Raw genomic sequence first — 227,342 nt, 5'->3', positions numbered from 1 at the left:
CGGCGCGCGCGTGCGCAAGAATTCGCGGGGCGGCAAGAACAGCCATTTGTGGCATCCGGTGACTTTGGCGTTCGGCTTGCACGATGTGCACCGCGTGCCGATGGCGCACCTGAAGAAGGCGTTCGCCACGCAAGCGTTGCTGCGCGAATGGAAAGCGGACTGGCTGGAATCGCTGCGCTTGCTGGGCGAGTAATGGGTCGCAGCGGTCCTACAGTTCGATGGGCGCCACCTCGGTGCCGATATCGGGCGCCGCGTAATGCATGCTGAAATACACGAAGGCGCCGATATTGATGGCGACGGTGATCCAGAACAGCACGCGGAACGAACGCTTGCTGGACTTGTGGCGCAGCCATTGTTGCGCCAGTACGGCGCCGGGCCAGCCGCACAGCAGCCCCAACAGCAGCAGGGTGCGTTCCGATGTGCGCCAGCGCCCTTGTTTGGCGGCCGACTTGTCGATCGCATAGGCAACGAAACAGCTCAGGCTTAGCACGCCATACACGAGGGCGACCAAAGCGGGGATGTGGAAAAAGAAAGTGGCCAGCAGATACAGGACAGCAAAGAGCAGGATGGATAGATACGGCATAATTCTTGATATGTTTGCTTGAATGGATGGCTTAACCATCCGGGAGTAATAGGAATAAACGGCTAGAACAAACAGCCTTGCGCGGTATCAAGGTGTACGGCGCGGCGGCGGGCGTGGCCTGTCTTCAGCGCTTCGCGGTCGCTGGACAGGGCGATGCCTTCCAGGGCCAGCAGAGTTACCTTGGCATGCAAGCCGCCCGCAAAACCCGTCAATTCGCCCGTGGCGCCAATGACCCGGTGGCAGGGGGCGATGATGGAAATGGGATTCTTGCCGTTGGCGGCACCCACGGCGCGCACGGCGGCGGGACGGCCTATTAGGCGCGCGATCTCGCCATAGCTGCGCGTCTGGCCATACGGTATCGTCAGCAGCGCGCGCCAGACTTCCTGCTGGAATGACGTGCCGGCAAAATCGAGCGGGACGTCGAATTGCTGGCGGGTACCAGCGAAATACTCGCCCAGCTGGTGCGCCGTTTCCTGCAGCACGGCGCAACTGTCATCGACGCGCATCTCGCCCAGGCGCACGCGGTTGGGCTTGTCGTTTTCCCACAGGATGGCGGCCAGAGCCGCCCCGCGCGCCACCAGGGTCAGCTCGCCCACGGGCGAGGGCACCACGATGCAGTCGTATTCCATGTTTGTTCCTTGATCAGATAGCGCCAGTGTAGCAGGATGGCGGCGGTGTGCATGTCGTGTGCAGGATCCCGTGTAGGATAGTGTTTTTCAGCACGGAGCACTGGCTGTGACAAACATTTTCACCTATGACGATATCCGCGCGATTGCCGTGCGGCTGGTGCGCGAGCGCTATCCTGCTGCCGTGGCGGCCATCATCGGTGGCTCGTTCGCCACGGGCCGGCAGACGCCCAGTTCCGATATCGATTTGCTGCTGCTGTTCGACCACGTCGATTGCGCCTGGCGCTCGACCATCGTGGCCGAAGGGCGCACGGTGGAACTGTTTGCGCACGACCTGGCCACGTTCACGTATTTTTGCAAGGAAATGGATGCACCGGGCGGCACGGTGCCGCTGGTGCGCATGGTGCTGGAAGGCAAAAATATCGCTGCCTCCGGCACACATTACGCGCAATTGCTTGCGCTGGCGCAAGCCATCGACGGGGCCGGGCCGCCCGTGCTCGACGTGGACAATTTGCAGCGGCGCCGCTATGCCATCACCACCTCGCTGGAAGACCTGGTCGACAGCCGGCACCCGGGCGAGGCGCTGGCCGTCGCTTGCCAGCTGTATCAAGCGCTGGCCGACCTGCACTTGCGCGCGGCTGGTGTATGGAGCGGCGGCGGCAAGCACCTGTTCCGCCGCCTGCAGGCATTTGACGCGGCCATCGCCAAGGAGCTCGACGGTGCCTTGCGCCTGGTCGCCAGCGACCTGGCGGCGGGCCAGCGCGCGTTCGAACACGTCACCGCCGCCGTGTTGGCGCCCGTCGGCGGTCCTTTGCTCGATGGCTTCACCCTGCCGGCGCCCGCACACTGGCGCAGCGCGGCAGTGTGATGGCCGCGCTTAGAACTTGTTCATGATCTCCTGAGCAGCATCGCCAGGAAAGCCAGGTGGATGAACTGCAAGCTGGTGTTAAGCCATCGTTCGCAGTTTTTCCACAGTCGCCTGTTTTTTTCCAACCAGGCGAAGCTGCGCTCGACCACCCAGCGCTTGGGTATCACTGCGAACTTGTGCAATTCACTGCGTTTGGCAATCTGCACCGTGACCGCCTCGCCCAAGGTTTCCTGCACACCTTGGGCAAAGGGCTGGCCCACATAACCGCTGTCGGCCAGCACGCTTTGCACTTTATCCAGGCTGCCTTTGCAACGCTGCATCGCCTGCAGTGCTCCTTTGCGGTCCGTCACCTCGGCCGTCGTCACGGCAATGGCATGGGGTAGCCCCTGTGTGTCCACACCGATGTGGCGCTTGATGCCTGAAACCTTTTTGCCCGCGTCGTAACCCTTGCTACCGGCCGTGTCGGTATTTTTCACGCTTTGTGCGTCAACGATCAACAGCGTCGGCTTGGCGCTGCGCTCCAGTCTCTCGCGGGCCGCGCCAACCTGATTTTTTTAATGCCCGTTCCAGCACGCTGATACCGTGCTGGTCGGGCTCGCTCCATTTGGCAAAGTACGAATGCACCGTCCTCCATTTCGGAAAATCCCTTGGTAGCATCCTCCACTGGCAGCCACTGCGCAGCAGATATAGCACCGCGCAGAACACTTCGTACAAGTCCACCGTGGTCGGTTTCGTGCGTTTCCTCACGCTTTGCAGCAGCGGTAGGATTTCTTCAAACTTTTCTCGACTGATGTCGCTGGCGTAAGGTTTTCTCATCCCGCCATTATCCGGCTATTCGGATAGATTGTGAACACGTTCTTAGAGCCTATTCCAGTAGATGAATACATCCCCTGCTGGCGCCCCTCAGAAGCGGGGACTGCGTTGATCGTCGTCGCGTGGCTCGCCACGCGTCCTCCTCACGCCTTGTCCGCGCTCCTGATGAACTGGCAGCAGAAGACGCTCACTACTGGGATAGGCTCTTAAAACGTCGTGCGCACGGCCAGGCTGATGTTGCGCGGTTCGCCCCAGAATACGCCGTCGAAGAAGCCCACGTTGCGGTAGTATTGCTTGTCGAGCAGGTTGTTGACGTTCAACTGCACGCTGGCATGCTTGTTGAGCGCATAGCTGGCCATGGCGTTGACCAGCGTATAGCCCGCTTGCGGGATATTCGTCATCTCGCTTGACGGCGGGCGGCCGTACCACGATTCGCTGTAGATGGCGCTTTGCGCCGTCATGCTGGCGCCCGCTTTCAGACCTGCCAGACGGCCGTCGAAGCGGTAGCTGGTGGCCAGGCGCAGCAAATGGCGCGGCTGCGTGGTGGCGGCGCGGCGGCCATCGGCCTCGGCCGCGTGCAGATAGGTATAGCCGCCGCTGGCTTCCCAGGCGGGCGACAACTGGCCGGAAACGTCGAACTCGACGCCCTTGGCTGTCACGCCGGCGCCATTCGCCACCATGGCCTGGCCGCCGTCGGGCAGCAAAAAGCCGGGCGGCACGCTGCGGTCCAGTTCCGCCAGATTCTTTTTCTTCGTGTGGAACAGGGCGACCGACGCGTTCAGCTTGCCTTCATAAAATTCGCCCTTGATGCCCAGTTCCGCATTGTTGCCCGTTTCCGGCGCCAGGAACTTGTTGTTGCGGTCCTTGCTCGATTGCGGGTTAAACAGCTGCGTGAAGCTGGCGTAGGCCGAATATTGCTTGTTGATATCGAACACGGCGCCCACGTACGGCGTGACTTCATTGCGCGTTTCCACGAAGTCGCCGCTGCCCGTGTATACACCTTGCGTGTTGTAGTTGCGCGTGTCCGTGCGGTAAGTACTGCTGCGCGCGCCGACGATCACGTGTAGCGGGTCGGCCAGGCTCAGGCGCGTGGCCACATAGCCGCCCGTCAGGCGTGTCACGGTTTCCGTGTGCGAGCCGTCCGGGTAAAACACGGGGCGGGGGATGTTGCCCGTCCAGCTGCGGTAATCGGGGATGAATTTCGAGTAATTGATTTTTTCCTTGCCGCCGATGGAACGCTCCTGGCCGTTATTGCCATTCCAGCCGACGATGGCCGTGTGCTTGCGTCCCAGCAAGGTAAATGGCCCGCTAGCGTAAATGTCGAAATTGTCGCTGTTCATTTCGCCTGCACCCCAGGCGCCGTCCACAGTTCCATGCCTTTGCCCGTGGCTGGATCGGGATAACCTTTGCCCGCATGGAGAACAGTGGTGCGGTTCGTGCTTTCCGTGCGCGCATAGCCCAGGTGCAGATTCCAGTTGCCGGGCAGGCGCTGGTACACCGAGGTGAACACCGTGGCTGCTTGTTGGCCCAGCTGCTCCAGGGCGCCGTCCAGCTGGTGTTGCGCGGCAAGTTGGCCAGGCTGCCGTCCGCGTTCCAGTAGGGCACGGCGCCCCAGGTGGCGCCCGTGGGCTGGTTGTCCTGGAAGTCGACTCCGGCTATCAGCAGGGTGCCGGGACGCAAGTCCGCCTCGACGATGAGCATGCCGACGGTCTTGCGTTCGTGATACATATCCAGGTAGGGATCGCGTTTTTGCCAGGCCAGGGCCGTGCGCGCACGCACGCTGCCCTCCGCGTTCAGCGGCGTGGAAAGGTCGGCCTCGACGCGCTGGTCGTCCCAGCGGCCCATGATGAGTCCGGCGCTGGCTTGGAATTCTTTCGTCGGCCGCTTGCGTATCATGTTGATGGTGGCTGACGGGTCGCCCGTGCCGCCCATCAGGCCGGTGGCGCCGCGTACGACCTCGATGCGGTCGTACAGGATCGTGTCTTGCAATGGTGCATTGCCGCCGCGCGCCATGCCATCGGCGTGCGCACCAATAGAGTGCGGCAGGCCAGGAGCGGCGCGCAGGCTGACCTTCTGCGATAATGCAGGCGCTGATAAAATATTTTCCACATTGAAAGAAATGCATGCGTACATGGATCGCTTGTGCCGGATGGTTGTGTGTCGTGTCGCTGGGCCGGGCCCAGGAACACGCGCCGCCGCCGGCTGTTCCCGCGCCGCTGCAAAGCGCCAGCGTGCCGCCCGCCGCCGCTGTTGTGTTGCCACCCCTTGTGCCGTCGCCCCTTGCGCCTGCCACCCCCGCTGCGCCAGCGCAGGACGCCTCGCCATCGCAAACGGTGACGATTACGGCCAACAGCGACGCCAAGGCGCCGCGCATACGTTTCACGGCTTACCGCGAGAGTTATCTGACTGCCAGGAAGGTGTGGCAAGTGTCGAGCGGCAGCGTGGTCATGGCACTGCGCCTGATTCCGGCCAAGCTGAGCGCCACCATCGACGATGTGCGGGTGGCCTTGCAAGGCAATGGCGCCCCCGTGCCGATCAAGGTGTCCGACGGCGGCGTGTTTGTCGTGCCGCTCAACGATGACATTGCCGCGCAAGATGGCACTTTTCTGGTGAACAAGGGCAGGGGCGAGCTGACGGCAAATATCGTCCTCCAGCCGTCCGTGGCGCGCGATGCGTGGAATGTCACGCGCGTGGGGCAAGTCCTGCGCGACGCCCGGCGCGCCGTGCGGGCCATCACGCCGTGGTACAAGCGGCCGTTTGCCAACGATGTGCAATCGCTGGCCTTTTGCGCGGCCGAACGGGGCAGCGCCTTGCGGTTGATGGATGGCGAGCAACTGATCGCCACCTTGCCCATGAACGAGCCAGCCGTCAACGACATCAGCCAGCCCGTGTTTTGCAAGATTTTCGATGGCGAAGACAAATACCCGGGACATTACCGCGTGGTCTTGCCCGAGCTAGCCACGGTGCTGCTGCTGTAGACGTTAGTTCGGTTGGCGCTGCACCAACTCCAGGGCCGCCGCCAGGGCCAGGTCCATGGTGGCCTGGTGAAAGATCAGCCATTGCGGCAAGAGCGAGAGCGCAAGGCGTCCCTGCTCCAGGTCGCCTTCATCGACGGCGGCCCAGGCATGGTGCAAACCGCTGAGCACGCGCGCATGCTGTTCGCGGTGGTTGGCCAGCGAGGGAAAGGAGATTTCTTCCATCAAATCTTCTTCCTCGCGGAAATCGCGTTCGACGGCCGCAATCAGCTCGCGAAATGCCACGCTGAAATGCTGGTCACTCAACTGTCCCAGCCGCGCCAGCTCTTGAAACAGTGCCTCATGCGCCTCGTCGATGGCGGGAACGCCCAGCGCCATCTCATCCTTCCAGTCCGATTTACCCATGCCGATGCTCCCGGTTAAGTCCGTCCCGATGCGAAGCGGACTGTTCCAGTGTGGGCGCAGCGACACTTCAAATCCATGACCTGGATCAAAAATATGGTGAAGAGGGCGAGGGAAACAAGACAAAAACAAATGGATAGAGGAACAAATTTCCACTCTGCAATAAAGCGGTTCTTGACGGTGAATGCCACTAGCAAGCGCCGCTGAAAAACGCCGTTGGCAAGGCGTCTTTGACGCAGACAGTACGCTAGTACGGCAAGTCAAAGCAACGCAGTCAGCGGTGTTTTCTCAGCTGCGCGTCTTGTCTTGCTTATTGCTTGGGCCAATGGCTCCACATGGCGTGCGCATCGACATTGGGTACCTGCAATTGCTGGCCGGCCGACAACTGCATGGCATCCCTCAGCACGAGGGGAGCGAGCAGCAAGGCCGACAAGGCAAGGCAGGCCAGTACTTTAAGCGTCAACATGGTCGTCTCCTGATGAGCCGGTGGCGGCGCGGGGATGCGGCGCCTGCCGGTCACTTCAATCGCGTACGCATATCTTTACTACCATGCTTGCAGTTTAGCTCACCTGGTCGTAACTTCAACTTATTGCTGTGATGCACCGCACCAGATACCGCTCGTGACTGCGCCTATTTCGCCTTGCGGCTGCGCCGTGGCTTGCCTGCTGCGGGCAGGAAAGAGTCGAACCACACTTGCGTCAATTGCCGCGTATTCTTTGCCGCTTCGCGCTTGACGGCGGCCGTGGCGTGACCGCGCGCCGTGTTGGCGATGCGGTTGGCCGCGCTCAGGTACATGCTCATCCAGGGGTTTTTCATGGCTAGCCTCGCAGACAGTGAGTGGAGCGGCAATCGTGCCGCGATGTCCCCACTGTAGTCCGATGGCTGGCGCTGACTGTGCGCTTGCCCACATAGCCGGGCGGCGCCGGGGGCGGACTGATGTAGATCAATACACGTCGCGGCGGTAGCGTCCGGCCGCCAGCAGGGCGTCGAGATCCTTCTGGCCCAGCACTTTGCGCACCCTGCGCGTCGCCATCGCTGCCGTCCGCGTTGCACCCGATGATTTCGGCCAGCGCGCCCGCTTCCCAGGTGGCATCGGCCGGGCCCGTCAACGTGATTTCATGCAGCTCGCCGCCCAGGCTGCCCGGGTTGAGCAGCACGCGGCGCAGCAAACGCCATTCGGCATATGACGCTTCTTCCTGCACGCCGATGGCGTCGATGGCGCTGCCGCTGCAGCGGGCCAATGCCTGCGACCAGTCGGCCAGGGCGGCTGGGTCGTGCTTGTCCACTTCGATCAGGGGGAACAGGGGCGTGGCGCCCAGCGCGCGCAATTGGCGCTCCAGCGCATGGCCAAAGCAGCAGAAGTCGCTGTAGTGGCGGTCGCCCAGTGCCAGCACGCCCACTTCCAGGCTTGCCAGCGGCGTGCCCGCCGTCTGCTGCAACAGGCGCGCGAAGCGGCGCGTGCCGTCCGGCGCTTCGCCTTCGCCAAAGGTGCTGGCGACGATCAGGGCCCGTTCATACTCGCGCAATTGCGCGGGATCAAACCGGTCCAGCGACTGCACATCGACGGCCACGCCCGCCTGCTGCAGGGCGCGCGCGCTTTCCAGCGCCAGGCGTTCGGCCTGGCCCGACTGGCTGGCGTAGGCCACCAGGGTCGGCAAGCCCGTGCCCGTCTTGCCTGGCGTACCGGCGCCCAGCATGGCGCGCTGTGCCTGCACAGCCCGTTTTGCCTTGCGGCGGCCCAGGTACAACATCCAGCCCGTGATGGCGAACAGGGGCAGGCCCAGGCTGGCCACGGTGACGATGATGCGGCCCGGCAAGCCGAAATACGTGCCCATGTGTAGCGGATAAATGATGTTGACGAGGCGCGTCCCCAGTCCCTGCTGTTTGTACGGTTCGTTTTCCGTGACCGTGCCGTTGGCCGGTGCAATGCGCATGCGGCTGCGCGCCCGCTCGTGCGGCGCATCGCTGGCCAGCCAGGTGAATTGCACGGCTTCGCCGGCGCGCGTGGGCAGGCGCACGCTGGCCAGGGTCCAGCCGGGGGCGTGCTGCTGGAAGCTGCTCCAGGCCAGGCTGAGGTCGACGGCCGGCGCCTTCTCCTTGGCCTGGCCTTTTTTACCCGGCACCTGCGCCACTCTAGGCGGCTTGCCGGCCCAGGCGTCGATATTGTCGCGCACCACGTCATAGCTCCAGTAAATGCCCGTCAGGGTCAGGGCCACGTAGACGAGCAGGCACCAGGTGCCGGCCACGGCGTGCAAATTCCACAGGAAGGAGCGGCCTTTCAGGGCCGGGTCGACAGTCAGCCAGGTGCGCCAGTCCAGCGGGCGGCGGGGCCAGCGCAGATACAGGCCCGACAGTGCCAGGCCCAGCAGGCACAGGGCCAGCGCGCCCGCCACTTGCCGGCCCGGATCGCGGGGCAGCAGCAGCCAGCGGTGCAATGATTCCGTCCACTCGAAAAATCCCTCCCCCGCCAGCGCCGGCTGGGTGGCGCCCGTGTACGGTTGCACATAAATGGACTCGCCACGCCGCTGGCCGTTCTTCGGCGCGAAGAACAGCCGGGGAGCAGCGCCCGCCTGTGCATACACGGTGATGGACGCCACGCGCTGGCCGTGTTCCGATGCGGCGATGCTGGCCAACTGGGCCGGCGTCAGCGGCGCGCGTGTTTCCACGGGCACATCGCGCACGCCGGGGTTCATGACATCGAGCAATTCCTCCTTGAAGGCCAGGGTGGCGCCGCTCAAGCCGATGATCACCAGCACCGTGCCGGCCGTGATGCCGATGAACCAATGCAATTGAAACCACACCTGCTTCCAACTCCAATGCCAGCGCCGTTGTTGCGGGGCGGCAAACAGACGCTGCCGGAGGGTTTCCGGCGCCTCGTCGGCGCTGGCGCGCAGCTGGGGTTGTGGAAGGGAGGAGGTCGTCATGAAGCGGCTTTCGATGGCGCCACCAAGCAGGGCGTCAGGCATGGCGGGGAAGAAGGAAGGCTGACATAATAACGCAAACGAGAATCATTCGCAAATGATGGGGCCGCTTTTCGCGGGGCAGGGTCGTCGTCTTGCGCAGCCTCCTGGCCATCCTCGTTTGCCTGATCAGGCGCCATAGGCGCTACAATAGGGATACTGTTCACTAGTTCCCATTGCCGCCATGACCACTTCCACACCGAATCTCGTCGTCACCCCATCCGCCCATCCCTTGTCCGACGCCGAACGCGCCGCGCGCATGGTCAATCCCGCCTTCGGCCGCATCTTCACGGACCACATGGTGGTGATTCCTTACCGCGACGGCAAGTGGCAGCAGGGCGAATTGAAGGCCTACGGCCCTTTGACGCTGGACCCGTCCGCCTCGTCGTTGCACTATGGCCAGGCCATCTTCGAAGGTTATAAAGCGTTTGCCCAGCCCGATGGCAGCATCAAGACTTTCCGTCCAGAACAAAATGCCCAGCGCTTCAACCGCAGCGCCGCGCGCCTGGCCATGCCGGCCATCCCGGTCGAGCTGTTCCTGGAAGCGGGCGACGCGCTGATTGCGCAAGACCGCAACTGGGTGCCGAAGAACACGGGCGAGAGCCTGTATATGCGTCCGCTGATGATCGCCACCGACCCTTACCTGGGCGTGCGTCCTTCGGAAGAATACCTGTTCGTGCTGTTCGCCTCGCCGGCCGGCGCCTATTTCCCGAAAGGCGTGAAACCCGTCACCGTGTGGATCAGCGAAGACTTCGTGCGCGCCGCGCCGGGCGGCACCGGTGAAGCGAAATGCGCGGGCAACTACGCGGCCAGCCTGATGGCCCAGTCGCAAGCGCAAGAGAAGGGTTGCGATCAGGTCGTCTGGCTGGACGCCGTGCACCGCGAATTCATCGAAGAAATGGGTGGCATGAACTTGTTCTTCGTCTACAAGGATGGCGAGAAAGTTACCGTCGTGACGCCGGAACTGACGGGCACCTTGCTGCCAGGGATCACCCGCCGCAGCCTGCTGGACATGGCGAAAGACCTCGGTTATGCCACGGAAGAGCGTAAATTATCCGTCCAGCAATGGCGCGACGACATCGCCTCGGGCCGCATGACCGAAGTGTTCGCCTGCGGCACGGCCGCCGTCATCACGCCGGTGGGTGTGGCCAAGGCGAATGGCTTTGAAATGACCATCAACAATAATGAAAACGGCGCCGTCACCCTGGCCCTGCGCGAAGCGCTGCTGGGCTTGCAGCATGGCACGGCCCCCGATACCCACGGCTGGATGCACACCGTCTGCTAGTCGATGTCACCTGACCAAACCTACTGCGCGTCGCGCTTTGCGACCACAAATCGCTGCCGCTCGCTACGGTTTTGTCAGGTGTCGTGACTGATGTTGTTCGTTTTGACCCCGCCGGCACTTTGTTGCCGGCGTTTTTATATCTTGAAGGAAACTCGATGAAAATTCGCTCTCTCTTGCCTGCCTTTGCCGTCCTGTTCCTCAGCCTGTCGGCCGGCGCCGTCCACGCGGCCGACGCCACCTGCGCGATTCCCCGCACCGTCAGCTACGTCGATTATGACGTCAAGCCGTCGGACGAGAAAAACACCTGCTACAAGCAAAGCACCAACGTCCCCACCGATTACTTCATGCTGGCGTTGTCGTGGTCGCCCGGCTTTTGCGACAGCCAGCGCCGCCGTGGCGAAGTGTCGAAAAAGGCCGCTTTCCAGTGCGCCGAGAGTAACCACTTCGGCTGGATCGTGCATGGCCTGTGGGCGCAGTCCAATAATCCGACCACGTGCGACGACATTTCCGTGACGCCGCCGCGCAAGACGGAGCTGCACCCGCGCTACTGCAAGGGCAATTTGCCGAAGCTGGCGCCGTCCGACATCTTGCCGTATATGTGCATGCAGCCCGGTGAAGCCTTGCTGCAGGGCGAATGGGAAAAGCATGGCGCCTGCGATTTCGATACGGCCAAGCAGTATTTCGAGAAGGAACGTGCACTGTTCCAGGCCTTGAAGTTGCCGGACAGCACCATGCCGAAGAATGAGCTGTTCCAGTGGATGAAACAGCACAACCCGCAGCTGAAGGGCCGCTGGCTCGGCTATGAAAAGCACTCGGGCGAATTGCGCATCTGTTATTCGAAAGAATTCAAGGTCATCGACTGCCAAAAGTGATGGGCATTGCTTGCCCGGCAGAGTCTGTCCATCCATGCTAGTGTCTTGCCTGCGGCATGCTGTGCCGCCCCGGACGGGCTAGACGAACAGGCAATGTGAATGAGTCATGATGAAGCAGCAGAATAGCGTGCAAGCCAGGGCGCAGCCCTTCCTCGTGGGCGAGGACGGCTTGCCGCCCGGTGCCCGTTTATGGGCCATGCTGGCGCTGGCTATCGGTGTTGGCATGGCCTCGCTCGATACGGCGATTGCCAACACTGCCTTGCCGGCCATCGCCAGCGTGCTGCATACGACGCCGGCCGCCTCCGTCTGGATCGTGAATGTGTATCAACTGGCCATGGTGGCGACCCTGCTGCCGTTTTCCGCCCTCGGTGAAATCGCCGGCTACCGGCGCGTGTTTATCTCCGGTATGTTCCTGTTTACTTTGGCCTCGCTCGCCTGCGCGCTGGCCTGGTCCTTGCCGTCGCTGGTGGTGGCAAGGCTGTTTCAAGGCGTCGGAGCCAGCGCCATGATGAGCGTCAATACGGCGCTGCTGCGCGCCCTGTATCCAAAACACTTGCTGGGACGCGCGTTTGGCAACAATGCGCTGGTGGTCGCTGTCGCGTTCGCCATCGGGCCCACGGCCGCGTCGCTGATCCTGGCGACGGCGTCATGGCCGTGGCTGTTTGCCATCAATGTGCCGCTGGGCGTGCTCGGCTTTTTCCTGGCCAGCCGCATGCTGCCGGCGACAAAACTGTCCGCGCACACGCTCGATGCGCGCACGGCGCTGTACAACGTGGGCGCCTTCGGCTTGCTGATCCTGGTCTTTGGCGACGCCGCCCATCATGCAGCCCTGTCGACCTTGCTGCCGGAATTGCTGGCCGTGGTGGTGTTGTTTGTCTTGCTGCTGCGCCGCCAAGCCGGGCACGCGGCGCCCATGCTGCCCATCGATCTGTTTCGCCGCCCCCTGTTTTTGCTGTCGTCGCTGACGGCCATCTGCACCTTTGCCGCGCAAGGCCTGGCCTTCGTCTCGCTGCCATTCTATTTTGAAGTGACACTGGGCCGTTCGCCCGTCGAGACAGGATTCCTGATGACGCCTTGGGCCGTGCTGGTAGCCGTGATGGCGCCCGTGGCCGGGCGTTTGAGCGACCGTTATTCACCTGGCGTGCTGGGCGGCATCGGCCTGGCGGCGCTGGCCGGCGGCTTGCTGACATTGGTCTGGATACCGGCCCACCCCAGCGCGTTTGACATCGGCTGGCGCATGGCCTTGTGCGGCATCGGTTTCGGCTTTTTTCAGGCGCCCAACCTGAAAGCCATCATGGGCAGCGCGCCGCCCGAGCGGGCAGGCGGCGCCAGCGGCGTGGTGGCCACCTCGCGCCTGATCGGACAAGCCATGGGCGCGGCGCTGGTCGCTTACTGCTTTACGGTTTCCGCCGCCAAAGGCACGACCTACGCGCTGTGCCTGGCGGCAGGGTTCGCCGCCGTGGCCAGCATCGCCAGCTTGTCGCGCCTCGTGGTGGCGCCGTCGGCGGGCAAGCGCGACTGACTGGTATAGCTTAGACGTCGATGGCCTTGTCCGACTGCATGCGCTTGCGCAATTCGAACTTCTGAATCTTGCCTGTCGACGTGCGGGGCAGGGGGCCGAAATAAATGGCTTTCGGCACCTTGAAACCAGCCAGGTTGTTCTTGCAGAAGGCGATCAATTCCGCTTCCGTCACGGTTGCCCCTTCGCGCAGCTCGACGAAGGCGCACGGCGTCTCGCCCCATTTCTCGTCCGGCTGGGCGATGACGGCGGCGGCCAGCACTTGCGGGTGGTGGTACAAGGCGTCCTCGACTTCCACGCTGGAAATATTCTCGCCACCGGAAATGATGATGTCTTTGCTGCGGTCCTTCAGCTTGATATAGCCGTCCGGATACATGACACCGAGGTCGCCCGTGTGGAACCAGCCACCGGCGAACGCTTCCTGCGTCGCGCTTTCATTCTTCAGGTAACCTTTCATGCAGATGTTGCCTCGGAACATGATCTCGCCGATCTGTTCGCCATCGGCCGCCACGGGCTGCATGGTTTCCGGGTCCAGCACGGCGATGGCGCTTTGCAAATGGTAGCGCACGCCCTGGCGCGATTTCAACACGGCCCGTTCTTCTTGCGTCAACGCTGCCCACTCATCCTGCGGCGCAGATGGCGGCCGGGCCGTACACTTCCGTCAAGCCATACGAGTGGATCAGATCGAAACCCATGGCTTCGATTTTCGCCACCATGGCCGCTGGCGGCGGCGCGCCAGCCACCATGCCGCGCACGGTCCAATCGATGCCGTCGCGCCAGTTGGCGGGCGCGTTGGCCAGGGCCGCGTGCACGATGGGCGCCGCGCAATAGTGGGTGATGCGCAATGCGCGCATCAGGTCGAACACGAGCTTGGGCTCGAACTTGCGCAGGCACACGTTGACGCCGGCGCGCGCGGCGATGGTCCACGGGAAGCACCAGCCATTGCAGTGGAACATGGGCAAGGTCCACAGGTAGACGGCATGCTTGGGCATGTCCCATTCCAGGATGTTCGACAGGGCATTCAGGGCCGCGCCCCGGTGGTGGTAGACCACGCCTTTCGGGTCGCCCGTGGTGCCGGACGTGTAGTTGAGGGCGATGGCATCCCATTCGTCCGCCGGCGGCTGCCAGTCGTAATCGGGGTCGCCGCTGGCCAGCAAGCTTTCATAGTCGAGGTCGGAAAAAGCCTCCACTTCCGGTCCCAGCACATCGTTGACCTGGATCACGCGCAAGCCGGGAATCTGCGCCGCCATCTGGCGCGCCAGCTCGGCAAATTCCGTGTCGGCCAGCAGTACCTTGGCGTGGCCATGGCGCAGCATGAAAGTCAAGGAGGCCAGGTCGAGGCGGATATTCAGGGCATTGAGGACGGCGCCGGCCATCGGGACGCCAAAGCTCGCTTCCACCATGGCGGGCGTGTTCGGCAGCATCACGGCCACCGTGTCACCCGTGCCCACGCCCAGCTTGACGAGGCCGGAGGCCAGGCGGCGCGTGCGCGCATACGTTTCGCGCCAGCTCTGGCGCACGGCGCCATGTGCAATTGCCAGGCGATTGCCATATACTGCGGCTGCCCTGGCGATATAGTCGAGCGGGGTGAGCGCCGCGTAATTGGCGCTGTTTTTGCCGAGACCGGTGTTGAAATCAGGTGTCATGCTTGTCTCCTGGTAAGTAATATTGGTGCTGGAATTCTCTAGCTCCCTGTTTCGGGATTGATACCGGCTAGCATAGCACTGGCGCTTGAAAATCACTGTCATCTTAGTGACAGGTCTGAAGGATGGAATGGATAGCAACGATAGTGTAGGCCGTGCGGTGCCCGAACTCGATAGCCACGACTGGTTCACCGCCCTTGATGCCCGGCATCAGGCCCTGTTGCGCGCCGGCAGCGTGATCCGGCATTACGAGGCGGGCGCCTTCATCACGCGACGCGGCGAACCGTCGCTGCACTGGCTCGGCGTGCACACGGGCTTGATCAAGCTGGCCGTCTACAATGCCGATGGGCGCGGCGCCACGTTTTCCGGCGTGCCGGCGGGCGGCTGGTGCGGCGAGGGCAGCGTGCTGAAGCGCGAACTGCGCCGCTACGACGTGGTGGCCGTGCGCGCCGCGAACATCATCCTGGTGCCGGTGGACCTGTTTCATCTGCTGCTGGCCGAGAGCCTCTCCTTCAATGCCTTCGTCATCCGCCAATTGAACGAACGCATGGGGCAATTCATCGCCACCATCCAGAACCAGCGCCTGCTGGCCGTCGATGCGCAAGTGGCGCAAGCCATCGCGCAGCTGTTCCATCCCATGTTATATCCGCGCACTTCCAGCGTGCTTGAGCTGTCGCAGGAAGAAATCGGCTTGCTGACCGGCATTTCGCGCCAGCGGGTGAACCTGGCCTTGGGGCGACTCGCCGAATTAAAACTGATCAGCATCGCCTATCAATCCATCCGCGTGGTGGACCTGGACGGTTTGCGCCGCTATGGCGTGGCGTCGCTGTGATGACAGACTGTTTGCGCGATGTGTGGCATGCTGACGGCTCGTTTACTACATTGACTTGACGCATGGCCCTCGTTTCCGATCATCCCTTGCACTTGCTGGGCTTGCGCTTTCCGCTCAGGCTGCGCGTCACCGTGCGCCAGGGTTTTGTGACTTTGCATAATGAAATCACCACCAAGAAACTGGGCAGCGGCGACAGTTTTGTCGTGCCCGCTTTTTTGCGCTTCGCCTGCGACGTGATGCCGGGGCGCGGCAAGCCGGCCGTGTTCACCCTGGCGCTGGAAGAGGATGACGCGCAGGCAGGCCATGGCGGCGGCAAGCGCTGGAGCCAGGCGCTGGCGCAGCACATCTTTGATACGCCGCAAGGCAAATGGACGTCGGCGCGTCTGGCGGCCTTGTGGCAAGTGACACCGCACAAGGCCAGGGCGCGCCTGTTTGCCGAGGGCGAGGCATTGCTCAGCCTGGTGCGCGAACAGCGCCTGGCACATGCGCTGCACACGGCGGCGCAAGCGTGCGCCGATGGAGACAACGGCGAACGCGACCTGGCGCAAGTGGCGGCCGGCTCCGGCTTTGCCTCGATCCCCGCGTTTTGCGACGCCTGCGTGGACGTGGCGGGCGTGCGCCCCAGCCTGTTCCTGCGCGGCCAGGCGGGCGCGCTTGCGCAACGCGAAAGCCATACTCCGCTATAATCGGCGGCATGGGATCATTCTTCAAGCGCAAACAGTGGCATATGTGGTTCGCCTGCCTGGCGATACTGCTCAATGCGCTGTCGCCGTCCCTGTCGTATGCGTTTGCCTCGCTGCACGCGAACGCGAACAACGCCGCCGTCGAAATTTGCTCGGCCAGCGGCGCCGTCTATACGCAAGCCGACCTGGCGTCGGCCGTCAAATCCACCACCGATTCCGTACTGCACCACATCGAGCATTGCCCGTTCTGCATGAGCCACGCGGGCAGCGTGGGCTTGCCGCCATCGTCATCCTCGCCGCTGGCCGTCATCACGGGCCACGATCTGTATCCGCCCCTGTTTTACCAAGCGCCGCGCGCGCCGTTCGCGTGGCTGGGCGCCAGCCCGCGCGGCCCGCCTTTGGTTGCCTGACGCACCAGTCACGCCTTTTACATCCTCACTTGTATCAACTACGCCCATTGGGCCGGAATTACCATGAAACGTCGTCTTTTCCTTCTCGCCGGCACGGCGGGATTGCTTACGCTTGCCGCTTGCGAACAAGCACCGAAACCCCATTACAACGGCCTCGACTTGACGGGGAGCGATTACAAGCCCGACTTCACATTGAGCGGCCCCGACGGCAAGGTGTATACCCTGGCCGACTTCAAGGGCAAGTACGTGATGGTCTTCTTTGGCTTCACGCAATGCCCGGACGTCTGCCCGACGGCCCTGTCGCGCGCGCTGGAAATCCGCCAGAAACTGGGTGCCGATGGGGATAAACTGCAAGTGATCTTCATCAGCATCGATCCCGAGCGCGACACGCCCGAGTTGCTGGGCGAGTACATGCGCGCCTTCGACCCCAGCTTCCTGGGCTTGCGCACGGACCCGCAGGCGACGGCGCAGACGGCCTTCAACTACAAGGTCTTTTACCGCCGCGTGCCGAGCGGCAGTTCCTATACGATGGATCACACGGCCATCAGCTATGTGCTCGATACCGAGGGACGCATGCGCCTGGGCTTGAAACACCAGTTGACGGGCGACGAGTGCGTGCAAGACATCAAGACCCTGATGAAATCGAAATACACCTTATAACCATACCGAGGAATGATCATGACCCATTTGAAAACCCTGCTGGCCACGACCCTGACCGTGCTGTCCTTCTCCGCCGCTGCCCAGACTTCCGTGCAAATTACCGACCCGTGGGTGCGCGCCACCGTGCCGCAGCAAAAAGCCACGGGCGCCTTCATGCAGATCACGGCGCCAAAAGCCATGCGCCTGCTGGAAGTGCGCTCGCCCGTGGCCGGCGTGGCGGAAATCCATGAAATGAGCATGACGGACAATATGATGCGCATGCGCCAGGTCAAGGAAATCGCCTTGCCAGCCGGAAAAGCCGTCGAACTGAAGCCGGGCGGCTACCACGTGATGCTGCTGGACCTCAAGGGCCAGGTGAAGGCGGGCGACAAGATTCCGCTGACCCTGGTCGTCGAAGGCGAAGACAAGCGCCGCGAAACCATCGAAGTCAATGCCGTGGCCCGTCCGCTGGGTACTGCGTCGGCCCCGATGCCGGCGATGAAACACTAAGCTGCTATACCGTTGAAAAGCCCGGTTCGCCGGGCTGCGCCCGTTTGAAAGTTAAACAGCTGTTTGATACAATGCTGAAGAATATTAAACAGCTGTTTAAATAATGGAAATGGCATGCCAGAAGAGAAAGAAAGCGAACCGGCACGCACGCGCATCCTGCAGGCGGCGGTCCAGCTGTTTGCCGACGAAGGCTACAAGCTTGCATCCGTACGCAGGATATGTGTAGCGGCCCACGTCAACGTGGCGATGGTCAACTATTATTTTCATGGCAAGGAAGAGCTGTACCTGGCCGCCTTCGACCATGCGCGCGCGCTGGCGCGTGCCTCGGCCGCCGACGTGGCTGCCGCCAGCGCGCAGGCACAGCTGCCGCCCATGGAACAGTTGCGCCTGGCCATCGAGGCGCTGGTGTCCGATATGCTGCGCTCCGGTTCGGCATCGCTGTTCAGCCGCCTGGTAGCGCGCGAATTGATCGAACCGACGGCCGCCATCCACAAGCTGGCCGAGCGCAATGTGCGCCCGCAGCACACCCTGTTCACGGGCTTGATCCGTGGCGTGGTGGGGAAGGCCATGCCGGACGAGGTGGTGCAGAAATGCGTGTTCAGCGTAATTGGTCAGGCCGTGTTCTATGCCCGTTCGCGCATCGTGCATGAACTGGTGGCGCCGGAAATTACCTATGACGAGGCGGGCATCGCCAGCATCGCGCAGCATGTCGTCGCGTTCTCGCTGGCAGCCCTGGCTGGCTTGCGCCGCCAATATGACGCGCAAGACAAGCAAGCGCAGGTGCGTGCATGAAGGCGCGCAAGCTGACCCTGGTGCTGGCCGGGCTGGCCATGCTGGGGCCGTTCGCCACCGATACCTTCTTGCCATCGTTTCCCGCGATCGGCACGCATTTCGACGTCAGCAGCGTGCTGGTGCAGCAGACTCTGAGCGTCTACCTGGCCGCCTATGCCTTCATGACCTTGTTCTACGGCACCTTGTCCGACTCGTTCGGCCGCCGTCCCGTGATTCTCGCCTCGCTGCTGATCTTCGCCGTCGGCTCCATCGGCGCCGCGTTTGCGCCCAGCTTTGGCTGGTTGCTGTTCTTCCGCGGCATGCAGGGCGCCTCGGCGGGAGCGGGCAGGGTCATCGGCCAAGCCATCGTGCGCGACACCCTGTCGGGCGCGGCCGCGCAAAAGATGCTGGCCAACATCATGATGGTGTTCGGCATCGCGCCCGCCATCGCCCCTGTCATCGGCGGCTGGCTGCATGTGGCCTATGGTTGGCAATCGACGTTCGTGTTCACGTTTTCCGTCACCGTGCTGCTATTGCTGGCCTGCCTGAAAGGCTTGCCGGAAAGTTTATCTGCCGAGCAACGCCAGCCTTTCCACCCAGGTAGCATCGCGCGCAATTACTGGCTGGCGCTGCGCCACCGGGCTTTTCTCTTGCGTTCGCTGGCCGTGGCCTTTGCCTTTGGCGGCTTCGCCCTGTACATCGCGTCGGCCCCGCACTTCATTTTGGAATTGCTGCGTCTGCCGGAAACGGCGTTTGGCTGGATGTTCATCCCCATGGTGGCGGGTTTGGTGCTGGGTTCGGCGCTGTCGGGCAAGCTGGCCCATGCCGTGAAAAGCACCGTGCTGGTGCGCTGGGGCTTGCTGGCCATGGCGGCCACGGGCGCGCTCAACATCGCTTACAACCACTGGTTCGCGGCCAGCATCCCGTTCGCCGTCGTGCCCGTCATGCTGTACGCCTTCGGCATGTCGCTGGCCTTGCCGGGCATGACCATGTCGACGCTCGATATTTTCCCGCAGATGCGGGGCTTGGCGGCGTCCTTGCAAAATTTCGTGCAAATGCTGGTGTTTGCGCTGGTGTCCGGTTTTGTCGCACCGTTGCTGTTCGACAGCGCGTTCAAGCTGGCGCTGGGGCAGGCGTCGGCCGTGGTGCTGGCCGCCGTGTTCTGGTGGCTGGGCAGCCGCCAGGTGGCGGGGCAGGGCGCATCTGCAATTATCAAAACAACATGACAGGCCCTGGAAAAGAGTGGCATGCTTCCTGCTTTGTTACACTGTGACAATCAGACTCCCGCTGCGGGCACAGCAGCACGCGCGGGGGGCTAAGCAGTTTTGCAACTTTACCTTTGGCGATCATGCACTTGATTAACTCCAGTTTGAACCACGCCTTGCGCGTGCCGCTGGCTGCGGAAATCCACTCGCGGCCGTTTTTGCAGCTCGATGCCCCCGAGCTGATCACCCATCTGGCCGTGTACAAGGATGACAGCGCGGCGCCGGGCGCGTCGAATATGGCGGCCCAGCACGCCACTTTGGCGGCCCTGTGCACGCATTTCGGCGTCACGCCGCCCGCTGCCGAAGCCAAGTATTTTTATTACGACTTTGGCCGCTTCCGCCTGAAATGGGAATGCCACACGGAATTTGCCACGTTTACCTTCGCCGAACATCCGGGCCAAGCCTTGCCCCTGGAACAGGCGTTCGAGCGCATGCCCCTGGAGCAGTTGCCGCAGCAATGGCTGGTGGGCTTGAAGGGCAAGCTGATGGTGGCCGCGCACGTGGTGCTGGAGCAGGCGACGGAACCGGCCGAGATCTTCATGCAGGGCTTGTCGCGCGTATTCGAGGGCAATACTTTGGCCGGCAGCAAGGTGTTGCAGGGGGGCGAATTATGGACGGATTTCACCATCCAGTCTGACGGCTTCAGCCGTTTCGTCATCCGCGATGCGGGCATGCGCTCGCAGCAGTCGGGCCGCCTGGTGCAGCGCGTGCTGGAAATCGAAACCTACCGCATGATGGCATTATTGGGCTTGCCCTACGCCATGCAGGCGGCGCCGTCGCTGAATGCCATCGAGAATGAATTGGCGACCCTGGCCGCCGCCATGGTCGACACGGATGACGCGCCGGGCCTGGCCAAGGCCGACGAGGGCGTTGCCGAGCAAGCCTTGCTTGACCGAATCACGCGCCTGGCGGCCCGCATTGAAAAGCTGTCGCTCGACAATAGCTACCGCTTTTCCGCCTCGAAAGCCTACATGGGCCTGGTCAAGGCGCGCATCGAGGAGTTGCGCGAAGTGCGCATCGAGGGCATACCCACGGTCGAGGAATTCATGGACCGCCGTTTGACGCCTGCCATGAACACGTGCGAAGCGATGGCCAGCCGCCAGGAAGCGATGGCGCAGCGCATCGCCAACACGAATGATTTGTTGCGCACGCGCGTGGGCATCGTGCAGGAATTGCAAAACCGGCAAATCCTGCAATCGATGAACACCCGCGCGGCGCAGCAGCTGCGCTTGCAACAGGCGGTGGAAGGACTTTCCGTGGCGGCCATTTCGTATTACGTGATCGGCCTGTTCAGCTACACGGGCAAGGCGGCCAAGGTGATGGGGCTGCCCGTGAATCCGGAAATCCTCGTCGGCGCGCTGGTGCCCTTCGTGGCGGCCGGCGTGTGGCTGGGACTGCGCCGCATGCATCACAAGCTGCACGTGGACTGAACAGGACGACACTGCGCCATCATTTTTGCTATCTTTCAACATTCGACCGTCAGGTGTTTTGAGAGGAAGTTGCGTGCTAGCGAATGTTGGCGATGTTTACAGTGTGTTTTCGTCCGAGCTGCAGCAGTATGTGGCTTGCCAGATCACCCGCATCAAAAATGCTTCATCGTCCAGGCCGGTAGCTGCCGTGCTGGAGCTGGACTGGACCGGTGACGCCTTGCCCGATGCGGCGGCCGTGCAAGCCATGCGGCCGCTGCTGTGCGATTATTTCTTCTGGAATAATCGCCACGATCACTGCTATGCCACGGCGAACGTGCCGCCTGGCCATACCCTCGTTGGCAATATCGCGCCGCTGGTGGATGTGGAAGTCAACAGCTACCGCAGCGGCTGGAACGTGGGCGACAGCGTGCTGCGCCAGCGGAATTGGGAGCGCATCGATCCGTTGCGGCGCCAGCAATTCAAGGCCGCGTCGGACGAGCGTGAAGTGACGCTCGGCGGCCAGGTCTTCCGGCAGGACGCGACGAAAATCAATGACAGCGTCTTGCAGGCGCTGGACGACCTGTCCGAGCTGGAGCAACTGCCTTGTTTGATGTCCATCGAGACCAGCGCCGGCACGCAGGCATTGATGGAGTTTATCCAGGGCAATCCCTTCATCAATGAGCTGCACTGGCAATCATCGACCATCCATGCGCTCGATTTCAGCGGCAGCGGCTTGAGCCGCCTGATCCTGCAGCCCGATGGTGTCAGCAGCCTGGTCTTGAACGAAGGCTTGAGCCTGCTTGCGCTGCGCAGCGCGCCATCGCCGGCGCTGCGCATCGAGGATGGCGCGGATGGCCGCCATCTGACACTCCAGTGTACGCATACGCTGCCGCCGTTCCATGGTCTCGACCGGCTGGGCGGCTTGTCGCTGGTGAGCATGAAAGAAGTTGATTTGGCGCAAGTGGCGCGGCGCTTTCCCCATCTGACGGCATTGCGCATCTGGGGCAAGCCGGGACTGGCGTCGCAGATGACCAGCCTTGCGCAGCTGACCCAGTTGCAGATGTTCAGCGCCTATGATCTGTTCGGTTTCACGGCGGAGGAGTTTCCATCGGCCACGCAATTGCCGAAGCTGTCGGCCCTGTGGCTGACCAGCTTGCCTGCCGATGCCGCCAAGGCCATCAAGGCCGGCTACAAGAAAGCGGCGGCGCAGGGACTGGATTTATCGGTGACCAAGCCGCGCAAGCCGGAATGGCTGGCTGAAAACCTGCTCAACCCGTTCCGCGACTGGGATGGCCGCGAGCATATTTCTCCTGCGTATGCGAAAAAGGCGGCGTTGGCTTACAAGAACATGCTGGCCGTGACGCGCAGCATCGATGCCGCCATGGAGGCGACGGCGGCGGCCGCCGCGTTGGAGGCGATGGTCACCGCCTATGTGGATGCATTCAACAAGATCGAACGGCGTGCGAGCATCATCGAGACGGTCGAGCGCGAGGAAATCTACACGGCGCTGGCGGAGCTGCTGGCACAGCTAAAGCAGCAACTGCAGCAACTGGGTGGGCAGGCGGCGCTACTCGTCGATGAGGCGGCCTTGCTGGAGTTGTTCGACCGCTTGCGCGAATTTTAGCCGCTTCCACAGTCTAGAAAAAAAGTTCTAGACATGAAGTTCTAGAATGGGTATTCTAGCGGCATGTTAAAAAATACCTCCACTCTCCATCCCACCGCCGCCGAACTGGACTTGCTGCGCATCCTGTGGCAGCGCGGTCCGTCCGACGCCCGCGCCGTGTATGAGGCCCTGGCCGCAGAGCGTGCCGACGCCAGCTACGCCACCGTGCTGCGCCAGCTGCAACTGATGCATGGCAAGGGGCTGCTGAGCCGCGATGAAAGCCTGCGGCCGCAGCTGTATGCAGCCGTCGAAGCGCAGGAAAAGCTGCAAACGAGTCTGCTCAAGGACTTGATCGGCAAGGTGTTTTCCGGTTCCGGCAAGGCGCTGGTGCTGACGGCGCTGCGCGAGCACGTGAGCGACGCGGAACGCCTGGAAATTGAAAAAATCCTGCGCAGCAAGGATGGCAAACAGCCATGAACCCGGACATGCGCTTGGGCATAGAGTTGGGCAACTTCGTTCCGGCGCTGGGCTGGGTCTTGCTGTATTTTGTCTGGCAAGGCGTGATCGTCGGCGCCGTCTCCGCTGTACTGCTCTGGCTGCTGCGCCACGCCAGCGCGCGCTGGCGCTATGCCGTCTGCGCGCTGGCGCTGCTGCTGTGCCTATGTATTCCCACCGTCCATCTGCTCTCGCTGCTATCGGATGCGGGCGCCTCGCCGGTCCGGCTGGCGATGGCCGCGCCACCCGCCTGGCGCGCCGCGCTGCAAGCGTGGATGCCGGCTCTGGTGCTGGCCTGGAGCGCCGGCGTTGGCTTGATGAGCTTGCGCCTGTGCCTGGGCCTGGCCTGGGTCGGCAAGCTGCGCCGCCAGGCCGTGGCCGCCCCGGCCATCTGGCAAGCGCGCCTCGATGCGCTGGCCTTGCGCATGGGCTTGTACCGGCGACCGCCGCTGAAGCTGCATGCGGGACTGGCCAGCCCCGTGACCGTGGGTTTCTGGCGTCCCGTCATCCTGCTGCCGGCCGCCTTGTTGAGTGGCATGCCCGTTGCCTTGCTGGAAGCGCTGCTGGCGCATGAACTGGGGCACGTGCGGCGCTGGGATTACCTGGTCAATCTCTTGCAAAGTGTGGTCGAGGCACTGCTGTTCTTCCACCCCGTCGTCTGGTGGCTGTCGGCGCGCATGCGGGCCGAACGCGAACAAGTGGCCGACGCGTTGGCTGCGCAAGCGCTGCAAGACTCGCAGCAGCTGGCCACGGCGCTGCATGCCTTGTCCCTGCACACGGCTGTGCCGCAACACTGCGGCTTGTTGATGTCTGCCCGGGGCGGGGCGTTGCTGACGCGCATCGAACGGCTGATGCTGCCCGGCCCCGACACGGCCGGCTGGAAACTGGCCGTGCCCGCCTTGCTGCTGGCCTGCGCCACCCTCTTGCTGCAGATGCAGGGCAAGCCTGTGGTCAATGCGGCAACCTTGTCCGATGCCGCCGCCGGCATGCTGGCCTTGCCCGTCAGCGCGAAACACATGCTGGTATTTGACGACAGCACGGGCCAGGTGCTGATGGCGAAGGATGCCGACGCCGTGGTGCCGATTGCCTCGATTACCAAGCTGATGACGGCCATGGTGGTGCTGGACGCGGGCCTCGATCCCGATGAAAAGCTGCGCATCGTGCGCGCCGATGGCGCTGCATCGATGCAGCGCCACAGCCTGCTGGCCGACGGCGTGGCCGTGTCGCGCGGCGTGCTGTTGCAACTGGCGCTGCTGCCGTCCGAAAACCGCGCCGCCGCCGCGCTGGCGCGCACCTATCCCGGTGGCAACACGGCCTTTGCGCAAGCGCTACAAGCGAAGATACACAGTCTGGGCTTGAGCCGCACCACCTTGACGGATCCCGTCGGCAGCTCGCCGGCGAATACGTCCACGGCCAGCGAGGTGGCGAAGATCGTGGCCGCCGCCGCGCGCTATCCGGACATCGCGCGCATCACCAGCCACCCGCAAGCCAGCGTAGCCGTCAATGGCAAGACGCGCACCTTGCACAATACCAACCCGCTGGTGGGCGGCAAGGGCTGGGACATTCTGCTGTCCAAGACGGGCAGCAGCCACGAGGCGGGCAGCTGCCTGACCATGCGCATGCGCAGCGGCGGCAAGCACGTCACCGTGGTGCTGCTGGACGCCGACGGTGCGCAGCGGCGCTCGCTCGACGCCGGACATATCCGCGACATCCTGGCCGACAGGACTGGCCGCATGCATTGATACCCCCCCGGGCGCGCCAGTGCGGGCGCCCTTTTTTTACACTCTGGAGATGAAGATGACACTATTGGCGAAGTTGATGCTGGCGACGGTTGCGACCATGACGGCAGGTACAGTGCAGGCAAAAACGCCGGCACCGGTGCAGAATAAACCTGTCGATTGCGATAATTGCAAAGAATGGAACGCGCCCGTCAAGCCATTCAATATCCATGGCAATAGCTGGTATGTGGGCACGGCCGGCCTGTCCGCCGTGCTGGTGACGAGTCCGCAGGGCCATATCTTGCTTGACGGCGCGCTGCCGCAATCGGCGCCCCTGATCATCGCCAGCGTCAAGGCGCTGGGCTTTCGCATCGAGGATGTGAAATATATTCTCAATTCGCATGCGCATTGGGACCATGCGGGCGGCATTGCCGCGCTGCAACGGGCCAGCGGCTCCACGGTGGTGGCCAGCGCCTCGGGCGCCCTGGGGCTGCAAAGCGGCACCAATGGCAACGATGATCCGCAATACCAGGCCGACCCCGTCGTGCATGTCGCCAAAGTCGCCAAGGTCAAGGTAGTGGGCGAGGGCGATACGGTCAAGGTGGGCCCTGTGACCTTGACGGCCCACATGACACCGGGCCACACGCCCGGCGGCACGACGTGGACCTGGACCTCGTGCGAAGGCGCGCGCTGCCTGAACGTGGTGTACGCGGACAGCTTGAACCCGTATGCCAGCGGCGAATTCCGCTATACGGGCAAAGGCGCGGGCAAGGGCAAGACGCCGGATATTTCCGCCTCGTTCGAAGCGAGCATCGCCAAGGTGTCCGCTTTGCCATGCGACATCATCATCCCCGTGCATCCGGGCACGACGGACGTGCTGGGCAAGGCGGCCAAGCGCAGCGCTACAAGCAATCCCCTGATCGACGCCAACGCCTGCCGCGCCTATGCGGCCGAAGCGGGCGGCTTGCTGGCCAAGCGCCTGGCGAAAGAACGGGGCGAGGCGGTGCCTCTTGAGACCAAGGGCGCGGCGCACGCGCACTAAACTGTTTTACTCTGTCGCCTGCCGCTGTTTTTGCAGGCGTTTCAGGAACACTGTCATTTCCTTGACAGCTTGCAGGTCGCCTTGCTGCTGGGCCACAGTCATGCCCGTCGTCCAGGCAGCCTGCGCTTCATCCAGCCGGCCCAGTTGGTGCAATGCCTTGCCCAGCAGTTTCCAGGCGGCGGAATAGCCTGGCTGCTGTATGGTGGCTTGCGCCAGGTGAGTGGCCGCTTGCTGCGCGTCATTGTCTTTCAGGTAAGCATCTCCCAGGCCAAAGCGCAGCAGGGCGCTGTCGCGTCCCTGCGCCAGCAGTTTTTCCAGTTGTTCACGCATGCCCGACCTCATTCTATTATGCAAGTTTATTCTTGCATAATAGCGCTTCCGCCTGCAATTAACCAGCAGGCATTCAATCAGCCATATCCCCCACCGGCTTGCCGCGCGCTGCCATCGGTTTGTGCCGCATGCCTAGGCGGAGAGGGCACAAAGAAAAACGGGGCGCGGCACGATGCACTATTTCAGTATCGTGGATAATCGCCGGCATCAAGGAGCCACTGGGCGACAGGCATGGACAGGCTGGCAGCACAGGTATTTTGTGTGGTGGTCGAGGCGGGCGTTTTCAAGCCCAGCGCCTGGGCATTTCCACGTCTTCCGTGAGCCGCTCAAGCGGGCTGCGGCATCGTGCAGGCGCTGTCCCACCCGCACCACTTGCGCGCGGCCAAAGTGCAAGTGTTTGTGGACTTTCTGGCGCAGATTTCTCACGAGGGCTTTAATGAGAATTGATTATCAATTATAATGCAAGCCTATTGCATTGAATTGCCCATAGTCAGGAATCCCATGTCCGTGTTTTTACGCCGCCCCGTGGCGCTTTTGCTGGCCGCCGCCAGTCCCTGGTCATCTGCATTTGAGCCCGCGCAAGCCGACGATGTCGTCACTGTCAGCGCCGAGCGCCAGCACTACCGCAGCCTGTCCGCCACGGGCGCCACCAAGACGGATGCCTTGCTGATGGATTTACCGCAAAGCGTGCGCGTGCTGACTGGCGACCTGCTGCGCGACGCGGGCGTGACGACCCTGGCCGGCGCGCTGGACCTGGCCAGCGGCATCGCGAAGCAAAGCCCGCTGGGCGGCCTGTGGGACAGTTACGCCATGCGCGGCTTTACGGGCGACCCGAATTTCGGTTCCGACTACATGGTCAACGGTTTCAGTTCCAGCCGCGGCTACAACGGCATGCGCGACGCCGGCAACACGCAGAATGTGGAAGTGCTGAAAGGCCCCGCGTCGGCCCTGTATGGCCGGGGCGAACCGGGCGGCACGGTGAACATCACCACCAAGAAGCCGAAGTTCGCGCCCGACTACAGCGCCGACCTCTCCTTCGGCAGTTTCCAGACGCGCCGCGTCGCGCTGGACTTGACGGGGCCCTTGAGCGACAGCTTTGCCTACCGCTTGAACGCGGCGCATGAAGAAGGACACAGCTTCCGCGATACGCTGCAGGTCGAGCGCAGCCTGTTTTCTCCGTCCTTCCTCTGGCTGGTGGGCGAGCACACGACCGTGTCGTATGAAATCGAAGCGGTGCGGCAGCGCGCGCCGTTCGACCGGGGCGTGCTGGCCGTGAATGGCCAGCTGGGGGCCGTGCCTGTGTCGCGCTTCCTGGGCGAACCAGGCGATGGCCACATGACGGTCAAGTCGCTGGGGCAGCAGTTATTTATCCATCATGCGTTGTCCGACGACTGGACGCTGCAGGCGGGCGTTTCCTACCGCGACAGCGAATTGAGCGGCTATTCGACCGAGGCGAACAAGCTGCTGGCCGATGGCCGCACCCTGAACCGCCAGCGCCGCCACCGCGATTTCTCGTCCACCGATGTCTCGGCCCGCGTTGAAGTGCTGGGCAAGTTCAGGACAGGCGCGCTGGCGCACGAGGTGCTGGCCGGTGTCGACGCCTATCATTTCGACGACCATCGGGTGCAGCTGCGCCGCAATCCATCGGCCGCGAATGCCTATGCCATCGATATTTTTGCACCCGTGTACGGCGGCAAGGCGGCTCCGCTGGCCCTGTCCATCGACACGCAGGAAGGACAACAGGCGCGCGGCCTGTATGCGCAAGATCAACTGGACTTGGGCGCGCAATGGAAGGCGCTGGTCGGCGTGCGCCACGATACGTATATGCAGGACGTGAGGAACAATCGCCTGAACGTGAGCAACCGCCAGTCGCTGTCGGCCACCAGCCCACGCGCGGGTCTCGTGTACCAGCCGTCGAAAATATGGTCGCTGTATGCGAGTGCGGCCAAGGGCTTCCGGCCCAATAGCGGCATCAGCATCGATAACCAGGCTTTCCCCGCAGAGCGCAGCCGCTCGTATGAGCTGGGCGCGAAGCTGGAGACGGGCAAGCTGACGGGCACTCTGGCCGTGTATGACATCCGCAAGAGCAATGTGTTGACGACGAATCCCGCCAACACGGACTTCGCCATCGCGGCGGGCGAGGTGGGCAGCCGGGGCCTGGAACTCGACGTAGCAGGTGAAGTGGCGCGCGGCTTGCGCCTCTCGGGCGCCTATGCGTACACCAACGCCACCGTCACGCGCGGCGACAATACCATCGTCACGGGCAGCCGCTTCGCCAACGTGCCGCGCCACAGTGCCAATCTGTTGGCCACGCAGCAATTCGCGCTCGGCACGGGCACGGCCAGCGTGGGCGGCGGTGTGCAATATGTGGGCGAGCGCCTGGGCGACGTGGCCGTCAGCAGCAAATTTACTCTGCCGGCCTACACGACGGCCAAATTGCTGGCGTCGTATTCGCCGACTGCGAAACTGCGCCTGGCTTTGAACGTGGAAAACCTGTTCAATCGCAGCTACTATGCGAGTTCCTATAGCCAGTTGTGGGTGGCGCCGGGGGCGGAGCGTACGGTGACCCTGAATGCACATTACCGTTTTTAATGGATGACCATGACATTGACTTCTCCTTCCACCCTGCGCACCCGCATCGCCGTCATTGACGTGATGCGCGGTCTCGTCATGCTGATCATGCTGTTCGACCATGTGCGTGAAACCGTCTTTTTACACCACCAGGTCAGCGACCCGATGGATGCGGCCCACGTCGATCCGGCCCTGTTCTTCACGCGCCTGGCCGCCCACGTGTGCGCGCCAATGTTCGTTTTCCTGACGGGCCTCTCGGCCTGGCTGTACGCGCATCCGGCTGCCGGGCCCCGCAGTGCGGCGGGTTTTTTGTTCAAGCGGGGCTTGCTGCTGGTGCTGCTGGAACTGGTGTTCGTCAACTTCGCCTGGAGCGGGGCGTTTCCGCCGCCCGTGCTGTATCTGCAGGTGATCTGGGTCATCGGCCTGGCCATGATGGCGCTGGCCGTGCTGCACAAGTTGCCGTTGAAAGTGCTGGCGCTGCTGGGCGTGGCGATTATCGCCGGCCAGCATTTGTTTACCTGGTTGCACGCTGAACAGGGTAGCCTTGGCTACTATTTGCTAACGGTGTTGCTGCAACGCGGTTACCTGGTGGCCGATGGCGCCATGAAGATCAAGGTCAGCTATCCGCTGCTGCCGTGGATAGGCGTGATCGTGCTTGGTTATGCGGCAGGTCCCCTGTATGCGCGTACCTTCAGCGCCGAGGCCAGGCGGCGCTGCCTGCTTGCGCTGGGCGGCGGCAGCTTGCTGCTGCTGGCCGTGCTGCGCGGTTTCAATATCTACGGCGAAACCCTGCCATGGGTGGCGGGCGACACGGCCTTGCGCACGGCCATGAGCGTGCTGAACTTCACCAAGTATCCGCCGTCGCTGGACTTTCTGCTGTTCACCCTGGGCCTGGGCTTGCTGGGCCTGGCCTGGCTGGAAAGTGTCGATAACTGGTTCACGCGGGCCTGCGCCACCTTTGGCGGCGCGCCCATGTTTTACTACTTGCTGCACCTGTACTTGCTGCTGGTGATAGGCATCACCTTGACGGCTGTGCTGGGTGCGAATCGCGGTGCCCGCTATGGCGTCGAACATATCTGGCAAGTGTGGCTGATCGCGCTGGCCCTGATGCCCGTGCTGTATTTCCCTTGCCGCGCGTTTGCCAATTACAAGCGCACGTCGCAGCAGGCGTGGGTGCGTTATTTCTAGGCTGGTCTATTGCGTGAGAGTGGCTATTTGATCAGTGCCAGCACGTCGCGGAAACGCGGGTGCTTGCAGTCGCGCAACCACTCGAAGGCCAGCATTTCCACCGTCACCAAGTGGGCGCCCAGCTTGCCCAGGCGGGCCAGTGCCGCATCGCGGCTGGCGGCCTGGCGCGAGCCGACGGCATCGATGGCGATGATGACTTCATACCCCAGCTGCAGCAAACCGATGGCTGTCTGCAACATGCACACATGGGCTTCGCAACCCGTGACGACGATTTGCCTGCGCCCCGCAGGCAGCATGGCTTGCAAGCCGTCGGCACAGGCGCCGAAATGCGTCTTGTGCAAGGTCCGTTCGCACAGGGCGGCGATCTCTTCCACGTTCGGCCCCAGCCCCTGGCGGTTTTGTTCCGTGCCCAGCACGGGCACGTCGAGCAGGCGAGCGATCTTTGCCAGGCGCAAGTTTTGCGCCAGCACCAGGCCGGCATCGTGGATGGCCGGCATCAAACGGCCTTGCAGGTCGACAATGACCAGTACCGCCTGGTTCGCATCCATCAGCATGGCATTCTCCTCATTAGTATGTGGCGACAGTGTAGCGCGCAGTCAGCTTGGCCAGCTGGGCGTGGACGTCTCGCCCATCAGGTAAGCGTGATTCAGGTCGATGGCGGCCCGCAGGTAATTCCACAGGGCGCTGACCCGCGCGATGTTGCGCCGCTCGCTCGGTGAAATCATCCAGAAGGCGCGCAGCAGGTCGATCTCACCGTCGAGCACGGGCAGCAGTTCGTTCGACTGCTGGGCCACGAAGCAGGGCAAGATCGCCAGCGCCTGGCCCGTGCGCGCCGCGTGGTACTGGGCGATCACGCTGGTGCTGCGAAACGCGCGCAGGGAATCGGGCGCCACATTATCCATGTAGCGCAGCTCCGCGCTGAAGACCAGGTCGTCCACGTAGCCGATGATGGGGTGCTGCGCCAGTTGCGCCACGCTGGTGATGGGCGCGTGGCGCGCCAGGTAGGCTGGCGTGGCGTACAGTTTCAACCGGTAGTCGGACAGCTTCGTCACCACATACGGGCCGGACAGGGGGCGCTCGATGGAAATGGCCACGTCCGCCTCGCGCTTGGACAGGCTGACGAAACGGGGCACGGCGATCAGGTCCACGCTGATGTGCGGGTAACGCCCGCAAAACTGCGCCAGGTGGGGCGCCAGCACGATGGCGCCGAAACCTTCCGTGGCGCCCAGGCGCACCTGCCCCGACAGCAGCCGGTTGTGCTCTCCCAGCTCCTCGGTGGCGGCAAACACCGTGCTTTCCATGCTTTCCGCGTATTCCATCAGGCGGTGGCCTTCGGGCGTCAGCTGGTAGCCCACGTAATTGCGGTCGAACAGCTGCGTGCCCACCTGCTCCTCGAACTTGCGCATGCGCCGCGACACGGTGGAATGGTCGATGCCCAGCTTTTTCGCCGCATCGACGAGGCCGGCGCTGCGCGTCAGTTCCAGGAATACCCGTACATTGTCCCAATCGAGCATGGCCGACCCTCCTTGTGCATTTTTGCAAAGGAATTATGCATTAATTTCACTTGAGTGCATATTTTTACACATGCAGAATGCATCTACACATATAAGAAAACCCATCCACCTGGAGACACGCATGAAAAAAACCGTTCTGGCCATGGGCGCGCTGGCGCTCACCCTTTCCTTTGGCGCCGCGCAGGCGCAAATTTCCGATGGCGTCGTCAAGGTCGGCATCCTGACCGACATGTCCGGCCCGTATTCGGCCATGGGCGGGCGCGGTTCCGTCATCGCCAGCCAGATGGCCGTCGAAGATTGCCTGAAAGCCGAATGCAAGGGCATGAAGATCGAAATCCTCTCGGCCGACCATTTGAACAAGGCGGACATCGCCGCCTCCAAGGCGCGCGAATGGATAGACCGCGACAAGGTCGACGCCATTGCCGACCTGACCAATTCCTCGGTGGCCCTGTCCGTGCAAAAGCTCATGAAAGAGAAGGGCGGCATCGCCATGTTCAGCGGCCCCGCCACCGGGCGATTGACGAACGAGGATTGCTCGCCGAACGGCTTCCACTGGATGTTCGACACGTATTCGCAGGCGGCCGGCACGGCGGCGGCATTGACCAAGCTGGGGCAGAAATCGTGGTACTTCGTCACCGTCGATTATGCGTTCGGCCATTCGCTGGAAAAAGACGCCAGCGAAGTCGTCAAGCGCAATGGCGGCACGGTGCTGGGTGCCGTGCGCCATCCGCTCAACGCGTCCGATTTCTCTTCCTTCCTGGTGCAGGCGCAAGGCTCGAAAGCGCAGGTGATCGGCCTGGCCAACGGCGGCGCAGACGTGGTCTCCGCCATCAAGCAGGCACGCGAATTTCGCATCGGCAGCGGCAAGGACCAGCGCCTTGCCGCTTTGCTGGTGTTCCTCTCCGACGTGCATGCGCTGGGGCTGGAAACGGCGCAGGGCCTGGTCTACGCGGACGGCTTTTACTGGGATTTCGATGACCGCAGCCGCGCCTTCGCCAAGCGTTTCGAGGCACTCAACAAGGGCGCCAAGCCGACCATGGTGCAGGCGGGCGTGTATTCGAGCGTGTACCACTACCTGAAATCGGTGGCGGCGGCCAAAAGCGACGATTCGAAAATCGTCGCCGAAAAAATGCGCCAGTTGCCCATCAAGGACGCCGTCATGAACAACGCCTCGATCCGTCCCGACGGCCGCGTGATCCACGATATGTACCTGGTGCAGGTGAAAACCCCGGCTGAATCGAAAGGCGCGTGGGATTACCTGAAAGTGCTGTCCACCATCCCCGCCGACCAGGCCTTCAAGCCTATGGATGCGGCGGCATGCAACCTCGTTAAAAAATAAGCACGGAGTCTCTGACAATGAACCAAGCACTTACACCGGTCACCGCCATCCCCCTGCATATCGGCGGCAAGCACCACGCGTCACTCAGCACCGAATGGCGCGATGTCGTCAACCCGGCCACGCAGGAAATCGTCGCCAAGGTGCCGTTTTCCACGCTGGATGAAGTCAACCTCGCCGTCGCCACGGCCAAGGAAGCATTCAAGACCTGGCGCAATACTCCGCTGGCGGCGCGCATGCGCATCATGCTCAAGTACCAGCACCTGATCCGCGAAAACATCGCTACCCTGGCCGAACTGATCACGCGCGAACACGGCAAGACCTTGCCCGACGCGGAAGGGGAGGTCATGCGCGGCCTGGAAGTGGTGGAGCACGCGTGCTCGATCGCCACCCTGCAATTGGGAGAAATTGCGGAAAACGCGGCCACGGGCGTCGATGTCTACAACATCTACCAGCCGCTGGGCGTGGGCGCCGGCATCACGGCATTCAACTTCCCCGTCATGCTGCCGTGCTTCATGTTCCCCATCGCCATCGCCTGCGGCAATACCTTCGTCCTGAAACCGTCGGAGCAGGACCCGTCGTCGACCATGTACCTGGTCGAACTGATGTACCAGGCGGGCTTGCCGGCGGGTGTGCTGAACGTCGTGCATGGCGGCGCGGACGTCGTCAACATGCTGTGCGACCATCCCGACATCAAGGCCGTGTCCTTCATCGGCTCCACCCATGTGGGCACGCATGTGTACCGCCGCGCCAGCGAATCGGGCAAGCGCGCGCAGTCGATGATGGGCGCGAAAAACCATTGCGTGGTGCTGGCTGACGCCAACAAGGAACAAGCGATCAATAACCTGATCGGCGCGGCATTCGGCGCGGCCGGCCAGCGCTGCATGGCTAATTCCGTCGTGGTGCTGGTGGGCGAAGCGCGCTCCTGGCTGCCGGAAATCGTCGCCCGCTCGCAGGCGCTGAAGGTGGGGCCGGGCAGCGACCGCGATGCCGACCTGGGGCCGATGGTCTCGAAAGCGGCCATGCAACGGGCGGAAAAACTGATACAGGCCGGCGTGGATGAAGGCGCGCAGCTGCTGCTCGATGGCCGTGGCCACAAGGTGGCGGGCTACGAAGGCGGCAACTTCATGGGGCCGACGATTTTCTCGAAGGTAGCAGCATCGAACTCCGTCTATACGCAAGAGATTTTCGGCCCCGCCATGTGCGTGGTCGAGACGGATACGCTGGACCAGGCCATCGCCTTCATCAACGCCAACCCGAACGGCAACGGCACCTCGATCTTCACCTCGTCCGGCTGGGCGGGGCGCAAATTCCAGAACGAGATCGACGTGGGGCAGGTGGGCATCAACGTGGCCATTCCCGTGCCCGTCGCGTATTTCAGTTTTACGGGATCGCGCGCCTCGAAACTGGGCGACCTGGGCCCGAATGGCAAGCAAGCCTTGTACTTCTGGACGCAGACCAAAACCGTCACGGCGCGCTGGTTCGCCCCGGACGACGGCGGCAGCGGCGTCAATACCACCATTTCGATGAAATAAGGGGCAGGGATGAGCTTGAGCACCAATATCGTTTTCATCGGCCTCGGTAACATGGGGCTGCCCATGGCGCAAAACCTGGTGCGCGCCGGCCATGCCGTGACGGGCTTCGATTTGCTGCCGGCCAGCGTGCGGCAGTTTGCCGATGGCGGTGGCCTGGTGTCCGATGACCAGGCGGCGGCGATTCACGCGGCCGACATCGTCATCACCATGCTGCCGGCCAGCCGCCACGTGCTGGGGGCGTACTTGGGTAACTCTTTTGGCGACGCGGGTATATTGGCGCAGGCGCGGCCCGGCACCTTGCTGATCGACTGTTCGACGATTTCCACCGAAGCGGCGCGCCAGGTGGGTCGCGCGGCGCAGGAGAAGGGCTTGCCCATGCTGGACGCGCCCGTTTCGGGCGGCACGGCGGGCGCCACCAACGGCAGCCTGACCTTCATGGTGGGCGGCGAAGAGGCGGCGCTGGCGGCGGCGCGGCCTTACCTGGAGATCATGGGCAAGGCGATTTTCCACGCGGGCGGCTCGGGTTGTGGGCAGACGGTCAAGATCTGCAACAACATGCTGCTGGGGATTTTGATGATCGGCACCAGCGAAGCCATACGCCTGGGCGTGGCCAATGGCCTGGACCCGAAGGTGGTGTCGGACGTGATGGCGAAAAGCTCGGGCCGCAACTGGACCCTGGAGGTGTACAACCCGTGCCCGGGCGTGGCCGAGAACGTGCCCGCGTCGCGCGGTTACACGGGCGGTTTTGGCGTCGACCTGATGTTGAAAGACCTGGGCCTGGCCGTGGAAAGCGCGCTGGCCAGCGGCGCGGCCGTGCCGCTGGGCGCCTTGTCGCGCAATTTATATAGTTTGCACAGCAAGGCGGGATCGGGCGCGCTGGATTTTTCCAGCATTTATCAACTGCTGGGGGAGAAAACTTAAAGCTGCTGCGCCTGCAGGGCGGCCAGTTCCGCCTTGGCCTTTTCCAGCTTGCCTTCCAGCTTGGCGATTTTTTTTGGCTCTTTGTTAGCTTCCTGGGCCAGGCGCAGCGAACGCTCCGTCTGGTTCACCTTGGCCTGCGCCTTCAGCACCTTCTTGTTGTGGCGTTCGACCAGGCTGCTGTCGCGGCAGTGGGCGTTGACTTCGTCGAGCGCGCGCGTGAGGCCGGCAACCTTGTCGGACAAGCCCTGTTCCTGCGCCTGGCGCAATTCGCTGCGGATGCTTTCGCGCTTGGCGGCGCAGCCGGCCAGCTGGGTTTCGGCGGCGCTGGCGCCCATGGAGGTGGCCAGGAGCAAGGTCAAGGCGAATTTGGACAGACGGTTCATGGTGTTCCTGGGCAGGTTGGTTTAGTTGATGCAATGTAAGCCTGCCGGGATGCCCTGTCAAACTTCCCGTGCAGTGCGCGCCTGTCTGACGTGGCATCAGCTACCATGCGTGTTTTCTTCTTCCCGACACCGTCGCATGCCCAAGAAATTACTTTTGCTGATTCCTTTTCTACTGCCGCTGCCCGTCCTGGCGCAAACCTCGCCCACCTTGCTCGAACTGCAGCTGATCGCCATTCAGGCAAGGGCGGATGCGCGGGCCAGCAGCCCGGAAAGTATCGCCGAGTTTGCCGAGGCGCAGCGTGCCGCGCAAGGGGGCGATGTGGAGGCGCAGCTGGCGCTGGCGCGCATGCTGCAGCTGGGCGTCGGCACGCCGCAAGACACGGCGCAGTCGATGGTCTGGGTACGCAAGTCTGCCGAAGGCGGCTATGCGCCGGCGCAATCGGCCTTGGGCCTGGCCTACACGGTGGGTGGCAAGGTGCCCATCGACCGCGTACAGGGCGAGTACTGGCTGCGCAAGGGCGTGGCGCAAGGCGACGAACTGGCGCAAACCATTTTGGCGCTGGAATTCATCAACGGCGAGAGCCGTGCCGAAGAACAGGCGCTGGCCATCACATGGCTGAAGGCGGCGGCGCTCGAACAGCACTTTGTTCCTGCCTATAACGCTTTGGGCGAGCATCTGATGCGCGCAGCCACCGACGAGCAGCAGCGCGGCGAGGCCTACACCTGGTATCAAAGATCGGCGCGTGAAAAGCAGCCGGCCGGCATGCGCAACCTGGCCCGCGCACACGAACTGGGCCTGGGCGTGGCGCAGTCGGACAAGTGGGCCCTGGTCTGGTACGAGCGGGCGGCATGGAGCGGCGACTTGCCCGCCATGCGGCGCATGCTTGATGTGTATGTCAAAGGCGAACTTGGGCAGCAGGCGAATGCCGAAGACGCCGCCGAGTGGCGCGGCAAATTGGCTGAAAAGGAAAACAAATGAAGGCCATGCTGTTCATCTTGAGCCTGGCCTTGGCGCAGCCAGCGTCCACCAAAGAACCGCGCCAGCATCCGGCGCTGGTCGAATTCGATATGACGGGCCAGGACGAGATGCGCGCGCGCGTGCAGGCGGTGATCAACCGTCCTGCCGACCTGGCGCCAGACAAAGTCGCCGCCTTCGACAAGGCGCGTCGCGCGGCGGAAGGGGGCGACACCGTCGCCCAGCTGGAGCTGGCGCAAATGCTGCACGGCGCCGAGGGCACGCCGCGCGACTATGACGCGGGCCTGGCATGGATGAAAAAATCGGCCGAAGGCGGCTATGGCCCGGCGCAGGCGTTCCTGGGCGTGGCCTATACGCTGGGCCAGGGCATCGCAGTCGACCGCAAGCTGGGCGAATACTGGTCGCGCAAGGGCGCTGCGCAAGGCGTGGAACTGGCCAACTTCATGGTGGCCCAGCACTTTGAAACTATCCGCAGCAGCCCGGAAGAACAGGCGCACGCACTGCACTGGCTGAAGTACTATGCGGAAAACGGCTTCATCCCCGCCTACAATGAAATCGGCTACCGCCTGATGATGACGGCGCACGATGATGCGCAGCGCAAGGAGGCATTTCGCTGGTATATGCAGGCGGCCAAGGTGCTCGATCCACCCGGCTTGAACAATGTCGCGTACGCGTATGAAGTAGGGCAGGGCGTGCCGCAAAGCGACGAAGCTGCCCTGGGCTGGTACGAGATGGCGGCCATTGCTAAAAGTCCACCGGGCCAGACGGGCTTCGCGCGGCTGCTGGAGCAGGGGCGTGGCGGCCCAACCCGGCAAGGGCCGGCGCCCAAGCCCTTCGCGCTGTACCTGCTGGCGGCGAAGCAGGGCGACGTGGAAGCGATCGAGCGGCTGGTCAAGGTGTACGATAACGGCGAACTGGGACAGGCGCCCGACCCCGCGCAGGCGGCACTGTGGCGTGAAAAGCTCAGGCTGTTCAAGACCCCCTGACTGGGCATGACGGCGTGGAGGCGGCATGCTATCATCATTGTTATCGATAACAATATCATGAGAGACCCATGACTCCCGATTTCCGCTCCAGGGAAATGCTCGAAAAGCATATCCTGCACACGATGCACTTTTATCACCCGCGCGCCATCGATGCGAGCGGCGGCTTTTACCATTTCTTCCTCGATGACGGCACGGTGTACGACGCCAGCACGCGCCATCTGGTCAGCAGCACGCGCTTCATCTTCAATTACGCCATGGCTTACCGCCATTTTGGCGATGACGATTACCAGGCGGCCCTGCGCCACGGCGTGGCCTTTTTGCGCGACGTGCACCGCGACCCGGCCACGGGCGGCTACGCGTGGCAATTGAAGTGGCAAGACGGCGTCAAGACGGTGGAAGACGGCGCCAACCACTGCTACGGCCTGGCCTTCGTGCTGCTCGCCTATGCCCACGCCTTGCAGGCAGGGATGCCGGAAGCGCGCGCGTATCTGGACGAGACCTTCGAATTGATGGAACAGCACTTCTGGCTGCCCGAACACGGCCTGTATGCGGACGTCGCCAGCGCCGACTGGGCGACGCTTGACGGCTACCGGGGCCAGAACGCCAACATGCATGCCTGCGAAGCCATGCTGGCTGCTTTTGAAGCGACCGGCGAGGCGCGCTATCTGCACCGCGCGGAGACACTGGCGCACAACATCACCGTGCGCCAGGCGGGTCTGGCGAACGGGATGATCTGGGAACACTACAAACCCGACTGGTCGATCGACTGGGACTACAACCTGCATGACAAGAGCAATATTTTCCGTCCGTGGGGCTACCAGCCCGGCCACTTCACGGAATGGGCCAAGCTGCTGCTGATCATGGAGCGCCACAGCCGGTTCATGGCCGGTCCGTCCGACTGGCTGCTGCCGCGCGCGCGCGCCCTGTACGACATGGCGTTGGCCAAGGCATGGGATGGCGCGCATGGCGGCATCCATTACGGTTTTGGCCCGCAAGATGAAATCTGCGATGGCGACAAATACTTCTGGGTGCAGGCGGAAAGCTTTGCCGCCGCCGCCGTACTGGCCGCGCGTACGGGCGACGCAGCTTACTGGCACAGCTACGACAAGATATGGAATTACAGCTGGCGGCATTTTGTCGACCATGAGCACGGCGCCTGGTACCGTATTTTGACGCCCGAGAACGGCAAGATCAGCAAGGAGAAAAGCCCGGCCGGCAAGGTCGATTACCACACCATGGGCGCTTGCTATGAAGTGCTGAACGTGCTTGGCGGTGCCGCATGAGCGCCGCTTTTTCACGCGATTTTCCACAATTCGTTTCAGCCGGCGAAGCGCTGACGGACATGCTGCGCACGGGCGCGGACTCTTGGAGCAGCCAGGTGGGCGGCTCGACCTGGAACGTGGCGCGCGTGATGGCGCGCCTGGGCGTGCCCAGCGCCTTTGCCGGCGCCGTCAGCCTCGACGTCTTTGGCGACGCGCTGGCCGCTGCCACCGAGGCGGCGGGCCTGGACATGCGTTTCTTGCAGCGCCATGCGAAGTCGCCGCTGCTGGCCATCGTGCATGAACTGCATCCGCCCACCTATTACTTCATCGGCGACGACAGCGCCGATCTGCATTTTGACGCGGCGCAGCTGCCCAGCGGCTGGATGCAGGGGGCGCAATGGGTGCATTTCGGTGGCATCAGCCTGGCGCGCGAACCGCTGGCGGGCAAGCTGGTAGCGCTGGCGCAGGAATTAAAAGCGGCCGGCGTGAACATCAGCTACGACCCGAATTTCCGCATCATGATGGATGAACGTTACGACGCCACCTTGCGCCGCATGACGGAGTTGGCTGACGTGGTGAAAGTGTCGGATGAAGACCTGGCGGGCCTGTTCCGCCACGACGACATCGATGGCGCGTTTGCCACGCTGCGCAGCTGGAATCGGCAAGCCACCTATTTATATACGCGTGGTGCGCAGGGCGCGGCCCTGTACCAGGGCGAGCAAACATGGCGGGCGGCGCCACCCGCCATCGAGGTGGTCGACTCGGTGGGGGCGGGCGACGCCAGCATCGGCGGCTTGCTGTACAGCCTGATGTACCGGCTTGACGCCGACGGCGGCCAGCACTTGCGCTTTGCCGTCGCGGCCGGGGCGGGCGCTTGCCTGGCCGCCGGCGGCGCCCCGCCGTCGGTGCAATTGGTGGAATCGTTGCTGGAGCGCACTATATTGCGATGATACGGGTAGCGTGTGTGTATTAGGCGGCGCCATGGCGCCCTTTTTGCAATAATAGGCGTAAGATTTGCTTTCTCGCCATGTCAAGAGCCTATCCTGGGAGTGTATACATCTGCGGGGATAGGCTCCAAGTCATCCGCTGAAAAATATACCGCTCCACCCACTGTGATGCACGGCGCCACCTGGTAGATTTGTGCGCCTTACAGAGCATGGGCGCTGAGAAGGAAGTTCGCATGCATAAGATATGGAAGTTTTTCAATCCCAGGAGCTTCAAATTCAAGATGACTGTGCTCGTGGGCGTGCTGGTGCTGTGCGCGACGGGTTCGGTTGCGCTCACATCGCTATATGTCGCGCAAGGGCAGATGGCGTCGGTCATCGGCAATCAGCAATATGCCTTGCTGACCAGTGCGGCGGCATATATCGACGAAGACTTGAATGCGAAGAAAGCACTGCTCAGGGTGTTGGCGGAAGGGCTACCTGCGGACGTGTATGAACATCCGCAGCGGATGCAGGCATTTATTGAAAATCATCCCACCCTGCGCGAGGAATTTTTTAATCTTGTCGCCTTTGATGCTACGGGGCAATTGATTGCCAGCATGAATGACCGGCGCGTGGTCGGCAAACTCAATTTCGCCACGCGGGAATATTTTATCGATACCGTCAAGTTCAGGGAAGGCGTGATATCGCGTCCATTCAAGAGCCTGTTATCGGGCAAACCCATTGTGCTGGTAACCGAACCGATCTATGACGAAGCCGGCAAATTACTGTATGTGATCGCTGGCGGTATCAATTTGCAAAGCCCGACATTTTTCGGCCAGTGGGAGCAGCTCAAGCCGGGCAAGAGCGGTTATCTGTTCATGTTGACCGATGACGGCACGATACTCCACCATCCGGATGCGACGCGCATCCTGATGCGAGAGACTGATGAAAAGAGCGGTGCGATGCCTTCCACACTGGCCGCCTTGCGTGGATTCGACGGCTGGACGCAGGGTAAAACCAGGCAAGGCGTGCAGGCGATTATCACGTACAAGCGTCTGCGCACGGCCGATTGGATCATCGGCGCCGTCTACCCTGAAAGCGAAGCATTCACGCCGATCACCGATATTTATGCCAAAGTCATCATTGCTTCCTCAGGCGTCGCCTTCCTGGCCAGTGGTGCCGGCTGGCTCGCGGTGATGCTGCTCTTGCGTCCCTTGGGTGATCTGGGCCGGCATGTGGCGAGCATACGCTCCGGCAATGCCGATATTGCGGTGTTTGATGTCGCCCGCAAAGACGAGTTCGGAAAACTGAGCCGTGCATTTTATGCGCTGTCGCTGCAGAGGGAAGCTGCGGAGAGCAACCTCGCGGCTCTGGCGCGCACTGACATGCTGACCGGCCTGCACAACAGGCGCATGTTTGACGAGGCGCTGACCGCGGCATTGACGCGCGCCCGGCGCGCTGGTACGGGCCTGGCGCTGGCCTATCTGGATATCGATTATTTTAAGAAAATAAATGATACGTACGGGCATGGCATCGGCGACCTGGTGTTGATTGAATTTGCCAAACGGCTCAAAGCTTGCGTCCGGGCCTCGGACACGGTAGCGCGCCTGGCAGGCGACGAGTTTGTCATCATTTTTGAACAACTGACGGATCAGTCCGAGCTCACCATACTGGGCAAGAAAATCGTGCAAGAGATGGTCGTGCACTTTGATTGCGGCGGCATCGGTCTGCATGTCGCCACCAGTGTCGGTTTGGCGTTCAGTGCCCAGGGCGATACGACGGCAGGGGCATTATTGACGGCGGCCGACACGGCGCTCTACAAGGCAAAAAGCGCTGGCCGCAACGGTTATGCCGTCACTTCCATCGGCAGCTCGGCCTTGACCGAGGCGGTGTAGGGCCGGGCACGTGTGGCGGGCATCGCCTGTTCTGGCCGCATCAAGGTCTGCGTTGGCCCTTTTCCGCTGGCGGCGCATACCTACCCGACGATGCCCGTTCGACCAGGGTAAATTCCATCAGGCGATGCGTGGCGGGCGCGGGTTCTCCCGCGCGGCGCTGGCGTATCTCGTCGATGACGAGATTGACGGCGGCGCGCGCCATGTCGGCGATGGGCTGGTGGATGGTGGTCAGCTCCGGCCAGACGGTGGTGGCCACTGGCGTATCGTCAAAACCGCATACGCTCACGTCTTGCGGCACTTGCAAACCCATGCCGTGCGCCACGGCCAGGGTGGCGGCAGCCATGTCGTCGTTGCTGGCGAAGATGGCACTGGGGGGAGGTTGTTGCGCCAGCAGCTGGCGCGCTGCGTCGAGCCCCGAGCGATACGTGAAATAGCCTTGCGCCACCCTGTGTGGCGGTACCGGCAAGCCCGCTTCCCGCATGGCGTCCTCGAAGGCCTGGCGGCGCAGCAGGGCGGGGGTGTGCGCCGGATCGCCTTCGATGAAGCCGATGTCGCGGTGGCCCAGCGTGAGCAGATGGCGCGTCATGGCCAGCGCGCCTTCGTAGTCGTCGATGCGCACGGCCGACACATCGGGCGAGGGGCGCGCCGTGGCTACGGCGATGGCAGGGATGCCCATTTGATTCAGCTGCGCCAGCACTTCAGGCGAATCGCACAGGGGTGGCGGCACCAGGATGCCGTCCACGCCGGCCGCCACCAGGCAGGCGATGCCGGCGCGCTGGCTATCCAGGTCTTCGCAGCGTTCGAGCAGCAGCTGGCCGCCGCCTTGGCGGCATTGGTCCATGGCGCCGACCAAAAATTCACTGAGGAAGGCTGCGCTGGGGTTGCTGTATAGCAGGCCGATGCGCAGGGTGCCCGTGCGGGCCGCCCTGGCCGCCAGGTTGGGTTGGTAGCGCAGGCTGGTGATCGCCGCCTCGACCTTGTCGCGCGTGGCCGTGCTGACGCTGGCGCGCCCGTTGATCACGCGCGATACCGTCATGGCCGACACGCCGGCCACGCGCGCCACGTCATGCACGGTGGCGCCGCTGGCCGTATCGGGGGCGGCGTGCGCCGCCTTATTCGAGGTGGCCACCGAATTTCAGCTTGCCGCTGATGCGCATGCCGTGCAATTGTCCCTCTTCCAGTTCGGCGGCGCTGGTGCGCTGCGCCGTGTCGCGCCGCGCCAGTCCCACCGACAGGATATCGAGCATCATCAGTTGCAGCAGGCGCACGATCATGGGCACGAAATTGAGATTGCCTTCCGGGTGGTTCAATGTCAGCAGCACGTCGGCCAGTTTGGCCAGCGGCGAACCGCTGGCCGTAATGGCCAGCACGCGCGCGCCACAGCCATGCGCCACCTTGACGGTGCGCAGCAGGTCGGGCAGGGCGCCCGAGCGGGAAATCACCAGCGCGACGTCGCCCGGCTTGAGCATGGCGGCGCTCATTTCCTGTGCCTGCGGATCGGCAAAGAAGCTGCTGACGATGCCCAGGTTGAGCAGCTTGTGCTGCATGTCGTCGGCCACCACGCGGGCGCTGCCCACGGCCAGCAATTCCACGCGCTGCGCGCCGCGCAGCAGTTCGATGGCCGCCGTCAGCGCCTTCACATCGAGCATGTCGCGCAGGGCCAGCGCGGCCGAGGCGTTATTGCCCAGCACCTTGCGTGCCAGTTCGGCGTCGGAGTCCGAAATCTCCACGTGGCAGTGGGCCACCGTGATGGCGCCGCCCGTCAGGCCGGAAGCGAGCTTCAATTTGAAATCGGCCAGGCCCTGCACCCCGATCGAGCGGCAAAAGCGCATCACCGTGGGTTGGCTGACGCCGACCCGCTGGGCGATTTCGGCAATCGGCAGGGTCAGCATGGCGTTCGGCTCCTTCAGCACCCAGTCGGCCACCTTGCATTCGGAGGGGCTCATGCGCCCGCGCGCCTGGCGCACCGATTCGAGCACGGGCGCGCCGGAATGCGCGCGCTTGAGCTTTTGCGCCAGGATGGCGGCGATGCCGAGAAAAGTAGGCAGTTCGGCCGTGATCAAGAAGGTGGGAATCTGCGCCAGGTACTCGTTCAGGCGGCCCTTTTGCTCGAAGCGGGCGCGGAACTGCGACTGTTCGAACAGGGGGCCCAGGCGCGGCACGATGCCCCCGCCTATATAGATGCCACCCAGCGCACCGAGGGTCATGGCCACGTTGCCGGCGATGGAGCCGAGGATGGCGCAAAAGCAGTCCACCGCCTCCAGACATACATCACATTCATTGTTCAGGGCGCGGCTGGTGATGTCGGCCGCCAGCAGCGGCTGCACATCATGCCGGCCAGCCCGGTCGGACAGGGCGCGGTAGATCAGTTCCAGGCCGCGCCCGGAGGCGAGGCGTTCGGCCGAGACGTGCGACAGTTCGCGCCAGGCGAAGGACAGCACATCCATCTCGCGCTGGTCGCAGGGGGCGAAGCTGACGTGGCCCCCTTCGCTGCCCAGCGCGATCCAGCGGTCTTCGGCGGGAATCATGCCCGACACACCCAGGCCCGTGCCCGAACCGAGCAGGCCGATGACGCTGTCGGCGCGCGCCATGCCGCCACCGATCTGCAGGCGCTGGTCGGGCCGCAGATAGGGCAGGGCCATGGCCAGCGCCGTGAAGTCATTCACCACCAGCAGCGTGTCGAGGCCCAGCGCGGTGCGCATCGCCTCGATCGAGAAGAACCAGTGATGGTTCATCATGCGGATATTGTCGTCGTCGATGGGATTGGCGATGGCGATGGCCGCATGGCGCACGCGCGCCGAACCGGCGGCGCGCGCCTCGCTGCTATCCATATAGGCGGTGATGGCGTCGAGCAGCGAAGCGTAGTCGTCGCAGGGCAGCACGGCCACCGCTTCCAGGTGGCCCTGGCGCGTTTCCAGCACGAAGCGGGCATTGGTGCCGCCGATGTCTGCCAGCAGGCGTGGCCCTTCACTGAAACGCTCCGCCGGATCGCTGCCTGCTACTTCCATTTTTTCATCAATTTTCATGGCGGTGCTTAGTCTCGTCTGCGTGCGCGGTCGTGGCGGCGCACTGTCGTTATGGGCAAAAATCAAGGATTTTAATTCGTATACGTGCCGCGTGCCGAAAAATGCGGTATGCCTGCGCAAATGCTTGTCCACAGTGCCGGAAACGGTAGCGCCAGCGGAAAAAAACAGGGCTTCAACTCGCACATTAGTATGCAAATAAAGTGTCGCAGAGTAGTCGTAGGATTACAACATAATATGTTGATATTTGTTCGTAGTATAGTTACTATATCCCTGCTGGAAAGAATTCTGGCCAGTACATTCGGCCACGAATGACTAGATAAAAAATAACTACTGAGGAGACTTACCATGCTGCATCGCACCATGTTGAAGGCCGTGTTGAAAACGCTGCCGGCTGCCATCGTCTTAGCCATCGCCAGCGGTTCCGCTGTCGCCGACCCCATGTATCCATCCGACTCCGAAGGCTTCCATGGCTACCTGCGCGCCGGCGCCGGCAGCAATACTTCGGGCGGCGGCGGTTCGCAAGGCTGCTTCGGCCTGGGTGGCAATACCATGAAATACCGTCTGGGCAATGAGTGCGACGCCTACACGGAATTCGGCTACACCAAGTCCGTCGCCAAGTCCGGCGGCGTGAACTACCTGGCCACCATCTGGGTCAACGCCTACGCGCCAAATTCGGATTTCGGCGACAACAAACTGGGCATCGTCAAGGCCTATGTCGAAGCGCAGGGACTCGATTTCCTGAACGGCGGCACGGCCTGGATCGGTAAACGCTTCTACTACCGTCCTGACATCCACATGCTGGATCTGCAATACATCAACATGAACGGCACGGGCGCCGGCCTGGACCGCATTCCTGCCGGCCCCGGTAAATTCTCGTATGCCTTCTTCAAGGACAACGACATCAAGATCGCGTTGCCGAACGGCGGCGTCAACACCAAATCGGCCGTGCGCCAGAACTTCATCTTTGGCGAGATTCCCGTCAATGAAAACGGCACCCTGGACCTGGCCGCGACCTACATCATCGGCGAAGGCAAGGACGACGTCCTCACGGGCAAGCGCAATAACGGCTGGCAACTGTCGGCCTTCCACCGTCAAGGTAAAGTGTTCGGCGGCGGCAACACCTTTGGCGTGCAGTACGGCGTCGGTCCTGGCACCGGCAATGGCGCGCAGTTCGGCGCTTCGGGCGACACCAATTTCGGTTCGGACGTGAAACGCACGCGCATCTTCAATGACATGGCGATCCAGCCGATGGCCAATTTCGGCATGGAATTTGTCGCCCTGTGGCAAAAAGACGAGTCGAACGCCAAAGGTTCCTCGACCTGGACCTCGGTCGGCGTGCGCCCTGTATATGCATTCACCGACAACTTCAAGCTGGTGGGCGAACTGGGCACGGACCGCGTGACGCAAGCGGGCGGCCAACCGGCCAAGCGCTTGACCAAGCTGACCATCGCGCCGACGATCTCTGCAGGTCCCGGCCTGTGGTCGCGTCCTGAACTGCGCGCTTTCGTGACGTACGGCAAATGGAACGATGCGGCCACCGCTTCGGTAAATGCGTCGAACAACGGCGGCCCGATCTATAACAACAATACCAGCGGCACTTCCTATGGTTTCCAAGTGGAAACCTGGTTCTAAGTTTGCAGGCATTGTAAGCGCAGATCAACCTGGCGCATCCTTCGCGGATGCGTTTTTGGCGCCGTCCCGTGATATAAATACAATGTAGGCATGTCATGGATCACGGCGCCGTCTTTTCACTGAAGATGATGCCCGTTTGCAAGCGGGTCTGAGTACAAGAGCGCCGGTACAGGCGCAGATTTCACCTTTTTCGGCCCCCGTATGCCGAAGCCCCCTAAAAGCTTGATCAAAAAAGGAATGTGGAGATGAAACTGAAATTCAAGATTACCCAACTGGCCGCATTGACCACCCTGGCATTCGCTGGCAGCGCCTTTGCGACCGACGTGGAAGTGTTGCACTACTGGACCTCCGGCGGCGAAGCGAAGTCCGTGGGCCAGTTGCAGCAAATCGTGAAAGAAAGCGGCTTCGGTTGGAAAGACTTTGCCGTGGCTGGCGGCGCTGGCGAAAACGCCGCGACCGCACTGAAAACCCGCGTCATTTCCGGCAACCCGCCAACGGCCGCCCAGATCAAGGGCCCATCGATCCAGGAGTGGGGCGCGGAAGGCGTGCTGGCCAATATCGATGATGCCGCCATTCCAGGCAAATGGGATGCCGTGCTGCCGAAAGTCGTCGCTGACATCATGAAATACAAGGGCCACTACGTTGCCGCTCCCGTCAACGTCCACCGCGTCAACTGGATGTGGGTCAATCCGGAAGTGCTGAAAAAAGCCGGCGTGGCCACCACCCCGACCACCTGGGATGCGTTCTTCGACGCGGCCGAGAAAATCAAGAAATCGGGCGGCATCGCGATTGCCCACGGCGGCCAGCCATGGCAGGATGCCACCGTGTTTGAGTCGGTCGCGCTGGGCGTGGGCGGCACCGAGTTCTACAAGAAGGCCATCCTCAAGCTGGACCAGAAGGAATTGACCGGCCCGACCATGCTCAAGGTGTTCGACACCCTGGGCAAGGTGAAGACCTACATCGACAAGGACGCGGCCGGCCGCGACTGGAATCTGGCCACCGCCATGGTCATCAACAACAAGGCCGGCTTCCAGTTCATGGGCGACTGGGCCAAGGGCGAATTCACGGCCGCCGGCAAAGTGCCGGGCAAGGATTATCTGTGCGTGGCAGCTCCTGGCACCGACAAGGCTTACACCTTCAACATCGATTCGTTTGCCATGTTCACACAAAAGGATGCGAATGCGAAGAAAGGGCAGATCGCTCTGGCCAACGCCATCATGAATCCGAAGTTCCAGTCGATCTTCAACTTGAACAAGGGTTCCATCCCCGTGCGTTCCGGCGTTTCCAAGGACAAGTTTGACGCTTGCGCCCTGAAATCGATGGAAGACATGGACGCCACCAACAAGACCGGCGGCCTGGTGCCATCGTTCGCGCACGGCATGGCGCTGGCATCGGCCACGCAAGGCGCCGTCACCGACGTCATCGCCAAGTTCATGAACACCAACATGAGCTCGAAAGACGCGGTTGCAGCGCTGGCCAAAGCGGCAAAAGTGAAGTAATCACGACGGCGCCGGCTTCCCCGCCGGCGCTCGCTGCATCGCATGCACCGCAGGCTCCCGCCCAGGCGGGTGCCACACGCAGTTCTCTCTACGGCTCTCCTATGTCCATACGCAAGCAATTCGACCGATGGATACCGCAGATGGTGCTGGGCCCCACGCTCATCGCCAGTCTGCTGTTCGTCTATGGTTTTATCTTTTTGACCGGTTGGCTGTCGCTGACCGAATCGCGGCTGATGCCGAACTACGAGTTCGCCGGCCTGGTGCAATACGTCGAGCTGTTCGACAACGAGCGCTGGTGGACCTCGCTCAAGAACCTCGGCATTTTTGGTGTCCTGTTCATCGGTTGCAGCATCGCCATCGGCCTGTTCCTGGCGATCCTGCTGGACCAGAAAATCCGCGCCGAAGGCGCGCTGCGCGCCATTTACCTGTACCCGATGGCGTTGTCCTTCATCGTCACCGGCACCGCCTGGAAATGGATGCTCAATCCCAGCCTGGGCCTGGAAAAGGTCATGCACGACTGGGGCTGGACCTCGTTCACCTTCGACTGGCTGGTGAACTCCGACATGGCCATCTACACGGTGGTGATCGCCGGCGTGTGGCAATCCTCGGGCTTCGTCATGGCGCTGTTCCTGGCAGGCCTGCGCGGCATCGACGACGAGATCATCAAGGCGGCGCAAGTCGATGGCGCGTCGCTGCCGACGATCTACTGGCGCATCGTGATTCCTGCCATGCGGCCCGTATTCTTCAGCGTGCTGCTGATACTCGCGCATATCGCCATCAAGAGCTTCGACCTGGTCATTGCGTTGACGGCTGGCGGACCTGGCAACTCGTCGTCCGTGCCGGCCATCTTCATGTACCAGTTTTCCTTCACCCGCGGCCAGTTGGGCCTGGGCTCGGCATCGGCAATGATGATGCTGGCCACCATCGTGGCCGTGCTCGTGCCGCTGATGTACCTGGAAACGCGCAGCGCAAAGGCGATGAGATGACACACACTCCTACACGTAACAACAAACTCACTCTGGGACGGGTGGTGTTATACCTGCTGCTGATTCTGTTCGCGGTGTACTACATCGTGCCCCTGTACGTGACCCTGTCGACGTCGTTCAAGTCGCTCGACGAGATCCGCAGCGGCAACCTGCTGGCCTTGCCGCACGTGTGGCAATTCGATTCCTGGTCCAAGGCCTGGTCTTCGGCCTGCACGGGCGTGACCTGCGACGGCATGCAGCCGTTCTTTTGGAACTCGATCAAGATGGTGATTCCCGCCGTGCTGATTTCGACCTTCCTGGGCGCCTTCAACGGCTACGTGTTCGCGCACTGGCGCTTCCGTGGGTCGGAAATGCTGTTTGCCGCCTTGCTGGTGGGCTGCTTCATTCCGTTCCAGGTAGTCATCTTGCCGATGGCGCGCTTGCTGGGCGAATTCGGCCTGGCCAATACCACCACGGGCCTGGTCTTCGTGCACGTGGTGTATGGCACTGCCTTCACGACCCTGTTCTTCCGTAACTACTACATCGGTGTGCCGGAAGAATTGATCAAGGCGGCGCGCATCGACGGCGCCGGCTTCTTCCTGATCTTCCGCAAGATTGTGCTGCCGATTTCGGGTCCGATTTTCGTCGTCTGCATCATCTGGCAATTCACGCAGATCTGGAACGACTTCCTGTTTGGCATCGTCTTCGCCAGCGGCGATTCGCAGCCGATCACGGTGGGCTTGAACAATCTGGTCAACACGTCCACGGGCGTGAAGGAATACAACGTCAACATGGCAGCCGCGGTGATTGCCGCGCTGCCTACCCTGCTGGTCTATCTGGTCGCAGGCCGTTATTTTGTGCGCGGTCTGACCGCAGGCGCAGTCAAAGGTTAAGGAAATAATATGTCCAGTTTATCGATACGCGGTATCCGCAAGGTGTACACGAATGGCGTCGAAGTCCTCAAGGGCATCGACATCGAGATCAAGGATGGCCAGTTCCTGATCCTTGTCGGCGGCTCCGGCTCCGGAAAATCGACCTTGCTCAACATGGTGGCCGGCCTGGAAAGCGTCACCTCGGGCGAAATCCTCATCGACGGCAAGGTGGTCAACGACCTGCCGCCGAAGGACCGCGACATCGCCATGGTGTTCCAGTCCTACGCGCTGTACCCGTCGATGACGGTGCGCGAGAATATCGCGTTTGGCCTGAACGTGAAAAAAGTGCCGAAGGCGGAGCAGGAAGAGATCGTCGCCCGCGTCGCCGAAACCCTGCAGATCACGCATTTGCTGGACCGCCGTCCGGCGCAGCTGTCGGGTGGCCAGCGCCAGCGGGTCGCCATGGGCCGCGCCATCTCGCGCAAGCCATCGTTGTTCCTGTTCGACGAACCACTGTCGAACCTGGACGCCAAGCTGCGTGTGGAAATGCGTGCCGAGATCAAGCTGCTGCATCAGCGCCTCAAAGCCACCATTGTCTACGTCACGCATGACCAGATCGAGGCGATGACCATGGGCGATTTGATCGCCGTCATGAAGGATGGGGTGGTGCAGCAACTGGGTACGCCGCAGGAAATCTACGACAATCCGGCGAATCTGTTCGTGGCCGGCTTCATCGGCTCGCCATCGATGAATTTCATTACCGTCAAGCCCGTCATCGAAGGCGGCGAGGTGTTGGTCTCCATCGAGAACGCGGGCAAGAGCATGCGCCTTGCCTTGCCTTTCGACGCCGAAAAACTGCGCAGCTATGCGGGCCGCGACGTGATCCTGGGCGTGCGCCCGGAGCAGATCACGGACATGAGCAGCGCGCACGGCGACGTGGGCCAGGAACTGGGCTGTCTGATCGACCTGGTCGAGCCGACCGGCCCGGATACCTTGCTGACGACGCGCTTGAACGGCGCTGCCGTGACTTGCCGCACGCACCCGCGCGAAGCGGTGCTGCCGGGGCAGACCATGCAACTGTCGTTCAACCTGTCGAAAGCGGCCATGTTCGATCCGGCCAACGGCGAACGCATCGCGTAAGCAGCACCTGCCATAGAAACGGCCCGCTTGTCGAATGACAGGCGGGCCGTTGTCGTTTATGCCGGCGGGTTTATCTTGCCAGCGATTTCTTGTACGCGATGGCGTAGCTGAGCTTGCCCATCGGCGTGGCCAGCTCGTCCAGCGCCGCCTGGCGGAAGACGCCCGTCCAGCCCAGCGCTTGCGCCGTCTTGCCGCCGCTGAAAATGTCCGTGGCTTTCAGGCCCGCCATCGCGGCCGATGCGGTCTTGATGGTGGCCAGGTAGCTGGCGACATCGCCCCTGTCGGTCCTGGCCAGGTCGACCTCGGCCTGCTGACGCAGCCAGTCGGCCCAGTAGAATTCGAGGAATTCCGCGGCCTGCTCGGGCGGCGCATAAGCCACTTCACGCGTGAAGTAGACGAGCGAGCGGTACGGGTCGTCAGCCAGCGATTGCAGGCCGATGGCGGACGGCAGTTGCTGCGGCGTGATGGCCTGGTTCCGGCCGTTTTTTAGCCATACCTTGTTTTCCTCGCGCATGCGCGCCCAGAACGCCGCTTCGCCCAGCGCGCTGAAATTGTCGCTGACCTTGACCCAGACCTTCAATTGATGATTGCGCCCGCCATCGGCATCCCAGAAAGTGGAAAACGTATGGTGGCCATCGGTCAGGTACACGCTGCCGCGCGGGCCGATGACGACGCTTTTCATGTCGCGCGGACGGCTGCCCACGGCCGCCTTGCAGCGATAGCTGGCCGGTGGCGCGGCCAGGGTGGCGCCAGCTACATTGGCCGTGCCGGGCAAGACGTCGCCCTGGCCATTGGCTACACACAGGTCGGCGAATTTCTTTGGCTTGGCGATGTCGGCGAGGTGCTTTTCTTCGGCCGCATAGCGTCCCAGCTTGTAGTACACCTGGTCGTAGCCGATGGCCGGCTGGGTCGGATGCAGTTCATCGAGGCGCACCTGCAGGATGCGCGGATGGGCTGCGCTGCCCACGACGGTGGCCATCAGCGCCTGCTGGCGCGCACTCAGCGCGGGTGCAGGTGCGACGACGGCATCCCTGGCGCAGGCGATGCCGGTGATGGACAGGGCCAGCAGCAGGGCGGCGGCTCGCGTGGCGGGCTTGGGCATGCACTTCTCCTTGATGAAAGAGGGTCATTCCAGCAGTGCGCTAGGCACGCGCGGCGAGGACATCAGGTCGCGGAACGCTGCCCAGTGCTCGGCGCGCGTGGCGCCCTGGCGCTCGACATAGGCTTTCGCCATGTCCTGGCCCAGGTTGTAATTGATGACATAAGCACCCATGGCATCATAGAACTGCAGGCGCTGCGCGGATTTTTCGGCCGGGTACAGGCGCACGTTGACCAGCCATTCCAGCGCTTCATCGCGGCTCAGGTCGCCTTCGAGGTACTGGCGCGCGATGTCGTTGTCGGCGTAGCCGAGTTTGGCCAGCAGCGCGTTGAGTTGCGCATAGCGGGGCGCCAGCGCAGGGTCCAGACCCGCCAGCGGGTACAGCACCTGCTGTTCGAAAGCCAGCCGTTCTTCATCCGTGAAACTCAGTTCGATGCCGTAATTGGCCGTGCCTTCCGCGATCAGTGATTGCGGCGAGTACAGTGGATAGATGCAGTATTCCACCCAGCCCTTGCCGCGTACCAGATCGCGCTCGAGCAGCACATTGTAGACGTGGTGACCCGGATACGCTTCGTGGCAACCGAGGTCGACGGCGCGATCGATATACACGGGCAAGTCCGTATTGATCTGGATCACGCTCTGGTAGTTGCCCTTGTACCAGTTGTAGCCACTCCACGGTTTGTCGTTGACGAATTCCAGTACAAAATCTTCGCCTTCGGGCAGGGCGATGTACTGCAAGGTGCGTTCGCGGCCCGCGCGGATGGCCGCTTCCATGACGGCGCGCAGCTTGTCGGCGGGAATGACGAGTTGCGCGCGCAAGGCGTTCACGCGCTCGCTGACGGTGTCGGAACCGGGCAGCAGGGCGTCGATCTGCGTCACCAATTCTTCGTAGTATGCGCGGCTGTGGTGGGGCGAAACGGCATCGTACAGGCGCGCGCTTTCCGTATCGAAATCGAGACGTGTGCCTTGCAGCATCTCCGCGCGCGCCAGCACGGCTTGCAACTGCTTGCGCAGGTTGAGGGCGCGCAGGCAAGGTTCGTCGGCCAGCAGGGCCAGCGCCTCGTTTGCGCTATCCTTGATATCGCTCAAACCCTGTTGCTGTTCTAGCGCTTCCTGCTGCCATGCGGGCGGGCCGTAATAGGCGTCGACATACGAGGCATCGTGCTGGCCCATGGCCAGAACCAGCTTGACGTAGCGTTCGGCCACGCCGGCGAGGGAAGGGGAGTTGCTGTCGTTGTTCGTCATGGCGGCCTGGTTTTAGGTTGGGCAGGCGCTTATTGTATAGCGCATCGGCGCGTAGGTGCGGCCCGCGCCCGCGACATCATTTCCCTATCATAATTAGAAAAATTGCCATGCGTTTGCGCCTGGCCGTCACACCCAGGCAGCCGTTTTCCGCGCCGGCCGCCTGAGTCCACTGCGGCTTAAAACTCGACGGGCCGTGCTTCGCGCATCGCTTGCGTCATGGCCAGGCCGATGCGCGTCGCTTCCGTCGCGTCGTGCAAGGTCAATGACAGGGTGCGCCGCCCCAGTGCCGCGTCCGTGAACTCCTGCGCTTCGATCAGGAAGGCGTCGGCGAAGCGGGCATAGAAGTCGGGCGTGCATTCATTGCGCACGCCATGCGCATCCGAAATTTCCACCCTGTTCAGGCGCGGATTGCTGCCCACGGCCAGGCGGCCGCCCGTGCCGAACACTTCCGTCAGGGTTTCATGGCCATGCGCCATGGTGCGCGAGGCCATGAAGCTGGCCATGCTGCCATCGGTGAACTCGACTGTCGCCAGGCCATTGTCGACGTCGCCGAATGCCTGCAAGCCCGTGTGGATGGCATTGGTGCCGCTCGCATACACGCGCCTGGGCACGGGGTTGCCCAGCAGCCAGCGCGCCAGGTCGATATCGTGCACGCTGCAATCGAGGAAGATGCCGCCACTGGTGGGGGCGAAGCGCATGAAGGCACCGCTGGGGTCGTTCTGATCGCAGGTTTGCGAACGCACCAGATACGGCTTGCCGATACAACCTTGGGCGATCTTTTGCTGCGCGTCATGGTAGCTGGCATCGAAACGGCGCACGAAGCCGATCATGATGGTCAGCTGCGGGTGGCGCGCCGCCTCCGCTTCCACTTTCAGGCAGTCGGCCAGGTCCAGCGACAGCGGCTTTTCGCAAAACACGTGCTTGCCGGCGCGCAGGGCGGCGATGATCTGGTCCGCATGCAGCGAGGTGGGCGTGACGAGGAAGACGGCGTCCAGGCCCGGATGGGCCAGCAGGGCGTCATAATCCGCATAGCCGGTGGTAATGCCCAGCGTGCTGGCGGCCCAGTCCAGTTCGGCTGGCACGGGGCTGCAGGCGGCCACCACTTCGGCATTCGGTACGCGCTGCGCCAGGTTGATGGCATGGCGCTGGCCCAGCCGGCCCAGGCCGACGATGCCGACTTTTAATGTTGGGGATGACATGCTGTCTCCAGATATTTTTATTATTGGTTTATAAAGTGACCACACGCTGTTCGCGCCATGACAAGGTGGCCGCTTCCGCCAGTTCCAGCGCCTTCAAGCCATCGTGCACTGTGGTGCGCAGCGGCGTGCCATGGGTGAGGGCGTCAAAGAAGTGCGCCATTTCCTGCGCGTAGGCGACGCGGTAGCGTTCCAGGAAGAAGTCTTCCGGCCTGTCGACGCTGACGTTCACAGAACCATAGGCCGTCACTTCCGTCGGCTTGTGGTTGCCCGCCTGCAGCATGCCGGCGCTGCCCAGCACTTCGAAGCGCTGGTCGTAGCCGTAGGCGGCGCGGCGCGAGGCATTGATCTGGCACAAGCGTCCCTTGGCCGTGCGGATGGTGACGACGGCCGTGTCCAGATCGCCCGCCTCGCCGATGGCCGGGTCCACCAGGCAGCTGCCCGTGGCGTGCACGCTGACGGCTTCGTCGTCGAGTATCCAGCGGAAGATGTCGAAATCGTGGATCAGCATATCCTTGAAGATGCCGCCCGAGACCTTGATGTAGCTGACCGGTGGCGGGCCAGGATCGCGGCTGGTGACGACCAGCAATTCGGGCGTGCCGATTTCGCCCGCTTCGATGCGTTGCTTGACGGCATTGAAAGTGGGATCGTAGCGGCGCTGGAAGCCCAGCATGCACATGACCTTGGCTTCCTTGACGGCGGCGGCGCAGGCGCGCGCGCGGTCTATCGTCAGGTCGACGGGCTTTTCGCAAAAGATGGCCTTGCCGGCAGCGGCCGAGCGCAGGATCAGGTCCGCGTGCGTGTCTGTGCTGGAAGCGATGACGACGGCCTTGATGGCCGGGTCGGCCAGCGCCGCTTCCACCGTGGCGCTGCTGCCGCCATGCAGGCCAGCCAGGGTGGCCGCCGCTTCCTGGTTGACGTCGACCACGTACTTGAACTGCACGCCGGGTTGGGCAGCCAGGTTGGCCGCGTGGATTTTGCCGATGCGTCCGGCGCCGAACAACGCTACTTCAATCATCATGTTCTCCTGGGGTGTGGATTTCTTCGATGTCGAGCTCTAATTTGTATGCCAGCGCGATGAACAGCGCTTGGCACAGGCAGATGGTGCTGGTTAGCGAGCGGAAGGCGAAGGCGCTGCCCTCGGTGACGGTCAGCAGCGCGTCGGCGGTCCGCGCGAGCGGCGCCAGCTTGCTGTCGGTAATCACCAGTACCCTGGCACCCTTGTCTTGTGCCGCCTTGATGCACTGCTGGGTTTCCTTGCCGTAAGGCGAGAAACTGATGGCGATCGCCACATCGCGTTCGCGCACGCTGCGCATCTGTTCGCGGTGCATGCCACCCAGTCCGCTGATCAGGTGCACGCGCTTGTCCGTGTGTTCCAGCGCGTAGGCGATGTAGGAGGCGATCGGAAAGGACCGGCGCACGCCGATCACATAGATATTCTCCGCTTTCAGCAGCAGGTTGACGGCCGCTTCCAGCTGCGCGTCGTCCAGGCCGGCCGCCAGGTCGTCGAGGCCGGCGCGGCTGGCGCCGACGAATTCGCGCGTCAGGTCGCCTGCGCTGAGCGCCGCATCGCGCGTGGAAATGAGCTTGCGGATGCGCTGCTGGTAGTCGGGCGTGGCGCCAGCCTGGTCCGTGTACGCCTGGCGGAACACATCCTGCATTTCGGAAAAGCCCGTGTAGCCGAAACGCTGCGCGAAGCGCACGATGGCCGATGGTTGTACGTCGCAAGCGGTGGCGATGTCGCTGATGCGCTCAAGCATCAGGCTGGCCCGGTGCTTTTCAATGTATTGGGCGATGACTTTCAACTGGCGCGACAGATTGTCGTACTCGGCGGCAATGTGCTGCATCAGCTGTTCGATGGGGGCGGTGGCTGCCATGGTTTTTTCCTCTGTGTGCTTGCTGGGCCGCGACGGTGTATCAATTCGCGCTGCGGCTGGTTCTGGCAAGAATTATAGGAGTGAATTCAGAAAATAGAAATGATTTTCTATTTATATTTATTTTGAAAATTTTATTGCATTTGTCTTTTTTGTGGCCTAAGCTGTGCGCAGTGCATCGGGTCTTGCCGGTTTTCCGGTTCCCCGCTGACACGCGACAAAAGCTGGCAACTATAAAAATTAATCCTTCAAGGAGACATTCATGCAAAGCAATAAGCGTAAGGGATTTCTGAAGAGCCTGGCCATGCTGGGCCTCGGCCTGGGACTGGGTCTGGGCATGAGCGCCAGCCACGCGGCGGGCGAGAAATTCGTGTTGATCAGCCATGCGCCTGATTCCGATTCCTGGTGGAATACGATCAAAAATTCCGTCAAGCAAGCAGGCGAAGACTTCAATGTCAGCGTTGACTACCGCAATCCGCCGAATGGCGACCTGGCCGACATGGCGCGCCTGGTCGAGCAATCGGCCGCCCGCAACTACGACGGCGTGATCGTCAGCATCGCCGACTTCAGCGTGCTGCAAAAATCGCTGGGCCTCGTTGCCGCCAAGAAGATCCCGTTTGTGACGATCAATTCCGGCACCCTGGCGCAAAGCGAGCAGCTGGGCGCCGTGATGCACGTGGGCCAGCCTGAATATGAGGCAGGCAAGGGCGCCGGCGAAAAAGCCAAGGCGGCTGGCATCAAGTCCTTCGTCTGCGTCAACCACTACGCGACGAACCCGTCGTCATTCGAGCGCTGCCGCGGCTTTGCCGAAGCGATCGGCGTCGATTTCAAGGCTGCCACCCTGGACGCGGGCGAAGATCCGACCACCATCGAAAGCAAGTTGAGCGCCTACCTGCGCAACAACCCGAAAACCCAGGCCGTTCTGGCGCTGGGCCCCACCTCGGCCCACGCTTCGTTGAAGGCGCTGGAGAAAATGGGTTTGAAGGGCAAGATGTGGTTCGCCACGTTCGACTTGTCCGATGAGATATCGAAAGGCATCAAGGATGGCAGCATCCAGTTCGCCATCGATCAGCAACCCTACCTGCAAGGCTATATTCCCGTTGCCGTGCTGGCCATCATGAAGCAGGACAAGACCACGGACCTGGCCAAGGTCCGCGAAAAGCTGATCAATAACGCCAAGTTCAAGGCGCGTCTGGCCGAGTACGGCCTGGCGCCATCGTATGGCCCGCGCCATATCGGTTCCGGTCCTGGGTATGTCACCAAGGACAATATCGGCAAGGTGGAGAAATACGCCGGCCAGTTCCGTTAAGCCCCGCTTTTCAATTCATTCAATACCTTAGTCGTTGTCCCCGCGCGCAGGCCATGCTTGCCGGCGCGCGGGTCCTGCCGTCCGGAAATCGTTGTCGAGGCTGGCAGGTTGCTATAAAACAAGGGAGACATAGCATGAGTACCGTGAAATTCAGCGTGGAGCAGGGTGGCATAGCCGCCTCGGGCACGCCGCCGCAAAAGCAGGGCGCCGATGAGCGCGTGGGGCAGGTCAGCTGGGTCAAGCGGCTGTTCAGCCGTCCGGAATTCGCCTCGATCTCGGGTGCCATACTGGTGTTCGCCTTCTTCATCCTGACGGCCGGCGACTCTGGCATGTTCAACCTCGACGGCGTGATCAACTGGGCGCAAGTGGCCGCCTACCTGGGCATCATTGCCATCGGCGCCTGCGTACTGATGATCGCCGGCGAATTCGACCTGTCGATCGGTTCCATGATCGGCTTTGCCGGCATGATGATCGCCATCCCTTCCGTCTACTTCCACTGGCCCGTGTGGGCCGCCATCCTGTTCGCCTTTGCCGGTTCGATGGCGCTGGGCTGGCTCAACGGCTACCTGGTCATCAAGACGCGCTTGCCTTCATTTATTGTCACCCTGGCCTTTTTGTTCATCCTGCGCGGCCTGACCCTGGCCCTGTCCATCATGTTTGCCAACCGCACCATCGTCAGCGGCATCGGCGCGCTGGCCGCCGACGACTGGCTGGCCATGACCCTGTTCCATGGTGAAGTGGGCACCTCGCTGTTCGCCTGGATGGCCAAGGCGGGCTGGATCACGGCGCTCGACAATGGCGCGCCGCTGGTCAAGGGCATACCCAAGGTCATCGTCTGGTGGGCCGGCCTGGCGCTGGTATCCGGCTTCGTGCTGGCCCGCACCCGCATCGGCAACTGGATTTTCGCCGTCGGCGGCGACGCCAACGCGGCCAAGAACGTGGGCGTGCCCGTGAAAACCATCAAGGTATCGCTGTTTGTCTTCACGGCCTTTTGCGCCTGTTTGTTTGCCACGCTGCAAGTCTTTGACGTGGGATCGGCTGCCGCCGACCGTGGCATGCAGAAGGAATTCGAAGCCATCATCGCGGCCGTCATCGGCGGCGCCCTGCTGACGGGCGGCTACGGTTCTGTCGTCGGCGCCTGCTTCGGCGCGCTGATCTTCGGCGTGGTGCAGATCGGCATTACTTATACGAATATCAATTCGGACTGGTTCCGCGTCTTCCTCGGCGTCATGCTGCTGATCGCGGTACTGTTCAACAACTTTGTCCGTGCGCGTGTCACGGAAGCGAGATAAGCCATGAGCGACTACATCCTTGCGCTGGAAAACATCAGCAAACGTTTCGGCTCCGTCATCGCCCTGCAAAACGTCACCCTGCGCTTGAAACCGGGTGAAGTGCATTGCCTGCTGGGCGACAACGGCGCCGGCAAGTCGACCCTGATCAAGACCCTGGCGGGCGTGCACCGGCCCACCAGCGGCGACTACCTGGTCGACGGCAAGAGCGTCAGCTTCAATTCGCCGAAAGAGGCGCTCGATCTGGGCGTGGCTACCGTCTACCAGGACCTGGCGTTGGTGCCATTGCTGTCGGTGGCGCGCAATTTCTTCATGGGCCGCGAACCGATCAGGAAAATGTTTGGCGTGCTGCCCGTGATGGATATGGAGTACGCGGCCACCACGGCGCGCGACAAGCTGGCCGAAATGGGCATCATGGTGCGCGACCCGCACCAGGCCGTGGGCACCATGTCGGGCGGCGAGCGGCAATGCCTGGCGATTGCCCGCGCCATCCACTTCGGCGCCCGCGTGCTGATCCTCGACGAGCCGACGGCCGCGCTGGGCGTGAAGCAGTCGTTCAATGTGCTGAAATTGATTTACAAGGCGCGCGAACGGGGCTTGTCCGTGATCTTTATTACCCACAATGTGCACCATGCCTATCCCGTGGGCGACTCGTTCACGCTCTTGAACCGGGGCAAGTCGCTGGGCACTTACACCAAGGAAACCGTTTCCAAGGATGAAGTACTCGACATGATGGCGGGCGGTGCGGAAATGCAAACGCTGATGGCTGAACTCGACGGTTTCACGATTTAAGGATAACCATGAATAACCCGACACAATTTGCCCAGGGGCGCGCGCTCGACGTCATTTGTCTGGGCCGCCTGGCGGTGGACCTGTATGCGCAGCAAATCGGCAGCCCGCTGGAAGACGCGACGAGTTTCGCCAAGTACCTGGGCGGCTCGTCGGCGAATATCGCCTTCGGCACGGCCCGCCTGGGTTTGAAATCGGCCATGCTGTCGAAAGTGGGCGACGACCACATGGGCCGTTTTTTGACGGATACCTTGTCGAAAGAGGGCTGCGACGTCAGCCACGTTGGCATCGACCGTGACCGGCTCACCGCCCTCGTCATGCTGGGCATCAAGGATAAAAACACGTTTCCGCTGATTTTCTACCGCGACAATTGCGCCGACATGGCCATCGATCCAGCATCGGTGGATGCGGCCTTCATTGCAGCGAGCAAAGCGCTCTTGATCACCGGCACGCATTTTTCCACGGCTGCCATGCACGCCGTCAGCACGCAGGCGCTCAAATTGGCGCGTGCCAATAATGTGCGCACCGTGCTCGATATCGATTACCGTCCCGTGCTGTGGGGCTTGTCGGGCAAGGCAGACGGCGAAACGCGCTTCGTTTCGAATGACGGCGTGACCCGCCACCTGCAGGCGATCCTGCCGCAGTTCGACCTGATCGTCGGCACGGAAGAGGAATTCATGATTGCCGGCGGCGGCGCCGATATCATGGCCAGCTTGCGCGCCGTGCGGGCCGCCACCCTGGCCACCCTGGTCGTCAAGCGGGGGCCGCTGGGCAGCGCCGTCATCGACGCCACCATTCCGCACAGCCTCGACGCCGCGTATAACTACCGTGGCGTGCGCGTGGAAGTGCTGAACGTGCTGGGCGCGGGCGACGCTTTTCTGTCCGGCTTTTTAAAAGGCTGGCTGCGCGGCGAGGAATACGAAGCGTGCTGCCGCTACGCGAATGGTTGCGGTGCCCTGGTCGTGTCGCGCCACGGCTGCGCGCCGGCCATGCCGTCACCCGTCGAGCTCGACTATTTCATCGCCAACGCGGCCAAGCTGACGCAGCCGGACCAGGACGCCACCTTGTCGCGTTTGCACCGCGCGACGGTAGCGCGCAAGCAATGGGATGAATTGTGCGTGTTTGCATTCGATCACCGCACGCAATTCTTTGAGCTGGCGCAACAAACGGGCGCATCCGAGTCGCGTATCTTAGCCTTGAAGCAATTGATGGTGCAAGCCGTGGCGCAGACGGAAACGGCATTGCAGTTGTCCGGCAAGACGGGCGTGCTGATCGATGGGCGCTATGGCGTCGACGCGCTCAACGATGCGACCGGGCGGGGCTGGTGGATAGGCCGTCCCGTGGAATTGCCGGGATCGAATCCGTTGCAATTCGACTGGGGCCGCTCCATCGGCTCGCATTTGCTCAGTTGGCCGAAGGAACACGTGATCAAGTGCCTGGTACAGCTGCACCCGGACGACGCCGTGGAAAACCGGCTGGAACAGGAAGCGCAGATCAAGGCCCTGTATGACGCGGCGCAAGTGAGCGGTCACGAACTGTTGCTGGAAGTCATACCGTCGGATGCCTTGCCGCACAGTGACGATACCGTCTTGCGCGCCGTCAAGCGCCTGTACAACCTCGGTATCTATCCGGAATGGTGGAAGCTGGAAAGCATGTCGGCTGCGCAATGGCAAGCCATCGATGCCCTCGTGCATGAGCGCGATCCGTATTGCCGTGGCGTGGTCTTGCTGGGCTTGAACGCCCCGATCGAAAAACTGGCTGCCAGTTTTCAAGAAGCCAGTGCCAGCACGACGTGCCGCGGCTTCATGGTGGGCCGCACCATCTTCCAGGAACCGAGCCGCCGCTGGCTGGCGGGCGAACTCGACGATGCAGGCCTGATCGCCGCCGTGCGCGCCAACTTCGAGCAGCTGATTGCCCTGTGGCAGCGTACGCGCAAGCACCTGGAGCGTGCAGCATGAGCGCCACTGTCCGCTTGACCATGGCGCAGGCGCTGGTGCGCTATCTGGCCGCCTTGCGGGTGGAAGGGGGCGAACCCTTATTTGGTGGCGCCTTCGCCATCTTTGGCCACGGCAACGTGGCAGGCCTGGGCGAAGCGCTGTACCAGTACCGGGACAGCTTTCCCACCTACCGCGCGCACAATGAACAGGCGATGGCGCATGCGGCCATTGCCTATGCGAAAGCCCACATGCGCCGGCGCATGATGGCCGTCACCAGTTCCATCGGTCCCGGCGCCACCAATTTGCTGACAGCCGCCGCCCTGGCGCACGTCAACCGCTTGCCCGTGCTCTTGCTGCCGGGCGACGTCTTCGTCTCGCGCGCGCCGGACCCGGTGCTACAGCAGCTGGAAGATGCCACGGATGGCAGCGTGTCGGTGAACGATGCCTTTAAACCCTTGTCGCGTTATTTCGACCGCATCGTCTATCCGGAACAGTTGCTGACCGCCTTGCCGCGCGCCATTGCCGCTTTGACGGACCCGGCTGCCTGCGGTCCCGTCACCTTGTCTTTGCCGCAAGACGTGCAGACGATGGCCTACGATTATCCAGCCGATTTTTTCGCACCGAGGATCGTGCGTTTTCGCGCCGTGCCGCCGGTGGAATCCGAACTGGAAGAAGCGGCGCTGCTATTGAAAGACGCGAAACAGCCGCTGATCGTGGCCGGTGGCGGCGTGCTGTACGGCAAGGCCAGCGCCGCCTTGCAGGCGTTCGCCGAACGGCACGGCATCCCCGTGGCGGAAACCCAGGCGGGCAAGAGTGCCTTGCCATGGGACCATCCTTTGCAGCTGGGCGCCATCGGTGTGACGGGCTCGCCTGCCGCGAATAGCCTGGCGGCGGACGCGGACGTGGTGCTGGCCATCGGCACGCGCTTGCAGGATTTCACCACCGGCTCGAATTCCCTGTTTGCGCAAGCGCAACTGGTCAGCCTGAACGTGAATGCCTTTGACGCCTTGAAACGCCGTGGCCTGGGCTTGCAGGCGGACGCGACACTCGGCTTGCAGGGACTCTCGCGGCTGCTTGGCAGCTGGAACAGCGCGGGACTATGGCTGGACCGCGCACAGCAGGCTGGCCGCGCCTGGCGCAACACGGTGGCGGCGATCACGGGCCAGCGCGAGGTGGCCGGCTTGCCGTACGACGGCGAAGTCATCGGCGCCGTGCAGCGTTCATCCAAGGATTCCACCACGCGCGACATCGTCGTCTGCGCTGCCGGGACCTTGCCAGCCGAACTGCATAAACTGTGGCGAACGGAAACACCGGGCGGCTACCACATGGAATACGGTTATTCGTGCATGGGCTATGAAATCGCCGGCGGCCTGGGCGTCAAGATGGCCAAGCCGGATGCCGAGGTGATCGTCATGGTGGGCGACGGCAGCTATCTGATGATGAATTCGGAAATCGCCACTTCCGTCATGCTGAACAAAAAACTCATTATTGTCGTGCTCGACAACCGCGGCTATGGCTGCATCAACCGATTGCAGCAGGCGTGTGGCAATGTCTCGTTCAACAATATGTTGCCCGATAGCGCCCCCGTGATCGACTTTGCGCTGCATGCGCAGTCGCTGGGCGCTCTCAGCGAACACGTGGGCAATATCGCCGAGCTGGAGCAAGCCATGCTGCGCGCGCGGGCAGCTTCCCGCACGTACCTGATCTGTATCAATACGGACGACACGCGCACGACCGAAGAGGGTGGTTGCTGGTGGGAAGTGGTCGTGCCCGAGGTCTCCACGCAAGCCGGCGTGCAAGCTGCCCGCATCCGTTATGAACTTGACCGTCAAGGACAACAAAAATGAACGCACCAAGCTGGAATGTGAAGATCGGTATCAACCCGATCTCGTGGATGAACGACGATTTGCCCAGCCTGGGCGGCGAGACGCCCCTGGAAACGGCCTTGAAAGAGGGCGCCGAGATCGGCTACGTGGGTTTCGAACTGGGCAACAAGTTTCCCAAGGATGCCCCGGCCCTGAACGCCGTGCTGGGCAAGTATGGTCTGGCTTGCGTCTCGGGCTGGTATTCGGGCCGGCTGGCGCACCGCTCTGTGGAAGAGGAAATCGCTGCAGTTGGCGCGCATTTACGCTTGCTGGCCGACAGCGGCGCCAGCGTCATGGTCTACGGCGAAGTGGCCGACGCCATCCAGGGCGAAGCCCGCCCGCTGTACAAACGTCCACGTTTCCAGACCCAGCAGCAATGGCAGGCATACGCGGAAAAATTGACAGCGTTTGCCGCGCATCTGCTGGCGCACGGCGTGCGCCTCGCGTATCACCATCACATGGGCGCCTACGTGGAAACCCCGGCGGACGTGGATCAACTGATGGCCTTGACGGGGCCGGAAGTGGGCTTGCTGTTTGATACGGGTCATATCACCTTTGCCGGTGGCGACGCGCTGGCCGTCTTGAATAAGCATATCGATCGCATCTGCCATGTGCATTGCAAGGATGTACGCCCCAACGTGGTGAAACTGGCCCGCAATGGCCACTGGAGTTTCTTGCAGGCTGTCATCAATGGCGCCTTCAGCGTGCCCGGCGATGGCAGCATCGATTTCCCGGCGATCCTGACGCGCTTGTATCTGCACGGCTACGCGGGCTGGCTGGTGGTGGAAGCGGAGCAAGACCCGGCCGTCGCGCCCAGTTATCAGTACGCGAAGATGGGCCATGATTACCTGGCTAGCCTCGTCGATGCCATCCCCCGCCTGGGCCGGGAGGCGGCATGAGCCCGCTGCTGGTCAAGGCCCGGCCCGGTTCTACTATCGTCGAGGTCACGCCCGAGTCGGCCGGCTGGACGCATGTGGGTTTTGCCGCGCACCGTCTTCACGCGGGCGTGTCGATGGCGCTGGAGACGGGTAGCCGCGAACTGTGCATCGTCGTGCTGACGGGCACGGTCACCGTCCAGGCGGGCGGGCAGGCCTGGGAACATATCGGCAATCGCCAAAGCGTCTTCGAGGATCGCTCGCCGTATGCCGTGTATGTCCCGCTGGATACGAAGGTCAGCATTACGGCCGTCAGCGCTGCCGAAGTAGCGCTGTGCAGCGCTCCGGCCACCACGCATCGCCCGGCGCGCCTGATTGAACCGGCCAGCATGACGCGTTCCGTGCGCGGCAAGGGCGCCAATACCCGCTATGTGTGCGACATCTTGCCGCAGACAGCAGAGGCCGACGGCTTGCTGGTGGTGGAGGTGTTAACGCCGTCCGGCCATTCATCGAGCTATCCGCCGCACAAGCATGACGATGACAATATTCCGATTGAAAGTTCACTGGAAGAAACGTATTACCACCGCCTCAATCCGGAGCAGGGCTTTGCGTATCAAAGAGTCTATACGGATGACCGTTCCATCGACGAAGCCATGGCCGTGGAAAACCACGATGTGGTGATGGTGCCCAGGGGCTACCACCCCGTGACCGTACCGTATGGCTATGACGGCTATTACCTGAACGTGATGGCCGGCCCGAAACGCGTGTGGCATTTTAAAAACGACCCGGCCCATGAGTGGCTGATGAATACTAAATGATCAAGGACAAGATATGACTACCCCGACAATTGGCCACTTTATTGGTGGCAACCTGGTGGCTTCGCGCTCCGAGCGCACGAGCGACGTCTTCAATCCCGCCACGGGCGCCGTGACGGCCAAGGTGGCGCTGGCCACGTCGGGCGAGCTGAACGCGGCCGTGGCCGCCGCCCACGCGGCCTTTCCCGCCTGGTCGCAAACCTCGCCCCTGCGCCGCGCCCGCGTGATGTTCAAGTTCAAGGAATTGCTGGAAGAACATGCGGATCAATTGGCTGCCCTGATCACGTTTGAACACGGCAAGGTGTTTACGGATGCGAAAGGGGAAGTGACGCGCGGCATCGAAGTGGTGGAGTTTGCCTGCGGCATCCCGCAAATGATGAAGGGTGAATACTCGGAACAAGTGGCTGGTGGCATCGATGCCTGGTCGATCCGCCAGGCGCTCGGCGTCTGCGTCGGCATCACGCCCTTCAACTTCCCCGTCATGGTGCCGATGTGGATGTTCCCGATGGCGATTGCCTGCGGCAATACGTTCGTACTCAAACCGTCGGAACGCGACCCGTCGGCCAGCCTGCTGCTGGCGCAGCTATTGACGGATGCGGGCTTGCCGGACGGCGTCTTCAATGTGCTGCAGGGCGACAAGGAAGCCGTCGATGGCTTGCTGCACCATCCGGACGTGCGCGCCGTCAGCTTTGTCGGTTCCACGCCGATTGCCGAGGTTATTTATGCCACCGGCTGCGCGCAGGGCAAGCGCGTGCAAGCGCTGGGCGGCGCGAAAAACCACATGGTGGTCATGCCCGACGCGGATATTGCCCAGACGGTGGACGCCCTGATGGGCGCCGCCTTCGGTTCGGCAGGCGAGCGTTGCATGGCCATTTCCGTCGTCGTGGCGGTGGGCAATGTCGCGGATCAACTGGTCGAAGCGCTGGTGCCGCGTATCGCGGCCTTGAAAATCACGCAGGGCATGGATTTGTCGGCCGAAATGGGGCCTGTCGTCACGCAAGTGCACAAGCAAAAGATCGCCGGCTACATCGCCACGGGAGTAAAAGAAGGCGCCAAGCTGGTGGCCGATGGACGCGGTTTCGTCTTGCCCGGCCATGAAAATGGCTTTTTCCTCGGCGGCAGCCTGTTCGACCATGTGACGCCCGAAATGACGATCTACAAGGAAGAAATCTTCGGCCCCGTGCTGTGCATCGTGCGCGTGCCTGATTTCACGACGGCGCTGGAGCTCGTCAACGCGCATGAATATGGCAATGGCACGGCGATTTACACGCGCGATGGCAACACGGCGCGCGAATACACGCACCGGGTGCAAGTGGGGATGGTCGGGGTGAATGTGCCGATCCCCGTGCCGATGGCTTTCCACAGCTTCGGCGGCTGGAAGCGCAGCCTGTTTGGCGACCATCATGCGCATGGCCCGGAATCGGTGCGTTTCTACACGAAACAGAAGGCCGTGACGCAGCGCTGGCCGGCATCGACGGCCGCCGGCGCTGAATTTGCCATGCCGACCCTGAAGTAAGGCGCAGAGCGCCATCTGGTTCGCTTCTTGCTTACTGCAATGGTTAATTGTTTAGCCATTGCAGATTGCTCCCATGACGTCCAGCCGTACCCAGCCTTTGCGCATTGTTGTCGTCAACACCATTGTCGAGCACGGCGTGCACGAGAATGCGGCATTGGCTGCCCAAGTGCTGCGCGGCAACGCCTTGCGCATCGGCTTGCTGGAATCGGGCTTTGACATCGTCGCCTCGCTGCCAGCCGACCTCTACCTTCCCGAGCGCATTGCGCAACTGCAGCCCGACCTCATCATTATTGATGCCGAATCGGATGCGCGCGATGTGCTTGAACACATCGTCATCGCCACGCGCGACGAGCGCCGCCCCATCGTCCTGTTTACGGAAGACGGCGCCACGGCCAGCATCGACGCGGCCATGGCGGCCGGCGTGTCCGCCTATATCGTCGCCGGCTTGCAGGCCGAGCGCATCTTGCCCGTGCTGAACGTGGCGCTGGCGCGCTTCCGCCAGGAAGAAAAATTGCGCGCTGAATTGCTCGACACGCAGCACAAGCTGCTGGAGCGCAAGGTGATCGAGCGGGCCAAGGGCCTGTTGATGACGCATCAGGGCTTGACGGAAGAGCAGGCTTACCAGCGGCTGCGCAGCATGGCCATGAATAAAAAACTGAAGTTGGCGGAAATTGCCCAGCGCATTCTCGACGTGGAGGACTTGCTTGGATGACTGGCGCATTTCCTGACACATGCTGGTGCAGTGCACCAATCCAGTGCATTTCCAGCGGCCTGGAACAGGGTCTGCACAGGCACGGTCCTTGCTGCAGGATGGGCATGGCCTTGCCCATATCGGCGCGGCAAAACAGTATTTATCAGCAAGGAATGGTATGACAGAGCAAACGGGCAGGCAGGCAGAACGCAGCGCCCAGCTGATGCGATCAGTACAGCCGGAAAAAACAACGATACGCATCGGCTATCTGCCGCTGACCGATTGTGCCTCGCTGGTGATGGCGTCGAAGCTCGGCTTGGACGAGAAATACGGCATCAAGATCGAACTGAGCCGGGAGATGTCGTGGGCCGGCGTGCGCGACAAATTGAATAACGGCGAACTCGACGCCGCCCACGTGTTGTACGGTCTCGTGTATGGCGTGCAACTGGGCATCGGCGGGCATCAGCGCGACATGGCCGTGCTGATGAACCTCAATCACAGCGGCCAGGCCGTCACCCTGTCGGCGGCGCTGGCGCGCGAGGGCGCCCACGATGGTCCCACTCTGGCGCGGCACATGCGCGGCGCGGCGCGGCCGTTTGCGTTTGCGCATACTTTCCCGACCGGCAACCACGCGATGCTGCTGCAATACTGGCTGGCCGCGCATGGCATCGATCCGCTGCGCGACGCACGCGTGATGACGGTGCCGCCGTCGCAAATGGTGGCGGCCTTGCGCGCGGGCCAGATGGACGGTTTTTGCGCGGGCGAACCGTGGGGCTACAAGGCTATTGTCGATGGCGTGGGCGTGACAGCCGCCACCAGCGGCGCCATCTGGCCCGACCATCCGGGCAAGGTACTGGGCACCAGCGCCGCGTTTGCGCGTCAGCATCCGAATACCTGCCGCGCCCTGATCGCCGCCGTGCTCGAGGCGGGGCGCTGGATCGACGCCAGCGATGCCAACCGACTGGCCATGGCCGCTACCCTGGCCGAACCCGCTTATCTGAATGCAGCGCAGGAAATGCTGGCGCCGCGCATCCTCGGTCATTATCAGGATGGCCTGGGCAAGACCTGGGACGAGGCGCACGGTTTGAAGTTTTACCACGACGGCGGCGTGAACTTCCCCTACCTGTCCGACGGCATGTGGTTCATGACCCAGCACCGGCGCTGGGGCTTGCTGCGCGATGAACCCGATTACCTGGCAGTGGCGAGGCAGGTGAACCGCATCGACCTGTACCGCCAGGCGGCGGAAATGACGGCGACGCCCGTACCAAAGGCAACGATGCGCAGCTCGACCCTGTGCGACGGCGTCGTGTGGGACGGCAGCGCGCCGGAAGCCTATGCGGCGTCGTTTGCCATCGGCCATTGTTTTTGACTGAATTTCTGACGGGAGACTGCATCATGGCACAACAAGGACGCGTCACGCTGGTCGGCGCCGGTCCCGGCGATCCGGACTTGCTGACCATCAAGGCAGCAAAAGCCATCGCGCGGGCCGACGTGGTGCTGATCGATGACCTCGTCAACCCGGCCATCCTCGCGCATGCGGCGCCCGGCGTGCGCGTGGTCGAGGTGGGCAAACGGGGCGGCTGTGCTTCCACGCCGCAAGCCTTCATCGAGCGCCTGATGCTGGCCGAGGCGCGTGCCGGCCTGCATGTGGTGCGCCTGAAAGGGGGCGACCCCTACCTGTTCGGGCGCGGTGGAGAAGAACGCGCTTACCTGCGCAGCCACGGCGTGGCCGTCGAGGTGATACCCGGCATCAGCAGCGGCCTGGCCGCACCAATGGCCATCGGCGTACCGCTGACGCACCGCAGCTGGAGCCAGGGCGCCATCTTCGTCACCGGCCATGGTAAAGATAGCGCCTCGGAGCCGAACTGGGCGGCATTGGCGCAGAGCGGCCTGACCCTGGTCATCTACATGGGCGTGGCGCGGGTGGTGGCCATCCAGGCGGGCTTGTTGGCAGGCGGTATGGCGCCCGGCACGCCAGTGGCTGTGGTGCAATCGGCCAGCTTGCCGGCGCAGCGCCAGTTGCTGAGTACTTTGCACGCCTTGCCGCACGACTTGCTGACCAGCGGCCTGGGCAGTCCCAGCATCATCGTCGTGGGCGACGTGGTGCGTTGCGCCGATGCCTGGGATGAGCATGGCGCCGGCGCCTTGCTGGCCGCTGCCGTCTGAGCCAGTCAGCGCCTAGCGGATCGGCAGCGCCACGGGACGGATGGGCGCCGCGTCGCCGCCCCGGAATTTCAGCGAGGCGCCGATGAAGGCAAACTGGTACACCTTGTCGCGCGACAAGGCTTCCAGGTCGACCAGTTCCAGGATGGGCGTGCCCTGCTGCGCCAGCAAATAGGTGTGCACGGGCAGGTAGTTGCCGACCACTTCGGAGGGGAACGCCTCGAAACTGAGGTTGTCCGCGCCAACCACCATGGCGCCGCCATCTTCCACGAGGAATTTTGCCGCATCGAGCGACAAACCGGGGGGATTGGCCATGTAGGCTTGCGCCTGCTCATAGTGTTGCATGCGGCCCGTGCGTATCAGCACCACGTCGCCCTTTTCCAGCGTGATTTTTTGTTGCGCCAGCGCCGCGCGCAAGTCCTGCCGCGTGACCCGGTAATTGTCGGGCAGCTGTGACAGTCCCTTAGCCACGGCCACGTCGATCAGCACGCCGCGCGCCACGATGGGCGGCAGCTTTTCCGCGCCCGTCACCGTCCAGCCACGGTCGCCCAGGTAGTGTTCTTCCGTAAATCCGTTCCAGATCTTGCCGTTCAAGCCAAAGTGGTTGAGCGCGTCGATATGCGTGCCCATGTGCGCATACATGGACACGGCCGACCCCGTGTAACTGACGTGGCGGTTCATCGTTTCGCCTACGTTCATGGAGTCGGCCACGACGTTGCCCTTCGGCGTGTGCGTCATCCACATCTGGTAGGGCGGATCGCCTGCCGCCTGCCAGCTGGGCATGCCGATATAGAAATCGACGGCCAGGTCATAGCTCTTGCCGCCGTCGATGCGCGCCAGGATGGCCGCGCGCGAGGCCGGCGTCATCAGGTTCAGGCGGCCGATTTCGTCTTTCGGCCCCCAGGGGCTGATGCCCACTTCGGGCATTGCGGCGGCAGGGGCGGGGGCTGCGGCCTGGGTCGTTCCAGCCAGCAGCGCCAGCAGCAGGGTAGTCAGGGTGGCAGATGGTTTGAACATGGGGTGCTCCTTGCGTGACATGAATGAAGAAGCCGCCATCATATTGTTTTCCAATTCAATTATAATCAGCGATAAAATAATAAGATATTCAACCAAATGGAAAGAATCATGGATGTCCTGGCGCACATGCGCGTGTTTCGCAAGGTGGTTGAGCGCGACAGCTTCAGCAAGGCGGCGCAAGATCTGAACCAGTCGGCGGCGGCCATCAGCAAGCAGGTGCGCCAGCTGGAAGCGCATCTGGCGACGGTGCTGCTGGTGCGCACGACGCGGCGCATGAGTTTGTCGGATGGCGGCCGCGCCTACTATCTTGAATGCTGCCGCCTGCTCGACGAGATCGACGCGCTGGAACTGGCCACGCGCGGCTGCGCCGGCAAGGTGGCGGGGCGGCTGCGCGTGAATGCGCCGCTGTCGTTTGGCTTGAAAGTGCTGTCGCCGCTGCTGCCGGTCTTCATGGCCCTCTATCCGGAAGTCAGCATCGAGATGACCCTGGACGACCGCCTGCGCGACGTGGTGGGCGAGGGCTATGACGTGTCGCTGCGCATCCGCGCCGCGCTGGCCGATTCGACCCTGGTGGCGCGCCGCCTGGGCGATGTCGAGCAGATGATCTGCGCGGCGCCCGCCTATCTGGCGCGGCGCGGCACGCCCCGGCAGGCCCAGGATTTGCACGGCCACGATTGCCTGGCCTACCGTCTGGCCGACAGTCCAGGCATTTGGCAGCTGGCCGGCCCGGAAGGCGCGAGCAGCATCGTCCTGCCCGTGCGCTTTTCCGCCGACAGCAGCCTGCTGCTGGCCGATATGCTGGTGGCGGGCATCGGCGTGGGTGCGCTGCCATCCTTCGTCGCCATGCCTCTGCTGGCCAGCGGCGCCCTGGTGCGCGTGCTGCCATCGCATGGCATGGCCAGGCGCGGCGTGTATGCATTGATGCCCGATGGGCGCCACGTGCAGGAAAAGGTGCGTGCCTTTTGCGACTTCCTGGCGGGGGCGCTGCAGGCGGCATAGGGATTGGGTGTTTTCCAGTGCAACCATCATGCGCGCTTTTTTTCTTCCACAAGCGCGTCGGGCAGGGGCTTTGATAGTATCCTCGTACCTGTCGGGTGGCCTGTGCCGCACATTCGAGGAACCGGAATAAGCGATTGACAATGCACACTTTGAGCAAGGGCGGGACGGTAGCGGGCATCAGGATCTGGGCAGGTGGCCTGCTGCTGGCATTGGCGGTGGGCGGCGCCCTGTATGCGGGCGCGGCGCGCACGGTCAATGACGACGCCGAACAGCGTTTCGACAATCTCACGCATGGTGCCCAGCATAGCCTGGCCACGCGCGTAAAAAGCTATTCCGACTTGCTGCGTGGCCTTGAAGCGCTGTTTCGCACCAGCGAAAAGCTGACGCGCCGCCAGTTCCACGATTACGTGGCCGGTCTCGATATCGTGCGCCAGTTCCCCGCCATCGAATCGGTCAACTATGCGGTGGCGCTGACGCAGGCGCAGCGCGCGGCCTATGTCGCCGATGTACGCCGTGACACCAGCCTGGCGCCGGGCGGCTATCCCGCATTCACCATCCGCCCGCCCGGCGAGCGGCCGGAATACACCGTGCTCACTTACCTGGAGCCCGATTCCCTGCTGTCTGAACGCATGGGCGTCGATATCGGTGCCAACCCGCTGGTGGCGCAGGCCCTGGAGCAGGCGCGCGACACCGGCGAAGTGAGCGCGTCGGGCCAGGTGATCATGATCAAGGGACCGCCCGCGCACGTGGGCCTGGGCATGCGCTTGCCCGTGTACCGCAATGGCATGCCGCAAGGCAGCGTGGCCGAGCGCCGCGCCGCCTACCAGGGGTCCGTGGGCATTGGCTTTGGCGTGGCGCAACTGGTGCACAGCGCGCTGGAACGCAGCGCCCTGGAGCCGCTGCACCTGACCCTGTACAGCGCCGCCGAACCTCGTCCTGCCGATGGCGCATGGCGCATCACGCCGCAGGACCGCCTGCTGTTCAACGATGACGGCGACCTGGCGACACCGCCGCCGCAACCGGGCAGCGATGCCGCTTATTTCGACCAGGTGCTGCCGGTGGCCTACCAGGGCGGCCTGTGGAAAGCCCATTTCCGCGTGCGCAAGGTGGAGCTGTACAGCAGCTTTGACCGCTATTTTCCGTGGCTGTCGCTGGCCGTCGGCGTGGCCGGCACCTTGCTCATTTATGGCTATATCTTTACCCTGTACCGTTCGCGCCGCAACGCGGTGGCGCAGCGTACCCTGCTCGATACGGTGCTCGACAGCGTCGATGCCTACGTCTACATGAAGGATGCCGACCTGCGCTACCGCTACGTGAATGCGCGCACGGCGAAGATACTGGGTCGCTCGGCGGAGCAGTTGATCGGCCGCCAGGATGGCGAGTTGATGCTCGGCGATGCGGCTGCCGCCGCGCAGCTGACCGAACGCCAGGTCTTCGACAGCGGCACCAAGTTTGTCGGCGAAGAGCGCTTCGTTGATGCGCAGGGCCAGGTGCATCACCTGTGGAGCGTGAAGGTGCCGCTGGGCTTGCCTGGTCCCGTCACGGGTCTGATCGGCCTGTCCACCGACGTGACGGAACTGCATCGCCTGAAGGAGCAGGCCGACGCGGCCAGTCAGGCCAAGAGCGACTTCCTGTCGAACATGAGCCATGAAATTCGCACGCCGATGAACAGCATCATTGGCATGGCGCACCTGGCGCTGAAATCGGTGGCCGATGCGCGCCAGCGCGATTATCTGCGAAAAATCTTCCATTCGGGCCAGCATTTGCTGGGCCTGATCAACGACATCCTCGATTTTTCCAAGATCGAGGCGGGCAAGCTGGAATTGGAAGTACTGGACTTCCGTCTCGACACCCTGCTGGCGAATATCGCCAGCCAGCTCGGTGATGCGGCCGCCGTCAAGGGATTGGCGCTGCAGTTCGATATCGCGGCCGAGCTGCCGCAGCGCTGGCGCGGCGATCCGCTGCGCCTGGAGCAGGTCTTGCTGAACCTGACCAGCAACGCCATCAAATTTTCCGACAATGGCAGCATCTTCGTGCGCGTGCGCCAGTCAGAGGAGCGTGGCAGTCACGCCATGCTGCGCTTCGAGGTGCAGGACCGGGGCATCGGCATGAAGCAGGAAGAGGTGGCGCAACTGTTCCGCTCCTTCCATCAGGCCGACCCTTCGACCACGCGCAAGTATGGCGGCAGCGGCCTGGGGCTGGTGATCAGCAAGCAGCTGGTTGAACTCATGGACGGCAAGGTGGGCGTGTACAGCCAGCCGGGCCAGGGCAGCACCTTCTGGTTCACGGCGCGCCTGGAGAAAAGCGTGCAAGCGGGCGACGAGCTTATCGCCGAAGTGGAGCCCGAAGTATTGGGGGTGATCCGCGGCGCATCCATCCTGCTGGTGGAAGATAACGTCTTCAGCCAGCAGGTGGGCTGCGAATTGCTGGAGGATGCCGGCGCCACCGTCTGTGTCGCCTGCAATGGCCGCGAAGCGCTGGAATTGCTGGCCCACCAGCGCTACGACTGCGTGCTGATGGACGTGCAGATGCCGGAGATGGACGGCTTCGAAGCGACGCGCCGCATCCGCGCCGACCCAAAGCTCAACGGCCTGCTGGTGATCGCCATGACGGCCAATGCGGGCAGCGAAGACCGCGCCCGCTGCCTGGCGGCGGGCATGGATGAATTCGTGACCAAACCGATTGCCCCGAATCTGTTGTTTCACCTGCTGGCGAAATGGTTCCGTCTGCGCGGTGGCATCGGCAGCATCGGCCGTGCGCATGCGGGCGACAGGCTGGCGGCAGTGCCGAAAGTGCCGCCATCGGCCGCCTTGCTGGAATTGCGCGACACGGCCATCCTCGACCTGGCCACCCTGGCGCTTACGTTCGGCAATGACGCCGTGAAGATGCGCAAATATACCCAGCTGTTTCTCGATACGGCGCGCGACGGCATCGCCGAAATGGAGCAAGCCATGGCGCTGGAAGACCTGGGGCGCCTGGCCGACCTGGGGCACCGCAGCAAATCGTCGGCGCTGGCCGTGGGCGCCCATGCTTTCGCCACCCTGTGCATGTCGATCGAAGGCTTGCGCCTGGGCGGCGAGCTGCAGCAGGCGCGCGCCTTGCTGGCGGCGCTGGAGCCGGCGCTGGCGCAGGTGGCAGAACAAATTTCACTGGAATTTGTCTCCAGCGACGCCCCCTGACGCAGGCAGCGGCGATAATACGCGTTTATACGTGTATTGCATCCCCTGCCACACGGCAAGGAATGCGGCAACCCATCGGATCAGCATGCATACTCCCGTCACGCCCGGCCTCCTCATCTTGCATGGCAACCAGCTGGAACAGCTGCGCGCCGCCGTCTTCCAGTGGCTGCGCCAGCATCCGCTGGCGCCCCTGGAAACGGATATCTTCCTGGTGCAGTCGAACGGCGTGGCCGAATGGCTGAAGATCGCCCTGGCCGAGGAGATGGGGGTCTGCGCCGCCACGCGCATCGCCCTGCCGGCGCGCCTGCTGTGGGAAAGCTACCGGGGCATGCTGGGGCGCGAGCGCGTCCCCCGCGTGTCGCCGTTCGATAAATCTCCGCTGACGTGGCGCCTGATGCGTCTGTTGCCCTCCCTGCTGGCCGACCCCGTCTTTGCGCCGCTGCGCTACTTCCTTGCCGATGGCGATAGCGAACGCCGGCTGCAGCTGGCCGAGCGCCTGGCCGACCTGTTTGACCAATACCAGGTCTACCGCGCCGACTGGCTGGCCGACTGGGCTGCGGGGCGCGACCAGTTGCGCACGGCGCGCGGCGAGGCCATCGTATTGAAAGAAGACCAGCGCTGGCAGGCGCAGTTGTGGCGTGCCGTGGGCCTGGACGTCGACGCCTTCGAGCGCGACACGGGACGCGCCGACATCCACGATGCCTTCCTGGCCGCGATCGCCGCCGGCGAACCGCCTGCCGGCAAGCTGCCGCGCCGGGTGGTGCTGTTTGGCGTATCGGCCCTGCCGTATCAAACCTTGCAAGCGCTGGCCGCACTGGCGCGCCACACGCAGGTGGTGCTGGCCGTGCCCAACCCGTGCCAGTTCTACTGGGGCGACATTATCGACGGGCGCGATTTGCTACGCGCCGAAAACAAGCGCCAGCGGCAGCGCAATGGCCACGACCTGGCGCAGATTCCGCTCGAAGCGCTGCATGCGCACAGCCACCCGCTGCTGGCCAGCTGGGGCAGGCAAGGACGCGATTTCATCCGCATGCTCGACGAATTCGACGAACACTCGCAAGCCGAAGGACGCGACGACAGCCTGCGCATCGACCTGTTTGGCGAGGAAACGGGCGAGACTCTGCTGCAGCAGGTGCAGGTGGCCATCCGCGAACTGCGTCCGCTGGCCGAACACGAGCAAACGCCGCCCGAGGCGGGCGACCGCTCGATCGAATTTCATGTGGCGCACAGCGTGCAGCGCGAAGTGGAAGTGCTGCACGACCAGCTGCTGGCCATGTTCGCGCACAGCGCCGTGACGGGCTTGCGTCCGCGCGACGTGGTGGTGATGGTGCCCGATATCGACACCTTTACGGCCGCCATCCACGCCGTCTTCGGCCAGTACCGGCGCAATGACGAGCGTTTCATCCCGTTCGAGATCGGTGACGTGAAGGACCGCAGTGTCAATCCGCTGCTCGTCGCGCTTGAGTGGCTGCTGCAACTGCCGCAGCAGCGCTGCCGCCAGAGCGAGGTGCGCGACCTGCTCGATGTGCCCGCGCTGGCGGCCCGCTTCGGCCTGCAGGCGGACGACCTGGTCACCCTGGGCGCCTGGATCGAAGGAGCCGGCGTGCGCTGGGGCCTGGACCAGGCGCACCGCGCCGGCCTGGGGCTGGGTGCGGCCGGGGAACAGAATGCGTGGATATTCGGCGTGCGGCGCATGTTGCTCGGCTATGCCAGCGGCAGTGGCGCCAGCTTTGGCGGCATCGAACCGTATGCGGAAGTGGGCGGCCTCGATGCGGCGTTGGCGGGTTCGCTGGCGCAGCTGGTCGAGGCGCTGCTGCACTGGCGCAGCGTGCTGGCCGGCGCCTGCACGCCAGCCGAATGGGGCGTGCAGGCGCGCGCGCTGCTGGCGGCTTTTTTTGATGCCGACGACGAGGGCGACCGCCTGACCCTGGCGCAGCTGGAAGGCGCCTTGCAGGGCTGGCTGGAAACCTGCGAGCATGCGGGCTTTGTCGAACAGGTGCCGTTGTCCGTCTTGCGCGTGGCGTGGCTGGGCGCCTTGGACGAGCCGACCCTGAACCATCAATTTGTCTCCGGCGGCGTGACCTTCTGTACCCTGATGCCGATGCGCGCCGTGCCGTTCCGCGTGGTGTGCCTGCTGGGCATGAACGATGGCGATTTTCCGCGCCGCGCGCAGAAGGCCGATTTCGACTTGCTGGCGCTGCCCGGCATGGCGCGCCCGGGCGACCGCTCGCGCCGCGACGATGACCGCTACCTGATGCTGGAAGCCTTGCTGGCTGCGCGCGACAAACTGTACGTGAGCTGGGTAGGGCGCAATGTGCGCGACAATTCCGAGCAGCCGCCGTCCGTGCTGGTGTCGCAGCTGCGCGATTACCTGGCCGCCGGCTGGTCGCTGGACCGGCACCTGGCATCGCTCACCACCGAGCACGCGCTGCAGCCGTTCAGCCGCCGCTATTTCGAGGCCGATGGCTTGCTCACGTATGCGCGCGAATGGCGCGTGGTCCATACCGATGCCGATGCGGCCGATGCGGAGGCGCAGGCCGCCGTGCTGCCGCTGGGTCCTTACGAGCTCGATCCCGGCACCCGTTTGAAACTGGGCGAGTTGGCCAGCTTCCTGCGCCAGCCCGTCAAATATTTTTTCCGTCGCCGTCTGAGCGTCTATTTCGCCGATGCGGCCATGCTGGGCGAGGATGAAGAGCCGTTCGGCCTGAATGCGCTCGAGCGCTATCTGCTGGAAGACACCATGCTCGACGACGGTGGTGCGGTGGAAGCGGCGGGTGACGTGCGCGCCAGCCTGGAAGCGCGCGCAGAGAAGCTGGCGCGTGTAGGCGTGCTGCCCATCGGCCTGATCGGCCAGCAAGTACAGGCGCAATTGGTCGAGGCGCTGGTGCCCGTGCGCAGCGCGTGGCTATCGCTGCGCGCCTCGTTCCCGCTGGCGGCCGACAAGCGCGCCATCAACTTGCCCTTCGGCGAGCTGCAGATCGACGACTGGCTCGACAAATTGTGCAGCAATGGGCAGGACACGGCCTGGCTGATGCAGATTTCCTCGAAAGTGACGGACAAGGGCGGCCTGGCGCGCGGCGACAAGCTGATGCTGATGTGGCTGCGCCAACTGGCCGCCGCCGCCCTCGGCTTTCCCGTCACCGGCTACCTGGTGGCGCGCGACGCCATCGTCAGCATGGCGCCGCTTGACCCGGCCACGTCGCGCGCAGCGCTGGCCACCTTGCTGGCGCTGTGGCGCGAAGGCATGAACCATCCGCTGCCCACGGCGTGCAAGACGGGGCTGGCGCTGGTGCAGCAGGGCGACCCGCGCGCGGTGTATGACGGCGGCTTTGACATCGCGGGCGAGCGCGCAGAACTGTGCCTGGCGCGCCTGTGGCCCGAGTTTTCCGCGCTGGCTCTTGAGGAAGCCTGGGAAGACTGCACGCGCGAGCTGTATGGCCCGCTGGCCGACTGGCTGCAACAACACATCACGATTGACCCAATCACGATTGACCCGATCACGATCGACCCGATTAGCGCGTCCGCAGACGGCGCGGGAGAAGAACAATGACGAGCCATCTGCTCAACCCCCTGGCATTCCCGCTGCACGGCTCGCGCCTGATCGAAGCCTCGGCCGGCACGGGCAAGACCTGGACCATCGCCGCGCTGTACGTGCGGCTCGTGCTGGGGCATGGCGACGACGACAGCCGTTTCGCGCGTCCGCTGCTGCCGGCCGACATCCTGGTGATGACGTTTACCCGCGCCGCGACGCGCGAACTGTCGAACCGCGTGCGCGAGCGGCTGATCGAGGCGGCTGCTTATTTTCGCAATGAGTTGCGCATTGAATCCGGCGGCAGCGATCCGTTTCTCGACGCCTTGCTGGAGTCCTATCCGGACGAGAGCGAGCGGCAAAAGGCCGCGCATCGGCTGATGCTGGCCGCCGAAACGATGGATGAAGCGGCCATCTTTACCATCGACGCCTGGTGCCAGCGCATGCTGCGCGAGCACGCGTTCGACAGCGGCAGCCTGTTCGACGAAGAACTGGTCAGCGACGAGCAAGCGCTGTTCGAGGATGCGGCCCACGATTACTGGCGCCAGCAAGTGTATCCCTTGCCGCCGCAGGCGCTAGACGTGTTGCTGGCGTGCTGGCCCGACGTTGACGCGCTGAAGAAAGGCGCGCGCGAGCTGGCGCGCCGCGCGGACATCATGGGCATGGCGGACGAGGAACCGTTGTCCGCGCTGATCGCGCGCGAACAGCGGGCGCTGGCCGCGCAGCTGGCCACCCTGAAGGCGGGCTGGGTCGAGCGTGTGGATCGGATGGCCGCCTGGATCAACGATCACCGCGCCGCCAATCCCAAGTGTTTTAACGGTGTCAAGATGAAGCCGGAGAACCTGGCAAAGTGGTTCGACGGCTTGCGCAAGTGGGCGCAAGATCCGCTCTTGCTGCAGCCGGCCATCACAGCCAAGGCGTGGGAGCGCTTGACGCCGTTCGGCATCGAAGATGCGTTTGCCAAGAGTTTCACGGCCCAGGTGCCCGAGTGCTTCGAACATACGGAAGCGCTGGGGATTGCCTTGGCTGCCCTGACGCCGCTGGCGCACAAGCTGCACCTGCATGCGGCGGCGGCCATTGCGCGGCGCATGGATCAATTGAAGCGCCAGTCGCGCCAGTTCGGCTTTGCCGACATGCTGCAGCGCCTGCACGATGCGCTGGCCGGCGAAAACGGCGCGGCCCTGCGCCAGCGCATCATCGATCAATACCCGCTGGCGATGGTCGATGAATTCCAGGATACGGCGCCCGCCCAGTACCAGATCTTCAACCTGCTGTACCGCATTGCCGACAACGAGCCGTCGCTGGGCCTGTTCCTGATCGGCGACCCGAAACAGTCGATCTATGGTTTTCGCGGCGCCGACATCCAGAGCTACCTGGCGGCGCGGCGCGCCACGGCAGGACGCCACTACCAGCTGGGCACCAACTACCGCTCGACGGCGCCGCTGGTGGCGGCCATCAACCAGCTGTTCCTGCACGCCGAGCGCGCCGAGGTGCCGTTTGGTGCCTTCCGCTACCGTAAAGGGGGCGAGAATCCGCTGCCGTTCGAGGCTGTCGACGCCAAGGGCCGCGCCGAGCACCTGGTGAACGCCGGCGGTCCGCTGCCGGCGCTGCTGGCCGCCTGCGCCAGCGATCAAGGACTGCGCGGCGACAGCTACCGCGAGTATTTCGCGCAGCATTGCGCCGAGCACATCGTTGCCATGCTGGGCGATGCGCAAGCCGGTTTCGCTGGTCCCGACGGCTTTGTGCGGCTACAGCCGGCCGATATCGCCATCCTCGTGCGCGACCGCAAGGAGGCTGCGGCCATCCGCCGCGCGCTGGCGCGCCGCCGGGTCGCCAGCGTCTACCTGTCCGACAAGGATTCTGTCGTTGACAGCGAGGAAGCACAAGACGTGCTGCGCTGGCTGGCGGCGCTGGCCAATCCCCTCGACGGGGGACTGGCGCGCGCCGCATTTGCCACGCGCACCATCGGCCTGTCGCTGGGCGAGCTGGCGCGCCTGTCGAGCGATGAACTGGAATGGGAGCGCCGGGTCGAGCAATTGAAGGCCCTGCACCTGATCTGGCAGCGCCAGGGCGTGCTGGCCATGCTGCGCCGCTTCATCCACGAACTGCAGTTGCCGGCCATGCTGCTGCAGCAGACGGGCGGCGAGCGGCGTTTGACGAATCTGCTGCACCTGGCCGAATTGCTGCAATCGGCCAGCCGCCAGCTCGATGGCGAGCAGGCGCTGATACGCTGGCTGGCCGAGCAGATCGCCGGCGAAAGCGATGGCGGTGACGAGCGCGTGCTGCGCCTGGAAAGCGATGCGGAACTGGTGAAGGTCATCACCGTGCACAAATCCAAGGGCCTCGAATACCCGCTCGTGTATCTGCCGTTTGCCGTCACGGCGCGCAAGGTGGATAAACGCAACCGCAGCTTCTTCGAGTATGCGGGCGAGGATGGCGAACGCCGCCTCGACCTGTCCCTGTCCGACGAGGCCATGGCGGCGGTCGAAGAAGCGCGCATCGAGGAAGACTTGCGCCTGCTGTACGTGGCCCTGACGCGCGCGCGCCACTTTTTGTGGCTGGGCGTGGCCGCTCAGGCGGCGCGCAAGGCGGGCGAGAATACCTTGCACGAATCGGCGCTCGGCTACTTGCTGACGGGCGGCGACAAGCTGCCGTCCGAGCAGCTGCTGCTGCGCTGGCAGCAGGTGGCGGGCAGCTGCGACGCCATCTACGTGGGCTCTTTGGCGCAGCCCGACGCCTGCACGGTGCTCGACCGGGTCGAGCGGCGCCCCGCCTTGCGGCCCGCGCCTGTGTTCCTGGGCGAATTCGAGCGCGACTGGTCGGTGGGCAGCTTTACCTCGCTGACGCGCCAGATCGGCGCCGTGGCTGCCGCGCACGTGCCGCAACGGGCGCTGGAGGAAACCCTGCTGGAAGATGGCACGGCTGTAGCCGTGACCTCGCCGATGCAGATGGGCGACGCGCCCTGGCACCGCTTCCCGCGTGGCTCCGTGCCCGGCAATTTCCTGCACGAGCAGCTCGAGTGGATGGGCAGCGAAGGTTTTGACAGCGTCCACGACGACAATTTTCATACCCGTCTGGCGGCGCGCTGCGAACGGGCGGGCTGGGGCCATCGCCAGGAGGACGCCATCGCCTGGCTCAGGGAAATCGCCCTTACGCCGTTGCCGCTGCTCGATGCGTCGCTGTCGCAGCTCGATAGCACCCTGTCCGAGATGGAGTTCTGGTTCCCCAGCGAGCATTTGTCCACCGGCGCGCTCGATCAGCTGTGCACGCGTTTGCTGCTCGATGGCGCGCCGCGCCCCGTGCTGCCGCGGCGCCAGCTGCACGGCATGCTGAAAGGTTTTGCCGACCTGGTCATCGAACAGGATGGCCGCTACTGGGTGCTCGACTACAAGTCGAATGCGCTGGGCGCCAACGACGGCGCCTACCACACGCAGGCGCTGGCGGCCGGCATGGCGCAGCACCGCTACGATATCCAGGGCGCCATCTACATGCTGGCCTTGCACCGGCTGCTGAAAAGCCGCCTTGGTGATGCGTATGACCCGGCCGAACACCTGGGCGGCGCCATCTTCCTGTTCCTGCGCGGCATCGCGAATGTGGATACGCATGGCTGCTACTGGCTAGCGCCGCAGCTGGAATTGCTGGACGGCCTCGATCAACTGTTATCTGAAGAAGCGGAACATCATGCAGCATAGTGAGCAAATGAATGCCTTGTTCAGCCACGTCGACGGCGTTGCCGGGGATGGCCATCTGCGCCGCCTGAGCGCCGCCTTTGCCCGCTTCATCGCCAGCCTGGACCAGGAGGCGCCGAATGCGGCTGCCGTGGCCGTGGCGTGCGTGGTGCTGTCCGAACTGGAAGGGCGGGGCCACAGCTGTTTGATGCTGTTTGAGCTGGCCAGCGAACCGTCGCAGCTGCTGGGTTGGAGCGAGGAACTGTGGCATGCCGTGCTTGCCGTTTCCGGCCCGTTGCCGGACAGCGCCGATGGCTGGTGCGCGTTGCTGGCCGGCGCGCCGCAGGTGTGGCAAGTGAGTGCGCCCGATGTGCGCCAGCCGCTGGTGCTCGATGGCGACCGTCTGTATTTGCGCCGCTACTGGCGCGACGAAAGCCTGGTGGGCGAAAAAATCGCCGTCCGCGCGCAGGGTTTGACTAATCCGCCGTTGGCGCAGGTGCGGCAATGGCTCGATATCCTGTTCGACCAGCCCACGCAGGATGGTGGGCCGGACTGGCAAAAAGTGGCATGCGCCATCGCCCTGCGCGGCAAGGTGGCCATCATCACAGGCGGGCCGGGGACGGGCAAGACGTACACGGTGGCGAGCCTTTTGACCTTGCTGTTTGCCGTTTCGCCGCAGCCGGAGCAGCTGCGCATCGCGCTGGCCGCACCGACAGGCAAGGCGGCCGCGCGCCTGAAACAATCGATCGACAAGGCCTTGGAGGGGCTGGCGGCGAAGGCGGGCGATGCCTTGCCTCTGCTGGAGCTGGCGCGGCGCATGGGGGCGGCGCGCACCCTGCACAGCCTGCTGGGCGCGCGGCCCGATACGCGCGCCTTTGCCCACCACGCGGGCAATCCGCTCGACGTCGACGTGCTGATCATCGATGAAGCGTCGATGGTGCACCTGGAAATGATGGCGTCGGTGCTCGATGCCTTGCCGCCGACGGCTATTTTGATCCTGCTGGGCGACAAAGACCAACTGGCGTCGGTGGAGGCGGGCGCCGTGCTGGGCGACTTGTGCCACGATGCGCAGGCGGGCGGCTACACGGACGACACCATCGCGTATGCGCAGGCGGCCAGCGGCGTGGCCATTCCAGCCGCCTTCGCAGGGTCGGCTGGCGCGCTGGCGCAGCAGACGGTGATGCTGCGCCACAGCCACCGCTTCAGCGGCCCGATCGGCGAGCTGGCGCTGGCCGTGAATGGCGGCCGGCCCGATCTGGCCAAGGCTTGTTTCGCCAGCGATAGCGGCGGCCAGCTGGCGTGGAGCGTGCCGGCGCAGCAGGAGGACGCGCTGCGCCTGGCCTTGCGTGGACGTCCGGATGCACCGGGCGGTTATCAGCCTTACCTGGCGCTGGTGAATGCCGGCGGCGAAGGCTACGCGCAGCATGACGACTGGGTGCGCGCCGTGCTGCACGCGTTCGAGTCGTTCCGCATCCTGTGCGCCGTGCGCGAAGGCGAGTGGGGCGTGGCGGGCTTGAACACGGCCATCGAACTGCGGCTGGAAAAAGAAGGGCTGATACGCCGCAGCGAATGGTATGTGGGACGTCCCGTGATGGTCACGCGCAACGACTACGGCACGGGCGTGTTCAATGGCGACATCGGATTGACCCTGCGCGACCCTGCGCGGCCCGGCTCCCTGCGCGTGTATTTTCTGGAAGGCGAGAACGTGCGCAGCGTGCTGGCCACACGCTTGCGCCACGTGGAAACTGCGTTCGCCATGACGGTACATAAATCGCAGGGCTCGGAGTTTCGCCACACGGTGCTGGTGCTGCCGCAGGAAGGCGGCGCCATGCTGGCGCGCGAACTGGTTTACACGGGCATCACACGTGCGCGCGACTTTTTTACCCTCGTCTCGCCCACGCAGGCCGTGCTGTTCGACGCGATTCTGCGCCGCACGCAGCGGGCCAGCGGCTTGAGGGGGCTGATCGGCTGATGGCTGGACTGGGTTTGATAGGTTTCCATATGGAAATATATGTGCTGAATTCCGAATATTGATTGAAATTGTTCCGATTTTTGTGTGAAAATGCTTTCGTAGAGAAAGTGGTGCAAAAGCACTGTTTTTTGCCACTATTTCACGCCATTAAAATTGAAACCAGGAGTCCATCATGTTGTCTTCCCTTCGCACGCGGCTGGTGCTCATTTGCGTGGCCATCGTCGTGCTGTCCATGCTGGCCCTCTCGGTCGCCAATTACATCACCACGCGCAGCAGCATGCTGGCGTCGGCCGATCAGCAGATGCAGCAACTGCTGCACAGCCAGTCGGCCGTGCTGGCGCAATGGGTCGATGGCAAGAAAAAGGTCATGGCATCCATCGTCATGTCGGCCGAGACACCCGATCCGCTGCGCGCTTTCCAGATCGCGGAAAAGGCCGGCGATTTTGCCGAAGTGTTCATCGGCTATGCGGACAAACGCTCCGTGTTTACCCATCCGGGGCGCCCGGCCGACTTCGATCCCACCGCGCGCGCCTGGTACACGGACACCATCAAGGCGGGCGTGCCGATGCTCACGCCGCCGTATGTGGATGCTGCCAGTCACAAGCTGGTGGTGTCGTTTACGGCACCCGTCGGCCCGAAAGAGGCGCCGCTGGGCGTGGCGGGCGCGGACGTGCTGCTCGATACCGTCATTGCCAACGTGGTGGCGATCAAGCCGACGCCGCACAGTTTTGCCTTCCTGGTCGACCAGGAAGGCACCATCATCGCCCATGCCAACAAAGACCTGAGCCTGCAGCCGGTGGCGAAACTCGATGCGGCGCTGTCGGCTGCGCAGGTCAACCGGCTGGAAAGCACGCGCACGAGCGAGGCCGTGCGCCTGAATGCGCGCGACGGCATGCTGTACGTCACGCGCGTGGCGGGGACAAGCTGGCTACTGGCCGTGGTGCTCGACCAGCAGGAAGCCATGCAAGCCTTGCAGACGATGCTGACGACAGCGACCGTCACGGCCGTGCTGTTGGCCGGCGCGGCGGCGCTGTTGCTGTCGCTGCTGGTCTTTAAAATGCTCAAGCGCCTGGAACTGGTGCGCGACGCGCTCGACGATATCGCTTCCGGAGAAGGCGACCTGACGCGCCGCCTCGACGCTTCCGGCGTGGATGAACTGGCGCAGATCGCCGGCGCCTTCAACCGCTTCATCGACAAGATCGCCGCCGTGCTGGTGAAAATCCGTACGGCCAGTGTATCGGTCAAGGTAGCGTCGTCGGAAATCGCCGCCGGCAACCAGGACCTGTCGTCGCGCACGGAACAGCAAGCCAGCTCGCTGGAAGAAACGGCGGCCTCGATGGAAGAGCTGACCAGCACCGTGAAACAGAATGCGGACAATGCGCGCCAGGCCAACCAGATGGCGCAATCGGCGTCCGGCGTGGCCAGCAAGGGCCGCCAAGTGGTGGCGCAAGTGGTCGATACCATGGCGTCGATCAATGACTCGTCGAAGAAAATCGTCGACATCATCAGCGTCATCGACGGCATTGCCTTCCAGACGAATATACTGGCCTTGAATGCGGCCGTGGAAGCGGCGCGCGCGGGCGAACAGGGACGCGGCTTTGCCGTGGTGGCGACGGAAGTACGTAATCTGGCTCAAAGATCCGCTGGCGCAGCGAAGGAAATCAAGCTGCTGATCGATGATTCGGTGGGCAAGGTCGATTCCGGCGCGCGCCTGGTCGACGAGGCCGGCGCGACGATGCAGGAAATCGTCGACAGCGTGCGCCGCGTCACCGACATCATGGGCGAGATCACGGCCGCCAGCGTCGAACAAAGCGCGGGCATCGAGCAGGTGAACCAGGCCATCGCGCAGATGGACCAGGTGACGCAGCAGAATGCGGCCCTGGTGGAAGAGGCGGCGGCCGCCGCCGAAAGCCTGCAAGACCAGGCCGGCACCCTGTCGCAGGTGGTGGGCGTGTTCAAGCTAGATGAAGGGCAGGCGCCAGCATCGCAGCCGGCCAGGCCTGTGGTGCGCGCATCCATCGCGCCGCGCATCGCCAGCCGTCCCGCGACAACGCCCGCCGCCAAGCAGGAGCGCAGCGAGGAGTGGGAGACGTTTTAAACTTTCATGCGCGCCGGGGGGCCAGGGTCGGCGCCATCTGTTTCGCCACCTCAAAAAAAGCGTTGGTGGCCGGTGTGTTCTGGCGCCGGTCGCGCACGGCCAGGCCCACCTTGCGGCTGACGGGCGGATTCAAGGGCAGGGCCAGCAAGTCCGGGTATTGCTCGCGCAGACGCTGCGGCAGGGCCAGTTCGGCCACGATGGACAGGCCGTCGCCACGGCTGACCATGTCGAGGATGGTGATCACCTGGCTGATGCGGTAGGGCACGTGCGGTTGCAGCCCTGCGTTGGCGAACAGCGGCTCGATCAGGCAGGCGCAGCCCGCCTCGGACATGATGAACGGCCCATCGCACAATTGTGCCAGGGTGATGGCCGTTTCGCTGGATAGCGCATGGCTGCGCGGCACCAGCGCCATCATCTGGTCTTCCACCAGCGGCGCCGTGTCGAAGCGCTCGTCGGGCAGCACGACAAAGCCCACGTCGACCCTGCGCTCGCGTATCCATTGCACTACTTCATGGTCGGCGCCTTCGTCGATGCGCAGGGCTATGCCCGGATAGCGCAGGCGGAACTGCGCCGTGATGGCCGGCAGCAGATTCAATGACGAGGTGGGGCCAAACGAGCCTATGCGCAAGCTGCCCTGGCGCTGGCCCAGCACGTCGGCCGCTTCCTGGCGCATGGCTTCCGACAGACCGAGGATTTCGCGCGCACGCACGAGCAACTGGCGGCCCACGTCCGTCAGCTCGGCCGACGCTTGGTGGCGCACGATGAGGTCCACGCCCATTTCCTTTTCCAGCGCTTTTAACGCATGCGAGACGGCCGACTGGCTGATGCCCAGCTGCGCGGCGGCGGCGGAAAAGCCGTGCAGTTCGGCCACCAGGGTAAAGATTTCCAGTTGCGTGAAGGTCATGGTGTGGTTTCTTTGAGTTATGAGTATTTGCTCATTATTTCATGAGTTGATATTAGTATTAATATATAAGTATACCGCACGTGCAGCGTCCGCTGCACGTGCGACATCATAGGACTTTCCATGCGCACTTCCGCCCTACCTTCAGCCGCCTTGCCTTCCGTGCAATCGCCGCTCGTCTACCTCAAACTGATTTTCGTCGCCCTGTTCTGGGGCGGCACCTTTATCGCAGGGCGCGTGCTGGCCCAGCAGATGCCGCCCATGACGGCTGCCAGCGGGCGTTTCGGCGTGGCCGTGCTGCTGTTGGTCGTGCTGGCCTGGAAGCTCGAAGGTGGCTTGCCGCGCCTGGACCGCAAGCAATTGATGACGACTGCGGCGCTGGGCTTGACGGGCATTTTTTTGTATAACCTGTGCTTCCTGGCAGCCCTGTCGCGCATGCCGGCGGGGCGCACGGCCCTGTTCGTGGCCTTGAACCCCATCGTCACGGCGCTCGCCTCGGCCATGCTGTTCCGCGAACGCCTCGGTTCCTTCAAGTGGCTGGGCATCATGCTGGCGTTTTGCGGCACGGCCATCGTCATCACGCGCGGCGATATCACCGGCGTGCTGCACGGTACGGGCGGCGGCATTGGCATGGGCGAAGTGTTCATGTTTTGCGGCATTTCCAGCTGGGCCGCCTACACCCTGATCGGCCGGGTCGCGCTAAAGGGCTTGAGCCCGATTGCTGCCACCACGTATGCGGCTATGTGGGGCCTGGCTTTCCTGCTGGTGGGGGCGGTGGTGGAATTTCCCACCGTGCCGTGGCACAGTTTCGGGTGGCAAGTGTGGGCCGCCATCGGCTACCTGGGCGTGTTCGGCACGGTGATCGGCTTTGTCTGGTATTACGAAGGCGTGAAAGCACTGGGCCCGTCGCGCACGGCCGTGTTCAACAACCTCGTACCCGTGTTCGGCATCATGCTGGCGGCGGCGCTGCTGGGCGAGCCGGTGCTTGCCTCGATGCTGGTGGGCGGCGCGGTGACGATAGCCGGCGTGGTGATGACCAACCGGCAAGCGAAATAATTATTGTGCGCGGCGGCGTTTCGATGGCTTGGCCGGTGCCTTCTTGTGCCGGCTGACGGAAGCGCGCATCACTTTCGGCTCTTCGATGCCGTTCTCGGCCGCCAGCATGCGGCGGATGTTGACGGCGTCCATGGCGCGCACTGAATTGGCGCGCGCATTGAGCAAGATCATGGTGGCGAACTTGCCGGCCGACTTGATGCGCATGATCAGGCAGCGGCCCGCTTCATTCGTGTAGCCCGTTTTCGACAGGCCGATGTCCCAGCCCTTGGCGCCCACCAGGCGGTTTGTGTTGTGGTATTCCACGTCACGGCCCTTGATCTGGATCACGTCCTTCGAATCGGTGGTGATGCGGCTGATTTCCGGGTAGCGCGAGGCGGCCACGGCCATCTTGACGAGATCCGCTGCCGTCGACTGGTTATTCGGTGACAAGCCCGTCGGCTCTTCGATCATGGTCTGGCGCATGCCCAGGGCCTTGATCTTGGCATTGACGGCCACGGCAAACGCGGTGGGACCGCCGGGGAAGGTGCGCGCCAGCGAGGCGGCGGCGCGGTTGTCGGACGACATCAGCGCCAGTTGCAGCACGTCGTGGCGGCTCAGGGTGGCGCCCACGGGCACGCGCGAGGTGCTGTGTTTCAATGTGTCGACATCCTCGCGGTCGATGCTGATCTCATCCTGCATGTTGGCCTTGGAGTCGAGCACGACCATGGCGGTCATGAGTTTGGTCAGCGAGGCGATGGGCACCACCACGTTGGAATTTTTTTCAAGCAAGACTTTGCCTGTGCCATCTTCGACCACCAGGATAGACTGGGAACCGAAAGGCACGGCGATGGCCGCTGTCGAAAGCGTCATCAGCACCGCGGCGAACATTTTTTTGAGCATGGGATCGTAGATGGGAAAGCAGTTTTGGGGCGCCATCATGGGCGCTGCGCGCAAATCCGGAAGCCGGTCGCGTGGGGACGCGGCGTGTATCCCGGAGGCAATATTTGCCAAGCTTAAACAATACCATTAAAGATCAAGCGATGTCTACGGTACAGGCCCGTGACAGGCGGTGTTCCGGCCGATTTGGCAAATAAAAGCCGCTAATCTTGCCGTAGTGAAAATTGTTACGCGATTATTGATTTCGTCTTGGAAACTTCGTATTATTTCAGCAAGACTGGTAGCCTTGGTCGGGCAGGCGCCGCGCGCTTCGTCGTTGGGGCCTGCCGCTTCGTGCTTCGTCGCCCCGCGCTATGCCCTGCAACGGGGGCACCGTAGACTGCGTTCATGCCTGAATTACAGACCACGGAGAACGCATCGTGTTAAAAAAATATACGGACTGGTACCGCAGCATCGACGAAGAATCGCTGTTGGTGCTGAAACACCCCGAGATGGCGGCGCAGGTCCGGGGACGGGCGCGCCGCTACATCGCCATCAAGCTGGCCAAGCTGACGCCGATCGAGCGCCAGCAATTGCACGATTTCCTGCTCAAGTACCGTGGCGCCGGGTTTTACATCGCCGCGTTCAAGCTGACGCTGCTGTTCAGCGCCATCGGCGTTGCCCTGCACCTGCTGCTGCCGGCCAAGTTCGAGTTGCTCAAGGCCCTCGTCTTCAGCAACGGCCTGGGTTTTGCGCTGGCGTGGGGCCTGGTGGGTGTCTGGTTCAATTACCGCAGTTCCGTGCGCTACAAATTCAGGAAACTCTTGCTGATCGTGTCGACCTGCGCCGCAGGGGTTGCGGCCGGCGTGCTGCTGGCCGGCTTGAGCGATACGGGCTCCATGGACATGGCTTTCGAGCGATTGCTGCGCGTGGGCGGAATCGCCTTGCTCGTGGCCGGTTTGTTTTACATGGTGCCGCTGGCGATCGTAACCACCTGGCGCAACCGGCAATACGAAGCGCTGACTTTGCAACTGCAGCGGGATGCCGAGCGCGACCGCCTGGCGCGCGAATTGAGCGAATCGCAGCTGCGCCTGCTGCGCGCGCAAATCGAGCCGCATTTCCTGTTCAATACCCTGGGTGCGGTGCAGCAGCTGGCCGAGCAGGAAGCGCCCAGGGCAGCGGCGCTGACTGCCGACCTGATCGCTTTCCTGCGCGCCAGCCTGGCGGAGATGCGCTGCGAGCAAGTGCCCTTGCAAAGCGAGTTCGACATGGTGGCCGCGTATTTGCGCGTGATGCAGGCGCGCATGGGCTCCCGCCTGCGCTATGCGCTGGATTTGCCGGCCGAGTTTGCGCACGCGACGATTCCCAGCATGATTTTGCTGACTTTGGCGGAAAATGCCATCAAGCACGGTATTGAACCGTCCTTGCGCGGCGGGGAGATCAGCCTGTCGGCGTTGCGGGTGGACGGCATGCTGCGCCTGCGCCTTCAGGACACGGGCATGGGGTTGCCGGAAAGCGGTACGGGCAGCGTGCAGGGCGGCGGCCTGGGCCTGGAAAACGTGCGCAGCCGGCTGCTGTTGTCCGATCCGTCCGCCAGCCTGACAGTGTGCGATGGAGAGGAGGGCGGCGTGATCGCTGACATATTGCTGCCCATCAGAATTGAAACCAGTGTGAAAGAAGCCGCCGCATGAACACCACCATCCTGATCGCCGAAGACGAGCCGCTGATGCGCGAACGCCTGCAGACAATGCTGGCGCTGGCCTGGCCCGAGGCGCGCATCGTGCTGGTGGCGGAAAACGGCAACGATGCCTGGGACGGTTTCCTCGAGCACGAGCCGGACGTGGTGTTTCTCGACATCCGTATGCCTGGCCTGTCGGGCCTGGAAGTGGCCGAGCGCATCGGCAAGCGCGCCCACGTGGTGTTCGTCACGGCCTATGACCAGTACGCCGTCGATGCCTTCGACGCGGGTGCCGTCGATTATCTGTTGAAGCCCGTGCAGGCCGAGCGCTTGCAGCGGGCGCTGGCCCGGCTGCGCGACAAGCTGGGCGCGCAGCCGGCGGACATGGCCCACTTGCTGCAATCGCTGCGCGCGGCGCTGCCGGCACCGCCGCGCGAAAAACTGAAATGGATCAGGGCCAGCGTGGGCAAGCAGATCCGTCTGATCGACATCGACGACGTGCTGTTCTTCCAGGCCGACACCAAGTACACGCGCGTGGTGCTGGCAGGCTCGGAAGCGCTGGTGCGCACGCCGCTGAAGGATTTGCTGGGCGGCCTGGATCCCGACCAGTTCTGGCAAATCCATCGCGGCACCATGGTCAACGTGAAAGCCATCGAGGCGGCCGAACGCATCGACGCCGAGCGCATGCAGGTGCTGCTGCGCGGCAGCACGGAAAAGCTGCCCGTCAGCCGCACGTTTACGCATCTGTTTCGTGATTAAGCTGTCATGCAAACGCCCCGCACTTGGCGGGGCTGCGCTGCGCTTACTGTATCTTGGCGATCGACACTTCCGTCGATTTCACCAGCGCGATGACTTCGCTGCCCACTTTCAGGTCCAGGTCCTTGATCGAGCGCGAGGTGATCACCGAGGTGACGATGCCGTGCGGCGTTTCCACATCCACTTCCGAGACCACGGGGCCGAATATGATTTCCTTGATCTTGCCGCGGAACTGGTTGCGTACATTCACTTCCGAGATAGCCATGATGTTTCCTTTACAGCGGTGATGCGCCATACGGCACGACATGGCCAGAGTACGGCGCGCGCGCGGTTTTGACCACGAATCGATGCGCATATCGTTATGCGAAAAAGTTCATGTGGAAAAGTACGTCAGAGCGTCGCAGCAACGTGCGTAATCGCGTTCTGAAGGACGAGGTCACATCGCGCCATCATGTCCAACTATTTTTCAGGCAGTTGTTTGTTGCGACTGAAGCGGTTGAACGTATTGATGCACATGTCAGTCAGATGATTTTTCTGAAAAATCTGCTCAACGATATGCTGCGTGGCCTTAGCGATATGCTCGGCTGCCGTTGGAGAAAGCTGATGCCGCTCTCATCGGGCAAAGTCACAAACCCGGCCTGTACCTTGCTTGTTTCGACTTGTTGTTGCAGTAACGATACCTTGTCCTGGCCAGATGCCACCGCCAGTCGCGCGGCTGCTACCTCAGTCGGCGCGGAACTGTTCTTGCCGTCTTTTGTCTGATCTTCAAGGAGCGCTGCTCTGTCGGGGTGATCGCCGCTACGCGCGTTTTGCGTGCCTGCCGCGTCGTTCAATTGTGTCAGAGCTGTTTTCTTGTCGTTAAGATCAAGTTTTGCCTGTTCGAGTTTGTTTTGCAATTGCTTGGTGGCCTCCGTGTCTGAAAGCGGCAATTTGGCTGTCGTGCGCGGAGTCATCACGCCCGTTAATTGCTCGATGGCCAATACTCTTAATGTGAGATCCTGCGAGCGCGCCATGAGCATCATGACATCGCCGTCGGAAAGCCAATTATTTTGTGCGAAGGTGCAAATACGGAATAGATGCTCGCGCATCAAGGTGATCGATTGCGAATGCAGACCGATACTTTGCGAATTGGCCTGCAACGCATTCGATACCGAAGCTGCGTTGTCCGCGGCACTGACAGATGCGCCTAGCGATGAAATGTAGGTTTGCAAGGCGTCGGGGGTAGGTTCGGCACAAATCACGCCTTCGGCATCGGCATATGCCAGGCGTTGCGGCGCATCTGGATGTATCGCAGTGCCATGCTTGGGCAGTGCCGTAGTGCGATCGATGGTGTTGAAATTGGCGCAGGCCGAGAGCGACAGCAGTACGGCGCTGCCCACGGCCAGACGCTGCGATGCATGAATGAGGCGAGCCGATACAGTCTTGTCGAAAACGGTGGTATGGGTGGCGGGCATGATATGGCTCCTTGAACGTTGATGGTTGTATTGATTGGCAGGCGGCAGCGCCGGATGCTGCCGCCATTGCCATCATGGTGCTTGCCTTGGCGCGCGTGCGCATCCTTCATCTGAAGAGGTAGTGTCGTTAGGAGAGGGAATGAATAAAGAAGGTGCCGATCCGGTCATCGCCGCCTTTTACCGGGCGGCACTGGAGCCGGCGCAGTGGGGCGCGGCCCTGCGCGCGTTCGCGCGGCTGGCCGGCGGCGACGTTGCCTGCTGCTTCTTGAAATCGGCAGCGGGGATGGTGCCGTCGCGTGCCTGCGTCACAGGACTGGACGAGCAAGCGTGGGAGCACGGTTACCGCCGCTACTATCACGCGCTCGATCCCGGCTATGCGGTCCTGACCCAGGGGCCGCCGGGGCGCGTACATCTGATGCAGGACTATTTCAGCGACCAGGCCGTGGCGCACAGCGAGTATTTCCAGGACTTTTACTTGCGCACCGGATTGCGCTATTCCTGCAGCGGTGTCGTCCCCGACAATGGCGCGCTCACCATCCTGTCGGCCCACCGTGCTGCCGGCCAGGGGCGCTTCGACAGGAACACGCGCAGCCAACTGCAACGCGTGCTCGACCATTTGCCGCAGGTGCTGAGCCTGCGCGATACGGCGCAGCAGGCCCAGGCCCATGGCGCACTGGCCTGGGAGGCACTCGATACCTTGCCCCGCGCCATCTTGCTGGTCGACGCCTGCCTGCGGCTGGCTTTCATGAACCTGGCGGCGCAGCGCCTGCTAGCCGCCATGCCCCCGACGCGCCCGCTGCTTGCCTTGCGCGGCGGCAGCGTGGACGTGCGCGCAAGCCAGCTGCAGCAGCAACTGGCGCAACGCGTGCGGCAAGCGTGCGCAGGGCTGGCCTGCCACCGTCCCGCTCCCTTGTATGCCTGCGATGAGGATGGACGGCCGGCGCTGGAAATTGGCATCCTGCCGTTGCCCGTGCGCATAGAACAGGATGGTGCCGGCGATGGGGCGGCGTTGGTCATGCTGTCCCTGCGGCCGCTGTTCCGCGCTGGGCGGCGGCACTGGCCGGGCACGGCCGAGCGTCCATGCGGTTTGACGGGCGCCGAGTGGACGCTGGCGCTGGCGCTGGCGGACGGCGTGGGGCCTGCCGAGTACGCGCAGCGCAAGGGCGTGTGCATCAGTACCGTTCGCAGCCAGATCCAGGCGATCCTGGCCAAGACGGGCACGCGCCGCAGCAGCGAGATCGCCAGCCTGTTTAGCGCACTGGAGTGGGGCGCTGGCGCGCCGCCATAAAAAAACCGGGACATTGTCCCGGTTTTTTGCTGATACGCGAAGATTACTTCTGATAAATCTTGTCGAATTCGCCACCATCGTCAAAGTGTTTCTTTTGTGCTTGTTTCCAGCCGCCAAACACGTCCTCGACGGTGAACAGGGTGATCGGCTTGAAGCTGGCCGCGTATTTCTTCGCTACCGTGGCCGAGCGGGGGCGCAGATAGTGCTTGGCGACCAGTTCCTGGCCCGGTTCCGAGTACAGGTATTGCAGGTAGGCCGTGGCTTCCTTGCGGACGCCGCGGCGGTCGACGACTTTGTCGACCACGGCCACCGGCGACTCGGCCAGGATGGAGATGCTTGGATACACCACTTCGAAGTTGTCGCCGAATTCGGCGCGCACCAGTTGCACTTCATTTTCAAACGTCACCAGCACGTCGCCGATTTCACGCTGAGTAAACGTGGTGGTGGCGCCGCGGCCGCCGCCGTCGAGCACGGGCACGTTCTTGAACAACTTGGTCACCAGCTCGCGCGCCTGCGCTTCGCTGCTGCCTTTTTTCACCGCATAGCCCCAGGCTGCCAGATACGTGTAACGGCCATTGCCCGAGGTTTTCGGGTTCGGCACGATGACCTTGATGCCGGGCTTGGCCAAGTCGTCCCAATCCTTGATATGTTTCGGGTTGCCTTTGCGCACCAGATACACCATGGTGGAATAGAACGGCGCCGCATTGTTCGGGAATTTCTTGGCCCAGTCGGCCACCACCAGGCCGCGGTCGACGAGGATATCGATGTCATTTGCCTGGTTCATTGTCACGACGGACGCTTCCAGGCCATCGGCAACGGAGCGCGCCTGCTTGCTGGAACCGCCGTGCGACTGCTTGATGGTGATGGTTTCGCCCGTTTTGGCTTTCCAATCAGCAATAAAAGCGGGATTCACGTCCTTGAACAGTTCGCGCATCACGTCGTACGAGGCATTCAGCAAGACCACGGGTTCGGCGGCGCTGGCGGCCATCGGCAGGCTCATGGCGGCAGCCGACGCGGCCAGGGCGCTGGCCAGGAACCAGCGGCGCGAGCGTTGGGTGAGCGTCGCTGCGCTAGTCGATACGGCGTTGGAATGGGTCATGTTGAACTCTTGTTGTGAGAATAGATAGACATAGTCTAAAATTCCGGCCGGAAAAGAAACGAATTTTTCGTAATATGCTTAGACTTGATTCCCGTTTGCGCTAAAAAACAGATATCGATTTTTGGAAACATTCGTGGGCAAGGTGCGCATCCACACTTAGTCTGCAAGCATTGCGCCATAGGCAAAACCAGCTTGTGGCGTGCGGCAAAAAACCTGATTGCGCCGCTTGGTGTATAGTCGAATCGCACGATACAGGGGTAAAACCGTCTGCATTGGCAACTGGAATATTTTGTGAGCGTACATGAGTCTTGAAATTCGTATTGCAACATCGACCGACGCTTTCGAGGCGTGCAACGTATTACGACGCTCCATCGTCGAATGCTGCAGCCTCGATCATCGGGACGATCCGGCCATCCTGGAAGCCTGGCTGGGCAATAAAACACCGCAGATGGTGGCGTGCTGGTTTGCGTCGCCTACCAACTTTTCGCTGGTCGCAGTCGAGGCGGGCACCGTTGTCGGCGTCGCCTTGCTGACGCGTGCCGGCAAGCTGGCCCTATGCTACCTGCTGCCTGATGCGCAAGGCCAGGGCGCCGGCAAGGCGCTGGTGGAACAGCTGGAAGCGCAAGCGCGCGAGTGGGGTATCAAGGCCCTGCAACTGCACAGCACGGCCAGCAGCCAGGCCTTTTTCGTCAAGCAGGGATATGTCGAGGCGGGCAATGTGCGTTCGCCATATGGCGTGGAAACCATTTTTTGCTGGAAACAGATTGACCCCGCAGGTATTGCTAGCGGCGACCCCAAGCGCAAGCGCTTTTGCAACTGCAATTCGGCCTGACGGCTATCCTGCACTGCAGCCCGCCCAGCCGGCGGCGGGCTTTTTCCTCCCTTTGACTATTTCCCTTCAGTAACTGATCTGGATATACACGCCTTTTTGCATGCCTTGTTGCGCGTGATCGTTCACTTGCAGCAAGGTGCCGCCGGCAAACAGTTTCAGTTCGCCGGGCGCGAACGCCAGCCAGTCCTCGTTTTGCGTCAGGGGATGCGTGGCGATGACGGCGATGCGGTCGTCCAGGTGGTTATGCTGGCGAAAGTCGATGCTGCGCTCGCAGTCGATCAGTTGTGCCACGGAAAACGGGTATTCGCGTATCACATAGTGCAAATGCGTGGAACAGTGGGCAAACAGCAGCTCGCCGTCCGAGAGGATGAAATTGAAGCTGCCGTGCGTGGCGATGTCCGTGGCGACCTCGGCGATGGCGGCGCGCAGCGCAGCACGCGTGGGTTCCCCCAGGGGGAACTGCGTGCGCAAGCGGGCCAGCAGGTGGCAGAAAGCCTGTTCGCTGTCTGTGTCGCCACTGGCATGGTAATACGCATTGGCAGGCGCGCGCCACGTTTTCAAGTCGCCATTGTGGGCGAAGGACCAGGTTTTGCCCCACAGTTCGCGGGCGAACGGGTGGGTGTTTTCCGGCGCGATGCGGCCCTGCGTGGCCTTGCGGATATGCGCGACGATGTTTTTCGCCTTCACGGGATGCTGCTGCACGGTGGCGGCCAGCGGCGAATCGACGGCCGCCAGGTGGTCCGTCAGCAAGGTGCAGCCGCTACTGGAATGATAAGCGATGCCCCAGCCGTCGCGGTGCTCGTCCGTGCGTCCGCCCCGTTCGGCAAAACCGGCAAAGGAAAATCCCAGCGCGGCCGGCTTGCTGCTGTTCATTGCGAGTAACTGGCACATGGCGGCCCTTCTGATGGTATCGGTACACGTCCACAGTAATGGCCGGCGTCTGGGGCGGGAAGGAATGTTTCCGACTATCGTTATGCGCTGTCCATGACGGTGTTCTTATTTGCTGGCCGCATATGAAACGGCGAAACCATTCGTTCTCCTTTGCTTGGCGCTGCCTTACTCTGCACACTTTGGCGCCATCTCCCCATGAGGGCAGTTGGCGCAGCCCGATGAAGGAGCATCCATGCCATTTCCCGTCCTGAAGAACTACCTGGCCCGTTTGTCGCATCAAACCCAGGCCGGCACCAGTGTCTGGCTCGACGGGGAGGGCAGGGCGCTGGGGCGCTTTTTCAATTGCACCATGACCAGCGCCTTCCAGCCGCTGCGCGAACTGGGCAGCGGCAAGCTGGTGGCGTTCGAGGGGCTGGCGCGCAGCGTGTCGAAGGCGGACGAGGGCTTGTCGCTGTGGCGCCTGCTCGACCATGCGGCCAGCGACGACGAATCGGTGGAGCTGGACCGTTTGTGCCGCATGTTGCATGCGATTAATTTCTTCCGCCAGAGTGAAGCGGAGCAGTCCGACCTGTACCTGAGCGTGCATGACCGCCTGCTGAGTGCTGTCAGCAGCAATCACGGCCACGCCTTCCAGCGCATCCTCGATGCGCTGGGCTTGCCCATCGAGCGCATCGTGCTGCAATTGCCGACGGTCACGCCGAACCAGGGCTGGCTGCTCAACTACGTGGCCGACAATTACCGGCGCAACGGTTTCCGTCTGGCCATCAACGTGGCCAGCGTGCACGAGGCAAGCGGCATGCTGGAGCGCTTGCACCCGCATGCGTTCAAGCTCGACGCGGGCAACCTCAGCGATGAACAGGCTGTTGCCAGCTTCGTCACCCTGTGCCATGCGGCGAAAATTCGCGTCATCTTCAAGCGCCTCGACACGCTGGCGGCGCTGGCCGCGCTGCAGCGCGTCGCCGCCATCACGGGCTTGCCCATCGTGGCCCAGGGCTATTTGCAGGACAAGCCCCTGACGGCGCTGGCGCAGGCAAAGCAGGATGTTGTGGCCAGCGGCGCCGCCGCGTAGGGCGCCAGATGTTGAAATGAGGGCGACACGATAGACATTGAGGGTTTTTCTTCGCAGCACAATACGCTATAGTATTCCCATCGTTAAATTGGACTGACTATGGCATCGCGCAGAAATTTTCTACACCACGGTATGGGCCTGGCCGCGCTGGGCCTGGTAGCCACCCCTCTCATCGGCTGCGCCTCGCGCACGGCTGCTCCCGCCTCGGCTTCGGCCAGCGCCAAGCCGCGCGCGCCGCGCACGGGCGTGCCGCCCCAGCCGACGCAACTGGCCAGCGTCGACCGCTCGATCACTTCGCAGTCGCGCCAGGCCATCAGCGAGATGGCGCCGCCTCCCGACATCTTCGACGCGCAGGCGCTGGACCTGGAATTCTGGCTCAAGCCGCGTACCCTGGAAGTGGTACGCCCAGCCAGCAATGAAAAGGCGAAACTGCTGTACTGGAAAGATGGCGAAGTCATCGATTCGGCCTACCAGGAATTGTGCCACTTGCTGCGCGACGTGAACGGCAAGAAGACGGCGCCCATCGATCCGAAATTGCTGGAAACCCTGTGGGGCACGCAAGCATTCGTGGCCCGCTACGGCATCGAGCAGCCGCTGGAGATCCTGTCGGGCTACCGCACGGCCGAATCGAACAGCCGCCTGCGTGAAGCGGGTGTGCCGGCCGCGCGCCAGTCGCTACATATCTCGGGCCGCGCCGCCGACATCCGCGTGGCGAATCTGAACGCGGAAGTGCTCGGTTCGCTGGTGCGCAGCTTCAAGCAGGGCGGCGTGGGCTTCTATTACCGCTCCGGCCCCCGTGGCGGCTGGATCCATGCGGATACCGGACTGCAGCGCACCTGGAAAGGGTAAGCCCCCACGCCGGGCAAGCGTTATATAGCCGCCGCAGCGGTAGGGCAGTGGATGAGGCATGTTGGCTCCGGTCATTGCCGATTTGACCGTCGGCGCGTCAAAAAGTGCCACCCTTTTCCACCCCATGAAACTCTCCAGCCATAACATCGAATTGTTCCTGGCCGTCGTCGACGGCGGCTCGTTCTCGGCCGCCGCGCGCGCCTTGCGGCGGGCGCCGTCGGCCGTCAGCATGGCGATTGCCAACATCGAGGCGGAACTGGGCATCGCCCTGTTCGACCGCGGCGCGCGCGAAGCCGTGCCCACGCCCGCCGCCACGGCGCTGATTCCCCACGCGCGCCTGATCGCCGAGCAGTTGAAGCAATTGCACCTGCACGTGCAGGAATTGTCGCAGGGACTGGAAAGCCGCATTTCGCTGGGCATCGCGGCCGAGCTCGACCATGCGCCCTTCCTGGCCGCCGTGCGCGCGCTGTCGCAGCGCCATCCGCTGCTTGACATCGAGGTGCTGACGGCGCCGCAGGACGATGTGCTCGACATGTTGCACCGGGGCCGCATCAGCGCTTGCATGGCTTTCGCTGGCGGACGCATCAATCACGAGGAACAGTTCCAGCTGGTGGGAAGCGATGCCTTGCTGGCGATTATTTCCACCCAGCATCCGCCCAGCGCGGCGGGCCGGCCCCTGTATATCGAGGAATTGGTGAATTTGCGCCAGATTATCGTGGCCAGCCGCGAACTCGACCTGGCCGATGCGCGCCCCGTGGTGGGATTGTCCTACTGGCGCACGGACAGTTTACCGATGGCGCTGGCGATGGTGGAGGCCGGATTGGGCTGGGGCAACTTTGCCGCCTCGGCCATCGCCCACTCGCTGGCGGCGGGGCGCGTGCGCCGCGTGGCATTCAAGAATACGGGCAATGGCCTGGTCGTGCCCATCCATCTGGTGTGGATGAAGGACCGGCCGCTGGGCATGGCGGCACGGTCCTTCCTTCAGTTGCTGACCGAGGTGCCGGCAGTGGCTCCCTGAAGTCCGGCCGGTTCTTCCTTCGGCTGCTGCGCCGACAGGGGCACACCGAACAGGCCATCGAAGAAATAGTTAAAGATGAAGCTGTAGCACGGGATGATCAGCATCAGGGCGAAGTCCAGTACGAAGGCTTGCCACAGGCTGATGTTGAGCCACCAGGCGATCAGCGGGATCAGGTAGATGACCAGCGTGATCTGGAAGCCGATCGCATGCAGGACGCGGCGCCAGACGGTGCGCGTGCGCGAGACTTGGCGGATTTCCCAATACTCGAAGGCCGTGTTGTAGAGCAGGTTCCAGATCACGGCGACGCTGGTGATCATGATCGCCAACGGGCCCGTGCTGGTGGGCGATTCGCCCGAAAGCAGAGTCAGCCAGGCCGTGGAAATGGCCATGCCGATGATTTCAAAGGCGGTGACGTAGACGATTTTGCGTTTGATGCCTTGCATGTAAAGCCTGTAAAGAAGAGATGGCGGCTATTTTAAGTCAGACTTGCTGATGTTAAAAGTTAATAGCCATCAGTTTTTCTGATGGATGTGCGCCAGTAATGCCAGGTTGGCCGTGAACGGTGGATAATGGCGGCTGGCGGGCAACCGGCCCCGCCGCATCACCGCAGAAGAGGTCAACGAGCATGCAAGGCGCAGCAGACAGCAACATCCCCGACACCCCCGGCGATGCCAGCCCGGACGAACGTCCCCGTTTTCGCCCCCGTCCGTGGGAGCACCTGGAAACACCGTACGACGTGGAAGTGTGGATCGAGGAGCATAACCGCAGCATGCAGGACAATATCCGCGCCACGGAAACGGGCGTGGGCATCTGTTTCACCCTGGCCGAAGGGGGGGATATCTATATGCAGACCAGCGCCGACGGCGCCGTCGTGCTCGACGTGACGCCGGACGCGGCCTGGGTCTCGCCCCTCATCAGTGCTGCGACGGGCTGCGAGGCGCCGGACGCGTCGTTGTGGATCTTGCCTGACGATAAACTCATCCAGCTGATCGTGGGTCTGTCCAGCCTGGTGGCCAGCACCTTGCTGGTGGTGGGTCATGATTTCGGCTTGCGCCGGCGCAGCATGGGCCGCTGACCGTTCGCACGGCGGTGGGGCCATGCCCCTTGTCCGGCTCCGGTTTGCGCTGTATGATATTGGCGTTGCAAAATATGCCATGCCCGCGCGTGGCATGCCTTCCGCCGTACACTCCGATGAAAAGCCTGCGATGCATAATGACAAGCTCGACCTCCGCAACATCAGCCTGGTGTGCGTGGAAACGCGCTATCCCGAGCTGGCCAGCTTTGCCATCGAGCGCTGCCTGGCCGGCGCCGCTTTCAAGGAATGCCTGCTGTTCACTTCCCGCCTGCATGACTTGCCCCCGCACATACGCCAGGTGCTGATTACCCCCATCGAGAGTGTGGAGGCGTATTCGGCATTCATGGTGCATGAACTGGGCGCCCATTTCAGCGGCACGCATGTGCTCATCATGCAGTGGGACAGTTTCATCGTGGATGCGCGTCAATGGCAGAGCGCTTTTCTGGATTGTGATTACATAGGCGCACCGTGGTCGCATCGCCCGGTGGCCGTCGGCAATGGCGGCTTTTCGCTGCGATCGCGGCGCCTGTACGAGGTCTTGCCACAGCTCGCCATCGAGCAGCCCCATCCCGAGGACTATGCGATCTGTGAACTGCATGGCGACCGGCTGCGCGCGGATTTCGGCATACGCTTTGCCGACGCCAGCCTGGCTTCCAGCTTTGCCTTCGAAGGCATTTTGCCCACCGGTCCCACGCTCGGCTTCCATGGTTTTTTCAACTTTGGTCGGGTGCTGGATGACGCGGAACTGACCGGCTACCTGCTCCTGTGCGACGATGCCATCATACATACGCCAGCCGCGCGCGGGCTGATCAAGCAGCTGTATCGCTCCGGCCGCTACCGGATGACGGCACGCGTATTGCGCCGGCGCCTCAATGGTGGCGCCGCCATGGTCGCCGATGCCTGCCTGCTTGCCTTGCGCGCCGGCTGGCATGCGCTCACGCGAGGCCGCTCGCGCACCGCTGCGCTGCCAGCGCAGCTGTCTTGACGGCGGCGCGCCGGGGCGCTTGTGGTGAAAGTGGCGTACCGGCATGCATCGCTCGACACTGCGCATCGCGCATGCTAGTCTCGGTACTGCACCCACCTGCTTGCCAGGGCGGCGGTGCCAAGGATAGCCATGGATACACCACCGCAAGCGGTACCTGCTCCGGATTCCTCTCCACCCCGCCACGACGGCATGCCGCAGCATGCCGCGCCGCTGCTTGACGATGGCGTCTTCAGCCCGGAGCGGGTGAAGGCTGAACGCGAGCAAGCGTATTTCAACGATTTATATCTGCTGGCGCCCGTCGCCTACTTCGTGCTGGGCCTCGATGGCGTGATCCTGCAAGTCAACCTGGTGGCGGCCGAGCTGTTCGGCCTGCCGCGGGAACGGCCCGGCCACGTGCTGTTCCGCTCTTATGTGCACGAGGCGTTCCGCCACGATTACGAGCAGTTCGTGCAGCGCGTGCTCAATAGCAGCGAGCCCGAGCGCATCCAGCTGCAAGTGCAGTTGCGGTCCCGTCCCGGCGCGCGCGAGGCCGGCTTGCCCGTCAGCCTGCTGGGCAGCGCCGACCCGAACGGCCAGGCGCTGCGCCTGGTGCTGGAGCAGGCCGAGGGCAAGCTGGCGGCGCTTGAACGCAGCGAAGAACGCTTCCGGCGCATCGTACACAGCGCCGAGGAGGGCATTTGGGAAATCGATGCGCAGGCGCTGACCAGCTTTGTCAATCCGAAGATGGCGCAGATGCTGGGCTGCCGGATCGAGGAGATGCTGGGCCAGCCGCTGGCCGCCTTCATGGATGACGAGGGACGCGCCATTCTGGAGCGCAACATTGCGCGGCGCCAGGATGGCATTGCCGAACGCCACGAATTCAAGTTCCTGCGGCGTGACGGCAGCACCCTGTGGGTCACGCTGGCCACCAATCCCATCTTCGACTCGGGCGGCACTTACCTGGGTGCGCTGGCGCTGGTCAGCGACATCACGGCGCAGCACGCAGCGTCCGAGCGCATCTGGCGGCAAGCCAATTTCGACCAGCTGACGGGTTTGCCGAACCGCCACATGTTTCTCGACCGGCTGCAGCACGAAGCGCATCACGCCAGGCGTGAAGGCGCTTGCCTGGCCCTGTTGTTCATTGACCTCGACCATTTCAAGCAGGTGAATGACCGCCTGGGCCACGAGAAGGGCGACATGCTGCTGCGCCAGGCGGCGCGGCGCATCAGCGAACGCGTGCGCGCCACCGATACGGTCGCGCGCCTGGGCGGCGACGAGTTCACCGTCATCCTGGCCGGCGTGGGGCAGCTGGGCGGCATCGAGCGCGTGCTGCAGGAACTGACTGCGGCGCTGGCCCTGCCTTTCATGCTCGACGGCGACACAGCGCAAGTGTCGGCCAGCGTGGGCGTGGCGCTCTATCCGGCCGATGCCGAGGCGCCGGATACTTTGCTGCGGCATGCCGACCAGGCCATGTATGCGGCCAAGAGTGCGGGGCGCAACGGCTACAGCTATTTCACACCGGCCTTGCAGCAGGCGGCCGAAGTGCGCCGCAACACCGTGCGCGAGATGCGCCTGGCATTGGCGCAGGACCAGTTCGAAGTGCATTATCAACCCATTATCCGCCTGCGCGATGGCGCCATCGAGCGGGCCGAGGCGCTGCTGCGCTGGCGTCATCCGCTGCGCGGCTTGCTGCTGCCCGCCGATTTCATTGCGTTTGCCGAGGCGAACGGCTTGATCATCGATATCGGCGAGTGGGTGTTTCGTCAAGTCGTGCGCCAGGCGCGGCAGTGGCAAGACGTGCATGGCGCCGCGTTCCAGATCAGCATCAACAAGTCGGCCGTGGAATTCCGCTGCGACGCCGCGCTGTATCAGGATTGGGGTGGGCACCTGGCGCGTCAGGGCCTGGCGCCGGGCGCCATCGTCATCGAAACAACAGAAGCGGTGCTGCTCGACGAGGCGCGCCAGGTGGTCGACCGCTTGCGCCAGTTCCGCGCCATGGGCCTGGCGCTGGCGCTCGACGATTTCGGTCGCGGCCAAGTGTCGCTCGCGTGCCTGAGAACGGCCGATATTGACTTTCTCAAGATCGACCGTTCGCTGGTGGACGAACTGGGGCGCGATGATGCCGGGCAGGGCCTGTGCTTGGCGCTCATTGCGCTGGCGCAGCGGCTGGGTCTGAAAGTCGTGGCCGAAGGCGTGGAGACGGCATCGCAGCGCGATCTGCTGCGCGCTGCCGGCTGCGATTATGCGCAGGGGTATTTCTTTTCCCGCGCGTTGCCGGCGGGGCAGATGAACCGCCTGCTGGCGGCTCGGCCAGCTGTCTGAACGGTCGTCTGTGCCGGCCCATCGCCATTCTTCGGCTCGCGCAGCAGGGCCGAGGTGACGATCATGTGGCCGATCTTGTGGTTGCGCAAAATCAACACCTTGCGGACGCGGGCGATATCGAGTGGCTGCTTGTCGGAAGTGGATGACGGAATGCGCTGGCGTATTCGTCAAAGCGCCAGCAACAGCAGCATCTTGCGGATGTCCACCGTTCTGAGCCAGGGGCTCCGCCCCCTTCAGTGCCGCGTGCGCCAGGGCAGCGAACGTGTACGGGGGCTTATTCCAGGCCCAGCAAGGCGACGACCCGCTCGCGGCTGATGCCGACCAGCGCCGAGCTGATCGCCAGCAGCGATTCATAGCCGGGCTGGCTAGCCTTTTGCGTGAAGTTTTCCGCCAGCGTATCCATGCTGACGCTCACTTGCACCGGTTGTGCGCGGGCGACCCGTCCCGTCGCTTGCGCCAGGGCCAGGCTGACGGAACTGCGCGCCGCCTGCAACTGCGCCAGCGCCTGCACCACTTGCTGCAAGGTGGCGCGCAAGGCTTCCACGTCGCCGGTATGCCATTCTTCCGGGGCGATGGCGGCAGGTTCGGCATCCGTACGCACGCGGCTCATCTGGCCGGTCGGGTAGCGGATGCCGCTGCCGCGCACGGACAGGCTGTCGCGCACGTTGGTCCAGGCGGCTTCCGACGTGCTAAACACCAGCTCGCCATTCTCGCCCAGCTTGACGCCGATGCCTGACGGCATGAGTGCACGGTCGAAGCGGGACATAATTTCGCTCTGGCTCAGGCCAGGTTCGATATTCACCGAGCGCAAGGCCTGGTTCGCGCCGCCGACGGAAAACGCCAGCACTTCCTGCGGTCCTTCCTGCAGGCTGGCCATGGTCAGGCCGCGGATGCTGAAGTTCTGCTGTGCCGCCTGCGGGCTGGTATAGCTGAGCTGTGCGTCGAGCGTGCCGCCCGAGGCGCTGGCGCGCTGGCGCCAGGTATTGCTGAACTGGCGCACGCGCGCTTCGACTTGCCCTTCGCGGCCCTGGCGTGCGGCCAGCTTGGCCGCCAGTTCGCTTTTCAGCGCTTGCAGCTGACTGCTGCTGCGTTCCAGGTAATCGAGCGTTTGCTGCGCGTTGGAAATTTCTCCCTGCAACTGATGATCCCAGTTGCTCAGGCCGCGCTGCAGACTCGCCGTCGAACTCCTCGCTGCCGGCGCCTCGCTGCGCGCGCTGGCGCCGTCTTTGACTGCGGCGGACGCGTCATCGACGACGCGGGCTGCGCCGGCGCCTTTGGCATTGACGCCGGCAGAGGAGGAAGTCTGAACGATTTGCATGATGGTCAGAGAAGATCAAACAGGGAAATGGTGCCAACCTTGGCGTAGGCTTTATAGGTTGCCTGCAGCGCCGTCTGGTAGCCGGTCAGTTCAATGGCCGCCGCGCCCATATCGGTCTTTTTCAGGTCCAACAGGGCCGAATTGTTCGACAGCGACACATTGGACAGGTTGCCGGAGAGCGTGGTGAGGATGTTTTGCGCGCCGCCGAAGATGGCGATCTTGCCAGAGAGTAAATCCATGCCATCATCGGTGCCGCCGAGACCGTCATTGACGATGGCGCGCACGGCCGGGTCGCTGGGGTTGACGCCTGGCGTACCGAGCGTGGTGACAACCTGGTCGATCTTGTTGAGCCACACTTCCAGGTTCTTCACGTCGACGTTGGCCGCCTGCGTCACGCCATTGCCTACCACCACGGTCTGCGTGTCGGTATTGCCGATGTAGCTATAGCGCGAGCCGACGGCTGCCGTCGGGTCGTATTTGATCGCGGGCTGGTCGGTAGCGGTGCCGGAAAACATGTAGCGGCCTTCCTGGTCCTTCAGGTTGGCCGTGTACAGCACGCTGTCACGCATGGCCGTCAGCGATTGCGTCATCGCATTCAGGTCGCCGGGCGTGTTGCTGCCGTCGGCGGCCCACACCAGCAGGTCGCGCGCCTGGCCCATGTCGGTGACCATGCTCGACAGGTAGTTTTCATTCTTCAGCAGGCGCACTTTCACCGTGGCGATATTGTCCTGGTATTGCGTGACCATGGCTTGCTCGCGCGTCAGGCGCGAAATGCGCACGTTGCCGATCGGATCGTCCGATGGCAGCTGAATGCGCAAGCCGGAAGACATTTGCTGGGTCAGGAAGTTGATGCGTTCCTGGTTTTGCTGAAGCGAAATATTGATCAGCGATTGGTACTGGCTACTGGCGACACGCATGATCTTCTCCTTAACCCATCATTGCCAAAGTGGCGTCAAACAAGCTATTCGCCACGGAAATGACTTTCATGTTTGCCTGGTACATATTCTGGAATTCCACCAGACTCATCGCTTCTTCGTCCTTGTTCACGCCGCTGGTGGACTTCCAGTCATCGATGGCTTGCGCGCGCACCGTGTTGGACGTTTTCAGCAGGGCCTGGTTTTGCTGGCTGTAGATAGCCAGCTTGCCGACCAGTTGCGTGTCGGCGTCGCTCATCAGGACGGAGCCAACCCAGCTGACGGTGATCGGTTGATTCTTGATTTCGATCAATTTCTGCAAGTTGCCACTGTCGCCAGTCTGGCCCGTCAGCGACAGGGCCAGATCCTTGGCGTTGAAGCCGGGAGTAATGCTCAGTTTGCCGTTCGCGTAGGCCAGCAGGGGACCGCCAGCGGTGCCGGCCATGGTCTTGCCCAGGGCCAGCTGCGCGTTGACCTTGGCGGTTAACTGCGTGGCCATGTCTTGCAGCGACTGCTGTAGCGGTTTCAGGGTATTTTTCTCGAATTCGCCCAGGCCGCCCATCTGGCCGCCGATGGCCACCGGGTCGAGGGTGTACGTCGACTTGGCGAAATCGAGGCTCAGGGTTTGGTCGCCCGTGTTCGTCATATTGCTGCTCAGGGTGCCGGCAATGCTGCCGATGACCAGCGGCTGTCCCGATTTCAGCGCGATATTGCGCGAGCCGTCCGGCTGGTCGAGCACTTCGATGCCCATTTGCGCGGCCAGGCCATCGATCAGCTGGTCGCGCGCATCCATCAGCGACGATACATTCGTGCCCGCAGCCGTGGAAGTGCTGATGCGCTGGTTCAGCGCGGCGATATTGGCCAGGGTTGTATTGGCTTGCGGCACGATCGCTGCGCGTTGCTGCTGCACCGACAGCAACTGGTTGCCCATGACGGTGCTGATGCTGTTGAAGCGCTGCGCCATGGCGTCGGCGGAGGTGACGATCTGCTGGCGCAGCGGCGTCGACGTCGGGTCAACGGCCGAGGCGTTGAGGGCGGCGAAAAAGCCGTCGATGCCATTGCTGATGCTGGAGGCATCATCACCCATCACGCGCTCAAGCTGCGTCAGGTAAGGCTGAGTCTGCGAACGGGCGCCCTGGTCGGACGCGGCGCGCCACATTTGCTGGCTCTTGTAGGCATCGGCAAAGCGCAGCAGGGCCGACACTTCCACGCCATTGCCGGCCGAACGTACGCCCACGCCTGCGCCAAGCGAGGACAGCAGTACGCCCTGGCGCGTGTAACCCGCCGTTTGCAGGTTGGCGATGTTCTGGCTGGCCGCATTGAGTGCGGCCTGGGCGGCGATGCTGCCTGACAATGCATTGCTGATGATGCTCATTGGGCAAGTTTCTTTCGTGAGAGTGGCGCGTGCGGGTGGGCAGGCATTGAATCGTGGTTACCTTGTACAGGCGACACTTCAGAGGGATTTATTAAGCACTGCTGCAATATTGTCGGTCTTGGCAGCGCTGTTGGCCGTATTCTTGGCTGCCACGGGGGCGCCGGCAGCCGGCAGCAACTGGCGCAGGATGGCGTCGGCGATGCCGAAGGCGCGCTGGCCGGCCATCTTGTCGGCCACTAGGTTGTCGGCCATTTCCAGCATGTCGCTGTTGATGGGGTCCTTGAAGACGCTGTCTTCGCCTGCCATCTCGCGCGTGCCAGAACGCATCTGGCGCAACATGTGCGAGATAAAGAAGGCTTCGAACTTGACGGCCGCTTCGGTGGCTTTGGCCGCGTAGCGCGGATCGGCCGGCGTGGCCGCCGCAGGGGTCTTGTCGTCGAGCGCCGAGGGCAGGGCGCTGCTGCTGTCGTTTACATTAAGCATCAAATCACCACCAGTTCGCCTTCGATTGCGCCAGCCTGGTCGAGGGCTTGCAAGATTGCCATGATGTCATCGGGTGAGGCGCCCAGGCTGTTGACCACGTCGATGATGGATTGCAGCTTGGCGCCGGCCGGCCATTTGAACATATTGCCATTGCCCTGGTCGACCGACACTTTCGATTGCGGCGTGACGGTGGTCTGGCCGCGGCCGAACGGCGCCGGCTGGCTGACGTTGGAACTCTCGGAAATGACCACTTTCAGCGAGCCGTGTGTGACGGCGGCGGCCTTGACGCGCAAGCCTTCGGCGATGACCACGGTGCCGGTGCGCGAATTGAACACCACTTTCGGCGTGTCGACACCCACATCGACGCTCAAGGCTTCCAGCTTGGCCATGAAGGCCACGCGCTGGGTCGGGTTTTCCGGCGCCAGCACGTCCACGCTGGTGGCGTCGCGCGTGGTGGCGACGGCGCCAAAGCGGCGGTTCACGGCTTCGACGATATTGATGGCCGTCTCGAAATGCGGGTGGCGCAAGTTCAGGGTGACGGAAGGCTTGGTGGAAAAGTCGCTGATAATCTCGCGCTCGATGTTGGCGCCATTGGGAATGCGGCCCGAGGTGGGCGTGTTGACGGTGACGGACGAGCCGCTCTTGCCGGTGGCGTTCAAGCCGCCGACGACCACGTTGCCTTGCGCCAGCGCATACGTTTCATTGTCGGCGGCGCGTAATTGCGTCAGCAGCAAGGTGCCGCCGCGCAAGCTTTTCGCATCGCCCAGGGACGAGACGGTGACGTCGATGGCCTGGCCTCGGCGGTATCCTGGCGGGAAGACGGCGCTGACCATGACGGTGGCGACGTTCTTGCTTTTCGCTTCGGCGCCGTCCGGCATCTTCACGCCGAACTGCTTGAGCATGTTGACCACGGATTGGCTGGAAAACTTCACCTGGGTAGTGTCGCCGCTGCCGTTCAGGCCCACGACGAGGCCGTAGCCGACCAGCGGGTTGTCGCGCACGCCCTCGATGCTGACCAGGTTGCGCAGCACTTGCGCGGCGCTGGCGGGCAGGGACAGGCCGGAGAGCACGGCCAGCATGGCTGCCAGGGGCAGGGCGGAACGAAATTTCATGAGGTCACCTTAAAACGGCATCCATGGGCCGACGAAAAAGCGCGTCAGCCAGCCTGGTGTATTGGCTTCGGCCAGGGTGCCCTGGCCGGAATAGGCGATCTGTGCATTGGCGATGCGCAAGGACGAGACCTGGTTGTTGGAATCGATGTCGGCCGCGCGCAGGTAGCCGCGCAGGCGCACGAATTCCTCGCCCTGGTTCAGGGTCAGCGTTTTCTCGCCCTGCACGCGCAGCAAGCCGTTCGGCAGCACTTCCTGCACGATCACGGTGATGGCGCCGGACAGCGCGTTTTGCTGCGTGCTGGTCGAGTCGCCGGCGAAGTTGCGGTCGGCGGAGAGATCAATGCCCGTCTTGGGGAAGGTCTTGCCGAGGATGTTGGCAGCATTCACGCCGACCGACGAGCCCTTGTTGAAGGAGGTGCCGGCCTTCTTGCTGGCCTGCGTGGTTTCCTGCAGGGCTACCGTGACGACGTCGCCCACGCGGAAGGCGCGGCTGTCCGAGATCAGGTCGAGGCCCGCATCGGGATTGAACACGCCACCGCCCACGCCGCCGCGCGCCGCACTGCGCGGTGCCACGGGCAGCGGCGTGTCGGAAAAGCTGGGCGCCACCGGCGCGGCCGGCTGGCTGGCGCAACCGGCCATCAATACCAGCAGCAGGGCCGCCGTGGCTTTCATGGCGACTGTCATCAGCGCGCCGCTTGCGCCAGGTATTGCAGCATATTGTCGGCGGCCGACAGCACCTTGGTGTTCATTTCATAGGTGCGCTGGGCAGCGATCATGTCGACCATCTCTTCGACCACCTGCACGTTCGAGCCTTCCAGCGCAAACTGTTTCAACTTGCCCAGTGCTCCTTCTCCGGGACGGCCTTCCGTCGGCGTGCCGCTCGATGCCGTTTCCTGGAACAGGTTTTCACCGAGTGCCAGCAAGCCGGTCGGGTTGACAAAGCTGGAGAGGTTCAGCTGGCCCAACTGGGTGCCGTTGACATTGCCCGGCACGGTGGCCGTGACCATGCCGTTTTCGCCGATGGTGATGGCGGTGGCATTGTTCGGCACGGTGATCTGCGGCACCAGGGGCAAGCCCTGGGCGTTGACCATCACGCCATTTTCATTCAGGCTCAACTGGCCGGCGCGCGTGTAAGCCGCTTCGCCGTTCGGGCGCAGCACTTGCAAAAAGCCGTTACCGGTGATGGCGACGTCGAATTCACGGCTCGTCGTTTGCAGGCTGCCGGTGGTAAATACTTTTTGCGTGCCCACCATATGGGTACCGTTACCCAACTGTACGCCCGATGGCGAGAGGGTGTTGTCGGCGCGCTGCGTACCTGGTTGCTGCTCGACCTGGTAAAACAGGTCTTCGAAGACGACGCGGTCGCGCTTGAAGCCTACCGTATTGACGTTGGCCAGGTTATTCGCGATGGCTTGCAGTTTGGCATCTTGTGCCTGCACGCCGGTTTTGCTGATCCACATTGCTGGATTCATGGTTTACTCCTTGAATTCGTTTGTTTATGCTGGGTGAAGAATGCTTGACAGAAGCGTAGCGAGCGGCCGCGAGTTGTGGTCGAGAGGCGCAACTGTGCTTGAGCACAGTGAGCATCGCAGGCCGCAAATCGCAACGCGCAGTAGCTTATGTCAGGCATTCTTAGGCGCCCAGCAGGCGGTTGCCAGATTCGGTCATGGAATCGCTGGCCTTGAATACTTTCATCTGCATCTCGAAACTGCGATTCAGGCTCATGGTGGCGACCATTTCCTCGACGGCCGAGACGTTGCTGCCTTCCAGGTGGCGGTCGCGGATACGTACCGTCGGGTCAGCCTGCAAGTCTTCGCCGCTGCGCGCCACGATCAGGCCCGCCTCGTTCTTGGTCAGTTCGCCTCCTTCGGCGTTGACCAGCTTGAGCTTGTCTACGGTTTGCATTTGCGCGGTGCCCGGCACCTGGATGGAAATCGTGCCATCGGCGCCGATCGACAGGCTGGTATGCTCGGGAATCGTGATCGGGCCGCCTTCGCCCAGCACCGGCCGGCCGTTGAGGGTCAGCGCGCCCGTTTCATCGAGGTCCATGGCGCCGGCGCGCGTGTAGGCTTCGCCGTTTTGCCACTGTACCGCGAGAAAGCCGGGGCCCGTGACGGCCACGTCGAGTTCGCGTCCGGTTTCCTTGATGGCGCCCGTGCGCGTACCGATGGCGCTCGACTGCGTCTGCGTCATGTGGCGGTCGTCGTAGCCATAACCGTTTTGCAGCGGCTGGGCAGTGGACACTTCGAGGTTGGCGCGGAAGCCGCCCGTCTCGATGTTGGCCAGGTTGTTGGCGTGTACCTGCTGTGCCCGCAGGGCACGGTCGGCCCCGCTCATGGCGGTATAAATCAGCGCATCCATTGCTCTTTACCTTTGCGTATCGTGGATTACAGCGCTTGCATCAGCGATTGCAGCATGGCGTTCTCGGTCGAGATCACCTTCGAGTTCGCCTGGTAGTTACGCTGCGACGTCATCAGGCCCACCAGTTCGGAGGTGATGTCGACGTTCGACTGTTCCAGCGAGCTCGTCACCAGTTTGCCGGCCATGCCGACGCCTGGACGGTCGTACATGGCGGTGCCGGAGGTGGTCGAGGCGACCCAGCTGGTATCGTTGACGGCCGTCAACGCGCCTTCGTCGGGGAAGGTAGCCAGGGCGATCACGCCGATGCTTTGCTTCTGGCCGTTCGTGTATTTCGCCACGACGGAGCCGTCATCGGCCAGTTCCACGCCCGTGTAAGTGCCCGAGGCATAGCCGTCGGCGCGGTCGGTCGAGGTGGTCGCTTCGCCGGCAAACTGGGTGGTGCCCGTGTAATCGATGGCGATCGACAGCGCCGCCGCACCGGCCGGCGTCGGCAGCACTGGCGTGGCAGACGTGCCGGTCACCAGTTTGCCATTCGTGTCGAAGGTCATGCTCGTCACCGGCGTCACATCGGCGTTGTCGAAGGTGTAATGCACGTCCACGCCCGTTGCCGTCTTGACGAAGTACTGGCCCAGCGAGTGTTTGGCGCCCAGCGAATCGTAGACGATCGAGGACTTGGCGCTGTTGTAGCTCAGCTCATTGGTCTTGCTGAAGACCGGGGTTTTGATAGTCCATTCGGACGACAGGTTGGCCGCATATGCCAATTTGGTCGACGCTACGGCGGGAATCTGACCCGTCGGAATGAGCATGTCGCCCATGGTGCCCAGGGTGGTGCTGCCTTTGACCGCGGCATAGCCCTGTACCAGGCGGCCGTTCGAATCGATCAGCTTGCCGTCGCTGCTGGCCGAGAAGATGCCGACGCGGCTGTAGCTCATGGTGTTTTGCGCATCGCGCGCGACGAAATAGCCGCGGCCGTCGATGGCTGCGTCGAGCGCGCGGCCCGTGTTCAGCACGCCGCCATTGAGCGACATGCTTTGCGTGATCGAACCGATTTCCGTCCCCGTGGCGCGCGAACCGGCATACATGGCCGAGAAGTTGGCGCGGCTGCTCTTGAAGCCGTAGGTGCCGGCATTGGCGATATTGTTACTGGTGCTGTTCAACTGTTGGTTGATGGACTGGATGCCGGACAGGGCGATGTCGAAACTCATGTTGACTTCCTTTAGTGAAGGACGAGATTAGTGTTCAGGAAACGAAGGGGCGAGCGGATCAGGCCGTTTTGCCGTTAAAGCCGGTGATCGCGCCAGGGTTGACTTCGCCCAGGTTCGACACGCTCAGTATCATGCTGCCGCCGGACGACAGGCGCACGCTGTTGAGCTTGCCTGCGATGTCGACCGTCGGTTTTTCAGTGCCGCTGGTGCTGACCTTCATGCTATAGGTGCCAGCAGGCAAGCCCAAGGCCACGGGATCGATGGTGAATGGCACCGTGCCGGCCGCCTTGGCGCCCAGTTCGATCTTGTATTCCTTGTCGTCCAGCCCTTTCAGGGTGACGGTGGTCTTGGTGGTGCTGGCGGCCAGCGCGATGCTGCCGCTGACCTTGCTCTTGTCGAGCTGGACCGTTTCGCTGTTGACCATCACTTCGGAGCCCACTTGCGCGCCCAGGGCCAGCACTTGCATCGATTGCAGCACGCTGGCATTGGCGCTGGTCAGCGCCGACAGGTTTTGCATCGCTTCCGTCTGCGCCTGCTGCGTCAATTGATTGACGAACTGGCTTGGATCGGTCGGCGCGAGGGGATCCTGGTTCTTGATCTGCGCGACCAGCAATTTGGTGAACATGTCCTGGGTGGCATTGCTCTGCGACTTGACGGCATTGTTGCCGCTGTTGCTGCCGCTGGTGTTATTTGTAAAGAGATTGGTTTCCATGGATTATGCTTCACCTAATTTGAGGAGCGATTGCTGCATCGACTTGATGCGGCCCAGAACTTCGACATTGGTTTCAAAGGCGCGTGAAGCCGACATCATGTCGGTCATCTCGGCTACCTGGTTGACGTTGGGATAGAACACCATGCCATCGGCGTTGGCCATCGGGTGGCCCGGTTCATACACCTTGCGCAGCGGTTCATCGCTTTGCACCACGTCGAGCACCTGTACTCTTCCACCGGCGCCGCTGGCACCGGGGCCGTCCATCACGGCCGCAAACACGGGTTTGCGCGCGCGATAGGTTTCGCCTTCGGAACCGGCAACGGAATCGGCATTGGCCAGGTTGCTGGCGATGGTATTGAGGCGCACGGTTTGCGCCGCCATCGCCGAACCGGCGATCTTGGAAATATCCTGGAAGCTCATGCTGATCCTTATTGGCCGGAAATGGCCTTGGACAGACCCTTCAGTTTCATGTTAACGAAAGTGAGGCTGGTCTGGAAGTCGGTGGCATTCTGCGAGAACGCCGCCTGCTCGACGCCGATTTCGACGGTATTGCCGTCGCGGCTGGGGTGGTAGGGTACGCGGTACAGGGCGCTGGCATCGTCATCGGTCGACAGCAGGCCGGCCTCGTTGTCCTGCAACTGCTGCAGGGCGCTGCCGAAATCCATGTCCATGGCCTGGAAGCCGGGCGTATTTTCATTGGCAATATTGGCCGCCAGCACGCGGGTACGGTCGGCACGCAGCGCGAGTGCATCAGCGTGCACGCCCAGCGCATCCTTGAAATTAATCCCCATGGTCATCCTTTGTATTGAATTCGATCGTGCTTTTTGCGGTTCGGGCCAGAAAATAGGTGGTGCAGAAGTAAAATTCCAGCCTGGTCATGTTGACGCATGGTAAGGTCATGCCGCTTCAGTCTTTTTGATTAAGGTTAGCAATGATTTACTTTGAGAACTATTCCATGATGTGGAACAAGGTGCCATGTCGTCACATACTGCTTCCTGGACTAATTTTACTGACCAGCCTATATAGTAGTGCAGGTCGCGCAGAATTGCCAGCCGACAATATATTTTCGCGTGTGGAACAGTTGGCGCGAGAGCAATTGGCGCAGCAGGCAGGCACGGCAGGATTGCTGGAACCGCAGTTTCAGGTGGCCGTGGTGAAAAGCACGCGCCCCATGCCGGCTTGCGCGGCGCCTGTCGCGCTGGAAACGGCGGACAGCCGTTCGGCGCAGCGCATGCGCTTTGTCGCAGTGTGTCCTGGAAGCAACGGTTGGCGTTACGAAATGTTGGCGCGCGGCAGCATTACGGCTCAGGTCGCCGTCACCAGCGCACCCGTCACGGCGAATACGCCGTTGCAGGCGGGCGACGTGACTCTGGCGCGGCGCGATGTGACGATGGTGCCGGACAGTATTTCTTCCTTGCCCGGCGTCGTCGGACTGTCGAGCCGGCGCAGCTTGCGCGCCGGCGAAGTGCTGCGCCAGGGGCAGCTGGCTGCGCCCATGTTGATCAAGCGGGGCAGTGCGGTGAATATCGTGGCGCGCAAGGAGCAGGTGGAAGTGAGCATGGCCGGTGTAGCGATGGACCCGGGCGCGCTGGGGGAGGTGATTCGCGTGCGCAACGCCGCCAGCGGCACGGTGATACGTGCCAGAGTGGTCGATGCGGGCGTGGTGGAACCGGCCGATATTGCCGGCCGTTAAGGAAAGTCAGTCGGCGGCGGCCGTGCGCTGCAAGCGCGTCGCCAGCTGCGTCAGCTTGGTGGCGTAGTGGGGGTCGGTAGCATAACCGCCGCGCGCCAGGCCTTGCGCGAAGGCGCCCGCGTCGGCACCCGTGTTCAGGGCAGCGCGGTAGCGTGGGTTGTCGAGCAATACCTGGGCATAGTCGCGGAAGGCGCTGGCCTGGTCCGGGTAGCTGCGGAAACGCTCGGTTTTCTTCAGCGCCGTACCGCTGCCCGCCTCGTATTCGGTGGTGACATTGCTGGCCACGTCGCCCTGCCATTTGCCGCCTGCCTTGATGCCGAACAGATTATGCGTGTCCGCGCCCGTGCCCTGGCGCAGCGGACGCTGGCCCCAGCCCGATTCCAGTGCGGCGTGGGCGGCGACAATGTCCGGCGCCACGCCCAGGCGCGCGCCCGTTTCTTCCGTCCACGGCTTGATCGAGGCAAGGAACTGCTGCTGCACTTCGCCGATCTCGCCGCCCCGGTTGATGCTTCCCAGCACATTCACGGGCTGGCTCTGCTCAAGGTAGGCGCGTCCTTGCGGGCTCAGGCTCGTGGCGTTGCCGCCGCCCTGTTCGATGAAGCGCGCCACCTCGCCCTGCACTTGCCGGAACACGCCGCTGAAATTGCCGCTGGAGCTGGTGGCGTCAGTGGCGCGCATATTGCTTTGCACTGCATGCGTTGCCGCCGTCGATGGTGTCGCCGCCGTGGCGCGGGGTGTGGGGAAATCAGCCTGGCGCATACGTATCTTCCTCGCCATGCAGCACGCGCTGCATGATGCTGTACTGCTCTGTTAATAAATCACTGTTGCGGGTATTCAATCGCTTGCATTCCAGCACCATCTGCTCCAGCGCGGCCCAGTCTGCCTCAGCCTTGTTGCGCGCTTCTTCTTGCAACAATGCAAACAACTGCGGCATATCGCCTTGCGGGCCGAAGAGGGCAGTGACCAGGCTGACGCGCTGGCGGCGGCGCGCATCGAGGGGCTCGACGGCGGCGATGACCTGGTCTGCCAGCACCGTCAGCTGCGCGCTCTGGTGGTGCAAGGTGGCCTGAAATTGCTCTTCCAATAATGTTTGCAGGGCGGCGTAGCCGACGCTGTCGTCCGTCATGCCTTGCAGCACGCGGCGTACGGCTTCCTGACGCGTGATGCCCTTGCGCGCTGCGGTCACGATTCACCGCCATGGAAACGCTGGATCAGGCCTGCCAGTTTCGCTGGATCGAATGGCAATTCGCCCTTGGCCAGCGCATCGCGCAGCATGGCCACGCGCTCGTGGTCGATCTCGGGCATGGCGCGCAGGGCGGCCATGGCCGGTTGCAGCACGGCCGATTGCAATTCCGCCCCGGCCGACGAGCCTTGCATGACGCCGGCGGCGCCCGCGTTCTCGGCGATCGCCTCGGCCGGCGCGATGGCGCTGCTGCGTACGGCAGCACCGGTATTGCCGGAGGAGATTTTCATACGTTGTCCCTTGCCCTTAATTTGCATGCTCATCGCGCTCCTTCTTTGCAGGCAGGCCCAGTTTCTCGCGCAGACGTTGCAAAGTGCCCGAGTCCGGTTCGCCCACCTGTAGCTCGTCGCCCTGTGCCTTTTGCCCGGCCATGCCGAACATGGCGGCGATGCTGTCTGCCTGGCCACGCGTCAATATTAACAGTTCGATGCGGCGGTTGATGCCGGCACTGGCATTTTTTACGTCCAGCGGCGCGCGGTCGGCCATGCCCACCACTTGCAGCACGCTTTCGGGATTCATGCTGCCGATCAACAATTGCGCGCGTGCCGACATGGCGCGGTTGGCCGACAGCGTCCAGTTTGAATAGCCTTCATAGCCGTTATTGGCGTATTGCATCGAGTCGGTGTGGCCGACGATCAGCATCTGGTTGTCCATCTGGGCGAAGACAGGCCCCATCTGGCGCAGCAGCTTGCGGAAGCGGTCGGTCGGCACGGCGCTGCCGCGCACGAACATGCCTTGCTTGTCCGTATCGTGCAGCATGACGCGCAAGCCGTACGGCGTGATCACCGACTGCAGATTGCTTTTCAGTCCCGCTTCGTCGCTGAGCTTGTCGAGCGCACGCGACAAGGACATCAAGTCTTCCGGCGACTGGTAGCTGACTTTCGTCTGGTTCTGCGGCGCGGCACCGGCCTTGCCGTCCTGCGTCTGCTTGCCTTCCGTGCGCGTGTCGCCCGTGCCCTTGCGGGGCATGGGGAAACGCTCGATCAGGCTGCCGCGCGGGCCGCCCTTCTGTTCCGGCATGACGCCCTGGCCTTCGCCCTGGCGGCTGCCTGCCGACGCGTCCATCATGATTTCCTTCATCGCCTGCTGCTCGCGCGCGGCCATCAGCCACAGCACGAGGAAGAGCGACAGCAAGGCCAGGCAAAAGTCGGCGAACGCTACTTTCCAGGCGCCGCCATGGCCATCGTCGTCATGCTTGCGACCAGCACGCTTGATGATGGCCTGTTCATGTTTCTCATGCGGCTTTAGCACGGCGGCCTCCCCGGCCTTGGCCTTGCTCTTGTTCGGCGCCGCCATCTTCCAGCGCATTGATCCAGCTTTCCAGCTGGGCGAAGCTCGGCTTGATGTTCAGCTGCACCAGGCGGCGGCCCGCATCGATGGCCAGCAGGGGCGGTTTGCCTGCCACGTGCGTGACCAGCACGACCTTCACGCATTCCATGGTCGAGCCTTCCTCGCCCACCAGCTGTTTCATCATGTTGCACATCGGATCGAGCACGCCGTAGCAAAAGAAGATGCCGATGAAGGTGCCGACCATGGCGGCACCCACTTTTTCCGAAATTTCCGCCGCATCGGCGCCGTCGGCCACGGAATTCATGGCCATCACGATGCCCAGAACGGCCGCCAGAATACCGAAGCCCGGCATGGCTTCGGCGATTTTATGCAGGGACTTCGACGGTTGCAGCAGCTCGTCGTGGATGGCTTCGAGTTCCTGCTCCAGCACGCCTTCGAGTTCATGCGCGTTGATTTTTCCCATCGCCATCAAACGGAAGTTGTCGACGATGAAGGCCAGCAACTTCGGCTCTTCCAGCACCAGCGGATAGCGCTGGAACAGGGCGCTTTCGCGCGGCGCCTCGACGTGCGCGTCGAGCGCCTTCAGGCCGCCGGCGGCCGTTTGCAGCAGTTCATACATCAGCAGCAGCAACTGGCGCTGGAATTCCGAACCTTGCTTTTTGTGCGTAACGATCTTGCGCATCTGGTGCAGCATTTCACCGAGTACATGCTTGGGGTTGCCCAGCACCAGCGCGCCGACGGCGGCGCCGATGATGATGATCAACTCGACCGGTTGCCAGATCGCGTGGACGGTGCCGCCCATCAGGGCGAAGCCTCCGAATACACACCCCATCACGATTAAGATACCGATAATTACCATGTCAACTGCCTTTCTGCGTCATTGTGCTGCGTCAATTTGATGGGTCTTGCTGAAACTATTGCCGAACTACCGCTTAACCTCTATGCGTCTTGCAGCATGGCTTTCATCTTGCCCAGTGCCGTCTTGTTCAGCTGGCAGACGCGGGCGTCGCTCAGGTCTAGCACGGCGGCAATTTCTTTATAGCTCAGTTCGAATTCGTAATACATCTGGATCACGCGCTGCTCGCGTTCGTCGAGCGCGCGCAGCGCCTGTTCCAGGCTGCGCCGCACCATCAATTGCTCTTCCGGGCTCGGTGCGCTGTCGGCCTGCCCCAGGCTTTCCTGCAGCACTTCGTCGAAACTGATGATCAGCTCGGCGTTTTCCGCCAGCTGGTATTCCAAGAAGGCTTCGGGCGTCAGCTTCAGGGCGGCCATGATTTCCGCTTCCAGCGGCTCGCGCCCCAGGCGCCGGGTCAGGGCGCGCACGCTGTCGCGCAGGCGATGGCTTTCCTGGCGCACGGCGCGCGGGCGCCAGTCCTGGCGCCGCAGTTCATCGAGGATCGCGCCACGAATGCGCAGGCTGGCATAGCTGCCAAAAGACTGGTCCGGCACGCCGTAGCGACGCAGCGCTTCGAGCAAGCCCATCAGGCCGATCTGTTCCATGTCGTCGCGGTCGATGGCGCCCGACACTTGCGCATTGAGCTGGCGCACGATGCGCTTCACCAACGGGGCATACGCCACCAGATGCTGTTGCTCTTCAGCAACACTGAGCGCGGCCGCGCAAGCGCTGGCGGCGGCGTATTCTCCGGCGCCATACGCTTCCTGGTATTGCTCTACATAGGCCACGGGATCTCCCACTAGGTCGTCTGGCGTGTTGGCTTATTCAATGATCAGCTTGCCGACCATGACTTCGGTGTAGGGTTTTTCCATCTGCTCACGTTCATAGCTGAGATTGAAGGCCTTGTTGATCTGTTCGGCAAATTGCTCCACCGTCATGGTCTGTGCCTTGTCCATGGGAAAGCTCGACAAGGTACTGACGGCGATCGAGCGCATCAGCGGCAAGTGGTCCTTGGTCAGCTTTTCCTTTTCCTCGGTGGTGGCGATCACCAGGTCGGCCGACAGGTAATGCGTTTCGCCGTCGCCGGGCCCGCGGCGCAGCATCACGATGACCTTGTCCAGCGTGAGGAACTTGCGGGCCTTCTTGCCCGTGGCGGGCGGTGGCGGGGCTTTTGCTTCGGCAACCTCGGCATGGCCGGCGACCGGCTTGGCCAGGTACCACATGGCACCACCAGCCGCACCGGCGGCCAGCACGGCCACGGCGATAAAGCCGGCGATCAGTTTCATTTTCATATTCATCAGGCAGTCTCTCGCTCGTGCATGGCGTAAGTGGTAGCGGCAGTGCTGCCGTCGGACAGGGCTCGGCCCGGCTCGGCATCGTCCTGCTGGCGGCCCGGTTGACGCTGGCCGCGCGCATCGCCTTCGGCAAACGCCTGGGCGGCAGGGCTGCGCGGGGTGGCGCTGATATTCACTGCCACGTCGGTGTACTGACGCTGTGCCAGGTCGCTGCGCATGTTTTCGCCGATGCCTTGCAACTGGCGCAAGACTTCCGAGTTCGACGCCGTGACGTTCACTTGCAGCGCGCCGGCCGTGTGGCGGATGGAAATTTCAATGCGGCCCAACATGGGCGGATCGAGGCGAATCGTCGCGTGTTCGCTGTTGCGGCCGATCTGTGTCTGCAGGCGTTCACCCAGCGCTTCGCGCAGCGGTTCCTGCCATTGCTGGGCCGGGCCGTTGAGTTTGATGGTATCGCCGGCCGGGGCCGCCGTGGCGGTATTGCCGACCGCGCCCGTCAGGCCCAGGTTGGGCGCCGGCGTCGCGGCGCCACGTTCGCCTTCGCGCGTGGCAACGGCCGGGGCGGCGACGGCTGTTGCCGGCGTGCTTTGCTGCAGCAGCGATTCGAAAGGCTGTGCCGGCGCGCTGCCTTTGGCAGCTGTTGCCGGGTTGGCGGCTGCCAGCGGTTCGCGCATGTCGCGTCCTGCCGGTTGCGCCGTTACCTGCGCGGTGAGGGTGATGGCCGCGGGATGCAGGCTGATATTGAGTGCCGGGTTGGCCTGCGCCACATTCGCCTGCATCATTTGTGTCTGTGCTTGCGCCTGCGCGCTGGCGCGTGCCTCCGTTGCTGCCGCGTCCGCCGGTGGCAGCAGCGTCACGGGCAAACCGAGGACGGGGGCGGCCATGGCTGGCAGGCTGCTGTCGGCCTGGCTGTCGCTCTCTTTGGCCGGTTCAGCTATATCGGCATCGGCCGTCGGCTCGCCTGCGCCATCGAGCACCTGCGAAAACAGGGGCAGGGCGGCGGTTACGGCACCATTGGTGGCGGCGGGCACAATGCTGCCATAGCCCGGTGTGCCGGGCAAGGTGGTCGTCTGTGTCGGCGCTGGCGCCGCATTGGCCGTCGGTGCCGGAGCGGCCGGCGCCGTGTTGAAGTTCATGATCATGCTTGATACCCTTCAGTGTCGTATTCGCCGAGCGCGGCGTAGGCGACCCAACCTTCCTTATTTGCCTGTAATGCACCCAGGTGTAAGCCCAGGCGTTCTTTTTCCTCAGAGCAAATTTTAACCGCTTGCGCGTGAATTTTGCGCAATTGCAACAATTCTGTGTGTTCCAGCGCAGTCCATGCGCCCCGTTCAGCCAATAGCGGGATGTTTTTCGCCAGGCTGGCCGAGAGTTTTTCCATCGCATCCCAGTCCGGCTGCGCGATCGCCGCGCTGAATTGCAGGCTCAGCTGCTGCAGCGCAGCGCGCCTAGGCATTGTTGGCCTGGACGCCCACCCAGCCACGCTTGATGGTGGTCATCAAGGTCGTCACTTCATCGATCAGCGTCGGGTCCAGCTTGATGCCGGCCGTGTACAGACGCGCCACGCAGTAGTCGTACAGACGCGCCAGGTTGACCACCACTTCGCCGCCATTGTCGAAATCGAGCGAGCTCGACAGACCGTTGATGATCTGCGTGCATTTATCCAGGCTGATGGCCTTTTGCTCGTAGCGCTTGCCCACGATATGCCCGCGCGCGCGCGCCAGTTCTTCCAGCAGGCCGTCCGTCAGCACCAGCACCAGTTCGACCGGTGTGGCGCGGGCGGTCTGGGAATCCAGGTTGACGGCGTGGTAGCTGCCGTAAGCTTCATTGTTCAACATTATTATCTTCTCGCTATGTTAACTGTGGCGGCGCGACTGGCACGTTCGCCTTAGGTTTTGCTGTTATTAAACATGGCATCGAACATGTCAGAATTCCGGATCATTTGCTCCTGCAATACCTGCAGGCGGGAATACTGGTCCAGGAAGCGGCTGTAAGCAGTGTTGTACTGATTGGTCAGGCGCTCGCTGCTCTTGGCCAGGCTTTTCTGCAACTTGTCCGTCGCTGCCATGCGTTGGGTGATCTGGCCTTTGGTGACATTGCTCCACTGGCCCAGCACCTTGTCCAGGCCACCGAGCACGCCGGCAGGCGCCGACAGGCTGTTATTGCCGAACAGCTTGTCCAAACCGGCAGGGTTGTCCGCCAGCTTGGCCGTCAGCTTGGCGGTATTCAGGCTGATGGTGCCGTCGCGCTGGGCGGTAATGCCATACGCCACCAGCGACACGCCATCGACGTTCAGGCGCAAGGCATCGCCCATGCTGGAGCGCAGCGCGTTCAAGCCAGAGTCGTGGGCAAAGATGCCGGCGGCGATGTTTTTCTGCGGATTGCCGGGGCTGGCCAGGCCATCCATCACGCCTTTCAGCTTGTTGTAGGCATCGACGAAGGCTTGCACATTGGCAATCGTGCCGGCGCTGTCGGTGCCGACGGTCACGGTCATCGGGCTCTCGCCTGCCGTCATGGCCTTGGTGAACGTCATTTTTACATCGGGCACGTTGGTAAACGTATTCGATGCCTGGGTGATCTTGGTGCCAGAACCCTGGGCGCCCAGCCAGACGATGGCATCCTTCGACACCACGAGGTTTTTCATGTCGCTCTGCAGCGCTGTCTGCAACGCCGGATCCGTCACGCTGTTGGTGTCGATCGAAACGGCATTGGCGACGCCGGTGAGGTTCGACGTCAGCACCAGTTGCGCCTGGTTGCCGATATTGATGACGGAAGCCGTGACGCGCGCATTATTCTTGCTGTTGCCATTGATGGCGGCGGCGATTTCCTGCGGCGTCAAGTAGGCGTCGCCATCCTTGTTGGCGGCAGCCAGGTCGATGTCGAAGGCGTTGTCGGCGGTGACAGCGGCCAGCGGGTCGCCGATGCGGATGGTCATGTTGCCGCCGTTGGCGGGCGTGGTGCTGCTCAAGCCGCCATACGAAGTCTGGCTGGCCGTGGCCAGTTGTTCGACAAAGAACGCGTAGCTGCCCGGCGCCGCCTTGATGCCTGCCGTGGCCGTGCCATACGCGGTATTGCTGAAGGTCGCGGACTGGCTTAACACGGATTTGCTGGACGTCATGGTCGTCATCGCCAGCTGGAATGCCGAGATGGCCGATTTCAGGTTGCCCAGCGCGCTGGAGGTGTTGTTGGCAAGCGTGGTCTGAGCCGCCAGAGCCGCCTTTTGCGCCGCGACCGATTTGGTAGCCAGTTGTTCTGCTGTGACGAGTGGATCGTATCGTGGTGCGGTAATTGCGTTTGCCATGCCAGACTCCTGAATAAAGGGATATACCGGTATAAGGCGACCCCCATTCCCGTTTCGTGAAGTTTTCCTGAAAGAAACTTACACAAGCTTCATTTTACCTGCCCGCGGAACCAGAACTGCGTCGCCAGCTCGTCTTGCCGCTTGGCATCGACACGTTGTTGCTCATTTGCAACATGTTTTTGTTTTTGCGTCAGCACCTGGTCCAGCACCTCGCGCTTGGCCCAGGCCGTATTCAGCGCGCGTTGCGAAACGGCCATGTTGGCTTCGTGCAAGTGCAGGTCGGTACGGTGCTGGTCGGCCATCTGCATCACGGCTTGTTTGAAGTTGCCGCAATTGACGGATAGGGCCAGAGGCAGGGCGCCGCTGGGGCCGCTCTCCGTGTACAGGCCCGTCAGGCGCTCCAGGTTTTTCTGATAGCGCTCGCGCACGGCCGTCTGCGCCGCCATTTCGCCTTGCAGGCGTTCCACTTCGGTGCTGCGCAGGCCGACCAGGGTGGTCAGGTTGCGGATGGTATGCGCGTCGCTCACATATGCTCCTAGGCCATGATCTGTTCAAGTTGTTCGATGCACGGTCCCATCGGCGCCTCTTCCTTGGTGCCCTGGCACAGGAAGGCTTCGATGGGCGTGTGCAGCTGGACGGCGCGGTCGGTGATCGGGTCGGCGCCGGGCACGTAGGCGCCCAGCGGGATCAGGTCGCGCACGCGCGCATGGCGCGCCATCGACGCCTTCAGCGCGCGCGCCGCCTGCATGTGCTCAGGCGTAATCACTTGCGCCATGCAGCGGCTGATCGAGGCGGCGATGTCGATGGCGGGGTAGTGACCCCGCTCGGCCAGTTCGCGCGTGAGCACGATGTGCCCGTCGAGAATTGCGCGCGCCGTATCGACCACCGGGTCTTGCTGGTCGTCGCCCTCGGCCAGCACCGTGTAGATGGCGCTCATGCTGCCTTCCGGGTGGGCGCCATTGCCGGCGCTTTCCACCAGTTGCGGCAAGTTCGAAAAGACCGACGGCGGGTAGCCGCGCGTGGCCGGCGGCTCGCCCAGGGCCAGCGCCACTTCGCGCAAGGCCATCGCATAGCGCGTCAGCGAGTCGACCAGCAGCAGCACGTGCTTGCCCTGGTCGCGGTAATGCGCGGCAATAGAATGACACAGTTCGGTGGCCATGATGCGCATCAAGGGCGATTCATCGGCCGGCGCGATCACCAGCACGGCCTTTTTCAAGCCTTCGGCGCCGAGCGACTTTTCGACGAATTCGCGCACTTCGCGGCCCCGTTCGCCGATCAGGCCGACGACGACGACATCGGCCACCGTCTGGCGCGTGATCAGGCCCAGCAGCACGCTCTTGCCCACGCCGGAACCGGCCATCAGGCCCACGCGCTGGCCCTTGCCCAGGGTCAGCATGCTGTTAATCGCCCGCACGCCCACGTCCAGCGGCTCGACCACCGGTTGTTTCTTCAGGGGATTGATTTTTGGCGGCGTGACTTCCAGGATGTGTTCGCCGCCGAGGCGGCCCAGGTCATCGATTGGCTCACCCAGGCCATTCACCATGCGCCCCAGCCACGAGGGGCCGATCTGCAGGCTGGCCTTGTCGGGCAGAGGCAGCACGCGCGCGCCCGTGGTCAGTCCCGTGGCCTTCTTGAACGGCATCAGGTAGGACAGCTTTTCGCGGAAACCGACGACTTGCGCATCGAGCCACTCGCCGCTTACAGTTTCAATTTGACAACGCTGGCCCGTGTGCAGGCGGCAGCCGGCGCTTTCCAGCAGCAAGCCGGACGCGCCGACCAGGCGTCCGGTCGGTGTCGCGACCGGAATATCGCCGATCTCGAAGCTGCGCAGCGTGTCGGCGATCATGCAGGCGCGCCCTGGTCCGCGTGTTCGGCGGCCAGCGCCAGGTGGCTGCTGACTTGTTCCATGCAGGCCGACAAGCGCTGATGGCAGCCCGCGTCGACTTCATTGTCGCCCGCCTTGATGCGGCATTCACCCGCGTCGAGGCGCGCGTCGGCGATCAGGTTCCAGCGCTTGGCGCGCTTCGGATCGAGTTCGCTGATGCGTTTCAATTCTTCCGGATTGAGGAAGACATCGATTTCTTCGCGCGTCGGCGGCATCGAGGCCAGGGTCTCGTCGACCAGGGCCAGCAATTGCACCGGTTGCAGCGCCAGTTCGGCGCGGATCACTTGGCGCGCCACCTTGGCCACCAGGTCGACGACTTCCTTGCGCTGCGCTTCGCGGTAATCGGCGCGTACTTTTTTCAGGTCGCGCAGGATGGCGTCGACGGGGCGTGCCAGGCGGTCCAGCGCCACCAGGGTTTCATTGCGGCCTTCTTCGCGGCCCTGCGCCACGCCATCGCTGCGTCCGGTGTCGTAGCCGTCCTGCTGGCCTTGCACCAGGCCCACTTCGTAGCCGTCGCGCTGGCCCTGCTCGAAACCTTCCGAGACGGATGCCTGCCACTGGCCGTCCGTATCCTCGTTGGAGGCGCGCTGGCCGGCGGCGATGAATTGCGACAGGGGCGGGAAACGATACGAGCGGAAGTGTTTCATTCGATCACCGCTTCAGCAAACAGTTGCACTTCGATCTCGCCCGCATCGGCGAGGCCCTTGACGGTGGCCATGATTTCCTGGCGCGTCTGTTCGATACGGCTCAAAGGCACGGGGCCGGAACGGCGCATCATGTCTTCGAAGCTTTGTGCCTGGCGGCGCGGCATGGTTTTCAGCACGGCGTCGCGGATAGCCGGTTCCGCGCCCTTCAGGGCGATGGCCCACTGTTCCATCGGCACGTCTTCCAGGATGCGTGTGAGCGTAACATCGCTCTGCGTGGACAGGATCAGGAAGTCGTACATGCTCAGTTCGATTTCCGAGACCACGTCCGGGTCGTGCGCGCGCAGCAGTTCAACCAGCGCGGCGCGGTTGCCCGGCATGCGGTTGAGAATCTCGGCAGCCTGGCGGATGCCTTCCACGCTGGTGCTTTGCGTGTCCAGCGTGCCCAGGCAGCGGCCCACCAGTTCGTCGAGCTCGACCAGCAGGTCGCGGTCGATCTCGTCCAGGCGCGCCAGGTTCAGCAAGACCAGGTCGCGGCCTTCGACGGGCAGGGCGTCGAGGATCTGGCCCGCCAGCGCGGGCGGCAAAAAGGCCAGGAACACGGCTTGCATCTGCACATGCTCGTTGACGATGTATTCGGCCAGCCATTTCGGCGAGGCCCACTGCAGGCGCGCCATTTTGGGACGGATGGCGTCGCCGTAAATGTTGTTCAGCACGCTATTTGCGATATCGCTGCCCAGCGCCATGTCCAGCGAGCGCTTCAGGTAGCTGCGCGAGGCGCCGTGCACGCCGCTTTGCTGGCGGTAGTCGTCGAAGAAGGTCTGCATGGCCGTTTTCACGGATTCGACCTTGATGCCGCTCATGCGCGACATCACTTGCGTGACTTCGAGCAATTCTTCGCGCGACAGGCAGCGCAGCACATTGGCGGCCTGTTCTTCGCCTATGCTCAGCAGCACGATGGCAGCCTGTTCCACGGGATTCAGGCTGGCGCTGTCGTATTCGGCGCCGTCGGAGGGATTACTGTTGTTGAGTTCGGCCATTTTTCTGCATCCATTGTTTGACGACTTCGGCGACACGCTCGGGTTCTTTTTCCGCCAGCACTTTCAGATGGTTGACCATTACGTCGACCGCCGAACCTGGTGGTGGCAAGTCATAGTTTTCCAGCAGCGGCACGACCGGCATGTTGCCAGCGCTGGCTTCGCCTTCGAGCGCCAGCGGGCTGCCATTCACGCCCAGCGCAGGCGCGCCGGCGGTCGCCGCGCCATTCGCGCCGGCGGCGCTGCTGCCGCCCAGTGCCAGGGCCGGATCGAGCTGTTTCAGTGCCGGCGGCGCCAGGCGCGTGGTCAGCAGGCGCAGCAGTGGGCGCAGGATCAGGAAGTAGCCGAGCACGGCACCCAGGGCGTACAGCAGCCAGCTGCTGAAATCGACGACGGTGTCACGCTCTTCCCACCACTGCGCCACGGGCGGCTTGGCCGGGAAGGCCAGCGCCGTCAGGCTCAGGCTGTCGCCGCGCTGGGCGTTGATGCCCAGGCCGCTGCTCAGCATTTTTTCAATATTGCCCAGTTCGGCAGAGGTCCAGCCGGTTTTCGGATTCGGTGCGGCGGCGCTGTTGAGGACGACGGCCACACTGAGTTTTTCCAGGCGGCCACGACTGCGCTTGATCTGCGTGATGCTGCGGTCATACGCGTACTGGCGCGTGGTGGCGTTCTTGCGGGCCGTGCCATCGTCGGACGGTTTCGGTGCGCCATCGGCCGGCGCGGCGCCAGCGGCGTCGGCCGGTGCCGGCACGGCCGCTGCTGGCGGCCGGTTCGACAGGCTGCCGGGAATGCCGGCCACGGTGCGGTTGCGTTCCTGCTCTTCGCGCATCGCTTCGCTGGTCACTTTCGGGGCTTCGCCGTATTTTTCCAGCGTTTCGTCCACCCGGTCGTTGTTCACGGCGGCCGTTACGCTGAGCTTGAAGTTGTCTTCGCCGATGACGGGTCCCAGCAAGCCCGTCACGTTGCGGCGGATTTCATCCTGGAAACGTTTCGCGCCTTCATTGCCGGCGGCCGAGGCGTCGAAGCCGTCCGTCAGGTCAACGTGCGAAGACAGTAGGTTGCCGCCCTGGTCGACCAGGCTCACGCGCGTAGGCGCCAGACTGGCGACGCTGCCGGCCACCATGTTGATGACGGCGGCGATCTGTTCCGGCGCCAGGGTGCGGCCCGGTTTCAGCGCCACCACCACGGAGGCCGACGATTTGTCGCCGTCGCTGGCGACAAACGAGGTCGACTTGGCAATCGACAGATGGACGCGCGCCGAAGCGATCGCGTCCATCGTCATGATGCTTTGCGCCAACTCGCCTTCCAGGCCGCGGCGGAAGCGCACGTCCTGCACGAATTGCGATACGCCCAGCGGGTCATTCTTGTCCATCAGTTCCAGGCCGGCCGGCAGCTGCGCCGTCACGCCTTTCGAGGCGAGCAGCATGCGCACCTTGCCCAGCATGGCGTCGGGCACCAGCACTTGGCCGCTGTCCGGATGCAAACGGTAGGGAATGTGTTCGGCGTCCAGGGTGGCCATCATGTCCGTCACGGCCACTTTTTCGCGCGCGCCAAACACCGGCTTGTAGTTGGCCTGGTCGCGCCAGGCATACATGGTCACCATGGCGGTGATGCCGATGGCCAACACGACGATGGGAACCAGGTTTTTCAGCAGGGCGGGCGGAATGGCGGGCTGGGCACCAAGGCGCCAGCGCGCAAATGCGGACTTCATGGGGGTAATCACTTGGGGTAACTTTCGCTGGGAGGCTGGGCGTGGATCAGGACGTGAAGATTACAGAGGCAGTTTGATGAGCTCATCGACGGCGCCCATGACCTTGTTGCGCACTTGCATCAACATGGAGAAGGACAGGCTTGCTTCCTGGCTAGCCAGCATGGCGCCGACCATGTCGTCACTCTTGCCACTGTCGACGTCGCTCATTTTCTGCGCCGCCAGGCGGTCGTCACCATTGACCTTGCCGATGGCGTCTTTCATGCTTTGCGCAAAGGAAAAACCGGATTGTTCCGGCGCGCCGAACTGGGCGGCGGGCGCGATGCTGGCGCCCAGGGCGCGCGCGTCATTGCTCAGTGCTGCCAGATCGGCCTTGATCAGACCTGCGAGTTCATTGCTCATCTTGCCCTCTACTTTCAATATGCGGTGACGTATCAATCAGAATTACTGGTGTTGCCAATCCGGCAGTAGTGCATGTGACTGCCATCCTGCCAGGCCCGATCCGCAGGGCACATCAGTTTTATCAGTTGCCACTCCATCCGCTCAAGCAGACTCAAATAAACTCAGCTAACCCACGCCGACATGATTTACATAGCCATGACAACTAATATTTATCTGATAAAAGTTTCTGCTGGTGGCAATATAAAGGACTGAAAACTGCCATAAAAACCGGAATCAGGTAAGCGGAATGGCGCACTGCAAATCACTATTTTGTCACCGTAAGCTTACCTGCAGGCAACTATAAAGTAAAGAGAGGATTGCCTCAAGGAATATTGATACATGGCAATATTCAGCTTTTTCATGTATTGTTCAGCACCGTAGTCATCTAGGATGCGATACGATGCGCAATCGTTTGCTTGCGGACCTGTCGGCAAGGCCAAGATGATGCTGTATTTAATTTCGGGCGATCCGTATAATTTGTTCTGCCACCGCAATACCGACATGACCACTACATGACAATCATTACCAAGACAGATCAAACTGTGCGCCATCAAGTCCTCGATTCCTGTCTGCTTGGACGTCCTGTCCATTTGCTGCATGTATTCGGCGCCCAGCTGCGCGACGACCTGGCCGTGGCCCTGCGCCAGCCGATGAGCCGTCGCTACTGGGGTAATTTCCAGATCGATGGCGTGACTTTGTCGCGCGTGGAAAACGAGGACAGCGTAAATCGCTGGCTGAGTTTTTCCACGCCGGCCGGCCAGACGGGTTTTACGCTCGAACGGCAGATACTCTTGAGCGTACTGAACTATCGCTACGGTAGTGCCGGCGCCAAGGGTGTGCTGCCCGATCCGGCGCAGGTGCGCGTGACGGCCACGGAAGAGCGTCTCGCTGTGGTGTTGGGACAACAGTTAGTGAGCAGTTTGTTCTCCCGCATCCACAAGAACCTGCAAACGCTGGGCAAAAGCAGCGACATCGACACCAGTGCCGAGGTCGCCGTGCAGTCCGGCGTGCACCCGCCGCGCGGCAGCTGGATCGTCAGCGTGGCGCTCAGCGACGTCGAGGCCGGGCAGAGCGGCCATTTCTGGTTCTCGCTGGACAAGCGCCTGATGGCCGACGTGCTGCGCGGCTTGCTGCCCGAGCGCGCGCAGGCGAAGAAAGCCTTGCGTGGCAGCGTGCGCCCGCTCGCTTCGCGCCTGCAAGTGACCCTGGAAGGCCGGCTCGTCAGCAAGCAGGTGCAGCTGGGCGCCTTGTTCGACCTGCGCGTGGGTGACGTGATTCCCGTCAGCCTGAGCCGCACCGACGTCATGCTGGACGACTCCCGTTTATTTACCGCGGCTGTTTCCGAACACAAGGGCAAGCTCTGTTTAACCTCATTTGAAGATGTCGAATAATATGAATATGACCGATACCAACCAGAGCGAAACCCTGCTGGAAGACCTGGGCGATGACATGATCATCGACCAGGGCGACGTGTCCGACGTGGCCAGCACCCGCGCGCGCCGCGATATTCCGCAGATGATGCGCAAGATTCCCGTTACCCTGACCCTGGAAGTGGGCTCGGCCCGCATTTCGCTGGAAGAACTGATGGCCATCGGCCCGGAAAGCGTGATCGAACTCGACATGCTGGCCGGCGAACCGCTGGTGATCAAGGTCAACGGCACGCCGATCGGCCGTGCCGAAGTCGTGGTGGCCGGCGAGAACTATGGCCTGAAAGTCATCGACCTCGACGGCCTCAATCTCGACCTGATGACAGCATGAAGCTGGCGGTACCCGGTTTGAGCCGGCGCCGCGGTGCGCTGGCTGCCGCGCTGGCTGTCCCCGCTATGATGCTGTGCTGCAGCGTGGCCGGGGCGCAGGATTTGTTGTCCGGCGTGGTGCCGGGCGCGAAGACCGACCTGTCGGTGAAGATGCAGATCCTGGTCGTCATGACCCTGCTCGGGCTGCTGCCCGTGATGGTCATGATGATGACCAGCTTTACCCGCTTCGTCATCGTGCTGTCCCTGCTGCGCCAGGCCCTGGGCCTGCAGCAGGGCTTGCCCAACCGCATCGTCACGGGCATCGCCCTGATTCTCACCTTGCTGGTCATGCGCCCCATCGGCGACCAGGTGTGGAAGGACGCGTTCGTGCCCTACGACCGCGACCAGATCGGCATGCAGGAAGCGCTAAAGATCGCCGAAGTGCCGATTTCGCGCTTCATGCTGGCGCAGACGAGCAAGGCCGCGCTGGCGCAGATCGCGCATCTGGCTGGAGAACCGTCGAGCATGCGCCCGCAAGACCATAGTTTTACGGTCAAGCTGGCGGCGTTTGTGTTGTCCGAACTCAAGACGGCGTTCCAGATCGGCTGCATGCTGTTCATACCGTTCCTCATCATCGACCTGGTGGTGGCGTCCGTACTGATGGCCATGGGAATGATGATGCTATCGCCGCTGGTGATTTCCTTGCCGTTCAAGCTGCTGCTGTTCGTGCTGGTCGACGGCTGGACCCTGACCGTCAACACCTTAGTTACCAGCATACAGGGCTATTGATCGATGTTTACGCCTGAAGTCGCCGTCGACCTGATCATCGAAGCGCTGCATGTCGTCATGCTGCTGGTGGTGATCCTGGTCGTGCCGGGTTTGCTCATGGGCTTGCTGGTTGCGCTGGTGCAGGCGGCCACTTCGATCAATGAACAGACCATGAGTTTCCTGCCGCGCCTGCTGGTCACCCTGCTGGCCCTGATTCTGGCCGGACGCTGGATGGCCGGTTACCTGATGGATTATTGCGTATCCATTTTTCAGCGCGCGGCCACCCTGGTCGGATAGCGCGGCGCGCCCATGGATCAGATTTTCAATCAGGTGCTGCCGTTTCTGCTGGCCGTGTGGTGGCCGTTCTGCCGCATCCTGGCCATGCTCAGCGCCTCGCCCGTGATCGGCGATGCCATGGTGCCCGTCCCCGTGCGGGTGCTGCTGTCGCTGGTGCTGGCGATCCTGATGCTGCCCGTGATGCAGGCGTCGGGCATCTCGCAAGACTTGTTGAAAATCGATCCGTTTTCCCTGCACGCCGTCGTCGCCACCCTGGAGCAGGCCATCATCGGCTTCGTCCTCGGCCTGGCCTTCCACTTTGCCATGTCCGTCATGTCGGTGCTCGGCTATCTGGTGTCGAGCCAGGTGGGCTTTTCCATGGCCGTCATGAACGATCCGCTCAACGGCACCTCGTCGGACGTGATCACGGGTTTACTCACCATCATGTGCATGATCGTATTTTTTGCCATCGACGGCCATCTGGTGCTGGCGGGCGTGATCGGCGCCAGTTTCACGGCCTGGCCCGTGGGGCAGGGCTACGGACCGCTGCTGCTGCAAACGGTGGCGTATAACGTGGCGTGGATCTTCGCCGCCGCCATGTTGCTGGCCTTGCCCATCGTTTTTTCCACCATGGTGGTGCAACTCGGTTTCGGCTTTTTGAACCGCGTGGCGCCGTCGCTGAACCTGTTTTCGCTGGGTTTTTCCATGATCACCATGTTCGGCCTGCTGATGCTGATACAGATCGTGCGCTTTATCCCCGAGCACTATATCGCCATGACCAACCGCGTGCTCGACATGCTCCAGGAACAGATGCGGGTGGCCCATGGCGGATAGCAGCACTGGCGACAAGACAGAAAAGGCCTCAGCGCAGAAGCTGAAGAAATCGCGCCAGGAAGGGCAGGTGGTGCGTTCGCGCGACCTGTCGACGGCGCTGGGCATTCTGATCAGCATGAAGGTCTTCATTTATTTGCTGCCGGGCTACCTGCAAAGCTTTCGTGAGCTGTTCGCCATGGCTTTCATGCCGCTCGACAGCAAGGGTGCGCTGGAAAATGCCATGTCGATGGCGTTTACCACGTCGGTAGGCTTGCTGATCAAGATGATCGTACCGCTGTTCTGCGTGCCCTTGTTCGTCGTGCTCGGTTCCTTGATCCCCGGCGGCTGGGTCATCAGTACGAAGAACTGGATGCCGAAGATGGAGCGCCTGAGCCCGGCCAAGAACCTGGGCCGCTTGTTTGCGCCCAAGCATGGTTTTGAATTCGGCTTGTCCATCGCCAAGGCCGCCGTGCTGGGCATGGTGCTCGTGCATGTGAGCCGTTCCAGCCTGAGGCAGTATGTGGACTTGCAACACAGACCGCTGCAGCAAGCCATGCTCGATGGTTCGGCGCTGATGCTTGATGGCTTGATGGCGCTCATTTCCGTCTTCGTTCTGTTCGCCATCATCGACGTGCCGGCCCAGGCTTTCTTCTTTGCCCGCAACCAGCGCATGAGCAAGCAGGATGTCAAGGAAGAGCACAAGAGCAGCGAAGGCCGGCCCGAAGTGCGCCAGCGCATCCGCCAGTTGCAGCAGCAGATCGGCCGGCGCAGCGTGCGCAAGACCGTGCCCGACGCCGACGTGGTGATCGTCAATCCCGAGCATTACGCCGTTGCACTAAAGTATGACCAGGATCGCGCCGAGGCGCCGTTTGTCGTTGCCAAGGGCGTCGACGAGATGGCGCTGTATATCCGGCAAGTGGCGAAGGAACATCATATCGAAACGCTGGAGTTGCCGCCGCTGGCGCGCGCCATCTACAACACCAGCCAGGTGCAGCAGCAGATTCCCGTGCAGCTGTACCAGGCCGTGTCGCAGGTGCTCAACTACATACTGCAGCTGAAAGCATTCCGTACTGGGCAGCGTGCCGCCCAGCCCCCATTTCCCACCGAGGTGGTCGTGCCATCTCATTTGAGCGAGGTAGTACCTTCATGAATTTACTGAACAGAGTGGTTGCCGAAATGCGCCGCCACAAGTTCGCCACGCCGCTGTTCCTGCTGGTGATCCTGGCGATGATCATCTTGCCGCTGCCGCCGGTGCTGCTCGATATCTTGTTCACTTTCAATATCGTGCTGGCTCTGATCGTCATCCTGGTCAGCGTGTCGGCCAAGCGGCCGCTCGATTTCTCCGTCTTCCCGACGGTGATCCTGGCTACCACCATGCTCAGGCTGACGTTGAACGTGGCGTCCACGCGCGTGGTGCTGCTGCACGGCCATACGGGTGCGGACGCGGCCGGTAAAGTGATCGAGGCCTTTGGTAACGTGGTGATCGGTGGTAACTTCGTCGTCGGTATCGTGGTCTTTGTGATCTTGATGATCATCAACTTTGCCGTCGTCACCAAGGGTGCCGAGCGCATCTCGGAAGTCTCCGCGCGCTTTACCCTCGATGCCTTGCCGGGCAAGCAGATGGCCATCGATGCCGACCTGAACGCCGGTCTGATCAACCAGGAAAAAGCCCAGATCCGCCGCAAGGATGTTGCCGCTGAAGCCGATTTCTATGGCGCCATGGACGGCGCGTCGAAGTTCGTGCGCGGTGATGCCGTCGCCAGTATCCTGATCCTGATCATCAATATGGTCGGTGGCGTGGCCATCGGCTCGCTGATGCACGACCTGTCGTTTGGCGATGCTTTCCGTCAATATGCACTGCTGACCATCGGTGATGGCCTGGTGGCGCAGATCCCGGCACTGCTGCTGTCGGCCGCGGCCGCCATTCTCGTTACCCGCATCAGCGATTCGGGCGACTTCGAACAGCAAGTGGCGGGCCAGGTACTGACTTCGCCAACGGTGATCTACAGCGCGTCCGGCATGATGGTGGCGCTGGCATTGATTCCGGGCATGCCGTGGTTCATGTTCATGACCTTTGCCGCCGTGCTGGCCTTCGTGGCGTGGCGCCTGACCAAGCGCGTGAAAGGGCCCGATGCGGCCGGCATGGCGGCCATCGAGGCGGCCTTGCGCGACGAGCGCCCGGCCGAACTGGAGTGGCAGCAACTGCCTGCCGTGCAGCCGCTGATGGTGATGCTCGGCTATAAACTGGTCGGCATGGTGGACAAGACACAAGGCGAACCCTTGAACAAGCGCGTCAAGGGCGTGCGCCAGAGTCTGTCCGAAGCAATGGGCTTGCTGCTGCCGAACATCGGCGTGCGTGACGACCTGGCCCTGAAACCGTCGCAGTACGCCATCGTGCTGTCCGGCACCGTGGTGGCGCAGGCGGAAGTGCAGGCCGACCGCCTGATGGCGATCCCGTCGCCGAACGTGTATGGCCAGCTCGATGGCATTCCCGGCATCGAACCGGCTTACGGCATGCCCGTCACCTGGATAGAACCGAGTGAAAAGGCGCATGCGCTGGGCCTCGGTTACCAGGTCATCGAGGCGCCCAGCGTGATCGCCACGCACTTGTCGAAAATGGTGCGCGAATACTTGCCGGAACTGTTCCGCCATGAAGATGTCTCCAACATGATGGAGCGCCTGACGGCCCTGTCGCCCAAGCTGGCCGGCGCGCTGGACAAGGCGCTCACGCACACGCAGCTGCTGCGCGTGTTCCGCGTCTTGCTGGCAGAAAACGTGTCACTGAAGGATATCGTGCCCATCGCTACCACCTTGCTCGACAGTTCGGAAACGACGAAGGACCCGATCCTGTTGGCGGCCGAAGTGCGCTGCGCCCTGCGGCGCCAGATCGTCAGCGGCCTGTTTGGCCAGAAGATGGAAATGCAGGCGTTTAACCTGGGCGGCGAGCTGGAAAACATGCTGCTCGGTTCGCTGAACCAGGCGCGCCAGTCGGGCAAGGTGACGCTGGATAATTATCCGATCGACCCGCATCTGCTGTCGCAGCTGCAGGTGAACATGCCGGTGGCGCGCGAGCAAATGAAGCAGCAAGCGACGCCGCCGCTGCTGCTGGTGCTGCCGCAGATCCGTCCGCTGCTGGCCCGCTATGCGCGCCTGTTCGCGCCGGGCTTGCACGTGCTGTCGTATAACGAAATTCCGGAAAACCGCGAAGTGAGCATCATCGGCACGGTGGGGTAAACGGTAGGATAAATAACAAAAACGGCGCTGCGGGCGCCGTTTTCTTATGTTGCATCAATCCTCCTGCATCAATCCTGCTCGTCGATGGGTGGCAGCAGGTCGTGCTGCTGGCCATCGGCCAGCAGCAGCACGCTGCTGCCTTGCGCCGCGTCTTCCTCGTCGCCATAGTCGTAACCGAGCGGCGCCGCCACTTCCTTCGAGACGATGATGGTTTCCTCTTCGGCTTCGGCAGGAGGAGCCGCGGGCGCGTCGGGATTGGCCGCCGCTTCCGCCGGCGGTTGCGTCAGCAGCAGTGCCACTTCGGCCATGGCGCGAAACAGGGGCAGCGATAGCGAGGCGGCACCCGCCTGCATCGGGTAATTGCCGTGCACGCGCTGCGCATGCAACTGGCGGTTCAGGCGGCAGCGCACCACGCGCAGGCCCGCGCGCCGCACGGCGTCGGCAATCTCGGGCAGGGCCAGGCGCAAGTGGCGCAAGGCGCTGTCTTCATCGGCCGCCAGTTCCAGCAGCACCCCATCGCCAGCCGGCTCCATCTGGATCACTACCCGGCCGATGCCGGCAATCAGCAGTTCGACGCGCAGCGCCACCTTGCCGCGCCGCCTGTGCGGCGCATCCTCGTCCTCGTCGCCGGCCAGCACGCGCAGCAGCAGGCGTTGGCCGCCCCAGCCATACACGGCAAAGCGCCACGCTTCGCTGTCGACGCTCAAAGGCGGACGGGCACCTTCGCGCAGCAGGGCCGGTTGTTGTTCGGCCATGAATAGATTGCCCGGTACGTGCTGGCCGCGCGCCTGTTCCTGCAGGGCGGCATAGTGCTCGCCATACGTCTTGACCATCACGCGCCACGAGGCGGCCAGCTGCGCCGCGTCGGGCGGCTGCCATACCAGCTGGCGCGTGAAGAACAGTTGATTGACCTGCATGGCGCTGCTGTCGCGCGGCATGGCGCCGCCGGCGCCATCGGCGTTGGGCTTGATGAGGGACGCCAGGGTATTCTGTTGCTGCAGCTGGGCGGGCAGGGTGCCGGCGTCGGGCGCGGGCGCCATGTAAGGCCCGATGGGCACCAGCGGCTGGACCACGCCGGGCACCATCGGCGTCGCGGGGCTGACGTCGAAGCGCTGGGTAATCAGGGGCACCGGGTTGCCCGATGAAATGCGGTCTATCGCCATGCCATTGCTTCCTGCTGATACATATTAATCAGATCCGCCATCGCGCCCTGCCGGTAACTATTGTAGTAAAGAAAGAATCAGTTTGCTCATGCTCTGGCTTTGCTTGAGCATGGCCGTACTCGCTTGCAGCAGCATTTGCGCCGAGGTCATGTTGGCGCTTTCGGCCGCGTAGTCGACATCCATGATGCGACCGATGGCGGCCCTGGTATGGGTGACCATGTTGGCCAGGTTATTGTAGACATGCCCGAGCCGGTTCGCGGTGGCGCCCAGCGCCGAGCGCACGCTGCCGACTTTGTCGACGGCCGCCGCCAGCAAGTCGATCATGCCGTTGGCGCTGCTGTTGCTGGTAAATTCGCTGCCGGGCGTGACGCCTGGCGCAAAATTGACGGAGATCGCTTGCAGTGCCGCATCCAGGCCAGCCATGTCGCCCGCCACGTTGAATTGCATGGTCTCGCTGCCGGTGGCGCCGATCTGGAACGTCATGGCTTGCGACAGGGTACCTTTGCCAGCGCTGCCGTTGCCCAGCAATAAGGTGCCGCCATAGCGGGTGTTCGTCATCACGTTGTACAGCTCGGCACCCAGTGCGTCATATTCGCCTTGCATGGCGTCGCGGTCTTTCTGGTTCGACGAGGCGTCCGCTGCCTGGGTGGCCAGGTCCTTCATGCGCACCAGCATGGCGCTGACTTCGCCAAACGCGCCTTCGGCCGTTTGCAGCAGCGAGGTGCTGTTTTGCGTGTTGCGCATGGCCACTGCCATGCCGCTGGTCTGGGCGCTCAGCCTGGTGGCGATCTGCAAGCCGGCCGCATCGTCCATGGCTGAGTTGATGCGAAAGCCCGTGGAGAGGCGCGTCATCGACGTCGACAGCAGCTGCTGGGCCCAGCCCATGGCCCGCTGGGCTGACAGTGCGGCAGTATTGGTATGAATGCTCAGCACGCGGCGGCTCCAGTGGACGATTGTTCTGTGTTCTACCTTGTATAGGCGACTATGCCGGCAACATCGTTAAACGTGATGGCAATTTAGTTCAATATGCGGTAAATGCATGACATTGCGGACGAAAAAAAACCAGACCGGAGTCTGGCTTGGAGAAGCTGGCCGCAAGCGGCCAAGTCCATATTATTGCAGCAGGGACATGACCATCGAGGACATGCTGTTGCTTTGTTTCAGCATCGCGGTGCCAGCTTGCAGCAGCATTTGCGACGACGTCATGTTCGAGCTTTCGGTAGCGAAGTCGGTGTCCATGATGCGGCCGGTAGCGGCTTTGGTGTTGGTGGCGATGTTCGACAAGTTGGTGTTGACGTGGTCCAGACGGTTAGCCGTCGCGCCCAGTGCCGAACGCACGGTGCTGACGCTGTCGATGGCGGTCGCCAGCAGGCCGATGGTGGCGTTGGCGGTAGCAGTCAGTTCCGTGGCACCGGTCGATGCGGCCGACGAGAAGTTTTTGCTCAGGCCGGTCAGGGCTGCGTTCAGCGCGGTCAGGTTGCCGGAAACGTCAAAGCTCATTTTTTCGGTCGAGCTTGCACCGATCTGGAACGTCATCGACGTCGACAGCGTGCCGGAGGCAGCAGCCGCGCCGTCGCCCAGCAGCTTGGTGCCGCCGAACGTGGTGTTGGTCATGACGTTGTACAGTTCTTGACCCAATGCATTGTATTCAGCTTGCATGGCGGTCTTGTCGTTGGCGGTCGACGAGGCATCGGAAGCTTGGGTAGCCAAGTCTTTCATGCGCACCAGCATGTTGGTGACTTCAGCGAACGCGCCTTCAGCCGTTTGCAGCAGCGAGGTGCTGTTTTGCGTGTTGTTCATCGCCACGGTCATGCCGCTGGTTTGTGCTTTCAGGCGGGTGGCGATTTGCAGGCCGGCAGCGTCGTCCATGGCCGAATTGATGCGGAAACCGGTGCTCAGGCGCGTCATCGAGGTCGACAGCTTGGATTGGGTATTCGAGATCGAATTTTGTGCCGACAGGGAGGCAGCGTTGGTGTGAAGGCTCAGCATGGTGTCATTCCTAATTGGGTGGTTACGGTGAGGAGCGACGATTTATCTGCTCCTATCAGTACAAGACGACCGTGCGGTCACCTTAATTAAATGCTTTAAGGAAATTTTTGAAAATAAATGGTATTTGTTGTTCCTCGGGGCCGTACGGCCGGCCTTGCGGCATGCTTGCGCAAGGTACAGACGAAAAAAAACCAGACCGGAGTCTGGCTTCGAGAGGCTGGCCGCGAGCGGCCAAGTCCATATTATTGCAGCAGGGACATGACCATCGAGGACATGCTGTTGCTTTGTTTCAGCATCGCGGTGCCAGCTTGCAGCAGCATTTGCGACGACGTCATGTTCGAGCTTTCGGTAGCGAAGTCGGTGTCCATGATGCGGCCGGTAGCGGCTTTGGTGTTGGTGGCGATGTTCGACAAGTTGGTGTTGACGTGGTCCAGACGGTTAGCCGTCGCGCCCAGTGCCGAACGCACGGTGCTGACGCTGTCGATGGCGGTCGCCAGCAGGCCGATTGTGGCGTTGGCGGTGGCGGTCAGTTCCGTTGCGCCAGTCGATGCGCCGCTGGAGAAGTTCGCGCTCAGGCCGCTCAGGGCGGTATTCAACGTGGACAGGTTGCCGGACACGTCGAAGCTCATTTTTTCGGTCGAGCTTGCACCGATCTGGAACGTCATCGAGGTCGACAGCGTGCCCTTGGCTGCGCCGCTACCGTCGCCCAGCAGCTTGGTGCCGCCGAACGTGGTGTTGGTCATGACGTTGTACAGTTCTTGACCCAATGCATTGTATTCAGCTTGCATGGCGGTCTTGTCGTTGGCGGTCGACGAGGCATCGGAAGCTTGGGTAGCCAAGTCTTTCATGCGCACCAGCATGTTGGTGACTTCAGCGAACGCGCCTTCAGCCGTTTGCAGCAGCGAGGTGCTGTTTTGCGTGTTGTTCATCGCCACGGTCATGCCGCTGGTTTGTGCTTTCAGGCGGGTGGCGATTTGCAGGCCGGCAGCGTCGTCCATGGCCGAATTGATGCGGAAGCCGGTGCTCAGGCGCGTCATCGAAGTCGACAGTTTGGATTGGGTATTCGAGATCGAATTTTGTGCCGACAGGGAAGCAGCGTTGGTGTGAAGACTCAGCATGGTGTCATTCCTAATTGGGTGGTTATGGTGAGGAGCGACGGTTTATCTGCTCCTACCAGTACAAGACGACCATTCCTTCCCCTTTATTAAATGCCGTGTGGAAATTTATTTTTTCTTTGTCGAGTGGCAAGCTGCCGCATGTTCAGTCCACCACGCCGCCGTGTTCCGCCTCCCATTGCTGGCGGCTGCTCTTCAGGATATCGATGACCAGCAATGCCTTCGCTTCGTCGCCGCACAGATCTTCCAGAAACATGGCGTTATTGTCGCGCACCCAGGCCAGCGGCATTTCCCACCAGGCCAGCTCCTGCAGCGCGGCACGGACTTTTTCCGTGAAGCGGTGGCGGATCAGGCGCGCCGGCGAACCCGCATAAATGCCATAGGGTTCCGAGCGGAAATTCGGCGGCAGCAGCGAGCGGGCGCCGATGACGCAGCCGTTTTCGATCACGCTGCCGCCCAGCACCATCACTTCGTCGCCGATCCAGACATCGTTCTTGATCACCGTGTCGGCATACTGTGGCGGCGGTGCATTTTTCAAGCCGCCGCCGAGGATCGACAGCATGTACGTCGAGATCGTGCGCATTTCGTGCTGGCCATTGAGGATGAAACTCAGGCGTGAGCCGCCGGCCACATAGCGTCCCACGCACAGGCTTTGCTGTCCGCTGTCATATTTCACGAATGAACCGACGCCGAAACAGGAGCCGCGCCCGATGTAGAAGTGGCCGCTCGTCGGTTCCTGGTCCAGCCAGTCGCGAAAAAACCGATGGGGTAGGGTGCTGATGGCGCCATCCGCGTAGCCCAGTACCGTGAAATGAGCCGACCACGGATGGTTTTCCGCCACGCCGGAAAAATTGGTTTCGGTGGAAATGTGCATCAAGCAATGTTCCGTATCAATGCTTGTTGCTGTGCGGGGGCGGCGATCATCGCGATAATGGCGTCTACGGTTGCCATCTCCAGATCCGGATAGATCGGCAAGCAGATCACCTGCGATGACGCCAGCCGCGCCACGGGCAGATTGGCGTGCGCCGCGGACGGCATGCCGCGATACATGGGGAAGTCGCTGATGAGCGGGTAAAAGTAGCGGCGCGCGTAGATTTCCTGGTCGCGCAGCAGCTGGAACAGGGCATCGCGCGACAGCGGGTAGCCGGGGCCGACCAGGATGGGAAAATACGCGTGATTTGCCGCCTCGCCTTCGCCCTGCTGCAGGCAGCTGATGCCATCGATGCCAGCCAGCTGCCGTCGATAATGCGCATCGATCGCCTTGCGCTTTTGACGCGCGCCGTCGATGCCCTTGAGCTGCAGCAAGCCGAAGGCGGCATTGATCTCGCTCATCTTGCCATTGATGCCTGCCGCCACCACCGTGACTTCATCGACGAAGCCGAAGTTTTTCAGATGGTCGATGCGTTGCTTGGTCTTGGCGTCGGGGCAGACGATGGCGCCGCCTTCGAAGGTGTTGAAAATTTTGGTGGCGTGAAAGCTGATCACGGAAAGGTCGCCGTGATTGAGCACGCTGCCACCGCGGTGGCGCACGCCAAACGCGTGCGCCGCATCGTAGATTACCTTCAGGTTGTAGTTGTCGGCAATTTTCTCGATGGCTTCGATGTCGCATGGCCGGCCGTAGCAGTGCACGGGCATGATGGCAGTGGTCTGCGGCGTGATGGCCGCCTCGATCCTGGTCGGGTCGAGGTTCAGGCTGTGCGGTTCGATGTCGGCAAAGACGGGCTTGATATTATTCCACAGCAACGAATGGGCGGTGGCGACAAACGAATACGGCGTCGTGATGACTTCACCGTTGATGCGCAGCGCCTGCAAGGCCGTCATCAATGCCAGCGTGCCATTGGCGAACAGGCAGATATGCTTGACGCCCAGGTAGTCGCACAGCGCCTGTTCCAGTTGCTGGTGGAAGGGGCCGCCATTGGTCAGGATCTTGTTGTCCCAGATCGCTTCCAGATACGGCAGGAAATCCTCCAGCGGCGGCAGCAGGGGCTGGGTGACATAGACCGGTTTGTTTTTTGGAGCGCTCATCATAATCCGATCGGCGGGTTGGGCACTGCCACGGGTGCTTCAAACGACATTGGCGGCAAGCCTTCGCACCAGCGTTGCCAGATGATGCGCAAGCCATTTTCCAGTCCTTCTGTGATCAGTTTGGGCCGGCCCAGGGTCGAGCGCTCCAGCCGGTGCCGCATGCTGAAGCGGTAAGCGCCCAGCAACATGGGGTTAGCCGCCATGGCCATGCTCTTGCGCACGAAATCGTCTTCGTCGGTGGCGATGAAGTCATCGAGTTCGACCTGGCGCAAGATCATGTTGCCGGCGCGGCTAGGCATGGTAGGGCCTGCCGTCGTGAGCGTGGGCACGCCCATCCACAGCGCATGCAGCGTCGTCGTGCTGCCGCAATACGGGAAGGCATCAAGGCAGATATCGATGCGGTGATGGAGGGCCATGAATTGTGCCATGCCCGTGCGCCCTTCGAAGGTCAGGCGCTCCGGCGCAATGCCTTCTTCCGCGAACCAGGCCGCCAGTTGTGGCGGCGCTTCCGACTTCGGCATGGCAGCCACGATCATTTTGGCGTCGGGGACGGCGCGCAGCACCCTGGCCCAGCGCGCGATGACCTGGCGATTGATTTTATTGGTGCGGTTGAAACTGCCAAACGTGATGTAGCCATTTGACAATACGGGCGCGGGCTGAATGCTGGGAGCAACCTTGGACGGCAGGAATGGCACGCAGGCGGGGAGCAGCAACAGTTTCTCGGAGAATTGGTCGCCCAATTCGCCCGGTGGCGTGAAGAACTGATCGCTCAGATAGTAATCGATCGATTGCAGTCCCGTTGTGAGCGGGTAGCCGATCCAGCTGGCCTGGATAGGGGCGGGCTTAGCGGCAAACATGAGCAGCCGGTTCTTGCCCGTGTGGCCGGACAAATCGATCAGGATGTCGATGCCATCGTCGCGGATCAGCTGGCCCAGGTCCGGATCGGACAGGTGCTCGACCTGGCGCCAGTGGGGAATGACTTCCCGCAGGCGTTTCGTGATATCGTCGTTATGCGGATTGTTGTGATAAGCATACAGTGACAACCGGGCATCATCGGCGATATTTTCTAGTATTGGAATGAGGAAATGCGGGACTGGATGGTTGTGCAGGTCACCTGACACGAAGCCGACTTTCAGCGTGCGCAGCGGGTCGCGGATATTGCCGTGACTCGCGTGTCCCTTGGCGATGTGCGTTTCAAAGGTGTCGCTGAAGCGCTGATGCTCCGCAAAGAGTGCCTGGGGATCGATCTCGGTGCTATGCGATAACAGGAACAGGTAGTTGCTGAACAGGGTTTCCCACAGCGGGCAGACGGCCAGACCCTTGCGGCAGGTTGCAATGGCTTCTTCTATCCTGCCGATATTGCTGAAAGTGGCGCTGATGTTGACGTAGGCATCACGATAGTCGGGATTGATTTCCAGTGTCTTGTGATAGCACTCCAGCGCCAGCAGGGGTTCGTTCATCAGCACGTAGCAATTGCCAAGTGCGAAGTGCGCGCGCTCGAATGCGGGGTCGATATCGAGCGCGGCCAGATACGTGTGCTTGGCGTGTTCCAATTGATTCTGTGCCTGCCGCGTCGAGCCCAAATTACACAGCGCCGAAGTGTTTTTCGGTTCCAGTTCGAGCGCGCGCTCATAGGCGGCGGCAGCGGCGTCGTATTGCTCCAGCTCTTGCAGGGCGACGCCCAGGTGGTTATGCGTTTCGCTATCGCCGGAATCGAGTTCCAGGGTACGGCGGTATGCCTCCACCGCAAGGGGATAGCGCTTGATGGTGCTGTAGTAATCGGCCAGCTGCCTGTGGTTCGCGGCGCTGGCTGGGGCCAGATCGATGGCTTGCTGGAAGTATTTCAGTGCATTGTCGCGGTCTTCGGCCGCGCCGTAGGCGATGGCGAGCTGGCCGCAGGCTTGCGCATCGTCCGGCTGCAGGCGCAGTACTCTGGCGCAGTACTCGACGGCCGCCGTGTAATTCTTTTGTTTGCATTGAAGCAATCCCATATTGCTCAGCGCCTGTGCGAAGCTGCCATCGAGCGCGATCGCCTGTTCGTACGCGGCGATGGCTTGCTCAGGCTGCTCCAGCGACTGGAGGGCGCGACCCATGTTGTTGTGCAACTTGGCGTCGTCGGGATGCAATTCGATGGCGTGCCGGTAGCTGGCCACGGCGCCCGCGTAGTCTTTAGCTTCATGCAGCGCGGCGGCCAGATTGGCATGCGCCCCCGTCGTGTGGGGCGCCAATTGCAGCACGGCCCGATAGCTGACAATGGCTGCTTGCCATTGCTGCAGGTTTTGCTGGGCGTTGCCCAGGTTCAGATAGATTTCGGCGTCGCCTGGCAGCAGGGCCAGCGCGCGTCGATAGCAAGCGATGGCTTCGGCGCTGCGCTGCATCGTTTGCAGAGTATTGCCGAGATTGAAATGTCCCTTGGCGTAATCGGGGCGCAACGCCAGCGCTTGCCGGTACGCCTGCTCGGCCTGCTCCAGCTTGCCTTGCGCCTGCAGCGCCGCCGCCAGGTTGCCGTGCGCCTCGACAAAGTCCGGATTCAGTTCCAGCGCCCGGGTATAACTGTTGATCGCTTGCGCGTACATGCCTCGTTCCTGCCATGCTGTGCCCAGATTGCCATGCGCTTCGGCATCGTTGGGCGCCAGTTGCGCGGTTTTTTGCAGGGCCTCGAAAGCATCCTTGCCCTGTAATTGCAGGGCGGTGCCCAGCACGCTCCAGGCAAAGTCCGAGTCGGGATAGCGCTGCGTCAGGGCGTAGCTGGTCACTTCCAGTTCGGCATGGTGGCCGGCTTGATACAGCGCAATGACGTGCTGCGTTTCCTGCGCTGTCGGCGTGCTTGCAATCGCCGTTTCGATGCGGCTGCGCAAGCCCTGCGACTGTTCGTTATCGAGGCCGCGCGCGATGGCCGCCGTGACGATCTCCAGCGCCTGTTCGCGTTCGCCCGCCTTGAGCAAGCCATCCGCATACGATAGCCAGAACTGGCCTTCGTCGGGGTTGACCGACAGCGCCTTGTGCAGATATGGCAAGCCGGCCTGGTATTGCCCGACCTGTCCCGCCAGCAAGCCCATATTGTGGTTGGCAATGGCGTGATACGGCTGCGCCTGCAAAATTGCCAGGTAAAGCTCCTCCGCCTCGGCGTAGCGGCCAGCCTGGTGTTCGGTGATTGCCTGCTGTAATTCGGCGTCGAGGGGCACTGCGGGAAGGGCGTTTGCGTTCATGGGCGGGCGGCAGTTAAAATATTTAGTAAAGGGAATTGTAACTGGTGGAAGTGCCTCTGAGAAACTTTCCAGGTGGAATTTATTCAGGAATGCTGTCGCAATGCAAACTTGGTGTTGCTGGCTGGTCAAAGCGTGGGGGAAAGTGGCTGTTTTAAGATGCTGGGCGCCGGATGGGCGGGATGCCTTGCGCCGGACTACTGGTATGATGCCCGGGATTCGAGGCTACCCTGGAGGATAGCCGCTGCCCGATATCGTTCACTTTTCAACTGAGATATGCACAATATTCTAATTATTGGCTCGTCGGGCCACGCAAAGGTCGTGATTGACGTGGTCGAACGCCAGGGGCTCTTTCGCATTGCCGGCTTGATCGATGCGTTTCGCACGGTCGGTGAGGAAACCTCGGGCTATCGCGTCCTTGGCGCCGAGCCTGATTTGCCGGTGCTGGTGGAAAAGCTCGCTGTGGCGGGGGTGCTGGTGGCCATTGGAGACAACTTTGTACGGGCCGGCGTGACCGCTCGCGTGGCGGCCTTGTGCCCCGAACTGCCATTTGTCAGCGCCGTGCATCCGCAGGCAAGCGTCGCCAGGGCCGTGCGCATCGGTGCTGGCTGCGTGGTGATGGCGGGGGCGGTAATCAATCCCGGCTGCGACGTCGGGCAGGGCTGTATCGTCAACACGCGCGCCTCGCTGGACCATGATTCTGTAATGGAGGCATTTTCCAGCCTGGCGCCTGCTGCTGCGACAGGCGGCAGCAGTTTCATTGGCACGTGCAGCGCCCTGGGCATGGGCGCCTTGTTGCTGCAGCGCATGCGCATCGGCAGTCATTGCGTGGTAGGCGCCGGTGCCGTGGTGACGCGGCCCGTGGCCGATCTGTGCGTCAGTTATGGCGTGCCGGCAAAAACGATACGCAGCCGCCTGGCCGGCGACAAGTATCTGTAAGGTCACGGCAGTCGTTGCTGAAGGTGCATGCCTTGCCGTTGACTTAATGGCAAGGCACGCCAAACTACAAGCTTACATATTCGGATAATTCGGTCCGCCCCCACCTTCCGGCGTCACCCACACGATATTTTGCGTCGGGTCCTTGATGTCGCAGGTTTTGCAGTGCACGCAGTTTTGCGCATTGATCTGCAGGCGTTCGGCGCCGTCGTCGTTTTTCACGAACTCGTACACGCCGGCAGGACAGTAACGTGCCTCCGGACCCGCATACGTGGCCAGGTTGACGTCGACGGGCACGCTGGCGTTTTTCAAGGTCAGATGGATGGGCTGGTCTTCCGCGTGGTTCGTGTTGGAAATGAAGACGGACGACATCTTGTCGAAGGTCAGCTTGCCATCGGGTTTCGGATACACGATCTTTTTCGACTGGGCCGCCGGCTTCAGACATTCGTGGTCGCCATGCGTGTGGTGCAGGGTCCAGGGCGCCTTGCCGCGGAAGAGGATCTGGTCGATGCCCGTCATCAGGCTGCCCAGGTACAGGCCTTTCGACAGCCAAGGCTTGACGTTGCGCGCCACGTGCAGCTCTTCATGCAGCCAGGATTGTTCAAAAGCAACAGGGTAGCTGGACAGTTCGTCGTGCTGGCGCTGTTCGCCCAGCGCGCCGAAGGCCGCGTCCGCCGCCAGCATGCCGCTCTTGATGGCTGCGTGGCTGCCCTTGATGCGGCTCATGTTCAAAAAGCCCGCATCGCAGCCGATCAGCGCGCCGCCGGCGAACACGAGCTTTGGCAGCGATTGCAGGCCGCCAGCCGTGATCGCGCGCGCGCCGTACGAAATGCGCTTGCCGCCTTCGAAGAACTTGCGGATTTCCGGATGCGTTTTATAACGCTGGAATTCCTCGTACGGCGACAAGTAGGGATTCTCGTAATTGAGGCCGACCACATAACCGACCATGACCTGATTGTTTTCCAGGTGATACAGGAAGGAGCCGCCATAGGTCTTCGCGTCCAGCGGCCAGCCCGTCGAGTGGATCACCAGGCCCGGCTTGTGCTGTGCCGGGTCGATTTCCCACAATTCCTTGATGCCGATGCCGTACGATTGAGGGTCTTTGCCGGCGTTCAAGTCATACTTGGCCATCAATTGCTTGCCCAGGTGGCCGCGCGCGCCTTCGGCGAACAAGGTGTACTTGGCGTGCAATTCCATGCCCAGCTGGAAGTCGGGACCCGGTTCGCCGTCGCGCTTGACACCCATATTGCCGGTTGCCACGCCTTTCACGGAGCCATCGTCGTTGTAGAGGATTTCCGCGGCAGGGAAGCCCGGGAAGATTTCCACGCCCAGGTTTTCCGCCTGCTGGCCCATCCAGCGCACCACATTGCCCAGCGAGACAATATAGTTGCCGTGGTTTTCAAAGCAGGCCGGCACGGCGAAGTTCGGTGTCTTGTAGGCTTTGGTTTCCGTCAGGAACAGAATGCGGTCTTCCGTCACTGCCGTGTTCAGGGGCGCGCCCAGTTCTTTCCAATTCGGAATAAGTTCGGTTAGCGCTTTCGGGTCCATGATGGCGCCGGACAGGATATGCGCGCCCAGTTCGCCGCCTTTTTCCAGCACGCAGACGGACACTTCCTGGCTCTTTTCAGCGGCCAGCTGCTTCAGGCGGATTGCCGCCGCCAAGCCTGCGGGGCCACCGCCAACGATCACCACGTCATACTCCATGGTGTCGCGCGGTCCGTACTGTTCAACTAAGTTATTAGGCTGTGTCATGGTCTCGATTGTTAGTCACTAAATGGGTGGGTGAGGAATCTTCGAATAAATTTAAGCACGAGTGTGCTTGTTTTTGGCGAGGATTGCAACTTTGGCGCCATTTTGCGTGACATTGCCCCACGCCGCAATCTAAATCCAGCCATTTTGTGTAATGATGGCGTTTACCTTTGCGCAAGTGTGACGCAGGGGATTTTGCCCCTGTGCCAGTGGCACGGCGTAAAGTGTTATCTAAAACAAAACAGGAGTAGCTCGTGGGCATAGAAGTCAATTTCGAGGGCAAGATTGCCCTGATTACCGGCGCATCGAGCGGCCTCGGCGCGCGCTTTGCGAAAGTGCTGGCCCAGGCGGGCGCGCAGGTCGTGCTGGCCTCGCGCCGCACCGAACGCCTGAAGGAGTTGCGTGCCGAAATCGAAGCCGATGGCGGCGCCGCGCACGTGGTGTCGCTCGACGTGACCGACTTCGCCAGCATCAAGTCGGCCATCGCGCATGCGGAAACAGAAGCGGGCCCTATCGATATCCTCGTCAACAATTCCGGTGTCTCCACCACGCAACGCCTGGTCGACGTCACGCCCGAGGATTACTCGTTCGTGATGGATACCAACCTGCGTGGCTCATTCTTCGTGGCCCAGCAGACGGCCAAGCGCATGATCGCGCGCGCCAAGGGCGACCCGAAGAAACAGCACCGCATCATCAATATCGCCTCGATGGCGGGCTTGCAGGTGTTGCCGCAGATCGGCGTGTATTGTATGAGCAAGGCGGGCATGGTGCACATGACGCGCGCCATGGCCGTGGAGTGGGGCAAGTATGGCATCAACACCAACGCCATCTGCCCCGGCTATATTTCCACCGAGATCAACGAAGATTATTTCGCCACCGAGCAGGGCAAGAAGCTGATCGAAATGCTGCCGAACAAGCGCCCGGGCAAGCCGGAAGACCTCGACGGCCTGCTGCTGCTGCTGGCGGGCGAGGATTCGCATTTCATCAATGGCGCGATTATCTCTGCCGATGGCGGCATGAGCACGTTTTAACGCCATAAAACCTGCTGCGCGTCGCGCTTTGCGGCCTGCAATGCTCACCGTGCTAGAGCACGGTTGCGCTTCTCGGCCACAAATCGCTGCCGCTCGCGACGGTTTTACTTGGCGTTAAACGATAGTCACCTTGGATGCAGCCCTAGCGCTGCAGCTGCAGCCCCACCAGCTTGTGCACCAGCTCCGATGAGGTCGATGCAGCGAATTTGCGCATCAGCTTGGCGCGGTGCATTTCCACCGTGCGGGGGCTGAGGTCGATCTGGCGGGCGATGACCTTGCTGGTCTTGCCTTCCACCAGCAGGGCGGCGATTTCGCGCTCGCGCGGGGTCAGTTCCGCCGTCACGGGACGTTTCTCGCTGACATCCTCGAACGTCCAGATACCAGGCCCCAGCGGCTGCGCGGGCAGCATGGCGTGGCCCGTGACGTGGCACCAGAACAATTCACCATTACTGCGGCGCATGATGCGCTCGTCCGAATAGCGGCCCTTGGCGTTCATGATGGGGATGATGCGGTCACCCGTGCGCAGGAATTCGTCGTGCGTGGGGTAGAGTACTTCGAACGATTGATCGTCCATCTGGACGCGTGCATAGCCGAACATGGCCGCCAGTGCTTCATTGCAACTGCGCATGATGCGGTTTTCCGAGATGCACATGCCCACGGGCGCGTGCAGGAAGATGCTTTCATAATCGATGGCTGACGCGGCGTTCATCTGATACGTATCACTCTCACAGTGGGATTGCTGGCACGGCGCCGGTAGTTCTACGGTATTGTACTTTCCACTCGCGTATTTTATGCTGAGTCGCTGCCTGAGTCATGGACTCAAGACCAAAGCTTAACAAAAGATAGAGGGACACCCATGAATAAAGTTTATCCTGACGCCGCCTCGGCGCTGGCCGGTATCGTCCAAGATGGCCAGACCATCGCCGTCGGCGGCTTTGGCCTGTGCGGCATTCCCGAAGCACTGATCAAAGCCTTGCGCGATTCGGGCGTAACGGGTCTGACGGCCATTTCCAACAACGCCGGCGTGGACGGCTTCGGCCTGGGCCAGTTGCTGACTACCCGCCAGATCAAGAAAATGATCGCCTCCTATGTGGGCGAAAACAAGGAATTCGCGCGCCAGTACCTGGCCGGCGAACTGGAACTGGAATTCACGCCGCAAGGCACCCTGGCTGAAAAGCTGCGCGCGGGCGGCGCCGGCATTCCCGCCTTCTTCACCAAGACGGGCGTGGGCACCATCGTTGCCGACGGCAAGGAAATCCGCGAATTCGACGGCGAACAATACGTGATGGAACGCAGCCTGGTGGCCGATGTGTCGCTGGTGAAAGCCTACATGGCCGACCGCGCGGGCAATTTGGTTTACCGCAAGACGGCGCGCAATTTCAACCCGAACGTGGCCATGGCCGGCAAGATCACCATCGTCGAGGTGGAAAAACTGGTCGAAGTGGGCGAGATCGACCCGGACCAGGTGCATACGCCGAGCATCTTCGTGCACCGCATCGTGGTCAACGCGAACCCGGAAAAACGCATCGAGCAGCGCACCGTGCGCACTGAAGCATAAAAAAGAATACGGAGAACATCATGGCTTGGACTAGAGATGAAATGGCCGCGCGTGCGGCAAAGGAATTGCAGGATGGCTTTTATGTGAACCTGGGCATCGGCTTGCCGACCCTGGTGGCCAATTATGTGCCGGAGAATATGGAAGTATTCTTGCAGTCGGAAAACGGTTTGCTGGGCATCGGCCCGTTTCCCACCGACGATGAAGTCGACGCCGACCTGATCAACGCCGGCAAGCAGACGGTGACGGCCTTGCCGGGTGCCGCCTACTTCAGCTCGGCTGACTCGTTTGGCATGATTCGTGGCGGCAAGATCAACTTGGCCATCCTGGGCGCGATGCAAGTGTCGGAAAAGGGCGACTTGGCGAACTGGATGATTCCAGGCAAGATGGTCAAGGGCATGGGCGGCGCCATGGACCTGGTCGCCGGCGTCAAGCGTGTGGTGGTGTTGATGGAACACGTGGCCACGGCCAAGGATGGCACGACCTCGCACAAGCTGCTGAAACAATGCGATTTGCCGCTGACGGGCGTGGGCGTGGTCGACGTCATCATCAGCGACCTGGGCGTCATCAACGTGACGGAAAACGGCCTGAAACTGATGGAACTGGCGCCGGGCGTGACCAAGGAGCAAGTGCAGGCGGCCACGGGCGCTGAGCTGGACGTTTCGGCCGTATAAACGGTTCGGTGCATGCAATGAAAGGGCGGACAGCGATGTCCGCCTTTTTTATGCGGCAGCCTTGCTGCGCAAGCCGTCGAGGCTGTAGGCGCCGGCGCCCGCAGCGGCAAAATACAGGAAGGTGAAGCAGTACATGACAGCCATTTCGCCGCCGTTCAGGATCGGCAGGAAACCGCTTGGTGCATGCGCCATGAAGTAGGCGGCCGCCATCTGGCCCGACAGGATGAAGGCGACGGGGCGCGTGAACAGGCCGACCAGCAGCAGGGTGCCGCCCACCAGCTCGATGACGCCGGCCGCGCCCATCACGGACAACAGTTGCAGGCCGTCGAACATGGCCACATGCGGCGCGCCGAACAGCTTGGCCGTACCATGTTGCATGAAAAGAAAGCCGAGGATGATGCGCAGCACACCCAGCAGGCGTGGGCTCCAGGTGGCGTAGAAGGCGGGCGAGAGGGACATGAGGTACTCCATTCAAAGTGTGGATGCTTCGGTGTCAGGCTTGCACTAACGCTATGTCATTATGCGGGAGCCTGGCGGCGAACAGGTGACAGCACTATAAAGGTTTTTGATTTATTGATCATCCTGGTAAATGTTGATGCATGATTTACTGATTGTTGATGATGGAATAAAGTGTGCGCGCATGAAAAAAGCCCCGCGGATCGCTCCGCGGGGCCTTGCAGGGTACTACTCAGTGCATTGCGCTTATTTCACGATATTCACGGCCGGTGCCACATAAGCGTCGTCGGCAGGGTGGGTAGGGTGAGCCAGCTCGCTGTGCAGCTTGTCCATGTCCAGTTCTTTTTCCCATTTCGACACGACGATGGTGGCAACGCCGTTGCCGACGAAGTTGGTCAGCGCGCGGCACTCGCTCATGAAGCGGTCGATGCCCAGGATCAGCGCCATGCCGGCCACGGGAATCGTCGGCACGACGGCCAGGGTGGCGGCCAGGGTGATGAAGCCGGCACCGGTGATGCCGGAGGCGCCTTTCGAGGTCAGCATCGCCACGCCGAGGATGGTCAGCTCCTGCCAGATGGTCAGTTCCGTGTTGGTGGCTTGCGCCACAAACAGGGCGGCCATGGTCATGTAGATGTTGGTGCCGTCCAGGTTGAACGAGTAGCCGGTAGGCACGACCAGGCCGACCACCGGTTTCGAGCAGCCCAGGCGCTCGAGTTTCTTCATCAGTGCTGGCAGGGCTGATTCCGACGAGCTCGTGCCCAGCACGATCAGCAGTTCTTCCTTAATGTACAGCAAGAAGCGGCCGATCGAGAAGCCGGTGTACTTGGCGATCAGGCCCAGCACGACGAAGACGAACAGGAAGCAGGTCAGGTAGAACGAACCCATCAGTTTAGCCAGCGGAATCAGCGAAGCCAGGCCGTATTTACCGATGGTAAAGGCCATCGCGCCGAACGCGCCGATGGGAGCGACTTTCATGATGATGTTGACCATGCCAAAGATGGCATGCGACAGCTCGTCGATCAGCTTGGTGACCGGACGGCCGCGCTCACCCAGCAGGGACAGCGAAAAGCCGAACAGGATGGCGATCAGCAGCACTTGCAGGATGTCGCCCTTGGCGAAGGCGTCAACGAAAGTCTTCGGGATGATGTTCATCAGGAAATCGACCGTCGTCAAGCCTTCGGCATGCGTGTATTGCGCGATCGACTTGGCGTCGAGGTGGGCTGGGTCGGCGTTGAAGCCGGCGCCCGGTTTGAGCAGGTTGGCAACGACCAGACCGATGGCCAGCGCGAAGGTGGAAACCACTTCAAAGTACAGCAGTGCCTTGCCGCCCACTCTGCCGATTTTCTTGACATCCTGCATGCCGGCAATGCCGGAGACCACGGTACAGAAGATCACCGGGGCGATGATCATCTTGATCAGTTTGATAAAGCCGTCGCCCAGCGGTTTCATGTCGACGGCGTTTGAGGGATAAAACACCCCCAGCAGCACGCCTGCCACGATGGCGAACAGCACCTGTACATACAGGATTTTATAGAATGGTTTTTTCACGAGTGGTCTCCTCTTGCGGGTTGATGCTGCGATCATCCGCGCATTGCCAGGCCGGCTCAATTGTGGATAACCGCAGATATGCATTTTCGCTATATCGGGTATTGCGCCATGACTGGCGTGCTGCGGCGCAGCATTTCAGGCGCGCGCTTGGAGCATTGCCCGCGCTGCGCTACACTGCCGTAGCGTCGCGCGCGGGACACCCCATGACAGGCAGGAAGCGGTGCTCTTTTTATATTAAATAAGGAAATCGCATGATCGAAGCCAGCATCAAGTCAGTGCAATGCATCTCCCCCGCAGGCTTGCATACCATGTCATACAAGGAGTGGGGCGCGCCCGACAATCCGAACGTGCTCGTCTGCGCCCATGGCGTGACACGCGTGGCGGACGACTTCGACAACCTGGCGCGCGCCATGGCCAGCGATTACCGCGTCATCTGCCCCGACGTTGTGGGGCGCGGGCGCTCGGGCTGGCTGGCCAATCCGCAGTTCTACCGCATACCGCAATATGTGAGCGACATGGTGACTTTGCTGGCGCGCGTGCTGGACTATGGCGATCGCCAGACGGTGGACTGGTTCGGCACGTCGATGGGCGGCTTGATCGGCCTGGGCCTGGCTTCCTTGCCGAACAGCCCGATCAGCAAGCTGGTCTTGAACGATATCGGCCCGACCCTGGCGCCCGAAGCCTTGCAGCGCATCGGCGACTACATCGGCCAGGACTTGCGTTTCGAGACGTTCGAGCAGGGCGCCAAATTTGTGCGCGACGTGTCCGCCAGCTTCGGCCCGCATACGGACGAGGAATGGCATAAACTGGCAGTCGATGTGTTGCGCCAGGATAAGGATGGCCATTGGCGCCGCCACTATGATATGGGACTGGCCATGCCGTTCCGCTCGGCTACGCCGGAATCGGCGGCCAGCGACGAAGCCATGCTGTGGGCCGCGTATGATGCCGTGCGCTGCCCCACCTTGCTGGTGCGCGGGTCGGAGTCCGACCTGCTGTCGCACGCGACGGCGCAAAGTATGCTTGGCCGCGGGCCGAAGGCGCAGCTGGTGGAAATCGCAGGTGTGGGCCATGCGCCCACCTTCGTGCACGACGACCAGATCGCCATCGCGCGCAAATTTCTGCTGAGCAAGTAAGTGGTAGTAAGTAATAACGCTGTACAGATTTTGAAACAACCGAAAGAAGAAGCATGGAAATTACACGACTGCACGTAGGCAAACGCCTCTCCGAAGTGGCGATACACAACAACACCATCTACCTGGCTGGCCAGATTGCCGAAGACACGACGCAAGACATCGTCGGCCAGACGCGCGAAGTGCTCGCTCACGTCGACCGCCTGCTGATGGAAGCAGGCAGCGACAAGACCTGCATCCTGTCGTGCCAGATTTACATCGCCGACATGAAAGACTTTCCCGGCATGAATGAAGTATGGGATGACTGGGTCGCGTCCGGCCACACGCCGCCGCGCGCCACCGTGGAGGCGAAGCTGGCCAATCCGGCATGCCTGGTTGAAATCGTCATCATCGCTGCAGAGCGCTAGGTTATTCAGTTATTTAGTTTTTAAGTTTATAAGGCATTACATGGTTTCCATCTCGGCCCCGAATAGCGTCATATCGGAACAACTGGTAGAGGGCTTGAGTGCGCCGGACAGCGCGCGCGTGCTGGACGCGCTCGCGTATGCCACCGAAGCGTATGGCGACAAGCAGACCTTTGCCGGCCGTGCTGCGCTGGACTTCGCCATCGGCGTGGCCACCACCCTGGCTTTCCTGCGCAGCGATGCGGAAACGCGCATTGCCGGCCTGATGTTCGAGCTGACCTTGCTGGACCCGGATACGGCAGCCGATATCGAGCCGCGCTTCGGCAAGCAGGTGTGCGACCTGGCGACAGGCGTGCGCCAACTGATCCGCCTGCGCGCGCTGACCCAGGCACAGCACGGCAGCGCTGCCGGTCGCGGCAAGAATGCGGCGCAGCAAGCCGTGGCCCAGGTGGAAACCTTGCGCAAGATGCTGCTGGCGATGGCCTCCGACATGCGCGTCGTGCTGGTGCGCCTGGCCGCCTGCGTGACGACCCTGCGCTATTTCGCCGAATTAAAGCTGTTCAATGAAATGACGCGCGAATATGGCAAGGAAACGCTGGACCTGTACGCGCCGCTGGCCAACCGCCTCGGCATCTGGCAACTGAAGTGGGAACTGGAAGATTTGTCCTTCCGCTTCATCGAACCGGAAGCGTATAAACGCATCGCCAAGATGCTGGAAGAAAAGCGCATGATGCGCGAGGGCTTTGTTTCCTCGGCGATTTTGCGCCTGCAGACGGAACTGGCTTCGGCCGGCATCCAGGCGGAAGTATTTGGCCGCCCGAAACACATTTACAGCATCTGGAACAAGATGCGCGGCAAGGAGCTCGATTTCACGGCCCTGTACGACGTGCGCGCCTTCCGCGTCATCGTTGCCGACGTGAAAATTTGCTACACGGTGCTGGGCGTGGTGCACAATATCTGGACCCCCATCCCGAAAGAATTCGACGATTATATTTCGCGCCCGAAACCCAATGGTTATCAGTCGCTGCACACGGTGGTGATGGCCGAGGACGGCCGCCCGCTGGAAGTGCAAATCCGCACCAATGAAATGCACAGCTTTGCCGAATACGGCGTGGCCGCGCACTGGCGCTACAAGGAAGAGGGTGGCTCGAACTTTGCCGGCCAGAAATACGACGAAAAGATCGCCTGGCTGCGCCAGCTGCTGGCGTGGAAAACCGAGGTCGCCGACGCCGTCGTGGGCCAGGAAGAAATCCAGCGTGTATGGGTGGAAAAGCTCAAGTCGGCCACCCTGGACGACCGCATCTTCGTCATGACGCCGCAGGCGCGCGTGCTGGAATTGCCCGTCGGCGCCACGCCCGTCGATTTTGCCTATCACCTGCACACGGACGTGGGCCACCGCTGCCGCGGCGCCAAGGTCGACGGCATCATGGTGCCCTTGAATACCCAGCTGAAAAACGGCCAGACCTGTGAAATCATCACGGCCAAGGGCGCGCCGGGCACGGCCGGGCCGTCGCGCGACTGGCTGGGCGCCGGCTACGCCGTCAGCACGCGCACGCGTTCCAAAATTCGCGCCTGGTTCCATGCCATTGACATGCAGGAAACTCTGGCCCACGGCCGTGCGCTGGTGGAGAAATCCCTGCAGCGCGAAGGCAAGACGGCCGTCAATCTTGAATCGCTGGCGCAAAAGCTGGGCTTTGCCAAGGTTGATGAACTATTCCTGTCTGTCGGCAAGGATGAATTCAGCCTGCGCCACGTGGAGCAGGCGCTGCACGACAATGGCGAAGTGGTGGTGCCGGAAGACGCCGTGCTGGTCGGCAAGAGCCGCGCGTCCAGCGTGGAGCAGGGCGCCAAGTCCGGCGTGCTGGTGGTGGGCACGGAAGGCTTGATGACGGTGCTGGCCAAGTGCTGCAAGCCGGCACCGCCGGACAGCATCGTCGGCTTCGTCACTCGTGGCAAGGGCGTGTCGATTCACCGCGCCACCTGCAAGAATTTCGAAGAAATGCGCGCCAAGTCGCCCGAACGGGTGATCTTTACGGAGTGGGGCAGCACGGGCGGCCACGACACGGTGTACCCGGTCGACATTTTCATTCTGGCAGGCGACCGCCAGGGCTTGCTGCGCGACATCTCCGAAATATTTTCGCGCGAAAAGATCAACGTCATCGGCGTCAATACCCAAAGCGCCAAGGGCCAGGCCCGTATGACGTTTACGGCCGAGATCAGTTCGACGGCGCAGTTATTGAAGGCCTTGAATGTGATCAAGGACGTGAGTGGCGTATTGGAGGCCAGAAGAAGCTGATTTAGGGTGGGAGTCTTGCCTGGACTTCCCGCATCACTGTCAGTGCGTCTTGTCACCCGCGTGTAATCCCGCCATCGCCGCTGTCTCCGGCTGCAAGGTGATGTGATCGATGCCATGCTTGGCCAACAGCATCTTCTTGATCGCGCGCAATACCTTGGGCCAATGGTCGAGGTGTTCGATCTCCACGTGGCCGATCAGGGCCGGCTGGCCCGGCGACATGTCCCAGACATGCAAATCGTGCACGGCAATCACGCCGTCCACTTGTTCCACGTCAGCGCCCACCTGGATGTAATCGATGTGCATGGGCACGCCTTCCATCAGGAAGTGGTACGACTCGCGCAGTACGCCAAACGTGGATTTCAGGATCAGCAGGGACACCAGCACGGACAGCAGCGGGTCGATCTGCATCCAGCCCGTAAAGTAAATCACGGCGCCGGCGATGATGGCGGCGACCGAACCGAGCAAATCGCCCATCACATGCACGAGGGCGGCGCGCGTGTTCACGCTTTGCTTGTCTTTCGACAAGACCCACGCCACCACCACGTTGATCGCTAGGCCGATGAAGGCGATGATGAAGACCATGCCCCCCTTGACCGGTTGCGGGGCGGAAAAGCGCAGCACGGCTTCATAGCAGATCCAGCCCACCACGCACAGCATGGCCAGGCCATTGACGAAGGCGGCCAGCGCCTCGGCGCGGCCAAAGCCGAACGAGTGGCGCGGCGAAGGGGGGCGGCGCGCGATGAGTTGCGCCAGCAGGGCCAGGCCCAGCGCGGCCGCATCCGTGACCATATGGCCCGCGTCGGAAATCAGGGCCAGCGAATTGGACAGGAAGCCGGCCGCCACCTCGATGCCGGCAAATGACAGGGTCAGCCCCAGCGCCCACGCGAGGATGCTCTGGCTACGCCCTTCGAACGAATGGGTGTGCTTGGCGTCGCCCTTCAGGTGGGCGTGCAAATGGGTGGCGTCGTGTTCGGTGTGCATCGGCTGCATGGAATGCTTTGTGGAATGAGGTTGCCGTCAGTGTAATTGAAAAGCAACAAAATAGTCGGCACGTAAAAAAACCTGCAGGCCCGGAGGCACTGCAGGTTGTTGATGGGGCAGACAACTTTACTGCACGGCCGTCTCGCCAAACTTGCCTTCGCGGAAATCCTGCACGGCCTGGAACACTTCCGCCTGGGTATTCATGACAAACGGGCCGTATTGCGCGATGGGCTCGTTCAAGGGCTGGCCGGCCACCAGGATCACGCGACCGCCTTGCGGCGCCTCGATGCGCACGCCGTCGCTGCCCGGCGTGTTGGCGAAGATCGCCATGCGCAGGGCAGGCACGGCCTTGCCATCGACCTGCACTTCGCCGCGGAAGGTGTACAGGAAGGCGTTATGGCCTGCCGGCAAGGGCTGCTCGAAGCTGCTGCCGGCCGGCAAGTCGATGTCCAGGTATAGCGGTTCCGTCAGTTCGCGCTGCACGGCGCCCGCCACGCCATGGCTCTCGCCGGCGATCACTTGCACGGCCACGCCTGCGTCCGTCGTGTAGCGGGGGATTTCGCTACTGGTGAAATCGCGGTACCACGGCGTGCGCATCTTGTCGCGCGCAGGCAGGTTCAGCCACAGCTGAAAACCTTCCATCACGCCTTCTTCCTGTTCCGGCATTTCCGAGTGGATCACGCCGCTGCCGGCCGTCATCCATTGCACCCCGCCCGAGGTCAGCAAGCCTTCGTGGCCCGCGCTGTCCTTGTGGCGCATGCGCCCCGTGATCATGTACGAGACCGTTTCGAAACCGCGGTGCGGATGCTCGGGGAAGCCGGCGATATAGTCGTTCGGCTTATCGCTGGCAAAGTTGTCGAGCATCAAAAACGGGTCGAGGCGGCGCTGTAATTGCTGCGTCAGCACGCGGTTGATCTTCACGCCGGCGCCATCCATGACGGCCTGGCCGGCGATCACGCGCTCGACGGCGCGTGCTTGCGTGACGGTGGTGGTATCGCTCATTGCTCTCTCCTCTAGGCCGGGACGGCGCCAGTGCGCCGTCCCTTTCACTGCTGGGGATTACACCAGGATCGCGTTGATCTCGGCGTCCGCTTGCGCATGCGCCTTGGCGACGGCTTCCGGGCCCATGCCCATGCCTTCCGAATACACATATTGCACGTGGGTCAGGCCCAGGAAACCGAACATGGTGTTCAGGTATGGCACTTGGCTATCGTTGGTGCTATCGCGGTGCAAGCCGCCGCGGGACAGGCCCACATAGACTTTCTTGCCGGTCAGCAGGCCAACAGGGCCGTTTTCCGTGTACTTGAAGGTGACGTTGGCGCGGGCAATCGCGTCGAACCAGCTTTTCAGTTGCACGGTGATGCCGAAGTTGTACATCGGTGCACCGATGACGATGACGTCAGCCGCTTGCACTTGCGCAATCAGCGCGTCGTCCAGGGCGATGCGGGCTGCCTGCTCCGGCGTGCGTTTGTCGGCCGGGGTGAACAGCGCTTGCAAGGTCGGCTCGTCGAGCACGGGGTGCGGTGCAGCGGCCAAGTCGCGGCGCGCCAGGGTGGCGCCAGGGTTGGCGGCTTGTACGCGGGCAACGATGGCGTCAGCCAAACGGGTCGAGGCGGAACCGGTGCTACGGGCGCTGGAATTGATTTGCAGGATGTTCATCTTGTTTCTCCGTGTGAGGTGTCTTGCGATGGATGAACTATAGCAATTCCAAAATTGATGCGGAAGGCGTTAAAATGGATAACATTAATCCACTGATGGAACAATCGAGTGTAAAGGTAAGCGATGAATATCGATCCTGGAGATTTGCTGCTGTTTGCGCGCGTCGTCGAATGTGGCAGTTTCAGTCGCGCCGCCGTGCGTGTGGACTTGCCCAAGTCAACCCTGTCGCGGCGCATCTCGCAGCTCGAAGCCAGATTGGGCGAACGGCTCTTGCTGCGCACCACGCGCAAGCTGGCGCTGACGGAGTTTGGCGCCAGCCTGCTCGAGCATGCGCGCAAGGTGGCGGAAGAAACGGAGGCGGCCGGCGCGCTGGCCCAGCACCGCCAGGCGGGCCCCAGTGGCTTGCTGCGCATCTCCATGCCGGCCGACTTCGGCGACGCGCTGATGCGCGAGGTGCTGGCCGAGTTCGTGCGCCGCTATCCGGCCATTTCGCTGGAACTGGACTTGTCGGCGCGCCGCGTGGATTTGCTGGAAGAAAATTTTGACCTGGCCATTCGCATGGGCAACTTGCCCGACGATGCCAGCCTGGCGGCGCGGCGCGTGGCCTTCAGCAGCTTGTCCCTGTATGCCTCACCGCAATACACGAGCGTGCACGGCTTGCCCGAGCATCCCGACGACCTGTATGGCCACGATTTGCTCAGCTTGCCGCGTGCCGTGGATGGCCTCGTACACTGGACTTTGATGCGCGGCAAGACGACGTGGGAGCGCGATTTACCTGTGCGCCTGCTGGCCAACTCGCCGGAATTGCTGGTGCGCATGGCCTGCACGGGCGTGGGCATCGCGGCCAGCACGGACCGCTTTGCCAAGGCGTATGTGGCGACGGGGGAATTGGTGCGGGTCTTGCCCGAATGGAGTTTCCCGCTGGTCACGGGCTGGGCTGTGTTTCCCGGCCGGCGTTTGATGCCGGCCAAGACGCGCGCGTTCCTGGACTTGATGGAGGAGATGTACAAAACCGATGCGCCCGTGTAGGAGCGCACCCAGATAATTTATTTGGGCACGTTGCCCATGACTTCACCCAACTGCACGGGACCGGCCGCTTGCCAGGTGCCGTTGAAGTCCACGGTGCCTTTCGGGAACAGCATGACGACGGTGGAACCGAGCAGGAAGCGGCCCAGCTCTTCGCCCTGTTTCAGCACCACATTGTCGTTGGCATAGCTCCAGTCGCGCACCTGGCCCGTGCGGGGCGGGTTGACGACGCCGTGCCAGACGGTGGCCATGCTGCCGACGATGGTGGCGCCCACCAGGGTCATGACGAAGGGACCGTTGGCCGTGTCGAACAGGCAGACGACGCGTTCGTTGCGGGCGAACAGGCCGGGAATGCCGCGCGCCGTGGTCGGGTTGACGGAGAACAATTCACCGGGAACATAAATCATGCGCGTCAAGCGGCCGTCGCACGGCATGTGGATGCGGTGGTAGTCGCGCGGGCTCAGGTACAGGTTGGCAAAGCTGCCGTGTTCAAACTGGGCCGCCAAGGCGGCATCGCCGCCCACCAGGGCCGTGGTGCTGAAGTTGTGGCCCTTGGCCTGGAAGATCTGGTCCTTGTCGATCGTGCCGAACTGGCTGATGCGACCGTCGACGGGGCAGACGTAGTCGGCCTTGGCCAGCGGACGCGCATCCGGGCGCAGCGCGCGCGTGAAAAAGTCGTTGAAGCTGGCGTAGTGCGTGATGTCCGGGTCCAGTGCCTCATCCATGTTGACGTTGTAGCGGCCGACGAACCAGCGGATCAGGCGCGTGGTCATGGCGCCGCCCTTGGCGCCGGCGATTCGGCCGGCAAAATTGGTCAACGCCCCCTTGGGCAGCAGATACTGAGGCAAAACGGCAAGACGGTCAGACACGATGGGTAGCCTTTGACGGGGTGATGGGAATCGATGAAAACGCATTATAGCGGCGATGTGGCGCGAAATGATATGCGCCGTATGCAAGGGTGCGTAGCACGGTCTGTCACCGAATTTAATTTGCTGTAGGGAATATTTTCAGGAAACTGTGCCACTCGGAAAAAATTGCAGCACAATACAGCGGCCTGTTTTTTAGCTTTTAGCCATTTTTATTCAGCCAACTTTTTTTAGCCAGGTCATGATGCCACGCCGTTGCCTTCGCCTTACCGTTGTTTGTTCCGCTGTTCTGTTTGCCTGGAATGCCCAGGCCCAGCAATCCGAAACTCCAGCCGCCGTCGAGGCTGCCGCCGCGCCGCTGAAGGCAGAAAAGCCCATGCAAACGGTTGAAGTCAAGGGCAGCGGCTATGATCCGCGCCGTGACGATACGGCCAGCAAGATGGTTGTCAGCAGCGAAGAAATCCTCAAGTATGGCGACAGCAACGTCACCGACGTGCTCAAGCGCTTGCCCGGCATTACCGTTTCCGGCGCGGCCGGGCGCTCGGGCGGCGAAATCCGCATGCGCGGGCTGGGCAGCGGCTACACGCAGATATTGCTCAACGGCGAACGGGCGCCGGCCGGTTTTTCGCTCGATACCCTGTCGCCCGACGTGATCGAACGCATCGAGATTTTACATGCGGCCAGTGCCGAATACAGCACGCAGTCGATCGCCGGTACCATCAACGTGGTGCTGAAAAAGGCCGTGAAGACGGCGCAGCGCGAACTCAAGCTGGGCGTGCAGGGCAGCGACGTGAGCTTTTCGCCCAGCGTGAATGTGCAACTGTCCGACCGCGACGGCAATTTTTCGTATTCGCTGGCCGGCTCGCTATTCCGCTACGATTACCATTACGACAATCCCGGGCGGGAACTGGGCTACGCGCCCGATGGCCGGCAAAACCTGCTGCGCCGTACCAATGGCACGGGCGATGGCCGCCCGGAAGGCATCAATCTGTCGCCGCGCCTGAACTGGGTGCTGGCCAACGGCGACAATCTGACGGCGCAATTTTTTTTCAATGGCGGGCGCTCGAACCACCGCAATGTCAGCCGCGCGGAAACAGAGCAGGGCTTGCGCCCCGATTACGACACCAATACGGGCAGTTCCAGCAACCACAATGCCTTCGGCCGCAGCGACTTGACGTGGATGCACAAGCTGGCTGGTGGCGCCCGGCTGGAATTGAAAGTGGGCGCCTCGGCCGCCCGCAATACGTCCGATAGCCTGCAGCAAGGCTTTATCGATGGCAGCGGCCTGGCGCTCGAGCGCAAGGTGGGCGTGAAGGCGACGGAAAACGGCGTCAGTTCCACCGGCAAGTATTCCGCGCCCTTGCTGCCCGGCCATGCGCTGTCGATGGGCTGGGACGGCGCGCATACCGGGCGCGAGGAATCGCGCCGCCAGCGCGAAGCGGCCCTGGTCGCGTCGGGTGCACGCGCGCCCGTCAACAGCGACGAAGGTTTCGACGCCACGATCCAGCGCCTTGCCCTGTACGTGCAGGACGACTGGGAAATTACCCCGCGCTGGTCGATGTACGCGGGTGTGCGCTGGGAAGGCATCGATACGCGCAGCGCGGGCGACACTTATGACGAAGTGCAGCAGCGCACGAGCGTATGGAGCCCGCTGCTGCAAACCCTGTGGAAGTTGCCTGATACCAAGGGCGACCAGGTACGCCTGGCCTTGACGCGCACCTACAAGGCGCAGCCCACGTCAAGCCTGATTCCGCGCCGCAATACTTCGACCAACAATAGCCAGAACGATCCTGACCGCGAAGGCAATCCGTATCTGAAGCCGGAGCTGGCGCTGGGCATCGATGCCTCGTACGAGCACTATTGGGCCGAAGGTGCCTTGCTCAGCGCGCGCGCTTCGGCCCGCCGCATCGACGGCTACACGCGCCAGGGTTTGTTGTTCATGAATGAGCGTTGGATATCCACGCCCGTGAACGATGGCCGCGCGAATACGCAGACACTGGAACTGGAAGCGAAGTTCCCGCTACGCGCCGTGCTGGCCGGACCCGTGCCGGCCATCGACTTGCGCGCCAGCGTCAGCCGCAACTGGTCGCAGGTGGAGCAGGTGCCGGGGCCGAACAACCGTCTCGACCAGCAAACCCCTGTCAGCGGCAACTTCGGTCTCGACTACAAGACGCCGGACGGCGTGCTGACCACGGGCGGCAGTTTCAATTTCCGCAATGGCGGCCCCGTGCGCATCACGGAACGCCAGAGCGCCTACACCTCGCCGCGGCGCGACCTCGACATTTATGCGCTGTGGAAATTCGACGCGAAGAACCAGCTGCGCTTGGCCGTGTCGAACTTGCTGGCGCAAGACTTCGAGAGCACCACCACGTATGCGGACGACAGCGGCAGCATCGTCCGCAACAGCATTTCACCGAGCTCGCCGCAGGCGCGCGCGACCCTGGAAATGAAGTTTTGACGGGTCTGTTTTCGCGGTGAAACCCCGGCCGGTATCCCCGCTGGCCTATAATCTCGGCAATCGCGCGCACGGCTGGTCCGTGCGCGCCACCTTTTCATTTGCCAAGATTGCTTTTCCCATGACGTTTTCCTCCCTCGGCCTGATCGATCCCCTGGTCCGCAAACTCGATGAGCTCGGCTATGCCAAGCCCACGCCCGTGCAGGCGCAAGCGATTCCCGCCGTGCTGGCCGGGCGCGACCTGATGGCCGCCGCCCAGACGGGCACGGGCAAGACGGCCGGCTTTGCCGTGCCGCTGCTGCAGCGCCTGACGCTGGAAGGCGTGGTGGCGCCCCAGTGCGTGCGCGTGCTGGTGCTTGTCCCCACGCGCGAACTGGCCGAGCAAGTGTATGCCAGCTTCCGCAGCTATGGCGGCAACTTGCCGCTGCGCAGCTTTGTCGCCTATGGCGGCGTGCCCATCGAGCCGCAGATCAGTAAATTGCGCAAGGGCCTCGACGTGCTGGTGGCCACCCCGGGCCGCTTGCTGGATTTGCAGACGCAGGGCGCCGTCAAGTTCGAGCAAGTGCAGACTTTGGTGCTGGACGAGGCGGACCGCATGCTGGACCTGGGCTTCGAGCGCGAGCTCGATATATTGCTGATGAGCATGCCCAAGCAGCGCCAGACCCTGCTGTTCTCGGCCACCTTCTCGGACGCCATCCGCGCCATGGCGAAAACCATGCTGAAGGATCCCGTCTCGGTGGAAGTCAGCGCGCGTAACAGCACAGTCAAAGCCGTGAAGCAATCGGTCATCGTGTGCGACAAGAAACGCAAGCCGGAACTGTTCCTGCACTTGCTGAAGAAAAAGCGCTGGGGCCAGGTCCTGGTCTTCGTCAAGACGCGCAAGGGCGTCGAGCTATTGGTGAATACCTTGCTGGAGCAGGGCGTGCGCGCCGATTCGATCCATGGCGACAAGACGCAGCCGAACCGCTTGCGCGCGCTGGCCCGTTTCAAGGCGGCCGAGGTGCAGGTACTGGTGGCTACCGACGTGGCCGCCCGCGGCCTGGACATCGATCAATTGCCCGTCGTCGTCAATTTCGACTTGCCCAGCGTGGCGGAAGACTATATCCACCGCATCGGCCGCACGGGCCGCGCGGGTGCCTCGGGCGAGGCCATTTCCCTCGTCTGCGCCGACGAGGTGGAATTGCTGTCGGCCGTCGAAGCGTTGACTCGGCAAACCCTCAAGCGCAACGAGGAGCCCGGTTTCGAGGCGGAACACCGCGTGCCGGGCACGTCCGCCGGCGGCACCATTCAGAAAAAAGCCGTCAAGGTGCTGGCGCCAAAGGCGGCCGAGCGGGCCAAGAAGCGCCGCTTCTACAAATAACATCGAACTAAAACTGCTTGGAGAGGCGTGCTGCATGGAGTTGGCATTCGTGCCATCATGCGGCTATGACCTCGATACCTTTGTTCCCGCTCAATACGGTGCTGTATCCCGATGGCTATCTACCCTTGCAGATCTTCGAGGTACGTTATCTGGACATGATACGTAAATGCATCATGGGCGAGCAGCTGTTTGGCGTGGTGCAGCTGCTGGACGGCGCGGAAGTGCGCAAGCCGGGCCAGCAGGAAATCCTGGCGCCCGTGGGCACCTTGGCGCGCGTCATCGACTGGGCCGCGCCCCTGTCGGGCTTGCTGCAAATTAAATGCATGGGCATGCAGCGCTTTCATATCCTTTCCAGCGAGCAGCTGAAGCACGGCTTGTGGATGGCGCAGATTGAAACCTTGCCGCCCGATAAAACCATTCCCATCCCGCAAGAGCAGCAGAACGTGGCAGATGCGCTCGGCGCGCTGATACGCACCTTGCAGGAGCAAAAGATTCCGCCAGAGCAAATGCCCCTGCAGCCGCCGTACCGGCTCGACGAGTGCGGCTGGGTGGCGAACCGCTGGTGCGAGTTGCTGTCCTTGAGCGCCATGCAAAAGCAATTGCTGCTCAGTCAAGACAATCCCGTGCTGCGCCTGGAACTGGTGCAGGATATGCTCACGGAAAATGGCTTGCTGGAAGAGTAAATCACCTGAAGCCGCATGTTTGCACACGGTCCTGTTGTGCAATTGCGTTCTATTGAGAAATACTTTACGCTTTGTCGCCGCTGGCATAAGATAATGCCCTTGGGCAAGATTGCCCTGAGCAACATTCAAGAGTACACGATAATGGCAAAAGCAAGCGCGGAACAGATCAATGCGGCAATGGAAGCGATGGCGGGCGAAGGCCAGGCCATCACGGTGCGCGCCTTGCGCGAACGGCTGGGCAACGGCGCCTGCCTGGGCACCATCAGCAAGCTTTTGCAGCGCCGCAAGGCAGGCGCGCAGCGCCAGATTTCTGCCGCCGCCGAACTGTCGCCCGTACTGCAGCAAGCCATCCTCGATTATGTAGGACAGGAATTAAGCGCCAGCCACAGCGCGCATGAAGCCGAGATGAACGATAATCAACAGGAATTGATGGACCTGGCCAGCGAGAACGAGCGCCAGCAAGAAATGCTCGACTTGCAGGCGGGCGAACTGGAAACTTTGCGCGAGGAACTCGAACGCGAGCGGCAAGTGGCCAACCAGGCCCGCACCGACCTTGCCAAGGCGCAGCTGCGCCTGGAAGGCTTGCCGCGCCTGGAAGAGGCGGCCGAGCAGGCGCGCATGGACCTGGCCAAGGCGCAATTCAAGCTCGAAGGCATTCCCCGCCTGGAAGAAGCTGCCGAAGCGGCGCGCGCCGAATTGATCCAGGCGCAGCTGAAGCTGGAAAGCCTGACGCGCGTGGAAACGGAACTGGCGGCTGCCCGCCTGGAACTGGAGGCGGAGCGCGAAGAGCTGGGCGAAACGCGCGCCGAGCTGGACGAAGAGCGCACCTTGCGCATCAAGGCGCAGCAGTTCATCGTCGACCCGATATTCAAGACGGCTGTGTAGGAACACCTGACCAAACCTGCTGCGCGTCGATATAGGTGGCTTGCGATGCTCACCGTGCTCTAGCACGGTTGCGCTTCTTAGCCACAAATCACTGCCGCTCGCGATGGTTTTGTCAGGTGTCGATGCGTCGTAGGGAATCTGTCATGCGTGCTGAACGGGCCTTGCTGGCTTAAAATAGCGCACTGTCGCGCCATGCCGTGCGACGCCTTGATCGCAAAGAAGGTTTATGTCTGTAGAAAAAGAAGTGCCGCTCCCGCTTGCGGCCACCCCCATATCGCCGCGCGCTTTGCCGCCCAGGCCGCCAGCCGAATTCGGTTCGCCCGAAGCCGCGCTTGCGCGCAAGCAAGCACGTGAAGACAAGGATGCGCAGGTACGCGGCGTCACGTCCATCGATGCCATGCGCGAGGCCATCAAGCAGGCAGCGCGTGACTTGCCGGCCATCAGCGCCGTGCCGCATCTGGGCATGCTCGATGCCGCCGCCTTCCGCGCGCGCGCCGCGCTGGGCCTGCCATTCCTGATGCGTGGGCTGGTGCAGCGCTGGCCCTTATCCAAGCTGGGGCCAGACATGTTGCGCGCGCAGTTCAGCCACGTGCCCGTGCGCGCGCGGGTGGGCGACTACATCAACACGGCGTTTGCAGCCGACCGCGCCATGCAGGATATGTCGATGGGGCAATACCTTGACCTGGTAGAAGAGGGCACGCACGACGCGGCGAACCGACTGCCGCCGTACCTGGGCAACCTGGAATTGCGCGAATTGAATCGTTTGTGCCACTGGCCCACGTATTTCGACAAGATGGGCCCGCCACGTTTCTGGGTCGGGCCGGCTGGCACGGTCACGCCCCTGCACTGCGACTTCGACGACAATATCTTCGCCCAAGTGTGGGGCCGCAAGCGCATATTTTTATCGCCGCCGCACCACGACGCATTTTTGTACCCGAGCGTAGCGAACGCCATCCTGTTCGGTTCGCCCTTTGACCCGGAAGCGCCCGATTTCCAGCGTTTCCCTTTGGCGCGCCAGGCCAGCATGATCGAATGCATCGTCGAGCCGGGCGACATGTTGTATGTGCCTGCCGGCTGGTATCACCAGGTGCGCGCGCTGACGTTTTCGCTATCCTCGAACCGCTGGGCCAGGGCCATGCCGCTGGCCCTGCATGGCGGGGTGGCGCTGCGGCCTACCGTGGCGTAATCTGGTGGCGTAATCTGATGGCGCGATGGCCTTGCCGAGAGCCTGTTACTCAAGGGGGCGTTCGCGCCGGAAGACCAGATGGTACGGTATCTGAACTGGTGGCAATGGGGCTATCTGAGCTCCACCGGCACCTGCTTCGATATCGGCGCCACGGTAAGAGCCGCACTGGCCAGTTTCCAGGAGACGGGCAATCCCTACAGTGGTTCCACCGCGCCGTGTTCAGCCGGCAATGGCTCGCTCATGCGCCTGGCTCCCGTCGTGCTGTTTGCCTATCCGGATGTGACGGCGGCCCTGGCCTACGCCGCCGATAGCTCGCGCACGCCCCATGCGGCGGCGGAAGCGGTCGAAAGCTGCCAGATGTTTGCCGCTTTGCTGTGCAGCGCGCTGGCGGTTACGCCGAAAGAGGCGCTACTGGACAGTATGGCTTACCTGCCTGCCGAAGCCAGGCTGAGCGAGATGGCGAGTGGTCGTTTCATCGCCAAGACGGAAGGGCGGATTCGCGGCACCGGCTATTGCTTGGAGTCGCTGGAAGCGGCGGTATTGCGCGCCGTCAACCTGGGCGAAGATGCCGATAGCACTGGCGCCATCGTCGGCCAGCTTGCCGGCGCCTATTATGGTGCCCGGGCGATTCCGCCGGCGTGGCTGAATGCCTTGGCCATGCGTGACGATATCGAAGAGCTTGCAGGAAAATTGTTTGAACGGCGCCGGGCCTAGCGCAGGCTGCAGCCCACCAGCAACAGCATCGGCCGCTCGCGCTCTTCCGCCAGGGCTGGCTGCTGCGCGACCTGTGCGTCTGTCGGTCCCCATTCTTCCACATGCTCCAGCTGGAAACCGGCGTGTAGCAAGGCATTCAAGGTCGTGCTTAGGGTGCGGTGCTGCTTGATCACGCCGGGCGCCAGCCAGTCCGACACGCGCGGGCCTTGTTGCTGGTAGCTGTCGATGGGCCAGCGCTTGCGGCCATGCGCATCCGTCAGCCAGCCGGGCTGGCGCGGCGCCATGAAGATCGGGTGCTCGATGGAAAACACCAGCTTGCCACCCGGCTTCAAGGCGTGGCGGATGGCGGCCAGCAAGGCGACAAAATCCTCGATGTAGTGGAACGCCAGTGAACTGTAAATCAGCTCGTAGCTGGCGGGCGGCAAGGCCAGTTGTTCCAGGTCCAGCCGGGCATAGCTGACGGTTTCATGAGTGTCCATGCCACTTGCCTGCGCCAGCATCTTTTCCGACACATCCACACCCAGCACCCGCGCCGCGCCGGCGTCAGCCGCCCAGCGGCAGAACCAGCCATAGCCGCAGCCCAGGTCGAGCACGCTTTTGCCTTGCAGCGTGGGCAGCATGGCGCGCATTGCCGGCCATTCGGGTGCGCTGTCGAGACCGCCAACGGAGCGGGGCAGCTGGCTGTAGGCCGTGAAGAAAGCGTCGTTGTCGTAGATATTCTGTGTCATGTGTCTGCATCCTTGGGAACCGTGCGTTTGGCGTGGCCGCTGCGTTGCGCCCGGTAAATGCCAGCGTGGCCGGAAAACAGATACGCCACCACGCAGGCGATGGCGGCGTACACGCCGATCTCGGCGCCGAACAGTTCCATCGCCATCAGGGTCGAGGCGATGGGCGTGTTGGCGGCGCCCGCGAAGACGGCAACAAAACCGATGGCGGCCAGCAAGGTGACGGGCTGGTGCAGCAACGGGCCCAGCGCATTGCCCAGCGTCGCCCCGATGTAGAACAAGGGCGTCACTTCGCCGCCCTTGAAACCGGTGCCCAGCGAAACAATGGTAAATGCCATCTTGGCCAGGAAATCGTATGCGGGCAGCGGTTCGTTCAGCGCGTCGACGATGGTGGGGATGCCCAGGCCGATGTAGCGATCCGTACCGATCAGCCAAACGGCGACGGCGACGACGAGGCCGCCGACCAGCGGGCGCAGCGGGGCATAGCTGATCCAGCGTTTCATCAGCCCGCTCAAGCCGTGCGTGGCTTGCGCAAACACCTTGCCCGTCACGCCGAACAGCATGCCCGCGATCACCATGGCGCACAAGGTCCAGGCGGAAATGGCGGGGGTCAAAGGCACGGCGTAATGCGTGTGGCTAATGTGCAAAACCGGCCCCCATAGCAGGACCACCTGGTCGGCGATGACGGCGGCGGCCAGACAGGGCAGCATGGCTTCATAGCGCAGGCGGCCGATGGCCAGCACTTCCAGGCCGAAGAGGGCGCCTGCCAGCGGCGTACCGAAGACGGAGGCAAAGCCGGCGCTGATGCCGGCCATCAGGATGATGCGCCGGTCTTCCTTGTGCAAATGAAACATGCGCGTCAGTTGGTCGGCCAGCGCGCCGCCCATTTGCACGGCCGTGCCTTCGCGCCCGACAGAGGCGCCGAACAAATGCGAGAGGACAGTGCCACCCAGTACCAGCGGCACCATGCGCAAGGGGATGATTTTTTTCGGGTCGTGGATTTCATCGATGAGCAGATTCGCGCCGCCTTCCACCGAGCTGCCATAACGCAGATACAGCCAGCCGACGGCAAAGCCCGCTACAGGCAGGAGCCAGATCAGCCAGGCGTGCGCCAAACGCGTGCGTGTCGCCCAGTCCAGGGCGAACAGGAAAACGGCCGAGGCCGACCCTGCCAGCACGGCCACCACAAAGGCCAGCAGCAGCCATTTCAACAGATGCCGTAACAGATCGGTGAGGGCGCTCAGGCGTTGCATCGGGCATCCAGTCAGGGCTGATGGGTGGAATTCCTACAGGCCCAGCTCGGCCACCAGCGCCTGCCCGATGGCCCGCTGTTCGGCCAGGATGGCGTGCAGGTGGTGGGGGCGCGTCTTGACATTCGTCATGACCACGCGCAGCACATTGGTCGGGCCTGGGTAGCGCGTCGATTCCAGTACCGTGCGCGAGACAAAGCTGTGGCCCTGCGCTTTTTGCCGGTTTTGCAGTTTGGCGTTGAGCGTGTTCAATTGCTTGTTCAGTTCGGCCGCCGCGTCGACCTGGCCGCTGGCCAGCAAGCTTTCCATGCGCTGGCGCAAGTGCGCCGGCACGTAGCGGTAGGTCAGAATGAAGGTGTCGGAACGGGTGACGAGTTCGAAATCCTGCTGGTCGGCCAAGAGCTGCTGCAACTGGCCGGACAAGGTGGCCGCCTGCTGCAGCAAGGTGGTGTAGCCGGACACGCCCAGCACCTTGAACGAAGTCCACAGCTTCAAGGCGTCGAAGCGGCGCGAGCCTTCCAGCGACGTCTGGCCCAGGTCGCCCGAGTTGTCGCGCAAAATGTAGTTGGCGTTATGTTTCAGCAAGTTCAGGCTGGCGCTGTCCTTGAACAGCACCATGCTTTGCGCCATCGGCACCCACAACAGCTTGTGCCCGTCGATGACGACGGAGTCGGCCAAAGCAATCCCGTCGTACAGCGCGCGGTACTGTTCCGCGATCAGCAGGGCGCCGCCCCAGGCCGCATCCACATGGAACCAGATGCTTTCGCGCGCGGCAATCGCCGCCATGGCGGCCAGCGGGTCAATGGCGCCAGTTTCCGTCGTGCCGGCAATACCGATCATGGCGATGACCTTGATATTGCGCAATTTCAAGTCGGCAATCGTGGTTTCCAGTGCCTGGATGTCAATGCGGTTGTCGCGGTCGACGGCCACCAGGTGCAGGGCGTTTTCACCGAGGCCCAGGGTCGCCAGCGCCTTTTTCACGGAATAATGGCTGCGGGCCGAGCCGATCACGGCCAGCCCCGCGTAAGCTGATTCCTGCATGGCGGCAAACAGGCCCCGCTTGCGCGTGCCGGGCAGTTGCTGTTCCAGCGCCACGGCCAGGGCCGTCAAGTTGCCCATGGTGCCGCCATTGACGACATTGCCCAGCGCGCCGCTGGTGGCGGCCATCGCCTGCGTGTAGACATGTTCGGGCTGCTGGTACATCTGGCGGTGCAGCCAGCCGAGAATCTGCTTTTCGATCAGGGTCGAGACATACGCCGTTTCGATCTTCACCTGATTCTGGTTCAGGGTGGCTGTAAACGCTTCGGCCAGCACGCTGATCCAGGGTAAGGCCTGCGTCATGTGGCCGATGTATTGCGGATGGCTCAGCTGGGCCGTATTGGCCAGCACGGTGGTGTCGAGTTCTTGCAGAAACTCCGCCACGGGCATGCCGTGCGCGGGCAGGCAAGTGTCGGACAGTTGCGTCAGCAGTTCCGCATACGGCGTGTGCGGATACGGCGTGTCGCGCTCGGCGGCCAGCCAGCCGCCCAGCATGCGCAGCGCCTGCTGCAGGGGCGCGGGCGAGCGTTGCAGCGCATCGATGGAAAAATGCTGCTGCAGCAGCTGTTCGATAGGGGTATCGGTCATGGCGCGGTGTCTTCTCTACGGATTGCTGATGCCACGGTGACAAACGAATTGCGCCCAGGCGAAAGCGGGATTTTACCCGACTCCGCCTGGGCGCATCAGTTTGCCATTCCTGTCGGTGATCAGAAGTAGTTGAGACCCAGCGCTGACTTGACTTCATCGGCCGTGCGGGCCGCCACTTCGCGCGCCTTGAAGGTGCCTTCTTTCAGCATCTGGATGACTTGCCCCTTGTCCTTGGCGAATTCTTCGCGGCGGGCGCGGATCGGCGCCAGCATTTCCTGCAAGACCAGGTCCAGGCGCTTCTTGACGATGCTGTCGCCCAGGCCGCCACGCACGTAATGGGCTTTCATTTCGGCCAGCGCCGCTTTTTCCGGGTCAAACGCATCCAGGTAGGTAAACGCGATATTGCCTTCCAGGTGGCCCGGGTCTTCCACGCGCAGGTGCAGCGGGTCGGTATAGACTTTTTTCACGGCGGCCGTGATTTCGGCCGATGTCGCGCCCAGGTTGATGGTATTGCCCAGCGACTTGCTCATCTTCGCCTTGCCGTCGATGCCGGGCAGGCGGCCGATGTCCGGCACCAGCGCCTTGCATTCCATCAATACTTCGCGGTTGTACATGCGGTTGAAGCGGCGCACGATTTCATTCGTTTGCTCAATCATCGGAATCTGGTCTTCGCCCACGGGCACCACGCCCGCCTTGAAGGCCGTGATGTCGGCCGCCTGGCTGGCCGGGTAGGTCAAAAAGCCGGCCGGAATGTCGCGCTCGAAGCCGCGCAAGCGGATTTCTTCCTTGACGGTGGGGTTGCGCTCCAGGCGCGCCACGGTGACGATGTTCAGGTAGTAAAACGTCAGCTCGGCCAGTTCCGGGATTTGCGACTGGATGAACACTGTTGTCTTGGTCGGATCGATGCCGACGGCCAGGTAATCGAGCGCCACTTCGACGACGTTGCGGTGCACCTTGTCGATGTCATCCATATTGTCCGTCAGCGCCTGCGCGTCGGCCAGCATGATGAATTGCTTGTAGCTGTTCTGGTAGCGGACGCGGTCGCGCAGGCTGCCCACGTAGTGACCCAGGTGCAAGGGGCCGGTCGGGCGGTCGCCCGTCAGGATCACGGATTGCGAAGCGATGGCGGCAGCGGATAGCGGTGCGGCCGGGGCGTTGTCGGTGTCGGGGGTATCGGGGGTATTAAGAGTATTAGGAGTATTAGGCAAGCTCATCAAGTTTCCTTTTGAGCCGCCTGCATCGGGGATGATCCAGGCTCAGCCTGTTACGCCACCGATCGAGGCGGCGTGGATCAAATTCACATCACTATGCAGTGGCCGCGCGAAAGTGAGCGGGACCACCAATTCAAGCAGGCGTGTTGTGACGGGATAAATTTCATGGCGTTATGGTTGCAGTTCGTGCGCGTTCTGTCAAGTTGCGCCCCGATTTATCTGCTGCGCTGCGTCAGAGGCTGGCCTATTGCAGAACTTGCTTTCCGGGTACTATTGCCGTTCGGCCACTTTTGCGTGGCATGAATCATTGGAGAATAGTATGCGCGTGTCGTCCCCCGTCCGGCTCACCGGCCTGGCCCTGGTTATCAGTTCCCTATGCAGCCCCGTGCTTGCTGCGTCCTGGCAGCCGCAAACGCCGCCCATGACGCCCGATATCGGCGCCAAGCTGGTGATGCCCGACATGAATGACTACGTCAAGCGCGTGGTGATGATCCCCATGCGCGACGGCGTCAAGCTGTACACGGTGATCGTCGTGCCGAAGGGTGCGCAGCGCGCTCCCATTATGCTCACGCGCACGCCCTACAACGCGGCCCGCCGCGCCCAGCGCGCCACCAGCGCCAGCATGCTGGCCACCTTGCCGCAGGGCGACGATACCCTGGTGGAAAACGGCTACATTCGCGTGTTCCAGGACGTGCGCGGCAAGCATGGCTCCGAAGGCGATTACGTGATGACGCGCCCCGTGCGCGGACCGCTCAACAATACCAAGGTCGATAACGTGACCGATGCGTGGGACACCATCGATTGGCTGGCGAAGAACGTGCCGGAAAGCAATGGCAAGGTGGGCATGCTGGGTTCCTCGTACGAGGGGCATACGGTGTTGATGGCCCTGGTCGACCCGCATCCGGCATTGAAGGTGGCCATTCCCATGAGCGCCATGGTCGATGGCTGGCGCGGCGACGACTGGTTCCATAACGGCGCCTTCCGCATGCCGAGCTTGTCTTACCTGGCGTGGCAGACGAGCGTGCGCGGCAGCGCCGAGGCGCCCGTGACGGGCGTCTACGACGACTACGATGCGTATCTGCGCATCGGCTCGGCTGGCGATTACGCGAAGAAATTCGGCATCGACAAGCTGACCTACACGAAAAAGCTGTTCGAACACCCGGCCTATGACAGTTACTGGCAGGAGCAGGCGCTCGATAAAATCCTGGCGAAGCGCCCGCTGATCGTGCCGACCATGCACGTGGTGGGGCAGTGGGACCAGGAAGACATCTATGGTCCCTATGCCTCTTACACGGCGATGGAAGGGCGCGACAAGCGCAACAACCTCAATTACCTGGCCATCGGCCCGTGGCGGCACAGCGGCGTCAACTATGACGGTTCCAGCCTGGGCGCGCTGAAGTTTGACGGCGACACGGCGCGCCAGTTCCGCGAAAAAGTCATGCAACCGTTCCTCAATCAATACCTGAAGGATGGCGCGCCGGATGCGAACACGGCGCCCGTGGTGTCGTACCAGAGCGGCACGAACCAGTGGCAGCGCCTGCACCAGTGGCCGCTGGCTTGCGATACTTGCGAGACCAAGCTGACACCGATCTACCTGCAGGACGGTTCCAAGCTGGGCTTTGCTGCGCCATCGGGCGCTGCGGATGCGGCTGAAGGCGCCTTCGATGAATACGTGGCCGATCCGGCGAAACCCGTGCCCTTCGTCGCGCGTCCCGTGCGCCTGAGCGATGGCGATCAGTGGAAGCCATGGCTGGTCAGCGACCAGCGCGGCTATGCGGACCGCACGGACGTGCTCAGCTACGTTTCCGAGCCCTTGAAAACGGCCGTGCGCATCGCCGGCGCACCGATGGTCAACCTGTTTGCCTCCACCAGCGGCACGGATGCGGACTGGGTGGTGAAACTGATCGACGTGTATCCGGACGAAGTACCGTCGCAGCCGGCCATGGGCGGCTACCAGCTGGGCGTGGCGATGGATATCTTCCGCGGGCGCTACCGCGACAGCTTCGAGCACCCGACGCCGATACCGGCGGGCAAAGTGGAACGCTACCGCTTCGCCTTGCCGAACGCGAATCACGTCTTCCTGCCCGGCCACCGCATTGCCGTGCAAGTGCAGTCGAGCTGGTTCCCCCTGTACGACCGCAACCCGCAAAACTACGTGCCGAACATCTTCCTGGCGGACCCAGGCCACTACAGAAAGGCGACGCAGCGCGTCTACCACGCGGCAGGGGCTGCCAGCGCGATCGAGTTGCCGATAGCGCCGCTCGATGCGCGCTAGCCAGCGCGCATGAGGATGGCGCCCGCCGCGATCAGGCCTATGGACAAGTAGCGGCGGGGGCTGATTTTTTCGCGCAGGAACAGCGCGGCAATGGCGATGGCGAACAAAATCGACGTTTCGCGCAGGGCCGCGATGGCCGCCACGGGCGCCTGCGTCATGGCCCACAAGGCCAGCCCATACGAAGCGAGCGTGCCGAAGCCGCCAACGGCGGCCAGGCGCCATTGCGTTTGCGCATACGCAAGCAAGTCGGTGGGGCGGCGCAACGCCGTCCACAGCAGCAGCCCGCTTCCATTCAAGACAAAAATCCACATCGTGTAGGCGGCTGGCGCGCCGGACAGGCGCACGCCAACGCCGTCGATCAGGGTATAGCTGGCGATGACGCAGGCGTTGCCCAGCGCAAAGGCGGTGGCGCGCCCCGTGTTTTTCGGCGCGCTGCCGGTGGCGGGCAGGCGCGCGGCGAAATACAAGCCGAAGATGCCCGCGCAGATGCAGGCGACGGCGCCCATCTGCAGGGAAGACAGGCGCTCGCCGATCAGCGGCCAGCTGGCCAGCGCGACGATGAGCGGTGCGCTGCCGCGCATCAGGGGGTAGGCAAGGCTCATGTCGCCCGCCTTGTAGGCGGCCGCCAGCAGAGAGTAGTAGGCCAGCTGCGCCACGGCCGAGGCTGCCAGGTAGGGCCAGCTGGCGGGCGCGGGAGCATTGACAAAGGGCAAGACGGCCAGCGAAATCAGGGCTGCGCCCACGGAGACCAGCACCGTGCTGAGAAAGATATCCTTGCCCGACTTGACGATGGCATTCCAGCCGGCGTGCAGCAGGGCGGCAAACAGGACGACGGCGACGACCAGGCCCGACATGCCTGTGTCCTTAGCGCGGACGTATGCTGAGCGAAAGCAGTTCCTGGCGGTGATGGCGCTGGAAGGCGTCCATCAGGGAACTTGAGCGGCCCGCTTTGTCCAGCAGGTCGCGCAGGGTGGCCTGGTCTTCCGCCGTGAGGGACTTGCGCGACAGGTAGACACCGCTCATGCCCCACGGTAGTTCGGGCAGCGCTTCCAGGCGCAGGCGGTCGGCCAGGCCATACACGCGCGCATCGTTCTGCGCCACGCCGGCCAGGATGGTGGGCGCCATGACGGTCGCATCGATGAAGCCGCTTTGCATCAGGCGCGCCACGGAGAGCGCATCGACTTCGTAGAACAAACGTCCCTGGCTGCTCAGCTCTTTCGCCAGCGCCTGGTACGGTGCGCCATAGTCGTAGCCGCGCACCAGCGCCACGCGCAATTCGCGCCGCTCGAGTAATTCCTGCATGGTGTTGATGGGCGCGCGCGCGCCCTGTAGCGAGATCAGCAGGGGGCGGCTGCCCAACATGGGGATGAACAGGCCATGCTGGTCGCGCTGCAAGGTGCTGCTGGCCGGGATCAGCAAGTCTGCCTTGCCCGCCTCAAACATTGCTTCCAGGCGCGCGCGGGGCACGGCCGTGAAGATGAAATTGCAGCCGAGCTTGGCGCCCATGCTGCGCAGCAAGTCGGGATAGATGCCGCCAATGCTGGCGCCATTCACCACCACGCTGGAGCCGATGGCCGAGATGGGCACCTGGATGTCGCGCGAGCATTGCGCGCCGACCAGCGACGGCAGCGCCAGCGTCAGCATGGCCACGGTTCGGCGCCAGGCGCTGGAATAAAAGTCAGTCATACCCATCCTTGCTCACCATCGAATGCCGGGCGTCGGTAACGCGCGGTTGATTATCCCATTCTCGCCTATTTATTTCTTAAATGCAATGTTACCCCACCGACTACTTTGTGGTGGAAACCATAAGTCTTGCCTGGCGTTGCGCCTTAAAGTAGCGCCAGGCCACCAGGATGCCCAGGGTTTGCATGATGGCGCACAGATAGAAGGTGCTGCCGATGCGCCAATCCTGTGGCGGTAAGTGGCTCACTTCGCCCAGGATCATGCTGCCGAGCAAGGGCATGATGATGATGCCGAGGCTGCTGATCGATTGCAGGGAACCCATCAGTTCTCCCTGCTCGCTGGCGGCCGACGCCTTCGAGATGATGCCTTGCAAGGCGGGGCCGGCGGCAAAGGCCAGCAGGTTGCACAAAATCAACGCATACATCATCCAGCCTTGCGTTGCCAGGCCATACAGCAGGTAGGTGAGGGCGCCCGAGCCCATGCCCAGCAGCGACAGACGCACTTCGCCAAAACGCTTGATCAACATGCCCAGCAAGCCCGCCTGCACCACGGCCGCGCACAGGCCCACGCAGAACAGGGCGATGCCGTTCTGGCGCGGCGTCCAGTCGAAGCGGAAATGCGTGTACAGCACCCAGGTGGTGTTGAGCATCATTTGTGCAAACGTCATCAGGCCGAAGGCCAGCACCAGGCCGCGGATCTCCACGCGGCGCACCAGTTTCAGCAGGGCGGCAAACGGATTGATGCGCGCCAAGGTAAATGGCGCGCGCGGACCCGGCTGCAACGATTCGGGCACGAAGAAATAGCCGTAGATGAAATTGGCGGCCGACAAGCCCGCCGCTACGTAAAACGGCAGGTGCAGATTGATTTCGCCCAGCAGGCCGCCCAGCATGGGGCCGCAAATGAAGCCCAGGCCAAAGGCGGCGCCGATCTTGCCGAAGCTCTTGGCCCGGTTGTCCGGCGTGGAAATGTCGGAGGCGTAGGCAGACGCGACCGACATGCTGGCCGACGAGACGCCGCCGATGATGCGGCCGATGAACAGGCAGGCCAGGTTCGGCGCCCAGCCCGTGGCGAGAAAGTTGACAGCCATGCCGGCCATCGAATACAGCAGCACGGGACGGCGTCCCACGCGGTCGCTGATGGCGCCCAGCATGGGCATGAAGATGAACTGCAGCAAGCCGAAGACGGCCGCCATGATGCCGTACCAGAACGCTTGCGCTTCCTTGCCGCTGACAAAGTCGCCGATCAGGATGGGCAGCACGGGCACCACCAGGCCGATGCCCAGCATGTCGATGAAGACGCAGACGAGGATGAAATTGAGATTGCCTGCGCGCGCGGGCGCGGCGGGGGAGGACGGGGAATGGCTGTCGTGGTTGGTTTTCTCGGACATGCATGCTTTCGGCGCGTTGGTGTTGCGCCGTCGCGTTACAGGTTTCTGCTGACGCGCGGCGCGATAGCTGAGGCTTGCATTATAGACAGCATGCGCGCTGCTGGCTATCGCCACCCATGCTAGAGCGGCCCGCCCATTCCGCGGCAAAGGCGGCGCGGAAATCCGTCAGCACGGCCAGGCGCTGTTCGGCCAGCGCGCGGCCCGCCACCGTCTGCATCTTGCCGGGCAGTTTGTCGAGCTTGGTAACGATATGGTCGAGCGCGTATGCCTTGTCGTCGAGTGCGCGATGTTTGGCTAGCGGATCGCTACCATGCGCCAGTGCGCTATCCATGCGCGCCGCCGTATAGAACAGGCGTGCCAGTCCCACGGCCCCCAGCGCGTCGATGCGGTCGGCATCCTGCACGATTTGCGCTTCAATGGTGAGCGGCGCCAAGTTGGCGGAAAAACTGTGGGTCTCGATGGCGTGGGCCACGCCCGCCAATTTTTCTGCCGGAAAATCCAGCTCCGCCAACTGGTGGCAAGCCAGCGCTGCCGCCTGGCGCGAGGCCAAGTGGCGCTCGGGGTGGTTTTTCGGCAAGTTGACCAAGTCGTGCAGATAGCAGGCGGCCATCACGGTGAGGGCATCGGCCTGCGCATGGACTTGCAGCAAGACGCTGGCATTGCGCCAGACGCGCTGCAGGTGGTTGAGGTCGTGGGCGCTGTCGTCGCCCAGGCCGGCCGTGGCCAGTGCCAGCAGGCGTGGTTGCCATTGGGAAAGCAAAGAATGCATGGTTCAACGTCGTAAAAAGCAGGAGCTGCCAGTGTGGCATAAAACGCCGCCGCATGTGGCCGGGAGCCTGGTGCCCCGGCGTGCCGCATTTGCCACATAATTGCATTTTGGAAAAGCATCCGCCCGATGATCGCTCTTTTTTAGTGCATGTAAAATTTACATGGGGTAACATTGCCGCACGGAAATTAGAGGCATAAGCTAATTGCTAGAAAGTATTTGCAAAAACATACAAGTGGCAGCCATTTTATTGCATTCTGGATGGCTCGTCACATCCAGGGCCCGCGTGTAGCGTGTCATGGCCTGCGCCCCAGGCGAGTTAACGAAAGGATTATCATGAACACCATTTCCAGCGACACTGGCGCAACCGTTGCCAAGGCTGCCGAATACCTGGCTTTTACCCTGGGCCAGGAAGAGTATGGCATCGACATCCAGAAAGTCAGCGAAATCCGCAGCTATGAAACGCCGACCCGCATCGCCAACGCGCCCGAGTTCGTCAAAGGCGTGGTCAACCTGCGCGGCATCATCGTGCCGATCGTCGACATGCGCATCAAGTTCAACCTGGGCACGCCCAGCTATGACCAGTTCACCGTCGTCATCATCCTCAATATCGGCAACCGCGTCGTCGGCATGGTCGTCGACCGCGTCTCCGACGTCACCACCCTGATGCCGGAACAGATCAAGCCGGCGCCGGACATGGGCCGTTCGATCAACACGGAATACGTGATCGGCCTGGGCACCATCGACGAGCGCATGCTGATCCTGGTCGATATTGACCAGCTGATGTCCAGCGCCGACATGGGCTTGATCAAGAAGCTGGCGGCTTAATTTCCTGCTGCCGGTCTTTTTGACTGGGTTTGTCGGAAACAATTGACCCCAAGCATTGTTTGCTTTTTCTGCAAGGCGCACGCTAACGCATTTGCTGGCGCACGGTTCAGCCGAACCGTGCGCCAGTTTCACTTCAGTTTCACTTTTTATGCCCGTTTTGCCATTGCAGCCAGCCCGCACCAGCGCGAAACTGCCAGCCATGTCGCCATGGCATCAGGGCTATTTAGGATAGTCACATGAATTTATTACGCAACGTCAGCATCGGTGTCCGCCTCGGACTCGGCTTTGCCGTGATTTTGCTGTTTTCCATGCTCATTACGGGCATCAGCGTCTGGCGTTTGCACGACGTGGCCAGCGCCACGCGCGTCATGATGGAGCAGCCGCTGGCCAAAGAACGCTATATTTCCGACTGGTACGGCCGCATCGACAGCGCCGTGCGGCGCACGATCGCCATCGCCCGCAGCAGCGACACCTCGCTGAGCGGCTATTTCGCCGAAGAATCGAAAGTCTCGTCGTCCAGCTCGGCTGAGCTGCAAAAGAAGATCGAGGCGCTGATCGACAAACCTGAGGAAAAAGCCATGTTCGCGGGCTTGCTGGAGCAGCGCAAGGTATACATCAGTTCGCGCGACCAGGTCTACAAGCTGAAGGGTGAATCGCAGGTCGACGCCGCCAATGAAGTGTTTGAAAAAACCTTCGTGCCCGCCGCAGCCAAGTACCAGAAGATGGTCTACGGCTTGCTGGAACACCAACGTGCCAACATCGACGCCACCGCGCGCGAGATTGATGACATCGCCAGCACCAGCCGCAACCTGCTGTTATTGCTGTCGACGCTGGCGCTGGTCTTTGGCGTCGTCTGCGCCTGGGTCTTGACGATGGGCATCGTGCGCCCACTGCGCACGGCCGTGGACATCGCCCGCAAGGTTGCCGATGGCGACTTGACGGCGCAGATCGATGCCAGCGCCAAGGATGAAACAGGGCAACTGTTGCAAGCCTTGAAGGACATGAACACCAGCTTGCTCAACATCGTGGGTGAAGTGCGCAGCGGCACGGACAGCATCGCCACCTCGTCGACGCAAATTGCCGCCGGCAACCAGGACCTGTCTTCCCGCACGGAAGAGCAGGCCGGTTCGCTGGAAGAAACAGCCTCGTCGATGGAAGAGCTGACGTCGACCGTGAAACAGAATGCGGACAATGCGCGCCAGGCCAACCAGTTGGCGGCGTCGGCCGCGCAAGTGGCTGTCAAGGGCGGCGAAGTGGTGGCGCAAGTGGTGGGCACCATGCAATCGATCAATACGTCCTCGAACAAGATCGTCGACATCATTTCCGTCATCGATGGCATTGCTTTCCAGACCAACATCTTGGCGCTGAATGCGGCCGTGGAAGCGGCCAGGGCCGGCGAGCAGGGCCGTGGCTTTGCCGTGGTGGCGTCCGAAGTGCGCAACCTAGCGCAGCGTTCGGCCAGTGCCGCGAAAGAGATCAAGACCTTGATCGGCGCGTCGGTGGAGCAAGTCAACGCGGGCAGCATGCTGGTGGCGCAAGCCGGCTCGACCATGAACGATATCGTCGACAGCGTACAGCGCGTGAGCGACATCATCACGGAAATCACGGCAGCGAGCAGCGAGCAAAGCGTGGGCATCGACGAGATCAACCGCGCCATCGGCCAGATGGATGCTGTGACGCAACAAAATGCGGCCCTGGTGGAAGAATCGGCCGCCGCCGCCGAATCGATGCAGCACCAGGCGCACAAGCTGGCGCAGGTTGTTAGCGTGTTCAAGCTCAATGTGCAGCAGGCCGGTGCCAGTGGCTTGAATGGTGTAAAGCCGACGCTGAAACGCCCGGCAGCGCCACAAACTGCCTTGCGCATCGGCATCCGCTGATAGCGTCGCGGCTGCCCGTGCAGCCGCACCCCTTTTATATAGTCTGGTTCCGCTTTTTTAGGATATTCACATGAATTTGTTAAGAAACGTCAGTATTGGTGTGCGTCTCGGCCTGGGTTTTGCCGTCATTTTGCTGTTTTCCATGGTCATTACCGGCATCAGCGTCTGGCGTTTGCATGACGTGGCCACTGCCACGCGCAATATGATGGAGCAGCCGCTGGCGAAGGAACGCTATATTTCCGACTGGTATAGCAAGATCGACAGCGGCATCCGCCGCACCACGGCCATCGTGCGCAGTGCCGACACGTCGCTGGGACCGTATTTCGCGGAAGAAGCGAAACAGTCGTCCGTCGTCTCGGGCGAGCTGCAAAAGAAAATCGAAGCTCTGATTTCCGGCCCGCAAGAAACGGAACTGTTCCGCCAGGTCAGCGACATGCGCAAGGTGTATCTGGATGCCCGGGAGCAAGTATCGAAGCTGAAGGCGGCCGGCCAGACGGAAGAGGCGGAGAAAGCCTTCCAGGCCGTCTTCGTGCCCGGCTCGACCAAATACCAGAAAGTCATCATGAACATGCTGGAACACCAGCGCGCCAGCATCGACGCCACCGCGCGCGAGATCGATGCCGTGGCCAAGACCAGCCGCAACCTGCTGCTGGCGCTGGCTGCGCTGGCGCTGGCTTTCGGCGTCGTCTGCGCCTGGGTCTTGACGATGGGCATCGTGCACCCGCTGCGCACGGCCGTGGACATCGCCCGCAAGGTGGCCGATGGCGACTTGACGGCGCAGATCGATACCAGTGCCAAGGATGAAACGGGGCAACTGCTGCAAGCGTTGAAGGATATGAACACCAGCTTGCTCACCATCGTGGGCGAAGTGCGCAGCGGCACGGACAGCATCGCCACCTCGTCGACGCAAATTGCAGCCGGTAACCAGGATCTGTCTTCCCGCACGGAAGAACAGGCCGGTTCGCTGGAAGAAACAGCTTCGTCGATGGAAGAGCTGACGTCGACCGTGAAACAGAATGCGGACAATGCGCGCCAGGCCAACCAGTTGGCGGCGTCGGCCGCGCAAGTGGCTGTCAAGGGCGGCGAAGTGGTGGCGCAAGTGGTGGGCACCATGCAATCGATTAATACGTCCTCGAACAAGATCGTCGACATCATTTCCGTCATCGATGGCATTGCCTTCCAGACCAACATCTTGGCTCTGAACGCGGCCGTGGAAGCGGCCAGAGCCGGCGAGCAGGGCCGTGGCTTTGCCGTGGTGGCGTCCGAAGTGCGCAACCTGGCGCAGCGTTCGGCCAGCGCCGCGAAAGAGATCAAGACCCTGATCGGCGCGTCGGTCGAGCAAGTCAACGCGGGCAGCATGCTGGTGGCGCAAGCCGGCTCGACCATGAATGATATCGTCGACAGTGTGCAGCGCGTGAGCGACATCATCACGGAAATCACGGCAGCGAGCAGCGAGCAAAGCGTGGGCATCGACGAGATCAACCGCGCCATTGGCCAGATGGATGCCGTGACGCAACAAAATGCGGCCCTGGTGGAAGAATCGGCCGCCGCCGCCGAATCGATGCAGCACCAGGCGCACAACTTGGCGCAAGTGGTCAGCGTCTTTAAATTGCATGGCCAGCAGGCCACGGTCAGCGGCTTGAAGGGGGTAAAACGTCCGGCAAGCCAGCCAGCCAAGGCTAGTTTGCAGATTGGCCGCGCTGCTTAATCTTCCGGCGGTAGAGTATCCTCAACCCAGCCGGTGATCGCCAGCTGCGACAGCCGGTCCGCCTCGCCATTCCTGTGGCGCGGAATCCAGCGCAAGCTCACCTCAGTGAATTGCTTCAGCAGGGCCACTACGGTGGCCCTGTGCGTTTCCAGCCCCTTGGCGCCGACCGGCGTCGTGCCCAGCACATCATTGATCACTACCTGGCTATCGCCGTACAGCAGCAACTGCACGGGCAGCGGGCGTACGCTGAGCGCCGCCTGCAGCAGGGCCGTCAGGGCTGCATATTCCGCATCGCTGCTGCTGCCATAGCCGGCAGCCTCGCTTACTTCGATGCGCTCGCCGTTCGGTCCCAGCAGCAGGGCACCTATGCCCAGCTTGCCAGGGTTCGGATGGGCGGACCCGTCGAACCAGCCGCGCCAGGCTAGCGGGCCGCCGTGGTCCTGGCGGCTGAGCGCCAGTTGCGCGCGGCGCGCCTGCATCTTTGCTTCCTTGCGCTGTTTGCGTGCCTGGGCTTCCGCCGTCATGGCTTGATCAGCAAGGTGTCAATCAGGCTACCTATCCAGCACGCCACCAGCACGCCCACGGCCAGCGTCATGGCGGGGCCGTCATTGGCTGAGAGTCGCTCCACTTTTTCCATGATCAGCTGCACGTCGAGGGGCAGGGCGCCACTGTCGATCTGTGCCATAACTTGGTCCAAGCGTGCCATGATCTGGCGCAATACGAGCGCCAGCGCGACCAGGGCCGGCACGAGGAAGAGGCAGCCGCGTGCTTTGCGGCCTAACAAGAAATGCCCGCTGCCGGGAAACACCAGCGCTGACAGCAGCAAGGCCTGATGACGTTTGGGTATTGATGAAGATGAGGGGGAGCCGCTCATGCGCGCCTTTTGTAGGGGAAAGAGCGTTTCATCATACTATTGCCAGCCGAATTTGCGCAGGTACACGCGTTTCATGAACGTCGTCAGCACGGTGTAGCACACCAGGATGCCCAGCAGCCAGGGGAAATAGCCCAAGGGCAAGGCCTGCAGCTTGAAGTAGGTTGCCAGCGGTCCCATCGGCAGAAAGACGCCCACGGCCATGATGGCAGTGGTGGCCACCAGCAGGGGCACGGAAGCGATGCTGTCGATGAAGGGCAGCTTGGGTGTGCGGATCAGGTGCACGATCAGGGTTTGCGTCAGCAAGCCGACGACGAACCAGCCGGATTGGAACAGGGTCTGCTGTTCCGGTGTATTCGCGCCAAACACATGCCACATCAAGATAAAGGTGCTGATATCGAAGATCGAGCTGATGGGGCCGAAAAACACCATGAAGCGGCCGATGTCGCGCGGGTTCCAGGTCAAAGGCTGCTGGATCAGTTCGGCGTCGACATTGTCGAAGGGAATGGCGATCTGCGACACGTCGTACAGCAGGTTTTGCACCAGCAAGTGCAGCGGCAGCATGGGCAGGAAGGGCAGGAAGGCGCTGGCCACCAGCACGGAAAATACATTGCCGAAGTTTGAGCTGGCCGTCATGCGGATGTATTTGAGCATGTTGCTGAAGGTGCGGCGGCCCTCCAGCACGCCTTCTTCCAGCACCATCAGGCTTTTTTCCAGCAGGATGATGTCGGCCGCTTCCTTGGCGATATCGACGGCCGAATCGACGGAAATGCCGATGTCGGCCGCGCGCAGGGCGGGCGCGTCGTTGATGCCGTCGCCCATGAAGCCGACGATGTGGCCATTCCCGCGCAGCGCGCGCACCAGGCGCTCCTTGTGCAAAGGGCTGAGCTTGGCAAACACGGTATTGTCTTCGGCTGCTTGCGCCAGGGTGGCGTCATCCATGTCGTCCAGTTGCGGGCCTTGCAGCACGCCATGCACGGCCAGACCCACTTCGCGGCAAATCTTCGCCGTCACCAGGTGGTTGTCACCCGTCAAGACTTTCACGGTCACGCCATGTGCCGCCAGCGCGCGCAGGGCGGGTGCCGTCGATTCCTTCGGCGGGTCGAGGAAGGCCACGTAGCCGATCAGGGTCAGCGCCGTTTCATCGGCCACGCCGTACACGGTTTTGTGCGGTGGCACTTCCTTGACGGCCACGGCCACCACGCGCAAGCCTTCCGTATTGAGACCATGCGTGGTTTCCAGCACCTTGTCCAGCAGGGCTGCATCGAGCGCAATATTCACGCCGCCCAGGCGCAGATGGCTGCAGGCGGCGAGGATTTCCTCGACGGCGCCCTTGCAGATCAGCTCATGGTGATCATTCTTTTCGGAAACGACGACGGACATGCGGCGGCGCACGAAATCGAAAGGGATTTCATCGACTTTGACGTAATCGCGGGCCAGCTGCATTTCCGTCTGCAATTCCACATGGTCGAGCACGGCGCGGTCGAGCAGGTTTTTGAGGCCCGTCTGGTAATGGCTGTTCAGGTAAGCGAATTGCAGCACTTCATCGGACGGTTGGCCGAACACGTCCGTATGGCGCTCGAGCACGATCTTGTCCTGCGTCAAGGTGCCTGTCTTGTCGGTGCAGAGCACATCCATGGCGCCGAAGTTCTGGATCGCATCGAGGCGCTTCACGACGACTTTCTTTTTCGACAGTTTTACGGCGCCCTTGGCCAGGGTGCTGGTGACGATCATGGGCAGCATTTCCGGCGTCAGGCCCACGGCCACGGACAGGGCAAACAAGAACGCTTCCATCCAGTCGCCCTTGGTCCAGCCGTTGATCAGGAACACCAGCGGCGCCATCACGAGGGCGAAGCGGATCAGCAGCCAGCTGACGCTGTTCACGCCCGCTTCAAACGCGGTCGGCGTGCGCTCGGTGGCCGTCACGCGCGTGGCGATGGTGCCGAAATACGTGCGGTTGCCCGTGGCCAATACCAGCGCCGTTGCCGCGCCCGAGATCACATTCGTGCCCATGAACAGCAAATTGGCCAGTTCCATGGGGTCGCGGCCCCCGCTGTCGGCCAGCTCGGCCATCTTTTCCACCGGCAAGGATTCACCCGTCATGGCGGCTTGGCTGACGAACAGGTCTTTCGCGGAAAGCAAACGGCAATCGGCGGGGATCATGTCGCCGGCCGACAGCACGATGATGTCGCCCTGCACAAGCTGGCGGATGGGCAGCTCGATCTGCTGGCCATTGCGCAGCACGGTGGCTGTATTGCTGACCATGGCTTTCAGGCGCTCGGCGGCGCGGTTCGAGCGGCCTTCCTGCACGAAGCGCAGCAGGGTCGACAAAATCACCATGGTGCCGATGACGATGGTGGCCTTCGGATCTTCCGTCAGGTAGGACACAATCGCCAGCACGGTGAGCAGCAGGTTGAACGGATTCTTGTAGCACAGCCACAGATGCTGGTACCAGGCCAGCGGTTTTTCATGCTCGACTTCATTCGGCCCCGTTTGCGCGCCGATGACTTGCGCCTCGGCATCGCGCAAGCCTTCCAGGCGCGTATGCAGGCGGTTCAGGGCGCTGTCCAGGTCTTCATGGGCGGCGGCCAGCAACTGGCGCGCCAGGTGGTCGGGCACGGGGCGGGCCGTGCTGTTTTCCAGCGGCATGGCGCGGCGGCGGAAATGGCCGGCCGTATGGCGTTTGCGCAGGAATGATTCGAATAAGCGGGTGAAGAGATTCATGGCTCTTCCTTTCACGACGAGGTGTTGACGGGCGGCGCAGCCGCAGGCAAGACTTGCGTGCCGCCAAAACACAATAGTGCTGGCGGGCAATCCGGGTCAGTAGCCGGTCACGATCGGAAAGAGGGGGGAGAGAGCGCAGCCGGACTGGCTGCGCGGGACACCGCACCTTGCTCAGCAAGGCACGGAGCAAATAAAGTTCCGCGTTGCTTGCTGTTTAGCTGCCGAGGCAATCACCGATACAAGATCGGCTACTGTCACTAGAACAAGTACCCACGTGGGACTCCGTAAAATGAATAATGCACGGATGATAAAAGTGCATGCCGACAAGGTCAAGCAAAGATCGTCTACATTACCGAAGCGTAATGTAGACCGGTTCTTGGTCACCGGTTTCTGCTGGCGTTCGTCCTGGCTGTGATTGTTATAATCGAAGGAAACCGTCATGTTCGACGAAGAGGCAAGCAGGCAGGCCCATGAAAGGCATTGGTCATATGGCACGACTCAGAGAGATCAGGGTAGTTGAAACACCACTGAGCTATTCCAACCAGCGAGCCTGGTCTTTCCATCCGAGCGCGCATCATGTGCGGCAGTTGCTGGTGCATTTTTTGCCGCCCGATTTCATCCTTGATGGCTCTTCGCTGCTGTCCGTCATCTTCGGCGAAAAACCGGCTGACGTGGCGCAGCGCAGCCAGCTGCTGGGCTGCACCAGCTATTACGTGGATGACTTCGATATCGGCGCCTACATGGCCTGTTCCCCGTCCGAACAGCAAGAGCGCATGCTGCTGGAACTGACCATGGTGTTGGTCCGGCTGGCAAGTGATGCGGGTGCGGATGTCGAGGCCGTCAATCAAGCGGCACACTGTGTGCGCGACTGCGAGTTTGCACTCTACATTCCGGTGCGCAAATTATGGCGCTCGTCGCCGGACAAACAATATCGCGTCGAAGTCTACCGATGCCTGGGCCCTGCCATCGGCGAGGTGTGGCAAGCCCATCTCGTCGACAAAGCCGGAAAACCATTGGCTGTCGACGGCATCACCAACACGCCAGGCTACCTGGACCGTACCTCCCACTTCAGCAAGTCCCGCTGGGACGGCACGCTGTTTCAGATTGTGCACACCGCGATGAATTCCGTCGTCTATAGCCTCGATACGCCTGGTTGACCATCCTGGCTCAGGGCGCTTTTTAGCCGGCTTTTCCGGGTTGAATTTCATCGAGCAGATCACGGAATTGATCTTCCAGCCTTGCGTGGTGCGTACCAGCTGCCAGGCTTCCTTGCCCCAGTTCGCTGTACAGCAGCTTAATGAAACTGGCCTTGTCCTTGTTGATCTGGCACAGGCGGAATGTTTCCACCAGTTACTGGCGGTCGGTCTGCGATGGTGCGGCGTGGACGGTGAACGCGCCGCACTGCAGAAGGGCAAGCAGGCTCGATTTTATGAAGGCTTGCCGGTGGTTAAAGAAAGCGAATCGGACAGAATCTGCCACAAGGCCGCGTGGCGTTGCTGCAGCGCGGCGCCGCCTGCATAGATCAGCTCCACGTGCAAGCTGTCAACGATACCGAGGTAGGCTTGCGCATACAGGTCAAGGCGCGGGAGCGGCAGGGCCGGTGCCATGCGGCCCAGGCTGGCCATGTAATGCCGCTGCAATTGCGCCAGCAAGGCTTCATAACCCGTGCCGATTTCGATGCGCAAGGGCGCGGGCGGCAGGTAGGCTGTGCGCAGCAAGAAGCGCAAATGGGCCGAATCGGCATAGCGCTGCGCCATGCGCTCGCAGTACAGGGCGCCGGCCTGCTGGCCGCCGGGCGCCGCCAGCGCCGCTTCATCGGCAAAGCAGCCTTGCATGAAGGCTTGCTCTTCGGCCAGCGCGTCGGAAAACACGTCGAGGAAGAGGGCGTCCTTGCCGGCGAAATGGGAATACAGCGACGCCTTGCGCATGCCCGCCTGCTCGGCGATGTCGCTGAGGGACGAGGCATCGTAGCCGTGTTCAGAAAAGTGCACGACGGCGACGGCACAGATATTATCGGCCGAGGCCGAGCGTTTTTTCATCATTGGGGTGATAGTGAGTGAGGCGTCAGTGCGCTCCCAGGCTGGTGGCATGGACCGGATGGACGCGCGCAGTGGCCAGGGTCAGCCATGATACCAGCAGGCCGGCCACGGTCAAGAACAGCAGCCAGGGCAGCGGCCCCCGTTCGGACAGGCTGGCCGCCAGCGGCGTGGACAGGGACGACAGGGTCATCTGGATGGCACCCAGCAGGGCGGCCGTGGAACCGAGCGCGCGCTGTTGCGAACCCATGGCCATGGCCATCAGCGCCGCTTCGGCGATGCCCAGGCCAAACAGGGCCACGAACATGCCTGGCACGACGGCGATGATGCCGAAGCCCGCCCAGGCACCCAGCAGGGCCAGCACGGCGCCGCCCAGCATGGCGGCGCTGCCCGCCACGCTCAGGCGCGCCAGGCCGTACTTTTCCACCAGGCGGCCGCTGGCCATCGCACCGAGCAGCACGGCCACGCCCGTGGCGCCGAACACCAGGCCGAAGCTGTCGGCGGACAGGCCGAAATCGCGCTGATACACGAGCGCCGCGCCGCCGATATACGCAAACAGAAAGAAGAAAGTGGCGGACAGGGCCAGCGCGGGCAGCAAAAAGGCGCGGTCCAGCGCGATGCGCGCATAGGTGCGATGCAGGCCGCGCGGCGAGACGCGACGGGCGCGAGGCAGCGTTTCCGGCAGGAACAGTGCGCTATTGAGCAGGGTCAAGGCGCCCAGCGCGGCCAGGGCCAGCATCACGGCGCGCCAGCCGTAGTGCGCGTCGAGCAAGCCGCCGACGGCGGGCGCCAGCACGGGCGCCAGGCCCACGATGGTCATCAAGAGGGCAAACAGCTGCGCCGCCTGCACGCCATCGGCCACGTCACGCACCATGCTCATCACCACCACCAGGGTCAGCGCCGCGCCCAGGCCCTGCAGCGTGCGCGCCAGCAGCAGGGTGGTCAATTGATCCGCCTGCGCCGCCCACACGGCAGCAAGAATGTACACGGCGATGCCGGTCAGCAGCGGATAGCGTCGGCCCAGCATGTCCGTCAGCGGGCCGCACAGCAGTTGTCCGCCGCCCAGGGCCAGCAGGAAGACGGTCAGGCTCAGTTGCATATTCGCATATGAGGTGTGCAGCTCACGCGCCATGGCAGGCATGGAAGCCAGGTACATGTCGATGCCTGCCGGACCGAGCACGGCCACCAGGGCCAGGGACGCCGCCAGCCCAAGACTGGCGGCGGGGAGGGTGGTTTGCTGCTGCATTACGTTTCCTTCGTATCGTCAAAAAAACGGGGCATGGACGCCGTCGTGTTTTTTATTGTACACTTGCTGCCTACCGGTAGGTAGCCATTATTTTGACACAATTGACCAAGGATGAATGATGACGATGCGAGAATAGTGGATGACAGTGGCGCCAGCCGCGCGGGGAGAGACGGCATGACGGAAGTGGGAATTTCGCTCAGCGGCGTGGCCGCCGCGCTATTGTTTGCGGCCTGGAGTTCGCACCGCGCCCGCTGCGAGCGGCGCGATGTCGTGTGCCTGACGATACTGGGCACGGTGCTGGGGTTGCCGGGGGCGGTTTTGCTGGCACTATAAAGCGGCGCATAAAAAAACGGCAGACCCTGCGGTCTGCCGTTCTGTTTTTCATCTGCCCGGCTAGCCGGGCAAATCAGGTTTACTCTTCTTCATAGGAGCTGATCGGCGCACAACCGCAGAACAGGTTGCGGTCGCCGTACACATTGTCGGCGCGGCCGACCGGTGGCCAGTATTTACGCTGGCGCAGGGAAGCGACGGGGTAAGCGGCGATTTCACGGCTGTACTTGCGTTCCCAGTTGTCCGACATCAATACCTGCGCCGTGTGCGGCGCGTTTTTCAACGGGTTGTCGTCGTGGTCGAATTCACCGCTGGCGACCTTGGCGATTTCCGCGCGGATGGCGATCATGGCGTCGATGAAGCGGTCGATTTCCACTTTCGATTCGCTTTCCGTCGGCTCGATCATCAAGGTGCCCGGCACGGGGAAGCTCATGGTCGGCGCATGGAAACCGAAGTCCATCAAACGCTTGGCCACGTCTTCGTTGCTGATGCCGGTGGCGTCGGTGATCGGGCGCAGGTCCAGGATGCACTCGTGCGCGACCAGGCCGTCATGGCCCGAGTACAGCACGGGGTAGTGCGGCGCCAGGCGGCGCGCGATGTAGTTCGCTGCCAAAATCGCCGTCTCGGTCGCTGCGGTTAATCCCTCTGCGCCCATCATGGCGATGTACATCCACGAAATCGGCAGGATGCTGGCCGAGCCGAACGGCGCGGCGCTGACGGCGCCTATGCCCGCATCGGCTGCGTCGCGCCGGTAGCCGGTAGAACGCTGGTTCGGCAGGAATTTTGCCAGATGCTCGCCCACGCCGATCGGGCCCACGCCTGGTCCGCCACCGCCGTGCGGGATGCAAAAGGTTTTATGCAGGTTCAAGTGCGAGACGTCGCCGCCGAACGAGCCGGGAGCGGCCACGCCGACCAGCGCGTTCATGTTGGCGCCATCGATGTAGACTTGGCCGCCGTGCGCGTGGATGATTTCGCACAGTTCCTGGATGCCTTCTTCAAACACGCCGTGGGTGGACGGGTAGGTGACCATCACGCAAGCCAGGTTGGCGCTGTGCTTTTCCGCTTTCGCTTTCAGGTCGGCCAGATCCACGTTGCCGTTGGCGTCGCAGCTGGTGACGACGACCTGCATGCCGACCATGTTGGCCGAGGCGGGATTGGTGCCGTGCGCCGACGATGGAATCAAACAGATGTTGCGGTGGCCTTCGCCGCGCGATTCGTGATACGCCTTGATCACCAGCAGACCCGCGTATTCGCCTTGCGAGCCGGCATTCGGCTGCAGCGAGACGGCGGCGTAGCCCGTCAGCGCGCACAGCATCTCTTCCAGCTGCGCGATCATTTCGCGGTAGCCCACGGTTTGCGCGTCCGGCGCGAACGGGTGGATGTTGGAAAACTCGGGCCAGGTGACGGGAATCATTTCCGACGTCGCATTCAGCTTCATGGTGCACGAGCCGAGCGGAATCATGGTGCGGTCCAGCGCCAGGTCCTTGTCGGCCAGGCTGCGCAGATAGCGCAGCATTTCGTGTTCCGAGTGATAGCTGTTGAAGACCGGGTGGGTCAGGTAGGCGCTGGTCCGGCTCAACTGCGCCGGCAGGGCGCTGCTGACGCCAGCTTCCACGCTGTCCAGGTCAGGTGCGGCAGGCGCGTTGACCAGGCCGTGCGCGAACACCTTCCACAGCAGCGCGATATCGTCGCGCGTGGTGGTTTCATCGAGCGACACGCCGACGTGTGTGCTGTCGATCTTGCGCAGGTTGACGCCGTGGTGTATGGCCGTCGCGTGCAGTTGCGCCGCATCGGCGACATTGATGGTCAAGGTGTCGAAGTAGGTCGTATTGACGACGCCATAACCGAGGGTTTTCAGGTTGGCGGCCAGCACGCCCGTAAACCGGTGCACGCGCCGGGCGATCTGCAGCAGGCCGGCAGGGCCGTGGTAGACAGCGTACATCGAGGCCATCACGGCCAGCAGCACTTGCGCCGTGCAGATGTTGGACGTGGCTTTTTCACGGCGGATATGCTGTTCGCGCGTTTGCAGGGCCAGGCGATACGCCTTGTTGCCTTGCGCATCGACGGTTACGCCCACCAGGCGGCCCGACATATTGCGCTTGAATTCATCGCGCGTGGACAGATAGCCGGCGTGCGGGCCGCCGAAACCGAGCGGCACGCCGAAGCGCTGGCTGTTGCCGACGACGACGTCGGCGCCCCATTCGCCCGGTGGCGTCAGCATGGTCAGGGCCAGCAGGTCGGCTGCGACGATGACCATGGCGCCATTCGCGTGCAGTTTTTCCACGCCGGCGCGGTAGTCGCGCACGACACCGTTCACGCCAGGGTATTGCAGCAGCACGCCGAAGCAGGCGTCCAGCGCTTCGATTTCAGCCGGGTCGAAGGTGCGCACCTCGATGCCGATCGGCTGGGCACGCGTCTGCACTACTTCCAGCGTTTGCGGCAGCACGTCATTGGCCACATACAGCACGTTCGACTTCGACTTGCCCACGCGCTGGATCAGGGTCATCGCTTCGGCGGCGGCCGTGCCTTCATCCAGCATCGAGGCGTTCGAGATGCCCATGCCGGTGAGGTCCGTGATCACTTGCTGGAAGTTCAGGATCGCTTCCAGGCGGCCTTGAGAAATCTCGGGCTGGTAAGGCGTGTAAGCCGTGTACCAGGCGGGATTTTCAAAGATGTTACGCAATACGACGCCAGGCGTGAACGTGTTGTAGTAGCCCTGGCCGATCAGGGATTTCAATACCTGGTTCTTGCCGGCGATGGCTTTCAGGCGCGACAGGGCTTCCTGTTCCGGCATCGGCTGCGAGTACGCGCCCAGGGGCAGGGCGCCCTTGTTGCGGATGTTGGCCGGCACCAGGGCGTCGATCAGCGCGGCGCGCGATGGATAGCCGAGGGTCGCCAGCATGGCTTGCTGTTCGGTGGAAGAAGGGCCGATGTGGCGGGCGATGAAGGCATCGCGTGCTTCGAGTTGGGTCAGGCTGGTGCGGGTCATGATATAGAGGCCAAAAAAGACTGAAAAACCGGGAGGCGGCGCGCGTGCGCTGCTGTAATTTATTGCAACTAAAGCAAACGGGCCGCAAACGCGGCCCGTGAGTCAAACGCGATTAGGCGCTGGTGGTGGCGCCATAGGCGGCAGCGTCGAGCAAGCCGTCCAGGGCCGACACGTCGGCTGGCTTGATTTTGAACAGCCAGTTGGCGTAGGCATCGGCGTTGATCGATTCAGGCGCATTGACCACGTCGTCGTTGACGGCCACGACTTCGCCGGCGATCGGCGCGTAGATGTCGCTCGCTGCCTTGACCGATTCCACCACGGCGGCGTCGTCGCCGGCGCCGTAGGTGTTGCCCACGGTTGGCAGTTCGACGAAGACGATGTCGCCCAGGGCGTCCTGCGCGTACTCGGTGATGCCGACGGTGATGGTGCCGTCGCCTTCAAGGCGTACCCATTCGTGGGAAGCGGTGTACTTCAGGTCTGCAGGAATGTTCATGTGTGGCTCCAGATGGTAAGTGTTCGTTATTGATTATGATTGTTCGGTCTTGCGGGCGGTGGCTCTCTATCGCTAATCGCTTACGCAAGTAGGATTTTACCGTTACGCACGAAAGGCAGCTTGACGACGGAAGCGGCCAGTTGCTTGCCGCGGATTTCCACGTGCACGGTGTCGCCCACGTTCACGCCGTTCGGCACGCGCGCCAGGGCAATCGCTTCCTGCATCGTCGGGCTGAAGGTGCCGCTGGTGATTTCGCCCGTGTGTGCGTTGCCGGCGATGATGACTTTTTGATGGGCGCGCAGCACGCCGCCTTTTTCGCGCAGGATCAGGCCGACGAATTGCGCATTCTGGCCTTTGGCCAGCAGGGCCGCCTTGCCGATGAAGTCACGCTCGCTGACCAGGTCGATGGTCCACGCCAAGCCCGCGTCGAGCGGGTTGACGGTTTCATCCATGTCCTGGCCGTACAAATTCATGCCCGCTTCCAGGCGCAGGGTGTCGCGCGCGCCCAGGCCGGCCGGCTTGACGCCGGCAGCGATCAGGGCGTCCCACAGCGCTTCCACCTGGGTCGCTGCCACGCCGATTTCAAAACCGTCTTCGCCCGTGTAGCCGGTGCGCGCCAGCATGACTTCGCCGAACGCCGTGTCCTTGACAATGACGACATTGAACGGCTTGATGGCTTCGGACGCCGCTTGCGTCTGCGGCAGCACTTGCCATACCTTGGCGCGCGCATGCGGGCCTTGCACAGCCACCAGGGCCATGGCGTCATTGCCGTCGCGGCGCTGGGTGATCGTCAGGCCGCTGTTGGTGTTGGCATTTTGCTGCTGCATCCAGGCCACGTCTTTTTCCGCCGTGCCCGCGTTGACGACCAGGCGGAACCAGTTTTCGTTGAAAAAATAGACGATCAGGTCATCGATGACGGTACCTTCGGCATTCAACATGCACGAATACAGCGCCTTGCCCGATACTTGCAGCTTGTCGACGTTATTGGCCAGCAGGCCGCGCAAAAAGGCGCGCACGTTCGGACCTTCGATATCGACCACGCACATATGGGACACGTCGAACATGCCGGCGTCGCTGCGCACGGCGTTGTGTTCTTCGATTTGCGAGCCGTAGTTGACGGGCATGTCCCAACCGCCGAAATCGACCATGCGGGCGCCGAGGGCACGGTGGGCGTTGTTGAGTGGGGTCGCTTTGAGCGTCATGGATTCCTCGGGACGAAGGTAAAGGGGAAGTTAACAGAACACAGAATATAGAGCGCCAAAACGGCACTCCATCGTGATCACTGACCCCCCTGTCCTTTGTACCTGAGAGATTACGGGGGCTTGCCCCGTGCGCCCCTTCGGTGGGTCGCCGGCAATAGCCGCGGCCGCTCTCCAGAGTTGAGCTGTAGTGTCGCCAAAGCAACAGCTTCAGTCCGCCTGATCGGTCCTTTTGCCTGAGAGTTTTTGGGTAGTGCCCCTTCGGCGGCAACGCTGGGTTGCCCTCTCCCGATCAAGTGTGAGGAATATATGCCAGCAGGGTGTTTCTGTCAATCTGAAAAGACGTTGCCAAATTGCAGCAAAAGCCGCAGTTTGCGGGGCTGGCAGGCGCTGCGCTCCAGCGCAAGAGGGCGCCGTGCCGCGTGCGAATGCGCTATGATGAAATCTTGGCTTTCTTGCGGGTGGCTGCCATGAACACGACACAAAGCGGGACACAAAGCGGGACGCAACACGAGACACAACACGAGACACAACACGAGACACAACACGAGACACAAAACAACACCGAGCAGCACGCTTATTTCACCCTCTCGGGCGACGTCAACAGCGACATGGTTCGGCGCGTCTTCAATGTCGTGGCCGATATCACGGAAGACAAGCTCACCACCGCGCACATTTTGATCCAGTCCAACGGCGGCTATGTCAGCGATGGCATCTGTCTGTACAACTTCCTCAGCAAGTTGCCGTTCGACATCATCACCTACAACGCAGGCGCCGTGGCGTCCATCGCTGTTACCCTGTTTCTGTCGGGGCGGCACCGCCATGCCAGCGACACGGCGCGCTTCATGGTGCACAAATCGCATGCGACAGCCTCGCCCGGTTCGCGGCCCGATGCGCTCAGCATCATCGTCGAGGGCTTGCGCGCCGATGACATGCGTACCGAGCGCATCCTGCGCGGCCAGGTCAACCTTACGGAAGAGCAATGGCAGGTGCATGCCTATTCCGACCTGCACCTGACGGCTGACCAGGCGCTGGAAGTGGGCATGATCGAATCGATCCGCGACTTTGCGCCGCCCAAGGGCAAGCGCCTGACGAATATCTGACGCGCGCTTGGCGCTGGCCAGGCGGATAGTTTTGGCGCGGAAATTTGTAATCGAATGTAATTCTTCGCTGCAGCACAGCAAAAGCCACGTGGAACAGGGCAGAGTCGTGGCATAGTGCAATCTGATCATGAGATAAGTGCAGGCACGATGACTTGGTGGAATGGTATTTCTTTTGCGGCCGACATGTCCGTGATGGGGCCGGCTGGCGTGGCGATCGCCCTGTGGCTGCTCGTCTCGCGTCAATGGCGCCTGGTACTCAGCTGGAGCATGTGGTACGGCGGCGGCCTGGCCCTCGTGGTGCTGTCAAAGCTGGCTTTCATGAGCTGGGGCGTGGGCAGCAGCGCGCTCGATTTCACCGGTTTCAGCGGTCACGCCATGCGCGCAGGCGCCGTGTTTCCCGTGCTGATGTATGTTTTGCTGCAGCGCGCCACGCCGCACTGGCGCCATGCCGGCGTGCTCGTGGGGGTGGCGTTTGCCGTGCTGGTGGCTGTTTCGCGTGTCGTCGTGCATGCGCATAGCGTGTCGGAAGCGGTCAGCGGCTGCGTGCTGGGCTTGGCGCTGGCGCTGGGCTTCATGTGGAGTGCCCGTGGCGCCGTGAATTTCGCCGTCAGCCATGCGCTGGCCCTGGCCAGCCTGATGCTGATGGTGGTGCTGAGCTTCAAGGCCGAACCCATGCCGACCGAACAGTGGCTGCAAAAACTGGCCATGGTGCTGTCCGGCCATGAGCGCGTTTTTTCCCGTGAAGACTGGAAACTGGCGCAGGATAGCCACCCAGCCCGTTAAGATGGCGCTGGACAGCACTTGATGTTGCTGTTTTTTGGCCAGAAAAGTATCGGGAAATGGTATGATGAACCACTTTTTTGCGGTGAGCGGCCAGGCTGCCATCGCAATGGTGTATCTGAACTGAATACGATCCGGGTTCACCGATCTCAACCGCCAGCATAGGCCAGGAACTCTAAAACACGTGCGTCTCTCTTCCATCAAGTTGTCGGGATTTAAGTCTTTCGTCGATCCCACCAATTTCCAGGTGCCAGGCCAGCTCGTGGGCGTGGTCGGGCCGAATGGCTGCGGCAAGTCGAATATCATCGACGCCGTGCGCTGGGTGCTGGGCGAGTCGAAAGCGTCCGAACTGCGCGGCGAGTCGATGCAGGACGTCATCTTCAACGGTTCCACCCACCGCAAGCCTGCCGGTCGCGCTTCCGTGGAACTGGTGTTCGACAATAACGACGGCAAGGCGTCCGGGCAGTGGGGCCAGTACGCCGAGATCGCCGTCAAGCGCACCCTGACGCGCGACGGCACTTCCACCTATTACATCAACGGCCAGCCCGTGCGCCGGCGCGACATCCAGGATATCTTCCTCGGCACGGGCCTGGGGCCGCGCGCCTACGCCATCATCGGCCAGGGCATGATTTCGCGCATCATTGAATCGCGCCCCGAAGAATTGCGCGTCTTCCTCGAAGAAGCGGCCGGCGTGTCGAAATACAAGGAACGCCGCCGCGAGACGGAAAACCGCTTGCAGGATACGCGCGAAAACCTGCTGCGCGTGGAAGACATCTTGCGCGAACTCAATGCCAACCTGGAAAAGCTGGAAGCGCAGGCGGCCGTGGCCACGCGTTTCCACGCCTTGCAGGCGGACCAGGAAGAAAAGCAGAAACTGTTGTGGCTGCTGCGCAAGAACGAGGCGCAAAACGAACAGACGCGCTATTTCCGCGAAGTCGAGCAGGCGCAGACGGACCTGGAAGAGCAGACGGCCAAGCTGCGCAACGTGGAATTGACGCTTGAGCAGATGCGCCAGGCGCACTTTGCCGTGGGCGACCGCTTGCATACGGCGCAGGGCCATCTGTACCAGACGAATGCGGAAATCGGCAGCCTGGAAGCGCAGATCAAGTTCGTCATCGAATCGCGCGCCCGCCTGCAAGCCCAGCTGGCCACCTTGACGGCCCAGCGCGACCAGTGGAGCAGCCAAGGCGGCGAATACCAGGAACAGATCGAAGAGGCGGAATTCCACCTCGAGGAACTGGCTGCGAAGGTTGAGCAATCGCAAATGATGGCGGAACAGAAGGGCGAGCAATTGCCCGAACTGGACGCCGCCTGGCGCGCCGCGCAGAACAAGAGCACGGAATCGCGCGCGCGGATTATGCAGGCCCAGCAGCAGCTGGAACTGGAATCGGCGCACCAGCGCAACGCCTCGAACATCTTGGCCAGCCTCCTGACGCGCCGCGAACGCCTGCAGCAGGAAAAGAACAGCCTGAGCTTGCCCGACAGCAGCCACCTGGAAAACCTGAAACTGCAGCTGGAAGAAAAACAGCAAACGCTGGAAGAACAGGGTTTTTACCTGGAAGAAGCGCTGGAGCAGCAACCCAAGCTGGAGCAGGAACGGGCCGAAGCACAGGCGCAAGTCAATGCCGAGACGGCCGCGAATGCCCAGCTGGAAGCGCGTCTTTCCGCTTTGAAACAATTGCAGGAACGGGTACAGACGCAGGGCAAGGTCCAGCCGTGGCTGAAAAAGCACGAGCTCGATACCTTGCCGCGATTGTGGCAAAAGTTGCAGATCGAAGCGGGTTGGGAAGCGGCCATGGAATCGATCTTGCGCGAGCGCACGTCGGCCCTGCAACTGTCGAATATCGATTGGGCCAAGGCGTTCTTTGCCGATGCGCCGCCAGCCAAGCTGGCCCTGTACGCGCCGTCCACCGTGGCGCCGCTGCCCCTGCCGGAAGTGCCGGGCCTGAAGCCGTTCCTGAACTTGCTGAAACTCAACGATCCGGGCTTGCGCGGCTTGCTGCAGGATTGGCTGTACAACGCCTACGCCGTGGAAGACGCGGCCGAAGCGCTGGCCGAGCGTAGCAAGTTGCCGCCGGGCGGCTACTTTGTCACGCGGCTTGGTCACGTGGTCACGGCGTCCAGCGTGCGTTTTTATGCGGCCGATTCGGAGCAGGAAGGCATGCTGGGGCGCCAGCAGGAAATCGAGAATATCGGCAAGCAGTTGCGCGCCCAGCAATTGCTGGCCGAAGAGGCGCGTGCCCGTTCCGTGCGCGCCGATGCCGCCGTGGGAACCTTGACGCGCAAGCTGTCGGACTTGCGCCTGCGCATACAGCAACTGACGTCTTCCGTGCATACTTTGCAACTGGACGTGGTGAAACTGTCGGAAGTGGAAGCGCGTTTCAACCAGCGCAGCACGCAGATCGGCGCGGACTTGGCCGAAATCGCCGCGCAGGAAGCGGAGCAGATGCAGACCAAGCTGGAGTCGGAAGAGAAATTCGAACAGCTGGACATGGAACTGGGCAACTTGCAGGAAGCGCACGAAGACGGCCATACGGACTTCTTGCAGAAGGAACAGCGCTTGGCCGAAGCGCGCGAAGCCTTGCGCGACCTGGAACGCGCTGCCAAGGATACGGAATATGCGGAAAAAGCCCACCGCGCGAAGATCGAGGAATTGCGCCGCAACATCGCCACGGCCAGTACGCAGGCCCAGCAAGTGACGGCCAGCCTGCAGGCAGGCGAACTGGAACTGGCCAACCTGGAAAGCGGCGCGGCCGCCGACGGCTTGCAGGACTTGCTCGAGCGCCGCACCACGCAGGAGAGGGCGCTGTCCGATGCGCGCCATGAACTGGACCAGATCACGCAACATTTGCGCCTGTCTGAAGATGCGCGCACGCAATCGGAACGCAGCTTGCAGCCGCAGCGCGACAAGATCATGGAAATGCAGCTCAAGGAACAGGCCGCGCGCCTGAACCAGGAGCAATTCGCCCAGCAACTGCTGGAATCGGGCGCCGATGAAGCGGCCCTGACGGAAAAGCTGCACCCGGACATGCGTCCATCGTATCTGCAGGGCGAAGTCACGCGTCTGACGAACGCCATCACGGCCCTGGGCGCCGTCAACCTGGCCGCGCTGGACGAACTGGCGCAGGCATCCGAGCGCAAGAATTTCCTCGATGCCCAGAATGCCGACTTGACCGAAGCCATCAATACGCTGCAAGACGCGATCCACAAGATCGACAAGGAAACGCGCGACCTGTTGCAAGACACCTTCGACAAGGTCAATCATCACTTTTCCGAGCTGTTCCCCATTCTGTTTGGTGGCGGCCAGGCCAAGCTGACCATGACGGGCGACGAGATTCTCGATTCCGGTGTACAAGTCATGGCGCAGCCTCCCGGCAAGAAAAATGCCACCATCCACCTGTTGTCCGGTGGAGAGAAGGCGCTGACCGCGACCGCATTGGTGTTTTCCATGTTCCGCCTGAATCCGGCGCCGTTTTGCCTGCTCGACGAAGTCGATGCACCGCTGGACGATTCGAACACGGAACGCTTCTGCCGCATGGTCAAGCGCATGTCCGACCAGACCCAATTCCTTTTCATTTCGCATAACAAGATTGCGATGGAAATGGCCCATCAATTGATCGGTGTGACGATGCAGGAGCAGGGCGTATCGCGCATCGTGGCGGTGGACATGGAGTCCGCCGCAAATTTTGCTACCGAGGCACAAGCAGCATGACAGACCTTCAAATTACCTTGTTTGGCGCCGGCGGCGTCTTTATCGTCGGCGTTTTCTCGTACAACAAATGGCAGGAATACAAGGCCAAGAAAAGCGTGGAGCGGGCCTTTTCCACCGACCACGACGACGTGCTGATGCGCGAGGGCGACGCCCCCCTGGCCGATGTCCAGCAACCCGTCTTGCGCCAGGAGCCGCGTTTTGACGCCGCGCCCGCCGCCAAGGCCGAACCGTCGTTCGGCGCGCCGCCAGCGGCGCCCGTGTCCGATGCCCCCGTGCATGTGGAACCGTCGCTGGGGGATGCCCCTGCCGAGCCGGTCCCTGCTCCAGCGGCCGAGCCCGTGCAAGAAGTGAGCGCCGCCAGCGAGCAGGCGACCAGCCTGGTCGACCCGCTGATCGATTGCCTGCTGCCCTTGTCACTGGAAGCGCCCGTGCGCGGCGACAAGATCCTGCCCGTGTTGCAAACCCTGCGCCTGGTGGGTAACAAGCCCGTGCACTTCATCGGTTTGCATGTGAATGGCGACTGGGAACCGATCACGCATGGCGGTGTCTACGCCAAGATGCAAGGCGGGGTGCAGCTGGCCAGCCGCAGCACGGCCTTGAATGAACTCGAATACTCGGAACTGGTCACGCGGCTGCGCGGCGTGGCGGACGAGATCGGCGCCGAGCCGGAAGTGCCCGACATGATGGAAGTGATGGCCGAAGCGCGCAATTTGCACCGCTTTGTCGCCGGCCACGACGCACAGCTGGGCGTCAACCTGCACACGAACGGCGCGCCGTGGGCCATTTCCACCTTGCTCTTCGCCTTGGAAAAGCAGGGCTTTGATGTGCGTCCGGACGGCCGTTTCGTCATGCCGGACGGCGACGGCAGTTATCTGTTCTCGCTGTCAACGAATGTCACCCTGGCCCAGGAAACCACGCCCCGTTTGACCCTGCTGCTGGACGTGCCTTGCGTGGCGCCCGCGCGCGATGGCTTCGGCGCCATGGTCGCCTGTGCCAAAGCGCTGGTGGTTCGCCTCGACGCCACCATCGTCGACGATTACAACCAGGCCCTGTCGGACACGGCGCTGGCCGAGATCGCCGGCCAGGTGCAAGAGTTTTACCAGGAAATGGACGCGGCCGACATTCCGGCCGGCTCCACCCGCGCCCTGCGTTTATTTAGCTGAAGAATCCCGCAACAATGACTGATCCGATCAACCAGGACGCCGCCCAGCGCGTCCTGGCACTCACTGCCGAACTCAATCGGCATCTGCACGCTTACCACGTGCTCGACAATCCCACCATTCCCGACGCCGAGTACGACAAGCTGTTCGTCGAACTGCAGACGCTGGAAGCGGCCCATCCTGAGTTGCGTCAACCAGACTCGCCCACCTTGCGCGTGGGCGCGGCGCCGCTGCCGCAATTCGAGCAAGTCACGCACACGGTGCCAATGTTGTCGCTGAACAATGGTTTTACCGATGACGATATCGTCAACTTCGACCGTCGCGTGCGTGAAGGCCTGGACCTTGACGGTGCAGAAGTCGACTACGCTGCCGAAGTGAAATTCGACGGCCTGGCCATCAACCTGCGCTATGAAAACGGCTTGTTCGTGCAGGCGGCCACGCGCGGCGACGGCGCCACGGGCGAAGACGTGACGGCGAATATCCGCACCATCGCCGGCATTCCTCTGCGCCTGCAGGGCGACAGGATTCCGGCTGTGCTCGATGTGCGCGGTGAAGTGATGATGTTCAAGGCCGATTTTGCCCGCCTGAATGAACGCCAGCGCGAAGCAGGGCACAAAGAATTCGCCAATCCCCGCAATGCGGCCGCTGGCAGCCTGCGCCAGCTAGACTCGCGCATCACGGCGCAGCGCAAGCTGCGCTTCTATGCGTACGGCATCGGCGCCCTCGATGGCGCCGCCATGCCGGTGTCGCATTCGGCCTTGCTGGACTGGTACGACACCCTGGGCATTCCCGTGTCGAAGGAGCGCAAGGTGGTGCAGGGCGCGCAGGGTTTGCTCGATTACTACGCCGATATCGGCGTGCGCCGCCCCGCTTTACCCTATGAAATCGACGGCGTGGTGTACAAGGTGAACGCGACGCAAGACCAGCAAGAGCTGGGCTTTGTGTCGCGCGCGCCGCGTTTTGCGCTGGCGCACAAGTTCCCTGCCGAAGAGGCGCTGACGCAGGTGCTGGGCATTGACATTCAGGTGGGCCGCACGGGCGCCATGACGCCCGTGGCGCGCCTGGCGCCCGTGTCCGTCGGCGGCGTGACGGTGACCAACGCCACCTTGCACAATGAAGACGAAGTGCTGCGCAAGGATGTGCGCGTGGGCGATACCGTCGTCGTGCGCCGCGCCGGCGACGTGATTCCCGAAGTGCTGTCCGTGGTGCTGGAAAAACGGCCGGAACCGGCGCCGCTGCCATTCAAGATGCTCGAGCGCTGCCCTGTCTGCGATTCCCACGTGGTGCGCGAAGAGGGCGAAGCCATCGCCCGCTGTTCAGGCGGCCTGTTCTGTTCGGCCCAGCGCAAGGAAGCGTTTCGCCATTTCGCGGGCCGCCGCATGATGGATATCGAAGGTCTGGGGGAACGTTATATCGATACCCTGGTCGAACTGGAATACGTGCATGGCTTGGCCGATCTGTACAGCCTGACCCTGGAAAGATTGCTGGAAATGAAGCTGCGCGCCGACGAGCGCGATGGCTCGACGCCAGAAACAGTGCAACAAGGCAAGATTCCCACCAAATGGGCGGAAAACTTGCTGGCCGGCATAGAAGCGAGCAAACGCCCGCCGCTCGAGCGTTTCCTGTTTGCGCTGGGCATCCGCCACGTGGGCGAATCGACGGCCAAGACCCTGGCCGAATGGCTGGGCAGCCTGGACTATGTGCGGCGCGCACCGGCGGCCTTGCTGCGCGTGCTGCCCGACATCGGCGGCACCGTGGCGGTGTCGATTGCCGATTTCTTTGCCGAAGAAAAGAACCAGCAGGCGCTGCAGGCATTGCTGGATGCTGGCGTGACGCCGCAGGGCGAACACGCGCCCAGCGCCAAGCTGCGCGTGCAACTGGAGCAAACCAAGCTGTTGGCGGCCATCGGCATCCCCAAGCTGACGGAGCCGCGTAGCAAGCAGCTGGTGGAGCGGGGCGTGACCCTGTCCAGCCTGGCGGCGCAGGGCGCCAGCTTCCACGCGGGCTTGCCCGCCGCCGTGGCTGAAGCGCTGGCGCAATGGCTGGCCGATGAGAGCAATCTCAAGCTGCTTGCGCAACTGGACGCCCTGCGAAATGAATTACTGTCACAATTGCCTGAAATATCAGCCGCTGGCGGCAAGTTGGATGGCAAGACTTTCGTCTTGACGGGCACCTTGCCCAACATGAGCCGCGATGAGGCAGCGGAGCTGATCGAGGCGGCCGGTGGCAAGGTTAGCGGTTCCGTGTCGAAGAAAACCGGCTACGTCGTGGCTGGATCGGACGCCGGCAGCAAACTGGCCAAGGCGCAGGAACTGGGCGTGGCCATACTCGACGAGGCTGGCCTGCTGGCCTTGCTCGCGCAGGACTAATCATTCAACATCTTACAGAAGACCCATGAAAAAAATCAGAAAAGCAGTCTTTCCCGTCGCCGGCCTGGGCAGCCGTTTCTTGCCTGCGACCAAGGCGCAACCGAAGGAAATGTTGCCCATCGTCGACAAGCCATTGATACAGTACGCGGTGGAAGAAGCGGTGGCGGCGGGCATCACGGAAATGATCTTCATCACGGGCCGCAATAAACGCGCCATCGAAGACCATTTCGATACGGCCTATGAGCTCGAATCGGAACTGGAAGCGGCCGGCAAGCGCCAGTTGCTCGACATGGTGCAAAACGTCATTCCCAAACACATCAATTGCATTTACATCCGTCAGTCGGCGCCGCTGGGCCTGGGGCATGCCGTGCTGTGCGCTCGTCCCGTGATCGGCGACGAGCCGTTTGCCGTCTTGCTGGCCGACGATTTCATGGATGTGGAAGAGGGCGTGCGCCCCGTGCTGGCGCAGATGACCGATGTCTTCCAGTATGAAAACTGCTCGTTGCTGGCTGTGCAGGATGTGTCGCGCGCAGAAACCAAGCAGTACGGTATTGTATCGGCAAAGAATTATCAGCCCGACCTGGAACTGGTCTCGGCTATCGTGGAAAAGCCCGCGCCTGAAGAGGCGCCATCGACCCTGGCCGTGGTGGGCCGTTATGTGTTGACCAGCCGTATCTTTAACCACCTGGAAAATATCGGCACGGGCGCCGGCGGCGAAATCCAGTTGACGGACGGCATCGCCGCTCTGATGCGCGAAGAGCGCGTGCTGGCTTACCGCTACCAGGGGCAGCGTTATGATTGCGGTTCCAAGCTGGGTTATCTGAAGGCAACGACGGCGATGGGCATGAAACATCCGGAAACGGGCGCTGCCTTCCGCGCTTACCTGCAAGAACTGCAATCGACACTGGAAGCAAAATGACGGTACGTGAAATTCTGAAGATGGGCGATCCGCGCTTGCTGCGCATGGCCGAGCCCGTGCGTGAATTCGATACGCCCGAATTGCATGCCTTGATCAGCGACATGTTCGACACCATGCATGCGGCCAATGGCGCGGGCCTGGCGGCGCCGCAGATCGGCGTCAACCTGCAGCTGGTGATCTACGGTTTCAAGCAAAATCTGCGCTATCCCGATGCGCCGCAAGTGCCGGAAACTGTGTTGATCAACCCGGTGCTGACACCTTTGTCTGAACGCAAGGAAGAGGGCTTTGAAGGCTGCCTGTCGGTACCCGGCCTGCGCGGCAGCGTGCCGCGCTGGAGCGAGTTGCACTATGAAGGCGTGGACCAGTTCGGCCAGCCCATCAGCCGCGACTGCGACGGCTTCCATGCGCGCGTGGTGCAGCATGAAGTGGACCACTTGCACGGCATTTTGTATCCGATGCGCATCGTCGACTTCACGCAGTTCGGCTATACGGAAGTGATGTTCCCCGAGTTGGATCCAAACGATGACGACTAAGTTTGGTGTCTGACCCCAGATTCTGACAGTCAATAAAAAATGGCCGCGCAGCATAAGCTGGGCGGCCATTTTTTATGCATGAAGCGAACCTAGCGCGCCTTGCGGCTGCTGCCCAGGTTATCGAGCAGCATTTTCAATTCATCCTGCATGGCATCCGTCAGGTTCAGGAAGCGGCAGCCGATCTGCACTTGCTCGCCCAGCAGGAAAGAGCGGAAGGTGCGCGACAGGCGGATTTCCAGGTCGGCGATCATGACCTTGTCCGGTCCCAGTTCCAGGCGCACGCGCGACAGCTTGCGCCCCACGTACAGGCCGACCGTATCGCGCGGGTGGGCGCGCATGCCGATGCCGCCGGCCGAAAAATCATACAGCTGCAGTTCATACGGACGACCCTCGAGCACGAAGGCGGCCAGGTAGTACACACCCAGCGGTGTTTCCAGGCGCGTCGATTCACGCCGTTCCAGCACCAGGCAATGGCTGGGGAAGTTCATCAGGTAGACGTTTGGCCGCTCGGGATAGGCCTCCCATTCGTCGTTGATGGTAAATTGCAGCTTGGCGCTTTGCACCCACGATACAAACGTGGCGCCACCTTCGGGCAGGGTGGCGCCTTCATTGAGTTCCAGCACGAATTGCGGCAAGTCGTCGTCGACGGACAAGATGCGCGCCATGATGACATCTTCGCCACCCGTCGGATAGATGGAAATGGCGTCGCCGTTATCAGCCAGGCTGCACAGGGTTTCGCCGATATCCCACGGATCGCTCATATGGTGCGGCTTGGTGCCTGGCTCCATCGGCTCGGCTACGTCGGCCAGGCTGGGCGCGCCTTTGCGCAGGGGATTGGGGATGGGATCGTTCACGACAGCGTATCTCTTTTGTTCTAATGGGGAATAGTGTATAGGTTTAAAGCAATATTTACTAAGTAAATCACAATAATTGTTTTTATATCACTATACTCGCTTATGCAGGATGGGATGCTGCGCGGCATGCCATGTTGACGTCTCCGCTTAAAACTGCTCGTCCGCGCTCAGATAACGCCATTGGCCCGTCGGCAAGTCGCCCAGCTTGACCTTGCCGATGCGCACGCGTTTCAGTCCCAGCACTTTCAGACCGACGGCTTCGCACATGCGGCGGATCTGGCGTTTCTTGCCTTCGCGCAGGGTAAAGCTCAGCTGGTCTTCATTTTGCCAACGCACCTTGGCCGGCAGCAGCGGCTTGCCGTCGAGCCACAGGCCGTGGTTGAGCTTTTTCAGCTCGCTGTCGGGCAGGGTGTCGCCCTTGGTGTAGCTCACGCGCACCAGGTATTCCTTGTCGATATCGGTATCGTGGCCGATCAGCTGCTTGGCCACGCGCCCATCCTGCGTCAAGACCAGCAAGCCGACGGAATCGATGTCCAGGCGCCCGGCTGCCACCAGGCTGCGCAGTTGGGTCGGGTGGAACTGTTCCGGGCTGCGGTCTTCCGCCCAGCGGTTTTCGGCCTTGATCAAAGCCACGGCGGGCGTATAGCCATCTTCGGCCTGGCCGCTGACATAGCCCATCGGCTTGTTGATCAGCACGGTCACGCGTTTCGACTGTTCGGCCGCCGCCTGGCGTTCCACGGTGACTTTCTGGCTGGGAGTGACCTTGCTGCCCAGTTCGGATACCACCTTGCCATCCACGCGGACCCAGCCGCGCGCGATCCATTCATCGGCTTCACGGCGCGAGCACAGGCCCAGTTCGGACATACGTTTGGACAAGCGTAATAATTCTTCGGTCATGTTGTTTCAGTTTCAGTAAGGGTAGGCGCTGCGCGGAGGTCATTAGACTTTCAGCGCATCGAGTAAATCGGTTTCCAGCAATATCTGGTTGCGGGCATTGTTGAGCGCGGGACCGTCGACGAGGAAGACGTCTTCGACCCGCTCGCCCAGGGTCATGATCTTGGCCGTGTGCAAGTTAATGCGGTACTTGGTCAGCACATTGGCGATTGCATACAGCAGGCCCGTGCGGTCGTTGGCGGCCACCGACAGCAGGTAGTACTGGCCCCTTTCATCGGGCCGCAAATCCACCGTCGGCTGGAAGGGGAAGGTGCGCGACAGGCGCGACAGCCGTCCCTTGCCCGGCGGCGGCAGCGGTGTTTGCGACTGCAGCAGCTCGCCCAGCTCATGCTCGATCAGGCTGATGATGTCGCGGTAGCTCTTGGCGAAATTCTGTTCGGTGACCAGGAATGTGTCGAGCGCATAACCATTCCTGGTCGTGTGGATCTTCGCGTCGAGGATGCTGAAATTCTTGCGGTCGAAATAGCTGCAAATGCGCGCGAACAGGTCGGGCTGGTCGGGAATGTACACGGCCACCTGCAAGCCTTCGCCGATCGGCGCCAAGCGGCATTTTACCACCGGCAACTTGCTGTCGAGCTTGTCATACAGCGAGCGCGTCTGCCAGGCGATGTCGGAAGCGTCGTGGCGCAGAAAATACGCCACGTCCAGTTGCTGCCACAGTTTCAGGTGCGCGTCTGGCGGCAAACCGTACAGGCGCAGGGTGGCCAGCGCTTCCTGCTGGCGGTTCTTCAGCTCGCGGTCGGCCGTGTGCGGTTCGCCGCCCAGCACGCGCAGGGTGATTTTGTACAGGTCTTCCAGCAGCTTGCCCTTCCAGGCATTCCATACTTTCGGGCTGGTGCCGCGGATGTCGGCCACCGTCAGCAGGTATAAACCCGTCAGGTGGCGCTCGTCCTTGACCACTTTTGCAAAGGCGGCGATGACGTCGGGGTCGGACAGGTCCTGCTTTTGCGCCACTTGCGACATGGTCAGGTGATTTTCCACCAAGAAAGCCACCAGTTCCGTGTCTTCTTCCGACAGGCCGTGGTCCTGGCAGAACTGGGTGGCGTCGGCCACGCCCAGCTTCGAATGGTCGCCGCCGCGGCCCTTGGCGATGTCGTGGAACAGGGCCGCCACGTATAGCAGCCACGACTGCGAGAAATCGGCCATCAACTGGCTGCAGAACGGGTATTCGTGTGCGTGCTCGCTCATGGTGAAGCGGCGCATGTTGCGCACCACCATCAAAATGTGCTGGTCGACCGTGTACACATGGAATAGGTCGTGCTGCATCTGGCCCACAATGCGGCGGAAATTCGGCAGGTAGCGCCCCAGGATGCTCATCTCGTTCATGCGCCGCAACGCGTGGATGATGCCCACGGGTGCTTTCATGATGCGCAGGAAAAGGGCGCGGTTGACAGGGTCCTGGCGGAAGGCGGCGTCGATCTTGAAGCGCGCGTGCCACAGGGCCCGCGTGGCGCGCGAGGTCATGCCTTTCAGTGCCGCGCGCTCCGTCATCAAGACAAAGATTTCCAGCATGGCTGACGGATATTGTTCGAACGTATCGTCGGCGCTGATATCGATCAGGCTGTTGACTTCATTGAAGCGTTCGTTGATGGGCACGGCCACATCGTCTTGCGGAAACAGCCGTGCCTCGATATTTTGCAGCAGAATCGTATTGAGCTGGGTCACGGTTTTGGCGGCCCAGTAGTAGCGCTGCATGAGGAATTCGCTGGCGCGGCGCATGTGCGGCCCGCTGCCCGTGGCCTGCAGGCCCAGCGATTCAGCGATCGCCGTCTGCACGTCGAACACCAGACGGTCTTCGCGCCGGCCCGCATGCAGGTGCAGGCGCACGCGGATATCCTTGAAGGCGCGCTCCTTTTCCATCAACTGGCGCGCTTCCGTCAAGGTGATCAGGCCACCTGTGGCGAGGGTGCGCCACGAGTTCGCCAAGCCGGCCGCCTTGGCCACCCACAGGATGACTTGCAGGTCGCGCAGGCCGCCCGGGCTTTCCTTGCAATTCGGTTCCAGGCTGAAGGCCGTGTCTTCGTACTTGGCATGGCGCTGGCGCATTTCCGCCGTTTTTGCCTGGAAAAACGCCTGCGGGTCCATTACCTCCTCGTAGCGCTGTTGCAATTGCGCGAACAAGTCTGCGTTGCCGCAAACGAGGCGCGCTTCGAGCAGGCTGGTTTGCACGGTGATGTCGGCTTTCGATTCGACCATGCATTCCTCGACCGTGCGGATACTGTGGCCGATTTCCAGGCCCAGGTCCCACAGCAGTTGCACCAGTTCCTCGAGTTTTTCCTGCGTCGCCGCGTCCGGCGCCTGCTGCAGCAGGATCAGCAGGTCGACGTCGGAATACGGAAACAGTTCGCCGCGGCCATAGCCGCCCACGCCCACCAGGGCCGTGCCGGGCGGCAGTCCCGCTTCTTGCCAGGCGCGCGCCAGCACCCCATCGACGCTGTGGCGTAGGCTGCGCAGCAGTTTTTCAGGCTTGCCGTCGGCCTGGAAGGCCGCAATGACGACCTGGCGGTCGGCTTTCAGTTGCTGTTTGAGCTGTTCCCGAACTTGCTTTTTCATCTGGGCCCTGGGGTGGCGGTGCGTTTGGCTGGCCGGGTGGCGGGATCAGGCTTTGTGCGTGATGAAGTCCGGCGGTGGCGGCATGCCTGGCGAGACGGTCAGCACTTCATAACCGGTTTCTGTCACCAGCACCGTGTGTTCCCATTGCGCCGAGTGGCTGCGGTCCTTGGTCTTGATGGTCCAGCCATCGTTCATTTCGCGAATCTCGCGGCGGCCGGCGTTGATCATCGGCTCGACCGTGAAGATCATGCCCGCATCCAGGCGGTCCAGGGTGCCTGGTTTACCGTAATGCAACACCTGCGGCTCTTCATGGAACACTTTGCCGATGCCGTGGCCGCAGAATTCGCGCACCACGCTGTAGCCCGCCTTTTCCGCGTGCTGCTGGATGGCATGGCCGATATCGCCCAGATGGGCGCCCGGCTTGATCTGATCTATGCCCAGCCACATGCATTCATAGGTGATTTCCGACAGGCGCTTGGTCAGAATGGTGGGCGTGCCGACCAGGAACATGCGGCTATTGTCGCCGTGGTAGCCATCCTTGATGACGGTGATGTCGAGGTTGACGGTATCGCCGCTCTTCAAGACCTTGTCGCCCGGAATGCCATGGCAGATGACGTCGTTGACGGAGGTGCAGATGGCTTTCGGATAGGGCGTGTAGCCTGGCGGGCAATAGTTCAGCGGGGCAGGGATGGTGCCCTGCACATTGACCATGTATTCGTGGCACAGGCGGTCCAGTTCGCCGGTCGTGACGCCGACCTTGACGAAGGGAGTGATGTAGTCGAGGACTTCGGCGCCGAGCTTGCCGGCAACGCGCATGCCTTCGATGTCGGCGGCGCTATTGATACGGATGGTGGGCATGGTGTAATTCGCAATCTGCAAGATAGTCGGCTGAAAAGCACGGGTGAAAAGCACAGACGAGTCCTGCGGTACGGGGAAAAGTCTGCAAATATGTCGAAATTATAAACGAGGTACCCTGAATCCGCCGCCTCCTTCCTATGGCCGGGCAGGGATGTGTGGGGAAATGGGGATGAAGCGGCGGCGCGGCCACGCCTTGCACCAGCGTGGTGCATCGGGCGTTTCCGCAGAGCGGGCGATTTGCAGTGCGGACTTGATGTGGCGCTCATTTCGGTGTAGAATCCCGGGTTGCTTGAATTCTCTTTTGAGCAATGCAGCAAAACAGTGTCTTTAATTAATATAAACACGCGAATCCGGTCGACAAGGGTGCCTGTATGGTGACTGATCGGATTCCAGACCCAACCCTGGAGTTAATAATGTCCGTAACAATGCGCGAAATGCTGGAAGCCGGTGTCCACTTTGGTCACCAAACCCGTTTTTGGAATCCAAAAATGGCACCGTTCATCTTCGGCCATCGCAACAAGATCCACATCATCAACCTGGAAAAAACCATGGCGATGTACCAGGACGCAATGAAGCATGTGCGTCAACTGGCTGCAAACCGTGGCACCATCCTGATGGTTGGCACAAAGCGTCAAGCGCGCGAAATCATCGCCGCTGAAGCACAACGCGCTGGCGTGCCTTTCGTTGATCAACGTTGGTTGGGCGGCATGCTGACCAACTTCAAAACGATCAAAACCTCGATCAAGCGTCTGAAAGACATGGAAGTCATGGTTGAAGACGGTTCGATCGAAAAGCTGTCGAAAAAAGAAGCGCTGATGTTCTCCCGCGAAATGATCAAGCTGCAAAAATCGATCGGCGGCATCAAGGACATGGGCGGCATTCCTGACGCAATCTTCGTCGTGGACGTCGGTTACCACAAAGGTGCGATCACCGAAGCAGCTAAACTGGGTATCCCGGTCATCGGCATTGTCGATACCAACCACTCCCCAGAAGGCGTGAACTTCGTGATCCCAGGTAACGATGACTCCTCGAAAGCCATCATGTTGTACGCTCGCGGTGTTGCTGATGCAATCATCGAAGGCCGTGCAGCTGCCGGTAACGAAGTTGTTGAAATGGTTAAAGCAGCCGCTGGCGACGAATTCGTCGAAGTGAACGAACAGGCTTAATGGCCAGGCTATCGCGAGATAGCCGTTTGTAAGCGCAGCAGTAAGGGAAAAGGGGTGGCAGCAGCTCCCCCTTTTTTTTAACAAAAAAACGATAGGGACCGCTGGCGAGGCATGCATGCCCGGCCGCGACTATCGACTCACCGAATCAGGAGAAACACATGGCAGCGATTACAGCAGCGATGGTAGGCGAATTGCGCGGCAAAACCGACGCACCAATGATGGAATGCAAAAAAGCACTGACCGAAGCCGAAGGCGATATGGCGCGTGCGGAAGAGATCCTGCGCGTCAAACTGGGCGGCAAGGCATCGAAAGCATCGGCACGCATCACCGCTGAAGGCGTCGTGGCAACCTACATCGCCAATGGCGTAGGCGCCCTGGTTGAAGTGAACTCGGAAACCGACTTCGTTGCGAAAAACGACGATTTCCTGGCACTGGCCAACAACGCTGCCCGTCTGGTAGCAGAACACAACCCGGCTGACGTCGCTGCCCTGCTGGCCCTGCCACTCGATGGCAAGACCCTGGACGAAGTGCGTGCTGCCCTGATCGGCAAAATCGGCGAAAACATGACCATCCGCCGCTTCCAGCGTTTCGAAACCAGCAACAAGCTGGCGTCGTACCTGCACGGTGCGCGCATTGGCGTGATCGTTGAATTCGACGGTGCCGATGAGCAAGTCGGCAAAGACGTGGCCATGCACATCGCTGCCATGAAGCCAGTGTCGCTGTCTTCGAACGAAGTTCCAGCGGAACTGATCGAAAAAGAGCGTTCGGTTGCACAACTGAAAGCCGAAGAAGACGCAGCCAAAGCGGCCGCCGAAGGCAAGCCAGCGCAATCGCCGGAAATCCTGGCCAAACGCCTGGAAGGTTCCGTACAGAAGTTCCTGAAAGAAGTCTCCCTGCTGAACCAGGCTTTCGTGAAAAACGACAAGCTGTCGGTTGAGCAAATGCTGAAGGCGGCTAACACCAGCGTCAAAGGTTTTGCCATGTACGTGGTAGGCGAGGGCATCGAGAAGAAGCAAGACGACTTCGCAGCAGAAGTCGCAGCACAGATGGCTGCCTCCCAGGGAGCGTAAGTAAAGCGGGCCGAGAGGCCCGTTTTTTTGGCCCGCCCGCACCTGTCGTGCCGGGCGGCGGCATGGGCAGCCCCGCGCGCCTATCCGGCGCTGCAAGGCGCTGCGCCATGTCATACTCGAATAACCTCATTTATGGAGCCCCAGCTCATGTCAAAACCAGCCTACAAGCGCGTCCTCCTCAAGTTGTCCGGCGAAGCCCTGATGGGCGATGATCCTTACGGCATCAACCGCGCCACGATCGAGCGCATGGTGGCCGATGTGGCCGAGGTGGCGAAGTTGGGTGTGGAACTGGCAATCGTGATTGGCGGCGGCAATATCTTCCGCGGCGTCGCGCCTGGTGCGCAAGGCATGGACCGTGCCACCGCCGACTACATGGGCATGCTTGCCACCGTGATGAATGCACTGGCCCTGGCCGATGCCATGCGCCACGTCGGCATCGTCGCGCGCGTCATGTCGGCCATCGGCATCGAACAAGTTGTCGAGCCGTACGTTCGTCCGAAAGCCCTGCAATACCTGGAAGAAGGCAAAGTGGTTGTCTTCGCCGCCGGCACCGGCAATCCGTTCTTCACTACCGACACGGCAGCCGCCCTGCGCGGTTCCGAGATCAGTGCCGAGATCGTCCTGAAGGCCACCAAGGTCGACGGCGTCTACACGGCCGATCCGAAGAAGGATCCGAACGCCACCCTGTTCCACACGATTACGTTTGACGACGCCATCGCCAAGCACCTGCAAGTGATGGATGCGACCGCATTCGCCCTGTGCCGCGACCAGAAACTGCCGATCAAGGTGTTTTCGATCACCAAGCCAGGCGCGCTGATGCGCGTCATCATGGGCGAAGATGAAGGCACTCTGGTGCACGTATAGAAATAAGGAGCACCGAGAAACCGTCCATGGCTGCGTTGCAGCGCCTGATCCACGTTATGTACTATTCGTAGCGTCGTCGGCGCCGCGCCTTGCCCTGAACGGTTTTCGGCACTCCCGACTGAGCTAGTGTTTTCATCGCAAGCGAAGTAGAAATATTCATTATTATCAAGACAAGGAGTACAGTAATGTCCTTAGCAGACGTTAAAAAGAACACCCAGGAACGCATGACGAAGTCGCTGGAAACACTGCGGGCCGATCTGGCCAAAGTGCGTACCGGCCGCGCCCATACGGGTATCCTGGACCACGTGATGGTCGATTACTACGGTTCGCCGACGGCGCTGACCCAGGTCGCCAACGTGACCCTGATCGACGCGCGCACCATCGGTGTGCAGCCGTACGAAAAAAAGATGGCCAACACCATTGAAAAAGCCATCCGCGACGCTGACCTGGGTTTGAATCCATCGGCACAGGGTGATCTGATCCGCGTACCGACGCCGCCGCTGACTGAAGAGCGTCGCAAGGAAATGGTCAAGCTGGTCAAGACCGAAGCGGAAGACGCGAAGATTGCCGTACGTAACATTCGCCGCGATGCGAACGAGTCGCTGAAGAAACTGGTCAAGGAAAAGGCCTGCTCCGAGGACGATGAGCGCCGCTCGTCGGAAGAAGTGCAGAAGCTGACGGACAAGTTTATTGCCGACATCGACAAGATGGTGGTCGACAAAGAAAAAGAAGTGCTGACAGTCTAGTTTTCAGTCCTTTGACGCTGCCCGGGAAAGCATGGCTTTTCCGGGCAGTGCTATTTGGCGCATAATAGTTATCTTTTATTTTTGGTATTCGTGTTTTCATGATCTATTCGAGTTCGACAACGGCAGTACCTGAGGTGGGCACGGTGCCGCGCCATGTAGCAATTATTATGGATGGCAATGGCCGCTGGGCAACCAAACGCTTCCTTCCGCGCGTGGCTGGCCACGTCAAGGGCGCTGACGCCGTGCGCGGTGTCGTCGAGACCTGCCTCGAACGGGGCGTCGAGTATCTGACCCTGTTTGCCTTCAGCTCGGAAAACTGGCGTCGCCCGGAAGAAGAGGTGTCGATGCTGATGCGCCTGTTCGTCACCATGCTGGAACGCGAAGTGGTCAAGATGCATGCCAACGACATCCGCCTGAAGGTGGTGGGCGACCTGTCGCGCTTCAATGACCAGCTGCAAACCCTGATCGCCAATGCGGAACGCAAGACGGCGCGCAACACGCGTCTGACGGTGACGATCTGCGCCAATTATGGCGGCCGCTGGGACATCATGCAGGCAGTCAACAAAATGACGGTCGAGGCTGCCGCCAACGGCCAGCCCGCCGGACAGGCTTACACGGAAGAACAACTGGCGCCGCACCTGGCCATGGCCTATGCGCCCGAGCCTGACCTGTTCATCCGCACGGGCGGCGAGCAGCGCATTTCCAATTTTCTACTGTGGCAACTGGCGTACACTGAGCTGTTTTTTACCGAGACTTTCTGGCCCGACTTCAATGACGAGTGCCTCGACGCGGCAATCGCGTCTTACCAGCAGCGCGAACGGCGCTTTGGCCGTACCAGCGCGCAATTAACTGAAAAGACAAACTGATGCTGAAAACACGGATAATCACCGCCCTGGTCCTCTTGGCGGTCTTGCTGCCGGTTCTGTATCTGAATTATTTCCCCGCCTTCGCCGTGATCGCCACGGCGTTCTTCGGCGCCGCCGTCTGGGAAAGTTTCCGCATTTTTAAAAATCGCCAGGCGCTGCTGATTGCTGCCGTCTGGACTGCCGCCTTTGCGTATACTTTTTTTGTCGCTAACGGCATGGCCCAGCTCAATTTCTGGTTTGCCCTGAGCGTGGCTATCTGGCTGATCCGTTTTGTGCCCTCGCTGGCGACGGGCTTGCCGCCCACCGAAGGCCTGGGCAATACCTTGCTCAGCCTGGTGTACCCGGTGACCATCGTCGGCTGCTTCGTCGCCATCATCGCCTTGTTCCTGCATAGCCCTTTGTTCCTGCTGTCCGTCATGGCCCTCGTGTGGATCGCCGATATCGGCGCCTACTTCTCGGGCAAGGCTTTCGGCAAGCGCAAGCTGGCGCCAAGTATTTCCCCAGGGAAATCCTGGGAAGGCGCCATCGGCGGCGGGATTGCCGTACTGCTCATCGCCGCCATCACCATCGTTGCCGCGCCATCGCTACCGGTTCTGCAAGACACCTTCGCCGTGCAACTGCAATTGCGCCGCGGGTCGCTGGTGGCCTTGCTGGTGCTGCTGCTGGTCGTCGCTGCCAGCATCGTCGGCGACCTGTTTGAATCGCAATTGAAGCGCCGCGCCGGCATCAAGGACAGCAGCAAGCTGCTGCCCGGCCATGGCGGTGTACTCGACCGTATCGACGCGCTGATTCCGGTCCTGCCATTTGCCGCCCTCGTGGCCAGCTGGCTTTAAGGAAACTCATGCAATACATCACCATCCTTGGCGCGACCGGCTCGATTGGCGTGTCTACCCTGGACGTGCTCGCGCGTCATCCCGAGCAATACAGCGTGTATGCGCTGAGTGGGCATAGCCGCGTGGCCGAACTGGCCGCGCAGTGCTTGCAGTTCCGTCCGCAGCGCGCCGTCGTCGGCACGGCAGACGCCGCCCTTGAACTGACGCGTTTGCTGCGCGGGCAGGGCGTCGATACGCAAGTCGAGTACGGCGTGGAAGCCCTGTGCGCCATCGCCAGCGCGCCGCAAGTGACGGGCGTGATGGCGGCCATCGTCGGCGCGGCCGGCCTGGCGCCCACCCTGGCGGCGGCGCGTGCTGGCAAGAAAGTATTGCTGGCCAATAAAGAAGCGCTGGTCATGTCCGGCCAGCTGTTCATCGATGCGGTACACGATAACGGCGCCGTGCTGCTGCCCATCGACAGCGAGCACAACGCCATCTTCCAATGCATGCCGCATGCCCATGGCCGCACGCCAGGCGCCGCAGGCGTGGCGAAAATCGTGCTGACGGCTTCCGGCGGCCCTTTCCTCACGCGCGACGTCGAGACGCTCGACACGGTCACGCCGGACCAGGCGTGCAAGCATCCGACCTGGGCCATGGGACGCAAGATTTCCGTCGATTCAGCCACCATGATGAACAAGGGCCTGGAAGTGATCGAAGCGCACTGGCTGTTCGGCGCGCCGGCCGAGCAGATCGAAGTGCTGATCCATCCGCAAAGCGTGATCCATTCGATGGTGTCGTATATCGACGGTTCCGTGCTGGCCCAGCTGGGCAACCCCGACATGCGCACGCCGATTGCGCATGCGTTGGCCTATCCGCGGCGTATCGCTTCCGGCGTGGCGCAGCTGGACCTGGCGCAAGTGGCCACCCTGCAGTTCGAACGTCCCGATTTCCGCCGTTTCCCCTGCCTGGCGCTGGCGTTCGACGCCTTGCGCGCGGGCGGCACGGCGCCGGCCTTGCTGAACGCGGCCAATGAAGTGGCCGTGCAAGCCTTCCTCGACGAGCAGATCGGCTTCCGCCAGATCGACCGCGTCATCGCGCATGTGATCGAGACGGTGCCGCATGGCGCCGCCTCCAGTATCGAGGCCGTGATGGAGCAGGACCGCCTGGCCCGATCGGCGGCACACGCGTATATCGCCCAAAGGCTGGCCGCATGACGCTCATTACCACCTTGCTGGCCTTTATCGTCGCGCTCGGTTCACTGATTACCTTGCACGAGCTGGGCCACTATCTGGTGGCGCGCTGGTGCGGCGTGAAAGTGCTGCGTTTCTCGATTGGCATGGGAAAAGTGGTGTATTCGCGCAAGTTTGGCAAGGACCAGACGGAATGGGCGATTTCCGCGCTGCCGCTGGGTGGCTATGTCAGCATGCTCGACAGCCGCGCGCAAGACCTCAGTGACTTGCCGGAAAGCGAATTGCGCCGTGAATTCACGCGCCAGAGCGTGTGGCGCCGTATTGCCATCGTTGCCGCCGGCCCGCTGGCCAATTTCCTCGTCGCCATCGTGCTGTACGCGGGTCTGTTCATGTATGGCATCGAAGAGCCGTCGAGCAAGCTCGGTCCCGTGGCCGAGCAGACGGCCGCCTATGCGGCTGGCTTGCGCAGCGGCGATACGGTTGAAACGGTGAATGGCAAGACCGTGGCCAGCTGGTCCGAGCTGCGCTGGGAACTGATTCAGGCCACCCTCGACAAGCAGCCGGCGCGCATCGAAGTGCGCCGTCCTGACCGTGGCCAGCAGGAAGCGAGCTTGCCGACGGCCAGCCTGACGGAAACCGACCTGGAAGGCGACGTGCTGGGCAAGCTGGGCCTGACCCTGGCCCGTTCCGCGCCCACGCTGATGGAAATCATGCCCGGTGGCGCCGCGGCGCGCGCCGGCCTGCAGAAAAACGACCAGATTCTGGCCATCGACGAGCAGCCCGTGCACGATGTGGCGGCGGTCATCGCCACCCTGAGCCAGTCGCCTGGCCGGACCTTGCAATTGCAACTCTTGCGCCAGGGCCAGGACCTGACCTTGCCCATTACGCCGGACGCCGTGCCGGGCGCCGGGACAGAGGGAGCTGTAACAGTTGGTAAGATCCAGGCAAAGCTGGGGCAGGTGCCGGATATGATCACCGTGGCCTCCGGACCGTTCTCTGCCGTGGGCAAGGCGTCCGCCAAGGTCTGGGATACCAGTGTCATGAGCCTGAAAATGCTGGGTAAAATGATCACCGGTCAGGTTTCACTGAAGAATGTGACGGGGCCCATTACCATTGCCGATTACGCGGGCCAGACAGCGCGCATCGGCCTGGTAAGCTATCTGAGCTTCATCGCCTTCATCAGTATCAGTCTGGGCGTGATGAATTTGCTACCCATTCCTGTTCTGGATGGCGGGCATTTGCTGTATTATTCGCTGGAAGTTTTGACCGGACGCCCCTTGCCGGAGCGCGTAGGCGAGATTGCCCAGCGCCTGGGGATCGGTTTGTTGCTGACCTTGATGGTGCTTGCCGTCTTTAATGACGTGTTGCGATTGCTGAATTAGGGCGGTGGTTGATGCCATTGCGTGAGTCGCACAAGCAATCTTTTGTGTATGTTGTCCATTGATTTACCCATTGAATAACCCCAATGAAATTACATTCTGCTCGTTTTGCCTTGCCTTCCTTTCGTCGCAGCCTGATCGGCGCCGCCGTCATGGCCTTGTGTGCCGGCCATGCGCTGGCCGTTCAGCCGTTTACTGTCAAGGATATCCGGGTCGAAGGGATCCAGCGTACTGAAGCTGGTACTGTTTTCAGCTACCTGCCGGTGCGCGTCGGTGAAACGTTCTCCGACGAGAAGAGTATCGCCGCCATCAAAGCCCTGTACGCGACGGGTTTTTTCAAGGATGTGCGTCTGGAAGTCGATGGTGACGTGCTGGTGGTGCTGGTCGAGGAGCGCCCGGCCATCGCTGCCGTGGAATTCACGGGCACCAAGGAATTTGAGAAAGATGTGCTGGTCAAGGCATTGAAAGAAATCGGCGTCGGCGAAGCCAAGATTTTCGACAAGGCTTCGGTTGATCGCGCGGAACAGGAGCTTAAGCGCCAGTACCTGTCGCATGGTCTGTATGGCGTGAAGATCACCACCACCGTCACGCCGATCGAGCGTAACCGCGTCAACGTGGTGTTCGCCGTCGACGAGGGCGACGTGGCCCGCATCAAGCAGATCAACATCGTCGGCAACAAGGCTTTCAGCGACAAGGAACTGCGCGAACAACTGGCCCTGAATACGGGCGGCTGGTTCAGCTGGTACACCAAAGCCGATCAGTATTCGAAGACCAAGCTGACGGGCGACATCGAGTCGCTCAAGTCCTACTACCTGGACCGCGGCTATATCGAGATGCAGGTCGATTCCACGCAAGTGTCGATCACGCCCGATAAAAAAGACATCTACCTGACGATCAATATAACCGAAGGTGAAAAGTACAAGATCGCCGGCACCAAGTTCGAAGGCGAGATGTTCGGCCGCGAAGAGGAGCTGAAGGCCCTGAACCTGATGCGCGAAGGCGAGATTTACTCTGGTGCGCGCCTGACGGCCACGAATAAACGCATCCAGGACCGCCTGGCCACGTTCGGCTATGCCTTCGCCAACGTCAACGCCAACCCGGAAATCAACCGTGAAAAGCATGAAGTGGGTTTTACTTTCTTCATCGATCCGGGCAAGCGCGTGTACGTGCGCCACATGAATATCGCCGGTAACACCACCACGCGCGATGAAGTCATCCGCCGCGAATTCCGCCAGTTCGAATCGTCCTGGTATGACAGCAACAAGATCAAGCTGTCGCGCGACCGCGTCGACCGCCTGGGCTACTTCAAGGATGTGACCATCGACACGCCGGAAGCGCAGGGCACGACCGATCAGGTCGACGTCAACGTGACGGTGGTGGAAAAACCAACGGGTAACTTCCTGATCGGTGGCGCCTTTTCGCAATCGGAGAAGTTCACCCTGTCGGCATCGATTTCGCAGGCCAACTTCGCCGGTAGCGGCAACACGGTCGGCATCGAACTCAATACCAGCCACTACAGCCGCACGATTGCGTTTTCGCAAACCAATCCGTACTTTACGGACGATGGCATTTCGCGCAGCTTTGAAGTTTACCTGCGTACGACGGAACCGCCGGCGCTGAACATCGGCAGCTACAAGATCAAGCAAACCGGTGGCCGCGTCAGTTTCGGCGTGCCATTCTCGGAAGTCGACACCGTCTTCTTCGGCATCGGCGCCGAGCGCTCGCGCATCGAAACCGACATCACCAGCCCGGTCCGCTTCAAGCAGTATGTGATCGACAATGGCGGCCCGTCCGACGGTATCGGTTCGGCCACTACGAACTCCATCCCGCTGACGGCGGCATGGCAACGCGACAGCCGCGACAGCGCCCTGACGCCATCGATCGGCCGCTACCAGCGCATCAACCTGGAGGCTGACGTGATCGGCGACCAGAAATACTTCCGTGCCATCTATGAGCACCAGTATTTCCGTCCGCTGTTCAGCAAGGTCACCCTGGCGCTGAAGGGCGAGATCGATTACGGCCATGGCATCGGCAAGCACGTGTATCCGGTCTTCAAGAATTTCTACGGTGGCGGCATCGGTTCCGTGCGCGGTTACCTGAGTTCCTCGCTGGGCGCGGTCGAACCGAGCACCAACGATGCGCTGGGCGGCGCTTCGCGCCTGATCGGTAACGCCGAACTGCAGATGCCATTCCCCGGTTCGGGCAATGACCGCAGCTTGCGCTGGTTTGGTTTCCTTGACGGCGGCCAGGTCTACCAGGAAGGCGAAAAAATGCGGATCTCGCAATTGCGCTATTCTGCTGGCTTGGGCATCAGCTGGATTTCACCGGTGGGCCCGCTCAAGCTGAGCTATGCCAAGCCGCTGAACGCCAAGCCCACAGACCGCCTGGAGCGCTTCCAGTTCCAGATGGGCACCGGTTTCTAACCGGCCATCTGAACCGGGGCGACAGCTTTTACCTTTTGACCATGGAGTATCATGAACACCGCATCCGCTACCCTGCCCAAGTCCCTTGCCGTGATCGCATTGTGCTGGAGTTCGCTGTTGCCGGTGCAGGCGCTGGCTCAGGAGTCGAAGATCGCCTGGATCAGCAGCGAACGTATCTATAACGAGTCGAAGCTGGCCAAAGCGGCCAGCGCCAAGCTGGCCGAAGAGTTTCGCTCGCGCGAAAAAGCCGTTCAGGAACTGGGCAGCCGCTTCAAGGTGGCCAACGAAGCCCTGGAAAAGGACATGCCCACCCTGAGCGAGGCTGAGCGCGCCAAGCGCCAGCGCGAGTTTTTCGAGCTGGACAAGGAGCTGCAACGCCGCCAGCGCGAATTTCGCGAAGACTTGAGCCAGCGCACGAACGAAGAGCGCAGCGCCATTGCCGAAAAAGCCAACACCATCATCCAGCAGATGGCGCATATCGAAGGATATGACATCGTGCTGCAGGAAGCCCTGTGGGCCAGCCCGCGCATCGACATTACCGACAAGGTCTTGAAGGCACTGGACAAGTAACAGTAACAAAATAAGGGTTATCAAGATGGGCACTCGACTAGGAGATTTGGTCGAACGCTTCGGTGGACAGTTGGCGGGCGAGCCCAACCTGGAAGTCACAGGGATCGCACCGCTGGCCGATGCCGGCGCTTCGCACATCAGTTTTCTCAGTAATAGCAAATTCCGCGCACAGGCGGCGCAGAGCGGCGCTGCCGCGCTGATCCTTACGCCGGCTGACGATGCGCTGATCGGTGCCGAGTATGCCGGTGCGCGCATCGTCACTCCGAATCCCTATGTCTATTTTGCGCGCGCGGCGCAGTATTTCGCCGCCTTGCATGAGATCAAGGCGCCAATCGGCATCCATCCGGGTGCCTTTGTCGACGCCAGCGCGCAGGTCGATGCCAGCGCCTCTGTCGGCGTGCATGCGGTGATCGAAGCGGGCGCCGTCATTGGCGCCGGCTGCGTCATCGGCCCTGGCTGCGTGGTGGGGCGCGATGCCAGGATCGGCGCAGGCACCCAGCTCCTCGCCAACGTGACCTTCCATGCGCGCTGCGTGATCGGCCAGCGCGGCATCATCCATTCAGGCGCCGTGATCGGCACCGATGGCTTCGGCTTCGCCAACGAAGGTGGCGTGTACATCAAGATTCCGCAGACGGGCAGGGTGGTGATCGGTGACGATGTCGATATCGGTGCCAATACCACCATTGACCGTGGCGCACTGGCTGACACCATCATCGAAGATGGCGTCAAGCTCGATAACCAGATCCAGATTGGCCATAACTGCCACATCGGCGCACACACGGCCATGGCCGGCTGCGTCGGCGTGGCCGGCAGCGCCATCATCGGCAAGTACTGCACCTTTGGCGGCGCTGCCATGGTGCTGGGCCACCTGACCATTGCCGACCGCGTCCACGTGGGCTCGGGCAGCATGGTCTCGCGCTCGATCGCGGAACCTGGCCAGTACACGGGTTTTTATCCGCTGGCCAAGAATGCCGACTGGGAAAAGAGCGCCGCCATCGTGCGCAACCTGTCAAGCATGCGCGAGAAGATCCGCGCGCTTGAAAAAACAATTAAAACACTGACCACGCAAGACGAAAAATGACTACTGAAAAAAAGACCCTCGACATCCTGGCCATCAAATCGCTGCTGCCGCACCGTTACCCGCTGCTGCTGGTTGACCGCGTGCTGGACTGGGAAGCGAATAAAACCATCACCGCCATCAAGAACGTGACGGTCAATGAAGAGTTCTTCCAGGGCCATTTCCCGCACAAGCCGGTCATGCCCGGCGTGCTGATGATCGAAGCGCTGGCGCAAACGGCGGCCCTGCTGTCGTTCCTGTCGATGGGCGTGAAACCGGACGAAAATTCGGTGGTGTACTTTGTCGGCATCGACAATGCGCGCTTCAAGCGTCCTGTTGAACCGGGCGACCAGCTGAAAATGGACGTGGAAATCCTGCGCGTCTCGCGCGGCATCTGGAAATACAAGGCTGTCGGGACGGTTGACGGCAAGGTCGCGCTGGAAGCGGAACTGATGTGTACCATCCGTAGCGCGCAGGATGCGAGCCAGTCTGCGAGCCAGCCAGCGGGGCAGTGATGGCGGCCATCCACTCCACGGCAGTGATCGATCCGAAGGCTGAGCTCGACAGCTCGGTCGAGGTGGGTCCGTACACCATCATCGGTCCGCACGTGCGCATCGGTGCTGGCACCAAAGTTGGCCCGCACGTGGTCATCGACGGCCACACGACGATCGGCAGCGACAACCACCTGTTCCAGTTTTCCTCCATCGGCGCGCAGCCGCAGGACAAAAAATGGGCGGGGGAAGCGACGCGCCTGGAAATCGGTGAGCGCAACACCATCCGCGAATTCTGCACCTTCAACACGGGAACCGTGCAGGGTGGCGGCGTGACGCGCCTGGGCAATGACAACTGGATCTCGGCGTATGTGCATCTGGCGCACGACTGCCTGGTGGGCAACAACACCATCTTTTCGAACAACGCCCAACTGGCGGGCCACGTGGAAATCGGCGACTGGGTCATCATGAGCGGCTTCGCCAATGTGCATCAGTTCTGCAAGATCGGCGCGCACGCCTTTGTCGGTATGAGCACCAGCCTGACGCAGGACGTGCCACCGTTTGTCCTGTTGAACGGCAATCCGGCGCAGGCGCATGGCGTCAATATCGAAGGCTTGAAACGCCGCGGCTTTACGCGCGAGCAGATCAACGGCATCCGCACCGCGTATAAACTCATCTACCGCTCCGGACTGACCCTGGAAGAATCCAAGGCAGCCCTGTTCGAAGAAGAAGCGGCGGCGTCGCCGGAAGTAGCGGAACACATTCGCGCCATGCGCGAATTTTTGGGCGTGGCGTCGCGTGGCATCGTCCGCTGACCAGGCCGGCGGCCTCGCTGTCGCCAATGTCGCCATCGTCGCCGGCGAGGTGTCGGGCGACCTGCTGGCCAGCCGGCTGCTGTCCGGCCTGGTGCCGCAGCTGCCCGGTGCGCGCTTCCACGGCATCGGCGGCGAGCACATGGCCAAACAGGGTTTCGTCTCCGACTGGCCGCTCGACAAGCTGACCGTGCGCGGCCTGTTCGAGATCATTCCCCGCTACCGTGAAATCAAGGGCATCCAGAACGCGCTGCGCGACCAGTTGCTGGCCGAGCGTCCCGCCGTCTTCATCGGCGCCGATTATCCCGGCTTCAATCTGGGACTGGAGCAGCAGTTGAAGGAGGGTGGCATCCCCACCGTGCATTACATCGGGCCGCAGATCTGGGCCTGGCGCGGTGGGCGCATCAAGAAAATCATCAAGGCCGTCTCGCACATGCTGGTGATCTTCCCGTTCGAGGAAGAGATCTACCGCAAGGCGGGCGTGCCCGTCACCTATGTCGGCCATCCGCTGGCCGAAATGATTCCCCTGCAGCCCGACGAAGCGGCCGCGCGCCGCGCCCTGGGCTTGCCGGAGGACGCGAATGTCGTGACCCTGATGCCGGGCAGCCGCATGGGTGAACTCAAATACAATACGGTAGCCTTTGTGGCCGCCTGCAAGCTGCTGCTGGCGCGCGACCGCTCCTTGCGTTTCGTCGCGCCCATGGCCGGCGAGAAGCAGCGCCAGTATTTCCTGCAACTGATTGCGGAAGCTGGCTTGCAGGACGTCGAGATTTTGCTCACCGACGGCGGTTCGCACACGGCCATCTGCGCCGCCGATGCGGTGCTGGTGGCGTCGGGCACGGCGTCGCTGGAAGTGGCGCTGTACAAGAAGCCCATGGTCATCGCCTACAAGATGATGCGCGCGTCGTGGGAAATCATGCGCCACATGGGCTATCAGCCGTGGATTGGTTTACCAAACATTCTGGCGCGCGACTACCTGGTACCCGAGCTGCTGCAAAACGCGGCCAGCCCGGAAGCGCTGGCCGAGGCCATGTGGCAGCAGCTGAGCGACGTGCCCGGGCGCCTGCGCCTGGTGCAGCGTTTCACGGATATGCACCACAGCCTGCTGCGCGACAGCGCGCGCGAGAGCGCCAACGCCGTCATGCAAGTCATCGCCGCCAACCGCAAGTAAATCCCGATCACCGCTTCAACCGCATTACCAACCAAAGATTCAACGTGAAAAATATCTATCCCGGCCTGTTTGACGACTTGCCATTCTCGCTCGATGAAATCATCTGTGGCGTCGACGAGGCAGGGCGCGGTCCGCTGGCCGGCCCCGTGTTCGCCGCCGCCGTGATCCTCGACCCGCAGCAGCCGATCGACGGCTTGCGCGACTCGAAAAAACTCACCGAGGCCAAGCGCGATCTGCTGGCGCCGCAGATCAAGGCCAAGGCGCTGGCCTGGGCCATCGCCGAAGCGTCGGAAGAGGAGATCGACAGCCTGAATATTTTGCAGGCGTCGATGCTGGCCATGCGCCGCGCCGTCGAGGCGTTGGCTATCGTGCCGACCCTGGCCCTGATCGACGGCAACCGCTGCCCCGTGATGCCGATACGCGGCATGGCCATCATCGGCGGCGACGACAAGGTCGATTCGATTTCCGCCGCTTCGATCCTGGCCAAGACTGCGCGCGACGCGGCCCTGGTGCACTTGCATGCGGCCTATCCCGAGTACTGCTTCGACCAGCACAAGGGCTACGGCACCAAGCTGCACCTGGAGCGACTGCATCTGCACGGCGCCTCGCCCGTGCACCGCCGTTCGTTCGCCCCCGTGCGCAATGTGATTGCGCTGTTCGGCGCGCAGGAGGTGGTGGCATGAAGACGATTACCTCGCGCGAGAATGCGCAATACAAGGATTTGCTGAAGCTGGCGGGCAGTTCGCAGGCGCGCCGCAAGTCG

At 62.2% G+C, this 227,342-nt stretch carries 205 protein-coding genes, 1 pseudogene and 2 riboswitches (2 of these 208 only partly in view); of the genes and pseudogenes, 112 read left to right on the top strand and 94 right to left on the bottom strand.

Translation table 11 applies throughout. The annotated features are described in order from the left end of the window. Window positions 1-193 carry the 3' portion of a hypothetical protein gene (locus ACQ4W7_RS08470; protein WP_426073046.1) on the top strand. It extends 536 nt beyond the left edge of the window, so the window shows 193 of its 729 coding nt (coding positions 537-729); its start codon lies off the left edge, out of view; its stop codon occupies window positions 191-193. Window positions 194-208: 15 nt separating this feature from the next. On the opposite strand, the gene ACQ4W7_RS08465 is transcribed toward ACQ4W7_RS08470, so the two are convergent. Both ACQ4W7_RS08465 and ACQ4W7_RS08460 read right to left on the bottom strand, forming a co-directional pair. Continuing rightward, on the bottom strand, window positions 209-583 hold the full coding sequence (locus ACQ4W7_RS08465) for a DUF1294 domain-containing protein (protein ID WP_426073045.1): 375 nt from the start codon (window positions 581-583) through the stop codon (window positions 209-211). A gap of 62 nt (window positions 584-645) precedes the next feature. Then, window positions 646-1,212 carry a methylated-DNA--[protein]-cysteine S-methyltransferase gene (locus ACQ4W7_RS08460; protein WP_426073044.1) on the bottom strand — a complete coding sequence of 189 codons (567 nt, stop codon included), beginning with the start codon at window positions 1,210-1,212 and terminating at the stop codon, window positions 646-648. 106 nt (window positions 1,213-1,318) lie between these two features. On the opposite strand from ACQ4W7_RS08460, the gene ACQ4W7_RS08455 reads away from it, so the two are divergent. Continuing rightward, a complete protein-coding gene (locus ACQ4W7_RS08455) occupies window positions 1,319-2,077 on the top strand; it encodes a nucleotidyltransferase domain-containing protein (RefSeq protein WP_436529764.1) in 759 nt (252 codons plus the stop codon). A gap of 20 nt (window positions 2,078-2,097) precedes the next feature. Here ACQ4W7_RS08455 and ACQ4W7_RS08450 read toward each other — a convergent pair. From ACQ4W7_RS08450 to ACQ4W7_RS08440, 3 genes are all read right to left on the bottom strand, one after another. Continuing rightward, window positions 2,098-2,893 (bottom strand): IS5 family transposase gene (locus ACQ4W7_RS08450; protein ID WP_436529762.1). Its coding sequence is split into 2 segments (ribosomal slippage): window positions 2,098-2,632 and window positions 2,631-2,893, totalling 798 coding nucleotides; the frame shifts between segments, so codons are not numbered across the junction. A gap of 203 nt (window positions 2,894-3,096) precedes the next feature. Beyond that, window positions 3,097-4,230 carry a TonB-dependent siderophore receptor gene (locus tag ACQ4W7_RS08445; protein WP_436529760.1) on the bottom strand — a complete coding sequence of 378 codons (1,134 nt, stop codon included), beginning with the start codon at window positions 4,228-4,230 and terminating at the stop codon, window positions 3,097-3,099. Continuing rightward, a complete protein-coding gene (locus ACQ4W7_RS08440; protein ID WP_436529758.1) occupies window positions 4,199-5,023 on the bottom strand; it encodes a TonB-dependent siderophore receptor in 825 nt (274 codons plus the stop codon). Before ACQ4W7_RS08440 ends, ACQ4W7_RS08445 begins: the two co-directional genes overlap by 32 nt. Here ACQ4W7_RS08440 and ACQ4W7_RS08435 point away from each other — a divergent pair. Further along, window positions 5,014-5,868 (top strand): hypothetical protein, encoded by an 855-nt coding sequence (locus tag ACQ4W7_RS08435; RefSeq protein ID WP_436529756.1) that lies wholly within the window; start codon window positions 5,014-5,016, stop codon window positions 5,866-5,868. The genes ACQ4W7_RS08440 and ACQ4W7_RS08435 overlap by 10 nt on opposite strands. Window positions 5,869-5,871: 3 nt before the next feature. Here ACQ4W7_RS08435 and ACQ4W7_RS08430 read toward each other — a convergent pair whose 3' ends face one another. The 4 genes from ACQ4W7_RS08430 to ACQ4W7_RS08415 all read right to left on the bottom strand — a co-directional run bounded on the left by ACQ4W7_RS08430 (window position 5,872) and on the right by ACQ4W7_RS08415 (window position 9,191). Continuing rightward, complete coding sequence (locus tag ACQ4W7_RS08430; protein WP_426073039.1) at window positions 5,872-6,270, bottom strand: bacteriohemerythrin; 399 nt, start codon at window positions 6,268-6,270, stop codon at window positions 5,872-5,874. A gap of 307 nt (window positions 6,271-6,577) precedes the next feature. Next, entirely contained in the window at window positions 6,578-6,733 is a 156-nt protein-coding gene (locus tag ACQ4W7_RS08425) for a hypothetical protein (protein ID WP_426073038.1), read from the bottom strand. A 164-nt stretch (window positions 6,734-6,897) separates the two neighbouring features. After that, the gene (locus ACQ4W7_RS08420; RefSeq protein ID WP_070222074.1) at window positions 6,898-7,083 is read right to left on the bottom strand and encodes a hypothetical protein; all 186 of its coding nucleotides are present in this window, start codon (window positions 7,081-7,083) and stop codon (window positions 6,898-6,900) included. A 2-nt stretch (window positions 7,084-7,085) separates the two neighbouring features. Continuing rightward, window positions 7,086-9,191: a PepSY-associated TM helix domain-containing protein gene (locus ACQ4W7_RS08415; RefSeq protein WP_436529753.1), complete on the bottom strand. Its 2,106-nt coding sequence runs from the start codon at window positions 9,189-9,191 to the stop codon at window positions 7,086-7,088. Window positions 9,192-9,411: 220 nt separating this feature from the next. Here ACQ4W7_RS08415 and ACQ4W7_RS08410 point away from each other — a divergent pair, with 220 nt between their 5' ends. The 3 genes from ACQ4W7_RS08410 to ACQ4W7_RS08400 all read left to right on the top strand — a co-directional run bounded on the left by ACQ4W7_RS08410 (window position 9,412) and on the right by ACQ4W7_RS08400 (window position 12,906). Next, the gene (locus ACQ4W7_RS08410) at window positions 9,412-10,512 is read left to right on the top strand and encodes a branched-chain amino acid aminotransferase (protein WP_426073036.1); all 1,101 of its coding nucleotides are present in this window, start codon (window positions 9,412-9,414) and stop codon (window positions 10,510-10,512) included. A gap of 155 nt (window positions 10,513-10,667) precedes the next feature. Then, window positions 10,668-11,384 (top strand): ribonuclease T2 family protein, encoded by a 717-nt coding sequence (locus ACQ4W7_RS08405; protein ID WP_436529751.1) that lies wholly within the window; start codon window positions 10,668-10,670, stop codon window positions 11,382-11,384. Between the two features lie 106 nt (window positions 11,385-11,490). After that, complete coding sequence (locus tag ACQ4W7_RS08400; protein ID WP_436529749.1) at window positions 11,491-12,906, top strand: MFS transporter; 1,416 nt, start codon at window positions 11,491-11,493, stop codon at window positions 12,904-12,906. 10 nt (window positions 12,907-12,916) lie between these two features. Here ACQ4W7_RS08400 and ACQ4W7_RS08395 read toward each other — a convergent pair. Beyond that, window positions 12,917-14,549, bottom strand: a pseudogene (locus tag ACQ4W7_RS08395) (acyl-CoA synthetase). A gap of 127 nt (window positions 14,550-14,676) precedes the next feature. Here ACQ4W7_RS08395 and ACQ4W7_RS08390 point away from each other — a divergent pair. The 12 genes from ACQ4W7_RS08390 (at window position 14,677) to bla (ending at window position 25,923) form a co-directional block, all read left to right on the top strand. Then, window positions 14,677-15,378 (top strand): Crp/Fnr family transcriptional regulator, encoded by a 702-nt coding sequence (locus tag ACQ4W7_RS08390; RefSeq protein WP_426073032.1) that lies wholly within the window; start codon window positions 14,677-14,679, stop codon window positions 15,376-15,378. A gap of 62 nt (window positions 15,379-15,440) precedes the next feature. After that, window positions 15,441-16,064 (top strand): helix-turn-helix domain-containing protein, encoded by a 624-nt coding sequence (locus ACQ4W7_RS08385; RefSeq protein WP_426073031.1) that lies wholly within the window; start codon window positions 15,441-15,443, stop codon window positions 16,062-16,064. An 8-nt stretch (window positions 16,065-16,072) separates the two neighbouring features. Continuing rightward, window positions 16,073-16,471, top strand: coding sequence for a DUF2946 domain-containing protein (locus ACQ4W7_RS08380; RefSeq protein ID WP_426073030.1), 399 nt, complete (start codon window positions 16,073-16,075; stop codon window positions 16,469-16,471). Between the two features lie 63 nt (window positions 16,472-16,534). After that, the gene (locus ACQ4W7_RS08375; RefSeq protein ID WP_436529746.1) at window positions 16,535-17,131 is read left to right on the top strand and encodes an SCO family protein; all 597 of its coding nucleotides are present in this window, start codon (window positions 16,535-16,537) and stop codon (window positions 17,129-17,131) included. A gap of 18 nt (window positions 17,132-17,149) precedes the next feature. Next, window positions 17,150-17,620: a copper chaperone PCu(A)C gene (locus ACQ4W7_RS08370; protein WP_426073028.1), complete on the top strand. Its 471-nt coding sequence runs from the start codon at window positions 17,150-17,152 to the stop codon at window positions 17,618-17,620. 114 nt (window positions 17,621-17,734) lie between these two features. Continuing rightward, on the top strand, window positions 17,735-18,412 hold the full coding sequence (locus ACQ4W7_RS08365) for a TetR/AcrR family transcriptional regulator (RefSeq protein WP_436529744.1): 678 nt from the start codon (window positions 17,735-17,737) through the stop codon (window positions 18,410-18,412). Next, entirely contained in the window at window positions 18,409-19,617 is a 1,209-nt protein-coding gene (locus ACQ4W7_RS08360; protein ID WP_436529742.1) for a multidrug effflux MFS transporter, read from the top strand. Before ACQ4W7_RS08365 ends, ACQ4W7_RS08360 begins: the two co-directional genes overlap by 4 nt. A gap of 122 nt (window positions 19,618-19,739) precedes the next feature. Next, a complete protein-coding gene (locus tag ACQ4W7_RS08355) occupies window positions 19,740-21,086 on the top strand; it encodes a DUF3422 family protein (protein WP_436529740.1) in 1,347 nt (448 codons plus the stop codon). Window positions 21,087-21,159: 73 nt separating this feature from the next. Continuing rightward, a complete protein-coding gene (locus tag ACQ4W7_RS08350; protein ID WP_436529738.1) occupies window positions 21,160-22,689 on the top strand; it encodes a hypothetical protein in 1,530 nt (509 codons plus the stop codon). Between the two features lie 63 nt (window positions 22,690-22,752). Further along, complete coding sequence (locus ACQ4W7_RS08345) at window positions 22,753-23,145, top strand: BlaI/MecI/CopY family transcriptional regulator (protein ID WP_436529736.1); 393 nt, start codon at window positions 22,753-22,755, stop codon at window positions 23,143-23,145. A gap of 8 nt (window positions 23,146-23,153) precedes the next feature. Next, window positions 23,154-24,905: a M56 family metallopeptidase gene (locus tag ACQ4W7_RS08340; protein ID WP_436529734.1), complete on the top strand. Its 1,752-nt coding sequence runs from the start codon at window positions 23,154-23,156 to the stop codon at window positions 24,903-24,905. Between the two features lie 55 nt (window positions 24,906-24,960). Continuing rightward, window positions 24,961-25,923 (top strand): subclass B3 metallo-beta-lactamase, encoded by a 963-nt coding sequence (bla, locus tag ACQ4W7_RS08335; RefSeq protein ID WP_436529732.1) that lies wholly within the window; start codon window positions 24,961-24,963, stop codon window positions 25,921-25,923. 6 nt (window positions 25,924-25,929) lie between these two features. Here the strand turns inward: bla and ACQ4W7_RS08330 are convergent, their stop codons facing one another. After that, a complete protein-coding gene (locus ACQ4W7_RS08330) occupies window positions 25,930-26,253 on the bottom strand; it encodes a tetratricopeptide repeat protein (protein ID WP_436529730.1) in 324 nt (107 codons plus the stop codon). 501 nt (window positions 26,254-26,754) lie between these two features. Here ACQ4W7_RS08330 and ACQ4W7_RS08325 point away from each other — a divergent pair. Further along, window positions 26,755-28,845 carry a TonB-dependent siderophore receptor gene (locus ACQ4W7_RS08325; protein WP_436529728.1) on the top strand — a complete coding sequence of 697 codons (2,091 nt, stop codon included), beginning with the start codon at window positions 26,755-26,757 and terminating at the stop codon, window positions 28,843-28,845. Between the two features lie 3 nt (window positions 28,846-28,848). Continuing rightward, on the top strand, window positions 28,849-30,012 hold the full coding sequence (locus ACQ4W7_RS08320; protein WP_436529726.1) for an acetyltransferase domain-containing protein: 1,164 nt from the start codon (window positions 28,849-28,851) through the stop codon (window positions 30,010-30,012). 23 nt (window positions 30,013-30,035) lie between these two features. On the opposite strand, the gene ACQ4W7_RS08315 is transcribed toward ACQ4W7_RS08320, so the two are convergent. Beyond that, window positions 30,036-30,566 (bottom strand): isochorismatase family protein, encoded by a 531-nt coding sequence (locus ACQ4W7_RS08315; protein WP_436529724.1) that lies wholly within the window; start codon window positions 30,564-30,566, stop codon window positions 30,036-30,038. A 42-nt stretch (window positions 30,567-30,608) separates the two neighbouring features. Next, the gene (locus ACQ4W7_RS08310; protein WP_426073016.1) at window positions 30,609-31,526 is read right to left on the bottom strand and encodes a LysR family transcriptional regulator; all 918 of its coding nucleotides are present in this window, start codon (window positions 31,524-31,526) and stop codon (window positions 30,609-30,611) included. Window positions 31,527-31,647: 121 nt separating this feature from the next. Here ACQ4W7_RS08310 and ACQ4W7_RS08305 point away from each other — a divergent pair, with 121 nt between their 5' ends. From ACQ4W7_RS08305 to mmsB, 3 genes are read left to right on the top strand one after another with little or no spacing between them, the layout of a single operon-like run. Beyond that, window positions 31,648-32,865: an ABC transporter substrate-binding protein gene (locus ACQ4W7_RS08305; RefSeq protein ID WP_436529722.1), complete on the top strand. Its 1,218-nt coding sequence runs from the start codon at window positions 31,648-31,650 to the stop codon at window positions 32,863-32,865. A 17-nt stretch (window positions 32,866-32,882) separates the two neighbouring features. After that, window positions 32,883-34,397 carry a CoA-acylating methylmalonate-semialdehyde dehydrogenase gene (locus tag ACQ4W7_RS08300; protein WP_436529720.1) on the top strand — a complete coding sequence of 505 codons (1,515 nt, stop codon included), beginning with the start codon at window positions 32,883-32,885 and terminating at the stop codon, window positions 34,395-34,397. A gap of 9 nt (window positions 34,398-34,406) precedes the next feature. Next, the gene (gene mmsB / locus ACQ4W7_RS08295; protein ID WP_426073013.1) at window positions 34,407-35,318 is read left to right on the top strand and encodes a 3-hydroxyisobutyrate dehydrogenase; all 912 of its coding nucleotides are present in this window, start codon (window positions 34,407-34,409) and stop codon (window positions 35,316-35,318) included. Here the strand turns inward: mmsB and ACQ4W7_RS08290 are convergent. After that, window positions 35,315-35,701, bottom strand: a complete 387-nt coding sequence (locus tag ACQ4W7_RS08290) for a DUF1090 domain-containing protein (RefSeq protein WP_436529717.1) — start codon at window positions 35,699-35,701, stop codon at window positions 35,315-35,317. The two genes, mmsB and ACQ4W7_RS08290, sit on opposite strands and share 4 nt — an antisense overlap. A 154-nt stretch (window positions 35,702-35,855) precedes the next feature. Between ACQ4W7_RS08290 and ACQ4W7_RS08285 the strand changes: the two genes are divergently transcribed. From ACQ4W7_RS08285 to ACQ4W7_RS08265, 5 genes are all read left to right on the top strand, one after another. Then, a complete protein-coding gene (locus tag ACQ4W7_RS08285; RefSeq protein WP_426073011.1) occupies window positions 35,856-36,680 on the top strand; it encodes a tetratricopeptide repeat protein in 825 nt (274 codons plus the stop codon). Next, window positions 36,677-37,663 (top strand): tetratricopeptide repeat protein, encoded by a 987-nt coding sequence (locus tag ACQ4W7_RS08280; protein WP_436529715.1) that lies wholly within the window; start codon window positions 36,677-36,679, stop codon window positions 37,661-37,663. Before ACQ4W7_RS08285 ends, ACQ4W7_RS08280 begins: the two co-directional genes overlap by 4 nt. A 68-nt stretch (window positions 37,664-37,731) precedes the next feature. After that, window positions 37,732-38,946 (top strand): AGE family epimerase/isomerase, encoded by a 1,215-nt coding sequence (locus tag ACQ4W7_RS08275; protein WP_436529713.1) that lies wholly within the window; start codon window positions 37,732-37,734, stop codon window positions 38,944-38,946. Then, window positions 38,943-39,875, top strand: a complete 933-nt coding sequence (locus ACQ4W7_RS08270) for a carbohydrate kinase family protein (RefSeq protein ID WP_426073008.1) — start codon at window positions 38,943-38,945, stop codon at window positions 39,873-39,875. The genes ACQ4W7_RS08275 and ACQ4W7_RS08270 overlap by 4 nt, the downstream gene beginning before the upstream one ends. A 230-nt stretch (window positions 39,876-40,105) precedes the next feature. After that, window positions 40,106-41,746, top strand: coding sequence for a diguanylate cyclase domain-containing protein (locus ACQ4W7_RS08265; protein WP_426073007.1), 1,641 nt, complete (start codon window positions 40,106-40,108; stop codon window positions 41,744-41,746). 40 nt (window positions 41,747-41,786) lie between these two features. Here the strand turns inward: ACQ4W7_RS08265 and ACQ4W7_RS08260 are convergent, their stop codons facing one another. Further along, on the bottom strand, window positions 41,787-42,875 hold the full coding sequence (locus ACQ4W7_RS08260) for a LacI family DNA-binding transcriptional regulator (protein WP_436529710.1): 1,089 nt from the start codon (window positions 42,873-42,875) through the stop codon (window positions 41,787-41,789). Continuing rightward, the gene (locus ACQ4W7_RS08255; RefSeq protein WP_426073005.1) at window positions 42,859-44,772 is read right to left on the bottom strand and encodes a glucokinase; all 1,914 of its coding nucleotides are present in this window, start codon (window positions 44,770-44,772) and stop codon (window positions 42,859-42,861) included. Before ACQ4W7_RS08255 ends, ACQ4W7_RS08260 begins: the two co-directional genes overlap by 17 nt. 345 nt (window positions 44,773-45,117) lie before the next feature. On the opposite strand from ACQ4W7_RS08255, the gene ACQ4W7_RS08250 reads away from it, so the two are divergent. The 5 genes from ACQ4W7_RS08250 to ACQ4W7_RS08230 all read left to right on the top strand — a co-directional run bounded on the left by ACQ4W7_RS08250 (window position 45,118) and on the right by ACQ4W7_RS08230 (window position 50,880). Next, window positions 45,118-46,404 carry a maltoporin gene (locus ACQ4W7_RS08250; protein ID WP_426073004.1) on the top strand — a complete coding sequence of 429 codons (1,287 nt, stop codon included), beginning with the start codon at window positions 45,118-45,120 and terminating at the stop codon, window positions 46,402-46,404. Window positions 46,405-46,649: 245 nt separating this feature from the next. Further along, window positions 46,650-47,903, top strand: a complete 1,254-nt coding sequence (locus tag ACQ4W7_RS08245) for an ABC transporter substrate-binding protein (protein ID WP_077402988.1) — start codon at window positions 46,650-46,652, stop codon at window positions 47,901-47,903. Between the two features lie 101 nt (window positions 47,904-48,004). Beyond that, the gene (locus ACQ4W7_RS08240) at window positions 48,005-48,889 is read left to right on the top strand and encodes a carbohydrate ABC transporter permease (protein ID WP_071077887.1); all 885 of its coding nucleotides are present in this window, start codon (window positions 48,005-48,007) and stop codon (window positions 48,887-48,889) included. Beyond that, the gene (locus ACQ4W7_RS08235) at window positions 48,886-49,761 is read left to right on the top strand and encodes a carbohydrate ABC transporter permease (protein WP_071077886.1); all 876 of its coding nucleotides are present in this window, start codon (window positions 48,886-48,888) and stop codon (window positions 49,759-49,761) included. Before ACQ4W7_RS08240 ends, ACQ4W7_RS08235 begins: the two co-directional genes overlap by 4 nt. Before the next feature lie 9 nt (window positions 49,762-49,770). Continuing rightward, entirely contained in the window at window positions 49,771-50,880 is a 1,110-nt protein-coding gene (locus ACQ4W7_RS08230) for an ABC transporter ATP-binding protein (RefSeq protein ID WP_426073003.1), read from the top strand. A gap of 70 nt (window positions 50,881-50,950) precedes the next feature. Here ACQ4W7_RS08230 and ACQ4W7_RS08225 read toward each other — a convergent pair whose 3' ends face one another. The 5 genes from ACQ4W7_RS08225 to ACQ4W7_RS08205 all read right to left on the bottom strand — a co-directional run bounded on the left by ACQ4W7_RS08225 (window position 50,951) and on the right by ACQ4W7_RS08205 (window position 56,297). Then, entirely contained in the window at window positions 50,951-51,982 is a 1,032-nt protein-coding gene (locus tag ACQ4W7_RS08225) for a ParB/Srx family N-terminal domain-containing protein (protein ID WP_426073002.1), read from the bottom strand. A gap of 24 nt (window positions 51,983-52,006) precedes the next feature. Beyond that, a complete protein-coding gene (locus ACQ4W7_RS08220; protein ID WP_426073001.1) occupies window positions 52,007-53,224 on the bottom strand; it encodes a hypothetical protein in 1,218 nt (405 codons plus the stop codon). A gap of 176 nt (window positions 53,225-53,400) precedes the next feature. Beyond that, the gene (locus ACQ4W7_RS08215) at window positions 53,401-54,423 is read right to left on the bottom strand and encodes a Gfo/Idh/MocA family oxidoreductase (RefSeq protein WP_436529706.1); all 1,023 of its coding nucleotides are present in this window, start codon (window positions 54,421-54,423) and stop codon (window positions 53,401-53,403) included. A gap of 28 nt (window positions 54,424-54,451) precedes the next feature. Next, a complete protein-coding gene (iolG, locus tag ACQ4W7_RS08210; protein ID WP_436529837.1) occupies window positions 54,452-55,438 on the bottom strand; it encodes an inositol 2-dehydrogenase in 987 nt (328 codons plus the stop codon). After that, complete coding sequence (locus tag ACQ4W7_RS08205) at window positions 55,431-56,297, bottom strand: MurR/RpiR family transcriptional regulator (protein WP_426072999.1); 867 nt, start codon at window positions 56,295-56,297, stop codon at window positions 55,431-55,433. Before ACQ4W7_RS08205 ends, iolG begins: the two co-directional genes overlap by 8 nt. A 301-nt stretch (window positions 56,298-56,598) precedes the next feature. Between ACQ4W7_RS08205 and ACQ4W7_RS08200 the strand changes: the two genes are divergently transcribed. The 11 genes from ACQ4W7_RS08200 (at window position 56,599) to cobA (ending at window position 69,546) form a co-directional block, all read left to right on the top strand. Further along, window positions 56,599-57,603: a sugar ABC transporter substrate-binding protein gene (locus ACQ4W7_RS08200; protein ID WP_495542742.1), complete on the top strand. Its 1,005-nt coding sequence runs from the start codon at window positions 56,599-56,601 to the stop codon at window positions 57,601-57,603. 134 nt (window positions 57,604-57,737) lie between these two features. After that, window positions 57,738-58,895 carry an ABC transporter permease gene (locus tag ACQ4W7_RS08195; protein ID WP_426072997.1) on the top strand — a complete coding sequence of 386 codons (1,158 nt, stop codon included), beginning with the start codon at window positions 57,738-57,740 and terminating at the stop codon, window positions 58,893-58,895. A 3-nt stretch (window positions 58,896-58,898) separates the two neighbouring features. Then, window positions 58,899-59,684 carry an ATP-binding cassette domain-containing protein gene (locus ACQ4W7_RS08190; RefSeq protein ID WP_436529701.1) on the top strand — a complete coding sequence of 262 codons (786 nt, stop codon included), beginning with the start codon at window positions 58,899-58,901 and terminating at the stop codon, window positions 59,682-59,684. Window positions 59,685-59,692: 8 nt separating this feature from the next. Further along, window positions 59,693-61,639, top strand: coding sequence for a bifunctional 5-dehydro-2-deoxygluconokinase/5-dehydro-2-deoxyphosphogluconate aldolase (locus tag ACQ4W7_RS08185; RefSeq protein WP_436529699.1), 1,947 nt, complete (start codon window positions 59,693-59,695; stop codon window positions 61,637-61,639). Then, on the top strand, window positions 61,636-63,465 hold the full coding sequence (gene iolD / locus ACQ4W7_RS08180; RefSeq protein ID WP_436529697.1) for a 3D-(3,5/4)-trihydroxycyclohexane-1,2-dione acylhydrolase (decyclizing): 1,830 nt from the start codon (window positions 61,636-61,638) through the stop codon (window positions 63,463-63,465). The genes ACQ4W7_RS08185 and iolD overlap by 4 nt, the downstream gene beginning before the upstream one ends. After that, on the top strand, window positions 63,462-64,382 hold the full coding sequence (iolE, locus tag ACQ4W7_RS08175; protein ID WP_436529695.1) for a myo-inosose-2 dehydratase: 921 nt from the start codon (window positions 63,462-63,464) through the stop codon (window positions 64,380-64,382). Before iolD ends, iolE begins: the two co-directional genes overlap by 4 nt. Beyond that, window positions 64,379-65,176, top strand: a complete 798-nt coding sequence (gene iolB / locus ACQ4W7_RS08170; RefSeq protein WP_436529693.1) for a 5-deoxy-glucuronate isomerase — start codon at window positions 64,379-64,381, stop codon at window positions 65,174-65,176. The genes iolE and iolB overlap by 4 nt, the downstream gene beginning before the upstream one ends. Before the next feature lie 13 nt (window positions 65,177-65,189). Continuing rightward, on the top strand, window positions 65,190-66,689 hold the full coding sequence (locus ACQ4W7_RS08165) for a CoA-acylating methylmalonate-semialdehyde dehydrogenase (RefSeq protein ID WP_436529691.1): 1,500 nt from the start codon (window positions 65,190-65,192) through the stop codon (window positions 66,687-66,689). Between the two features lie 73 nt (window positions 66,690-66,762). After that, complete coding sequence (locus ACQ4W7_RS08160) at window positions 66,763-67,401, top strand: ANTAR domain-containing response regulator (protein WP_436529689.1); 639 nt, start codon at window positions 66,763-66,765, stop codon at window positions 67,399-67,401. Between the two features lie 157 nt (window positions 67,402-67,558). Further along, a complete protein-coding gene (locus ACQ4W7_RS08155) occupies window positions 67,559-68,749 on the top strand; it encodes a CmpA/NrtA family ABC transporter substrate-binding protein (RefSeq protein WP_426072989.1) in 1,191 nt (396 codons plus the stop codon). 26 nt (window positions 68,750-68,775) lie between these two features. Then, on the top strand, window positions 68,776-69,546 hold the full coding sequence (gene cobA, locus ACQ4W7_RS08150; RefSeq protein ID WP_436529686.1) for a uroporphyrinogen-III C-methyltransferase: 771 nt from the start codon (window positions 68,776-68,778) through the stop codon (window positions 69,544-69,546). A 12-nt stretch (window positions 69,547-69,558) separates the two neighbouring features. On the opposite strand, the gene ACQ4W7_RS08145 is transcribed toward cobA, so the two are convergent. Continuing rightward, complete coding sequence (locus ACQ4W7_RS08145) at window positions 69,559-70,560, bottom strand: cyclase family protein (protein WP_436529684.1); 1,002 nt, start codon at window positions 70,558-70,560, stop codon at window positions 69,559-69,561. A gap of 108 nt (window positions 70,561-70,668) precedes the next feature. Here ACQ4W7_RS08145 and ACQ4W7_RS08140 point away from each other — a divergent pair, with 108 nt between their 5' ends. From ACQ4W7_RS08140 to ACQ4W7_RS08115, 6 genes are all read left to right on the top strand, one after another. After that, window positions 70,669-71,559 (top strand): LysR family transcriptional regulator, encoded by an 891-nt coding sequence (locus ACQ4W7_RS08140; RefSeq protein ID WP_436529682.1) that lies wholly within the window; start codon window positions 70,669-70,671, stop codon window positions 71,557-71,559. A gap of 140 nt (window positions 71,560-71,699) precedes the next feature. Beyond that, window positions 71,700-74,738 (top strand): CHASE domain-containing protein, encoded by a 3,039-nt coding sequence (locus tag ACQ4W7_RS08135; RefSeq protein WP_436529680.1) that lies wholly within the window; start codon window positions 71,700-71,702, stop codon window positions 74,736-74,738. Window positions 74,739-74,823: 85 nt separating this feature from the next. Further along, entirely contained in the window at window positions 74,824-78,288 is a 3,465-nt protein-coding gene (gene recC, locus ACQ4W7_RS08130; RefSeq protein ID WP_436529678.1) for an exodeoxyribonuclease V subunit gamma, read from the top strand. After that, entirely contained in the window at window positions 78,285-81,959 is a 3,675-nt protein-coding gene (gene recB, locus ACQ4W7_RS08125) for an exodeoxyribonuclease V subunit beta (protein WP_436529676.1), read from the top strand. The genes recC and recB overlap by 4 nt, the downstream gene beginning before the upstream one ends. After that, window positions 81,949-83,907 carry an exodeoxyribonuclease V subunit alpha gene (recD, locus tag ACQ4W7_RS08120; RefSeq protein ID WP_436529674.1) on the top strand — a complete coding sequence of 653 codons (1,959 nt, stop codon included), beginning with the start codon at window positions 81,949-81,951 and terminating at the stop codon, window positions 83,905-83,907. Before recB ends, recD begins: the two co-directional genes overlap by 11 nt. 172 nt (window positions 83,908-84,079) lie before the next feature. Continuing rightward, entirely contained in the window at window positions 84,080-86,005 is a 1,926-nt protein-coding gene (locus tag ACQ4W7_RS08115; protein ID WP_436529672.1) for a methyl-accepting chemotaxis protein, read from the top strand. A gap of 4 nt (window positions 86,006-86,009) precedes the next feature. Here the strand turns inward: ACQ4W7_RS08115 and ACQ4W7_RS08110 are convergent, their stop codons facing one another. Next, entirely contained in the window at window positions 86,010-86,909 is a 900-nt protein-coding gene (locus ACQ4W7_RS08110; protein WP_436529670.1) for a LysR family transcriptional regulator, read from the bottom strand. Window positions 86,910-87,029: 120 nt separating this feature from the next. Between ACQ4W7_RS08110 and ACQ4W7_RS08105 the strand changes: the two genes are divergently transcribed. Next, a complete protein-coding gene (locus ACQ4W7_RS08105) occupies window positions 87,030-87,962 on the top strand; it encodes a DMT family transporter (RefSeq protein WP_436529668.1) in 933 nt (310 codons plus the stop codon). On the opposite strand, the gene ACQ4W7_RS08100 is transcribed toward ACQ4W7_RS08105, so the two are convergent. Then, window positions 87,963-88,841, bottom strand: a complete 879-nt coding sequence (locus ACQ4W7_RS08100; RefSeq protein ID WP_436529835.1) for a serine hydrolase — start codon at window positions 88,839-88,841, stop codon at window positions 87,963-87,965. It abuts the gene before it with no gap. A gap of 416 nt (window positions 88,842-89,257) precedes the next feature. On the opposite strand from ACQ4W7_RS08100, the gene ACQ4W7_RS08095 reads away from it, so the two are divergent. Together ACQ4W7_RS08095 and ACQ4W7_RS08090 are read left to right on the top strand one after the other, a co-directional pair. Then, window positions 89,258-90,508: a sensor histidine kinase gene (locus ACQ4W7_RS08095; protein WP_426072978.1), complete on the top strand. Its 1,251-nt coding sequence runs from the start codon at window positions 89,258-89,260 to the stop codon at window positions 90,506-90,508. Beyond that, complete coding sequence (locus tag ACQ4W7_RS08090) at window positions 90,505-91,254, top strand: LytR/AlgR family response regulator transcription factor (RefSeq protein WP_436529666.1); 750 nt, start codon at window positions 90,505-90,507, stop codon at window positions 91,252-91,254. The genes ACQ4W7_RS08095 and ACQ4W7_RS08090 overlap by 4 nt, the downstream gene beginning before the upstream one ends. A 43-nt stretch (window positions 91,255-91,297) precedes the next feature. On the opposite strand, the gene ACQ4W7_RS08085 is transcribed toward ACQ4W7_RS08090, so the two are convergent. Beyond that, window positions 91,298-91,516, bottom strand: coding sequence for a TOBE domain-containing protein (locus tag ACQ4W7_RS08085; RefSeq protein WP_034757699.1), 219 nt, complete (start codon window positions 91,514-91,516; stop codon window positions 91,298-91,300). Window positions 91,517-91,772: 256 nt separating this feature from the next. After that, window positions 91,773-92,705 carry a hypothetical protein gene (locus tag ACQ4W7_RS08080; RefSeq protein WP_436529664.1) on the bottom strand — a complete coding sequence of 311 codons (933 nt, stop codon included), beginning with the start codon at window positions 92,703-92,705 and terminating at the stop codon, window positions 91,773-91,775. A 139-nt stretch (window positions 92,706-92,844) separates the two neighbouring features. Here ACQ4W7_RS08080 and ACQ4W7_RS08075 point away from each other — a divergent pair, with 139 nt between their 5' ends. Then, window positions 92,845-93,993 (top strand): helix-turn-helix transcriptional regulator, encoded by a 1,149-nt coding sequence (locus tag ACQ4W7_RS08075; protein WP_436529662.1) that lies wholly within the window; start codon window positions 92,845-92,847, stop codon window positions 93,991-93,993. Window positions 93,994-94,036: 43 nt separating this feature from the next. Here ACQ4W7_RS08075 and ACQ4W7_RS08070 read toward each other — a convergent pair whose 3' ends face one another. Then, window positions 94,037-95,092, bottom strand: coding sequence for a sulfate ABC transporter substrate-binding protein (locus ACQ4W7_RS08070; RefSeq protein ID WP_436529660.1), 1,056 nt, complete (start codon window positions 95,090-95,092; stop codon window positions 94,037-94,039). Window positions 95,093-95,393: 301 nt separating this feature from the next. On the opposite strand from ACQ4W7_RS08070, the gene ACQ4W7_RS08065 reads away from it, so the two are divergent. Then, entirely contained in the window at window positions 95,394-95,924 is a 531-nt protein-coding gene (locus ACQ4W7_RS08065) for a GNAT family N-acetyltransferase (RefSeq protein ID WP_426072973.1), read from the top strand. A 66-nt stretch (window positions 95,925-95,990) separates the two neighbouring features. Here ACQ4W7_RS08065 and ACQ4W7_RS08060 read toward each other — a convergent pair whose 3' ends face one another. Then, window positions 95,991-96,815, bottom strand: a complete 825-nt coding sequence (locus ACQ4W7_RS08060; RefSeq protein ID WP_436529657.1) for a class II glutamine amidotransferase — start codon at window positions 96,813-96,815, stop codon at window positions 95,991-95,993. A gap of 232 nt (window positions 96,816-97,047) precedes the next feature. Here ACQ4W7_RS08060 and ACQ4W7_RS08055 point away from each other — a divergent pair, with 232 nt between their 5' ends. The 3 genes from ACQ4W7_RS08055 (at window position 97,048) to ACQ4W7_RS08045 (ending at window position 99,751) form a co-directional block, all read left to right on the top strand. Next, entirely contained in the window at window positions 97,048-97,884 is an 837-nt protein-coding gene (locus ACQ4W7_RS08055) for an EAL domain-containing protein (protein WP_426072971.1), read from the top strand. 99 nt (window positions 97,885-97,983) lie between these two features. Next, window positions 97,984-98,733: a YcbK family protein gene (locus tag ACQ4W7_RS08050; protein WP_426072970.1), complete on the top strand. Its 750-nt coding sequence runs from the start codon at window positions 97,984-97,986 to the stop codon at window positions 98,731-98,733. Window positions 98,734-98,791: 58 nt separating this feature from the next. After that, window positions 98,792-99,751 (top strand): LysR family transcriptional regulator, encoded by a 960-nt coding sequence (locus ACQ4W7_RS08045; protein ID WP_436529655.1) that lies wholly within the window; start codon window positions 98,792-98,794, stop codon window positions 99,749-99,751. On the opposite strand, the gene ACQ4W7_RS08040 is transcribed toward ACQ4W7_RS08045, so the two are convergent. Next, complete coding sequence (locus tag ACQ4W7_RS08040) at window positions 99,715-100,194, bottom strand: PACE efflux transporter (RefSeq protein ID WP_426072968.1); 480 nt, start codon at window positions 100,192-100,194, stop codon at window positions 99,715-99,717. The genes ACQ4W7_RS08045 and ACQ4W7_RS08040 overlap by 37 nt on opposite strands. Window positions 100,195-100,376: 182 nt before the next feature. Here ACQ4W7_RS08040 and ACQ4W7_RS08035 point away from each other — a divergent pair, with 182 nt between their 5' ends. From ACQ4W7_RS08035 to ACQ4W7_RS08025, 3 genes are all read left to right on the top strand, one after another. After that, on the top strand, window positions 100,377-100,826 hold the full coding sequence (locus ACQ4W7_RS08035; RefSeq protein WP_426072967.1) for a hypothetical protein: 450 nt from the start codon (window positions 100,377-100,379) through the stop codon (window positions 100,824-100,826). A 130-nt stretch (window positions 100,827-100,956) separates the two neighbouring features. Next, window positions 100,957-101,811 (top strand): DUF5672 family protein, encoded by an 855-nt coding sequence (locus tag ACQ4W7_RS08030; protein ID WP_436529652.1) that lies wholly within the window; start codon window positions 100,957-100,959, stop codon window positions 101,809-101,811. 129 nt (window positions 101,812-101,940) lie between these two features. After that, the gene (locus ACQ4W7_RS08025; RefSeq protein ID WP_436529650.1) at window positions 101,941-104,112 is read left to right on the top strand and encodes a putative bifunctional diguanylate cyclase/phosphodiesterase; all 2,172 of its coding nucleotides are present in this window, start codon (window positions 101,941-101,943) and stop codon (window positions 104,110-104,112) included. A 274-nt stretch (window positions 104,113-104,386) separates the two neighbouring features. Here the strand turns inward: ACQ4W7_RS08025 and ACQ4W7_RS08020 are convergent, their stop codons facing one another. From ACQ4W7_RS08020 to flgB, 12 genes are all read right to left on the bottom strand, one after another. Further along, window positions 104,387-105,430, bottom strand: coding sequence for a hypothetical protein (locus ACQ4W7_RS08020; RefSeq protein WP_426072964.1), 1,044 nt, complete (start codon window positions 105,428-105,430; stop codon window positions 104,387-104,389). Window positions 105,431-105,435: 5 nt separating this feature from the next. Continuing rightward, on the bottom strand, window positions 105,436-106,347 hold the full coding sequence (gene flgL, locus ACQ4W7_RS08015; RefSeq protein ID WP_426072963.1) for a flagellar hook-associated protein FlgL: 912 nt from the start codon (window positions 106,345-106,347) through the stop codon (window positions 105,436-105,438). A 10-nt stretch (window positions 106,348-106,357) separates the two neighbouring features. Beyond that, on the bottom strand, window positions 106,358-107,719 hold the full coding sequence (gene flgK, locus ACQ4W7_RS08010) for a flagellar hook-associated protein FlgK (RefSeq protein WP_426072962.1): 1,362 nt from the start codon (window positions 107,717-107,719) through the stop codon (window positions 106,358-106,360). Between the two features lie 78 nt (window positions 107,720-107,797). Further along, window positions 107,798-108,202, bottom strand: coding sequence for a rod-binding protein (locus ACQ4W7_RS08005; RefSeq protein WP_436529647.1), 405 nt, complete (start codon window positions 108,200-108,202; stop codon window positions 107,798-107,800). Continuing rightward, window positions 108,202-109,314, bottom strand: a complete 1,113-nt coding sequence (locus ACQ4W7_RS08000) for a flagellar basal body P-ring protein FlgI (protein ID WP_426072960.1) — start codon at window positions 109,312-109,314, stop codon at window positions 108,202-108,204. Before ACQ4W7_RS08000 ends, ACQ4W7_RS08005 begins: the two co-directional genes overlap by 1 nt. 9 nt (window positions 109,315-109,323) lie before the next feature. Next, entirely contained in the window at window positions 109,324-109,998 is a 675-nt protein-coding gene (gene flgH / locus ACQ4W7_RS07995; protein ID WP_244199138.1) for a flagellar basal body L-ring protein FlgH, read from the bottom strand. Next, window positions 109,998-110,786: a flagellar basal-body rod protein FlgG gene (flgG, locus tag ACQ4W7_RS07990; RefSeq protein WP_326456109.1), complete on the bottom strand. Its 789-nt coding sequence runs from the start codon at window positions 110,784-110,786 to the stop codon at window positions 109,998-110,000. The genes flgH and flgG overlap by 1 nt, the downstream gene beginning before the upstream one ends. Before the next feature lie 160 nt (window positions 110,787-110,946). Then, a complete protein-coding gene (locus tag ACQ4W7_RS07985; RefSeq protein ID WP_426072959.1) occupies window positions 110,947-111,675 on the bottom strand; it encodes a flagellar basal body rod protein FlgF in 729 nt (242 codons plus the stop codon). 26 nt (window positions 111,676-111,701) lie between these two features. Next, window positions 111,702-112,880 (bottom strand): flagellar hook protein FlgE, encoded by a 1,179-nt coding sequence (locus ACQ4W7_RS07980; protein ID WP_426072958.1) that lies wholly within the window; start codon window positions 112,878-112,880, stop codon window positions 111,702-111,704. 58 nt (window positions 112,881-112,938) lie between these two features. Then, window positions 112,939-113,592 (bottom strand): flagellar hook capping FlgD N-terminal domain-containing protein, encoded by a 654-nt coding sequence (locus ACQ4W7_RS07975; RefSeq protein WP_426072957.1) that lies wholly within the window; start codon window positions 113,590-113,592, stop codon window positions 112,939-112,941. Window positions 113,593-113,595: 3 nt separating this feature from the next. Beyond that, entirely contained in the window at window positions 113,596-114,012 is a 417-nt protein-coding gene (gene flgC / locus ACQ4W7_RS07970; protein WP_034757795.1) for a flagellar basal body rod protein FlgC, read from the bottom strand. A gap of 8 nt (window positions 114,013-114,020) precedes the next feature. Further along, a complete protein-coding gene (gene flgB, locus ACQ4W7_RS07965) occupies window positions 114,021-114,383 on the bottom strand; it encodes a flagellar basal body rod protein FlgB (protein ID WP_034758109.1) in 363 nt (120 codons plus the stop codon). A 281-nt stretch (window positions 114,384-114,664) separates the two neighbouring features. On the opposite strand from flgB, the gene flgA reads away from it, so the two are divergent. Beyond that, window positions 114,665-115,285 carry a flagellar basal body P-ring formation chaperone FlgA gene (flgA, locus tag ACQ4W7_RS07960; RefSeq protein WP_426073143.1) on the top strand — a complete coding sequence of 207 codons (621 nt, stop codon included), beginning with the start codon at window positions 114,665-114,667 and terminating at the stop codon, window positions 115,283-115,285. Between the two features lie 6 nt (window positions 115,286-115,291). On the opposite strand, the gene ACQ4W7_RS07955 is transcribed toward flgA, so the two are convergent. The 17 genes from ACQ4W7_RS07955 to fliE all read right to left on the bottom strand — a co-directional run bounded on the left by ACQ4W7_RS07955 (window position 115,292) and on the right by fliE (window position 128,985). Further along, complete coding sequence (locus ACQ4W7_RS07955) at window positions 115,292-116,044, bottom strand: glycoside hydrolase family 73 protein (RefSeq protein ID WP_426072956.1); 753 nt, start codon at window positions 116,042-116,044, stop codon at window positions 115,292-115,294. Next, window positions 116,031-116,471 (bottom strand): flagellar export chaperone FlgN, encoded by a 441-nt coding sequence (flgN, locus tag ACQ4W7_RS07950; RefSeq protein WP_436529643.1) that lies wholly within the window; start codon window positions 116,469-116,471, stop codon window positions 116,031-116,033. Before flgN ends, ACQ4W7_RS07955 begins: the two co-directional genes overlap by 14 nt. Continuing rightward, entirely contained in the window at window positions 116,468-116,758 is a 291-nt protein-coding gene (flgM, locus tag ACQ4W7_RS07945; RefSeq protein ID WP_436529641.1) for a flagellar biosynthesis anti-sigma factor FlgM, read from the bottom strand. Before flgM ends, flgN begins: the two co-directional genes overlap by 4 nt. Window positions 116,759-116,774: 16 nt before the next feature. Continuing rightward, window positions 116,775-117,836 carry a flagellar motor protein MotB gene (locus ACQ4W7_RS07940; RefSeq protein ID WP_426072953.1) on the bottom strand — a complete coding sequence of 354 codons (1,062 nt, stop codon included), beginning with the start codon at window positions 117,834-117,836 and terminating at the stop codon, window positions 116,775-116,777. Next, on the bottom strand, window positions 117,763-118,677 hold the full coding sequence (gene motA, locus ACQ4W7_RS07935) for a flagellar motor stator protein MotA (RefSeq protein WP_034757817.1): 915 nt from the start codon (window positions 118,675-118,677) through the stop codon (window positions 117,763-117,765). Before motA ends, ACQ4W7_RS07940 begins: the two co-directional genes overlap by 74 nt. A gap of 80 nt (window positions 118,678-118,757) precedes the next feature. Next, complete coding sequence (locus ACQ4W7_RS07930; RefSeq protein ID WP_436529638.1) at window positions 118,758-119,501, bottom strand: FliA/WhiG family RNA polymerase sigma factor; 744 nt, start codon at window positions 119,499-119,501, stop codon at window positions 118,758-118,760. Window positions 119,502-119,534: 33 nt separating this feature from the next. Beyond that, a complete protein-coding gene (locus tag ACQ4W7_RS07925) occupies window positions 119,535-119,999 on the bottom strand; it encodes a flagellar basal body-associated FliL family protein (RefSeq protein WP_426072951.1) in 465 nt (154 codons plus the stop codon). Window positions 120,000-120,010: 11 nt separating this feature from the next. Next, the gene (locus tag ACQ4W7_RS07920; RefSeq protein ID WP_436529636.1) at window positions 120,011-121,150 is read right to left on the bottom strand and encodes a flagellar hook-length control protein FliK; all 1,140 of its coding nucleotides are present in this window, start codon (window positions 121,148-121,150) and stop codon (window positions 120,011-120,013) included. Continuing rightward, window positions 121,147-121,464: a hypothetical protein gene (locus ACQ4W7_RS07915; protein ID WP_436529634.1), complete on the bottom strand. Its 318-nt coding sequence runs from the start codon at window positions 121,462-121,464 to the stop codon at window positions 121,147-121,149. The genes ACQ4W7_RS07920 and ACQ4W7_RS07915 overlap by 4 nt, the downstream gene beginning before the upstream one ends. Beyond that, window positions 121,457-121,846 (bottom strand): flagellar export chaperone FliS, encoded by a 390-nt coding sequence (fliS, locus tag ACQ4W7_RS07910; RefSeq protein ID WP_034757830.1) that lies wholly within the window; start codon window positions 121,844-121,846, stop codon window positions 121,457-121,459. The genes ACQ4W7_RS07915 and fliS overlap by 8 nt, the downstream gene beginning before the upstream one ends. 50 nt (window positions 121,847-121,896) lie before the next feature. Next, window positions 121,897-123,309, bottom strand: coding sequence for a flagellar filament capping protein FliD (fliD, locus tag ACQ4W7_RS07905; RefSeq protein WP_426072948.1), 1,413 nt, complete (start codon window positions 123,307-123,309; stop codon window positions 121,897-121,899). A gap of 89 nt (window positions 123,310-123,398) precedes the next feature. Next, window positions 123,399-123,836 carry a flagellar export protein FliJ gene (locus ACQ4W7_RS07900; protein ID WP_426072947.1) on the bottom strand — a complete coding sequence of 146 codons (438 nt, stop codon included), beginning with the start codon at window positions 123,834-123,836 and terminating at the stop codon, window positions 123,399-123,401. Between the two features lie 8 nt (window positions 123,837-123,844). Continuing rightward, window positions 123,845-125,155, bottom strand: coding sequence for a flagellar protein export ATPase FliI (gene fliI, locus ACQ4W7_RS07895; RefSeq protein ID WP_426072946.1), 1,311 nt, complete (start codon window positions 125,153-125,155; stop codon window positions 123,845-123,847). Beyond that, window positions 125,152-125,841 carry a flagellar assembly protein FliH gene (fliH, locus tag ACQ4W7_RS07890; protein WP_436529631.1) on the bottom strand — a complete coding sequence of 230 codons (690 nt, stop codon included), beginning with the start codon at window positions 125,839-125,841 and terminating at the stop codon, window positions 125,152-125,154. The genes fliI and fliH overlap by 4 nt, the downstream gene beginning before the upstream one ends. Further along, window positions 125,838-126,878 carry a flagellar motor switch protein FliG gene (locus ACQ4W7_RS07885; protein WP_426072944.1) on the bottom strand — a complete coding sequence of 347 codons (1,041 nt, stop codon included), beginning with the start codon at window positions 126,876-126,878 and terminating at the stop codon, window positions 125,838-125,840. Before ACQ4W7_RS07885 ends, fliH begins: the two co-directional genes overlap by 4 nt. Next, complete coding sequence (gene fliF / locus ACQ4W7_RS07880; protein WP_436529629.1) at window positions 126,856-128,586, bottom strand: flagellar basal-body MS-ring/collar protein FliF; 1,731 nt, start codon at window positions 128,584-128,586, stop codon at window positions 126,856-126,858. The genes ACQ4W7_RS07885 and fliF overlap by 23 nt, the downstream gene beginning before the upstream one ends. Window positions 128,587-128,646: 60 nt before the next feature. Further along, window positions 128,647-128,985 (bottom strand): flagellar hook-basal body complex protein FliE, encoded by a 339-nt coding sequence (gene fliE / locus ACQ4W7_RS07875; protein ID WP_034757853.1) that lies wholly within the window; start codon window positions 128,983-128,985, stop codon window positions 128,647-128,649. 551 nt (window positions 128,986-129,536) lie between these two features. Here fliE and ACQ4W7_RS07870 point away from each other — a divergent pair. From ACQ4W7_RS07870 to ACQ4W7_RS07840, 7 genes are read left to right on the top strand one after another with little or no spacing between them, the layout of a single operon-like run. Further along, complete coding sequence (locus tag ACQ4W7_RS07870) at window positions 129,537-130,415, top strand: FliM/FliN family flagellar motor switch protein (protein WP_426072942.1); 879 nt, start codon at window positions 129,537-129,539, stop codon at window positions 130,413-130,415. A gap of 1 nt (window position 130,416) precedes the next feature. Further along, the gene (locus ACQ4W7_RS07865; RefSeq protein WP_046684914.1) at window positions 130,417-130,782 is read left to right on the top strand and encodes a FliM/FliN family flagellar motor switch protein; all 366 of its coding nucleotides are present in this window, start codon (window positions 130,417-130,419) and stop codon (window positions 130,780-130,782) included. Next, window positions 130,779-131,549, top strand: a complete 771-nt coding sequence (fliP, locus tag ACQ4W7_RS07860; protein WP_436529627.1) for a flagellar type III secretion system pore protein FliP — start codon at window positions 130,779-130,781, stop codon at window positions 131,547-131,549. The genes ACQ4W7_RS07865 and fliP overlap by 4 nt, the downstream gene beginning before the upstream one ends. Window positions 131,550-131,552: 3 nt before the next feature. After that, window positions 131,553-131,825 (top strand): flagellar biosynthetic protein FliQ, encoded by a 273-nt coding sequence (locus ACQ4W7_RS07855; protein WP_034757874.1) that lies wholly within the window; start codon window positions 131,553-131,555, stop codon window positions 131,823-131,825. Between the two features lie 12 nt (window positions 131,826-131,837). Then, window positions 131,838-132,638, top strand: coding sequence for a flagellar biosynthetic protein FliR (locus tag ACQ4W7_RS07850; protein ID WP_426072940.1), 801 nt, complete (start codon window positions 131,838-131,840; stop codon window positions 132,636-132,638). Next, entirely contained in the window at window positions 132,628-133,767 is a 1,140-nt protein-coding gene (locus ACQ4W7_RS07845; protein WP_436529624.1) for an EscU/YscU/HrcU family type III secretion system export apparatus switch protein, read from the top strand. The genes ACQ4W7_RS07850 and ACQ4W7_RS07845 overlap by 11 nt, the downstream gene beginning before the upstream one ends. Further along, window positions 133,764-135,851, top strand: coding sequence for a flagellar biosynthesis protein FlhA (locus ACQ4W7_RS07840; protein ID WP_426072938.1), 2,088 nt, complete (start codon window positions 133,764-133,766; stop codon window positions 135,849-135,851). The genes ACQ4W7_RS07845 and ACQ4W7_RS07840 overlap by 4 nt, the downstream gene beginning before the upstream one ends. A gap of 68 nt (window positions 135,852-135,919) precedes the next feature. Here ACQ4W7_RS07840 and ACQ4W7_RS07835 read toward each other — a convergent pair whose 3' ends face one another. From ACQ4W7_RS07835 to ACQ4W7_RS07805, 7 genes are all read right to left on the bottom strand, one after another. After that, window positions 135,920-137,014 carry a hypothetical protein gene (locus tag ACQ4W7_RS07835; protein ID WP_436529622.1) on the bottom strand — a complete coding sequence of 365 codons (1,095 nt, stop codon included), beginning with the start codon at window positions 137,012-137,014 and terminating at the stop codon, window positions 135,920-135,922. Window positions 137,015-137,071: 57 nt separating this feature from the next. Next, window positions 137,072-137,947, bottom strand: a complete 876-nt coding sequence (locus ACQ4W7_RS07830) for a flagellin N-terminal helical domain-containing protein (RefSeq protein WP_426072936.1) — start codon at window positions 137,945-137,947, stop codon at window positions 137,072-137,074. A 180-nt stretch (window positions 137,948-138,127) separates the two neighbouring features. After that, the gene (locus tag ACQ4W7_RS07825) at window positions 138,128-139,003 is read right to left on the bottom strand and encodes a flagellin N-terminal helical domain-containing protein (RefSeq protein ID WP_152255272.1); all 876 of its coding nucleotides are present in this window, start codon (window positions 139,001-139,003) and stop codon (window positions 138,128-138,130) included. A gap of 242 nt (window positions 139,004-139,245) precedes the next feature. After that, window positions 139,246-140,121 carry a flagellin N-terminal helical domain-containing protein gene (locus ACQ4W7_RS07820; RefSeq protein ID WP_152283217.1) on the bottom strand — a complete coding sequence of 292 codons (876 nt, stop codon included), beginning with the start codon at window positions 140,119-140,121 and terminating at the stop codon, window positions 139,246-139,248. A 142-nt stretch (window positions 140,122-140,263) separates the two neighbouring features. Beyond that, window positions 140,264-140,992 (bottom strand): LbetaH domain-containing protein, encoded by a 729-nt coding sequence (locus ACQ4W7_RS07815; RefSeq protein WP_426072935.1) that lies wholly within the window; start codon window positions 140,990-140,992, stop codon window positions 140,264-140,266. Beyond that, complete coding sequence (locus ACQ4W7_RS07810) at window positions 140,992-142,143, bottom strand: DegT/DnrJ/EryC1/StrS family aminotransferase (protein ID WP_436529618.1); 1,152 nt, start codon at window positions 142,141-142,143, stop codon at window positions 140,992-140,994. Before ACQ4W7_RS07810 ends, ACQ4W7_RS07815 begins: the two co-directional genes overlap by 1 nt. Continuing rightward, complete coding sequence (locus ACQ4W7_RS07805) at window positions 142,143-145,352, bottom strand: tetratricopeptide repeat protein (RefSeq protein ID WP_436529616.1); 3,210 nt, start codon at window positions 145,350-145,352, stop codon at window positions 142,143-142,145. Before ACQ4W7_RS07805 ends, ACQ4W7_RS07810 begins: the two co-directional genes overlap by 1 nt. A 273-nt stretch (window positions 145,353-145,625) precedes the next feature. Between ACQ4W7_RS07805 and ACQ4W7_RS07800 the strand changes: the two genes are divergently transcribed. Continuing rightward, complete coding sequence (locus tag ACQ4W7_RS07800; RefSeq protein ID WP_426072932.1) at window positions 145,626-146,288, top strand: acetyltransferase; 663 nt, start codon at window positions 145,626-145,628, stop codon at window positions 146,286-146,288. 72 nt (window positions 146,289-146,360) lie between these two features. On the opposite strand, the gene ACQ4W7_RS07795 is transcribed toward ACQ4W7_RS07800, so the two are convergent. Then, window positions 146,361-148,037 carry an electron transfer flavoprotein-ubiquinone oxidoreductase gene (locus ACQ4W7_RS07795; protein WP_426072931.1) on the bottom strand — a complete coding sequence of 559 codons (1,677 nt, stop codon included), beginning with the start codon at window positions 148,035-148,037 and terminating at the stop codon, window positions 146,361-146,363. Between the two features lie 251 nt (window positions 148,038-148,288). Between ACQ4W7_RS07795 and ACQ4W7_RS07790 the strand changes: the two genes are divergently transcribed. Continuing rightward, complete coding sequence (locus tag ACQ4W7_RS07790; protein ID WP_034752351.1) at window positions 148,289-149,065, top strand: SDR family oxidoreductase; 777 nt, start codon at window positions 148,289-148,291, stop codon at window positions 149,063-149,065. 142 nt (window positions 149,066-149,207) lie between these two features. On the opposite strand, the gene ACQ4W7_RS07785 is transcribed toward ACQ4W7_RS07790, so the two are convergent. Then, window positions 149,208-149,774, bottom strand: coding sequence for a LuxR C-terminal-related transcriptional regulator (locus ACQ4W7_RS07785; protein ID WP_426072930.1), 567 nt, complete (start codon window positions 149,772-149,774; stop codon window positions 149,208-149,210). A gap of 147 nt (window positions 149,775-149,921) precedes the next feature. Between ACQ4W7_RS07785 and ACQ4W7_RS07780 the strand changes: the two genes are divergently transcribed. Both ACQ4W7_RS07780 and ACQ4W7_RS07775 read left to right on the top strand, forming a co-directional pair. Then, window positions 149,922-150,623 (top strand): CoA transferase subunit A, encoded by a 702-nt coding sequence (locus tag ACQ4W7_RS07780; protein ID WP_426072929.1) that lies wholly within the window; start codon window positions 149,922-149,924, stop codon window positions 150,621-150,623. A gap of 20 nt (window positions 150,624-150,643) precedes the next feature. Beyond that, window positions 150,644-151,294 carry a CoA transferase subunit B gene (locus ACQ4W7_RS07775; protein WP_436529613.1) on the top strand — a complete coding sequence of 217 codons (651 nt, stop codon included), beginning with the start codon at window positions 150,644-150,646 and terminating at the stop codon, window positions 151,292-151,294. A 48-nt stretch (window positions 151,295-151,342) separates the two neighbouring features. Here the strand turns inward: ACQ4W7_RS07775 and ACQ4W7_RS07770 are convergent, their stop codons facing one another. Both ACQ4W7_RS07770 and ACQ4W7_RS07765 read right to left on the bottom strand, forming a co-directional pair. Next, window positions 151,343-151,753, bottom strand: coding sequence for a DoxX family protein (locus ACQ4W7_RS07770; RefSeq protein ID WP_436529611.1), 411 nt, complete (start codon window positions 151,751-151,753; stop codon window positions 151,343-151,345). Between the two features lie 243 nt (window positions 151,754-151,996). Then, entirely contained in the window at window positions 151,997-153,334 is a 1,338-nt protein-coding gene (locus ACQ4W7_RS07765; protein ID WP_426072926.1) for a dicarboxylate/amino acid:cation symporter, read from the bottom strand. A 215-nt stretch (window positions 153,335-153,549) separates the two neighbouring features. Between ACQ4W7_RS07765 and ACQ4W7_RS07760 the strand changes: the two genes are divergently transcribed. From ACQ4W7_RS07760 to ACQ4W7_RS07750, 3 genes are read left to right on the top strand one after another with little or no spacing between them, the layout of a single operon-like run. Further along, window positions 153,550-154,431: an alpha/beta fold hydrolase gene (locus tag ACQ4W7_RS07760; RefSeq protein ID WP_436529608.1), complete on the top strand. Its 882-nt coding sequence runs from the start codon at window positions 153,550-153,552 to the stop codon at window positions 154,429-154,431. Window positions 154,432-154,484: 53 nt separating this feature from the next. Further along, the gene (locus ACQ4W7_RS07755; RefSeq protein WP_426072924.1) at window positions 154,485-154,835 is read left to right on the top strand and encodes a RidA family protein; all 351 of its coding nucleotides are present in this window, start codon (window positions 154,485-154,487) and stop codon (window positions 154,833-154,835) included. A 40-nt stretch (window positions 154,836-154,875) separates the two neighbouring features. Then, the gene (locus ACQ4W7_RS07750; protein ID WP_436529606.1) at window positions 154,876-157,128 is read left to right on the top strand and encodes a RelA/SpoT family protein; all 2,253 of its coding nucleotides are present in this window, start codon (window positions 154,876-154,878) and stop codon (window positions 157,126-157,128) included. A 39-nt stretch (window positions 157,129-157,167) separates the two neighbouring features. On the opposite strand, the gene ACQ4W7_RS07745 is transcribed toward ACQ4W7_RS07750, so the two are convergent. From ACQ4W7_RS07745 to ACQ4W7_RS07735, 3 genes are all read right to left on the bottom strand, one after another. Further along, on the bottom strand, window positions 157,168-158,118 hold the full coding sequence (locus ACQ4W7_RS07745; protein ID WP_436529604.1) for a cation diffusion facilitator family transporter: 951 nt from the start codon (window positions 158,116-158,118) through the stop codon (window positions 157,168-157,170). Window positions 158,119-158,235: 117 nt separating this feature from the next. Further along, window positions 158,236-159,111 carry a pirin family protein gene (locus ACQ4W7_RS07740; RefSeq protein ID WP_426072921.1) on the bottom strand — a complete coding sequence of 292 codons (876 nt, stop codon included), beginning with the start codon at window positions 159,109-159,111 and terminating at the stop codon, window positions 158,236-158,238. 57 nt (window positions 159,112-159,168) lie between these two features. Next, on the bottom strand, window positions 159,169-159,768 hold the full coding sequence (locus ACQ4W7_RS07735; protein ID WP_436529602.1) for an FMN-dependent NADH-azoreductase: 600 nt from the start codon (window positions 159,766-159,768) through the stop codon (window positions 159,169-159,171). Window positions 159,769-159,891: 123 nt separating this feature from the next. Between ACQ4W7_RS07735 and ACQ4W7_RS07730 the strand changes: the two genes are divergently transcribed. Beyond that, window positions 159,892-160,797 (top strand): LysR family transcriptional regulator, encoded by a 906-nt coding sequence (locus ACQ4W7_RS07730; protein WP_426072919.1) that lies wholly within the window; start codon window positions 159,892-159,894, stop codon window positions 160,795-160,797. 17 nt (window positions 160,798-160,814) lie between these two features. On the opposite strand, the gene asd is transcribed toward ACQ4W7_RS07730, so the two are convergent. Next, window positions 160,815-161,663, bottom strand: coding sequence for an archaetidylserine decarboxylase (gene asd / locus ACQ4W7_RS07725; RefSeq protein ID WP_436529600.1), 849 nt, complete (start codon window positions 161,661-161,663; stop codon window positions 160,815-160,817). 373 nt (window positions 161,664-162,036) lie between these two features. Here asd and ACQ4W7_RS07720 point away from each other — a divergent pair, with 373 nt between their 5' ends. The 6 genes from ACQ4W7_RS07720 (at window position 162,037) to ACQ4W7_RS07695 (ending at window position 168,943) form a co-directional block, all read left to right on the top strand. Further along, window positions 162,037-164,118, top strand: a complete 2,082-nt coding sequence (locus ACQ4W7_RS07720) for a TonB-dependent receptor plug domain-containing protein (protein ID WP_436529598.1) — start codon at window positions 162,037-162,039, stop codon at window positions 164,116-164,118. Window positions 164,119-164,236: 118 nt separating this feature from the next. Then, window positions 164,237-165,475 (top strand): DEAD/DEAH box helicase, encoded by a 1,239-nt coding sequence (locus ACQ4W7_RS07715; RefSeq protein WP_436529596.1) that lies wholly within the window; start codon window positions 164,237-164,239, stop codon window positions 165,473-165,475. Between the two features lie 65 nt (window positions 165,476-165,540). Continuing rightward, on the top strand, window positions 165,541-166,158 hold the full coding sequence (locus ACQ4W7_RS07710; RefSeq protein ID WP_426072915.1) for an LON peptidase substrate-binding domain-containing protein: 618 nt from the start codon (window positions 165,541-165,543) through the stop codon (window positions 166,156-166,158). Between the two features lie 141 nt (window positions 166,159-166,299). Further along, window positions 166,300-167,043 carry a DNA-binding protein gene (locus ACQ4W7_RS07705; protein WP_436529594.1) on the top strand — a complete coding sequence of 248 codons (744 nt, stop codon included), beginning with the start codon at window positions 166,300-166,302 and terminating at the stop codon, window positions 167,041-167,043. Between the two features lie 226 nt (window positions 167,044-167,269). Beyond that, on the top strand, window positions 167,270-168,229 hold the full coding sequence (locus tag ACQ4W7_RS07700; protein WP_436529592.1) for a cupin-like domain-containing protein: 960 nt from the start codon (window positions 167,270-167,272) through the stop codon (window positions 168,227-168,229). A gap of 42 nt (window positions 168,230-168,271) precedes the next feature. Then, the gene (locus ACQ4W7_RS07695) at window positions 168,272-168,943 is read left to right on the top strand and encodes an ADP-ribosylglycohydrolase family protein (protein WP_436529833.1); all 672 of its coding nucleotides are present in this window, start codon (window positions 168,272-168,274) and stop codon (window positions 168,941-168,943) included. Here the strand turns inward: ACQ4W7_RS07695 and ACQ4W7_RS07690 are convergent. The 4 genes from ACQ4W7_RS07690 to trpS all read right to left on the bottom strand — a co-directional run bounded on the left by ACQ4W7_RS07690 (window position 168,940) and on the right by trpS (window position 173,758). Beyond that, window positions 168,940-169,671 (bottom strand): class I SAM-dependent methyltransferase, encoded by a 732-nt coding sequence (locus ACQ4W7_RS07690; protein ID WP_436529590.1) that lies wholly within the window; start codon window positions 169,669-169,671, stop codon window positions 168,940-168,942. The two genes, ACQ4W7_RS07695 and ACQ4W7_RS07690, sit on opposite strands and share 4 nt — an antisense overlap. Further along, entirely contained in the window at window positions 169,668-170,921 is a 1,254-nt protein-coding gene (locus ACQ4W7_RS07685) for a voltage-gated chloride channel family protein (protein WP_436529588.1), read from the bottom strand. Before ACQ4W7_RS07685 ends, ACQ4W7_RS07690 begins: the two co-directional genes overlap by 4 nt. Window positions 170,922-170,954: 33 nt before the next feature. After that, the gene (locus ACQ4W7_RS07680) at window positions 170,955-172,544 is read right to left on the bottom strand and encodes a pyridoxal-dependent decarboxylase (RefSeq protein ID WP_436529586.1); all 1,590 of its coding nucleotides are present in this window, start codon (window positions 172,542-172,544) and stop codon (window positions 170,955-170,957) included. 119 nt (window positions 172,545-172,663) lie between these two features. Beyond that, window positions 172,664-173,758 carry a tryptophan--tRNA ligase gene (trpS, locus tag ACQ4W7_RS07675; protein WP_426072908.1) on the bottom strand — a complete coding sequence of 365 codons (1,095 nt, stop codon included), beginning with the start codon at window positions 173,756-173,758 and terminating at the stop codon, window positions 172,664-172,666. A 316-nt stretch (window positions 173,759-174,074) separates the two neighbouring features. On the opposite strand from trpS, the gene ACQ4W7_RS07670 reads away from it, so the two are divergent. Further along, window positions 174,075-176,030: a CocE/NonD family hydrolase gene (locus tag ACQ4W7_RS07670; RefSeq protein ID WP_436529584.1), complete on the top strand. Its 1,956-nt coding sequence runs from the start codon at window positions 174,075-174,077 to the stop codon at window positions 176,028-176,030. On the opposite strand, the gene ACQ4W7_RS07665 is transcribed toward ACQ4W7_RS07670, so the two are convergent. The 4 genes from ACQ4W7_RS07665 to ACQ4W7_RS07650 form a co-directional block, all read right to left on the bottom strand. Further along, window positions 176,027-176,884 carry an EamA family transporter gene (locus ACQ4W7_RS07665; RefSeq protein ID WP_436529582.1) on the bottom strand — a complete coding sequence of 286 codons (858 nt, stop codon included), beginning with the start codon at window positions 176,882-176,884 and terminating at the stop codon, window positions 176,027-176,029. The genes ACQ4W7_RS07670 and ACQ4W7_RS07665 overlap by 4 nt on opposite strands. A 10-nt stretch (window positions 176,885-176,894) precedes the next feature. Further along, window positions 176,895-177,716 carry a substrate-binding periplasmic protein gene (locus ACQ4W7_RS07660; RefSeq protein ID WP_436529580.1) on the bottom strand — a complete coding sequence of 274 codons (822 nt, stop codon included), beginning with the start codon at window positions 177,714-177,716 and terminating at the stop codon, window positions 176,895-176,897. Window positions 177,717-177,816: 100 nt separating this feature from the next. Further along, window positions 177,817-179,100: a TCR/Tet family MFS transporter gene (locus tag ACQ4W7_RS07655; RefSeq protein ID WP_436529578.1), complete on the bottom strand. Its 1,284-nt coding sequence runs from the start codon at window positions 179,098-179,100 to the stop codon at window positions 177,817-177,819. 79 nt (window positions 179,101-179,179) lie between these two features. Further along, window positions 179,180-179,869: an HD domain-containing protein gene (locus tag ACQ4W7_RS07650; RefSeq protein ID WP_436529576.1), complete on the bottom strand. Its 690-nt coding sequence runs from the start codon at window positions 179,867-179,869 to the stop codon at window positions 179,180-179,182. Between the two features lie 333 nt (window positions 179,870-180,202). Between ACQ4W7_RS07650 and ACQ4W7_RS07645 the strand changes: the two genes are divergently transcribed. The 3 genes from ACQ4W7_RS07645 to ACQ4W7_RS07635 all read left to right on the top strand — a co-directional run bounded on the left by ACQ4W7_RS07645 (window position 180,203) and on the right by ACQ4W7_RS07635 (window position 184,279). After that, a complete protein-coding gene (locus ACQ4W7_RS07645) occupies window positions 180,203-180,694 on the top strand; it encodes a chemotaxis protein CheW (RefSeq protein WP_436529574.1) in 492 nt (163 codons plus the stop codon). Window positions 180,695-180,930: 236 nt separating this feature from the next. Next, on the top strand, window positions 180,931-182,571 hold the full coding sequence (locus tag ACQ4W7_RS07640) for a methyl-accepting chemotaxis protein (protein ID WP_436529572.1): 1,641 nt from the start codon (window positions 180,931-180,933) through the stop codon (window positions 182,569-182,571). 70 nt (window positions 182,572-182,641) lie between these two features. Next, window positions 182,642-184,279: a methyl-accepting chemotaxis protein gene (locus tag ACQ4W7_RS07635; protein WP_436529570.1), complete on the top strand. Its 1,638-nt coding sequence runs from the start codon at window positions 182,642-182,644 to the stop codon at window positions 184,277-184,279. On the opposite strand, the gene ACQ4W7_RS07630 is transcribed toward ACQ4W7_RS07635, so the two are convergent. The 3 genes from ACQ4W7_RS07630 to mgtA are packed head-to-tail and all read right to left on the bottom strand — an operon-like array spanning window position 184,276 to window position 187,874. Further along, a complete protein-coding gene (locus ACQ4W7_RS07630) occupies window positions 184,276-184,803 on the bottom strand; it encodes a ribonuclease HI family protein (RefSeq protein ID WP_436529568.1) in 528 nt (175 codons plus the stop codon). The genes ACQ4W7_RS07635 and ACQ4W7_RS07630 overlap by 4 nt on opposite strands. Beyond that, the gene (locus ACQ4W7_RS07625; protein ID WP_436529566.1) at window positions 184,800-185,153 is read right to left on the bottom strand and encodes a hypothetical protein; all 354 of its coding nucleotides are present in this window, start codon (window positions 185,151-185,153) and stop codon (window positions 184,800-184,802) included. The genes ACQ4W7_RS07630 and ACQ4W7_RS07625 overlap by 4 nt, the downstream gene beginning before the upstream one ends. A 36-nt stretch (window positions 185,154-185,189) precedes the next feature. Then, window positions 185,190-187,874, bottom strand: coding sequence for a magnesium-translocating P-type ATPase (mgtA, locus tag ACQ4W7_RS07620; protein WP_436529564.1), 2,685 nt, complete (start codon window positions 187,872-187,874; stop codon window positions 185,190-185,192). A gap of 470 nt (window positions 187,875-188,344) precedes the next feature. Here mgtA and ACQ4W7_RS07615 point away from each other — a divergent pair, with 470 nt between their 5' ends. Further along, window positions 188,345-189,031 carry a hypothetical protein gene (locus ACQ4W7_RS07615; protein ID WP_436529562.1) on the top strand — a complete coding sequence of 229 codons (687 nt, stop codon included), beginning with the start codon at window positions 188,345-188,347 and terminating at the stop codon, window positions 189,029-189,031. Window positions 189,032-189,053: 22 nt separating this feature from the next. Here ACQ4W7_RS07615 and ACQ4W7_RS07610 read toward each other — a convergent pair whose 3' ends face one another. From ACQ4W7_RS07610 to ACQ4W7_RS07600, 3 genes are all read right to left on the bottom strand, one after another. Beyond that, entirely contained in the window at window positions 189,054-189,221 is a 168-nt protein-coding gene (locus ACQ4W7_RS07610) for a hypothetical protein (protein ID WP_426072895.1), read from the bottom strand. Window positions 189,222-189,301: 80 nt separating this feature from the next. Then, window positions 189,302-189,916, bottom strand: coding sequence for a TetR/AcrR family transcriptional regulator (locus ACQ4W7_RS07605; RefSeq protein ID WP_426072894.1), 615 nt, complete (start codon window positions 189,914-189,916; stop codon window positions 189,302-189,304). Window positions 189,917-189,938: 22 nt separating this feature from the next. Next, window positions 189,939-191,156 (bottom strand): Bcr/CflA family efflux MFS transporter, encoded by a 1,218-nt coding sequence (locus ACQ4W7_RS07600; RefSeq protein ID WP_436529560.1) that lies wholly within the window; start codon window positions 191,154-191,156, stop codon window positions 189,939-189,941. A gap of 174 nt (window positions 191,157-191,330) precedes the next feature. On the opposite strand from ACQ4W7_RS07600, the gene ACQ4W7_RS07595 reads away from it, so the two are divergent. Continuing rightward, window positions 191,331-191,489, top strand: a complete 159-nt coding sequence (locus ACQ4W7_RS07595; RefSeq protein ID WP_426072892.1) for a hypothetical protein — start codon at window positions 191,331-191,333, stop codon at window positions 191,487-191,489. A gap of 79 nt (window positions 191,490-191,568) precedes the next feature. Here ACQ4W7_RS07595 and gcvP read toward each other — a convergent pair whose 3' ends face one another. The 3 genes from gcvP to gcvT all read right to left on the bottom strand — a co-directional run bounded on the left by gcvP (window position 191,569) and on the right by gcvT (window position 196,170). Next, on the bottom strand, window positions 191,569-194,475 hold the full coding sequence (gcvP, locus tag ACQ4W7_RS07590; RefSeq protein ID WP_436529557.1) for an aminomethyl-transferring glycine dehydrogenase: 2,907 nt from the start codon (window positions 194,473-194,475) through the stop codon (window positions 191,569-191,571). 112 nt (window positions 194,476-194,587) lie between these two features. After that, complete coding sequence (gene gcvH, locus ACQ4W7_RS07585) at window positions 194,588-194,968, bottom strand: glycine cleavage system protein GcvH (protein WP_353657574.1); 381 nt, start codon at window positions 194,966-194,968, stop codon at window positions 194,588-194,590. A gap of 80 nt (window positions 194,969-195,048) precedes the next feature. After that, on the bottom strand, window positions 195,049-196,170 hold the full coding sequence (gene gcvT / locus ACQ4W7_RS07580; protein ID WP_436529555.1) for a glycine cleavage system aminomethyltransferase GcvT: 1,122 nt from the start codon (window positions 196,168-196,170) through the stop codon (window positions 195,049-195,051). A gap of 79 nt (window positions 196,171-196,249) precedes the next feature. After that, window positions 196,250-196,355: riboswitch (glycine riboswitch) on the bottom strand. 26 nt (window positions 196,356-196,381) lie between these two features. Further along, window positions 196,382-196,468: riboswitch (glycine riboswitch) on the bottom strand. 169 nt (window positions 196,469-196,637) lie between these two features. On the opposite strand from gcvT, the gene ACQ4W7_RS07575 reads away from it, so the two are divergent. The 7 genes from ACQ4W7_RS07575 to def all read left to right on the top strand — a co-directional run bounded on the left by ACQ4W7_RS07575 (window position 196,638) and on the right by def (window position 206,743). Continuing rightward, window positions 196,638-197,270, top strand: coding sequence for an ATP-dependent Clp protease proteolytic subunit (locus ACQ4W7_RS07575; protein WP_436529553.1), 633 nt, complete (start codon window positions 196,638-196,640; stop codon window positions 197,268-197,270). 147 nt (window positions 197,271-197,417) lie between these two features. Next, the gene (locus ACQ4W7_RS07570) at window positions 197,418-198,053 is read left to right on the top strand and encodes a phosphatase PAP2 family protein (RefSeq protein WP_436529551.1); all 636 of its coding nucleotides are present in this window, start codon (window positions 197,418-197,420) and stop codon (window positions 198,051-198,053) included. A gap of 181 nt (window positions 198,054-198,234) precedes the next feature. Continuing rightward, window positions 198,235-201,762, top strand: coding sequence for a chromosome segregation protein SMC (gene smc, locus ACQ4W7_RS07565; protein ID WP_436529549.1), 3,528 nt, complete (start codon window positions 198,235-198,237; stop codon window positions 201,760-201,762). Further along, window positions 201,759-202,925, top strand: coding sequence for a cell division protein ZipA C-terminal FtsZ-binding domain-containing protein (locus tag ACQ4W7_RS07560; protein WP_436529547.1), 1,167 nt, complete (start codon window positions 201,759-201,761; stop codon window positions 202,923-202,925). Before smc ends, ACQ4W7_RS07560 begins: the two co-directional genes overlap by 4 nt. Window positions 202,926-202,939: 14 nt before the next feature. Further along, window positions 202,940-205,291 (top strand): NAD-dependent DNA ligase LigA, encoded by a 2,352-nt coding sequence (gene ligA, locus ACQ4W7_RS07555; protein WP_436529545.1) that lies wholly within the window; start codon window positions 202,940-202,942, stop codon window positions 205,289-205,291. A gap of 25 nt (window positions 205,292-205,316) precedes the next feature. Beyond that, the gene (gene galU / locus ACQ4W7_RS07550) at window positions 205,317-206,210 is read left to right on the top strand and encodes a UTP--glucose-1-phosphate uridylyltransferase GalU (protein ID WP_436529543.1); all 894 of its coding nucleotides are present in this window, start codon (window positions 205,317-205,319) and stop codon (window positions 206,208-206,210) included. Beyond that, window positions 206,207-206,743 carry a peptide deformylase gene (gene def, locus ACQ4W7_RS07545; RefSeq protein WP_436529541.1) on the top strand — a complete coding sequence of 179 codons (537 nt, stop codon included), beginning with the start codon at window positions 206,207-206,209 and terminating at the stop codon, window positions 206,741-206,743. The genes galU and def overlap by 4 nt, the downstream gene beginning before the upstream one ends. 89 nt (window positions 206,744-206,832) lie before the next feature. Here def and ACQ4W7_RS07540 read toward each other — a convergent pair whose 3' ends face one another. The 4 genes from ACQ4W7_RS07540 to map all read right to left on the bottom strand — a co-directional run bounded on the left by ACQ4W7_RS07540 (window position 206,833) and on the right by map (window position 211,962). Continuing rightward, window positions 206,833-207,597: a flagellar brake protein gene (locus ACQ4W7_RS07540; protein WP_426072882.1), complete on the bottom strand. Its 765-nt coding sequence runs from the start codon at window positions 207,595-207,597 to the stop codon at window positions 206,833-206,835. A 147-nt stretch (window positions 207,598-207,744) separates the two neighbouring features. After that, window positions 207,745-208,494 (bottom strand): pseudouridine synthase, encoded by a 750-nt coding sequence (locus ACQ4W7_RS07535; protein ID WP_426072881.1) that lies wholly within the window; start codon window positions 208,492-208,494, stop codon window positions 207,745-207,747. A gap of 42 nt (window positions 208,495-208,536) precedes the next feature. Beyond that, window positions 208,537-211,104, bottom strand: coding sequence for a [protein-PII] uridylyltransferase (locus ACQ4W7_RS07530; RefSeq protein ID WP_436529539.1), 2,568 nt, complete (start codon window positions 211,102-211,104; stop codon window positions 208,537-208,539). Between the two features lie 45 nt (window positions 211,105-211,149). After that, the gene (map, locus tag ACQ4W7_RS07525; RefSeq protein WP_426072879.1) at window positions 211,150-211,962 is read right to left on the bottom strand and encodes a type I methionyl aminopeptidase; all 813 of its coding nucleotides are present in this window, start codon (window positions 211,960-211,962) and stop codon (window positions 211,150-211,152) included. A 413-nt stretch (window positions 211,963-212,375) separates the two neighbouring features. Between map and rpsB the strand changes: the two genes are divergently transcribed. From rpsB to ACQ4W7_RS07445, 16 genes are all read left to right on the top strand, one after another. Then, complete coding sequence (gene rpsB / locus ACQ4W7_RS07520) at window positions 212,376-213,128, top strand: 30S ribosomal protein S2 (protein WP_219135456.1); 753 nt, start codon at window positions 212,376-212,378, stop codon at window positions 213,126-213,128. Between the two features lie 158 nt (window positions 213,129-213,286). Beyond that, entirely contained in the window at window positions 213,287-214,198 is a 912-nt protein-coding gene (gene tsf / locus ACQ4W7_RS07515) for a translation elongation factor Ts (protein WP_332858776.1), read from the top strand. 147 nt (window positions 214,199-214,345) lie between these two features. After that, window positions 214,346-215,062, top strand: coding sequence for a UMP kinase (gene pyrH / locus ACQ4W7_RS07510; RefSeq protein WP_071077758.1), 717 nt, complete (start codon window positions 214,346-214,348; stop codon window positions 215,060-215,062). Window positions 215,063-215,247: 185 nt separating this feature from the next. Next, window positions 215,248-215,808, top strand: coding sequence for a ribosome recycling factor (gene frr, locus ACQ4W7_RS07505; RefSeq protein ID WP_102122155.1), 561 nt, complete (start codon window positions 215,248-215,250; stop codon window positions 215,806-215,808). A 98-nt stretch (window positions 215,809-215,906) separates the two neighbouring features. After that, the gene (uppS, locus tag ACQ4W7_RS07500) at window positions 215,907-216,674 is read left to right on the top strand and encodes a polyprenyl diphosphate synthase (protein ID WP_426072878.1); all 768 of its coding nucleotides are present in this window, start codon (window positions 215,907-215,909) and stop codon (window positions 216,672-216,674) included. After that, window positions 216,674-217,507, top strand: coding sequence for a phosphatidate cytidylyltransferase (locus tag ACQ4W7_RS07495; RefSeq protein WP_436529536.1), 834 nt, complete (start codon window positions 216,674-216,676; stop codon window positions 217,505-217,507). Before uppS ends, ACQ4W7_RS07495 begins: the two co-directional genes overlap by 1 nt. 8 nt (window positions 217,508-217,515) lie before the next feature. Further along, entirely contained in the window at window positions 217,516-218,700 is a 1,185-nt protein-coding gene (gene ispC, locus ACQ4W7_RS07490) for a 1-deoxy-D-xylulose-5-phosphate reductoisomerase (RefSeq protein ID WP_426072876.1), read from the top strand. Continuing rightward, the gene (rseP, locus tag ACQ4W7_RS07485; protein WP_436529534.1) at window positions 218,697-220,058 is read left to right on the top strand and encodes an RIP metalloprotease RseP; all 1,362 of its coding nucleotides are present in this window, start codon (window positions 218,697-218,699) and stop codon (window positions 220,056-220,058) included. Before ispC ends, rseP begins: the two co-directional genes overlap by 4 nt. Before the next feature lie 83 nt (window positions 220,059-220,141). Beyond that, the gene (gene bamA / locus ACQ4W7_RS07480; RefSeq protein WP_426072874.1) at window positions 220,142-222,478 is read left to right on the top strand and encodes an outer membrane protein assembly factor BamA; all 2,337 of its coding nucleotides are present in this window, start codon (window positions 220,142-220,144) and stop codon (window positions 222,476-222,478) included. Between the two features lie 51 nt (window positions 222,479-222,529). Next, on the top strand, window positions 222,530-223,048 hold the full coding sequence (locus ACQ4W7_RS07475; RefSeq protein ID WP_426072873.1) for an OmpH/Skp family outer membrane protein: 519 nt from the start codon (window positions 222,530-222,532) through the stop codon (window positions 223,046-223,048). 25 nt (window positions 223,049-223,073) lie between these two features. Further along, a complete protein-coding gene (gene lpxD, locus ACQ4W7_RS07470; protein ID WP_426072872.1) occupies window positions 223,074-224,129 on the top strand; it encodes a UDP-3-O-(3-hydroxymyristoyl)glucosamine N-acyltransferase in 1,056 nt (351 codons plus the stop codon). Next, entirely contained in the window at window positions 224,126-224,620 is a 495-nt protein-coding gene (gene fabZ, locus ACQ4W7_RS07465; protein ID WP_035818168.1) for a 3-hydroxyacyl-ACP dehydratase FabZ, read from the top strand. Before lpxD ends, fabZ begins: the two co-directional genes overlap by 4 nt. Next, the gene (lpxA, locus tag ACQ4W7_RS07460) at window positions 224,620-225,411 is read left to right on the top strand and encodes an acyl-ACP--UDP-N-acetylglucosamine O-acyltransferase (protein ID WP_426072871.1); all 792 of its coding nucleotides are present in this window, start codon (window positions 224,620-224,622) and stop codon (window positions 225,409-225,411) included. The genes fabZ and lpxA overlap by 1 nt, the downstream gene beginning before the upstream one ends. After that, window positions 225,395-226,579: a lipid-A-disaccharide synthase gene (gene lpxB / locus ACQ4W7_RS07455; RefSeq protein WP_436529530.1), complete on the top strand. Its 1,185-nt coding sequence runs from the start codon at window positions 225,395-225,397 to the stop codon at window positions 226,577-226,579. Before lpxA ends, lpxB begins: the two co-directional genes overlap by 17 nt. A 44-nt stretch (window positions 226,580-226,623) precedes the next feature. Then, window positions 226,624-227,262 (top strand): ribonuclease HII, encoded by a 639-nt coding sequence (gene rnhB / locus ACQ4W7_RS07450; RefSeq protein ID WP_436529528.1) that lies wholly within the window; start codon window positions 226,624-226,626, stop codon window positions 227,260-227,262. Continuing rightward, window positions 227,259-227,342 carry the beginning of a TrmH family RNA methyltransferase gene (locus ACQ4W7_RS07445; RefSeq protein ID WP_436529526.1) on the top strand. The gene runs 702 nt beyond the window's last position, so the window shows 84 of its 786 coding nt (coding positions 1-84); its start codon is at window positions 227,259-227,261; the stop codon falls past the right edge of the window. The genes rnhB and ACQ4W7_RS07445 overlap by 4 nt, the downstream gene beginning before the upstream one ends.

It is taken from the genome of Janthinobacterium algoris, assembly GCF_051380935.1.
GTDB lineage: Bacteria > Pseudomonadota > Gammaproteobacteria > Burkholderiales > Burkholderiaceae_D > Janthinobacterium.
This window is presented reverse-complemented; position numbering and strand designations above follow the sequence as displayed.

Coding starts and splice junctions, on each gene's coding strand:
- ACQ4W7_RS08465 (WP_426073045.1), bottom strand. CDS start 583: ATGCCGTATCTATCCATCCTGCTCTTTGCTGTCCTGTATCTGCTGGCC.
- ACQ4W7_RS08460 (WP_426073044.1), bottom strand. CDS start 1,212: ATGGAATACGACTGCATCGTGGTGCCCTCGCCCGTGGGCGAGCTGACC.
- ACQ4W7_RS08445 (WP_436529760.1), bottom strand. CDS start 4,230: ATGAACAGCGACAATTTCGACATTTACGCTAGCGGGCCATTTACCTTG.
- ACQ4W7_RS08435 (WP_436529756.1), top strand. CDS start 5,014: ATGCGTACATGGATCGCTTGTGCCGGATGGTTGTGTGTCGTGTCGCTG.
- ACQ4W7_RS08440 (WP_436529758.1), bottom strand. CDS start 5,023: ATGTACGCATGCATTTCTTTCAATGTGGAAAATATTTTATCAGCGCCT.
- ACQ4W7_RS08430 (WP_426073039.1), bottom strand. CDS start 6,270: ATGGGTAAATCGGACTGGAAGGATGAGATGGCGCTGGGCGTTCCCGCC.
- ACQ4W7_RS08425 (WP_426073038.1), bottom strand. CDS start 6,733: ATGTTGACGCTTAAAGTACTGGCCTGCCTTGCCTTGTCGGCCTTGCTG.
- ACQ4W7_RS08420 (WP_070222074.1), bottom strand. CDS start 7,083: ATGAAAAACCCCTGGATGAGCATGTACCTGAGCGCGGCCAACCGCATC.
- ACQ4W7_RS08415 (WP_436529753.1), bottom strand. CDS start 9,191: ATGACGACCTCCTCCCTTCCACAACCCCAGCTGCGCGCCAGCGCCGAC.
- ACQ4W7_RS08410 (WP_426073036.1), top strand. CDS start 9,412: ATGACCACTTCCACACCGAATCTCGTCGTCACCCCATCCGCCCATCCC.
- ACQ4W7_RS08405 (WP_436529751.1), top strand. CDS start 10,668: ATGAAAATTCGCTCTCTCTTGCCTGCCTTTGCCGTCCTGTTCCTCAGC.
- ACQ4W7_RS08400 (WP_436529749.1), top strand. CDS start 11,491: ATGATGAAGCAGCAGAATAGCGTGCAAGCCAGGGCGCAGCCCTTCCTC.
- ACQ4W7_RS08390 (WP_426073032.1), top strand. CDS start 14,677: ATGGATAGCAACGATAGTGTAGGCCGTGCGGTGCCCGAACTCGATAGC.
- ACQ4W7_RS08385 (WP_426073031.1), top strand. CDS start 15,441: ATGGCCCTCGTTTCCGATCATCCCTTGCACTTGCTGGGCTTGCGCTTT.
- ACQ4W7_RS08380 (WP_426073030.1), top strand. CDS start 16,073: ATGGGATCATTCTTCAAGCGCAAACAGTGGCATATGTGGTTCGCCTGC.
- ACQ4W7_RS08375 (WP_436529746.1), top strand. CDS start 16,535: ATGAAACGTCGTCTTTTCCTTCTCGCCGGCACGGCGGGATTGCTTACG.
- ACQ4W7_RS08370 (WP_426073028.1), top strand. CDS start 17,150: ATGACCCATTTGAAAACCCTGCTGGCCACGACCCTGACCGTGCTGTCC.
- ACQ4W7_RS08365 (WP_436529744.1), top strand. CDS start 17,735: ATGCCAGAAGAGAAAGAAAGCGAACCGGCACGCACGCGCATCCTGCAG.
- ACQ4W7_RS08360 (WP_436529742.1), top strand. CDS start 18,409: ATGAAGGCGCGCAAGCTGACCCTGGTGCTGGCCGGGCTGGCCATGCTG.
- ACQ4W7_RS08355 (WP_436529740.1), top strand. CDS start 19,740: ATGCACTTGATTAACTCCAGTTTGAACCACGCCTTGCGCGTGCCGCTG.
- ACQ4W7_RS08345 (WP_436529736.1), top strand. CDS start 22,753: ATGTTAAAAAATACCTCCACTCTCCATCCCACCGCCGCCGAACTGGAC.
- ACQ4W7_RS08340 (WP_436529734.1), top strand. CDS start 23,154: ATGCGCTTGGGCATAGAGTTGGGCAACTTCGTTCCGGCGCTGGGCTGG.
- bla (WP_436529732.1), top strand. CDS start 24,961: ATGACACTATTGGCGAAGTTGATGCTGGCGACGGTTGCGACCATGACG.
- ACQ4W7_RS08330 (WP_436529730.1), bottom strand. CDS start 26,253: ATGCGTGAACAACTGGAAAAACTGCTGGCGCAGGGACGCGACAGCGCC.
- ACQ4W7_RS08325 (WP_436529728.1), top strand. CDS start 26,755: ATGTCCGTGTTTTTACGCCGCCCCGTGGCGCTTTTGCTGGCCGCCGCC.
- ACQ4W7_RS08320 (WP_436529726.1), top strand. CDS start 28,849: ATGACCATGACATTGACTTCTCCTTCCACCCTGCGCACCCGCATCGCC.
- ACQ4W7_RS08315 (WP_436529724.1), bottom strand. CDS start 30,566: ATGCTGATGGATGCGAACCAGGCGGTACTGGTCATTGTCGACCTGCAA.
- ACQ4W7_RS08310 (WP_426073016.1), bottom strand. CDS start 31,526: ATGCTCGATTGGGACAATGTACGGGTATTCCTGGAACTGACGCGCAGC.
- ACQ4W7_RS08305 (WP_436529722.1), top strand. CDS start 31,648: ATGAAAAAAACCGTTCTGGCCATGGGCGCGCTGGCGCTCACCCTTTCC.
- ACQ4W7_RS08300 (WP_436529720.1), top strand. CDS start 32,883: ATGAACCAAGCACTTACACCGGTCACCGCCATCCCCCTGCATATCGGC.
- mmsB (WP_426073013.1), top strand. CDS start 34,407: ATGAGCTTGAGCACCAATATCGTTTTCATCGGCCTCGGTAACATGGGG.
- ACQ4W7_RS08290 (WP_436529717.1), bottom strand. CDS start 35,701: ATGAACCGTCTGTCCAAATTCGCCTTGACCTTGCTCCTGGCCACCTCC.
- ACQ4W7_RS08280 (WP_436529715.1), top strand. CDS start 36,677: ATGAAGGCCATGCTGTTCATCTTGAGCCTGGCCTTGGCGCAGCCAGCG.
- ACQ4W7_RS08275 (WP_436529713.1), top strand. CDS start 37,732: ATGACTCCCGATTTCCGCTCCAGGGAAATGCTCGAAAAGCATATCCTG.
- ACQ4W7_RS08270 (WP_426073008.1), top strand. CDS start 38,943: ATGAGCGCCGCTTTTTCACGCGATTTTCCACAATTCGTTTCAGCCGGC.
- ACQ4W7_RS08265 (WP_426073007.1), top strand. CDS start 40,106: ATGCATAAGATATGGAAGTTTTTCAATCCCAGGAGCTTCAAATTCAAG.
- ACQ4W7_RS08255 (WP_426073005.1), bottom strand. CDS start 44,772: ATGAAAATTGATGAAAAAATGGAAGTAGCAGGCAGCGATCCGGCGGAG.
- ACQ4W7_RS08250 (WP_426073004.1), top strand. CDS start 45,118: ATGCTGCATCGCACCATGTTGAAGGCCGTGTTGAAAACGCTGCCGGCT.
- ACQ4W7_RS08245 (WP_077402988.1), top strand. CDS start 46,650: ATGAAACTGAAATTCAAGATTACCCAACTGGCCGCATTGACCACCCTG.
- ACQ4W7_RS08240 (WP_071077887.1), top strand. CDS start 48,005: ATGTCCATACGCAAGCAATTCGACCGATGGATACCGCAGATGGTGCTG.
- ACQ4W7_RS08235 (WP_071077886.1), top strand. CDS start 48,886: ATGACACACACTCCTACACGTAACAACAAACTCACTCTGGGACGGGTG.
- ACQ4W7_RS08230 (WP_426073003.1), top strand. CDS start 49,771: ATGTCCAGTTTATCGATACGCGGTATCCGCAAGGTGTACACGAATGGC.
- ACQ4W7_RS08225 (WP_426073002.1), bottom strand. CDS start 51,982: ATGCCCAAGCCCGCCACGCGAGCCGCCGCCCTGCTGCTGGCCCTGTCC.
- ACQ4W7_RS08220 (WP_426073001.1), bottom strand. CDS start 53,224: ATGACGAACAACGACAGCAACTCCCCTTCCCTCGCCGGCGTGGCCGAA.
- ACQ4W7_RS08215 (WP_436529706.1), bottom strand. CDS start 54,423: ATGTCATCCCCAACATTAAAAGTCGGCATCGTCGGCCTGGGCCGGCTG.
- iolG (WP_436529837.1), bottom strand. CDS start 55,438: ATGATTGAAGTAGCGTTGTTCGGCGCCGGACGCATCGGCAAAATCCAC.
- ACQ4W7_RS08205 (WP_426072999.1), bottom strand. CDS start 56,297: ATGGCAGCCACCGCCCCCATCGAACAGCTGATGCAGCACATTGCCGCC.
- ACQ4W7_RS08200 (WP_495542742.1), top strand. CDS start 56,599: ATGCTGGGCCTCGGCCTGGGACTGGGTCTGGGCATGAGCGCCAGCCAC.
- ACQ4W7_RS08195 (WP_426072997.1), top strand. CDS start 57,738: ATGAGTACCGTGAAATTCAGCGTGGAGCAGGGTGGCATAGCCGCCTCG.
- ACQ4W7_RS08190 (WP_436529701.1), top strand. CDS start 58,899: ATGAGCGACTACATCCTTGCGCTGGAAAACATCAGCAAACGTTTCGGC.
- ACQ4W7_RS08185 (WP_436529699.1), top strand. CDS start 59,693: ATGAATAACCCGACACAATTTGCCCAGGGGCGCGCGCTCGACGTCATT.
- iolD (WP_436529697.1), top strand. CDS start 61,636: ATGAGCGCCACTGTCCGCTTGACCATGGCGCAGGCGCTGGTGCGCTAT.
- iolE (WP_436529695.1), top strand. CDS start 63,462: ATGAACGCACCAAGCTGGAATGTGAAGATCGGTATCAACCCGATCTCG.
- iolB (WP_436529693.1), top strand. CDS start 64,379: ATGAGCCCGCTGCTGGTCAAGGCCCGGCCCGGTTCTACTATCGTCGAG.
- ACQ4W7_RS08165 (WP_436529691.1), top strand. CDS start 65,190: ATGACTACCCCGACAATTGGCCACTTTATTGGTGGCAACCTGGTGGCT.
- ACQ4W7_RS08160 (WP_436529689.1), top strand. CDS start 66,763: ATGACGTCCAGCCGTACCCAGCCTTTGCGCATTGTTGTCGTCAACACC.
- ACQ4W7_RS08155 (WP_426072989.1), top strand. CDS start 67,559: ATGACAGAGCAAACGGGCAGGCAGGCAGAACGCAGCGCCCAGCTGATG.
- cobA (WP_436529686.1), top strand. CDS start 68,776: ATGGCACAACAAGGACGCGTCACGCTGGTCGGCGCCGGTCCCGGCGAT.
- ACQ4W7_RS08145 (WP_436529684.1), bottom strand. CDS start 70,560: ATGTTCAAACCATCTGCCACCCTGACTACCCTGCTGCTGGCGCTGCTG.
- ACQ4W7_RS08140 (WP_436529682.1), top strand. CDS start 70,669: ATGGATGTCCTGGCGCACATGCGCGTGTTTCGCAAGGTGGTTGAGCGC.
- ACQ4W7_RS08135 (WP_436529680.1), top strand. CDS start 71,700: ATGCACACTTTGAGCAAGGGCGGGACGGTAGCGGGCATCAGGATCTGG.
- recC (WP_436529678.1), top strand. CDS start 74,824: ATGCATACTCCCGTCACGCCCGGCCTCCTCATCTTGCATGGCAACCAG.
- recB (WP_436529676.1), top strand. CDS start 78,285: ATGACGAGCCATCTGCTCAACCCCCTGGCATTCCCGCTGCACGGCTCG.
- recD (WP_436529674.1), top strand. CDS start 81,949: ATGCAGCATAGTGAGCAAATGAATGCCTTGTTCAGCCACGTCGACGGC.
- ACQ4W7_RS08115 (WP_436529672.1), top strand. CDS start 84,080: ATGTTGTCTTCCCTTCGCACGCGGCTGGTGCTCATTTGCGTGGCCATC.
- ACQ4W7_RS08110 (WP_436529670.1), bottom strand. CDS start 86,909: ATGACCTTCACGCAACTGGAAATCTTTACCCTGGTGGCCGAACTGCAC.
- ACQ4W7_RS08105 (WP_436529668.1), top strand. CDS start 87,030: ATGCGCACTTCCGCCCTACCTTCAGCCGCCTTGCCTTCCGTGCAATCG.
- ACQ4W7_RS08100 (WP_436529835.1), bottom strand. CDS start 88,841: ATGCTCAAAAAAATGTTCGCCGCGGTGCTGATGACGCTTTCGACAGCG.
- ACQ4W7_RS08090 (WP_436529666.1), top strand. CDS start 90,505: ATGAACACCACCATCCTGATCGCCGAAGACGAGCCGCTGATGCGCGAA.
- ACQ4W7_RS08085 (WP_034757699.1), bottom strand. CDS start 91,516: ATGGCTATCTCGGAAGTGAATGTACGCAACCAGTTCCGCGGCAAGATC.
- ACQ4W7_RS08080 (WP_436529664.1), bottom strand. CDS start 92,705: ATGCCCGCCACCCATACCACCGTTTTCGACAAGACTGTATCGGCTCGC.
- ACQ4W7_RS08075 (WP_436529662.1), top strand. CDS start 92,845: ATGAATAAAGAAGGTGCCGATCCGGTCATCGCCGCCTTTTACCGGGCG.
- ACQ4W7_RS08070 (WP_436529660.1), bottom strand. CDS start 95,092: ATGACCCATTCCAACGCCGTATCGACTAGCGCAGCGACGCTCACCCAA.
- ACQ4W7_RS08065 (WP_426072973.1), top strand. CDS start 95,394: ATGAGTCTTGAAATTCGTATTGCAACATCGACCGACGCTTTCGAGGCG.
- ACQ4W7_RS08060 (WP_436529657.1), bottom strand. CDS start 96,815: ATGTGCCAGTTACTCGCAATGAACAGCAGCAAGCCGGCCGCGCTGGGA.
- ACQ4W7_RS08055 (WP_426072971.1), top strand. CDS start 97,048: ATGCCATTTCCCGTCCTGAAGAACTACCTGGCCCGTTTGTCGCATCAA.
- ACQ4W7_RS08050 (WP_426072970.1), top strand. CDS start 97,984: ATGGCATCGCGCAGAAATTTTCTACACCACGGTATGGGCCTGGCCGCG.
- ACQ4W7_RS08045 (WP_436529655.1), top strand. CDS start 98,792: ATGTTGGCTCCGGTCATTGCCGATTTGACCGTCGGCGCGTCAAAAAGT.
- ACQ4W7_RS08040 (WP_426072968.1), bottom strand. CDS start 100,194: ATGCAAGGCATCAAACGCAAAATCGTCTACGTCACCGCCTTTGAAATC.
- ACQ4W7_RS08035 (WP_426072967.1), top strand. CDS start 100,377: ATGCAAGGCGCAGCAGACAGCAACATCCCCGACACCCCCGGCGATGCC.
- ACQ4W7_RS08030 (WP_436529652.1), top strand. CDS start 100,957: ATGCATAATGACAAGCTCGACCTCCGCAACATCAGCCTGGTGTGCGTG.
- ACQ4W7_RS08025 (WP_436529650.1), top strand. CDS start 101,941: ATGGATACACCACCGCAAGCGGTACCTGCTCCGGATTCCTCTCCACCC.
- ACQ4W7_RS08020 (WP_426072964.1), bottom strand. CDS start 105,430: ATGCAAATCGTTCAGACTTCCTCCTCTGCCGGCGTCAATGCCAAAGGC.
- flgL (WP_426072963.1), bottom strand. CDS start 106,347: ATGCGTGTCGCCAGTAGCCAGTACCAATCGCTGATCAATATTTCGCTT.
- flgK (WP_426072962.1), bottom strand. CDS start 107,719: ATGAGCATCATCAGCAATGCATTGTCAGGCAGCATCGCCGCCCAGGCC.
- ACQ4W7_RS08005 (WP_436529647.1), bottom strand. CDS start 108,202: ATGCTTAATGTAAACGACAGCAGCAGCGCCCTGCCCTCGGCGCTCGAC.
- ACQ4W7_RS08000 (WP_426072960.1), bottom strand. CDS start 109,314: ATGAAATTTCGTTCCGCCCTGCCCCTGGCAGCCATGCTGGCCGTGCTC.
- flgH (WP_244199138.1), bottom strand. CDS start 109,998: ATGACAGTCGCCATGAAAGCCACGGCGGCCCTGCTGCTGGTATTGATG.
- flgG (WP_326456109.1), bottom strand. CDS start 110,786: ATGAATCCAGCAATGTGGATCAGCAAAACCGGCGTGCAGGCACAAGAT.
- ACQ4W7_RS07985 (WP_426072959.1), bottom strand. CDS start 111,675: ATGGATGCGCTGATTTATACCGCCATGAGCGGGGCCGACCGTGCCCTG.
- ACQ4W7_RS07980 (WP_426072958.1), bottom strand. CDS start 112,880: ATGAGTTTCGACATCGCCCTGTCCGGCATCCAGTCCATCAACCAACAG.
- ACQ4W7_RS07975 (WP_426072957.1), bottom strand. CDS start 113,592: ATGGAAACCAATCTCTTTACAAATAACACCAGCGGCAGCAACAGCGGC.
- flgC (WP_034757795.1), bottom strand. CDS start 114,012: ATGAGCTTCCAGGATATTTCCAAGATCGCCGGTTCGGCGATGGCGGCG.
- flgB (WP_034758109.1), bottom strand. CDS start 114,383: ATGGGGATTAATTTCAAGGATGCGCTGGGCGTGCACGCTGATGCACTC.
- ACQ4W7_RS07955 (WP_426072956.1), bottom strand. CDS start 116,044: ATGCGCCAGGCTGATTTCCCCACACCCCGCGCCACGGCGGCGACACCA.
- flgM (WP_436529641.1), bottom strand. CDS start 116,758: ATGAAAATCTCCTCCGGCAATACCGGTGCTGCCGTACGCAGCAGCGCC.
- ACQ4W7_RS07940 (WP_426072953.1), bottom strand. CDS start 117,836: ATGCGCTGGAAGATGGCGGCGCCGAACAAGAGCAAGGCCAAGGCCGGG.
- motA (WP_034757817.1), bottom strand. CDS start 118,677: ATGGTAATTATCGGTATCTTAATCGTGATGGGGTGTGTATTCGGAGGC.
- ACQ4W7_RS07925 (WP_426072951.1), bottom strand. CDS start 119,999: ATGAAACTGATCGCCGGCTTTATCGCCGTGGCCGTGCTGGCCGCCGGT.
- ACQ4W7_RS07920 (WP_436529636.1), bottom strand. CDS start 121,150: ATGATCATGAACTTCAACACGGCGCCGGCCGCTCCGGCACCGACGGCC.
- ACQ4W7_RS07915 (WP_436529634.1), bottom strand. CDS start 121,464: ATGCCTAGGCGCGCTGCGCTGCAGCAGCTGAGCCTGCAATTCAGCGCG.
- fliS (WP_034757830.1), bottom strand. CDS start 121,846: ATGTTGAACAATGAAGCTTACGGCAGCTACCACGCCGTCAACCTGGAT.
- fliD (WP_426072948.1), bottom strand. CDS start 123,309: ATGGCAAACGCAATTACCGCACCACGATACGATCCACTCGTCACAGCA.
- fliI (WP_426072946.1), bottom strand. CDS start 125,155: ATGATCGCCGACACGCTGCGCAGCTTCGAGATCGGCGATATTCCGGTC.
- fliH (WP_436529631.1), bottom strand. CDS start 125,841: ATGAAACACTTCCGCTCGTATCGTTTCCCGCCCCTGTCGCAATTCATC.
- ACQ4W7_RS07885 (WP_426072944.1), bottom strand. CDS start 126,878: ATGGCCGAACTCAACAACAGTAATCCCTCCGACGGCGCCGAATACGAC.
- fliF (WP_436529629.1), bottom strand. CDS start 128,586: ATGAAGTCCGCATTTGCGCGCTGGCGCCTTGGTGCCCAGCCCGCCATT.
- fliE (WP_034757853.1), bottom strand. CDS start 128,985: ATGAGCAATGAACTCGCAGGTCTGATCAAGGCCGATCTGGCAGCACTG.
- ACQ4W7_RS07870 (WP_426072942.1), top strand. CDS start 129,537: ATGACAATCATTACCAAGACAGATCAAACTGTGCGCCATCAAGTCCTC.
- ACQ4W7_RS07865 (WP_046684914.1), top strand. CDS start 130,417: ATGAATATGACCGATACCAACCAGAGCGAAACCCTGCTGGAAGACCTG.
- fliP (WP_436529627.1), top strand. CDS start 130,779: ATGAAGCTGGCGGTACCCGGTTTGAGCCGGCGCCGCGGTGCGCTGGCT.
- ACQ4W7_RS07855 (WP_034757874.1), top strand. CDS start 131,553: ATGTTTACGCCTGAAGTCGCCGTCGACCTGATCATCGAAGCGCTGCAT.
- ACQ4W7_RS07850 (WP_426072940.1), top strand. CDS start 131,838: ATGGATCAGATTTTCAATCAGGTGCTGCCGTTTCTGCTGGCCGTGTGG.
- ACQ4W7_RS07845 (WP_436529624.1), top strand. CDS start 132,628: ATGGCGGATAGCAGCACTGGCGACAAGACAGAAAAGGCCTCAGCGCAG.
- ACQ4W7_RS07840 (WP_426072938.1), top strand. CDS start 133,764: ATGAATTTACTGAACAGAGTGGTTGCCGAAATGCGCCGCCACAAGTTC.
- ACQ4W7_RS07835 (WP_436529622.1), bottom strand. CDS start 137,014: ATGGCGATAGACCGCATTTCATCGGGCAACCCGGTGCCCCTGATTACC.
- ACQ4W7_RS07825 (WP_152255272.1), bottom strand. CDS start 139,003: ATGCTGAGCCTTCACACCAACGCTGCCTCCCTGTCGGCACAAAATTCG.
- ACQ4W7_RS07820 (WP_152283217.1), bottom strand. CDS start 140,121: ATGCTGAGTCTTCACACCAACGCTGCTTCCCTGTCGGCACAAAATTCG.
- ACQ4W7_RS07815 (WP_426072935.1), bottom strand. CDS start 140,992: ATGCACATTTCCACCGAAACCAATTTTTCCGGCGTGGCGGAAAACCAT.
- ACQ4W7_RS07810 (WP_436529618.1), bottom strand. CDS start 142,143: ATGAGCGCTCCAAAAAACAAACCGGTCTATGTCACCCAGCCCCTGCTG.
- ACQ4W7_RS07805 (WP_436529616.1), bottom strand. CDS start 145,352: ATGAACGCAAACGCCCTTCCCGCAGTGCCCCTCGACGCCGAATTACAG.
- ACQ4W7_RS07800 (WP_426072932.1), top strand. CDS start 145,626: ATGCACAATATTCTAATTATTGGCTCGTCGGGCCACGCAAAGGTCGTG.
- ACQ4W7_RS07795 (WP_426072931.1), bottom strand. CDS start 148,037: ATGACACAGCCTAATAACTTAGTTGAACAGTACGGACCGCGCGACACC.
- ACQ4W7_RS07785 (WP_426072930.1), bottom strand. CDS start 149,774: ATGAACGCCGCGTCAGCCATCGATTATGAAAGCATCTTCCTGCACGCG.
- ACQ4W7_RS07780 (WP_426072929.1), top strand. CDS start 149,922: ATGAATAAAGTTTATCCTGACGCCGCCTCGGCGCTGGCCGGTATCGTC.
- ACQ4W7_RS07775 (WP_436529613.1), top strand. CDS start 150,644: ATGGCTTGGACTAGAGATGAAATGGCCGCGCGTGCGGCAAAGGAATTG.
- ACQ4W7_RS07770 (WP_436529611.1), bottom strand. CDS start 151,753: ATGTCCCTCTCGCCCGCCTTCTACGCCACCTGGAGCCCACGCCTGCTG.
- ACQ4W7_RS07765 (WP_426072926.1), bottom strand. CDS start 153,334: ATGATCGCAGCATCAACCCGCAAGAGGAGACCACTCGTGAAAAAACCA.
- ACQ4W7_RS07760 (WP_436529608.1), top strand. CDS start 153,550: ATGATCGAAGCCAGCATCAAGTCAGTGCAATGCATCTCCCCCGCAGGC.
- ACQ4W7_RS07755 (WP_426072924.1), top strand. CDS start 154,485: ATGGAAATTACACGACTGCACGTAGGCAAACGCCTCTCCGAAGTGGCG.
- ACQ4W7_RS07750 (WP_436529606.1), top strand. CDS start 154,876: ATGGTTTCCATCTCGGCCCCGAATAGCGTCATATCGGAACAACTGGTA.
- ACQ4W7_RS07745 (WP_436529604.1), bottom strand. CDS start 158,118: ATGCAGCCGATGCACACCGAACACGACGCCACCCATTTGCACGCCCAC.
- ACQ4W7_RS07740 (WP_426072921.1), bottom strand. CDS start 159,111: ATGAGCGATACCACCACCGTCACGCAAGCACGCGCCGTCGAGCGCGTG.
- ACQ4W7_RS07735 (WP_436529602.1), bottom strand. CDS start 159,768: ATGAACATCCTGCAAATCAATTCCAGCGCCCGTAGCACCGGTTCCGCC.
- ACQ4W7_RS07730 (WP_426072919.1), top strand. CDS start 159,892: ATGAATATCGATCCTGGAGATTTGCTGCTGTTTGCGCGCGTCGTCGAA.
- ACQ4W7_RS07720 (WP_436529598.1), top strand. CDS start 162,037: ATGCAAACGGTTGAAGTCAAGGGCAGCGGCTATGATCCGCGCCGTGAC.
- ACQ4W7_RS07715 (WP_436529596.1), top strand. CDS start 164,237: ATGACGTTTTCCTCCCTCGGCCTGATCGATCCCCTGGTCCGCAAACTC.
- ACQ4W7_RS07710 (WP_426072915.1), top strand. CDS start 165,541: ATGACCTCGATACCTTTGTTCCCGCTCAATACGGTGCTGTATCCCGAT.
- ACQ4W7_RS07705 (WP_436529594.1), top strand. CDS start 166,300: ATGGCAAAAGCAAGCGCGGAACAGATCAATGCGGCAATGGAAGCGATG.
- ACQ4W7_RS07700 (WP_436529592.1), top strand. CDS start 167,270: ATGTCTGTAGAAAAAGAAGTGCCGCTCCCGCTTGCGGCCACCCCCATA.
- ACQ4W7_RS07690 (WP_436529590.1), bottom strand. CDS start 169,671: ATGACACAGAATATCTACGACAACGACGCTTTCTTCACGGCCTACAGC.
- ACQ4W7_RS07685 (WP_436529588.1), bottom strand. CDS start 170,921: ATGCAACGCCTGAGCGCCCTCACCGATCTGTTACGGCATCTGTTGAAA.
- ACQ4W7_RS07680 (WP_436529586.1), bottom strand. CDS start 172,544: ATGACCGATACCCCTATCGAACAGCTGCTGCAGCAGCATTTTTCCATC.
- trpS (WP_426072908.1), bottom strand. CDS start 173,758: ATGAGCTTGCCTAATACTCCTAATACTCTTAATACCCCCGATACCCCC.
- ACQ4W7_RS07670 (WP_436529584.1), top strand. CDS start 174,075: ATGCGCGTGTCGTCCCCCGTCCGGCTCACCGGCCTGGCCCTGGTTATC.
- ACQ4W7_RS07665 (WP_436529582.1), bottom strand. CDS start 176,884: ATGTCGGGCCTGGTCGTCGCCGTCGTCCTGTTTGCCGCCCTGCTGCAC.
- ACQ4W7_RS07660 (WP_436529580.1), bottom strand. CDS start 177,716: ATGACTGACTTTTATTCCAGCGCCTGGCGCCGAACCGTGGCCATGCTG.
- ACQ4W7_RS07655 (WP_436529578.1), bottom strand. CDS start 179,100: ATGTCCGAGAAAACCAACCACGACAGCCATTCCCCGTCCTCCCCCGCC.
- ACQ4W7_RS07650 (WP_436529576.1), bottom strand. CDS start 179,869: ATGCATTCTTTGCTTTCCCAATGGCAACCACGCCTGCTGGCACTGGCC.
- ACQ4W7_RS07645 (WP_436529574.1), top strand. CDS start 180,203: ATGAACACCATTTCCAGCGACACTGGCGCAACCGTTGCCAAGGCTGCC.
- ACQ4W7_RS07640 (WP_436529572.1), top strand. CDS start 180,931: ATGAATTTATTACGCAACGTCAGCATCGGTGTCCGCCTCGGACTCGGC.
- ACQ4W7_RS07635 (WP_436529570.1), top strand. CDS start 182,642: ATGAATTTGTTAAGAAACGTCAGTATTGGTGTGCGTCTCGGCCTGGGT.
- ACQ4W7_RS07630 (WP_436529568.1), bottom strand. CDS start 184,803: ATGACGGCGGAAGCCCAGGCACGCAAACAGCGCAAGGAAGCAAAGATG.
- ACQ4W7_RS07625 (WP_436529566.1), bottom strand. CDS start 185,153: ATGAGCGGCTCCCCCTCATCTTCATCAATACCCAAACGTCATCAGGCC.
- mgtA (WP_436529564.1), bottom strand. CDS start 187,874: ATGAATCTCTTCACCCGCTTATTCGAATCATTCCTGCGCAAACGCCAT.
- ACQ4W7_RS07615 (WP_436529562.1), top strand. CDS start 188,345: ATGAAAGGCATTGGTCATATGGCACGACTCAGAGAGATCAGGGTAGTT.
- ACQ4W7_RS07605 (WP_426072894.1), bottom strand. CDS start 189,916: ATGATGAAAAAACGCTCGGCCTCGGCCGATAATATCTGTGCCGTCGCC.
- ACQ4W7_RS07600 (WP_436529560.1), bottom strand. CDS start 191,156: ATGCAGCAGCAAACCACCCTCCCCGCCGCCAGTCTTGGGCTGGCGGCG.
- ACQ4W7_RS07595 (WP_426072892.1), top strand. CDS start 191,331: ATGACGGAAGTGGGAATTTCGCTCAGCGGCGTGGCCGCCGCGCTATTG.
- gcvP (WP_436529557.1), bottom strand. CDS start 194,475: ATGACCCGCACCAGCCTGACCCAACTCGAAGCACGCGATGCCTTCATC.
- gcvH (WP_353657574.1), bottom strand. CDS start 194,968: ATGAACATTCCTGCAGACCTGAAGTACACCGCTTCCCACGAATGGGTA.
- gcvT (WP_436529555.1), bottom strand. CDS start 196,170: ATGACGCTCAAAGCGACCCCACTCAACAACGCCCACCGTGCCCTCGGC.
- ACQ4W7_RS07575 (WP_436529553.1), top strand. CDS start 196,638: ATGAACACGACACAAAGCGGGACACAAAGCGGGACGCAACACGAGACA.
- ACQ4W7_RS07570 (WP_436529551.1), top strand. CDS start 197,418: ATGACTTGGTGGAATGGTATTTCTTTTGCGGCCGACATGTCCGTGATG.
- ACQ4W7_RS07560 (WP_436529547.1), top strand. CDS start 201,759: ATGACAGACCTTCAAATTACCTTGTTTGGCGCCGGCGGCGTCTTTATC.
- ligA (WP_436529545.1), top strand. CDS start 202,940: ATGACTGATCCGATCAACCAGGACGCCGCCCAGCGCGTCCTGGCACTC.
- galU (WP_436529543.1), top strand. CDS start 205,317: ATGAAAAAAATCAGAAAAGCAGTCTTTCCCGTCGCCGGCCTGGGCAGC.
- def (WP_436529541.1), top strand. CDS start 206,207: ATGACGGTACGTGAAATTCTGAAGATGGGCGATCCGCGCTTGCTGCGC.
- ACQ4W7_RS07535 (WP_426072881.1), bottom strand. CDS start 208,494: ATGACCGAAGAATTATTACGCTTGTCCAAACGTATGTCCGAACTGGGC.
- ACQ4W7_RS07530 (WP_436529539.1), bottom strand. CDS start 211,104: ATGAAAAAGCAAGTTCGGGAACAGCTCAAACAGCAACTGAAAGCCGAC.
- map (WP_426072879.1), bottom strand. CDS start 211,962: ATGCCCACCATCCGTATCAATAGCGCCGCCGACATCGAAGGCATGCGC.
- rpsB (WP_219135456.1), top strand. CDS start 212,376: ATGTCCGTAACAATGCGCGAAATGCTGGAAGCCGGTGTCCACTTTGGT.
- tsf (WP_332858776.1), top strand. CDS start 213,287: ATGGCAGCGATTACAGCAGCGATGGTAGGCGAATTGCGCGGCAAAACC.
- pyrH (WP_071077758.1), top strand. CDS start 214,346: ATGTCAAAACCAGCCTACAAGCGCGTCCTCCTCAAGTTGTCCGGCGAA.
- frr (WP_102122155.1), top strand. CDS start 215,248: ATGTCCTTAGCAGACGTTAAAAAGAACACCCAGGAACGCATGACGAAG.
- uppS (WP_426072878.1), top strand. CDS start 215,907: ATGATCTATTCGAGTTCGACAACGGCAGTACCTGAGGTGGGCACGGTG.
- ACQ4W7_RS07495 (WP_436529536.1), top strand. CDS start 216,674: ATGCTGAAAACACGGATAATCACCGCCCTGGTCCTCTTGGCGGTCTTG.
- ispC (WP_426072876.1), top strand. CDS start 217,516: ATGCAATACATCACCATCCTTGGCGCGACCGGCTCGATTGGCGTGTCT.
- rseP (WP_436529534.1), top strand. CDS start 218,697: ATGACGCTCATTACCACCTTGCTGGCCTTTATCGTCGCGCTCGGTTCA.
- bamA (WP_426072874.1), top strand. CDS start 220,142: ATGAAATTACATTCTGCTCGTTTTGCCTTGCCTTCCTTTCGTCGCAGC.
- ACQ4W7_RS07475 (WP_426072873.1), top strand. CDS start 222,530: ATGAACACCGCATCCGCTACCCTGCCCAAGTCCCTTGCCGTGATCGCA.
- lpxD (WP_426072872.1), top strand. CDS start 223,074: ATGGGCACTCGACTAGGAGATTTGGTCGAACGCTTCGGTGGACAGTTG.
- fabZ (WP_035818168.1), top strand. CDS start 224,126: ATGACTACTGAAAAAAAGACCCTCGACATCCTGGCCATCAAATCGCTG.
- lpxA (WP_426072871.1), top strand. CDS start 224,620: ATGGCGGCCATCCACTCCACGGCAGTGATCGATCCGAAGGCTGAGCTC.